Here is a 179,826-nt window from a genome sequence, read left to right on the forward strand (position 1 = left end):
GTGGTCTCCGCCGAGTGGGTGGAGATGATGCGAAGGCTCGTGCAGGCGGGCGTCATCTCCGGCTCCGCCGCCAGCGCGGCCGTCCTCATCCAGGGCGGACAGGTCATGATGGCCCAGGCGCATCAGGACCTCCCCAAGGGCGTGCGCGACGCGCTGGGGGACAGCCCGGAGGTGCGCGGCATGCGGGTGACGGGCAGAGCAGGAGCGGGCATGTCGGACGCCCCGAAGCACCATGTGCTGCCGCAAGAGCACCGCGAATGGTTCGAACAGCGCGGCTTCAAGGGCGACATGGACATCGACCAGTTCTGCGTCCGGTTGGAGCAGGCTCACCACGAGGCCATCCACGGAGGTGGCAACTGGCGCCTGGGCCGCACCTGGCCCGGTGAGTGGAGCCGGATGATCATGGATGCGCTGCTCAAGGCCGAGGCGAGGGCCGGGCGGATGTTGACGCGGAACATAATCCTGCGGATCGTCGCGAGGTATTTGAAGGAGTACGACATCCCGATGAACTTCATTCCAGGGAGAGGACGATGAGCAATGGACACTCCTGGAAGGGAAACTGGGAGGCCCGCATATACGAGCGTGTCCGTGAGCGCGGCTTCGCATCGCTGACCGCCTTTGCCGAGGCTCGGCCTACCGCATCGCTGGTGGCACTGGCCGAGGAGCTTGGACGGGACGACATCGCCGGGGTGCAGATATTCAGCGGGTTGGTGGCGGAGGCGGAGAGCAGCAAGCAGCTCACACGACTGGTGCGCGGACAGCTCGTGCGTGAGCTGTATGCGTGCTTCCCCAATGGCTGGCCATCCGTGTTGGATGATGACGCTCGGCTGGAGGTTGCCATCGCGCTCGGCCATTGGTTTTCCCACACCCCAGAAACCCACAAGGAGCGCGTGGACCGGGTCGGGGATGCGCTCCTCGCCCATCCGCCGCCGCCCGGCTGGAAGCCGCTCGGGCCCGACGACGAACTTCTCCGCACGCTCCTTCCCGACGAGGAAGCCTGACCCGCGACGTGACCTCGCGGGCCAGAGGCCCCCTGGAACTCAGCCCTGCTTCAACGCCGCGCCAATCGCGTTCCCGAACGGCGCCGTGGGCCGGCCGATGAGCCGGCTCAGCGTGCGGCTGGTGTCATTCAACTCCCCGCGTGACAGGCCCGCGTCCGCGTCCGCCAGCGTGTCCGCGAAGGGCTTGGGCACCCCCACCTGCTGGAGCGCCGCGGAGAACTCCGCCACCGGCAGGTCCACGTACTTCACCGGCTTGCCCGACTGACGCGACAGCTCCGCCACGTACTCCGGCAGGCTGAAGCTCGCGTCCCCCGCCAGCTCGTACACCTGGTTCTCGTGGCCCGTGCCCGTCAGCACCGCCACCGCCGCGTCCGCGTACTCCTGACGCGTCGCCGTCGCCACCCGGCCCTCCTTCGCGCTGCCCTGCACCACGCCGTACTGGAGCGCCGGCCCGATGTGCTCCGTGTAGTTCTCCACGTACCAGCCATTGCGCAGGAACACGTACGGGATGCCCGACGCCCGGATCGCCTCCTCCGTCGCCCGGTGCTCCCCCGCCAGCGACAGGCCGCTCGTGTCCGCGCGCAGGATGCTCGTGTAGGCCAGCAGCTTCACCCCCGCCTTCTTCGCCGCCTCAATCACCGCCGCGTGCTGCGGGAAGCGCTTCCCCACCTCGTTCGCGGAGATGAGCAGCACCGTGTCCCCCTTCCCGAACACCCCGTTCAGCGTCTCCGGGTGGTCGTAGTCCACCTTGCGCACCTGCACCCCGCGCGCGGCCCACTCCGCGGCCTTGTCCGGATTTCGCACCGCCACCGCCACCTGGCTCGCCGGCACCTTCTTCAGCAAACCCTCGACGACGAAGTGCCCCAGCTTCCCCGTGGCTCCCGTGACAACGAACATGGCTTCGCCCTTTCCTTCCCGCGCTCCAGGCGCGAAATCGAACTGGGGCTTACCGTAACGGTGGTACTCACTTTTCGTAAGTACGCACCTCGTGGTAAGTGTCCCGTCATGAAGGCAGGCAAGCGCAGTCCACTGCTGGAGAAGGTGAAGCAGCGCGGGGACCTGTACGCGGCGGCGTGTCCCTCGCGCGGGGTCCTGGAGCACGTCACCAGCCAGTGGGGCGTGCTGGTGCTCGTCGCGCTCAAGGAGGAGGGCACCCACCGCTTCAGCGAGCTGCGCCGCAAGGTCGGCGGGGTCAGCGAGAAGATGCTCGCCCAGACGCTCCAGGCCCTGGAGCAGGACGGCTTCGTGCACCGCGAGGCCCACCCCGTGATTCCCCCCCACGTGGACTACCGCCTCACGCCCCTGGGCGAGGAGGTCGCCGTCCACGTGGAGGCGCTGACCTCCTGGATTGAAGACAACCTCCCCCGGGTGATGTCCGCCCGCACCAAGGCGCCGCCCCGCAAGAAGGCCTCCTGAGAGGCCCCGGGCTCCCCTGGCCGGGTGCCCTCCAGCGGGACGAACGGGAGCGAAGGGGGCAGGCCCGCGTTAAGACTGCTCCCGTGCCCGCCGACACCCCGCTCCAGGTCCGCATTCTCGATGCCATCCGTGACGTCCCGGCCGCCCAGTGGGATGCCCTGGTCGCTGACGGCGCGCCCCCCTTCGTGCGCCACGCGTGGCTGTCCGCCATGGAGGAGAGCGGCAGCGCCACCGAGGACACCGGCTGGGCGCCGCACCACCTGACGCTGTGGCGCGGGAAGAAGCTGGTCGCCGCCGCGCCCGCCTACCTCAAGTTCCACAGCATGGGCGAGTACATCTACGACTTCGGCTGGGCCAACGCCGCCGCCCAACTGGGCGTGGAGTACTACCCGAAGCTGCTCGTGGGCGGCCCCCTGTCCCCCGCCACCGTGCCGCGCTTCCTCACCGCCCCCGGAGAAGACGCCGCCGCCCTGCGCCGCGCGCTCCTGGAGGCCGCTGTCCAGACGGCCCAGGCGCAGGACTGCTCCGGCGTGCACGTGCTCTACCCCACGGACGAAGAGGCGGACTTCCTGGAGGAGGCCGGGCTCGCGCGCCGGATGACCCTCCAGTTCCATTGGAAGAACCCGGGCTACCGGAGCTACGACGACTACCTGGCCCGCTTCGACTCCAAGCGCCGCAACCAGCTCAAGCGCGAGCGCGGCGCCGCGGCCACCCAGGGCATCCACCTGCGCACCGTGCGCGGGGCGGACCTGACGCCGGAGCACGCCCGGCGCGCGTACACCTTCTACACGTCCACCTGCGAGCGCCACGCCTGGGGCCAGGTGCAGCTCACCCCGGGCTTCTTCGAGCGCGTCTTCCGCGACCTGCCCGACACGGTGGAGATGGTGGAGGCGGTGAAGGACGGGAGGGTCATCGCCGGGGCCTTCAACCTGGCCACGCCCGAGCGGCTCTACGGCCGCTACTGGGGCTGCACGGAGGAGCACCCCTTCCTGCACTTCAACGTCTGCCTGTATCACTCCGTGGACGACTGCATCCGCGCGGGGCGCAAGGTCTTCGAGCCCGGCGCCGGCGGCGAGCACAAGGTGTCCCGGGGCTTCGAGCCCACCGCCGTGCACAGCGCCCACCTGATTTTCGACCAGCGCCTGGACAAGGCCGTGCGCAGCTTCCTGCGCATGGAGCACGCGCGGCTGGCGCCCGCCGTGGAGGAGGCGGAGCGCATCTGCGGCCTGAAACCGTGGGGGACCCCTGCCCCCGGGTCCACCGGCACCTGAAAAACCTGAACGTCTGTCCGCCAACCCACCGGTCAGTGGGCATCCGGGCTCGGTTCAAGTTGTGAAATCGGGGTGAACCTCTAGAGTCCGCCCCCATGAAAGTCCCGGAGACAGAGGAAGACTTCATCCAGTGGTACGAAGACTGCTGGGCGGACCGCGACGAGGTGGAGTACCCGAAGCTGTTTGGTGCCATCCGCGAGGAGGTGGACCTGCTGGAGGGCACGGGCGTGCTGGAGGGGTGGCTGGAGAGCGAGCTGGCCCAGGGCACGGAGATGGACCCCAACTGGCTGCCCATGGGCGTGCGCGTGGCGCCTCCCAGCCCGGAGCACCCGTACTGGACCTACGTAACGAGCGGCCTGTCCAACCCCTTCACGGTGGCCCCCGGCGAGGACCTGCCGGACGACGCCCGCAGCGGCCTGGGCTACGAGATGGTCATCCACACGCCCGAGGAGGAGCGCTGGCCCATCCTGCGCCTGCTGGACATGATGGCCTACAACCTCGTGTGCGCGCGGCTGTTCGCCATGGGGCACCGCTACCCGGTGGACGGCACGCTCACCGGCGGTGAGACGAAGCTCGCGGGCTTCGTGTTCGTGAAGGACGCCAACCGCCCCAGCCACTTCACCCTGCCCAGCGGCCAGGTGGAGCTGCTCACGCTGGTGGGCGTGACGAAGAACGAGATGGCCTTCGCGCGCTCCAACGGCATGGACAGCCTGATGAAGAAGCTGGCCGACCCCGCGAACCCCACCACCGCGTACATCACGCGCCCGGAGCGCGACGAGGTGAAGCTGTAGTCACACCGCCTGGCCGCCGCGCGCTCCGGTGCGCGGCGGCGAGGACTCCACCAGCGAGTGCAGGAGGCCCGGCTCGAAGGGCTTCTCGATGCGCGGCAGCGGCACGGCCTGCAGGAAGGCGCGGGCGCGCTCCGTGAAGCTGCCGCCCGTCATGAACACGAAGCGCGACAGGAGCTCCGGCCGGCGCCGCGACAGCTCCGCGTGCACGTCCATGCCGGTGAGGTCCGCCATCATCAGGTCACAGAAGACGCGGTCGAAGGCGTCGTCCTGCTCCAGCAGCGCCAGCGCCTCCCGGCCGCTGTGCGCCACCACCACGTCGTGCTGCCGGCCGAGGATGCGCCGGAGCACCGAGGTGAGCTGCGGCTCGTCGTCCACCACCAGCACGCGCTTGCGCGAGGGGCCCTCGTCCGCGCGCACCGCGGGGAGGCCCGGGTGGACGATGGGCTCCGAGACGGGCAGCCGCACCTGGAAGGTGCTGCCCAGGCCGGGGATGCTGGTCGCCGTCAGCTCTCCGTGCATGCTGCGCACGAGCCCCAGGCAGATGGACAGCCCCAGGCCGCTGCCCTCGCCCACGGGGCGCGTGGTGAAGAACGGCTCGAAGGCGCGCTGGAGCACCTCCGGCGTCATGCCCAGGCCGGTGTCGGACACCTCCGCCAGCACCCACGCGCCCTCGCGGCGGGTGGTGAGCGTCACGCGGTGCCGCTCGTAGGCGCCGGAGGGGATGGCGTTCGAGGCGTTGATGAGCAGGTGGAGGAACACCTGCCCCAGGCGCGCCTCGTGCGCCAGCGCGGGCGGCACCTGGCCGTAGTGGCGCTCCACCTGGGCGCGGCTGCGCAGGTGGGTCGTGGCCATGGAGACGCCGAACTCCAGCGCCGCGTGCACGTCCACGGGCCCCAGGCGCAGCTCGTCCGCGCGGGCGAAGGTCTGCAGGTCGCGCACGATGACGCGGATCCGCTCCGCGCCCTCCTTCGCCTCGCGCAGCGCCTCCAGCGCCTCGCCCACCGCGCCCTGGAGCCCCGGGCCGCGGACGAGCGGCGTGAGCTGCTCCACCGCGAACTGGAGGTTGCCGGTGACGTAGGACAGGGGGTTGTTGATTTCGTGGCCCACGCCCGCGGCGAGCTGGCCCGCCATGGCCAGCTTCTCCGACTGCACCAGCCGCTCGCGCGCGGCCATCAGCTCGTGCGTGCGGCGCTGGGCCAGGGCCTCCGCCTCCAGGCGGCCGGAGTGCTCGCGGGCGAGCAGCGCGTCGCGCTCCGCCTGCACGCGCTTCTTGTCGGTGATGTCGCGCGCGTAGGTGGAGATGTTGCGGCCGCTGGACCAGGCGTGCACCTCGTGCCAGCGGTCGCGCCCGGTGCGCAGCTCGAAGAGGCGGTAGCTCTCCTCGGCGGCCACCTCGCGCAGCGTGCGCTCGAACGGGGTGCCGCACAGCTCCGGGCACGCCTCCCACAGCACGCGGCGGAAGAGCGTCTCCTGCGAGCGGCCGGTGAGCGCGGCGGCGTTGCGGTTCACGTAGGTGAGGCGCCAGTCCGTGTCCACGGTGAAGAAGGCGTCCGGCATGCTCTCCAGCACGTCGCGCACCCAGTCCAGCGTCTCGCGCAGCCCCTCCTCCACCCGCTGGTCGCTGGTGATGTCACGCAGGCGCAACAGCACCCCGTCCCGCAGCGGCACCGCCGTGCCCTGCAGGAGCACCTCCCCCTCGCAGAAGTGGTCCGCGTGCGGCCGGCCGGACTCCACCACCTGGCGCAGGAGGTCCAGGCGGCCGGCGATGCCGTCCTTGGAGGACACCTCGCCCAGGCGCCGGCCGCGCAGGAACTCCGGGTCCCGGCCCAGCGCGCGCGACGCGGCGGGGTTCGCCCACAGCCACTCGAAGTCCAGGATGGCGCCGCCCGGCGAGCGCACGGCGCGCAGCACCATGCACGCCTCCGGGAGTTCGCGCTCGGCCTCCTCCAACGCGGCCAGGAGCGCATCCGGGAGCGGAAGGGCCACGGTCGTATCGGTCGCGGACATCCGGCTCCTCGCGGCCCAGGCACTGCCCAACCCCCGGGGAGCCCGCATGTCGCCACGAATCGCACGGCGGCTCAAGCCAGCCCCAGTCTTCGTATCTTTCTTAACCTTCTTGAATTACAGACGCTTGAGGGTGGAGAGCCGGAAGGAAGGGAAAGACTCCCCTCCGGACCGGAACGTCGGCCACACTGCCGCCTGCCCATGCGCCCTACCCTCATCACGCACGTCGCGTTCGAAGCGCTGCACCTGTCCCTGACGGAGCCGTTCGCCATCGCCACCGGCGCGCAGTTGGCGGCGGAGAACGTGCTCGTGCGCGTGACGCTCGCGGACGGCACGGTGGGGTTGGGCGAGGCGGCGCCCTTCACGGCGGTGAGTGGAGAGACGCAGGCCAGCACGCTCGCGTCGTTGGAGCCGGTGCGCGAGCTGCTCGTGGGCCGCGACGCCCAGGAGTGGCGGCCGGCGTCGGAGGCGCTGGGGGACGCGATGGCGCTGGCGCCGGCCGCGCGGTGTGGCGTGGAGATCGCGCTTTTGGACGCGCTCACGCGGCACCACCGCATCCCGATGTACGCCTTCTTCGGCGGGGCAGGGACGTCGCTGGACATCGACATGACGGTCACCGCCGGAGACCTGTCGCACGCGGTGGCGTCCACGCGGGCCATCCTGGGGCGGGGCATCGACACGTTGAAGGTGAAGGTCGGCGCGCTGGACCCGGACGCGGACGCGGCGCGGCTCGTGGCCATCCACCAGGAGGCCCCGAAGGCGCGGCTCATCGCGGACGCGAACGGGGGCTATGACGTGGCGGAGGCGCTGGCGTTCCTCAAGGAGCTGGAGCGCGCGGAGGTGCCGCTGTCGCTGTTCGAGCAGCCGGTGGCGGACGTCGCGGGGCTCGCGGAGGTGACGCGCCGCTCGCGGGTCGCGGTGTGCGCGGACGAGTCAGCGCGCTCGGTGAAGGACGTGCTGCGGCTCATCCGCGAGAACGCGTGCCACGGCATCAACATCAAGACGATGAAGTGCGGCATGGTGGACGCGGTGACCATGTGGAGCCTGGCCCGCGCGGCGGGGCTGGAGCTGATGGTGGGCGGCATGGTGGAGAGCGTGCTCGCGATGACCGCGTCCGCGCACCTGGCGGCGGGGCTGGGCGGCTTCACCTACGCGGACCTGGACACGCCGCTGTTCATCGCGAACCACCCGTTCCAGGGCGGCGGCCAGTACGCGGGCGGGCGCCTGACGTTGGACCCGGACGCGGTGGGGCACGGCGTCACGCTGCGCTGAGCTTCAGCCCTTCACCAGGGAGGCGGCCACGTCCAGCGCCTTCTCCCTCTGCGGGTCCGCGCCGGCCGCGTACGGCAGCGCGTCCGGGACCTCCACGTCCACCGGGACGCCCACGCCCTCCAGCCGCTCGCCGTCCACGGTCACGTCCATGACGGCGAGGTAGAGCAGGTCCCCATTGGACAGCTTCCGCGGCCCGCCGCCCAGCACGGCGCCCGCGGTGCGCTGGCCCACGAGCGTCGCCAGGCGGTGACGCTTCATCGTGAAGGCCACCAGCTCCTTGCCGCTGCGCGAGTTGCCGTTGACGAGCAGCACCACGGGCTTGCGCCAGGACGGCGCGAAGGGACGCGTCTTGCCATCGCGGCCGGTGCTGACGAGCCGGGGGACCTGGGGGTTGAAGAGGTTCACGAAGGCGGGATTGCAGCCGCCCCAGCCATCGCGGAAGTCGACGACGAGCGCGTCCGCGTCCGCGAAGGCATCCTGGAGCGACTCCTCCAGGGCCTGCTGGTACTCCTCGCCGGTGCACGCGTAGACGTGCTGGTAGGCGACGCGGCGGCCCTGGCGCTCCACGACCTGTCCGCTGGCCTTCTGGAACGCGAGCCACTCCTGGCGCGGATTCACCCGGTGCGGCGTGACGGTGAGCGACAGGGGCTCCGCGCCCTTCATGCGCTCCACGGTGAGGCGCGTGGCCCTGCCCGCGCGGTTCGTGAAGGCGTGCCATGGGTGGAACGGCTTGCCCTCCACGGTGACGAGCCGGTCTCCACGCAGCAGGCCCGCCTTCGCGCCAGGGCCGTCCGTGAAGACGTGACGGACGAAGAAGCCCTCCGGGGTCTCCACCACGTCCACGCCGATGCCGGTGGCCTCCACCTTCTTCAGTTCGAGGAAGGCCTGGAAGATGGCGGACACCTCCGCGTGGCCGGGGCTCTCCTTCGGGTAATAGGCCGTGTGCGAGGCCTTCAGCTCCGCGAGCGCCGCGTTCGTGCGCCGGGTGAAGTCCTCCGCGTCCTTCGCGCCGGCGGCGTAGCCCTGGTGCGCGTCCGCCCAGGCGGTGCCCTTCGCCGCGTCCAGGAAGCGGGTGCGCACGAGGGTGACGATCTCGTCCCCCCGCTTCTCGTAAGGGGCCGTCGCCGCCTGGACGCTGCCCGCGAGGAGCAGCAACGACACCCACCACCGCGTTGTCCGGAACGCCATGCGTGCCCCTCCCGGGAGGACTTCACGATTCTTCACAGGGGCGCGCCCCAGAGGGAAGCCAGGGCGTCCTGGCGCCTCGCGGGGTGGCGAACGCGGCGGGCGCGGTTAGGGATGAGGGGCCCATGTTGGATGCGCCTTCTTCATCGCCCAGGGTCGCGCTCGTGTCGGAGGACCCCCTGGCCCGGGGTGCGCTCGCACGGGCGCTGAGCGACCAGGCGGAGGCCTGGACGGTGGTGGCGGCGGGCACGCAGGAGGAGTTGGAGGCGGCGCGGGGTGAGCCGCCCGACGTGGTGCTCTGGGACACGGGCCTGCGGCTGGAGGAGGGCGCGGCGCCGGACCTGGGCGCGCCGGTGCTGGCGCTGGTGGCGGACGAGGCGGCGGGGGAGCTGGCGCTGGGCGCGGGCGCGAGGGGCCTGCTGTTCCGCGACGTGGCGCCGGGGATGCTGGGCGCCGCGCTGCACGCGGTCGCGCGAGGCCTCACGGTGTTCGAGCCGGGCCTGTCCCAGGTGCGCGCCGCGCCCAGGAGCACGGCGCCCACGGGAGCCCCGGGGCCGGACACGCTGACGCCGCGCGAGCGCGAGGTGCTGGGGCTGTTGGCGGAGGGCCTGTCGAACAAGGCCATCGCGGACCGGCTGGCCATCAGCGAGCACACGGCCAAGTTCCACGTGAACGCGGTGCTGGCCAAGCTGGGCGTGCAGCGCCGCACGGAGGCCGTGGTGAGGGCGGCGCGGATGGGGCTGGTGACGCTCTAACTCGACGCAGCGTCTCCGTCTCATCCAGGGAGCCTGCGCCTTCCGAGCACCGCGGCGACCCTCCGCGCTGCTACACTCCCCAGCCTCCATGGCCAACCAGGATTGGGTCTCGCGCCTGCTCACCGGGCGCGCGTCGGCGGACAAGGGCCTCAGCGTCCACCTCTCCGAGCGCGACGGCGGCAGCCTCCACGACAAGATGCGGCAGGCGTATTGGTGGATCACCAACAACGCCGTCATCTGCCCCTACTACGACATCGAGTTCGGCGGCACCGCCGCCCTCAAGAACACCGCCGGGGACGAGGTCCACCTCCCGGAGGACATGAGCTACAGCTCCTTCGTCCTCATCCCGCTGCTCACCCTCTTCACCTGCCGCCGCGCCCTGCTCGTGGGCGGCCCGGGCCGCGGAAAAACCACGTCCGCCATCCTCATGGCCCTGCTCTCCGGCATGGGCCGCGAGGACGTCCACCGGGGCATCCAGCGCGGCCACCCGCAGTTGTCCATCGCGGACCTGCTCGGCGCGCCCCTGCCCTCCGACATGCTCAAGGCGGAGGACCTGTCCGCCGTGAAGGTCAGTTGGCGCAAGTGGATTGGCCAGCGCGTGAAGATCATCGACGAGTACAACCGCATCCCCACCAAGACGCAGTCCGCCCTGCTGTCCCTGCTGGGCGAGGGCTACGCGGAGATGATGGACCAGTACGTCTACACCGGCCGCTCGTCCTGGTTCCTCACCGCCAACGACGACCAGGGCGGCGGCACGTTCCAGGTCATCGAAGCGCTCAAGGACCGCCTGGACGTCGTCGTGCGCGCCGTGCCCTTCAACTCCGGCTTCGTGGACACGCTGCTCCAGCGCATCGAGTCCGACAAGTCCCCGGAGGAGCTGCTCCCCAGGGACATCGTCTTCACCCCCGGCGAGCTGGAGAAGGCCTACACCTCCATCCTCGCCGTGGAGGTGCCCAGGGGCGTGCTGGAGCGCGTGGCCTTCTTCCTGGGCCAGCTCGACTTCTGCCGCATGGCGTCCCCGCGCTTCGAGTTCAAGCACAAGGACACGCTGAAGCTCGCCGGCCAGACCGTGTCCGCCGTGTGCAACGAGCAGTGCCCGCTGGACAAGAAGGTGCACCTCTGCACGCAGACGGAGAACGGCACCAGCGTGCGCGCGTACCAGACCATCCTCCACTTCGCGAAGGCGCTCGCGTTCTTCCGGGGCCACCGCGTGACGGAGCTGGAGGACTTCCGGCAGATCATCCCCTGGGTGCTGCACGAGAAGCTCACCCCCAACGCGCGCAGCCCCTTCTTCGAGGCGAAGGGCAACAGGCTGCTGCTCCAGGACCGCGTGGCGTGGATCCGCAACATGTTCGACATGGCCATGGCCCGCTACGGCACGCACGCGCCCGTGCGCCAGAAGGTCGCCGCCCTGCGCGCGGAGCTGGACCTGGGCCTGTCCGGCGTGGACCTGCGCACCACGGAGCGGCGCCTGTCCGCCGTCACCGCGCTGATGAACGACCTGATGACGCGCCAGGAGCTGTCCGGTCCGGTGTACGAGGACCTCATCCACTTGAAGTCCCTCTACAGCCGCTACCGCAACTACGCGACGTGGCTGAAGGAGAACCCGGGCGGTCAGGGGCAGCCATGAGCACGTTCGTCGAAGACCTGGAGAAGGAGGCCCGCGGCCGGTTCGTGCGCTGGGACCGCGCGCTGTGGAGCGCGTTCCTCGAGGGCCCGGTGGCCCGCATGGGCCGGGCGCTCGCGAGCGGTGACGCCGCGGCGGGAGAGGAGACCCTGCGCGCCTACCTGCGCCTGGGCGCCGAGGGCATCGGCCTGGGCTACCTGTACCCGACGTCCGCGGGCAGGGAGAACTTCTTCACGCTCGCGTGGACGGACCTGCTGCCGCGCCTGTTGCCGGACCTGCGTCAGGAGGAGCAGGCCCCGGCGCTCGCGCGCGTGTGGAACCTCAGCGAGAACCTGGAGTCCGCGCCGCCGTGGGTGCAGCGGCTGTTCTGCCGCCTGGGCGCGAACCTGTCCTCGCTGGCGGACCTGGAGGGCCACCTGCACACCATCGCCAACGAGGCCATGGAGCCGCCCTCCCAGCCCCTGGGCGACACGTCCACCGCGCAGTGGGTGGACCTGTCCCAGGAGGACGCACGCTTCATGCCCGGGGAGATGCACTTCCTGGCCCCCGCCGTCGTCTGCGTGCACGACCGGCACCGCGCCACCGCCGCGGGCGGACGCGACGCCGCCACACAGGGCGTGTGGCTGGTGAAGAAGCCCGTGCTGCTGGGGCCCATGGGCTGCAACGAGCGGCTGGAGCCCGCGACGGGCAAGCCCCCCAAGCCGCTCACCTCGCTGGCGCAGCGCGACCCTCGCGCGGGGGACTGGTACAGCACCCAGCACAACGAGTGGCGCGCGGTGGCCACGATGCACACGTCCCAGTGGCTGGCGGTCATCCTGCCGGCATGAGCGCGGGCGCGGCCTTCACCCCGGAGGAGGTGGAGCGGTGCTGGCGCGACGCGCTGGCGCTGTGGGACGTGCACGTGCAGTTGAGCCCGCCCGAACCGCACCAGCCCTTCCGGCCCGGCGAGGCCACGCCGGACGAACCGCTCGCGTACATCGACCTGGTGCGCCGGCAGGTGTTCGTCCACTTCGACCTGCTCGTCCGCATGGGCGCGCGTGACAGCCTCACCGCCGTGCTGGCCCATGAAATCGGCCACCACGTGCGCTTCCCGCACACGCTGGGGTGGGACGCGGAGCTGCGCGTGCTGGAGCAGCGCCTCATCCCGGGCCTGGGCCAGTCGCTCACCAACCTGTTCTTCGACCTCCAGGTGAACGAGTTCGTGGGGCGCACCCACGCGGACGCGCTGTGCCAGGTGTACCGGGGCTTCCTGCGCACGCCGGAGGGGCGCAAGAAGCAGAAGGACGGAGACACGGGCGGGCCGTCTCCGCTGTTCTGCTTCTACCTGGCCCTCTACGAAGAACTCTGGCGCCGCGAGCCCGGACACCTGGTGCCCGAGGCCCTGCTGCCGAAGCTGGAGGAGGCCTACCCGGGCTTCCGCGCCCAGGCGCGCATGTTCGTGCAGACGTTCTACGCGCTGCCCGACCCGCGCCTGCAGTTCCTCTACTTCTGCGCCGCGTTCATCCGCTTCATCGACCTGCCCTCGGACGTGGGCTTCCGCATCCCGCTGGCCGGAGACCTCGGCACGCCGGACGAGGGCGACCTGGACGCGGCGGTGCAGTCCGGCGGCCGGTGGGAGGACGCGCTGGACCAGGCCCGTGCGAACGGCTGGCTGGACGACTCGCACGACACGAAGGAGTCGGAGCCGCTGGACACCATCCGCCGCGTGACGGCGCACCTGCCCGGCAACGACGGCGGCAGGCTGCGGCGCGCGCTGGTGGCCCGGTACTACCGGCGGCTCGTGGACCGGTACATCCTCAAGCTGCCCGCCTCGCCCTCGAAGCCGGAGCCGTACCTGCGCACGATTCCGGAGGCGTGGGAGTACGGCGACGACCCGTCCACCATCGACTGGACGCTCACGGTGATCTCCCAGGGACACCTGGCGGCCGTGGCCCCGCTGCGCCGCGAGCTGGAGGCGGACCTGCCGCCCCCGTCCGACCTGGGCGTGCCCGCGCTGGAAATCTACCTGGACACCAGCGGCTCCATGCCCGACCCGCGGCAGGACCTCAACGCGATGACGCTGGCCGCGCAGGTGCTGTCCGCCTCCGCGCTGCGCAAGGGCGCCACGGTGCGCGGCATCGTCTACTCCGCGGACAACCCCGTCGTGTCCCCGTGGATGTACGACGAGGAGACGGCGCGCGACTTCTTCCTGCACTACATCGGCGGAGGGACGTGGTTCCCGGTGGAGGTGATGGAGCACCTGTCCCAGGAGCGGCCGGACGCGCTGCGCGTCGTCATCTCCGACAGCGACTTCCTCCACAACCTGCGGCAGGAGGGCGCCCTGCCCCGCTTCGCCCGCGCGATGGAGCGCTCGCGCCGCGTGGTGGCCTTCCTCGCGCTGCCGGACGACGCGCCCGCGCGGCCGGTGCTGGCGCCGCTGCTGGGCAGCCCGCGCTTCCGGCTGGCGACCGTGCAATGGATGTCTGACTTTGGCCGTGCCGCCGCGGCGCTGGCCGATGCCCTGTTGGAGAAATGATGGCGGTCTCGATTCCCCACCTCCGTGAGCAGTTGGCGGCCATGCCCCTCGTGTCGCCGTATCCGCACGACCTGGCGGTGGCCATCGTCTGCGACACCTTCCGGCTGGCCAGCCAGCGGCCCCCGTCCCAGGCCGAGTGGGCGAAGCTGGAGCAGCGCCTGAAGAACCCGCTGTTCCAGGAGCAGGTGGGCATGCTCGCGCACGCGCTGGTGGCGTCCGACCTGCGCAAGAAGACGGTGCTCTACCTCACCCCGGACCGCACGCCGCAGGCGCGGCTCCAGCAGTTCTTCGAGGAGGTGCACCCCCTCACCGCGGAGATGATCCGCTCCAACGCCTTCCGCCAGGAGGAGTTCCTGCGCAAGTGGCTGGCGGCGGTGGGCGCGGACGTCGAGGGCGAGACGGAGGCCGAGTCGAAGCGCCGCCTCAAGGACCTGGACTACCGGCAGGCGGTGACGGACCTGCGCAAGGTGGAGGAGGCGCGCAAGAAGGAGGCGGACCGGCGCCAGGAGATGCTCCAGGAGGCCCAGCGCAAGGAAGCCGAGGCCCGGGGCTGGCGCGAGTGACGCTCGGGGTCGCGCCCAGGGCCCGCATCCGCCGCGACAGCCACACGCAGCGCCCGCACCTGCCGTGGGCGCTGGGCGTGGCGGAGGGCCTGGCGCGCGGCGCGGCCACGGTGGACGAGGCCGCCGCCCGCGCGGAGCTGGAGGCGCGCCTGCCTGCCTTGCGTGACGCGCTCCTGGGCTCGCCCTACTACGTGCGCGTGCTGCGCGAGTCGGGCCTGCACCCGGGCGACCTGCGCCGCCTGGAGGACCTGCGGCACTTCCCCGCGCTGGACCGCGCCACGCTCGCGCGCCACTGGGAGGACGTGCCCACGCTGCCCGCCGCGTCCGACGAGTGCGTGGTGGTGAGGAGCTCCGGCACCACCGGCGACCCGGTGAACGTGCTGCGCGACCGGCGCGACTGCCTGCTCATGTGGGCCGTGCTGCGCTTCTTCACCGGGCGCGCCAACGCCGCGCCCCCGCCGCGTCCGCGCGTGGTGCTGCTGGACGCGCTGCCGGGCGGGCTGGAGTACTCGGTGCGCCTGCCGCTGTTCCACGACGGCGCCCTGCACCGCGTCTCCGTGCTGCGCGACGACGCGGTGGCGCGCCTGCGGCGGGTGAAGGCCTCCGTCGTCTTCTCCGACCCGGAGGGGCTGCGCTGGCTGCTGGCCCACCCGGAGGTGCCGTCCCCCCGGCTGGTGCTCACCTCCGCGCAGCACCTGCCGCACGCGCTGCGCGACGCGTGGAGGCAGGAGCGCGGCGCGCCGGTCCTCAACTACTACGCCGCCACGGAGACGGGGCCGCTCGCGTGGGAGTGCCTGGACGACGCGAACCGGGGCCGCTTCCACGTGCTCACGCCGGACGTCTGGCTGGAGCCGGACGGGGACGAGGTGGTGGTGACGCGGCTGCGCCCCAGCGTGCTGCCGCTGTTGCGCTACCGGCCCGGGGACACGGGCACCGTGCGGCGCGACGCCTGCGCCTGCGGCTTCCACGGCTGGACGCTGACGGGCTTCGGCGGACGCGGGGCCTGCGCGTTCCACACGCCCGGGGGCCGCGCGGTGGACGCGTGGTCGCTGGCGTGGGTGTTCAAGCACCACCCGCTGCGCGCGTTCCGGTTGACCCAGGTGGCGCTGGAGCGCTTCACGCTGGAGCTCTCCGGCGCGCCCGCGGACAGCGTGGCGGCGCTGTGCGAGCGGCTCACCGCGGCGCTGCGCAACCTGGGCTGGGCGGCGCCGAGGGTCGAGGCCGCCCTGGGTATGGAAGCGCGCGGGGCGCAAGGGCTGGCGGCGCCCGCCAAGCCGCTCCCCTTCCGTTGCGAGCTGCCGCTTCAGGGGTGAGCCGGGCCTTCGCCCGGTCGTTTGCCCTGGATTCCCGCGCCTCGGGTGAAGATTCTCACAGGGAGGGTGCACCCGCACGGAGGACACATGGAGACTCGGAAGCTGGGCAGGCAGGGCCTCACCGTTTCGGCGCTGGGCCTGGGCTGCATGGGCATGTCGGACTTCTACGCGGGCCGTGACGACGCGGAGTCGGAGGCCACGCTGCTCCACGCGCTGGAGCGGGGCATCACCTTCTTCGACACGGCGGACGCCTACGGGCCCGGCCGCAACGAGGAGCTGGTGGGCCGGGTGCTGGGGCCGCACCGCCAGCGCATCGTCCTGGCCACGAAGTTCGGCCTGGTGCGGGACCCGGCGAACCCCCAGTCGCGCGGCGTCAACGGCCGGCCGGACTACGTGAAACAGGCGTGCGACGCGAGCCTGAAGCGCCTGGGAATGGACGTCATCGACCTCTACTACCTGCACCGGGTGGATCCGAAGACGCCCATCGAGGACACCGTGGGCGCGATGGCGGAGCTGGTGAAGGCCGGCAAGGTGCGCTTCCTGGGGCTGTCGGAGGTGAACTCGGAGACGCTGCGCCGCGCGTGCGCCGTGCATCCCATCACCGCGCTCCAGTCGGAGTACTCGCTGTGGAGCCGGGACCCGGAGGACGGCGTCCTCCAGACGTGCCGTGAGCTGGGCGTGGGCTTCGTCCCCTACAGCCCGCTGGGCCGCGGCTTCCTCACCGGCCAGTTCAAGCGCTTCGAGGACCTGCCGGAGGACGACTACCGCCGCCACTCGCCCCGCTTCCAGGGGGAGAACTTCCAGCGCAACCTCAAGCTGGTGGAGCACCTGGACCGGCTCGCGAGCCAGAAGCAGTGCACGCCCGCGCAGCTCGCGCTCGCCTGGGTGCTGTCGCGCGGACAGGACGTGGTGCCCATCCCCGGCACCAAGCGCCGCAAGTACCTGGACGACAACCTGGGCGCCCTGGACGTGACGCTCACCCAGGAGGACCTGGCGGCCATCGAGTCCATCGCGCCGCCGGGTGTGGCCGCGGGCGAGCGCTACCCCACCACCATGCAGGGCTTCCTCCAGGCGGACACCCGGAAGGAGACACGCTGACGGCCGGCCCCAGGCCCGTCCGCCCCGCGCCTCCATGACCGCGCCCGCTCCGTCCTCCCCGCGGTATCCGCCGGTGCATCCCTCCTCCTCGCCTCCGCGCGCGCCCGGGCCGCTCCGCAAGGAGGGGGGCTCCGCGCTGTTGAACTACGGGCTGGCGCTGGCGGCCGTCCTGGTGGCGTTCTCCGCCCAGCGGCTGCTGTGGCCCTACATGTCCAGCGCCCCGTTCCTGGCCTTCTTCGCCGCCGTCGCGTTCGCGGGCTGGCGGGGAGGCTGGGGGCCGGGGCTGGTCGCGACGCTCGTCTCGCTGGTGACGGTGGACTACTTCTTCCTGTCCCCGCTGGGGAACTGGATGATCCACCCCGGCAACGTCATCGCGCTGGGGTTCTTCCTCGCGCTGTCCATGTTCGTGACGTTGCTCAACGTGCGCCTGCGCCGGGCCAACGCGGAGCGCGCGGACCTGCTGGAGCGCGAGCGCGCCTCCCGCGCCGCCGCCGAGTACGAACGCGCGCGCCTGCACGAGCTGTTCATGCACGCGCCCGCGCACCTGGTCATCTTCCGCGGGCCCCAGCACATCTTCGAGCTGTCCAACCCCCTCAACTCCGCGCTGCTGGGCAACCCGCCCAGGCTGCTGGGCCTGCCCGCGCGCGAGGTGGGCCCGAAGGAGGAGGCCGAGCGCGTGGGGCGGATGCTCGACCATGTCTACGCGACGGGCGAACCCTTCGTGGGCCGGGAGGTGTCCATCAAGCTGCCACAGTCGGATGGCACCCTGCGGGAGTACATCTTCGACGTCACGTACACGCCCACGCACGACACGCACGGGCAGGTGGACGGCATCGCGGGCTTCGGCTTCGACGTGACGGACCTGGTGCGCGCCCGCGCCCGGGCGGAGCGGCTGGCGCGCGAGCTGTCCCACAACGAGGAGCACCTGCGCCTGCTGGCGGGGGCCAGCTCCTTCCTGGCCACGTCGCTGGACGACAAGGCCACGCTGCGCAACGTGGTGCGCCTGGCGGTCCCCACGCTGGCGGACTGGTGCCTCATCGACGGCGCGCGGGAGGACGGCACCTTCCAGCGCATGGAGGTGGAGCACGCGACCACGGAGCCGGAGTCGCTCGCGGAGCCGCTGCGGTCCCGCACGACGTACGTGACGGGCCTCCCCAGGATGGCCGGCCCCGGGTCCATCCAGCACGGGCAGCCCTTCCTCGTCGAGGACTTCACCGACGACCTCCTCCCGGGGTTCACGGACGACCCCGAGCGCATCGCGCTGCTGAAGCAACTGCGCGTCCGCTCGCTGGTGGTGGTGCCGCTGGTGGCCGGGGAGCGCTCGCTGGGGCTGCTCAGCTTCGTCACCACGCACCGCTCCGGCCGGCGCTACACGGCCGCGGACCTGCCCTTCCTCCAGGAGCTGGCCAACCGCGCCGCGCTCTCCATGGAGAACGCCAGGCTGTACCGCGAGGCGCGCGAGGCGGTGCGCCTGCGCGACGAGTTCCTGTCCATCGCCAGCCATGAGTTGAAGACGCCGCTCACGCCGCTCAACCTCAAGCTCCAGGCGCTGCGGCGGGAGATGGAGCGCCACCCGGGCCCGGTGCCGCGCGAGCTGGTGGAGCGCTACCTGGACGTGGGCACGCGTCAGTTGAAGAAGCTGGCGGAGCTGGTGAACGACCTGCTGGACGTGTCGCGCATCGCGGCCGGGCGGCTGTCGCTGGAGTGCGTGCCCATGGACCTGGTGGAGCTGGTGCGCGACGTGGTGGCCGCCTACGAGGGCCCCGCCGCGCGCTCCGGCTCCGTGCTCCAGTTGGAGTGCGCGGACGCGGTGACGGTGGGCGTGTGGGACCGGCCGAGGCTGGAGCAGGTGGTGGTGAACCTGGTGGACAACGCCATCAAGTACGGCCAGGGGCGCCCCATCCACGTCCGGCTGGAGACGCGCGGCGGCAGGGCGGCGCTGACGGTGCGGGACCAGGGCATCGGCATCTCGGAGGAGTCCCTGCCGCGCCTCTTCGGCCGCTTCGAGCGCGCGGTGAGCGACCGGCACTACGGCGGCCTGGGCCTGGGCCTCTACATCACCCGCACGCTGGTGGAGGCCATGGGCGGCACGGTGCGCGTGGAGAGCCACCTGGGCCAGGGCTCCGTCTTCACGGTGGAGCTGCCGCTGCCCGCGCCGCCGGCGGAGGTGGAGGCCCCGGCGCCCTGATCAGGAAGCGGCGCGGGCCCGAGGCAACTGCGCGTGGGGTTCCCAGGGGCCGCTGGAGCCCAGGCAGTGGCGGCAGGTGGCGAGCGGCGTGTCCCGCTCCAGGTAGGCCAGAAGGCGCGTGAGCAGATCCGGGTCATCGAGCGGCACGCCGTCGTGTTCGACGAGCGCGGGCAGGTGCGGGTGCTCCGCGGCGAAGACGGTGGCGACGTGGGGGGGCCGGGTGCAGGTGTAGAAGCGGCCCTGGTGGACCAGGTGGCAGCGCTGCTTGAGCCAGCACCTGTCGAAGACGTCCTGGACCTCCGCGTCGGACGTGAGGGGCGCGTCCGGGGTGATGCGCTGGAAGCGGTCGATGGCCTTCACGGTGAGGTGGACGCCGTGCTGGTCGCATCTCTCGGTGATGCGGGCGATGGAGCGCTCGGGCAGGGGCGCGGACGTGTAGAACGACAGGGTCATCCGGTCGAGCCGTTCGTACACGGCGTCCGGAGCGCTCTGGGCGAGGAAGCCGTTGGTGGTGACGGACACCTGGTCGGTGAGCCCGGAGGCGCGCACCCCGTCCAGCACGGCGGGCAGGTCCGGGTGGAGGAAGGGCTCCCCGCCGGTGAGCTTGAAGACGTTGGGCTTGAGCACGCGCGAGAGCCGGCGCAGGTCCTCGGCCAGCGCATGGGGGGACACGGCCCACGCGGGCAGGTGCGGCGACAGCGGGCAGCACTGCGCGCAGCGCAGGTTGCAGTGCGTGGTGACGTGCGTCTCCAGGGACCAGGTGAGGACGCGGCGGTCGTGAAGCTCGTAGCGCACGGCGCGGGAGTCTAACCCGTGAATCAGGAAGAAGGGCTGATGCGGCTGGCCGTCAGCTCTCGGTCAGGACGAGCTGATCCATGGCACGGGTCATCGCCACATAGAGCAACCGGGCTTCCTCCCTGGCATCGGGCCGCTCGGGTGCCGGGCGCTTGAGGCGGGGAATGGCGACGACGGGGAACTCCAGTCCCTTGCTGGAGTGGAACGTCAGGACCTTCACGCTGGCCTCGGAAGACTTGAAGGCGGATTGGCCAGGACTCTTGCCTACCCACTGCAATGGAATGCCCATGTGGTTCAGATGCCGGACAGCACGCTGGCCGATATCCGAGCTGCGATAGAGCAGCGCCATCTCATTCCAGGCGTGGCCTTCCGCGTGGAGCTGTTGGAAGCGTCCTCCGATGTAGCTCAGCTCCTCATGCAGGTTGGGAAGTGTGACGACCTTCGGCGCAGGCCCACGGCGCCCCGCGGATTGGGGTTGGACGAGCGGAACGCCATCTTCGTCCGCGTCACTGGGTGTCAGCACCTCGCGCGCGAAGTCAGCGGCGAACTGGAGGATGTCCGCGGTGTTGCGGTAGTTCAGCCGCAGGATGGTGGTGCGGCCCTGGGCCTGGATGCCCACGCTCCGGAAGCTGAACCGTTTGTGCGGGTAGATGGACTGGGCGTCGTCATAGAGCAGCAGGAGCGAATTCGTCCCCGGGTCCACCATCTGAGAGATGAGCTTGAACCACTCCGGATGGAAGTCGTGCCCTTCGTCGATGAGCACCGCTCCATACTGCGCCCTGGGAATGAGTCCGCGGTCCACGGCTGCGATGACTCGCTGGACGAGTTGCTCGGAGAAGTCACCGGAAGACAGCCCCTGGGGAGGAAGACCCACGTGGAAGTGGCGAAGCTGGGTATGGCACCAGGCATGAAAGGTCTGGATGACCACCTGCGCAGAAAGCCCCTGGGCTCGCAGCATCTGTTCCAGCCAGCCATAGAGCGGCTTCCCGTAGCAGAGCACGAGGATGGGGCGATGGAGCGTCCGGGCCAGTTGCAGGCAGCGGTAGCCCAGGATCATCGTCTTGCCGGAGCCAGCGACCCCGTGGATGACGCGATGGCCTTCTCCCAGGCTGCGAGCCAGTTGCTCCTGCTGGAGGTCCATGATGCGGATGAGGTCTGGAACCGAAAGCTCCAGCTCCGCCTGGACCGGCGCGGAACGGGCGAGCGGGCCGCTGCCAATCCGCAGCTCGGGGAAGACGTGCCAGCGGATCCGGTCCAGTTGAGGCAGTGAGATGGGCTGCGAGGGCGACCACGGAAACATGTCCCAGAGCCGCTTCTGGAACCGCTCGGGGTCAACGTCTTCCCCCATTTCATCCCGGCAGATGACGCGTGAGGGAGGCAGCACCTTTCCCAGGTCGCCCTCGTCGAACTGCTTCCGGGTGATGTTCGAGAGCACGACGCCATGGCTCCAGGGCAGGACGAGCCGGCCCCGGTGCGGACCGTCAGGATTCACGAGCATGGGATCGCGCTGAAGCAGCGTCGCGATCTCCTGGGCGTAGACACGGGACTGCTCGAAGGGGTTGGCCACCTCCTTGAGGCCCGTCTGCGTCATCAGGACGGCGCGCGCCTTGTCGATGCTCCGGAGGGTGTCGCGCTTCCAGTCCTTCACCTCGAGGACCAGCAGGCCCCGGCGCGGATGCAGGATGATGAAGTCCGGGTGGTGACCTGTTCCCCCGATGGGGACGTCGTACCAGAGCAGGTAATCGTCCTCGAGCTTCTCCTCCAACCGGCGAGCAAACCGCTTCTCCCCGGCCTGCATCCGGCCAAGGCACTGGTTCAGGGAGGGAATCAGCGTCGCCATATTGCAAGCCTATCCTGGTGGGAGAGAGGCGGCATTGCCTCCCCCACTTCGGGTCAAGCGCTGTGCGGCCTGCCATGCCCCCTGCACATCGAGATGCCGTGAGGCGTAATCGCGCGCGAGCAGGGACTTCTCGACAAAGGCATCGTGCTTCTCGATGACCAGGTTCTCGACCTCCGCGGTGAGGGCTTCCGCCCTCGCGGGGCCGGCAGCAACGAAGCCTCGCAAGGCCGCCTCGACTTCCGCCTGGGTTCCCTGCACCTGAATCACCGGCCCTTGAACCTCGGCAGCCATGTCGAGCGCGTGGAATTGAAGCTCCAGCGTGTGGAGCACTGCATCTCCCATCCAGGGGAAGAGATACACGTGCATACCGGACGAGACTACGTTCCGCTCGGCGAGTCGCCACCGCACGAAGGTGTCCCGTCCCTCCTTCATCAAGTCCTGGGCACGTGCATCCAGGTATCGGGGAACCAGCTCCGAGGCATAAAGCAGGCGCATCCGTTCACGAACCTGGTCATGGACGCTTCCCACGGTTCCGGGCTCGAATTGCGGCACCCGCCCCATCGGAGCAGGCTCGAGTTCGACGACCTTCTCCTCGACATGGACCGAAAGCACCTTCCAGCGTCTTCCCCCGAAGATGAGGAACATGCCGGCAAAGAGAGGCTGGTCGATGGGCATGCTTCCCAGCGTTCGCCCCGCGGTCACGAGCCGAAACTCCTCGGGCGATGCGAAGGCCGCATAGAAGCTGTAGTGATTGACGATCCGCTCACCCACGCGCCCCAGCAACAAGGTCCCATCGTTGGATTGCTCCAACAGCCCCGCCCGTCCCAGCTCCCGCAGGAAGCGGACGAAGTCTTCCGGTGAGACCCGGGCAAATGGGCCTTGTTGGCAAAGCGCAGAGAAAACCTCGGCGGCCTTGACGCCTCCGTACTGGGCGATGAGGGACAGCACCTGCTGAACCAGCGTGGAGAAGTGGAAGGCCGTTGACGAGGGTGGCTCGCACCATCCCGCAAGCAGCAACTCCACCATGGCCACGGACTGAACCAGACGAACCCGCAGTTGATCCGGCAGCGGGCTGTTTTCGGTCAGTTCCGACTCTTGATGGTAGATGCGCAGCGTCGCGGGGCCGCCCTTGCGGCCACTGCGGCCCAATCGCTGGCGCAGGCTTGCCACGGAAGGGGCAACCCCAATCTGGGCAACACTCTGCACCGAGCCCACATCGATGCCCATCTCCAACGTCGTGGTGCACACCAGACTGACCGGACGCTGACGGGCCTTGAGAGCCGCCTCTGCCTCCTCACGAAGCTCCTTGGAAAGGTTTCCGTGGTGGGGGAAGAACTCATTGGGCAACTGAGACTGCTCGCACATCTGCCGCAGCAGATCCGCGAAGCCCTCGACATTCTTCCGGCTGTTGGCGAAGACGAGATTGTGCGTCCCCCGGAGCGCCTGGAAGAGATGCGCCCCGATGGCGTGGACATCCTCGGTCCACTCATCCTCCGCCTCCAGGGAGTCGCCCTCACTGGCTGCGGCGCTGAGGCGCTGGGCATCAGGCGCCCGTGTCCGGTATCCCCGCAGTTGTAGCCGCAGCTCACCTCCTCCAGAGGGGGATGCGAGCAGCAGCACGTCCCGTCCAGCACCCGGCCGAAGGAAGTCTGCGGCCAGGGACATGTCCCCCAGCGTGGCGCTGAGCCCTATGCGGGGCACCTTCCGGCGCAACAGCAGCTCCATGCGATGGAGCAGGGATTGGAGCTGACATCCCCGCTCGGTGCCGATGAAGGCATGGAGCTCATCAATGACGATGTGCTCCAACCCCGACAGCAGCCGTTTTAGCGCGGGCCCTTGTCGCACGAAGAGGGCTTCCAGGGACTCGGGGGTGATGAGGAGGATGCCCCCCGGCGACTTGAGCAGCCGGCCCTTGTGCCCCTGGGACACATCACCGTGCCAGCGGTGCACGGGAATCCCCAAGCCTTCGCAAAGACCTTCCAGGCGTTGGAACTGGTCGTTGATCAGCGCTTTGAGTGGCCCCACGTAGATGGCCCTCACGCTGCCTTCAGCACCATCCGCCAGCCTGCTGCAGATGGGCAGAAAGGCGGCTTCCGTTTTCCCGCTGGCCGTCGATGCCGAGAGGATGACATCAGATACCCCGGCCTGGACAGGCGAGATGGCGGCCTCCTGGATGTCTCGCAGCTCCTTCCAGCCTTGTGCCCAGATCCAGCGCTGCACCCGTGGATGCAGCAGGGAGAACGAGGACGATGCGCCCCCTCCGTCAGAGCTTGAAGGAGGCAAGCTCATCGTCCGCGGATTCCTTCTGGGGGCTGGAGGCCTTGACCGCGGCGACAGGCTGCGTCTCCGAATCGGTCTCGGTCAGCGGAGCAAGGTCGGGATTGGGTTCAGCGGCAAGCGAGATACCGCCCAACAGCTCCTTCCAGTCAGCGGTGGGATTCTGTTCGAGCACGGCCAACAGGTTGATGAAGGCCGTCACCGTGCTTCGCGGAGTACGGAAGTAGGCCTCCCCAATACGCTCCGAGCAATGGCTCATGAAGCCCTGAAGCCCCTCATCCGGCAGCAACCGGGCTCCCCCTTCGCCAGCGGAAAAGACATGCCTCAGCTTGGTAAGCAGGACGTAGAGGTCCTCTGGCGTCAGGTTCGCCAACCGGAGCACGGGCGATGAGTAGTCAACGAGCCCGCCCACCGCGAAGGCATTCTGCGCCAGGCGGGACTGCAGCGCCTCATAGCTGTAGAGCCCCTTGCGAGTGTCCGTGAGGAACTCCGGAGTGCCTCCCAGCAGGAATCCGAGTCCTTCCGCGGTCCCCTGCAAGCAATCATTGAGGATGCGAAGAATCTGCTCGTAGTTGGAGGCCCTGGCCTTCGTGTTCGCCAGCTTGTAGAGGTTGACGAGTTCGTCCAGGCAGACAAGCAGACCGTCGTAGCCCGCGAGGCGGACGAAGCGCCCCAGGAGCTTCATCTGGTCGTAGACGTCCGCGTCATCAATGATGGAACGGACCCCCAGTGCCCGCTTCGCATCCGTACGCGTGGAGAACTCGCCCCGAAGCCAACGAATCGCGTCGGCCTTGAGGGCTTCATTGCCCGTGTCGTGACCGCGCCAGTAGGCCGCGATGACCTCCGCGAAATCATATCCGCCCACGAGTTCTGACAGCGCCGCGAGCTTCTCGCGGATGACTGCCTCGGGCTGGATGCCACGGGTGCGGGCATCCGTGAGGGCGCTGGAAACGAAGCGCTCCACGACACTTGGGAGCGCGCCCCCCTCAGGCTTGGCCCGCGTCGCCAGGTTGCGCATGAGTTCGGCATACAGGTTGCGCGCCTTGCCATCCGTCGCATGAATCCTTCGATCCGGATTGAGGTCCGCGTGCACCGTGACCAATCGCTTCTCCAGGGCGATGGAGCGGATGAGATTGAGGAAGAAGGTCTTTCCTGAACCGTACTCCCCAATCACGAAACGGATGCCACTGCCCCCCTCCGCGATGCGAGCCACGTCGCGGACCAGCGCCTTCACCTCTTCAACCCGGCCGACCTGGATGTGTTGCTGGCCGACTCTCGGGACGACGCCCGCTCTCAATGACTGGATGATGGCATCCCGGTCTTTCGGCCTGATGCGTCCCTGCGTCACGTCCGTCATGCCACCATCTCCTGAGCTGCCTGTTCGTTGAGCTGAAGAACTTCGTCTCCTTCGAGGACGGGCTCGCCGCAAACCTCGAAGGCTGCGTCATTGATGACGTCCAGCGCCCCATCGGTGAGCAGCCCCAACCCACTTGCGAGCTGCTCGACTTCGGCACGGGGCCACTCGGCCTTGGCCACCAAGGCTCGGAGCAATGCGGAGTGGGCTGCGTCCAGTCCCGCGACGTGAGCTTCTCCCACGGCCGGAGCGGCAGGCGCCGGCGGTGCGGGCTCCTCCTCCGCGAAGATGCTGCCCAGCAGGCTGGAAACCGCCGCGGTTTCGACCAATTTCGCCTGCACGCTCCGCATATCGAGGGCAACACCGGCCTTCTTCTTCGCCTCGGGTTGTTGCGGCGGAGGCTCGGCAGGAGGGGCAGGCAGCGTGAACCCCTTCGCGGGAGCACCGGCGAGCTGCATGGCCACAGGTTCCACAGCAGGTGCGGCTCGTGCGGCAACCACCGTGTGGATGTCTGCGTGGACACGCGCCTCGTCGAGCCCCAATAGAGGATAGAGCTTGGACAGGGTCTTGAGTTCCTGAAGCGCCACGCTCCCGTCCGCCACGGCAACCTCCACAAGCAAACGGCCCAGCGCGGCACGTGCCGCCGGAGTCAGCGAGTCCACCCGCTTCTTGAGGCCCGCGGTGGAGGCGGGACGCTTGAGCAGCCAGTCCAGGTGCGCCTTGAGACGAACCTTTTCTGGCGGCGACAAGTCCTGTGAGTTTTCGAGCATGGATTCCAACCGCGCCTTTTCTTCGGGACTGACCGTGCCATCCGCGGTCGCAACGGCGGCGGCCAGATGCAAGGTTGCCAGTGCCGCGAGGTAGGTCGGAGCCGGAGCACTCGGAGACTCCGGCGGAAGGACAAAGACAACAGCGGCCTCGTCCGTGGCCAGCACAGGACCACTGAACCGGGGATCCGGCTCCATGCCGTAACCCAGTTTCTCCAATGTCTGAGCAAGTCCTACGGCCTCGGCCTTGGACATCTTGGCGGGGGCCGCAGTGGGCCAGTTCGTCATGAGCGTGCGAGCCTCAAGAGCGGCCACACCGCGTCCCGCGAGCGCGCCCTCAAGGATGGACCGAAGCGCCTGTACTTCTTTTCCGCCCTGCACCGCAGCCAGTTCCGGGGGGAGTAGCGCCAGCGCAGCCAGGCTTTCGCGCCCCTCCGGGTTCTTCCCAATCCAGCGGCTGAAGGGTTCAAGCTCGGCACAGCAGTCTTCGATGAGCGAGTGCAGAGGCTTGAGAGAGGACTCGGAAGCCTCGAAGACGGTCGCAGAGGCGAGCGGCACCATGCCCCCGAACGAGGCACTCGCAGGCTGGTACTGGGCCTTCACCTGCGTCCTCCGGGCACGGGGCACGAGCCCCTGACCATGGTCGCGAGCGTATCGCGCGCGAAACAGGGTCTTGAACTCTTCCGGGCAGCGGGTCGCGGGCGTACGAAGACGTGTGTCACTTGCTTCGATCGCCCATGCCAGGGCCCAGTCCGCAGGCAGCGGCAGTTGCCTGGACGCAGCGGTCCCCACCGCGACGCGCACATCGAACGACGCCTCGCCCTCACTCCGAAGCGCGAACTGAGGCAGTTCTCTCAACAGTCCCTCTTCCCCTACCCTCCGGACGCGAAGGACATCGAGCAACTGGGTTGCATACCGACGGAACGAGCCGTTGGCCCCATAGACACGCAACAGACCTTGAACCTCTTCCTCCATAGCGCGTACTTCCGCCGAGGCCACAGGACCCTTTGCCAGATCGATGAGGGTCCGCCGCTCCAAGCCATAGAAGAACAGGAAGACGTAACCGATATAGGCGTCAGGCCTGCGTCTCCCCTCCTCAAGCCACTCCAGGTAGCCAGCGCGACAAGCGGGAGAAATGGTTGAGTAGGAGGGCCAGTAGTTCATGCCCTCGCCGCTGCGGTCCGGCCTGGATGCAACCTGGAGGCGTGGATTGATGAGGGCGGGTTCAGGACTCGGGACGTTCACCGCCGCGAGCTTGTCTCCGACGTACACCATGCCCCCCGGAATCCTCCGACCCGCCACCTCGACCGATTGGCCGGGCGGAATCCAGGTCGTACCTCGGGTTTCCACGAGCTTGGGGGAAGGCTCGATTCGCTCTGGCGTGCGAGCGGGAGCAGCGGAGCGCGGCTCTGGCAGGACTGAATCTGGCCGAGATGGAACCTGCGAGATCCGCTGAGGAGGAACCTCTTCCTGTTTTGGAGCTGAGAGGCTCGGCGGAGAGCGTGGCGCGGAGGGGACAGCAAGGCCTGCCCGGCCATGTGCTTGCGCACTCTTTTCCTTGAGACCCGCCTTGTGTCGCTTGCGAGCAGACTCAAGTCCCCAAAAGGCGAGTCCCAGCATGACAAGTACACACAGGATGCTGCTCGCATCACCCGACTGGGAGGCAGCCATCACGATTGGCACCTCCCGCACCCACGCGGCCATGACCCTGTTTCCCCCGCCTGAAGTCGAAAGAACTCCAATCCTCGGAGGAGTCTATCATTCAAGTTGGAGTGGAAAAGTCAGCCTTCTGCCTCACGGAGTCACGTCTCCAATGGGTACACACTGACCTCTCCGTCAGAGGTATTCGCGCAAGAGGAACATAGCCACGTCGAGCTGTTCACGTAGCCACCGCCCTGGGGGCCTGTAGCCCTTCACGAAGTCCCAGGGGTACAGGTGCGCTCACCATGGCGCCGCCCGAGCAGTTCGAGTCCTCGAAGCTCCGCACCCTCGACGTCCTCCTGCGCGAGGGTTTCGACCGGGCCTCGCTGGAGAAGACCGTGGCCGCGCTCGTCGGGGCGGAGCCATGGATCATCCGCCCGGTGCCGTTCGATTCCACCGGCCGCTCGTTCGACCTCCTGCCGCCCGGCATCGTCAAGCCGGCGGAGGCGTGGGAGCTGGCGCGCCGCCTCCAGGCGGACCCGGGCGTGGAAGACGCGGATCCGGCCTTCGAGGCGGTCTACGCGGAGCCGGGCGCCGCCACGGACACGGCGCCCACGCGCCTCAAGGCGCGGCCGGCGGAGCCCGGGGCGTTCAACGAGGGTGATTGCGACTGGAGCCCGCGCTTCGTGAGGGCGGACGAGGCGTGGATGCTGCCCGGCGGCGCGAGCCAGGGCGAGGGCATCGTCATCGGCCATCCGGACAGCGGCTACCTGCCCCACCCCGAGCTGGGACAGAACTTCACGCCGAGGCTGGGCTGGGACTTCATCGACGATGACCCCACGACGGCGAACCCGGGCGGAGGCCACGGGCTGGGCACCGCGAGCGTCATGTCGAGCCCGTACAACAGCCCGGGCGCGGACGGACCGAAGCTGTTCGTGGATGGCATCGCGCCGAAGGCGGAGGTCATCCCGCTGCGCGTCGCGAAGCCCACGCTCTTCATCCCCGCGCCCGTGCTGTTCACCGTGGGCGCGGACCGGCTGCGAGACGCCATCGGGTTCGCCATCCAGCGGCGGGTCCATGTCATCAGCATCAGCCTGGGGTGGCTGCCCAACGCGGGGCTGCACCGGAGCATCCAGCAGGCGGTGAGTGAGAACATCATCGTCATCGCCGCCGCGGGCAACTACACGGGCCCCATCGTCGTCTGGCCGGGCGCGTACGACGAGGTCGTCGCGATGGCCGCGTGCAACGCGAGCGCGCAGCCCTGGGCCCACTCAGCCTGGGGCAAGGCGGTCGACGCCACCGGGCCGGGCGAGGACGTCTGGGTGGCGCAGCCCGCCGACAAGGTCGGGCAGAGCAGCGGCACGTCCTATGCGACCGCCACCGTCGCGGGCATCGCCGCGCTCTGGCTGGCGTACCATGGCCGGGACAACCTGCTCGCGCGGTACCAGGGTGGCCCCCCGCTCGCGCAGGTCTTCCGCCATGTGCTCCGCGCAAGCTGCGACAGTTGGCCCCAGAGCCAGCTCGCGTGGGGCGCCGGGCTCGTCAACGCGAAGGCGTGCCTCGAAGCCCCGCTCCCGGACGCGACGGAGCTGGAGTCGTTCACCGAGAGGGCGCTCCGCCAGGAGTCCTCGGAGACCGTGGCCTCCACCTTCAGCGGCCTCCCGGAAGCCGACGTCCTGAAGGGCCTCGCGACCACGCTCGGGGTCGACGAACAGAAGGCGGCGCGGCTCGACGCGGAGTACGGGCGCGAGCTGCGGTTCTGGGCGCTCACCGATGTCCCCTTCCGGCGCGCGCTCCAGGAGGGTGCGGGCAGGGACCGTCAGGCGCTCAAGGCCCGCGCCCTGGCTCCCCTCCCCCCGTTCTCCCCGAGCCTGAGGGCCGCGATTCGCTGAACGCGACAAAGCCAGGCTGGCGACCAAGCCGCTGCCTTCCAGTACCTGCCAGGATCGTTGGACATCCTCCCTCGGAGACCTTGACAAATAGTCATCTACCGGCTACCTATCGTCCTTAGGACGATAGGTAGCCGGTAGATTACGACTTGAAATGAAGAAAACGACGCTGGGCCGTGCACTGACGGAACAACTGGCCGCGGAACAGCGACACGTCGTCTCCGTCTGGCGTGCGCTCCTTCTTTTGCAACGCGCGACCCAGAAGATCCCCTCCGAAGAGCGTCGTTGGGAGCAGGCGCCGGCCAATCTCGAGGCCACACAGGCCCTCCTCTCCCGCCTGACCAGGATGGGCGAGTTTCGGCCGCTGAAGGATGCGCCCTACGTCTACGAGGCGCTCGCGCCGTACGCCCGGAAGGGGCTTGTCAGCGAAAACGAAGTCTTGATGGAGGCCCAGCCGTTCTCGGCACTCAGCCATGCGACCGCACTGGTCTTCCATGACCTCAGCGACGACTTCCCACAAGAGTTCCACCTCATCCTCCCCTCCAACGAGTCCACGCTTCTGCCTCCTGGAGTGAAGCCCATCGAATGGGATGAGCAGTTCACCTCCATAGGACATACCCCCAAGTCTTTATTTGGGAAGCCCATCCAGTGGCATCAACTCACCGCAGGCCCCGCAGAGATAGGAACTGCTGAGTATCGACCCAATGGGTACCCGGTACGGGTCACCACACCGGAGCGCACGTTGATTGACGCGATTCACCATCCAGAATGGTGTGGCGGATTCAGCAAAGCGCTCCAGGCCTGGATTGAGGCGCGAGACACCATCAACCTGGACACCCTGGTTGAAACAGTTGACGCCTTGGGTGTGAACATTCTCCGCCAGCGTGCTGGCTTCATCATGGATGAATTGGAGCTCCACCATCCCGCATTGATGGAGTGGTCCCGCTCCGCCAAGCGAGGTGGGTCGAGTCGCTTGGTTGGCAGCGAGCCATTTTCGAGCCAGTACAGCGAGAAGTGGAAGCTCTCCATCAACGCCCCTGTCGGGCTTCTGGCCGAGGCCCGAGCTTGAAAGCCAGCTATCCCGAATCATTTGACTCGATTGCGCTCTGGGCCAGAGCGAACAGCATCAAGCCCTCTGAAGCAAGAGTACGCTTTGCGCAAGGAGCCATCCTGAGCGCGATCGCCAACTCTCGCTCGCTCAAGTCAATCCTCGTCTTCAAGGGCGGAAACGCGCTCGACTTTGTCTGGCAGCCCAACCGCAGCACCGAGGACCTGGACTTCTCCTCTGAAGACTCCAGTATCGATGAAGCCCAGCTTGAGAAGAAGTTGACGGACACGCTCACCGCGACCGGGCGTAGGCTTGGGATTCTCTTCAGGGTCAACAGCATCAAGCGACAGCCGCCGGGGCCTGGAAAAACATACATCCTCTATGCCGTCCGGCTAGGGTATGCCCTTCCCGACGACCCCCAGAACCGCGACCGGATCGAGCGGCAGGAACCCTCGAAAGCCATTGTCCTTCTTGAAATCAGCCTCAATGAGTGCATCTGTGAGTCAACGCTTGTCGACTTCGGACCCGGCGCGTCCCTGAAGGTCTCTACCCGAGAGGACATCGTGGCGGAGAAGCTCCGGGCGTTGCTTCAGCAGGCATTGCGAAACCGGACAAGGCAGCAAGACCTGTTGGACATTGCCGTGCTCATCCGCTCCGGTACCGAACTCGACATCAAACGTATTTCTGAATATCTGCTCCTCAAAGCCGAAGCACGCAATGTGCCTGTATCCAAACAGGCATTCCAGAACCCTGAAGTCAGGGATAGGGCTCGCGCGGACTATGACGCGCTGGAGAGCAGCACGCGCCGACTCTTCATTCCTTTCAATGAGTCGTGGGAGCTGCTCACGGGCCTGGTAGCGCGACTCGAAATCCCAGCGCAACCGGCCATCAGCGTCTCTCTGTAAAGCAAAGCACGTCCTCGAACGGCCATTCGGTCAGGACGCCGAAGAGCTTGTGGCCGTTGAGCTTCGCCTTGGAGAGCGCGGGGCTGCTCAGGCCGCAGAGGAAGCGCGCCGCCTGCCTGGGATGGCCCAGCGCCTCCTTGTGCTTCGCGACGAGCGCCTGGAACACGGTCACGTCCAACTGCTCGTGCAGGTCCGGCCGTGGGTGCGGCGGCGGCAGCACTCGCGCCACGCCCGTCCGGCAGAAGGTGCAGTGGCCGCACGGGGCTTCACGCTGCTCACCGAAGTGGGCCACCAGCGCGTTGCTCTGGCAGCCGTCGTGCGTGACCAGCCGGAGCACGTCTCGCACCCGTGACACCTCCTGGACCTCTCGCTTCTGGAAGCGCTCCTGCAACAGGGCCACGAGCGCCTTCGCGTCCTCGCGCTCGCGCAGCCGCGTGTAGCGCTGGCGCGGCTCCGCCACCTGCACCTCCGCGTAGCCCTGCTCCTGGAAGTAGTCGAGCGCCTTCACCACCCGGTCTCGCGGCTGCCCCAGCGCCTTCGCGACTTCGGCGGGGTCGAACGTGTACCAGGTGCGCCCCTTCTTCGCGTGCGCGAACAGGTCCTTCACGAAGCGCGCGCGCTCCCCCTGGAACTTCCCGATGAGCGCCTCCACCGAGCCCGCCGGCTGCACCTTGTAGCCCGCGTAGAACGGCGTGCCCTGGCGCAGCACTCCCTCCAGCTCCAGGTACGTCAGCGCCGTGCGCAGCACCAGGGGCCGCAGGTCGTGGCGGTTGCCCAGCGCGTACAGGTCCAGGTGCAGCTCCGGCCCCGAGGACACCAGCTCCTCCACCAGCGCCGTCAGCGCCTCCGGCAGCGGCGTGTCCCCGAGCGCGAAGTTCTCCAGCGTGGGCACGTCGTCCGGGCACGCGAGCAGCTCCACGACGGACGGCCTGCCATCACGCCCCGCGCGACCGATCTCCTGGCTGTAGCTCTCCAGGCCCTTGGGCAGGTTGTAGTGATACACGGCGCGCACGTCCGCCTTGTCGATGCCCATCCCGAACGCGATGGTCGCCACGACGATGCCCTTCGCGGAGTGGGTCCACGCCTCCTGCACCCGCTCGCGCTCCTCGGCTTCCAGGCCCGCGTGGTAGGCGCTGGCGGGCAGGCCCTCCGCGCGCAAGAGCGCCGCCACGCGCTCCGCGGTCTTCTGCAGCGTGACGTAGACGATGGTGGAGCCAGGCGGGCGCGACCGGAGCCGCTCCACCAGCAGGGCATCGCGCGCCTCCGGCCCCGTGGGCGTGGTCTCCAGCGTGAGGTTGTTCCGGTAGAAGCCGGTGACGACCGCGTGCGACTCCGGGATGCCGAAGCCCTCGCAGATGTCGTGCACCACCTGCGGCGTGGCCGTGGCGGTGAGCGCCAGGATGCGCTCGGCCCGGAGCGTGCGCGCCGCCTGCGCGAGCTTGAGGTAGTCCGGCCGGAAGTTGTGGCCCCACTCGGAGACGCAGTGCGCTTCGTCCACCGCGAAGAGGGAGATGGGCAGCTCGCTCAAGAGCCCCATGAAGCGCTCGTTGTTGAAGCGCTCCGGGGCCACGTAGAGGAGCTTCAGCGTTCCGTCGCGCAGGGACTCCGTCACCTCGCGCGACTCCTCCAGCGACAGGGAGGAGTCCAGCCGCGCGGCGCGGATGCCCCGCCGCTCCAGCGCGTCGATCTGATCCTTCATCAACGCGATGAGCGGTGACACCACCACCGTGAGCCCTTCGAGGAGCAGCGCCGGGAGCTGGTAACACAGCGACTTGCCGCCGCCCGTGGGGAACACCGCGAGCGCGGAGCCGTGGGGCTCGAACAGCTTCGTGAGCACCTCGCGCTGTCCGGGCCGGAAGGACTCCAGCCCGAAGCGCTCCCGCAACACGACCTCCATCGCATCCGCCCGCATGTCCCGCCCTTCCGTGTTCACGCTGTCCTGGAGGGTTATCGCACCCTCCGAAAGGCCCGGGAGGGATGAATCAGGGCGACCGTCTGGCGGCGCTCGCCCTGGCGCCACCTCGGTCCGCTTCCTGAGCGGGCAGCCACGGGCGCTACGGCTGCGCGGAGACGAACCCTATGATGCGGACCGCATGCCGCCTCGCGCTCCCCCGGTGTCCCCCACAGGAAAGGCTCCCGCGCGCGGCCTGTCTCCTCGGGCGGTGAGCGACCTGCTGCTGCATGCCCGCGCCTCCAGCACGGACTTGCGGCCGGGGACAGCGCCCATCGGCGTGACGCTGCCCGGGGTCCTCCGCGAGGCCGGGGCGCGGGACGAAGAAGCACTCGCGGCGCGGCTGCTGTCCTCATGGTCCGACATCGTGCGGGCGCACGTGGACGCGGGCACCCACGAAGTGAGCCTGAGCGGCGGCGTGGACAGCGCGGCCCTGTGCGCGATGGCCGCGCGGCACGCACCGGGGAAGGTGCGCGCGTGGACCATGGACGTGCACTTCGCGGACGCGGTGGAGCGCAGCAACGCGCGGCGGATGGCGAAGATGACGGGCGCGGAGCTGGTGGACGTGCTCGTCCCGGACGCCGTGCTCCCGGACCTGTTCGAGCACGCGGTCCTCGCCAACCAGACGGTCATCCTCAACGCCCGCGCCGTGGCCAGCTACGTGTTCTATCGGGAGGCCCGGCGTCAGGGCGCGGGCCCCGTCCTCCTGAGCGGCGCGGGAGCGGATGAGGTGCTCCAGGGCACGCCGGGAGTGCTCGGCTCCGCGAAGGCCCGCGTGGACGAGGACCGGGCCCTGGCCGCGCGGGTCCTGGTGGCTGTGGACAACTCGTGGACGTCGCTCCGAGCCGGCTCGCGCGATCATGGGGCGGCACGGGGGGCTGTGGACAACTCGGGAAGGGCGCGGTCCGAAGCCCTGGAAGGCGATCAGGAATCAAAGCCATCCATCCCCTCTGGGAATCTCGGCTCCGATCAAGCCGTGGGCCCGCGTGAAGACCCCACACCTGTGGACAACTTGAGGACTGTTTCCGAGGGCGGAAGCGACGATCACGCCCCGCGCGCCCTCCCTGTGGACAACCTGGGGACCGGGCTCGCCGCGCCGTGGGAGCTGCCATCGGAAGACGCGCTCCCGTCCGAGGAGCTGCGGTACGCGAAGTGGGTGCTCTCCGAGCTCGTCCTCCCGCCCGAACTGCGGGGCGCCCGGGCCCACGGGCTCACGGTCCGCACGCCGTACCTGGATGAGGGCTTCGCGCGGGTGGCGCTGGCCCTGCCGGAGTCCGTGCTGCTGCGGGACGGGTTCGGCAAGTGGCTGTTCCGGCACGCGGTGCGGTCCCTGGTGCCGGAGGAGGTCCGCCTCGCGCGCAAGACACCCCGGTATGGGCACACCGCCCTCTCCAGCCCGGTGCGCTCACGCTGGCTGGAGCTGTATCGCGCCTGGCTGTCTCCGGCGCGGCTGGAGCCCCTCCAGGTCATCGACTCGCGAGCGGTTCTGGGATTGCTGGAGCGCTACATCCGCCTGTCGCCCGACGACCCGAGGGCCGGACCGATGGATCGGCTGTTGATGCGCCTCATGTCCCTGGCCATGCTCCAGGCCCCCACCGAGGCGCCTCCCTGAATGTCCCGAGTCCTCATCGCCACCTCTCCTGAGAAGGGCCACCTCAACCCGATGGTCGGCGTGGCCCAATGGCTGCGCCGCCTGGGACACACCGTCGGCTGGCTGTGCATCCCCGAACCCGCGCCGCAGCTCGAAGCCCTGGGCGTGGAGGTGCTGCGCCTGCCGCACGTCGAAGCCGCGCCGCCGGGCATCGAGACCGGAGGCGAAGCGCTGGCGAAGCTGGTGCTCGACGACGTGGCGCTGGGGAGGTGGATCCGGGGGCTGTTGCTGGACTCCGTCCCCGCGATGCTGGAGCCCGTGCGCGACGTGGTGCGCGCCTTCCGCCCCGACGTGATGGCGCTGGACGGAATGCAGTACGCGGCGGTGCTCGCGGCGCACACGGAGGGGATCCCGTGGGCGGGCGTGTCCTCCGCGCTCACGCTGCTGGAGCCGCGGCCGGAGATTCCCCTGCTGCGCAACGTGCGGGCGTTGAAGGACGACCGTCAGGCCCTGTTCCGCCGTCACGGCTTCGACGCGCGCTTCCGCACCTGCGAGTGCCTGTCGCCCCGGCTCAACGTCATCTTCGCCACCGAGGCCTTCCTGGGCCCGGACGCGGGAGTGCCCCCGGACACGCTGCTGGTGGGCCCCTCCATTCCGCCGGAAGCCCGGGGCGACGAGGTGCCCTTCCCCTGGGAGCGCCTGGGCGGCAAGCCGGTGCTGTACGTGTCCTTCGGCAGTCAGATTTCGTATCAGCCGGAGCTGTTCCGCCTCATCGCGGAGGCCGCGAAGCCGTTCGGTGTGACGCTGGTGTTGTGCGCGGGCGAGCTGGCGGACACGGACTTCCCGGGCACGCTGCCCGGTGACGTGGTGGCGGTGCGCTACACGCCGCAGCGGCAGGTGCTGGAGCGCGCGGCGGCGTTCATCTCGCACGGCGGCGCCAACTCCGTGATGGAGGCGATGACGGCGGGAGTGCCCATGCTGCTGCTCCCGGTGTGCAACGACCAGCCCGTGCAGGCGCACTTCCTGGAGAAGGCCGGAGCAGGGCTCGCCAGGGACCCGAGGACCCTCACGGTGGAGTCGTGCCGCGAGGCCATCGCGCGACTGCTGGCGCCGGAGTCACCGCTGCGCGAGCGCGTGGCGGAGATCTCCCGCTCCTACCGCGCGCACGATGGCGCGAGGACCGCCGCGGAACGCATCGCCGGGCTCGTGTCATGAGTCGCTCGAAGTGGAGCCCTCGCCGCCATCACCCCGAGGGGGTTTCACCGCTGGAGGTGTGGAACCTGCCCGTGTTCGGCCGCGAGCTGTGGGAGCTGCTGGGCTCTCCGTGGGTGGAGGACGACCGGCGCGCGGGAGTCCCTGGAGCCACGCTCGCGGCCCGCATGATGCTTCCGCTAGGGGAGGCGCTCGCGTTGCTGGTGAAGCAGCACGCGCCGGACGCGGCGTATCTGAGTGGAGGCCTGGCGGAGCTGGACGGCTTTCCCGCCGCGTTGAGGGACGCCACGGCGTCGCTGCGCCGTCCGGTGCACATCGCGCTGTCACCGCGCTTCGCCCCCGTGCGCGCGGGGCTGCGCATGCTGGAGGCCCAGGGTGCGCGAAGCCCGCTCTGCGTGGACGTGGGCCAGACGGGCATCAAGCTCGCGCGCGCTGGCGCCACGCGCGTCGTGGAGCGGAACCTCTCCACCCTGCCCCCGCTGTTCATCGGCCAGCCGCGTCCCGCGGACGGACATCACATCCGGGACACGGTGGCGTTCATCGCGGGAGCGCTGCGGACGTTCCTCGCGGAGGACAGCCGCGAGCCTCCGGACGCGCTGTGTCTGGCATTGCCGTGTCCGCTGGATGAGGCCCTGATGCCCGGGGGTTGCACCTACGGCTTCGAGGGCACGGCGTCCCTGGTCCCGGACATCCTCGCCCACGCGGGCCTGCCGGACACGGGGGGCCCGGTGCTGGTGCTCAACGACGCGGAGCTGGCGGCCGAGTCCGCGCGGCGAGCCCCCCAGGTGAAGGGGCGCCGCGTGCTGTGCCTGTCCCTGGGCTTCGGCCCGGGGGGTGCCCTGCTCGAACGCGGCTGAGCCTGGTAACCTGGTCGTGGACCGTGCCCACGCCCTCCGACAACGACCAGGCCATCCGGCTGGCGGCCTTCAAGGCCTTGCAGGCGTTGGTGGAACGTCACGGAGAGGTGCTGCCGTGGGAGGTCATCGCGGAGGGCTTCCAGCTCCACGGCGAGCAGCATCTGTTCGCCAACCGGACGCGCGGCATCTTCTGGCCCCGGCAGATGCAGGAGACCGCGCTGTCCATCAAGACCACCGTCCCGCGAGGCTCCCGCGTCGCCCGCTACGACGATGACAACATCGCCTCGGACGGAGCCTTCCTCTACAAGTTCCAGGGCACGGACGTGGAGGCGCGAGACAACCGCCGGCTCGTGCGCGCGCAGCAACTGGACGCGCCGCTCGTCTACTTCTACGGCATCGAGCCCGGCTTCTACCGGCCCCTGTGGCCCGTCTACATCTCGGACGTGGACCTCGCCTCGCACTCCTTCCACGTCATGGTGTCCGAGCCCGAGACGGCGAGGCAGCGCTTCGTGGCGGACGCGAAGCTGCTGTCGCTGGAGCGGCGATACACGACGGTGCAGGCCAAGAAGCGGCTGCATCAGGCGGCCTTCCGTCAGCACGTCCTGAACGCCTATGAACGCCGCTGCGCGGTCTGCGCGTTTCCTCGCACGGAGCTGTTGGACGGCGCCCACATCCTCCCGGACCGGGACGAACGTGGCCACGCGGAGGTCCCCAACGGACTGGCGCTCTGCCGGCTCCACCACGGCGCCTTCGACACGAACCTGATGGGCTTCCGTCCCGACGGCGTCATCGAGCTGGCGCCCAGCCTGCTCGCCACCCGGGACGGCCCCACGCTGGAGCACGCGCTGAAGGGCTTCGTGGGCAAGACGCTCCACCTGCCGCGCGCGAAGGAGCTGCGGCCCAGGACGCTCTACCTGGAAGAGCGCTACGAGCGCTTCCGCCAGGTGGGCTGAGACCTCCTGACCGGAAGGAGAGGTGTCCTGCCCGAACGGGTAGGTCGCCGTCCTGCCCGGTCCGCCGATGTGGCGCGATTTCGAGCCCTTTAGTTTCAGGCTCGAAAGGAACACGCCATGTCCACCGACACCCTCCAGTCCCTCTCGCAGTCCATCTCCACCGTCGTCGAGCGCATCGCTCCCTCCCTCGTCCGCGTCGAGGCCCGCCGTCGCCGGGGCGCCAGCGGCGTCGTCTGGGACGCCGACGGTCACATCCTCACCACCAGCCACGCCGTCGAACACGAGGGCTCCATCCAGGTGGGCCTCGCGGACGGCCGCTCGGTGTCCGCCGAGTTCGTCGGCCGCGACCCGAGCACCGACCTCGCGCTCCTCAAGGCCGACGCGAGTGGACTGACCGCGCTCGCGCCCGCGCCGCTCGACGACGTGAAGGTCGGCAACATCGTGCTGGCCATCGGCCGTCCCGGCCGCACCGCGCGGGCCACGCTGGGCATCGTCAGCGCGTTCGGGGGCGACTGGCGCACGCACGCGGGCGGCCAGGTGGACCGCTACCTGGAGACCGACGCGGACCTGCCTCCGGGCTTCTCCGGCGGCGCGCTCGTGGACGCGCAGGGCCGCTTCCTGGGCATCCCCACGGCGGCCTTCTCGCGCACCGCCGCGGTCGTGCTGCCCGGCGGCACGCTGACGCGCGTGGCGAACTCGCTGCGCGAGCACGGCGGCATCCGCCGCGGCTACCTGGGCGTGGGCGCCTACCCGGTGCGCCTGCCGCGTGAAATCGAAGGCACGAAGGCGGGGCTCATCCTGCTGTCCGTGGATCCGGAAGGGCCCGCGCAGAAGGCCGGGCTGCTGCTGGGCGACGTGCTGGTGAGCCTGGGCGGCCAGTCGCTGCACGGCGTGGAGGACCTGCTGGGCTACCTGGGCGACGAGAAGGTGGGCGCGTCCATCCAGGCGAAGGTGTTGCGCGCGGGCGAGCTGCGCGAGGTGCCCATCACCGTGGGCAAGCGTTCTTGAAAGGAGCCGGCGATGAAACTGTTGCAGCAACTCTCGGATGACCTGGAAGGGCTCGTGGCCGGCGCGGCTCCGGCGGTGGTGGGCGTGGAGCACGCGCGCGGCCACGGCACGGGCCTGTTCCTCACGCCGGATGGCTACGTGCTCACCAACCGGCACGTGGTGATGCGCACGCCCAAGCGCCTCACCGTGCAGCTCCACAACGGCGAGGAGCGCCGGGCCACGCTGGTGGGCGGCGATGCGCCCACGGACCTCGCGGTGGTGCGCGCGGAGGGCGAGGACTTCCCCACGCTGCCGCTCGCGGATCCGGAGACGGTGCGGGTGGGGCAGTTGGTGATGGCCATTGGCAATCCCTTCCGCCTGGAGCAGTCGGTGTCACTGGGCGTGGTGAGCGCCATCAACCGCTCCATCACGCTGCCGGACGGGGTCATCCTGGAGGGGATGCTCCAGACGGACGCGGCCATCAACCCGGGCAACTCCGGCGGGCCGCTGCTCGACACGCGAGGGCGCGTGGTGGGGCTCAACACGCTGGTGTTGCCGTTCGCGCAGGGGATTGGCTTCGCGGTGAGCGCCACCACGGCGGCCTGGGTCGCGAGCCTGCTCATCCAGCGCGGCCGGGTGGACCGGAAGTTCCTGGGCATCGCCGCCACGGCGGTGAACCTGGAGCCCGCGCTCGCGAAGGACACCGGCCAGCCGCGAGCGGTGCGCGTGTTGAAGGTGCAGGAGGGCACGCCCGCGGACGACGCGGGGCTCCAGCCGGACGACCTGCTGCTCGGCATCAACAGCCGGCCGGTCAACAGCGTGGACGACCTGCAGCGGCTGATGGCGCTCGCCACCGAGGAGGAGGTGCACCTGGACGTGCTGCGCAAGGGCCGCCGAAAGGGCGTCTCCGCCCGGGCCCGCCACCGCCGCGAGCCGGTGGCGGCCTGAGCTCAACGGGCAGGCTCACGGCCACGTCAGCATCAAGCCCACGCCGTCCGGCGCGGGCACCAGACGCGCCGTGAGCTGCCCGTTCAGCTTCGCGTTGAGGAACGTCAGCACGCCGTCGAACACGAGCAGGAACGCGCCCTGCATGAGCACGCTCTTGCCCCAGCCCCTCAAGCGCTCCGAGTCCTTGCGCAGCCCTCGCTCCCACAGGAGCCCGCCGAAGGCGATGTAGCCCACGTCCAGGCCCGCGTTGAAGAGCAGCAGCTTCTCCATCCGCTGTCCTTCGGACAGGCTGCGCGCCAGGTCCCATGAGGCCGGATCCGCCGTCGCCTGTCCGTGATAGCCGAGCCCCGCGATGACCAGGTTCACCACGTTCCAGGCCGCGTTCGCCTGGAAGAAGGCCCGCGTCTCGCCTTCGCTCGCGAAGTGTCCTGCGACGCCCGTGCCGATGTTCAGCACCGCCCAGCCGAACAGGATGCCCATCGCGGTCCGGTTCACGCGCACCGCCTCCGCGTTGTGCTCCGCGAGCCACGCCTTCGCGTCCGGGGCAGGCGTCTCCTGCGCCACCCCAGGCATCGCGAAGAACAACAGCACCAGGACACAGCAGGAACGCACGAGGCGGGCGGGAACCATGGCCGCACTCTAGGCCCCCGGCGGGCGCTACCGTTCGCCGTCGTCGCTGAGCGGCGGCGCTTCCCTCGCGGGCTCCGTGCCCTTCTGCGCGCCGTAGCCGCCAATGCCCTTCTGGAGGATGCGGTCCTCGCCCACGTCCTCGTCCGTCACGTCGCCCCTTTCGGTGCCCGCACGCTGGTGCCTGGCTTCACGCTCCAGCTCCTCCGCGCTGTGAGTGTCCGTGCGCTCGGGCCCCTTCACCGGCGGCCCTTTGTTGCTGGCCATGGTCGCGTCTCCTGTCTGGATGTCCTGCCCTCCAGGACAAGGTCCGGCGCGACTCCGCCTCCGACAAGGCCACTGGCGGGCTAGCATGGCCCGCTGCCTCGCATCCCGGAGCCGCCCCGCCATGCCCCACCCGGCCGACGCTGTCCCCTCCGGCTGTCCCTTCAGCGGCACGGGTCAGCCCTCCGCCGCTCGCGTACCCGGCCCCGTCTACCGGAAGCCCTTCTGGCGAGCGCGGCTGCCCGAGGTGAGCCGGGAGATCGCCTCCCTGGATGCACGGCGTGACTGCCAGCGCATCGTGCACCTGCTGACCAACTACGAGTTCCCCTTCGACATCGTGCGGTCCACGGAGATCGCCCTCTTCCACACCTACGGCAGCCGCTCCGTCTCACGCCTGTTGGACCGCACGGGCGAGTTCAACAAGCGGGGCCAGAAGCGCTACGACGACACGCGGCTGCTCATCGCGCGGTTCATGGAGTGCGGCTGGGAGGGAGAGGCGGGGCGCCGCTCGCTGGAGCAGATGAACCACATCCATTCCTTCTTCCGCATCCCGAACGAGGACTTCCTCTTCGTGCTGTGGACGTTCATCGACTTCCCCATCCAGTGGATGGCGAACTACGGCTGGCGTCCCTTCACCGCGCACGAGCAGGAAGCCTGGTTCCATTACTGGTGCGAAATCGGCCGCCGCATGGGCCTGAAGGACCTCCCCGAGGACAAGCCCGCCTACGACGCCTTCATCCGCGACTACGAGGCGCGCGAGTTCATCCCCAACGAGGCCAGCCACCGCGTGGCCCAATCCACCGTGGACATCCTCGCCGGCTGGGTCCCGCGCCCGCTGCGTCCGCTGGTGGCCCCCATCAGCCTCAGCCTGGTGCCGCCGCGCCTGCTCCCCGCCATCCAGTTCGAATCCCCACCCGCCTGGGTGGGAGGTCTGGTCCGAGGCGCCCTCAAGCTGCGCAAGCGAGTCAAACGCCACGTCTCCCTGGAGCGCTACCCGTCGACCCTGGAGACGACGCTCAACCGCACCTACCCCGGCAACGCCTACCGCATCGAAGGCCTGGGCCCGGACTACGCCCACCGCGACGCGGAATGAAACCGGGTGAGCCAGGCACAAAGGGCCGCCACGGACTCATCCAGCGTCTGACGTGGCCCCCAGAACATCGGGGCGATTGCCTCGAAGGCGGCCTGGATGGCCGCGGTGCCTTCACCACCTGGGAGAAAGTGCCGCACGTCTCCGACAGGAGGCGCCGCGATCTGCTTCTGCCGGATCATCTCCTCGGCCAGCGCACGGACGTCCGGGTAGTCAGCAAGAGGAGGTAGCTCCTCTTCCGCGGCGATGATGCGCGCCGCGTCCTCATAGTGACGTACGAAAGTAGCAGGCTCCAGCGGCTCCCTCTGGAGCCGGCGTTGGATGGCATCCACCTTCTCCAACAGCGTGACCATGGGATGGACGCACCGCACGGCCCTGGGGCGGTTGTCCTTGAAGTCCGTCAACTGCCGCTGGGCCTTGAGCTCTTCGTGGACGAATGACGCCATGTCACGCCGGACAAAAGGCGTCACCCGCGCATTGCCGACTTCCAGGAGGACAAAGGGACGCAGGATTCCCACCATGCTGCCCAGGTGCTGCGCCGGATACAGGATGCGCACACTGGCGGAGCGCCAGTGCCGATCCGCTCCATCGACATCCAGCTCCGTCCGCGCTCCTGGGACCTGGATGCGCTCGGCCAAGGCCTCGAAGTACGCCCGGCGGGCCTTCGTCGCGCCTGCTCCGGTGCGGCTCCAATCCGTCACCCGGGGAAGCTCGACCGACCCGGCCTCCAGCTTGAGGTCCAGGTCTTCCGAGAACCGCTGGATGAGGGAGAAGCCCTTCGAGAGTGACGTGCCACCCTTGAACCAGTCCTCGAAGCCCGTGTCGTGCAGGGCCCACAGCGTATGGGTGACCCAGTAGTCCTTCTCGGTAAGGCCCAGGGAGAGCCGCCGTTTGTCGGCGACGATTCGCAGCAGTTGATCGAATTCGGGGTCTTCGTGGATGAAGGTCATGCAGAGGCAGAGCGGATCGCTTCGTGGATCCACTCACGCGTGCTCTGCCTACCAAACCGGTCAGACATCTCTCCGAGCCGCCGGACATCGAACGCGCTTCGCTTCAGTGCTCGCGTCAATGCACGCGTCAACCCAGCGGGCGCGACGCCGGCACTCCCGGCGTTCTCGAAGAGATCCACCACGAACCACTCCGGCGTCGGGGGTTGGGGGAAGGCGACCCGCCGCAGCTCGAAGGTCCTTCCCCCCAACTCGAAGCGTCCCGAGCGCTTCGTGTTGTAGACGAGCGCCGAAGCGAAGACCGCCGTGGCCCCCAACCCGAGCGCGTTCCATCGCTCAGGCCCGGTGAAGACGAACGGGCTGCCCTCCAGGAACGCCTTCATGATGGCTTCATCGGACGGAGCCACCACGCCGAAGCGCCCCCGCCTGGGACAGGCATAGAGCCCATGCGCCAGGGGAATCAGCACGCCCTCGCCCACCAATCGCCGGGCCAGCCGAGGCGCATTCGCGCCCCACGTGGCCAGCTCCTTCGTCCGGTAGACGCGGCCCGGCTCCAGCACGGGATGGACGGCGGCGGGCATGGTGGTACGAAATTTCCCGAAGAAAAAAGATAACGTCAACTTCGAAAAAACCCGCGTCCCTTCGCAGGGACACGGGCCTTCAAGCCTCACGACGCGGACAGCGGCTCAGCTCTTGTACTTCACGGAGCAGCCGTACGGCTCGGAGCTCGGGGTCGCGACCTGCTTGCCGTTGAGGAGCGCGTCCACCGCCGTCTGCACGTAGTTCACCTTGGTGGTTTCCTTGCCGCGCGGGTCGTTGTCGATGGCGCCCGCGTAGCGGACCACGCCCTCACCGTCGATGACGTACATGTGCGGCGTCGTCTTCGCCGCGTAGCTCTTGCCCACCGCGCCGTCCGTGTCCAGCAACACCGGCTGGCTGAAGCCCTCCTTCTTCTTCCACTCCGCCGCGCTCTTCGCGTTGTGCGTGGAGGACGAGTCCACCGTCAGCCACACCACCTTCTTCGCGTCGAAGCCCTTCTGCGTGTTCTGCATCGTCTTGGCCTCGTAGTGCCGCTTCACGAACGGGCACTCCGGGTTCGTCCACTCGAGCACCACCACCTTGCCCTTGTACTCGGACAGCGAGTGGGCCTTGCCCGCCTCGTCCTTCAGCGTGAACGCCGGAGCGGGCTTGCCCACCTCCGCGGTGTCAGCGGCGAAGACGGGTGCGGACACGAAAGCCGCGGTGAGAGCGAGAGCCTTGAAGACCTGCTTCATGACGGAACCTCCAATGAGTTGAACGCCGCGCAACGAACAGCCCTACCGCCACTTCACTCCCAGCTCAAGGCCGGGCACACACCACCGAGCCACCCTTCAACGGAGACCCGCACTCCGCCGCGCGCTGTACCGCCTGGATGACGCTGTCCGCGGTGAGCAGCTCGTTGAGCACCTCCGGCTTGTCCGGCGCGCCCGGGCTCAACACCAGGTACATGGGCACGCCCGCGCGGCCATGCTCCGCCAGCTTCGTGGTGATGCGCGCGTCCCGCCGCGTCCAGTCCGCCACGAAGAACGCCACGTTGTGCTTCAGGAACGCCTGCCGCACGTCGTCGCGCGACAGCACGGTGCGCTCGTTGAACTTGCACGTGAGGCACCAGTCCGCCGTGAAGTCCACGAACACCGGCTGTCCCGCCGCCAGCGCCGCCGTCACCGCCGCCTCGTCCCACGCCTGCGCCCCGCCGTGCGACGCCACCGCCGCGCCGCGCGTCTCCACGGACGCCTGCGCCTCCTCGAAGCGCAGCGCCACCGCGCCCGCGCCCACCAGCACCAGCGCCGCCAGCGCCACCGTCACGCCCCGGCGCCCGCCCTCCAGGCCCTGCGACTGGCCGTACAGCCACGTGACCAGGCCCACCGCGATGAGGAACGCGAGCAGCCGCGCCATGCCGTCCACGCCGGCCAGCCCGCCCATCACCCACACCAGCCACACCGTCGTGCCCAGGAGCGCGAAGCCCAGGAACTGCTTGCCGCGCTCCATCCACATGCCCGGCTTGGGCAGCCGCTTCGCCAGCCCCGGCACCAGCACCAGCAGGCAGAAGGGCAGCGCCAGGCCCAACCCCAGCGCCACGAACACCGCCACCACCGTGGCCGGACCCGCCGCGAACGCGAAGCCCACCGCCGTGCCCAACAGCGGCGCCGAGCACGGCGTCGCCAGCACCACCGCGAGCACGCCCTCGCCCGCGCTGCGCATCAGGCCGTGGCTCTGGTCCACCTTGCCCGCCAGCGCCGTGCCGTCCGCGCCCAGCGTGTAGACGCCGAAGAGGTTGAGCGCGAACGCCACCAGCACCGCGCTCACGCCCGCGACGAACAGCGGCTCCTGGAACTGGAAGCCCCAGCCCACGCTGGCCCCGCCCGCGCGCACCGCCAGCACCGCGCCCGCGAGCAGCAGCATCGTCGCCAGGATGCCGCCCGCGTACGCCGCCGCGTGCGGCGCCACCTTGCCCTTCTCCTCCTGCACCATCCGCGTGAAGCCGTACGCCTTGAGCGCCAGCACCGGGAACACGCACGGCATCAGGTTGAGCAGCGCGCCGCCCAGGAACGCGAACAGCAGCGCGACGCCCAGCCCCAGCGACGACTCGGCCGCGACGGGAGCCGCCGCCACCACGGGCTGAACCTTGCCCACCGCGTCCTTCACCGACGGGACCTTCAGGGGCGCGGGGCCCGCTGGCGCGCCGGCCGCCGCCACCACCGGCGCGAGCGCCGTGTCCACGTCCACCGCCGTGAAGCCCGTGGCCTTCGTGCCCAGGCGCAGCGCGCCCGTGAGCCGGGGCTCGCCCTTGGGCACCACCGACGACGCCTGACCCTTCAGCGCGAACGTGCCCGGCGCCGTGCGCGTCAGCGCCACGCTGTCCACGCCCAGGATGCGGCCGGGCACGAAGAAGTCACCCTCCACGTCGCCCGCGAACGGCTTGCCGTCCGCCCCTGTCACCGTGAGCGTGCCGGTGAACGGCTGGCCCGCGGTCAGCGTCGCGCCGTCCAGCGCCAGGGCCACGCGCGGCGCGCCCTCCGCCCCCACCGGCGCCGGCACCTGGGCCTGCGCGGCGTCGAAGCGCGGCGCGAACTCCGGGTCCAGCACCGTCTCCGGCCCCACCGGCACCGTGCGCGTCAGCACCAACTGCGCGGGGATGCAGTGCACCTTGCACGCGAGCGCGTCCACCGCCGCCGACACGTTCAGCGTGCCCGAGGCGTTCTCCGCCACGTGCGCGGGCGCGAACAGCAGCACCTCGTCGTGGTAGCCGTGCGTGGTGATGAAGCCGTCCGGCGTGCGGAACGTGCTGGGGAAGGGCCAGCGCAAATCGCCCACCGTCACGCCCGGCACATCCCACGACACGTCCGTGGCCAGGCCGGAGTCGCCCGGGTTCTTCCAGTAGACGTGCCACTCCGGGTCCAGCTTGAGGCGCACGCCCACGCGGAAGTCGCCGCCCGCCTTCACCTGCGTGGCATCCAGGAGCAGCGCGCCCTCCAGGCGCGGGTCGCCCTCGTCCGGCGCGGTGCTGCCCACGGCGGTGGGCGGCAGCGCGGCCTGGGCCCCCGCCGCCAACAGCAGCGCGCCCACCACGCCCAGCCCACCGAGCCGGCTTCCAGACCTCTTGCTCCACGGATGCGTCATGCGACTCCCGTTAATCCACCTGGAAACGCCGTGCTACCTGGGATGCGTCCCCACAGGGTGCACTCAACCTTCCGGGCAGCCGGGCATTCCGCATGCCCGCACGCCCGGCGCCAGGGGCCACCCCGGGCCGCCGCGCCATCCCCCATACGCTCAAGGACTCCGGGCGGTTACGACTCCGTGTTGCCCGTCTTCCAGGGCAGCAGCGCCGCGCCGTCCAGGGTCCCCGCCGGGGGGGAGCCCCCGTTCGCGGCGGCGGGCAGGGCCGCGCGGGCCGGGGGCGGCGCATGGGCCGGGGCCGGGAGCGCCGGCCCGATGCGGCTCATGGTGATGCGCGACACCTCCGACTGGGCCCGGCGGACGCCCAGGGCGGACGGCTGGGCCGCGCGGCGCTCCACCGCCCGGCGCAGGTCCGCCAGGCGGTCCACGTGCCGCTGCGCGGGGACCTCCGCGGAGCCCAGGCGGGCCAGCTTGTAGAGCCCCTTGTCCGCGCCCTCGAGCGCCCGCTCGGCCGCGTCCTGCTGACGGCGGGAGAGCGCCTTCCAGGCGGCGGCCTCGTGGGACACGAGCTCCAGCTCCGCGGACACCGCGCGCACGAAGCGGCCCTCGTCGCTGTCCGGCAGCAGGCGCGTCACCGGCACGGACAGCCGCCGGGTGTCGCCGTGCTCCGTGTATGAAGCGGTGACGGTGAGGTTCCAGTCGCCCTTCTCCAACACGCCCGCGAAGAGGACGCGGCGCGGGAACGCGTGCGACACCGCCCCCAGCGCGGCGCTCATCGCGTCTCCCTCCACGCGCGACGGGTAGCGGTGCCGGCAGCGCAGGTCCGCGAAGCCCGTGGGCAGCACGTACACGCGCGCGTCCGCCACCACCTCGCCGAACAGCTCCGCGCCCAGCGCGCCCACCGCCAGCGGCAGGCCCTCCGCGTCGTCCACGTGCGTGAAGCCCGTGCCGGACGGGCCGGTGAGGGCCTCCAGGATTTCCGGCAGGTAGTGCTTGCCCAGCCCCAGCGCGTGCAGCGCCACGCCGGAGTCGTGCACCCGCTGGCCCAGGACCTTGAACTCGCCCAGCGCGGTGGGCCCCACGGAGGGCTCGCCGTCCGTGAGCATCAGCAACTGCGGCCGGGCGCCCGGCACCAGCACGCGCCGCACGGCCTCCGCGCCGTTCTCCACGGCCTCGTGCAGCGAGGTGCCCTCCCCGGAGTCCAGGCGGGAGAGCGCCTTGAGGAACGCCGCCTTCGCGCCCGGCTCCATCGCGCGCACGGGCAGCACCTGCTCCGCGTCCGCGTCGAAGGTGAGCAGGCCCACGTAGTCCCGGGGCCCCGCCCGCTCCACCAGCGCGCGGGCCGCCTCCACCGCCGCCGCCAGCGGCGCGCCCCGCATGGACGCGCTGCGGTCGATGACCAGGTTCACCGCCACCGGGGCCCGAGGCGTCTCCGCTTCGGCCTCCAGGGTCACCAGCAGCAGCACTTCACGGCCGCCCTCCGCGTCGCGCTCCACTGCCCAGGCCGTCTGCTTCATCCGCACTCCCGCATGGTGGGTGGCCCCATCCCGCTCTTCGACGCGATTGCCGTCGCGACGACCTCCTGGCCCCGGACGCCCCTGCGCGGGCCCGCGTCCGCCCGGAAGTCCTGTCGCTGTTCCGGGAGGATGTCGGGTTTCCGGTCGCGAAAGCAACGTGTCCGGCCTGACCAGCCCCCGGGCTCCCAGGCCCCGCCCGGCACCGGCGATCACCCACTCCGGCGGATTCGTTCAACGCTTTACGGATTTACATCTTGAGGGTCCGCCACCGGTCATTCCCGGGGACCGCTCCGAGGGGCTCGACCCGACCTTGGGCGGGGAGCGTCACGGCGTCCAGCGCACTGCATCAGCGTCCGGGAGTGCAAGCTCCCAAACCTGTCCGACAGTCCGACAGGTTCTTCGACCTCTTCAACGGAGGCCCCCGCGCAATCCACCGGCCGCGGGGGCAGGGCGTCACTCCGCCACGTGCCAGCCGCCCCAGGCCTCTTCGTCCAGGTGGCCCCAGCGCCGCTCGTCCGTGGGGTCCAGCGGAACCGAACGGCCGTTTTCACCCGTCGCGGACAGCTCCAGGTCGTCCAACCCCTCGTCCAGGTACGTGCTCTCGTCGTGGCTCATGTCCGGCTCCTCGGCGCTCCATTCACGGGGTGTACGGCCCTTGACGGCTCGCGTCCCCTTGGACGCCCTGCGTCGGTCACCGGGCCCGCCCCATGCGGGTCCCTTTACAAGCGCTTCTTGACCGATTTACGAACATGTTGGGAGTACTCCCCGGTTTTGTAAAGCCCTGGGGCCAGCAAAGTTCATGGAGCGTCCGTCACACCCCGCCCGGCCGGCTGCCTTCCGGCACGCCAGGCGCGGGGGTTTCGCGCACGCCACGTCCCAGGCGGACGGTGGGTGGGGACCGCCCTGGAGGGTGGCCTGGAAGCGGTGGAGGGAACGCTGCGGAACATGGCCCCCGCACGGTGCTTGATTCGCGAATCACCCCTGCTAGGGTTGACAACCACTCCAGAATTGCCGCGTCGCAGCAACCGGCGTTGCGTCGTGCGGCCCCAGAGGGTCCCGAGGTTCCATGAACCCCATCATCACCGGCCTGCTGCTGGCAGGCGCAGTCTCACTCTTCGTCATCACGATGTCCGGCCGCGTGGGCGTGCTGCTCGCGATGAAGAAGGAGAACCGGCTGGACCACATCCCCTACCGCGTGGCGCAGTTGGTGCGCTTCGGGTTGGGCCAGAAGCGCATGGTGGACCCGGAGGAGTTCACGCCGGGCCTGTTCCACATCTTCATCTACGCGGCGTTCATGGTGCTGGCGGTGCGCACCATCATGCTGTTCGTGATGGGCTTCTCGTCCACCGCGCTGGACGTGCTCACCGACCTGTCCCACCCGGCGTGGGACGCGGCGCCGCCGCTGCTGGGCCTCTACAAGGTCTACCTGCTGGTGAAGGACATCGTCGCGGCGCTGGCGCTCGCGGGCGTGGCCTACTTCGTGTGGACGCGCTGGAAGGTGAAGCCGGACCGCATGTCCCAGTCCTGGGAGGCCTACCTCATCCTGGGCTTCATCGCGGGCCTGATGATCACCGAGTTCATGTTCGGCGGCAGCCACATGGTGGCCGCGCACGCCGCCGCGCAGCAGGTGCCCATGGGGGCCACGCAGGTGCCGGCGGCGCCGTCCGCGATGGTCTGGTGGGAGCCCGTCACCAGCCTGACGGGCCTGGCGATGATGCCCCTGGGCGCCACGGCGGCGCACGCCCTGGGCGTGGGCGGCTTCTTCATCCACCTGACCATCATCCTGGCGTTCCTGAACTTCCTGCCGCTGGGCAAGCACTTCCACATCATCACGGGCCTGCCCAACGTCTTCTTCCAGCGCACGCACTCCACCGGCAAGCTGCCCACGCCCAACCTGGAGAAGGAGGAGTTCGGCGCCGCCACGGTGAAGGACCTCACCTGGAAGAACGGCATGGACCTGTACTCCTGTACGGAGTGCGGCCGGTGCCAGACGCACTGTCCCACTTACATCACGGGCAAGCCGCTCACGCACAAGGCCGTGAACCAGGACCTGAAGCACTGGATCTGGGAGAACGAGCGCTGGGTGGAGGAGGGCTACGGCCCCCACGGCGTGAAGGAGCCCCTGCCGGAGATCGTCGGCAGCGCGCTGAAGGCGGAGACGGTGTGGGCGTGCACGAGCTGCGGCTGGTGCGAGCAGGCCTGCCCGGTGTTCATCGAGAACGTCCCGCGCCTCATCGACATGCGCCGCTACCAGGTGCAGGTGAAGGCGGAGTTCCCGCCGGAAATCCAGCGCGTGTTCGAGGGCATGGAGCGCCAGGGCAACCCCTGGGGCATCGGCCAGGACCGGCGCGACGAGTGGGCGGAGGACCTGGCGCTGCCCACCTGGGGTGACGGCGGCGAGTACGAGTACCTGTTCTTCGTGGGCTGCGCGGGCAGCTACGACGACAAGCAGAAGAAGGTGAGCCGCGCGCTGGTGAAGATCATGCGCGAGGCGGGCGTGTCCTTCGCGACGCTGTCCAAGCAGGAGATGTGCAACGGCGACTCCGCGCGCCGCATGGGCAACGAGTACCTGTACCAGACGCTGGCCAAGACGAACGTCGAGTCCTGGAACGCGATGGGCGTGAAGGCGGTCATCACGCAGTGCCCGCACTGCTTCAACACCATCAAGAACGAGTACCCGGAGTTCGGCGGCGAGTACCGCGTCATCAACCACACGCAGCTCATCAACGAGCTGCTCAAGGACAAGCGCATCAAGCTGTCCTCGGTGATGAACGCCGGGACGAAGCTGACCTACCACGACCCCTGCTACCTGGGCCGGCACAACGGCGTGTACGACGCGCCCCGTGAGGTGCTCAACGCCATCCCGGGCCTGGAGGTGGTGGAGATGCAGCGCAGCAAGCGCGAGGGCTTCTGCTGCGGCGCCGGTGGTGGCCGGATGTGGATGGAGGAGCACATCGGCACGCGCATCAACCACAACCGCATCAACGAGGTGGCCCTCACGCTCAAGCACGCGGAGGACCCGAACACGCCCTACCCCGACGCCGCGGACAAGAAGAAGCCGGGCATGGTGGGCGACTACAAGGAGCCGGGCGGCAAGGGCATCGTCGCGGTGGCCTGCCCGTTCTGCTCCACGATGCTCAACGACGCGAAGAACGACACCGGCCGCGAGCAGATCCAGGTCAAGGACATCACCGAGCTGGTCGCCGACGCCCTGGAGACGAGCAACAAGGGCGGCACGGTGGCGCCGAGCCCCGTGGTGAGCGCCAAGCCGGAGTAGCGCTCCGTCCGGCGCGGATGTGACGAGGGCCCGGTGGCTCCCCAAAGTGGGAGCGGCCGGGCCCTTCGCCTTTCCGGGCCCTGGAGACTACTTGCGGCCCTTGGGGGCGTTGCCCTCCGAGCGCAGCACGCGCTCCAGGCGCTTCGTGGCGCCGTCGTCCCCCAGCTTGCTGGTGACGTAGGCGCCCGCGGAGGCGAGCTTGCGGCGGAGGCCGCCGGGTGGGACCTCGGACGGGCGCGAGGGGCGGGAGGGAATCTCCTCGACGCCCTGGTTCTTGAGCAGCGTGCGCGCCATGTCCTTCTCGTCCGAGGTGGCGTGCGGGAACAGGAGCGCGCAGACCTGGAGGTGGCCGTAGGCGGCGGCGGCGACGAACGGCGTCTCGCCCACGGAGTCCGGCAGCGTGGGGTCCGCGCCGGCCTCCAGGAGCACGCGCACCAGGTCCTCCTGGCCCGAGCGCGCGGCCACCATCAGCGGCGTGCGGCCCTCGTCGTCGAAGGGGTTGGGGTCCGCGCCCGCGTCGAGCTGGGCGCTCAGGGCGGCGCGGTCACCCGCGGCGACGGCATCGAACAGGGACACGGTGCGTACCTCCGGCAGGACGCGCGGGAGCATGGCGGTTCGGCGGACGCGACGCCAGGGAGGGGCCCACGCGCTGGCTTTACGGCGGAGCGCGGAGGGCATTGCCGTTTCGCGCCGCCGGGTGCCCGCTTAAAGGGCGGGCAGGAGGCACGGCGTGGCTCTCTTCGCGGCGCGGGTCCTGGGTGCGACGTTCGTGGTGCTGGGCGCGTCCATGCTGGTGCTGACCTGGGGCTCGTACCGGCGGGACATGGGCATCCTGCGCGAGGGGCTGCACGCGCAGGGGACGGTGGTGAAGAAGGAGTTCCTCTCCGCGCCGGACGACAGTGACTACGTCCTCGTCTACGCCTTCACGCCGGAGGGCGGCACGCGACAGGAGCACCGGCGCCACATCTCCTCGGAGCTGTGGAAGCGGCTGCGCCCCGGGGACCGCGTCCAGGTGCGGTATGGCCTGAGCGATCCGCGCCGCAGCTTCCCGGAGGGCCAGGGGGTGACGTCGCTGGGGCTCGCCCTCTTCTTCAGCGTCATCCTGGGGTTGCTCACCCTCCTGGGGCTGGTGGCGCTGTTGGGGAAGGTGGTGCCGGAGTCCCCCCAGGTTGCCCCCGGGTCACCCCACCCGTCATCCTGAGACGGCCATGCCCATGAACGCGGTCCTGCTCGGGGTGCTCCTCATCGGGGCGCCCCTGGTGATGATGGTGCGGCTGCTGCTCCAGGATCAGCTCACCCTGGAGCTGCGGGAGCGGGGAGAGCACGCCCGGGGCGAGGCGGTCCGCGTCCGCACGAGCTGGATGAACAGGAAGTACCGCGTCGTGGAGTCTGCCGGACGGCTCGGAGGTCCGCGGCAAGTACAAGGAGCACCGGCGCGGGTTCGCGGCCTCGGGCAGGCTGCGGACCTACGACGTCCGCTGAACCGGACGGACGCATACTGACCGGGCCATTGCCCGTCACCTCGAGGCCACCATGAACCCAACGGAAGTGGTCGTGATGGTGGTGATCGTCGTACCGGCCCTCTTCGGGGTGCTGGTGTGGCTGCTGCTCCAGCGCGACCTCACCCTGAAGCTCCAGGAGGAGGGGCTGCACGCCCATGGCGAGGTGGTCCACGTGGGCTGGGATTCCGACCACGAGTACATCATCGTGAAGTACGTCCTCCACCTGCGGGACGGCACGGACCTCCACGACCAGTACACCGTGCAGAACCCGAGGCAGAAGGTCCTCCCTGCCGTGGGAGACACGGTGGAGGCCCTCTACCTGCCGCACAAGCCCCGCCGCCACCAGCGCGTGGGCACGGAGATTGGAACAGGCAGGCTGCTGTTCAGGATGGGGGCCCTGGTGCTGCTGATGGTCGTCCTGGTGGCCGTGGCGCTGCTCGTCGCCAGGCCGAAGGGCTCCACGCCCCCACCCGGGCTCCGGAGCTACGAAGCGCCGCTTCCCGCCGGGGAGAAGCGGCGGCAGGGCGAGGACTAGTTGGGCCCGTAGAAGGGCTCGTTCGCGGCGGGCACCGCGAGCGTCACGGAGCTGGCCGTGGAGGACACCGGGGCGCGGTAGATGCTCGGGTCACCGCCGGAGTCGTTGAAGAGGAAGCCCAGCTCCGTGCTGCTCGTCCAACTGGGGAAGCTCTCCTGCACGGTGCTCGCGGTGTAGTCCGTCAGCCGCCGCAGGGCGCCGCCGAGGCCCGAGGCCGTCACGTTGCCCACGAAGATGCGCGTGCTGCCGGAGGACAACCGCCCGTCCAGGGCAATCTGCCGCCCGTCCGGCGAAATCACCGCGCGGTTCGCGATTGCCAGCACCTCGTTGCCCAGCCGCACGTAGCTGGGGCTGCCGCCGCCCACCGGCACGAACGCGAGCTGGTCGAACTGGAAGGAGTTGGTGCCCGCGGGCGCCACCACCGTGTTCCCGCTGGGGAAGAAGGACGGCGCGCCGTAGGCGATGGTGGTGCCGGGCGTCAGCTCCACGAAGCCGCTGCCATCCGCCGCGATGCGGCCCAGCGAGCTCTGCGACCCCGAGCCCCGGTCGAACGCGAACACGATGGTGCGCCCATCCGGGCTGAAGGTGGGGCCGCGGAAGTTGGTGCAACCGCCGCACGCCGCGTCGTTGCTGCTCAGCAGCGTGGCCACCGGCCCGCCCGTGGTGGGCACCGTCTGGAGGGACGACGTGCTGCCCGAGCGCTGCACGAACACGATGCTGTTGCCGTTCCTGGAGATGGAGGGCGTGAACGCGCCGCCCGCCGTCGTCAGCCGCTGCGGGCTGTTGGGGTCGCCGTCGTCGTCCACCACGTAGACGTTCCGGTCGCCGCGCACGAAGGCGAAGCCCCGGTCGAAGAGGACGTCACCGGCGGTGCCGCCACCTCCAAAGTCCGAGGGCTCGCACGCCCCCAACATCCCCACCGCCACCACACCGCCGAGCCATCGCCGCATGCCCATCATCGCTGTCTCTCCCGCTGTGCCGGCCCTGTCACACGCGCTTCGCGCCCGAACACTACAGGGCGCGCCGGACTGGACGTCAACGCACGCGGAGGCATTCACGCGCGCCCGTGTCGGGGAGCGCGCACGCGCGTTCAGCGGTTGAGGCGGTTCAGTTCGTTGCGGCAGACGTTGCAGGGGCCCAGCGACTTGCGGTCGATGTCCTGCGGGGACTGCGGGAAGAACATCACGCAGCGCGAGTCCTCGCAGTACGACAGGCCGATGAGGTGCCCGGCCTGGTGCACCGCCTCCACCTGCACGCGGCGGCGCAGCGCTTCGCCCTCCGCGCCCTGGCGCAGCCGGAACAGGCTCATCACCGCGACCTGGGACTCCCGGTCCGCCTGCCCGAAGACGAAGGGCGAGTCCGGCTCGAAGAGGTCCGCGTCCGTCACGCCCATCACCAGGTCCTGCGGCGACTCATCCAGCACCGTGCCCAGCCGGCGCATGATGGCGTTGCAGTGGTACTGGCTGCGGTCCTTGTTGAAGGCGTAGGCCGGGGACGACAGCGCCATCCGGCTCACAACCGTGCTGACGCCCAGGTGGGTCGCCAGCGGTTCCTGCAAGGCATTCACGAGCGCGGACGGTGGACTGCCCACGGTGACCAGCAGGAGCGTCTTCTGCGGCATCAGCCCACCGCCTTGTACCTCCGGACGGACATAGACCGCGTCCCCCCGGAGCGGAGTGGCTGGGGCGCAAGGATTCGAACCTTGATAATCAGAGTCAAAGTCTGACGTCCTGCCATTAGACGACGCCCCAGCAGGTTCGCACGCGTACTCGTGGGCCGATACTACGGCACTTTGACGGGCGCGGGAACCCACTCTGACGCTGTCCCCCTCCATCTCCGGCGTCCGGGGGGTGGATCACTCCCCCCGGATGTCGCCTGGGCGGCCTCCGGGGGGGCGGGCTGTCATCCAGCCGACAGGTGGCCCCCCCCTTCAGCCCTTCAGCACGGCCAGGGGCGTGAGCCGCACGCGGGGTGTCACGAGGTCCTCCTCGTCCTCCAGCACCTCGGTGAGGTCCCGGTAGGCGGCGGGGGCCTCCTCCACCAGGGCGTGCGCCCGGCCCGGGTCGAAGACCACGCGGCGCAGGGCGTGGGCCAGGGCGTCCGGGCGGATGCGGGCGCGGGCCTCCGTGCGGGTGAGCACGCGGCCCGCCCCGTGTGAGCAGGAGCGGAAGGCGCGGGGCTCCCCCCGTCCCTCGACGACGTAGGAGGCGGTGCCCATGGAGCCCGGGATGAGCCCCCGGGCCCCCGCGTCCAGCCCCACCGCGCCCTTGCGATGGACCCAGAGCGCGCGGCCGAAGTGCCTTTCGGAGGCGACGTGGTTGTGGTGCACGTCCACGGTGCTCCCCGGGTCCGGGGCCAGGCCCAGCAGGTCCGCCAGCACCGCCAGCGCCCGGACCGCGAGCTGGTCTCGGTTCGCGCGGGCGAAGCGGCACGCCAGGTCCAGGTCATTCACGCACGCCTGGCCCGCTTCGGTGCCGGTGTCGAGCGCGGGCGGCGTGCCCTGTCCGAGCGCCTGGGCCACGCGCTGGTGGTGTTCCCCCACGGCGCCCCCCACGCCCCGCGAGCCGGAGTGGATGAGCAGCCAGAGGTCCCCTGCCCCGTCGCGGTCCAGCTCCAGGAAGTGGTTGCCCCCGCCGAGCGTGCCCAGGTGGCGCGGCGCCAGCCGCTCCCAGGCATGCGCGAGCTTCTGGGTGGACAGCGGAGGAGCTTCGAGCCCGGGCGGCAGGGGCAGGCCCCGTCCCCGGTGCACCGCGTCTCCCACCGGGATGACCCGGGCGAGCTGGGACAGCACCCGCTCCAGGTCCGCGCGCGAGAGCGAGGCGGCGGGGAAGGCGAAGCGGTGCGCGCTCACGCCGCAGCCCAGGTCGTTGCCCAGCGCGCCGGGCACGACGTGGGCTTCCGTCGCGAAGACGGTGCCCACCGCCACGCCCGACGCGAGGTGCACGTCCGGCATCACCGCCACGTGCTCCGTGACGTAGGGCTGCGCGGAGAGGCGCTGGAGCTGCTTCAGGGCCGCCGGGGGCACCGTGCGCGCCCAGGCGAGGAGGGGCACCGCGCCCGGTGGAACTCCGAGGACACGGGGCATCATGCGTCACCCCCTTCGCCGGCTTCAGGCTCCGTGCGTGGGGCGGTGCCCACGAGCACGAAGCGCAGGTGCGGGGTGCGCTTGAGGTTCAGGTGCTGCGCGAGCCGCGAGCGCAGGAAGCCCTCCGCCCGGGCGAGGGCCTCCTTCACGGCGGCGGGGTCCGCGTCGTGCGGCAGCGAGTAGCCGACGCGCACGGTGCGGCCTTCGGGGGACAGCTCGCACGACGTCAGCGTGACGCCTTCGAGCCTGGGGTCGGACAGCTCGCCGCGGAAGAGCAGCGAGACGTCCTCGGAGAGGGTGGACTGGACGCGCAGGTGACGCGCGGACGGAGCTTCGGCATGGAACAGCGAGGAGCCCGAGCGCCGGAGGGACGCGCGGGGACGGCGATGCTTGGAAGAGGACATGAATGAAGACGGATTCCTGCTGGCCGTGCCGGAGCACGGCCGGGTGTGCACGCGAACGACACCGCGCGGACACGCCGTCTGGACCTCACGTCGAAGGCGTCCTCCACGGCCGCGACAGCGCTCGGACGGGCGCTGCCTCCGGACGGGAACTGGACGCCGCCGGTGACGCTAGAAGCGCGACCCCGCGGAGCGGACCGAGACCCCCTTGGCGACACGTCCCATGGCACACCTCCCACCGCGCGAATCACCGCGCGGACCGTCCCCCGACGTGGGGGCCTTCCGGGTCCTGACACGGGCGGTGCTGTCCTCTGGTGACCAGCCGCTCCATCCACCAGCCGACGCGCGGCGCCAGTCGGATTGGCGGGAGGGCCGTCCCGGGGCAAGCAGGGGGGAGGAGGCGTCATGGCCGAGACTTTCGACGTGGTGGTGATTGGGGCGGGTCCCGCGGGAGAGAACGCGGGCGCGCGCGCGGCGGCGGGGGGTTTGAAGGTCGCGCTGGTGGAGCACGAGCTGCTGGGCGGCGAGTGCTCCTACTGGGCCTGCATGCCCAGCAAGGCGCTGCTGCACCCCGGCGAGGCGCTGTGGCTCGCGAAGCACACGCCCGGCGTGCGCGAGCTCATCCAGGGCCCGCTCAAGGCGGACGCCGTGCTCAAGCACCGCGACCAGATGGTGTCCGGCTACGACGACAGGTCCCAGGTGAAGTGGGCGGAGGGCGCGAAGCTCACCGTGATGCGCGGCCACGGCCGGCTCACCGGTCCGCGCAAGGTGGCCGTCACCGGCAAGGACGGCAAGGTGCGCGAGCTGGACGTGAAGCAGGCCGTCGTCATCGCCACCGGCAGCAAGCCGCGCCTGCCGGACATCCCGGGCCTCAAGGACTCCAAGCCGTGGGACAACCGCGAGGGCACCGGCGCCAAGGCCGTGCCGGGCCGGCTGGTGGTGCTGGGCGGCGGCGTGGAGGCGGTGGAGCTGGCGCAGGCGTGGCGCGAGCTGGGCTCGGAGGTGACGCTGGTGCAGCGCGGGCCGCGCGTGCTCAAGCGCTTCGAACCCTTCGCGGGCGAGCAGGTGGCCGAGGCGCTGCGCGACTCCGGCGTGCGCGTGTTGCTGGAGACGCAGGCCACCAAGGTGCAGCGCTCCGGCACCCAGGGCGAGTACACCATCACGCTGACCGGCGGGGACACGCTGCGCGCGGACGCGCTGCTCGTCGCCATGGGCCGCACCGCGCGCACGGACGACCTGGGGCTGGACACGGTGGGGCTCAAGCCCGGAGCGTCCATCGAGGTGGATGATCAGCTCCGCGCCACGGGCGTGGACGGCGGCTGGCTGTACGCGTGCGGCGACGCGAACGGCCGCAACCTGCTCACGCACATGGGCAAGTACCAGGCGCGGCTGCTGGGCGACGTCCTGCTGGGCAAGCCCGCGAAGGCGTGGGCGGACGCGAAGGCCACGCCGCAGGTCATCTTCACGCACCCGCAGGTGGGCAGCGTGGGCCTCACCGAGGAGCGGGCGCGCAAGGCGGGCGTGCCGGTGAAGACCGTGCAGTACGCGCTGGGCGACGTGGCCGGCGCGTCCGTCATGGGCAAGGACCTCAAGGGCACCGCCAAGCTGGTGGTGGACGAGCAGCGCCGGGTCATCGTGGGCGCCACGTTCACCGGGCCGGGCGTGGGCGAGATGATCCACGCGGCCACCATCGCCGTCGCGGGCGAGGTGACGCTGGACACGCTCTGGCACGCGGTGCCGTCGTACCCCACCGTGAGCGAGGTGTGGCTGCGGCTGCTGGAAGCCTACGGCCTGTGATTGCGGCGGGGCGCCCCCGCGTGGAATGGTGCGCGCCCCTCCGTGTCCCGGTCCGTGAATGAGCACCGCTGAGCCCGCCCGTCACCGCGCATCCCTGAAGGTGGAGTGGGCGCTGTTGGGGGTGCTCGCCGTGGCGGCCGTGGCGGTGGGGCAACACCCCCGGCGCGGCGCGGACTTCCGCGTCTACCTCACCGCCGCCGAGCGCTTCCGCGAAGGCACGGACCTCTACCGCGCCGAGGACGGCACCATGCCGTTCAAGTACGCGCCGGTCACCGCGCCCCTGTTCCTCCCCTTCACCGCCGTGCCGCCGCGCGCCGCCGTGGCGCTCTGGAACCTGGGCTCCGTGCTCGCGCTCGGCGCCGTGTCCGTGCTCACGCGCCGCGCGGTTCCCAAGACTGGAGAGGCGACGCCGTGGCCGTGGGCTCCGGTGCTCGCCACCGCCGCGCTGCTGCCCGCGTTCTCCTTCGAGTTCTTCTACGGCCAGGTGGACGTCGTGCTGCTGTGGCTGGCGGTGCTCGCGGCCGTGGGCGCCGAGCGGGGCCGGACGTGGGGCCCTGGCGCGGCCTTCGCCGTGGCGTGTCTGCTCAAGCCTCCGGCCGCGCTCCTGGGGTTGTTCTTCCTGGCGCGCCGGCACTGGCGCGTGGTGGGGACCACCGCCCTCTTCGGCGTCCTGCTGGTGCTGCCCACGCTGGGCCGCTACGGGTGGGCGGGCACGCTGTCACAGATGCGTGACTGGACGGAGACCCTGGCGCGCACCACGCCGCCCTGGGCGCTGGGCCACAACCCGCAGGGCCTGCCCACGCTGCTGCTGTCGCTGGTGCTGCCTCCGGAGTCCATCCCTCCCGCGGGCGCGATGACCGCGGCGCAGGTCGTGGCGCTGGGGCTGTTCATCGGTGCGCTCGTGTGGGCGCGGCCCGGTCCGGTGGAGCTGCTCGCGTTCTGCTGCCTGGGCGTCACGCTCTTGTCACCGTTGGCGTGGCGCGCGAACTACCTGCTCGCCTGGCCGGTGATCCGCGCGGCGCTGGAGGGGCGCTCGCGGCTGGGACAGGCGTGCGTGGCCTTCGTGGCCCTCATCGGCATGGTCGTGTCCGACGCGGTGTTGGGAGCGGACCCGGCCCGGCGCGTGCTGCTCCTCCGGCCGTTCGCGGTGGCGTACGCCGCGCTGCTGATCGCGCTGTTGTGGCAGACGCGGCGCCACGGGACGCCCACGGCGGTGCTTTCCGACAAGACCGTGACCCACCTGCCGCGCGGATTTTTGAACGCTCGCGGTTCGTGACCCAATCGAGACATCGCCGGGGGCAAAGTGTCACGGAGCCTGAACCTTCGTGACACACGGTGTCGCTATATGCGTCCCCGTCATGTTCGAAACGTTCGACAGCGCCTCCAGCGCCCCCGCCGCCCGGCGGTTCGCGCTCTCCACCACCGCGTCGGTCGCCGTCTTCGGACTCATCGCCGTGGCGGCGATGACCGCGGCCAACACGGTGAAGGAAGTCATCCAGGAGAAGAAGGTGGACGTCGTCTTCCGTCCCCCTCCCCCTCCGCCGCCTCCCGTCGTGGAGGCGAAGCCGCCGCCCCCGCCGCCGCCTCCCGTCGCGAAGCCGCCGCCCCGCGCCGCGCCGCCTGTCGCGAAGGCCGCGCCTCCGCCCGCGGCGGTGCCCACCGTCGCGCCCGCGCCGCTGAAGGCCCCGGACGCGGTGCCGCTCGACAAGCCGCCCGAGGCTGAGAAGGAGATCGTCGCCGCGGCGCCCATGGCCGTGGGTGGCACGGGCACGCTCGTCCCTGGCGGTGTGGTGGGTGGCACCGGCAGCGGCGAGGGCATGGCCATTGGCGGTGGCCGCGCGCAGCCCATCAACCTCCCGGAGACGGGGACGCCGCCGGAGCCGCTGGCCGCGAACCTCATCCCCGAGTACCCCGCCGACGCCCGCTCCAAGGGGCTGGAGGGGCTGGTCATCCTCAAGGGCGTCGTCGAGGTCGACGGCCGCGTCACCGGCCTCAAGGTGATGCGCGGCGATGAGCCCTTCGCCAGCGCCGCGCTGGCCGCCGTGCGCACGTGGCGCTTCAAGCCCGCCGTCGTGTCGGGTCAGCCCACCGCCGTCTTCCGCATCTTCAAGGTCCCGTTCCGCCTCAAGTCCTGACGCCTTCCTCCCCCTTCGGAGAGCCATCGCCATGAACTTCAATCTCAAGGAAATCTACGCGCACATGGGCGTCTTCGCCCTGGGCATCGCCTGGACGCTGATCGCCTTCGCGGTCGCGTCGCTGGCGGTGTTCTTCGAGCGCCTCTTCGTCTTCTTCCGCTCGCGCGCCGCGTCCCGCCAGTTCGCGGGCCGCGCCGGTCCGCTGCTCGCGCAGCAGCAGCACGACGCGCTGGTGAAGGAGGCGGACGGCAACAAGAGCAGCCACCTGGCGATGATGCTCGGCGGCGGCATGAAGACGTTCCTCGCGAAGTCGCGGGCTCCGGCCGGGAAGCTGGGCGCGGTGGAGCTCACGCGGCGCGACCTGGTGCGCATCAACGAGCGCATCACCGCGGACGTGCGCCGGGGCATGTCCGTGCTGGCCACGGTGGGCTCGGTGGCGCCGTTCGTCGGGCTGCTCGGCACGGTGGTGGGCATCATCGAGGCCTTCGCCGGCATCGCGAAGGAGGGCTCCGGCGGCCTGGGCGCGGTGTCCGCCGGTATCGCGGAGGCGCTCGTCGTCACGGCGCTGGGCCTGCTGGTCGCCATCCCCGCGGTGCTGATGTTCAACTTCCTGTCCACCCGCGCGGACGCGCTGCTCTTGTCCCTGGAGCAGGCCCGCAGCGAGTTCATGGACCACCTGGAGGACATGGCCGGCGACAAGCGCGCGGTGGCGGCCCACGGCGGCTCGCACGGCGCCACGGACGTCGTCTCCACGCGGACCGAGGCGGGCGATGTCGGCCACGCGTAGGAGCCTCACGCCGGAGATGAACGTGACGCCGCTGGTGGACGTGGTGCTCGTCCTCCTGATCATCTTCATGGTCGTCACGCCGCAACTGGAGGCCGGCGCCGCGGTGGACCTGCCCGCGGCGATGAACCCGGACGCGGAGAACAAGAACCTGGAGCCCACCACGGTGAGCCTGGCGGCCAACGGGGCGTTCTACCTGGACCGCCAGCAGCTCAACCGGGACGCGCTGGTGGTGGAGTTGAAGGCGCTGCACCAGGCGAAGCCGGACGCGCCCGTGGTGCTCAAGGCGGACAAGGGCGTGGCGTACGCGCAGGTGCGCGGCGTGTTCAAGGCGATGCAGGACATCGGGTTCCCGGGCATCAGTCTCCAGGTCATCGACCGGAAGAAGCACTGAAGGGGAGGCACGCGCCATGGCTTTCGACGTCGGTGGCAACAAGGGCGGCGGCGTCCGCCCCACGATGAACGTGACGCCGCTGGTGGACGTGGTGCTCGTCCTCCTCATCATCTTCATGGTCGTCACGCCGCTGATGACCAAGAACCTGTGGATGAACGTGCCCGCGAAGCCGGACAAGAAGGAGGAGGCCACGCCTCCGCCTCCGGACGCGAAGCCACCGGTGGTGCTCACGGTGGACAAGGCCGGCACGCTGCGCATCAACCGCGAGGAGGTTCCTCGCGACCAGGTGGTGGCGCGGCTGCAACGGATGCTCAACGCGCGCGCGGACAAGATCGTCTTCTTCGACGCGGGCGACGCGGTGCCGTACGGAAGTGCCATGGAAGTGCTGGACCTGGCGCGGGGCGGGAACATCACCGTCGCCGTGCTGCCGGAACGACTGGCGGACTGACTCCAGGCGCCCCGCGCGCGGCTCCGTGAAGCCGCGCGCGGTTCGTGACGCCGAGTTTTCCCGCCGCCGCCACAGACGTCACAAACCCTTCATCCCAATGCCACGGGCGTCGCGTTGAGTGCGCGTCGCTGTCGGCAAGGAGAGCCGTGTTGTCTTCCTCAAGCTTCGTGCGCGCCTTCGTCGCGTCACTCGTGCTCATCACCCTGCCTGCCTTCGCGCAGGCGCCCGGCGCGGACTCCCCCGCGCCCGCCGCGCCTTCGCCCTCCGCCACCCCGGGCCAGCAGCCGGCCGGGGAGCTTCCGCCCCCGCCGGGCAGCGCGCCCGCGGATCCGTCGCAGGCCGCGCAGCCGGCTCCGGCCGACGGTGCCACTCCCTCCGAGGCCACGGCCTCCGATGAAGCGGCCATGGACGCTGAGGCCCTCACGGAGTCCGCCGCGCCGCCCCCGGGCTTCACCGGCATCTACGGCCGGCTGACGGACGAGGCCAACGGTGAAGGCCTCATCGAGGCCACCGTGAAGGTCGTGACGGGCGCCGGCAAGCAGGCCCTCACCGACCTGGACGGCAACTACCGGCTGGCGCTGCCGCCGGGCAAGTACGACCTGCGCGCCTTCTACGACGTGTACCAGGGCCGCCGCATCACGGGCGTCGTCGTCACCCAGGGCAAGGCCACGAAGCTGGACGTCGCGCTCAGCGCGGACGTGGGCGCGGTGCAGGAGGTCGTCGTCGAGGCCCGCTCCGACCGCCGCGCGGAGGGCGCCCTGCTCCAGGACCGCAAGAAGGCCGCCGCCGTCTCCGACGCCATCAGCGCGCAGGAGATCGCCCGCACGCCGGACTCCAGCGCCGGTGACGCCGTGAAGCGCGTGGTCAGCGCCACCGTGGTGGACGGCCGCTACGTGCTCCTGCGCGGCCTGGGTGGCCGCTACGCCACCACGCTCCTCAACGGCGCGCTCCTGCCCAGCCCGGAGCCGGACGAGCCCAGCGTGCCGCTGGACCTGTTCCCCACCAGCCTGCTCGCCAACCTCAACGTCGTGAAGAGCTACACGCCGGACCTGCCGGGCACCTTCGGCGGCGGCACGCTGCTCATCGAGACCAACACCTACCCCTCCCAGTTCGAGTTCAAGCCGCGCCTCACCCTGGGCGGCGACACCGTCACCACCTTCCGCGAGCGCAACGCGCAGGCGCAGGGCGGCTTCGGTGAGACGCTGGGCTTCGCCTCCTCCGACCGCTCCCTGCCCTCCGCGCTCCCCCGCGACCACCGCCTGGGCGCGGGCGGCGAGTCCGCGCAGCAGTTGGAGAGCCAGTGGGAGAGCTTCTCCAACATCTGGGAGAGGCGCACCACGCGCGCCGCCCCCAACCTGGGCCTGGGCGCGTCCCTGGGTGACACGCTGCGCTTCGGCAACCAGCGCCTGGGCTACCTGGCCACCGTCAACTACGGCCACCGCGACGGCGTGCAGACGGGGGACTTCGCCCGCGCCGCCCGCGACGAGTCCGGCAGCCTCATCTCCCAGGACGTCGCGCGCACCACGCAGGGCTTCTCCACCGCGAACCTCAGCGGCCTGGCCAGCGTGGGCTACCAGTTCGACCGCGACAACGAGCTGACCCTCTTCAGCCTCTACACGCGCGGCACCGACACGCGCACGTACACCGCCAACGGCAACAACAACGTGCGCGGTGACACCTACGCCAGCACCCGCCTCCAGTTCATCACCCGCGCGCTGTCCTTCACGCAGCTTCGCGGCTTCCACCGCCTGGGCCTCCTGGGCGACTCGGAGGTGGACTGGCAGGCCAACGTCTCCCGCGTGGACCGCGACGAGCCCGACACGCGCGACACGCTCTACAGCGCCGCCCTCAGCACCCCGGACGCGCAGCTCTCCTTCCCCAACCAGCCCAACAGCGGCGAGCGCTTCTTCGCGGAGCTGGGCGAGACGTCCACCGGCGGCAGCCTCAACCTCACCCTGCCCTTCACCTCCGATTTGCGCGTGAAGGTGGGCGGCCTCACCCAGGTGTCCTTCCGGGACTTCAACGCGCGCCGCTTCCGCTACCTGCTCACCGACGAGCCGGTGGACCGCACCCAGTCCCCCGAGCAGCTCTTCTCGCCGGACAACGTGGGCACCTCCATCACCGTGCGCGAGACGACGCGCGCGGATGACGCCTACAACGCCTTCCTGGGCATCTACGCCGGCTACGTGTCCGCGGACTACAAGCCCGTGGAGCCGCTGCGCCTGGTGGGCGGCGTGCGCCTGGAGGCGTCCAACCAGCAACTGACGCTCAAGGACCCGTTCACCGGCGTGGAGAGCGACAACGGCGGCGCGGACCAGCGCTACCTGGACGTGCTCCCGTCGCTCAACGCGACCTACGCGCTGGCTCCGGAGGTGAACCTGCGCGCGGGCTACAGCTACACGCTGGCGCGGCCCACCTTCCGCGAGCTGGCGCCGTTCATCTTCTTCGACTTCGTGCGCCGCCGGAACGTGTCCGGCAACCCCGACCTGCTGGAGACGCGCATCCACAACGTGGACGTGCGCGCCGAGTGGTTCGTCGGTGAGAACGACGTGCTGGCCGCGAGCGCCTTCTACAAGCGCTTCCAGAACCCCATCGAGCGCGTCATCCGCAACCCGGACTCGGGCGACCTGGGCTTCGAGAACGCCGCGGGCGCGGACAGCTACGGCGTGGAGCTGGAGGCGCGCACGTCGCTGGCGCGCTTCAGCCCCGCGCTGCGCCCGGTGCGCGTGGGCGCGAACCTGACGCTCATCCAGTCACGGGTGGACCTGGGTGACGCCGCGCTGGGCGCGCAGACGAACAAGGACCGCCCGCTCCAGGGCCAGTCCCCCTACGTGGTCAACGTGAACGTGGGCTACGAGCGGCCGGAGAGCGGCACGGAGGTGGCCGTGCTCTACAACGTGTACGGCCAGCGCATCAGCGAGGTCGGCGTGCAGGGCCTGCCGGACGTGTACGAGCGGCCCTTCCACCGCGTGGACCTCAGCCTCACGCAGAAGCTCGGCGCGACGCAGTTGAAGCTGACCGCCGCGAACCTCCTCAACGCGTCCGTCACCCTCCGCCAGGGGGACGTGACGGTGCAGACGTACAAGCCCGGCGTGGCGTTCACCGCGTCGCTCGGCTGGGCCCTGTAGCTCCTCCCATTTCCCCTGAAAGGACGCACCGACATGAAGAGCCTCTTTGCCTCCGTCCTCACGCTGTCCGGCCTCGCGCTGCTCTCCGGCTGCGGCGACGATGAGCCCAACAACACCCCGGACGGCGGCGGGGATCCGCAGGCCACCGCGCAGGACGTGTCCGGCAGCATCCAGGGCGACACGACGTGGAAGGCCGGCACGACGTACACCCTGAAGGACTACGTGTTCGTGGAGAGCGGCACGCTCACCATCGAGCCGGGCGTCACCATCCTGGGCGAGCAGGGCAGCGCGCTGGTCATCACGCGCGAGGCGAAGCTGAACGCGGTGGGCACGGCGGAGAAGCCCATCGTCTTCACCAGCGCGCAGCCCGCGGGCACGCGCGCGGCCGGTGACTGGGGCGGCGTGGTGCTGCTGGGCAAGGCGCGCATCAACGTGGCCGGCGGCGAGAACACCATCGAGGGCTTCTTCGCCACCAGCGGCGACACGCGCACGAAGTACGGCGGCCAGGACGACGCGCACGACTGCGGCAAGCTGAAGTACGCGCGCATCGAGTTCGCGGGCTACGAGCTGGCCGAGGACAACGAGCTCAACGGCCTGACGACGGGCGCGTGCGGCAGCGCGACGGACATCGACTACGTGCAGGTGCACAAGGGCGCCGACGACGGCGTGGAGATGTTCGGCGGCACGGCGGGCCTGAAGCACATCGTCATCAGCCAGCCGGACGACGACGGCCTGGACTACGACCTGGGCTGGCGCGGCAAGGTGCAGTTCCTGGTGGTGCAGCAGAACGCCGTCGTGGGCAACCGCGGCATCGAGGCGTCCGGCAACAAGAACGACAACGCCGCGCAGCCGCACACGGTGCCGGAGATCTGGAACGCGACGTTCATCGGCTCCGGCCGCGCGGCGGGCACGACGCCGGCGCAGGAGGGCCTGGTGTTCAACACGGGCGCGGGCGGCCTGCTGCGCAACGTCATCGTGGCGAACTTCGCGGACAAGGCGGTCGACGTGGACGGCACGGCGTCCGCGGCGCTGTGGAACGCGGCCACCCCGGAGCTCTCCCTCCAGAACACGTTCTTCTGGAACAACAAGGGCGACACGGTCTCCATCCCGAACGCGCCGAACCCGAAGAAGGACGCGTCGGGCGCGGTGACGGATCCGGACGTGAGCAAGTTCGCGGAGGCGGAGAAGGTGCTGGCCACGGGCCTGAACAACAAGGTCGTGGACGCGCAGTTGACGGCGGCGACGAACCTGGAGGCCCCGGACTTCGCCCCGGCGGCGGGCTCCCCGGCGCTGAACCCGGACAACGCGGCCACCCCGGGCGCGGGCTTCGACACCAGCGCGCGCTTCGTCGGCGCGGTGGGCACCAGCAACTGGCTGGCCGGCTGGACTGCGTTCCCGAAGAACTAGCCCTTCGGTGAACACAGGACCGCGTGCTCCCGGCAACGCCGTCCGGGGGCACGCGGTCTTCTTCTTCGCGGGCTACGACTGGAGGCTCGCCGGCGCCTCGTCCTGCGCGGAGTCCGGGCCGCTGCCGTCCGTGAAGAGGTTGGCCACCGGGCGCAGCTTGGGGGGACGGCCGCGGCGGCGCGGGGCGTTGTCGTCGTTGCCCGGCGCGGCTCCCACCGGCTCCACCTGCGCCTGGCCGCCCTTGCGCACCGGACGCGGCAGGTGGATGGCCTCCAGCTTCGCGCCCAGCTCCCCGTCGTCCTCCGCGAACACCTTCGCGTACGCCAGCGCGCGCTGGCCCTTCTGGAGCAGCGACTCCTGGCTCTCGTTCAGCGCCTGCCTCGCCGCGTCCAGCGCCGCCTGCGCCCGGGCCACCGCCTCCGCCTTCTCTCGCACGTGCGCCGCGGACTCGCCCAGCACCGCCGTGTCCACGTCCGGGAACTTCACGTCCGCCAGGTCCGTGGCGAACAGCTCGAGCAGCGCGCGCAGCGCGGGGGAGATGGAATCGTTCTCGGGGGTTTCGAACATGGACAGGCCTCCTCACAAGGCGTCGTTGGATGGCGCCTATCTGCCCAGATGTTCAGTGTCCTTTCAAGGGGGTCTGCTAAACGGCCGGAAAGTCGGCGCTGATCAATCCACCCGCACCAGTCCCACCCCTCGCACCCCCGCCGACGGATCCACGTCCACCGCCAGGAAGTGCCGGCCCACCCCGTCGAAGCGCTCCGGGATGGCCCCGCCGCCTCCGGAGATGAACGCCGGGATGCCCGCGTTGGAGAACGAGTAGTAGCTGTGGATGTGGCCGTAGAGCGTCAGGTCCACCCCCGCCCGCGCCATCTTCCCCACCAGCCCCGCCGCCTCGTTGCGCACCGCGAAGCCTCCGCCCCGGACGCCAATCGGATCCAACGGCGGGATGTGCATCGCCACCACGTGCACCGCGTCGCGCGCCTCCTCCAGCCAGCCGTCCAGCGCCTCCTCCACCAGCGGATCCACCGTGCTGCTGCCGGAGTCCACCAGGCTGAAGTGCACGCCGTGGAAGGTGAAGTGCTGGCTGCCCCGGCCCACCAGCCGCTGGTACTCGCGCGCGTCGTCCGTGAAGGTCTCGTGGTTGCCCAGCGTCGCGTACAGCGGAATCCGCGAGTCCGCCTCCAGCCGCTGCTGGAACTCCTCCAGTTGCTCGCGCGTCCCGAACTCCGTCAGGTCCCCCGCGAAGAAGATGAAGCGCAACGAGGGGTCCTCGTTCAGCTTCGCGTAGATGTCCCCCACCTTCGACAGCGCCTCCTGCACGTCCGCCAGCGCCGCGAACCGGAACGGCTGCCGCGCGTCCCAGTCCGGCGGCGCCACCGTCAGCCGCATCTCCGTCCCGGGCCGCAGGGCCACGCGCCACGCCTTCACCGTCGGGTGCGCGTCCGGCATCGCCACCACGTCCAGCGGAGAGCCCGCTGCGTCCACGGCGTCCAGCACCGCGTCCGGCATCGCGTTGTGCACCATCAACAGCCAGTCCGTCCGCGCCTCCGCGCCCGCGGTGACGCGCGTGGTGAACACCGGCGCCTGCCCCCACAGCTCCAGCGTCCCCGACGCCAGCGTCCGCACCGACGCGAGCCCGCCCTCCACCTCCACCTTCAGCGCGTCCGCCTCCGCCTGCCCCACGCGCGTGTCCCGCACCGCGCGGTCCTCGCCGGGGCGCGTGCAGCCCGTGGACAGCAGCGCCGCCGTCAGCCCCATCACTCCCAGGGCGCGCCGGGACCGCGTGGATCCGCGCCCCGCGCCTCCGAGCGTCCGCCCCGCCTCACGCGCGCCCACCGCGCCCTCACGCGTCCCGCTCACGTGTCACCTCCCACCGCGTACACCAGCGACAGCCGCCCCATCAGCGCGCCCCCCGCCTGCGCCTCCGCCGCCACGCCCCAGCGCTCCGTCAGCAGCACGCGCCCCTTCAGACCGAACGACCCCACCATGCCACCGCCCCGGCCCCGCAGCCCTCCCACCAGCCCGTCCTTGCGGTGGTCGTAGAAGAGCACTGCCTCGCCCCTCAGCGGCCCGCCCCGCCCCAGCCACACGCCGTAACCGAACGTGTAGAGCAACTGGCCATACAGGTTGTCGTCCTCCACGCGCCCCGGGTAGCTGTAGGCCTGCGCGGACAGCCCCACGCCGCCCTCCACGAACGCGCCCGCGAAGCGCGGCCCGAAGCGCTCCATCGCGTAGCGGCCCTTGAGAGACACCTCGCCGCCTCCCAGCGTGAAGCCCTCCGTCGGGTAGCGGTGGTAGGTCGCGACGCCCTCCACGTCCAACGCCGTCCCGTCCCCCAGCCCCAGCGTCCGCTCCGGCGCGCCCCACAGCCGGTACGCCACGCCCGCGCGGATCAACGCGTTGCCTTCCTCCGGCGCCAGCCGCGCGGAGGCCTGGAGCCGCACCTTCGACAGGCGCGCCACCGCGTCCAGCGCGAAGAAGTTCCGGTAGTCCGCCGAGGCGTCGTGCACGTACTGGTAGCCCAGGTCCAGCTCCAGCGGCGGCAGCGTGTCCGGCACCCGCCCCGGGTCGAACGCCGGCGACGTCACCGCGTACAGGTTCGCCAGCATCGACAGCGAGAACACCCCCGCCCCCGTCAGCGTCACCGCGTACAGCGGCCCGATGGTCTTCCGCGACGCGCCCGTCAACGCGATGGGCACCAGCCCCGCGGCGATGAGCCCCAGCCCCGTCGCCTCCGCCGCGAACAGCCCCCGCGCCGTCACGGGGTCCCCCGCCGCCCACGCCCCCAGCCCGTGCAGCAGCAACCCCGGCACCACCGCGACCGCCACCGGCAGCGGCTTGAACGGCGGCCTCGGCGCGTCCTCCGTCAGGCGCACGCGCGGCTCCGACACCCGGCCGCCCTCCGGGGCCTCCGGCGCCACCACCGGACCGGACTCCGCCGCGGACGCCGTGGGCACCGGCCGGGGCCCCTCCTCCGTCAGCACCCGGGCCATCACCTCCGGCGGCACCACCGACGCGTCCGAACCCCGGCGCTTCGGCACGTCCCGGGGGATGTCGCTTCCGCCCAGCTCGGGGCCGCTCGCCAGCAGCTCGAAGGCGGACCGCCAGCCGCCGCCGTCCTGCGCCCGCGCGGCCCCCGAGGCCAGCCAGAGCCCCAGCACCACCGCGAAGGTGGCTCGCGCACTCCACACCGGGCGCCCATACCCCATGGCCGTCGTCTCGCTTCCCTGGGAGCGGCCTTCCACCCCTCCCACCCGGCCCGAGGCCCGGAATGGCGCAGGAGATAACCCCGCCCCCGGAATGCGCTGAACGAAGCAGCGTGAAGAAGTGTGAACCGGCGCAACAGTCCGCCTCACGCCCCCCGCACTCCCCACCTGGGACATCGCGTCACTTCCGAGGGCCTTTCCGACCCACCAGGACGCCCACGCCGGCCCGGGCAGCACCCGGAGCGAAATCTTCGCATGCCATGCGAGCGCGCCCGGGACTTTCAATGGAAGACGAGTATGCTGGGCCTTCCCCAATCCCGGCCCCGCCTCCCGCCCGTGGCAGAACCCAGTCCCCAGCAATTCGGCAAGTACGTCCTGGTCTCCAAGCTTGCCGCGGGGGGCATGGCGGTCACCTACCGCGCGCGCATGACGGGCGCGATGGGCGTCACCAAGCCCTGCGTCATCAAGCAGATCCTCCCGCACTTCGTGGACGACCACGACTTCGTGGAGATGTTCATCAGCGAGGCGCGCCTGGTGGCGGGCCTGACGCACGGGAACATCGCGCAGATCTTCGACTTCGGTGAGGTGGACGGGCAGTACTTCATCGCCATGGAGCTGGTGCACGGCCAGCCCCTGTCGAAGGTGCTGCGGCGCGCGGCGCGCGCGGGCGTCGGGTACTTCCCGCAGCCGCTGGCGCTGCACATCGCCAGCAAGCTGTGCGAGGGCCTGGACTACGCGCACCGCCACGTGGGCGAGGACGGCCAGCCGCTGGGCCTGGTCCACCGCGACGTGTCCCCGGACAACGTCCTCATCTCCTACGAGGGCGAGGTCAAGGTCATCGACTTCGGCATCGCCAAGGCCACGAGCGCCGTGGAGGCCCGGACGTCTCCGGGCACGCTCAAGGGCAAGTACCCGTACTTCTCCCCGGAGCAGGCGCAGGGCCGGCAGGACCTGGACGCGCGCACGGACGTGTACGCGGCGGGCGTGGTCCTCTACGAGATGCTCTGCGGCCGGCGCCCCTTCGAGGGCGAGTTCGTCACCGTGCTGCCCCGCATCATCACCGGCGACTGCCTGCCCCCGTCCGCCATCAACCCGGCCATCGGCGAGGACCTGGAGAGCATCGTCGCGCACGCCATGGCGGTGGACCGCGAGGCGCGCTACCAGACGGCGAAGGACCTGAGCGAGTCCGCGGTGGAGCTGCTCTACCGGGACACGCCGCGCTTCACGCCCACGATGCTGAGCCAGCTCATGACGTACCTCTTCGCGGAGGAGCTGGCCGCCGAGGGACGCAAGGTGGAGCTGCCGCCCGGCTTCAAGGAGCAACTGGCCGCGTGGCAGTCGCCGTCGTCGGAGCCTTCGCAGGGCCGCGCGCGGATGCCGTCCAGCAACGGCCGGTCATCCAGCCCCGGCAGCCCCGGCGTGGCCCGCGCGTCCAGCCCGGGCGTGGCGCGGCCCTCCAGCCCCGGCGTGCGCGCCTCCGGCAGCGCGCCCGGCCTGCGCCCCTCGACGGATGGCGCCCCGCGCCGCTCGGCCACCCAGGCCACCGCCGTGCGCAAGAGCACCACGGGCGCGCGCCGCGTGACGCCGGGGGGCACCCGCGAGAACACCGGCACCGGCCGCCGCCCCCTGCCGCCCGAGCTCGCCGCCGAGCCGGACACCGACGGGGGCACGGAGCCCACGGCGATGCCCCGGCTGCCCACGCTGGCCGCGCCGCACGACACGCCGGTGGAGACGGCCATCGCGCCCGAGCCCCGGGAGGCGCCCGAGGCGCCCGAGCCGGAGGAGAAGCCGGCCCCGCGCGCCCGCACCACCGCGGACGACGCGCGCGAGAAGCTGGCCGCCGAGGCCGCCGAGCGCGAGCAGAAGCGCACGAAGCAGGTGCGCCAGTTGAGCATGGTGGTGTTCGGCCTCACCGGCGTGCTGCTCGTCATCGGCCTGCTGTTCCACTTCCTGTCCCCGGCCGAGGAGGGCGAGGTCTCCAACGAGCCCGTCGTCCTGTGGATCACCTCCAAGCCGGAGGGGGCCGCCGTCGTCGTCAACGGCCGGCCGGTGGGGACCACGCCCAACCGCATCATCGGCGCGGATCAACGGACGTCCCACACCATCGTCGTCACCAAGCCGGGCTACCGCGCCTGGACGCGGCGCTTCACGCCCAACCAGTCGGAGTTCCACCTCAAGGCGGAGCTGGAGGTGGCGCCCGGCACCACGCAGATGGCGTCGGAGATCCCCACCTCCACCGCGCTCGACGCGGGCGCCCCGGACGCGGGCACGGGCGCCATCGCCGCCGCCGCCGTGGACCCTGGCGCGGACGCGGGCAGCGCCCTGGATGTGGACGGAGGCCTGGCCTCCGCGGACGCGGGCACGGGGGCCGCCGTGGCCACCGGGTCCGACGCGGATCCGCTGGCGAACGACAAGGACCGCGAGATGCGGCGCATGGACTACCCCACGCGCCTGCTGGTGCTGCGGCCCATGTACAACGCGCTGCCGCTGCCCGAGTACCCCACGGCCACCATCGACGTGTCGCCCGGCGCCGCCTACTCCGTGTGGACCGAGGGCAGCGCGGCGTTCGCGGAGGGCGACGGCACCGCGTCCGGCACGCTCGTCTACTACGCGGAGGGCGACCTGCCGGCGGACAACGCCGTGGGCTTCGTCAGCAGCGCGCCGCGCACCATCAAGGGCGCGAAGAAGCTCCACTTCTTCGCCCTGGACGACACCGGCCCCGAGGACAACCGGGGCTCCATCCGCGTGCACCTGCGGCAGTCCGCGTACATCCCGCCCCGCTCCGTGATGTTCGAGCCGGAGAAGAACGCGCTGAACGTGAAGCCCCAGCACCAGATGCTGCTGCGCGGCCTCAACCCCCGCTCCACCTACGCCTTCACCGTGCGCGACGACTTCGCGGAGGTGCGCTCCGGCGCCCTGGGCCGCGTGCACACGGTGCTGTGCGTGGAGAAGGGTCCCCAGGCCGGGTCCGTGCGCGGCACGCACCGCCTCTTCGAGACGGGCAAGCGCTACCAGGTGTCCGGCGTGCAGGACCTCCGCTGCCTCTTCCCGGACCTGCAGTTGGGGGACAACCAGGGCGCGCTCGACTTCGACATCGTCGACGTGACGAACATGTCCCGCAAGGAGCGCGCGGAGGCGCTGCGCGGCGCCAAGCGCTCCGAGCGGTAGCGGACGGGCACGCGGGCCCACGCCCGGGAGCACGTCCAGCAGGCGGGCGTCTGATCCACTCCCCGTGCCGCCCTGACGCGCTGCTCCCGCGCGAGGGGGCAGTGCCTACCCTCACGGACATCCACTTCTTCTCTTCTGGAGTCCGTCCATGATGCCCGTCCTGTCCTCCACCGGCCTGGTGCTGCACAACCTGGGGCTCGCCGCCGGGTTCGGCGGTTCGCTCTTCGGCAAGGTGGCCCTCAACCCCGCGGTGAAGGTGATTGGCTCCCACGCGGAGCGAGGTCAGGTGGTGAACGCCGCGTGGAACGGCTTCAACATCGTCAACGCCGCGTCCGTGGGGCTGGCGGCCATCACCTGGCTGGTGGGCCGCTCGCGGCTGACGGGCCGGGAGATTGACCGCACCACGCGCGGGCTCGTCATCGCGAAGGACGTGCTGCTGGGCGCCACCGTGGCGCTGGGCGCGGCCAACATCTTCGGCGGGGCCTACCTGGCGAAGCAGGCGCCGGAGGGCGCCGTCCCGGTGGAGACGGGCCTGACGCCCACCGTGGGCACGCCGGAGAAGGCCGCGAAGACGATGCGGGCGCTGGACGCGGGCGGCATCGCGAACCTCGCCGCCATGGCGGGCGTCATCGGCATCACGGCCATCCTCAACATGCGCGCGGGGGCGTCCTCGCGCTGGTCACTGGTCGCCAGGTTCCTTCCGTAAGGGCTCACGGGGGCCGCCACGCTTCACCCGCGGCCCGGCTCGATGAGGATGGGAAGGGCACGTGGGCGCGGAGCCGGAAAAACGGCACCGGGCCCACGGGTCTTTCTGCCGCTCAGATGTCCAGGTTCTGCACGTCCAGCGCGTTGCGCTCGATGAACTCGCGGCGCGGCTCCACCGCCTCGCCCATGAGCAGCGAGAAGATGTCGTCGCTCTCCACCGCGTCCTCCACCCGCACCTGGAGCAGCGTGCGCGTGTTGGGGTTCATGGTGGTCTCCCAGAGCTGCTCCGGGTTCATCTCACCCAGACCCTTGTAGCGCTGCAGGCCCAGGCCCTTCTGCGCGTCCTTGCGGACCGCGGCCAGCACCTCCTGCACGGAGAACGCGGAGACCTCGCCCGCGTCCACCTGGACCAGGTAGGGCGCCTTGCCCAGCGAGTGGAACACCTCGCGCAGGGCGACGAGCTCCAGGTACTCCGGCGAGGACAGGTACGCGTGGTCGAACACGGACTCGCGCATGGAGCCGTTCACGTCCGTCACCACCACCAGCCGCTTGGACGCGTGCTCCGAGTCCTGCTCCAGCCGCGTGGACAGCCGGCCCACCACCTCCGGCATGCGCCGCAGGCAGTACTCGCGCATGGCGCCCAGCTCCGCCTCCACCGCGGCCTCGTCCGTGAGCAGGTCCGCGCGCAGGTTGGTGGCCTGCACCAGCGCGTCCACGATGCGCGCGTCGCGGCGCTTGGCCTGCTTCTCCAGCCGCTCCTCGTAGGTGATGACCTTCTCCAGGAGCGCCTTGAAGTCGCTGCCGCCCAGCTCCCCCGCGGGCGTCTTCACCCGGCAGTGCTCCGCGGCGATGCGCAGCAGGTACTCGTTGAGGGCGCGCTCGTCCTTGACGTAGCTGTCCTTCTTGTTGCGCGTGACTTTGTAGAGCGGCGGCTGCGCGATGTAGACGTAGCCCCGGTCGATGAGCTCGCGCATCTGCCGGTAGAAGAACGTGAGCAGCAGCGTGCGGATGTGGCTGCCGTCCACGTCCGCGTCCGTCATCAGGATGATGCGGTGGTAGCGCGCCTTCTCCGGGTCGTAGTCCTCCGCCCCGATGCCCGTGCCCAGCGCGGTGATGAGCGTGACGATCTCCGCGCTGGTGAGCATCTTCTCGAAGCGCGCCTTCTCCACGTTCAGGATCTTTCCGCGCAGCGGGAGGATGGCCTGGTTGCGCCGGTCCCGGCCCTGCTTCGCGGAGCCACCTGCGGAGTCGCCCTCCACGATGTACAGCTCGCTCTCGTGCGGGTCGCGGCTCTGGCAGTCCGCGAGCTTGCCGGGCAGGCCGCCGCCGTCCAGCACGCCCTTGCGGCGCACCGTCTCACGCGCCTTGCGCGCGGCGATGCGGGCGCGGCACGCGTCGCCAATCTTCACCACGACCTTCTTGGCGAGCGGCGGGTTCTCCTCCAGGAAGGTGGCGAGCTGGTCGTTCACCATCTGCTCGACCAGGCCCTTCACCTCGCTGTTGCCCAGCTTCGTCTTCGTCTGGCCCTCGAACTGGGGGTTGGAGAGCTTCACGGAGATGACCGCGGACAGGCCCTCACGCGCGTCCTCGCCGGTGGGCGTCTCCTTCAGGTCCTTCCACAGGCCGCCCTTCTCCGCGTAGCTGTTGAGCGTGCGCGTGAGCGCGGCCTTGAAGCCGGACAGGTGGCTGCCGCCCTCGTGGGTGTTGATGTTGTTGGCGAAGGTGAAGATGCGCTCGTCGTAGCCATCGTTCCACTGCATGGCGATTTCGAGCGACACGCCCTCGCGCTCCGACTTGATGTAGACGGGCTTGTCGTGCAGCGCCTCCTTCGCCTTGTTGAGGTACTCCACGAAGGAGGAGATGCCGCCGTCGAACTTGAAGTCGTGCTCCTTCTGGGTGCGCTCGTCGCGGATGGTGATGTGCAGGCCCGCGTTGAGGAACGCGAGCTCGCGCAGGCGCTGGCTGAGCGTCTCGAAGTTGAAGTCCACCGTCTCCATCACCGTGGAGTCCGGCTTGAAGTGGATGGTCGTGCCGCGCTTGTCCGTGGTGCCCACCTCCTGGGGCGAACCGTTGGACACGCCGCGCGCGTACGACTGCTCGTAGACCTTGCCGGCGCGCTGGACGCGGACCTTGAACCACTCCGACAGGAAGTTCACGCAGGTGACGCCCACGCCGTGCAGGCCGCCGGAGACCTTGTACGCGCCGTTGCCGAACTTGCTGCCGGCGTGCAGCTCCGTGAGCACGACCTCCAGCGTGTCCTTGCCCTTGAACTTGGGGTCCGGGTGCGGGCCCACGGGGATGCCGCGGCCGTTGTCCTGGACGCTGAGCGAGCCGTCGACGTGGATGATCACGTCGATGTCCGTGCAGTGGCCGGCCAGGGCCTCGTCCACGGAGTTGTCGACGACCTCGTACACGAGCTTGTGGAGCCCGTAGGTCATCGTGTCGCCAATGTACATGCCGGGGCGCTTGCGGACGGCCTCCAGCCCTTCGAGCTTGGTGATGGCGTCCGTCCCATACTCGGCGGGCGGCGCGGCCGGCGCGACACCGGTAGCGGGGGTCTTTTCCATGTGAAGCGTGTCCTTGGGAAAGGCTGCCGTTGCGACAGGGCTCAAGCCCGTTGTGCCTACCACCACCGGGCATCCCGGACAAGCTCCGGGAGCCCACGCAAGGCTGCGGAAAGATTCATGAATCAGGCGTCGAAACGCGAGGGCGGGAGGCGGTCCTCCAGCGCCGCGATCAACTCTTCATAAACAGCCTTGCGGGCGAAAAGATGTCGCGTGACGAGCACCCTTCCCTCTTCCTTCAGGAAGAGCCCGAGCACGCTCCCCTTGCGGCCGACCCGGCGCACGGAATCAATCTGGCCCCAGTGCAATTCCAGCGGCTGGCCGCTGAAGGGCCGGGCCACCCGCACGCCGGCGGCGTCCAGGGTGATGCCCCACTCCGCGCGGGGACGCAGGCGGTGGACGGAGACGAGGAAGGTCAGCAGCAGGCCCGCGCTGAGGCCGGCCCGCGCCATGGCGACCAGCCCCCCGCCGCCCCGGTAGTCCGCCAGGGCCCAGGCGGTGAGGACCGCCAGGAGGCACGCGCCCAGGATGAGGGCGATTCGGGTGGGACGCGGATCGAACGAGAAGAAGCGCGGGGTCATGTTGGCGGGCGGGCCCAGAAGGGGTGGAAACCTAACCTCCTGGCGCACGGTGCGCGCGCCCTTTCCTCCAGGGCTGTTCTTTGGCCGTCGTCCCCGTGCCTAGGCTGCCGGCCCGCATGACGGATGCCGAACTCACCTCTCGACTTCACACCAACCTCATCGCCTTCAAGCGCCTGCAAGCCGAGCGCGGCCCGCTGCGCCACCTGCACCTGCCCGGGGTGGACGCGTTCGCGCTCCCCCGCTACCAGGACGCGCACTTCCAGCAGGTCCTCTTCACGGACGCGGACGCGCTGGCGGCGGCGCTGCCGGCCGTCGCGGACTTCTACCGGGGACAGGGGCTCACGCGCTGGCGGGTGACACTGACGCCGGGGCAGCGGGACGCGGCGCGGGTGCTGGGCGCCGCAGGCTACCGGCCGGACTTCACCGTGGTGGCCATGGGGGCGTGGATGCACGAGCTGCCGGACGCGGCGCCCGGGGTGCCGGTGGAGACCGTGGAGGACATGACCGAGCTGGTGGACATCAACGTCCACACCTACGGCCCGAAGTGGCGGGACATCCTCTCCGTGTGGCAGCGGCCGCCCCGCCTGCCGGTGCACACCGTGGTGGCGCGCGAGCATGGCCGGGCGCTGTCCTGCGGGCTGGCGGTGGACGTGGCGGACACGGCGGGCGTGTACCTGGTGGCCACCCACCCGGAGGCCCGGGGGCTGGGGCTCGCGTCGGCGGTGATGCGCGGAATCATCGCCCATGCGCGCCAGCGCGGGTGCACCGCGACGGTGCTCCAGTCCACCCCGGCGGGCCTGCGCGTGTACCGCCACCTGGGCTACCGCGACCTGGGCCCCTGGGAGCACTGGGTGCCCCCAAGGAGGTCCTGACGGGGCGCTGAAGGCGCGCGGACCTCAGCGCAGCGCCTCCAGCTCCTCCAGCGTCTCCAGCACCCGCTGGGGCTCCTCCAGGCCGTGGAGCCGGTCCGCCAGCCCGCGCCCGGCGAGCCGGGCCACGTGCGCCAGCCGCATCAGCCGCGCGCGGCCCACGTGGCCGTCCACCAGCGCCACCACCAGCCGCAGGGGCTGGCCGTCCGGCGCGTCCGTCTTGAGGGGCCGGGCCAGCGTCACCAGCGCCGCCACCGGGGCCGCGCCGGCCACGAACGCGTGCGGCACCGCCACGCCGTTGCCCACCTGGGACGGGGTCTCGACCTCGCGCCGGCGCAGCCCCTCCGCGAGCGCCGCCGCGTCCACGCCGGGCAGGGCCGCCGCCAGCCGCCCGGCCGCCACGTCCAGCGCGTCCTCGTAGTCCCCGCAGGAGAGCTGCACCACCACCCGCTCCGCGCTCAGGAGCGGCGCCAGCGGGGGCACGGGCTCGTCGCCGCGCACCTCGCGCAGGGGGAACTCCGCGTCCAGGAAGGCCCGCACGCGCGCCAACTGGGCGCCGGTGAGCTTCCTGCGCGCGATGTCCAGCAGCAGCGTCCCCGCCGCGGGCACGTCCTCCAGGTAGCCCGCCACGTACGGGCTCACCCGGTTGGCCACGTCCATGAGCAGCCCCGGGGGCACGTCCAGCTCCCGGGCGATGGCCGTCAGCCGCTCCTGCGTGGGCGGCGCGTCCACGCCGTTCTCCACGCGGCTCAGGTACGCGCTGGACACGCCGATGCGCCGGGCCAGGTCGCGCAGGGACAGGCCCGCGTCCACGCGCAACAAACGCAGTGTGGCTCCCAGGTGCATGGCGCTCAGCTCCGCGCGCCGAGCGGCCGCGCCGTCCGCGTCGCGTCCGTCGCCGGGTCCTGCCGCGTCCGGGCCTGCTCCTCCGGGGTCCGGGCCAGCACCGTCGCCGCCTCCGGGTGGCGCACGAGCAGCAGCGAGGCGGGCGCGTCGCGGACGATGCGCTCGCGCTGCACGCCGAACCACCGGTCTTCCAGGCCCCATTCGGTCCCCAGGCCCACCACCACGAGGTCGTAACCCGCCTTCGCCTCCTCCAGCGCCGCCTCCTCCGGAGACGCGTGGCGCACCACCTTGAGCTTCACGGAGGCGCCCTCGTCCGAGGGGAACAGCTCCTCCACCTGCGCGCGGCCCGCGCCCGCGCCCGGGTCCGAGCCCCTGGGAGACGTCACGTGCAGCACCGTCACCTCCGCGCCGGCCTGCTTCACCAGCCGCCGCGCCAGCCCCAGCGCCGCCCGGTCATGCGGGCTGCCCACGAAGGGCACCAGCACCCGGCGCACCTGCGACAGGCCCCGGTCCACCAGCACCGCCACCGTGCCGCCCGCCTCCTGCATCACCTCATGCACCGTGCCGCCCAGCACCGTCTGGCTGAACAGCGGCTTGTGCCAGCCCAGCAGCACCAGGTCCGCGCGCTTCGCCTGCGCCGTGCGGCAGATGTCCCGCGCGGGCTCCGACGACACGAACGACAGCGTGCGCACGGACAGCCCCAGCTTCTCCGCGCGGCCCACCAGGGGCGCCAGCGCGCCGCCGGACGCGGCGGACGGGTCCAGCGCCTCGTCCGCGCGGGCCTTGAGCGCGCGGTCCGGGGACAGGAGGTGCAGCGCGTAGAGGTTCGCCTCGTTGCGCTCGCCCGACAGCGCGCGCGACAGCACCGCCATGCCCGGGCCGGCCTGCCCGTGCGACACGCACAGCAGCACCGTGTACGCGGAGGCCGGCAGCGGCGGCTCCGACACCTGCATCAGCTTTTCGCGCGCCTGCTCCTCCGGCGAATACAGCAGGCGCAGGAACGGCGTGGTCATGAAGGTCGTGACCAGCGCCATGATGACCATCATCGTGAAGAGCGTGGGCGAGATGACGCCCAGGTCCAGGCCCAGGTTGAGCACGATGAGCTCCATCAGGCCGCGCGTGTTCATCAGGATGCCGATGGCGCCCGCCTCCCGCCACCGCAGGCCGGTGAGGCGCGCGGCCACCGCGCTGCCGCCGAACTTGCCCAGGCACGCCAGGACGATGATGGCGCCGCACGTGAGCCACGCCTCCGGCGTGTCCAGGAGCCCCACCTGCGTGCGCAGGCCGCTGAAGGCGAAGAACACGGGCAACAGCAGCACCACGGCCACGTCCTCCAGCTTCTCCGCCAGCGCCGCCGCCAGCCCGCCCTCCTTGGGAATCACCGCGCCGAACATGAAGGCGCCGAAGAGCGAGTGGATGCCGATGTATTCCGTGGTCCACGCGGAGCCGAGCAGCAGCACCAGCGTGATGGCCACCACGTTCTGGGTGAGCCCCTCGCGGTTGGCCACGCGCGCGCCCAGCCGGGCGAGGAACGGCTTCACCAGCAGCAGCATGAAGGCGATGTAGAGCAGCGCGAACACCGTGGTGAGCCCCGCCTGCGCCAGGTCCGACGCGCGCACCAGCGACACCACGAACGCCAGGATGCACCACGCCGTCACGTCATCCACCGCCGCGCACGCGATGGCGATGGCGCCCAGCTTCGACTGCATCAGCCCGCGCTCCGTGAGGATGCGCGCCAGCACCGGGAAGGCCGTGATGCTCATGGACACGCCCATGAACAGCACGAACGAGGAGAACGGCACGTCCGGGCTGGACAGCGACTTGTAGAGCCACAGCGCGCCCGCCACCGCGCCCAGGGCGAACGGGACGACGATGCTGGAGTGGCTGATGGCCACCGACGCGTGACCCCGCCCCTTCAGCAGCTTGGGGTCCAGCTCCAGGCCAATGAGGAACATGAAGAGCACCAGGCCGACCTCGGCCAGCATCTTCAGGAACGGCATGGACTCCGGCGGGAACAGCCAGCGCATCGCGTCCGGCGCCAGCCAGCCCAGCAGCGACGGGCCCAACGCGATGCCCGCCACCACCTCCGCGATGACCAGGGGCTGCCCCAGCCAGCGCGCGCCCCGGCCAATCAGCCGGGACACCGAGATGATGACGATGAGTTGGACCAGGAGCTGGGCGAGCATGTGGGGATTCATCGGACAGGCCTCGCTGGAGAAGTGTTAAGGATGCACTTACCAAGGCATCTCGCGCAGCGTCAACCCGGCCGGGGACGGCCGCCCGCGTGGGCGACACAACGCGTCAGGGCGCTTCGGGGGCCTTGTTGGCCGCCACGGACCTGAGGAGCGTCTCCACGTCCACCGGCTTGCGCAGGTAGCCGCAGGCGCCCATCTCCTCGGCGACCTGGCGCGCGTTGGCGGAGGCGGAGAAGACGAGCACGGGGATGTCCCGCCACGCCTCCACCTGGCGCATCTGCCGGCCGAAGGTGGCGCCGTCCATCACCGGCATCATCATGTCCAGCAGGACCAGGGACGGCAGCACCGGCTCCCGGCGGAGGACCTCCAGCGCCTGCAGGCCGTTGCCCGCGCCGAACACGATGTAGCCCGCGTCGCGCAGCACCTCCTCCAGCGCCTCCCGCAGGTCCGTGTCGTCATCCACCACCAACACCGGGCGACTCACTCGCGAGACTCCTTCTCCAACGGCAGCTCCAGCGTGAAGCGCGCGCCCTCTCCCGTGGCGGGCTCCGCCCAGGCCCGGCCGCCGTGCGCCTCCGCGGCGCGGCGGGCCAGGTAGAGCCCCAGGCCCAGGCCCCCGTACGAATGCGAGCTGACCGCGCGGCCGAAGCGCTCGAAGATGCGCTCCACCTGGTCCACGGGCACGCCGATGCCCCGGTCGCGCACCTGGATGCGCGCGAAGCCGCCTTCCCGCCCCACGTCCACCTCCACCGGCCGCCCCGGACCGAACTTGAGCGCGTTGGATATCAACGCCGCCACCGCCTGGTCCACCCGGAGCCGGTCCCACGTCCCCCAGAGCCCGCGCCGGGGGGACTGGCGCAGCTCGCACCCGGCCGCGCGGGCCTCCGCCTGGTAGCGCTCCAGCACCTCCGCGACCAGCTCCTCCAGGTCGAAGCGCTCGGGCATGAGGGACAGCTCGCCGCTGGACAACTGCGACACGTCCAGCAGCCCCTCCACCAGCGTGCCCAGCCGGCGCACCTGGCGCACGCTGCGCTCCAGGCGCGTCACCACCTCCGGCTCCAGCTTGTGCGCCTCCGAGCGCTGCAACAGCGTGCCCAGTTGCAGCCGCAGCGTGGTGAGCGGCGTGCGCAGCTCGTGCGCGGCCACGGTGAGGAACTCGTCGCGCAGGCGCACCGCCTCGCGCGCCTCCTGGAAGAGCCGCGCGTTCTCCAGCACCAGCCCCGTCCTGCGCGCCAGCTCCTGCGCCAGCGCCAGGTCCACCGGCGCCAGCGTGCGCTCGCCCAGCGTGCCCATGGACAGCACCCCCAGCCGGCCCTCGTTGCCGGGCAGGGGCACGTTCACCACCGAGCGCAGCCCCAGCCCCTCGATGGCGCGCTGGTGCGCCGCGTCCTTCGTGATGGGCACCGGGCGCTGGCGCACGTCCGGCATGAACTCCGGCTGGCCGGTGCGCAGCACGTGCGAGGGCCCCGCGGCGGCCATTGGGTCCAGCGGGAAGCGCTGGTCCAGCTTCCAGGCGTGGGCGCGCCGCTCCGCGTCCGGGTGCGCCAGCGCCACCAGCCGCAGGCCGCCCTGGTCCGGGTCCTGGAGGAAGAAGGCGCACCAGTCCGCCACCCGGGGCACCATCAGTTGCACCAGTTGGTCCAGCCGCGCCGCCTGCTCCAGGGACGCGGTGAGCAGCTCGCTGGCCCGGGCCAGGATGTCCCGGTCCACCTCCGCCCGCGCGCGCTCGCGCCGCACGCGCGTCTCCTCCAGCTCGCGCGCCACCGCCGGCCCCAGCCGGGCCAGCCGGTCCTTGGAGAAGCAGTCGCGCGCGCCCGCCTTCATGAGCGTGACGGCCTGGTCCTCGCTCAACTGGCTGGACAGCACGATGAGGGGCACGTCCCGCCCCTGCGCGTGCAGCAGCGCCAGCACGTCCAGCGCGTTGAAGCGCGGCAGCCGGTAGTCACACAGCACCAGGTCCCACGGACCGCCGGTGGCCAGCGCGTCCCGCAGCGCCTCCAGCGTCTCCACGCGCCGGGCCGTGGGCTGGTAGCCCGCCTGCACCAGCTCCGCCGTCACCAGCGCCGCGTCGTTGACGCTGTCCTCCACCAGCAACAGCCGGAAGGGCGTCATGCCCGGGCCCCGCCCGTCAGCCCCGGGGCCGGACAACGCCCCTGCGGCCGGGAGCCTCGTGCTGCATCCATTCGCGTTGCTCCTCCCGTCGGGTGTGGGCCTCGTTCAGCACATGCTAGTGGCCCTCCCTGTCACGCCAGCGGGAGAAATGGCGGACGTTCAGCACCGAGCGCTGGCTGGTGAACGTCCCGCGCCAGCGCCCGGTGCTCCCGGGCGCGGCAACCCTGGATTACCAGGAAACGTCGTACTCGGTATCCAGCAGGGACACCTGGCGCCCGTGCACCTGGACGTCCTGGGCGCCCACGGCCTCCAGGGCGGCCTGGAGCACGCCCTCGTGGTACGGCGCGGGCATGAAGTCCCGGCGCATCACGAAGCGGGCGCTGTGGTCGCCCGTCCAGAGGACGCTGCGCTCGCCGTAGCTCACCGCGACGCGGTAGTTCTCGATCATGTGGTGAAGCATCTTCCGGGGGTTGCGCCCGGCCGCCTGCATCAGGTCCCGGCCGAACATGGAGGCCAGGAAGTCCACCGTGGCCTGCGTCCCGATGTACCGCAGCGCCTGCTCCCAGTCGCCCAACTGCGGGCGCAAGAGCCGCGTCGCCTCCGCGGACATCTCCAGGAAGCGCGTCACCGGGTACAGCTCCGCGGTGTTCAGCTCCTTCAGCCCGGACGCCGCCAGGCACTTCGCCCCGGCCTCTTCCCCCTGGAGGAACTTCACCACCCCCACCACGCCCTGGAAGAACATCCCGCGCGCCCCGTCCTCCGGGGTCGCGGCCAAGCACCGCTCCGTCAGGTGCCACGCCGCGTACTGCTCCGCCCAGCCCGCCGCCCTCGTCGAACCTTCCACCGGTCCGCGATCCATACCGACCTCCACTTCCACCTCAGGCGCTGGAATCGGCCCCCCCGTTTCGTGGGTCCATCCGCCAGCGCAGCCCTTCCCCCTCACAGGTGCCGGGGCCCACGCCCCGCTCACACCGTGCAGCCAATTCACACAATTTCACCAGAACAGCAAGAAATCCCAGTAAGCCCGGAAGTACCTGCCATTATCTGGCAGCTTACACAAACCTAATGGGGGCGCGGTCGGAGTTTCTTGTCCTCTGAGAAAAGAGTGAGGGGCGGGCTCCACACTCCGGGTCCTACCCGGAGAGGGCTGCCTGTGCGGCCGCGACGGCGTTCCCGGCGGCGGCGGCGCGGTGGCCGGCGGCGTGGAGGGCGCGCTCGATGGCGCCCACGGTGACGAGCACGTCCCCGGGGCTGACGCGGTTCATGTGGCCCACGCGGAAGTAGCGCGTCTTGATTTCAGGGTGGAGGCCGCCGGCGATGGCCACCCCCTGCGCCTTCACGCGGCCCACGAGCGAGGCGTCCACGCCGTCCGGGTAGTACACGGCGCTCAGCGTGTTGGCGGCCACGGCTTCGGAGGTGGGGACGGGCCGCAGGCCCAGCGCGCTCCAGGCGGCGCGGAAGGCGCGGGCCATGCGGCGGTGGCGCTCGAAGCGGGCCTCCATGCCCTCGGCCAGAATCTGTCCCAGGCTGACGTCCAGCGCGCGCACCAGGGACGTGGGCGGGGTGGCGAAGTAGGCGGGCTTGCCGGCTTCGTAGGCCTCCATCACCGGGAGCCACTCGGCCCAGTCCGCGTACACGCTGGCGACGGGCGCCTTGCGCGCCTTCCACGCGGCGATGGCGCGGGGGCTCACCGTGAGGAGCGCCAGCCCCGGCGGCACGCCCACCGCCTTCTGGCTGGCGGTGAGGTACACGTCCGCGCCCCACGCGTCCTGGTGGAAGGCCTCGCCGGCGGTGGCGCACACGCCATCCACCACGGCCAGGACGCCGGCCTGGCGCGCGGCCTTCACCAGCGGCTCCACGGGCGCGAGCACCGCGGTGGAGGTGTCCACGTGGGTGACGGTCATCAGCTTGAAGCCGCCGCCGCGCAGCTCCGCCTCCACCTGGGCCACGTCCGGGGCGCCGCCCACGCTGGCCGCGCGCACGTGCGTCACCTTCGCGCCGTGGCGCTCCAGGATGTGGGCCATGCGGTCGCTGAAGTAGCCGGTGTTCACCACCAGCGCGCGGTCGCCGGGCTCGATGAGGTTGGCCACGGCGAGCTCCATGGCCAGGGTGCCGCTGCCGGAGACGACGAAGGGCTGGGCGCCCGGCGCGAGCGACACCTCGCGCAGGCGCTGGAGGGCCCGGCCGAAGGTGGCGATGAAGCCCGCGTCCAGGTGCCCGGGCACCGGCCCGGACAGGGCCTGCAACACGTCCGCGTCCACGTCCACCGGCCCGGGAATCATCAACAGGTCTCTCACGGCGCCACTCCTCCTGAAGGCCCCCTCCGGACAGACGGAGGGCGGTCCCCCACTGTGGCCAGCGCGGGCCCGGCTTGTCCACGCTGGAAAAGGAAGACGCCGGAGCCCCCTGCGGCGGGGACTCCGGCGTCTGGAACGTCAGGAAGCGAAGCCGGGGACTAGCGGTACGTCGCGGTCACGCTGTCCGCGCGGGCCACCTGGCCGGCGGTGAACGTGTTCATGCAGTTGTCGTCGGTGTAGTCCATGAAGTTGTAGATGGGGTCCGCGCCGCCACCGGAGCAGGTGTCGCGGCCGGCGGGGCAGCCGTACGCGGGCGAGGCCTCCGGCGGCGTGTCGCTGACGGAGTCGCCCGGGTTGTTACAACCGCCCTGGAACGTGTGGTACAGGCCCAGCCAGTGGCCGACCTCGTGCGTGCCCGTGTCACCCTCGTTGTAGGGGGACGCCGTGCCGCCGGGGACGCTGCTGTAGAGGATGACCACGCCGTCCATCTTCGGCTGGCTGGTGTAGCTGGAGGGGAAGGTCGCCCAGCCCAGCAGGCCGCCGGACAGGTTCGCCGAGTAGATGTTCAGCGTCTCCGGGCCGCCCTTGCGCAGCGCGGACTTCATCTTCTTCTCCGCCGCCGAGCCGCTGCGCAGGTTGTACCAGGTGCTGTTCGTGGTGCGGTCCGTGCCGGCCAGCGTGAACTTGAACGGCGTGCCCGCGTACGCCGCGTTCAGCACGTTCATCTGCGCGGTGATCTGCGAGTCCGGGATGTCGCCGTTGGCGATGCCCGTGCCCTGGCGGATGACGTGGAAGTACACGGGAACGTCGACCGAGCCCACCGCGCGCTTGGCGCTGACGCCGCGGGCCGCGATCGCCGCGTCGACCTCGAGCTTCTCATCGGCGGTCAGCTCGACCGTCGCGCAGCCACGGTGAGGGACGGCCTGCGTGGTGGTCTCCTCCGTGGGAGCGGGGGTCTGCTCCTCGGGGGCCGGGGCGTTGCTGCTGCAGCCCGCCAGGGACATCAGGGTGCCAACGACCACCGCGATACGACCGCTGCGCTGCGCGACGTGACGAAGCATGTGTCTCCCAACTCCTCAAATAAGGGGTGAAACATTGATACGCGGTCGAAGTAGCCAAAGTCAAATGACGCGCGAAAATTGAACTCCTGGTAAAAACCATGAGACAGACCAAGCGTCACAGGGCCGGGAGACGGCCTGTCCGTGAATGCGCCTGGAAATGGAAAATGCCGGAGCCCCCTGGACGGGGACCCCGGCATCCGGACATCGGCCACGGGCCTGCGTGATTTTTTCTAGCGGTACGTGGCGGTGAGGCTGTCCGCGCGGGCGCTCTGGCCCGCGGTGAACTGGTTCATGCAGCTATCGTCGGTGTAGTCCATGAAGTTGTAGATGGGGTCCGCGCCGCCACCGGAGCAGGTGTCACGGCCGGCGGGGCAGCCGTACGCGGGCGAGGCCTCCGGCGGCGTGTCGCTGACGGAGTCACCCGGGCTGGCGCAGCCGCCCTGGAACGTGTGGTACAGGCCCACCCAGTGACCCACCTCGTGCGTGCCCGTGTCGCCCAGGTTGTAGGGGGACGCGGTGCCGCCGGGGACGCTGCTGTAGAGCATGACCACGCCGTCCATCTTCGGCTGGCTGGTGTAGCTGGAGGGGAAGGTCGCCCAGCCCAGCAGGCCACCGCTGAGGTTCGCGGTGTAGATGTTCAGCGACTCCTTGCCGCCCTTGCGCAGGGCGTTCTTCATGTTCTTCTCGTTGGTGCTGCCCTGCGACAGGGCGAACCAGGACGAGTTGGTCGTGCGGTCCGTGCCGGCCAGCGTGAACTTGAACGGCGTGTTCGCGTACGCCGCGTTCAGCACGTTCATCTGCGCGGTGATCTGCGAGTCCGGGATGTCGCCGTTGGCGATGCCCGTGCCCTTGTTGATGACGTGGAAGTACACGGGCACGTTCACGGAGCCCACGGCGCGCTTGGCCTGCACGCGGCCCGCGATCGCCGCTTCGATCTCCAGCTTCTCATCGGCGGACGGCTCGATGGTCGCGCAGCCGCGGTGCGGGATGGCCTGCGTGGTGGTCTCCTCCGTGGGAGCGGGGGTCTGCTCCTCGGGGGCCGGGGCGTTGCTGCTACAGCCCGCCAGGGACATCAGGGTGCCAAGGACCACCGCGACACGGCCACTGCGCTGCGCGACGTGACGAAGCATTGTTCCCAACTCCTAGAAAAGTAGGGGGGAACGGGAATACGCCTTTATCGACTTGAGAGTCAATACACGGACAGCCTTGGAAACAAAGCAAAACCTTACGAACTCGTACGATGTCTCACCGCGTGAAGCCTCCGGGTGTCATCTTCACCCGGAAGGCGTTTCGCACCCCGCCAATCCCTGACGCGGCCGGCTGGCTCAGGGCGTCGAGGCGGGGGCCGGGGCGGCGCTGCCCGCGTCCGGGGCGGGCGTGAGCGGGGTGGGCGCCGTCTGCGGGGCGCCCACCTGCTCCAGGGACTCGCGGTTGCTGACGGAGAAGCGCACCAGGGCGCGCAGGATGCGGTTGCGCTTCACGTTGCCCAGCACCTCGCGCAGGTCGTCGTAGACGGTGGGGTCGTTGACGAGCGCGCCCAGGGTGCCGTCGCCCCTGGCCACGGTGGCGGTGATGGTCTTGATGTCCGCGGCGGCGCTGCCCAGGTCCGCGAACATGCCCTTGGCGTCGCCGTAGACGAGCTGGTGCACGGCGCCGTTGGGGCTCTTCTTCGCGTCCTCCAGCAGGCCCGCGAGCTGGCCGGCGGCCTCGCCCAATTCCCGCAGGGCCACCGCGCCGTCCTGGCCGTAGATGAGCGCGTGCGCGGTGCCGTCGCCGCGGCGCACCTCGCCCAGGATGGCCTCCACGTGGCCCAGGGCCCCGTCCATGCGCTTCGCGGCGCCGGACGCGTTGGTGAGCAGCGTGCTCACCTCCCGGCCCATGCGCGGGTCGTAGATGAGCGCGTGCAGGGTGCCGTTGCCCTTCTCCACCTCCTCCATGATGGCGCGCAGCGACGCGACGCTCTTGGCCAGGTCCCGCGTCAGGTCCGGGTTCGCGTAGGCCTTCACGGCGTCCTTGAGGGACTCGCTGATTTCAACGGAGTTATCCATGACGCGGCTGGCGCTGCTCATCAGCTTGGACAGGTCCCCGCCGCTGCTGGACTGGATGACGCCGCCGGGCTCCACGGCGGGCTGGTCCGCGCTGCCCAGGGAGATGTCCACCGCCTTGTCGCCCAGCACGCCCATGCTGGTGAGCTTGGCCACGGAGTCCTTGCGGACGCGGTTGGCGTAGGTGCTGGCCACCTGGAGCTCCACCTGCAGGCGGCTGTCCCTCAGGTCCTGGGAGAAGGCCACGCTGTTCACGCGGCCCACCTTCAGGCCGCCAATCCACACGGGGGACTGGTCGCTCAGGCCGTCCACGCTGTTGAAGTAGGCGTGGAAGACGACCTGGCGTTGGAAGAGGTTGGACTCGCGGCCGATGAAGAAGACGACGACGCCGGCCACGGCGAGGCCAACGGCGACGAAGAGGCCGGCCCTCACGGCCAGGCGCTTCTCCTTCGAGGTCGACGTGAAGAGACTCATGGTGTTCCCCGGGGGTTCAGCTCCAGGCGGCGCGCGTCGATGAAGGCGCGCACCTCCGGCACCTGGGAGCGGCGCATCTCCTCCGGGGTGCCCACCTGGACGATCTTCCGGTTGGCCAGCATGGCCATCCGGTCCGCCAGCACGAAGGCGCTCACCATGTCGTGCGTGACGACAATGGACGTGGCGCCCAGGCGCTGCTTCATCGAATCAATCAGCTCGTTGATGGTCTGCGTGGTGACGGGGTCCAGGCCCGTCGTGGGCTCGTCCCAGAGGATGACCTCCGGCTCCGTGGCGATGGCGCGCGCCAGGCCCACGCGCTTGCGCATGCCGCCGGACAGGTCCGACGGCATCAGCTTCTCCGTGTTCGGCAGGTCCACCAGCTCCAGCTTCTCCGCCACGCGCTTTTGAATCTCCGCGCGGGACATGGTGGGGAAGTGTTCGCGCAACGGGTACGCCACGTTGTCCGCCACGCTGAGCGAGTCGAACAGCGCCGCGCCCTGGAACACCATGGCCACGTGCTTGCGGACCTCCAGGAACTGCTCCTCGGAGAACTTCGCCAGGTCGTAGCCCTCGAAGAGGATGCTGCCGCCGTCCGGGTGCAGGAGGCCGATGAGGCACTTGAGCAGCACGCTCTTGCCCACGCCGGAGCCGCCCAGCACCACCAGCGTCTCCCCGGCGCGCACGTCCAGGTCCACGCCGTCGTAGATGCGCTTGGGGCCGAACTGCTTCATGAGCCCGTCGAAGCGGATGAGCTCCTCGCCCGGCGTGGGCTTGCGGAAGCGGAACGGGACGGCGGGGTCGCGGTGGTGGTGGTGGCGGGCCTTGCGCATGGTGCGGGAGGCTTCAGAAGTAGAGCGTGATTTTCGTGATGAAGAAGTCCGCCAGGCACACGGTGACGGAGGTGATGGCCACCGTCTGCGTGGTGGCGCGGCCCACGCCCTCCGTGCCGCCCTCCACCGCCAGCCCCTTGAAGCAGCCCACCAGGCCGATGATGAGCCCGAACACGGCGCCCTTGATGACGCCGGAGACGAAGTCGCCCATCAGCACGGCGTCCAGCGCGCCCTGGAAGAACTGGTCCAGGGAGATGCCGTACTGGGACTTCACCACCAGCGCGCCGCCCACCAGGCCCACCACGTCCGAGAACACGGTGAGCACCGGCAGCACGAGGAGGCACGCGAACACGCGCGGCACCACCAGCTTGCGCAAGGGGTCCGCGCCCAGCGCGCGGATGGCGTCCACCTGCTCCGTCACGGTCATGGAGCCCAGCTCCGCGGCGATGCCGGACCCGATGCGCGCGCCCACGGTGAGGGCGGTGAGCACGGGGGCCAGCTCCCGGAACAGCGTGAGGATGACCACGCGGCCCACGGTGTACTGCACGCCGAAGCGGGCGAGGAAGTAGCCGAACTGCAGGGAGATGACGAGCCCCGCGAACGTCGCGGTGAGCAGCGCGATGGGCAGCGAGCGCACGCCCAGCGACTCCGTGTGGAAGATGAGCCCGGCCAGGTCGTAGGGAGGGCGCACGGCGCGGCTGAACACCTGGCCCGTCATGACGGACAGCGCGCCCAGGGACTCCATGCGCTCGCGCAGGCGCTCCTTGAGCTTGGGGCCGCCGGCGAAGAGCTTCGCCTCGGGCATCATCGCTGGCGCTCCGCGTGGAAGCCCTGGAAGAGGCTCTCGAAGTCCGCCATGCGCGCGTCGGCGGCGCCCACGGGGGCGACGTAGCTGAAGTCGAAGACGCAGTTGTCCTTCTTCACCACCACGAGCTCCAGGGAGACGGGCACGCCGTCGAGCTTCGCGACGTAGCGGCTCCGGAGCGCCTCGCGGCCGTCCAGGGTGAAGGAGCGCTGGCCCAGGTCCTGGCGCTCGGTGAAGCCCATGAGCAGGTGCTTCGTGAGGACCTGGAGGGACGGGTCGTCATGGTCCCGGCAGGTGGCGTTGGTGGCGATGACGCGGCCGGTGTCGCCGCGCTCCACGAAGGCGAGGTCGTTGTCGGCGAAGCCGCGGCGCTCCCAGACGTCGTTGGACAGCGGGCCGACGCGGTACTTCACGTCGGACTTCTGGAGCACCGAGTCCTCGAACGTCGCGCGGTGGCACCCCGCGAGGAGGGCGGACAGCACGAGCGTCAGCAGCAAGCGCGACATGGCACCATTTCGTTCGTCCCGGGTCCGCCCGGTAGGACGGCGGGCATGGTCATGGTGCACGCCCGCCGGGTCCGCAAGCACTTCGTCGGAGCGAACGTCGACTCACGGACGCGCGCCCGCCGAGGGCCCGCCGCCCTGAACGGGCTCCGGACGGAAGGCAGAGGCGGGGTGCCCCCGGCCTTGCGGAGGGCGCATGTTCAGCCGGGGGCCGGGGGATTCTCACGAGGAGGATTCGATGGACGGCGGACTGGCGATATTCGGATTCGGGTTGTTCCTGCTGTCGATTGCCAATTTGTACGCACGCACGTCGTACTGGCTGGCGTGGCCGCTGCTGGCGCTCTCCATGCTGGCCATGGGGATGGCGTTCAGCGAGTCGAAGCGCCTGCGGGACGTGTCGCTGGGGATCGCCGCGGCGCTGGGGGTGTTGTTCATCGCCGCGCTGGCCGTGGGCACCGTGTGGTGGCTGACGTTGGCGGTGTTCCTGTTCGCGGTGGCGTTCGGGCTGCTCTGGGCGGAGTTCCGCTTCGAGTACTTCGGGCACGTGACGCGGCAGGAGCTGCCACAGCACACGCATCGGCGGTCGGTGCACTGGCCCTGGCACCGGCGGCGGGTGCACTAGGGTTGTGACGGGGACTCGGTGGCCACCTGTCCCGCGTGGACGGTGAGCCAGAGGGTGTCACTGGCGGCGGCGGCCCGGACGAGCCCCGCGTCGGTGGTGGTGAGGAAGACCTGCGCGCCGCTCCGGGCCAGGTAGCCCATGAGATAGGCATTGCGCTCGGGGTCCAGCTCGCTGGAGACGTCATCCAGGAGCAGCAGGGGGAGGAAGCCCATGGCCGCCTCCAGGTTTTCAATCTCCGCGATCTTCCACCCCAGCACCAGGGCGCGCTGCTGGCCCTGGCTCGCGTAGGCGCGCGCGCTGCGTCCGCCGAGCGTCACGGACACGTCGTCCACGTGCGGGCCCACGGAGGTGAAGCCGCGGTCCAGGTCGCGGCGCAGGCGCGCGGAGAGGGCCTCGCGCAGGGCGGTGGCGAGGGCGGCCTCGTCGGCGTGGGCGAAGTCGGCGCCGAGGTGCGCGGGGTGGTAGCCGTAGACGGCGGGGTCGGCGGTGCGGCCGATGGACGCGAAGGTGGCCTGGGCGCGGGGCGCGAGCTCGGCCATCAGGGCGCGGCGGCGGGCGTAGAGGCGTGCGCCCGCGCGGGCGAGGGTCTCGTCGTAGGCGTCCAGGTACGCGGCGTCGACGGTGGCGCCCTCACGCAGCAGGCGGTTGCGGTTCTTGAGGGCGCGGGCGTACTCGCGGCTCTCCTTGAGGAAGGCGGGGAAGCGGTTGAAGACGGCGCGGTCGAGGAAGGCGCGGCGCGCGTCGGGGCCGCCCTTGATGACCTCCAGGTCATCCGGGGTGAAGGCGACGACGGAGACGCCGCCGAAGTAGTCCTCGAGGCTGGCGGCCTTCTTGCCGTCCACGAGGGCCTGGCGGGTGCCGCCGCCGACCTCGACGGAGATTTCACGCTCGGCGCCCTTGAGGAGGAAGCGGCCGGTGACGCGAGCGGCCTGGGAGCCCCAGCGGACGAGCTCGGAGAGGCGGCCGGCGCGCAGGGGCTTGAGGGTGGCGAGGAAGTAGAGCGCCTCCAGGAGGTTGGTCTTCCCCTGCCCGTTCTGGCCCACGGCGATGGTCGAGTGGGGGCTGGGCGCGAGCTGCACCGCCGGGAGGTTGCGGAAGTCCTGGACCTGGAGCGAGAGGAGGCGCACAGCGTCACCGTGAAGGGGCCGACCTTCGTACTACAGATGCGGCGGCCGGCGGGGCGCGGGATTCGGCGGGTGACGCTCGGTTGGTGGGCGCGGGGGCGTCACGGACAGAGCCGTCGCCGCCAGCGGTCCAGGTAGTTCTCGATGCCGGCGTCCTCTCCTGACGTGTACATGAAGGGTTTCAGGAAGCAGGCCAGGGCGCGGTACTGGGGCGGAACGGGTTCCTGCTCGATGTCGATGGCCTGGGGCCATTCGCTCAGGGTGACCAGCAGGCGCTCCTGTTCCATGGGGAGGAGGGAGACCTCCGGGAACGGCAGTGCCTGCCGCAGCGCTTCGGTGCCTCCCATCCGCTCCAGCAGCGGCGGGCCCAGGAAGGTGAGCCAGTGCGCGCCCAGGGCGTGGAGCCCGATGACGTCACCCATGTCGGCGGTCGTGGACAGGTCCACACCCAGATAGCGCGCAGAGTATTCATCCAGGAGCTGCCACTTTCCAGCGGACCAGGAGCCATCCTGCGGGACAAGGGCGAAGCTCGCGTAGCCGAAATGGAAGGGCAGCTCCCGGGCCAGCTCCAACACCAGGGCCCGCATCCGCTGGGGTCCCTGTTCCAGGAGGAATTCGGTCGGGAACGAGAAAGACATCGCGGTGGAGGACCCAACGCAGAGCGGAAGTTGGACCCGATTGCTGTGGTACTCGAACTGATACCCTCCGGTTCCTCCGGGCAGGTCGAACAAGCTGACGTGCCAGGCTAGGCGCGAGGGCCGATCCACCATCTTCTTGCGAATGACCTCCCATCCGTCCTCATCCAGTTCAAGGACGTCCCCATCTTCCGCGCCGTACCAGTTCAGCGACTGGGACGGGACAGCGCGGAGATAGGTTTCCAAGGCCCGCCAACACACCTGAGCCACGAGCTTGTGGTCATGAGGCATGAAGAACGAGACCACGACACCGTCGCGGGCCACGACCGTGCCACCCCTGGAATGAAGACGAAGGGAGGGGAAGGTCTCGCTCATGGCCGGTTCACCACTCCATCGCGAGGAGAAACGAGCAGGGCTCTCCCACCCAGCGCCCCCTCGTATACCTTTTTCTGCGTCTTTCCAGCGTAGGGACTGCTCGTTCCATACTCGGTCCACCGAGGTTCGTTGCTCTCAGGGCAGGGGAATTTGAAGTCCAGGGTGAGCGCGGACTCGAGCAGATTGCGGTCCGCATGAAGGACGAGATCCGGCTTGATCGTTCCCCGGAGTTCATCGGTGCAGCCCTCGGCGAGCATCCGCGCTTCCTTCTCCCGGCTGATCGTCTCCACGAATCGGGCATTGGGATAGTAGCGATAGCGCTGCTCGATGCTGTACGGCGCGGCCCATAGCTCCTTGAGCACCTCCTCCGCGCACTGGAGGACCAGGACGTGCTTCTGCTTTCCGAGCTGCATGGCCCGCGTGATGGGGTTGCCGCAGCGGTCGCGCCCCACCACCTCGCTGCACTCCTGCCGTGTCGGAGGACGGTTCTGGAAGAAACGCGCGTTGCCCAGACGCTCGGCCTGGACGGCGCATTCCACGAGCCGCTCCTCCAACTCATCCGCGCCGTGGTCCTGTTGCATCAGGCCGAGGATGACCGGGGCGGCCTGGACCAGGACGGAGGCCGTGGTGGAAGGGGCGCCCTGCTCCGCCACCACGGCCGCATGGCGCAGCCTCGCGGCGGTCTCCGTGTCCACGAAGCGCAGGTCCCCGTGCGCGGAGCGCCGTGCACTTCCGCCAGCGCAGCCGGTGAGCAACACCACGGCCGCACACAGCTTCACCGTCGCGTTCACAGCGCCGCCGCCCCCGTCCAGTGCTGCGCGGCCCAGCCCAGCGCGCCCAGGCCCACCACCAGCGCGCAGAACTCCACCAGCGTGCGGCGGTCGCCCTTCTCCGACGCGGGCGTGAGCAGGGCCCGGTACGCCGCCACACCCGCGATGAGCAGGAGCAGGCTCTCTCCGGTGGCGAACCACGTCGCGCCCACCACGGCCACCACCAGCCATCGCTGCTGGCGCGCCAGGGCCCGGAACCCGCGCGAGCCGTCCAGTTGCCACACCGGCACCAGGTTGAACAGGTTCATCCATGCCGCGAAGTGCGCGATGGCGCCCAGCGCCTTCCACCCCGTCAGCACCGCCGCCACCAGCGTCACCACCACCGCCGCGCTGCCCCAGATGGGCCCCGCGAGCCCCACTCGCGCGTCCTCGCGCTCATCCACCGGCACCTGCTTCAGACGCACGAACGCGCCCAGGCCCGGGATGAACATGGGCGCGTCCGCCCTCATGCCCAGCCGGCGCAGCGACGCCACGTGCCCCATCTCGTGCACGTAGATGCAGGCCACCAGCCCCAGCGCGAAGCTCCAGCCCCACATCGTCCAGTACACGCTCGCCGCGAACAGCATGGAGAACAGCGTGCTCGCCTTCGTGAGCCCGAGCAGCAGCAGCTTCCCCTTGCCCAGCAGCAGCGCCAGCACGAACTTGAACTTCCACAGCATCAGGCCCACCGCGCCCATGCTGGCCAACACCTTCGGCATCCCCGAACGCTTGCGCTCCGCCTCCGCCAGCGGCGCCGCCAACCCCTGCGCATCCGCCTGCTGGCTCAGCGCCGTCACCCGCGCCGTCACCCGCGCGTGCTGCGCCGTGTCCGGCGGCAACAACTCCAATGCCTCACGCCACAGCGCCAGCGCCTCCAGCGGCGCGCCCCGCGCTGACGCAGCCTGCGCATCCGTCGCCAGTTGCGTCAGCCGCTTCCCGTGCACCAGCTTCCGGCACGACGGACACGTGAGCAGCCGGGGCGCCAGCTCCGAACCACACCCCTCACACCGCTGCGTGGGGAGCGATACCGCGAGCGCCTCAGCCAACGGACCGCTCCTGCTCCGCGGGCGCGGCTTCGCCCTCGGCCGGCGCCTCCGCCAGCTTGAACGGCCCCGCGATGCTCAGCTCCGTCCGCTTCGTGCGGCGCCACGCCTCGAACAGCGCGAAGCCGTAGATGAGCCCGGAGATGGGGCTGTTGATTCCCACCAGCACCGGCGCCGCCACGGAAATCACTCCCGCGAGGACCACGTTGGCCGCGGGAGAGGACTCCGCTTCCCCGGCAGGCGCGTCCGCCGCCACCTCGGCCGGAGGCTGTGTCGTGAGCTCCTTGTAGACATCCGGCGCGAGCGAGGCCGCCACGGCGAAGTACGTCAGCCCCACCGCGAGCGCCTGGTAGAACCAGCCGCCGCGCGACTCCGAGCCCTTGAACACCGCCGTCCCCACCATCCACCCCACCAGGATGGCGATGAGGCCGATGTTGTAGCCCGTCAGGCCCACCACCCAGTAGACGAGCGCCCCCGCGATGGCCGCGCCAAAGCCAAACACCGCCGCCTTCAGGGCGCGCTTTGACTTCGAGCCGCCCGTCAGCTCGGCCTCCACCTGCTCGCGGCACTCGGGACACAGCAGGCGCGTGTTCAAGTCGTAATACACGCTCTTGATGGCGCGCTGGCAGAAGGAGCACTTCGGCGCCGCGGGCGCTTCGGCGAATTCGGCGCGGTCGAACTGCAGCGATGCCTCGTCGGAGGCCGGCGGAGGAACTGGCTGGGTCATGGGCGGGGTGACGACAGGAAAAGGAAGCAGCCCTGACAACCTAACAGAAGCCTCGCACCGTCCCCAAACCGGTGTCTGTCTTCAGCCGCCCTGCTTCAGCGCCGCGTGCCGCGCCGCCTGGACCAGCGCCACCAGGTCCCCGTTGCGCGCCACGTCTCCCCCGGCGGGCTTCGCGTGCTCCGGTGAGAACAGCCGCGCGGGCGTGCGCGCCTGGCCTCGCAGCATCACGAAGAGGCGCAGGGCGTCCCGCAGGGCCTCCGCCTCCGGCCCGTCCTCCGCGCGCGCCCTCAGCGCGGCCTGCTCCAGCCGCGACCACGCCACCTCTTCGCTCCACGCGCCCCGGGGCCGCTCGCGAGACAGGGCCGCCAGCGCCGCCGCCGTCTCCACCAGGCCCGCGCGCCCCTCCGTGAAGACGCTCCTCGCGGACAGCCGCAGCGCCGGGTCCTCCGACAGCGCGGCCCTCCAGGACAGCAGCGCGGGCAGCTCCGCCTCGCGCGGCACCACCGGCGCCAGCTCCGCCTCCAGCACCGCGCGCACCCGCACCCGCGCCACGTCGTGCCAGAAGGCCGCGTGCAACAGCAGCTCCGGCCCGCTGCGCGCCACCCGCGTCGGCGCCCGGCGCATGCGCCGCTGGAGGAAGTCCTTCACCCGCCCCCGGCTGTCATACCGCTCCAGCCGCTCCCACAGCGCCACCAGCGCGGCGGCGCCCAGGGGCAGCGCCCGGGCCAGCTCCCGCGCCTCGTCGTCGGAGAAGGCCGGCGCCCCTTCCGTCACCGGGCGCTTGAACACCCGCTCGAACACCTCGCCCGCGGCGCACGCGGCGCGCAGCTCCGGCAGGTTGCGCGGCAACAGCTCCACCGCCTGGGCCCACACCCGGCCGCCCAGGAAGGGCGCCGCGTCCAGCACCTCCGCCTCCAGGCGCAGCAGCCGCGCTCCCAACGTCGCGGGCCCTGCGTCCTCCGCGTCGGGAGCCGGGGGGGCGCTGGCGGACAGCCGCCGCTCCGCCGCGCGCTCCACCGCCTCGCGCAGGCGCTCCACCTCGTGCATCAACCGGACGGGGGCGGCGTCTCGCGGCCAGCCCTCCGCCTCCACGCGGCGGCGCATCGCGGCCAGCGTCGCGTCCACCTCCGGCTGGTCGGCGGCCACCTCGCGCAAGAGCTCGAAGTGGTTGCGGATCCGGTCCTTCCAGAAGAAGGACTCCAGCACCCCCTTGAGCGCGCGGTAGCGCAGGCGCGTGGCCTCCAGGAGGTCCGCCCGGTCCTCCAGCCGCGCTCTCAGGTCGTCTGGACGGGTGGCCACGCCCTCATCATAAGGGCCCCCCGCGCGGGGCGCAGGCCTCCCCACGGCGCGGAGCGTCGGGCTTGGAACGGTGGCGTCCCGCCGACGTGGGAAGTTGGACGACCGCGTCGGCTCAGACGCGCATGGGCATGACCACGGCCGTGAAGCTGCGGTCGCCGGGGCCGTGCAGCACGCCCGGGCTGTGCTCGTCACCCAGCTCGAAGCTGACCTCATCCGTCTCCGTCACGCCCAGGACGTCCATGAGGTAACGGGCGTTGAAGCCGATGGTGATGTCGTTGCCCTTGTAGTCCACGTCCAGCGCGTCGCGCGCCTCACCCAGGTCCGGGTTGCTGGCGGTGATGAGCAGCTTGCCCTTCTCCAGGCCGATGCGGATGGCGTTGCTCTTGTCCGCGGACAGCAGCGCGATGCGCTTGAGGCCCTCCAGCAGGCGCACCTTCGGCACGAGGACGACCTTCTCGCCCTCCTTGGGGATGACGCGCTGGTACTCGGGGAACTGCCCGTCGATGAGGCGCATCACCATGGTGAGGCCCGGCTTCTTGAACAGCGCCGAGTTCTCCGCGAACCCCAGGTGGCACTCCGCGTCCGGGGCCTCGTCCAGCAGGCGCTTGAGCTCCATCAGGCCCTTGCGCGGGATGATGACGCCGCTCTTGAGCTTGAAGTCGCCGGACATCTCGCGCTCGATGAGCGACAGCCGGTGGCCGTCCGTCGCCACCATGCGGACCTTGCCGCTCTGCTGCGGCTCGAAGAAGACGCCGTTGAGGATGTAGCGCGTCTCGTCGCTGGAGATGGCGAACTGGGTCTTCTTGATCATCTCCAGCAGCACGTTGCCGGAGATCTGCACCAGGGGAGCGTTCTCCTCCTTGGGCAGCTTCGGGTACTCCTCGGCGGCCATGCCGACGATCTTGAAGTGCGCGGAGCCGGAGGAGATGTCGACGTAGTTGTTCGCCAGCTTCTTGAGCGTGACCTCCGCGTCCGGGAGGTTCTGGACGATGTCGAAGACGTACTTCGCGCTCAGCGTGACGGCGCCCGGCTTGGACACGTCCGCCGCGTGCTCGGACACGATGCCGATGTCCAGGTCGAAGGCCGTGACCGTGATGCTGCCCTTGTTCGCCGTGAGCAGCACGTTGGCGAGGATGGGCATCGTCGTCTTGCGCTCCACGATGCCCTGGGCGCGGTAGAGGGCCTTCTTCAGCTCGTCGGCGGCGATGCGGAATTCCATCGTGGGCGTCCTTACAGGTCACGGCCCCGGAGGCCGATCTCTTGGGGCGCGGGTGTACAACGAACGGGGGGGCCCTTCCACCGTCTTGCTTGCCCTTTCGCGGCCGGCTTCGCCCTCTTCCGGACTCTCCGGGGGGCCATGTAGGACATGGAGGAAAATCGCCCCTGTCGCCCTGGCAGGCGGGCGCGCGGCCGGGCAGAGTGGACCCGGCCGTGCACCTCCCGCGTTGAAGGAGGGCACCCCGTCCTCCTTCTGGAGTCGCCATGAACGCCCGCTCCCTGATCCTGTCCGCCGTGCTCGTGCTCGGCCCGGTGGCGTGCAGCACGCCGTCCTCCCCCACCGCGCAGCCGTCCGGCGACGTGTCCGGCGCGGAGGCCCCCACCGAGCTGAAGCGGACCGGGGCGGACGCACCCTCGGGCGCCGCCAACGAGCCCGGCACGGCCGCCCCCTCCCCCTCACCCGGAGACGCCACCATGAGCCCCAGCACCGTCTACATCATCAAGGACAACGGGAAGCGCTGCTTCGCGCCGCCCTGCGACCACTACGACCTGTTCAGCGCGGACGCGCCGGACAAGAAGCTCCAGTCCATCCATGAAATCGACCTGACGGCCATCACCGGCGGGGACGACGCGAAGCTGGGGGAGCTCATGCAGCGCGCCTCCAAGGGCGGCCCCGGCCTCAAGGTGGAGGGCTCGCTGGACAAGCGGCTCAAGGCCGGCCCCGCGGGCGACGCCATCGTCCTGCGCGCCACCCGCATCGTCGGCTGAGGCGCCTCCCCGGGACCGCGTCCCACGCGGTCCCGCGCGAAGCTCAGAGCCGCACGCCCACCTGGAAGCCGGGCCAGCGCTGCATGCGCGTGTCCGTGCCCAGGGTGTGCGAGCGCACCGGCAGCGTGGTCAGCTTCGCGAACTCCGGCGTGCCCCAGGCGAAGGCCACGTTGTAGGTGGGGCCGGCGAACACGGCCAGCCGGGGCATCACCTGGAAGCCCAGCATGGCGCGCGCCTGGGACAGCAGGGTGTTGGACGCGCTGGAGAACGGATCCCGCGTGGACAGCACCTGGCTGGCCGCGACGTCCACGTCCACCCAGAAGCGCGAGCCCAGCGGGATGTGCCCGCCCAGGCCCAGCCCCAGGCTGAAGCGCTGGAAGCGGTCGTCCGGGCCGATGCCCGCGAGCAGCGTCGTGTAGAAGTGCCTGCCGCCGAACTTCAGCGCCAGATTGGTGAGCTGCACGTCGCTGCCGAACAGCTCCAGGTGCAGTTGGCCCTTCTTCTCGTAGGAGACCAGGCCCACCGGCACGCCGCTCACCTCGTCGGAGACGTTGACCAGCCCCAACTGCATTCCGTGCACCGTGTCCGCGACGTTGATCAACCCCAACTGCATGCCGGACACGTCGCCGCCCACGTTGATCAACCCCAACTGCATGCCGGTGAGGGACGGCGCGCGGTTGAGCAGCACCGCCCCCTGGAGGCCCCGCGCGGCCGTCGCCACGGAGTTGGCGCCCAGCGTGAACTGCACGCCCCTCAGGGTGCCGTTGGCGTGATTGACACCCAGTGACAACTGCACCCCGGTGGCGTCCGCCGTGGTGACGTTGGCGCCCAGCGCCGCCTGAACGCCGCCCAGCGCGCCGCGCGCCACGTTGGCGCCCAGGGCCCACTGCCCGATACCGTCCACGTCCCCGTTGGCCACGTTGAGCCCCAGCGACGCCTGGGCACCGCGCACCGCGCCGCCCGCCACGTTGGTGACCAGCGACAACTGCCCGCCATCCACGTCGCCGCCGGACGTGTTGAAGCCCAGCGCCAGCGCCAGGCCGGCCACCTCCGCGTCGTACACGTTGCCCGCCAGGCCCAGCGCCAGGCCGCCGCCCAGCGCCGCGCCGCCGTTGACGATGCCCAGCGCGAAGCGGTTCTCCACCGGCGCGCGGCCCGCCCGCAGCGTGTTGGTGCTCATCGACGGCACCAGGCTCAGGTTCACCGGCAGTTGGACGCGCCCCTGAGGAGACAAGGACATGCCGCCGCCACCGCCGCGCATCACGGTGGCCTCGTGGCCCACGCCCAGGAAGTCGCCGGGGGCGAGCGGCGTGCGCATGCCCTCCTTCAGCGTGAAGGCCGCCTCGGACACGCCGCCGTCCCACTCGCGCCGGGCGCGGTAGGCGCCGGGGGCCAGGCCCAGCTCGGTGGCGCGGCCGGACTGCTTCTGCACCTCCACCACCAGCGTGCCCACCGCGTCGCGCACGTACAGGCGGCCCTCCAGCGGCTCGGTGAGGACCAGGCCCGCGGTGGTGGCGCGCAGGTCGGTCATCACCAGGTCGCCGGTGCCGGCGAGCTCGATGTCGTAGTTGGGGTGCTGCGCGCCGCCCTGCGTGCGCTCGGTGCGCGAGAGCGTCTCGTGGAAGGCGAACTGGTAGGCCTCCGTGAGGGTGACGCGGCCGTCGTGGGTGACGTCCGCGGCGCCTCGCAGGCCGGACAGCAGGTGGTGCGTGAAGAACGAGCCGCCCAGCCGGTCCGACTCCTGCGACGCCTCGTCCGCGCTGGACGAGGTGAGGATGGCGTGGCCCTTCACCTGGATGGCGGAGTCCACCAGGAACGCGGGCCGCGAGACGCCGCCCTTCTTGCGCGCGAACGCGCCGGACGCGCACGAGTCCAGCACCGCGATGCGCACGTCCGCGGGCAGCCCCTCCAGCGAGCGGCGCAGCTCGCCGTAGTCCAGGCGCTGGCCCTTGAGCAGCAGCCCCTCGTCGTCCGAGTGGCCGGAGTAGTACAGCAGCACCTCCACGCGGCGGGCCCCCGCGGTGCGGACGCCCTCCGCCAGGCGGCGCACGCGGTCGAAGCCGGCGAGCACGCCCGCGCGGTCCACGTCCGTGAGGAGCACGCGGTCCTGGGGCAGCACGCCGCCCAGCTCCGACAGCACCGTGGAGAAGGCCTTCGCGTCCGTCTCCGCGTAGCGCAGCCGCACGCGCTCCGGGCCGCCGTCGTTGACGCCCACGAGCAGGGCCAGCCGGCGCACGGGCGCGGCCTCGGCGGCGCGCGCGGGGGGGGCCGCGCCCAGCGTGAACAGGAGGATGACGAGCGCTCTCATGGGGAGGGCTTCTCCAGCAGGAAGGAGGTCTGGCCCAGGCCCGCGGGCAGGGTCAGCGGCGCGGTGCGCGCCTCGGGGGACGCGGCGAGCACGCGCGCGGCGGCCATCACGCCCTCCAGGTCGAAGGCGGCGTCCGAGGTGACGAGGAAGAAGCGCTCGAAGCCGGGGGCGTCGTCCAGCTCGTAGGCGCGGGGCAGGAGGTGCGAGCCGCCGCGCTCCAGGGGCGCGGACGTGTCCCCCAGCGCGGGCAGGTGCGGGGTGACGGTGCCCCGGCCATCCACGGAGAGGATGACGCCGTGGGCGTGGCCGGCGGCGGTGTACGACAACTGCACCACGTCACCGGCCTGGGCGGGGGCGCCGTCGGTGAGGTGCTCGGTGCGGGTGCCGGCCTGGCGGTGCACGTCGAGCCGGGGCTGGAGCCCCTTGCTGCGCGTGGGCTCCAGGACGCCGGGGGTGCCCGTCGCCGCCCAGGGGTCGCGCGCCTCCTGCTGCTGGGACGACGCCCCCGGCCTCACGAGGACGACGAGGGTCGCGGCGGCGAGCACCGGCACCAGGGCGGGCAGGAAGCGCCAGGAAGGGCGCGACGGAGGGGCCTCGGCGCGGGGCGTGGCGGCGGGCGAGCCGGCGCGGGCGAAGCGGGCCTGCACCTCGCGGGCGACGCGGTCAGGGGGCAGGGCCTCCAGGGTGGCGCGCGAGTCGGCCTCCAGGGCGGCGAGGCGGGCGGGGCCGTCCGGTTCGCGGGACAGGCGGTCGCGGGCGGCGGCGAGCTCGTCCGGGGGCAGCTCCCCCAGGGCGATTCGCTCCAGCAGCCAGTCCGGGGTGCGGTGGGGGGACGTCATGCGGCCTCCAGCTCCTGCAGGACAGCGGACAGGGCCCGGAGGCGCTTGCGCACTCCGGACACGGACAGGCCCACCTCGCGGGCGGTCTCCTCCAGCGTCATGCCGTCCACCAGGTGGAGCACGGCGATGTCGCGGCTGGACGCGGGGACGCGGCCGAAGAGGCGGTCCAGGAGGCCCCGGGCGGCGGTGCGCGCCTCGGTGTCGCCGGACGCGGCGATGCGGAGCACCAGCTCATCGTCGCGGTCCTCGGGGCGCCGCTTCGCGCCGCGGAGGCGGTTGAGGCACACGCGGGTGGCGATCTGATGCAGCAGGCTGGAGGGCCCGGCGTCCTTCAGCGCGGCCTGGTAGCGCAGCAGTTGAACGAACACGTCATGCATGGCGTCCACGGCCTGTTCCTCGTCGCGCAGCAGGAAGCGGCAGCGCCGGAGCACCTGGGGCCCATAGCGTCGGTAATAGGCCTCCACATCGACGGACACCGCGCACGCCTCCCGGTTGGCCAGGGGAACACCGGTGCCCCCGAAATCTGTCACCGGCCCTGTGACGAAAGCGGCGTCCCTACCCCGTTTCCACCCACCCCGGCCACCCCGGGCCGGGAATTCCCGGCTTCCTTGCGCCCCACCCGGGAGTTCGCTTGACCTGCAAGCGGAAAAGCAACCGTTCGCTCCTCGGGACTGGGGACTGTTCGATTCCGGATGCGGGGGAGCGCTCCGGGGTTTAACGGAAGCTGGAACGTCTCTACCCTGCCCCTTCCGCTACCGGCTCACGTGATCCAAACGACCCCTGCCATCGACTCGCTGCGGGCGCGGTACCTGGCCGCGCAGCTCTCCGGCAACCGCCAGGAAGCGCTGCGCCTGCTCGTGGACGAGGGCCTGCTGTGCGGCGTCCCCCTCCAGGAGCTCCACCTGGACGTCATCCAGGGGGCCCAGTACGAAATCGGCCGGCTCTGGCAGGAGAACGTCATCTCCGTGGCCCAGGAGCACCTGGCCACCGCCATCTCCCAGTACGTCCTGGCCCACCTGTACCGCCACCTTCCCCGCGACCCGTCCAACGGCAAGGTCGTGATGATGGCGTGCGTGGAGCGCGAACTTCACGAAGTGGGCGCGCGCATGGCCAGCGACTTCCTGGAGATGGCCGGCTTCGACGTGCGCTTCCTCGGCGCCAACGTGCCCGCGGACCACCTGGCCCGCATGGTGCGCGAGTCCCCGCCCGACCTGCTGGCCCTCTCCGTCACCATGCCCTTCCACATGCCCCAGGTCCGCGAGGCCGTGCGCAAGGTGCGCGAGGTGTCTCCGGCCCTGCCCATCGCCGTGGGCGGACTCGCCTTCGACTGGGGCCCCGTGCTCGAAGAGGAACTGGCCGTGTCCTTCTTCGGCAAGAGCGTCCGCGAGCTGGTCGCCTCCACCTGCCGCATCCTGGGAGTCTGACGCCATGTCGCACGTGAGCCTCCAGGTGGAAGCGCGGACCACGCCGCTCGCTTCCGCTTCCGTTCAAGCTTTGTACGAGGATCCGTTCTGGGCCGCGCGCTACGGACTCCCGCGCGCCCGCCGCTTCGGGGACGAGGACGCCGTCTTCCACGTGCGCTACCTCGTCCAGGCCCTGGACGCGGAGCGCCCCGCCATCCTGGAGGACTACGCGCGCTGGCTGCGCACCCTGCTCGTCACGCGAGGCATGTGCTCGCTGCACCTGGACCAACACTTCGAGGGGCTCGACCGCGCGCTCCAGGCGGAGGGCTTCGGCCCGGGCTCGCTGCCCCACGCGTACGTCCAGTCCGCCCGCCAGGCGCTTCGCTACAAGGACGGCCCCGCACACGCCGTGGAGGCGGACGCCGCCGCCATCATCAGCGCGGTCGTGCGGCGGACGGAGGGTCCGCTGCCCCCCGGAAGCCGCCCCCGCCTGGAACAAGAGGTGCGCCTCCAGTTGTCCTACCTCGCGGATGCGCTCGCCCTGGGCCGTGACGACCTGTGGCATGCGCATCTGCGTTGGTACGAGGGCTTCTGGCCCCAGCGGGGTTTGTCTCCCCTGAACCTTGCACACCTCCTGGACGCCCTGAGGGCAGCCCTGCGGGACGGCCCCCCCGAAGCGCGGACGCTGCTCGCGCGGATGCCCGATTCGTGGGAGGAGACGCACTCATGATGAAGGAAGATGACCGCGCCTCCGGGATTTTCGAATCCCTCAGCCGCGAGCTGGCGTTGGCCTGCGATGCGCAAGGGACGGTCGTCTGGCGCGATGAGCGCGCCGCGCGCATCCTGGGCGTCAAGCCCGGACAGGCGCTGAAGGACCTGGCGAGCCCCGGCAGCGAGAGCAAGGTGGAGAAGCTGCTCGTGCAGGCGCGCGACGAGGCCGTGGACGGCTGGGAGCTCATCCTCCAGAGCCAGCACCAGCCCACCGCGTTCGCCTTCCGCGCCCGGCCGCACGAGGGCGGCATCGCGCTGGTGGGCAGCCTGGTGCCGGAGGACTACGGCGCCGCGCTCACCCAGGTGAGCACCACGCTGGGAGAGCTGTCCGCGCTCCACCGCGAGACGGAGCGCCAGCAGCACGAGCTCAAGCGCCGCGCGGAGGAGCTGGCCCGCCTCAACCGCGAGCTGGAGGAGTCCAACAAGGGCGTACGCAGCCTGCACGCCGCCCTGGACGAGAAGGCGGAGAGCCTCCTGCGCGCGTCCGAAATCAAGAGCCGCGTGGTGGCCAACGTGAGCCACGAGTTCCGCACGCCGCTGCACTCCATCCTCGGCCTGTCCAAGGTGCTGCTCAACCCGCTCAACGGCAGCCTCGCGCCGGAGCAGGAGAAGCAGGTCCAGTTCATCCGCGGCTCCGCGGAGGCCCTCTTCGAGCTGGTCAACGACCTCCTGGACCTGTCCAAGGTGGAGTCCGGCAAGACGACGCTGCGCCACAGCCGCTTCGTCGCGTCCGACCTCATCAGCGCGCTGCGCGGCATGACGCGGCCCCTGCTGCCGCCGGACTCGACGGTGGCGCTCGACTTCGTGGAGCCGGAGGAGCCCCTGGAGCTGGAGACGGACGAGGCCAAGCTCAGCCAGGTGATGCGCAACCTCATCTCCAACGCGCTCAAGTTCACCGAGTCCGGCGCCGTCACGGTGTCCGCGGCCCCGGGCCCGCGCGACACGGTGGTGTTCACCGTGAAGGACACGGGCATCGGCATCGCGCCGGAGAACCACGACCGCGTCTTCGAGGAGTTCATCCAGGTGGACAGCCCCCTGCAGCGGCGCGTGAAGGGCACCGGCCTGGGCCTGCCCCTGGCGCGCAAGCTGACGGAGCTTTTGGGCGGCACGCTCACCGTGCAGAGCCGGCTGGGGGAGGGCTCCACCTTCGTCATCACCCTGCCGCGCGTCCACCCGGAGGTCTCGGAGATGACGGGGCTCACCCAGCGCAGCGAGAAGCTGGACCCCTCGCGCGCCCCGGTGCTGGTGCTGGAGGACGACCGCCAGACGCTCTTCCTCTACGAGAAGTACCTGGCGCGCTCCGGCTTCCAGGTGCTGCCCGTGCGCAGCGTGGAGGACGCGCGCAAGGTGATGCAGCGCGTGCGCCCCGCGGCCATGGTGCTGGACGTGATGCTGGAGGGCGAGACGAGCTGGAGCTTCCTCGCGGAGATGAAGAACGGGGAGCAGACGCGCGACATCCCCATCCTCGTCGTCACCGTGACGGACCGCGAGCAGAAGGCGCGCGCCCTGGGCGCGGACGAGTTCTGGCTCAAGCCCGTGGACGAGGTCCGCCTGCAGAAGAAGCTGGCCGCCATGGCGCGCACCGGGCCGGTGGAGCGGCTGCTCATCATCGACGACGACGACGTGCACCGCTACCTGCTCAAGCAACTGCTCAAGGACACGCCCTTCCACCTGCTGGAGGCGTCCAACGGCCGCGAGGGCGTCCGCATCGCCCGTGAGAACGCCCCGCACCTCATCCTCCTGGACTTCGTGCTGCCGGACATCACCGCCTTCGACGTGCTGGACGAGCTGAAGGCGGACCCGCGCACGCGCGACATCCCCATCATCCTGCACACCTCCCACCAGTTGCAGGAGGCGGAGCGCCAGCGGCTGGCGCGTGAGACCTCCGCCATCCTGGCCAAGCACACGCTCAGCCGGGAGGTGGCCATCACCCGCATCCGCGACGCCCTGTCCAAGGCGGGGCTGGGGAACCGGGACGTGCGCGAGGTGAACCCCCGTGGCTGAGGAGGCGCGTCTGGCGACGGTCCTCAACGTCAACGACGACGAGGCCAACCGCTACCTGGTCAACCGCATCCTGGAGATGTCCGGCTACCACGTGCTGGAGGCGGCCACCGGCATGGCGGCGCTCCTCATCGCCGAGGAGCACCGCCCGGACGTCATCGTCCTGGACGTGAAGCTGCCGGACATCAGCGGCTATGAGGTCTGCGCGCGGCTGCGGGCCAACTCGGCCACGGCCTCCATCGCGGTGATGCACACGTCCGCGACGTTCGTCACGCCGGACAAGAAGGTGCAGGGCCTGGAGGGCGGCGCGGACGCGTACCTCACCCAGCCCTACGAGCCGTCGGAGCTCATCGCCACGGTGCGCTCGCTGTTGCGCCTGCGCCACGCGGAGCAGCAGGCCCGGCTGCGCACGGATCAGCTCATCGAGATGGACCGGCGCAAGGACGAGTTCCTGGCCATGCTGGCCCACGAGCTGCGCAACCCGCTGGCCGCCATCATGACGGCCATTGGCATCCTGGAGCGCAAGGCGCCCTCGGACACCAAGGAGGCGCGGATGCACGGCATCATCCAGCGCCAGACGCACCACCTGGCGCGGCTGGTGGATGACCTGCTGGACGTCAGCCGCATCACCCGGGGCAAGGTGGAGCTGCGCAAGGAGCCGGTGAGCCTGACGGCCACCTTCCAGCAGCTCCTCGCCATCCTGCGCCCCCGCGTGGAGTCGCGCGGCCTGAAGCTGGAGGTCCACCTGCCCCGCGCGCCGCTGTGGCTGGAGGGCGACGCCACGCGCCTGGAGCAGGTCTTCACCAACCTGGTGGACAACGCGGCCAAGTACACGGACGAGGGCAGCGTCACCATCGACCTGTTCCAGGAGGGCGTGGACGGCAACGCGCAGGCGGTGCTGCGGGTGAAGGACACCGGCATCGGCATCTCGCCGGAGAAGCTGCCCGCCATGTTCGAGCTGTTCGCCCAGGCGGACACCTCGCTGGAGCGCTCGCGCGGGGGGCTGGGCATTGGCCTCACGCTGGTGCGCACGCTGGTGCGGATGCACGGCGGCAGCGTGGAGGCGGCCAGCGGCGGCCCGGGCCAGGGCAGCGAGTTCGTCGTGCGGCTGCCCCTGCTCCCCGCGGACCGGGTCCCCCAGGTGACGGGGACGAACCTGCTGGACGCGCGGCGCGCGCGGCGCATCCTCCTGGTGGAGGACAACTCGGACGCGCGCCAGTCCATGCGCGACCTGCTGGAGCTGTGGGGTCACCAGGTGGCGGTGGCCCAGGACGGCGTGCGGGGCGTGGAGCTGGCCATGGAGCACGCGCCGGACCTGGCGCTGGTGGACATTGGCCTGCCGGGGCTGGACGGCTTCCAGGTGGCGCGGACGCTGCGCGCGCGCGTGGGGCAGAACCTGCGGCTGGTGGCGCTCAGCGGCTACGGCGACGCGGACACCTACCAGCAGGCCCTGAAGGCCGGGTTCGACGTGCACCTCACCAAGCCGGTGCGGCCCGCGGACCTGGACCGCGTCCTGTCGAACCTCTGAAAGCGGGAGGAGAGGTGGCTACCGCCGCGTCAGCGCGTTGGCCACCAGGCCCAGCAGCTTCACCTGGGCGGGGTCCAGTTGACGCACGCTGCGCAACAGCCGGCGCACCTCCGGACGCTCCGGCGTGGGCGGCGGGGCCTCGCTGGTGCGCGACGGCGGAGCGCCCTGCGCCGCGAGTCCCAGCAGCTCGTCCGCGGAGACGTGCAGCTCGTGGCACAGCTTCAGCAGGGTCTGGACGCTGGGGAGCATGCCGCCGCGTTCCAAGCGGCCGTACACTTCCGTGGCCACGTCGATCCGCTCGGCCACGTCGGCCTGCGTAAGCTCCATGCGGCCCCGGGCGACCCGTGCGGATGCGCCGATGGTGGTTGCGAGTTTCTTGTCCATGCCTTTGCTTGCCGACCCGAAACGTTTGGCCGACGGCATAGGACGTATAGAGGCAGACAGACAGAACTTGCCGGGTCAGCCTCCCATTGTTCACCCATAGGGTCGCTGCGCGGGAGGTGGACTTTCGGAGTCCGGGCAACCCCGACACCCATGGCTCTTTTGAGACGGAGCGCCCTCTGGAAACGGCCTCCGGCGGGTGCATCCCCGCGCGTTTCCGGGCTTGTCCGGAGGTGACCCAGGACGTTGGAGCCGCCGTTTCCTACGGTGTTCGAGCGTCCTGCCGCCACTGCCACCCTTCAGGGTTGGCTCGTGTTTTCAGTGTCGCCTGATACACCCGCGCCGCGGGGCGCCTACCGCGAGGCCAGGGTGGTCAACTCCACCGTGCCCAGGGCGCGCGCCAGCTCCGCGCGGGAGGTGGCCAGCTCGTACGTCGCCTGCACCTGCTGCGCGGCGGCGTTGGTGAAGGCCACCTGCGCGTCGCTCACCTCGATGATGTTGCCCACGCCCGCGCGGTAGCGCCCCTCGGCCAGCCGCAGCCGCTCGCGCGCGTTCACCCGCGCCTCCTCCGCGGCGGTGAGCGCCTCTCGCGTGGCCACCACGTTGAGCCGGGCCTGCTCCACCTGCAGCCGCACCTGCTGCCGGAGCGCGTCCTTCTGCGCCTGGAGGTCGCGCAGGTTGGCCTGGGCCTCGCGCGTCTGCGCGTTGACGAGCCCGCCCTGGAACAGCGCCCAGCTCAACTGGACGCCGCCCTGCGCGCTCAGCGTGGCGCCGTTGAACGGGTTCTCCCCCACGTCGGACAGGTTGCCCGTGGCGCTCAAGGCGGGCAGGTGGCCGGCCTTCGTCACCTTCACCTGGGACTCCTGCGCGGAGATCTGCCGCTCGCGCGCGGCGACGTCCGGGCGGGCCTCCAGCGCGCGCTTCACCAGCGCGTCCAGCACCTCGTCCTCGCCCGCCACGGCCGCCACCGTCACGTCCTGCACGGTGTAGTCGGTGGCCGTCTCCACGCCCATGGTCTGGTTGAGCTGCGCCTTCGCGGTGGCGTACGCGTTCTGCGCGCGGATGAGCGCCACCTGCGCGTTGGCCTTCGCGGTGCGCTGCTGGAGCAGGTCGATCTCCGGCCGCGAGCCCACCTGCACGGACGCGTTCACCTGGTTGAGCCGCGCCTCCTCGCTCTGGAGCGTCTCGCGCGCCACGCCCAGCAGGGCCTTCTGCGTGAGGACGTTGAAGTACGCGGCGCGCACGTCGCGCAGCGCGTCCTGGAGCACCTGCTGCTGCGAGTCCTCCTGCGCGCCCGCGGACTCCCTGGACGCGGTGTAGCGGCCCTTCGTCCTGCCGAAGTCGTAGATGAGCTGGCTGGCGGCGATGCTGCCGCTGAAGCGCCGCGTGGAGTTGGACACCACGCCGGTGTCGCTGCCCGGCACGTTCTGGATGACCGCCCGGTTGCTGGTGCCCAGCGTGTAGCCGGCGTTGGCGCTCACCTGCGGCAGGAAGCTGGAGAAGGACTGGTCCACCCGGGCGTACGCCGCGTCGGTGCTCGCCTGCGCCGAGCGCAGCGACGGCTGGTGCTGGCGCGCCGCGGCCTCCGCGTCCGCCAGGGTGATGACGCGCCCCTCGGCCGCGTCCTGGAGCGGGGCGGCCGGGGCCGTCTGGGCCCCAACGGCCAGGGGCAGGACCCACAACGACAGCGTCAACGGAAGCGACCGCATCACTCGTACCTCAGGGCATCGATGGGATCCAACAGGCTCGCCTTGCGCGCCGGGTACAGCCCGAAGACGACCCCGACCAGGCCGCTGAACCCGATGGCCAGCAGCGCGACGTCGGGACGGACCAGCATGGGCCAGCCGAACTGCGCGGCGAGCAGCTTCGCCACGCCCAGGCCCACAGCCGCGCCGATGATGCCGCCCAGCACCGCCAGCGTCAGCGCCTCGATGAGGAACTGCGCCAGGATGTCCCGTGGCCGGGCGCCCACCGCCACGCGCACGCCAATCTCGCGCGTCCGCTCGGTGACGCTCACCAGCATGATGTTCATGATGCCGATACCGCCCACCACCAGCGACACCGCCGCGATGGCCGCGAGCAGCAGGCTCAGCGTCTCCGTGCTCTGCTGCTGACCGCTGGCCACCTCCGCCAGGTTGCGCACGTCGAAGTCGTTGGCGTCGTCCTCGCCCAGCCGGTGCCGCTCGCGCAGCAGGTTCGTCACGTCCGCCTGGGCCTTGGCGGTGAGGTCCGCGCTCACCGCCTGCACGAACACCGCGCCGGTGATGTACGCGCCCAGGCTCTGCGCCTGCACCTGCCGCTTGAACGTGGTGGCCGGCACGAACACCGTGTTGTCGAAGTCCTGGCCCACGGGCGACTGGCCCTTGGGCGCCGTCACCCCCATCACGGTGAAGGGCGTCTTGTTGATGCGGATGACCTGCCCCACGGGGTTGAAGCCCTTGCCGTAGAGGTTGTCCACCACCGTCTGGCCCAGCACCGCCACCTTCGCGCCCGCCTCGTTGTCCGCGTCCGTGAAGTGCGCGCCGTGGGCCATGGTCCAACTGCGCACGGTGAAGTAGTCCGTCGTGGTGCCGATGATGCTGGTGTTCCAGTTCTGGTCCTCGCTGAACACCTGCGCGTTGGAGCGCATCTCCGGCGCCGCGCCGCGCACGCTGGACACCTGCGTGCGCACGGCCTCCAGGTCGTCCCAGGTGATGGTGGGCTGGCTGCCGAAGCCGCCGCGCGCGCCGCCGGACCGGGACGAGCCCGGCAGGATGATGAGCAGGTTGGTGCCCATGGAGTCGAAGACCTTCTGCACGCTGGCCTTCGCCCCGTCGCCAATGGCCACCATGGCGATGACCGCGCCCACGCCGATGATGATGCCCAGCGCGGTGAGCACCGAGCGCGTCTTGCTGCGCAACAGCGCGCGCAGCGCCAGGACGAGCGTCTCCAGGATGTTCATGTCCCCACCTCCTCGGCGGGCACCACCGCCGGGTTCGGCGTCTGGCGTCTGTCATTCACGATGCGCCCGTCCTTCACCACCACGATGCGCTGGGTGTACTCGGCCACGTCCGGCTCGTGCGTCACCAGCACCAGTGTCATGCCCTCCTTCTGCAACTGCTGGAACAGCGCCATCACCTCCACCGTGGTGCGCGAGTCCAGGTTGCCCGTGGGCTCGTCCGCGAGGATGACCCGGGGCCGCCCCACCAGCGCCCGCGCGATGGCCACGCGCTGCTGCTGACCGCCGGAGAGCTGCTTCGGGTGGTGATCCAACCGGGCCCCCAGCCCCACGCGCTCCAGCGCCTCCTTCGCGCGCGCGCGGCGCTCCTTGGAGGGCACGCCCGCGTACAGCATGGGCAGCTCCACGTTCTCCAGCGCGGTGGTGCGCGCCAGCAGGTTGAAGCTCTGGAAGACGAAGCCCAGGGTGCGGTTGCGCACGCGCGCCAGGCCGTCGCGGTCCAGGCGGGCCACCTCGCGGCCGTTGAGCAGGTACTCCCCGGAGGTGGGCCGGTCCAGGCAGCCCAGGATGTTCATCAGCGTGGACTTGCCCGAACCGGAGGAGCCCATGATGGAGACGAACTCCCCCGGCTCCACCGTGAAGTCCACGCCGCGCAGGGCCCGCACCTCCACGTCGCCGGACTTGTACACCTTCGCCACGTTCTTGAGCTGGATGACGGGGGGTGCCCGCTTCGTGTCCGCGTCCATCGGTCTGCCTTCCGTCCCTTCCCCTGCCCTCGGTGCCTGTGTGACGAACGTGATGGGAGCGCGCCCGGGCCTAGAACGGGCCCCGGCGCATGCCGCCGCCCATGCCCCGGCCGCCGCCCGGCCCGCCCACGGGGCTGCCGCCCGAGGCCCCCGGTGACGTCGAGCCCGCGGGCGCGTTCGCCGCGGTGATGACGCGGTCGCCGGCCTTCAATCCACCCTCCACCACCTCCGTGAACGTGCCGTCCGTCATGCCGGTGCGCACGTTCACGGCGACGGGCCGCGGCTTCTGCTCCGGCTGGCGGCGCAGCACGTAGACGGTGCGCATGCCGGCCGGGACCGGGGCCTGCGCGGGCGCGTCCGGAGACGGCGCGGGGCGGTAGCGCAAGGCCGTGTTGGGCACGGACAGGGCCTGGTCCTTCTGCTGCGTGACGATGGTCACGTTGGCCGTCATGCCCGGCTTGAGCTTCAGGTCCGGGTTCGGCACGTCGATGACGGCCAGGTAGGTCACCACGTTCTGCACGGTGATGGCCTCGTTGCGGATCTGCCGGATGGTGCCCTCGAAGGTCTCCCCCGGGAAGGCGTCCACGGTGAAGGTGGCCTTCTGGCCGGGCCGCAGCTTGCCCACGTCCGCTTCCGCGATGCTGGTGTTGACCTGCATCTTGCGCAGGTCCTCCGCGATGGTGAAGAGCACGGGCGCCTGGAGGGACGCGGCCACCGTCTGGCCCACGTCCACGCTGCGCGAGATGACGATGCCGTCCGTGGGCGACACGATGGTCGTGTACTTGAGGTTCACCTGCGCCTCGTTGAGCGCGGCCTGCGCCTGGGCCACCGCGCCCTCCGCGGCCGTGACCTCGGCCTGCCCGCTGGCGGCGGCGGACTCCGCCGTCTCCAGCTCGGACTGGGAGATGAACTGCTGGGCGCGCAGCTCGCGCGAGCGCTCCGCCTGCTTCTTCGCCACGTCCGCGTTGACGCGCGCCTTCTGGAGGTTCGCGCGCGAGGCCGTCATGTTCGCCTTCGCCCGGTCCAGCGCGGCCTGCACCAACTGCGGGTCGATGCGGGCGATGACCTGCCCCTTCTTCACCTGCGAGTTGTAGTCGACCATCAGCTCCTGGATGCGCCCGGAGACCTGGCTGCCGACCTGCACCGTCACCAGCGCCGCCACGGTGCCGGTGGCCGTCACCTTGGCCGTGAGCTTCCGGGCCTCGGCGGGGGTCGTCTCGTAGGTGATGGCGTCCGCCGGGTTCCCGGCGCGCATGCGCCAGAACACCCCCGCGCCCACCACCACCAGGATGGCCAGGACCCAGGCCCAGCGCGGAACGCCGCGCTTGCGCCCCGCGTCCTCATCCAGCTCCACCGGCGCCAGGGCCGGCGCTTCTCGCGGCATCTCGCTCAAGGCCTTCATGCCCCTTCTCTACGTTTTGAAATGTTTCGGCGAATCTCGTCTCTATTACGAAAGATGACCCGCGGCGAGGCGGCCCTCCGCCGAGTCCGCCGCCCCCGCTCCGGGGAGCACGACGCGCGCGGTGGTGCCCTGCCCCGGCTGGCTCTCCAGCGTGAGGCGGCCGTGGTGGGCCTCCAGGATGCGGCGCACCAGCGCCAGCCCCAGGCCCACGCCGCCGGTGGTGCGGGCGCGGCTGCGGTCGGTGCGGAAGAAGGGCGTGCCCACGCGCGACAGGTCCTGCGCCTCGATGCCGATGCCCTGGTCCTGGATGTCCACCTGGAGGCTGTCCCCCACCGCCCGGGCGTGCAGCGTCACGGTGGTGCCGGGCTCCGAGTACTTCCCCGCGTTGTCGAGCAGGTTGTCCAACACGCGCCGCAGCAGCACCGGGTCCGCCTCCAGCGCGGGCAGCGTGCCGTCCACCTGGACCTCCAGCCGGTGCTTCGGCCGGGCGGTGTGGAAGCGGGCGGCGGCCTTGTCCAGCAGCGCGTTCGCGTCCACGCGCTCCAGGCGCAGGGGGGGCACGCCGCTCGCGCCGTCCGTCACCAGCTCCAGGCGGGACGTGGTGAGCACGTCGGACACCAGGCGCTCCAGCTCCGACAGGTCCTCGGTGATGTCGGGCAGCAGCTCGCGCGCGGTCTGCGCGTCGCCCTCCGCGGCCAGGTCCAGCGCCACGCGGATGCGGGACAGGGGCGTGCGCAGCTCATGGGACACGTTGGCGAGCAGCTCCTTCTGCGAGCGCAGGAGCTGGGTGATGCGGCCGGCCATCTCGTCGAAGGCCTCGGACACCAGGCCCAGCTCGTCCTTGCGGCGCAGGCCCGCGCGAACATCCAACCGCCCGGCGCCGAACGCGCGCGCCGCGCTGGCCAGCTTCTCCAGCGGGCCCGCGAGCGTGCGCGCGAAGGCGACGGAGGTGATGGCGGTGCACGCCAGCACGAGCCCCACGATGATGGCCGTCTGCCGGTCGCCGTCCGGCGGGGGCGGCGGAGGCGGCAGGGACACGGCGGCATAGACCTGGATGGGGCCGGGGAAGGGGCTCACCACCAGCATGCGGCCAGGGCCACCGGGGCCGGGGAAGGGGCCGCGCGGGCCGCTGCGGGTGACGCGCGAGGTGATGGCGGCGAGCTCCTCGGGGCCCACCGGGGGCGCGGGGTCCGGCCGCGTGTTGCCGAGCAGCGTGCCGTCCGCGGCGCGCAGGGTGACGCGCATGCCCATGCGCTGCTGTGCGCGGTCGAGCGACGCCTGGAGCGCGGCGGGGTGGTCGCGCAGGGTGGACCACTCGTCGACGAAGTAGGACAGCTCGTCGTCGAAGCGGTTGCGCCAGGACTCGTTGCGCAAGAGGTCGCGCGCGAGCATGAGCGACACGCCCACGAGGACGATCTGGATGACCCCCACCAGGTAGATGCGGGGGAGCAGGCCCATGGGGAGGCGGAAGAACCTCACGGCTCCGCCTCGGTCCCGGTGGCCAGCATGTAACCGGCGCCGCGGACCGTCTTGAGCAGACGCGGGTTGCGGGGGTCCACCTCCAGCTTCTGGCGCAGGCGGAAGATGTGCACGTCCACGGAGCGGTCGAACACCTCGTCCGCGCTGCCCTTCACCAGGTCGAGCAGTTGCTCCCGGCTGAGGACGCGGCCGGCGCGCTCGGCCAGCACGCGCAGCAGGCTGAACTCGTAGGTGGTGAGCGACAGCGGCTTGCCGTCCAGGGACGCGCTCAGGCTGCGCGGGTCCAGCACCAGGCGGCCCGCGTGCACGGGGTGGCTGGTGGGGCCCACCTTGCCGCGAGCGCGGCGCACCTGCGCGCGGATGCGGGCGAGCAGCTCGCGCGACGAGTAGGGCTTGGGCAGGTAGTCGTCCGCGCCGGACTCCAGACCCAGGACGCGGTCCGCCTCCTCGCCGCGCGCGGTGAGCATGATGATGGGGACGTCCGTGCGGGTGCGCAGCTCGCGGCAGACCTCCAGGCCGTCGCGGCCGGGGAGCATGAGGTCCAGGAGGATGACGTCGAAGGTGTGGCGGGCCGTCTGGAGGAGCGCGTCGGTGCCGGAGGCGGAGACGGTGACGATGATGCCGTGCTCCTGGAGGTAGCGGGCGGTGAGCCGCGCCAGGCGCTCATCGTCCTCGACGAGGAGCACCTGGATGGTGGCTTCCTCGGAACTCGTGGGGCGTGGGGTCGTCTCCATGGGTCGGGTCTCCGCGAGGGATGCGGTCCGCGTCCGGGCCGCGACCTGCAACGTCCCACCCCTACATTTCCAGGGGGCTACGGGCCCATGACGAAATATTACGAACGGAGGTCCGGCGGGACATCCCGGGGGCTGTCCGGGGGGACGGCCGCAACAGACGGAAATTCAGGGCTCGCCGTGCAGCCGGGTGAGCGCCCGCCGGTCCACCTTGCCCGCCGGGGTGCGAGGCAGGGCCTCCAGCAGCCGCAGCGTCCGGGGCAGCTTGTAGCGGGCAAGCCGGCCCGCGCAGAAGGCCGTCAGGGCCTCCAGGGTGGGCATGGCGCCGGGCCGGGGGACGACGAGGGCGCGGGGGACCTCGCCCCACTTCGGGTCGGGGACGGCGATGACGACGACCTCGGCGACGTCGGGGTGGCCGGCGAGGACGCTCTCGACCTCGGAGGGGTGGATGTTCTCGCCGCCGGAGATGATGAGGTCCTTGGCGCGGCCCTCGATGCGGAAGAAGCCCCGGGCGTCGCGGGAGGCCAGGTCGCCGGTGTGGAGCCAGCCGTCCACGAAGGCGCGAGCGGTCTCCTCCGGGCGGCGCCAGTAGCCGGCGCACAGGTGGGGGCCGCGAAGGAGCAGCTCGCCCACGTCGCCGGGGCGCTGTTCGCCGTCGATGCGCGCCTCGACGTGGAAGAGGGGCACGCCGACGAAGCCGGCGTGGGAGCGCATGACGGTGTCGGGGAGGAAGAAGTTGTTGGGGCCGCCCTCGGTGAGGCCGTAGCCGGTGCGGAAGGCGATGCCGCGGGCGAAGAAGCGCTCGAAGACGGGGGCGGGACAGGGGGCGCCGCCGCTGATGAGCAGCTTGAGGCGGGAGAAGTCCACGGCCTCGAAGCGGGGGTGCCGCTGCATCTCGATGAACATGGTGGGCACGCCGAACACGAGGTTCACGTCGCCCGAGTCGATGAGGTCCAGGGTCTGCGCCACGTCGAAGGCGCGGCACACGACGGAGGCGCCGCCCACGTACACCAGGGGCAGCGTGAAGACGTTGAGGCCGCCGGTGTGGAACAGGGGCGCGTTGAGCAGCGCCACGTCGTCCTGGGTGAGGCCCCAACTGACGACGGTGTTCACGGCATTGGCGGTGAGCGAGCCATGCGTGAGCACGGCGGACTTCGGAAGGCCGGTGCTCCCGCCGGTGGAGCACAGCACCCAGGGCGCATCCGCCTCCAGTTCGATGGAGGGCAGCGCTCCGGACAAGGCCTCGCGGGAGCAGAAGAGCGGATCCGCCAGGCAGACCCAGTGGGCCGGGAGCCGGGGGCGCAGGGCGTCGGCCTGGGCGCGGAACTCCGGCCCGAAGCAGACGACGGAGGGGGCGGCGTCGGAGAGCAGGCCGTGGAGTTCCTCCACGCCCAGGCGCCAGTTGAGCGGCTGGAGCACGGCGCCCAGCCTGGCGCACGCGAACACGAGGTCCAGCGTCTCCACGCCGTTGTAGGCCAGGACGGAGACGCGGTCGCCCACCCCCACGCCCAGCCCGCGGAGCAGCAGCGCGGTCCGGTGGACGGAGTCATGCCACTCCGCCCACGAGATGCGCCGCCCACCCCGGAGCGAATCAACGAGCGCCGTGCGCTCCGGGGCGAGCGAAGCCCGCCGGGCCAGCCAGTCGTGGACGATGGGCATAGGACGAACGACCGGCTCGAAAACCGACGACCACGTCTCGGCGCGAGGCTACTGTGGAGAGACGCGCCTCGCACAATTCTATCGCTCCTCCAGGGCTGCTGGCACGATGTGGGTGTAGGAGCAGTTCAGCGCCCCCTTGGAGAAACCTCGATGCCTCCCGCCGAGAGCCCCTGGCAGTCCTCCTTCAGCCTGCCTGGGAGCCGGGTACCGTTCTTGTCCCGGGTCGTACTGCGTAATTTCCGCAGCATCCAGGCATGTGACGTCAGACTAGGACCGTTGACATTTCTCGTGGGCCCGAATGGCTCGGGAAAGAGCAACTTCCTGGACGCATTGAGGCTCATCACTGACGCGTTAAGAACCTCCCTGGACCATGCGCTTAGGGACCGAGGCGGAGTCAACGAGGTGCGGCGCCGATCCAGCGGTCACCCTACACACTTCGGAATTCGCATTGAGTTCCAGCTTCCTAATGGGGCTAGCGGTCATTTCTCATTCAGCGTTGGAGCCCGCTCTCATGGCGACTATGTCGTGCAGGAAGAAGAGTGCGCGGTCGGCAACGCGAAATATCGAGTTCGCGAAGGAGCCCTGCTCCTAAAGCCGTCTTCGGTCGCACCACCTGCGTCGGAAGATAGGCTCTATTTGGTTAATGCCGCAGGACTGCCTGAGTTCCGGCCACTTTTCGATGCCCTCTCGAACATGGGCTTCTACAACCTCAACCCGGATCAACTCAGGGCGCTTCAATCTCCAGATAAGGGAGAACTCCTTGCTCGCGACGGCTTCAACCTTCCGAGCGTGCTGGAACGCTTGGAGAAATTGGATGGCGACACAACAAAGCAGCGCATTGAAGAGTACCTCAGCGCAATCGTACCAGGCGTTGAGGGTGTAGATGCCAAGCGCGTTGGCCACATGGAAACGCTGGAGTTTCGTCAACACGTTGAAGGCGCGAAGGACCCATGGCGCTTCCCAGCTATCAACATGTCCGATGGGACGCTACGTGCTCTAGGCATCTTAGTCGCACTACTCCAAGCCCGAGTCGAGCGTCGGATCCAGGTGGTGGGCATCGAAGAACCAGAGGTCGCCCTCCATCCGGCTGCAGCCGGCATTCTTCGTGACGCACTTCGGGATGCGTCGCAGTACGCCCAGGTTATCGTTACAAGTCACAGTCCTGAACTACTCGATGACTCCAACATCCATGGTGAAGAGATCATCTCGGTGGTTGCAGAACAGGGTAAGAGCCTTATCGCCAGGGTAGATGAAGTCACCCGTGCTGCCTTACGTGACCATCTCTACACGGCCGGAGAACTCCTAAAAGCCAACCAATTGGCACCTGACATCCAGGCCGTTCCCGCGCTGGAACAACTTAAACTTTGGGGGAATGATCCCTGATGAAGCTAGGGCTCATCGTTGAGGGATATGGAGAGGTTGCTGCAGCCCCTATTCTCGTGAGGCGGCTGACTCAGTTCTTGTCACCGACCATCCATCCGGAAGTCCTGTTTCCCCACCGCATTCCAAGAGGGCAGCTCGTCAAAGATGAAGATTTAGGTCGCGCGATCAAGCTAACGGCCCAAAAGGTAGGTGGCGAGGGCCGCATCCTTGTTCTGCTGGATGCGGACAAGGATCTGCCCTGCGTGTTGGGCCCCAGGCTTCTCGACTGGGCAAGAAAGCACCGACCCGACCGGCTTATTTCTGTAGTTGTTGCGCAGTGTGAGTATGAGGCGTGGTTCATAGCGGCAGCTGAATCCCTGCGAGGCCAGCGCGGGTTGCCGACCAACCTTGAGCCCCCATCCCATCCAGAAGCAATTCGCGATGCAAAGGGATGGTTGAGCCAGAGAATGCCCGGCGGCTATCGGGAAACCATCGACCAGCCCGCCCTGACCAGCGTCTTCGACCTCGAAGCTGCCCGCCGCGCGGACTCCTTCGACAAGCTCGTCCGGGACATGGGCACGCTGCTGAACGTTCCCGTCCCACCGCGCCCCTGACCCGCGAAGCACGGGCGTCACACAGACGCCCGTGCCTCACATCACGTCATCAATCCCGCGAAACGAAGTGCGCGGAGATCTTGTTCCACACCGCCGGGGTGATGCCCATGCTCAGGTGGTCATAGGCCATGCCCTCCTGCTTCGCGTCGGCGGTCTTCTTCGTGGACGTCCAGCCCTGGGTGAGCTGCGTCACCGCCGCGATGCTCGCCTCGAAGAGCACGCCGTCGCTGCGCAGCGTGGACGTGGTGGACGTCATGCCGTCCGTCTCGAAGGGCTGAGAGCCGCCCGTCGTGCCGTACAGCACGTAGAGCGACGGCAGGCGCGAATCCAGGCCGTGCTCCGCCAAGCGCGTGATGAACTTGCCGCCCATCTCCATGGCCGCGTTGATGCCCAGGCCGTCCATGATGCGGTACTTGCCGTACATCAGCGAGTCGTACCCCTCACGGTTCTGGTTCGTGTTGTACGCGTGGTACGCGAAGCACGGCGAGCCCGCCGGGTCGAACGCCGTCGTGCGGCACACGCGGTGGTCGCTGGACGCCATGTAGCCCGCGGCGACCCAGGGGTTGTACGGGTTGTAGATGAGCTTCGTGTCCAGCCAGGGGAAGTAGCGGTTCTCGTCCGGATCGATGTTGTCCCACGCGGACGCGCTGCGGTCCGGGATGGGGTACGTGCCGCGCAGGTCATACGCCGCCTGCAACTGGCCCGGGTACGCCGTCACGTACTTGCCGCTGGTGTCCACCGCGCCGAAGAGGCTCATGTTGTAGTCGTCGAACTTGAACGACGACGAAGACAGGCCCTGGTTCGTGTTCAGCGTCTGCAGCGAGCTCGAGTACACCGGCGTGCCCGTGCTGGACAGGCCCGTGATGTTCGACAGGTAGATGCGGCGGAAGTAGTCCGTCCACACGCCGCCGGAACCCGCGCACACGCTCTCCGCGTAGGGGTTCTTGAACCAGGGCACGTCATAGCCGAACGTCACGCACTGCATCGCGGAGAAGTACGTCCACGGCATCGGGCCACGGCCCACCGGCGCGTTGGAGGCCGTGCTCGCGATGGTCAGCGTGTGGATGGGGTGGCGGAAGTTCAGGTCGATGCCCTTGTGCGGCCCGGACAGCGGCACGTACACGCGCACCGAGTCGTCATACGCCGGCACCTGCGACGCCTGCTCCTTCGCCAGCCGCTCGAAGAAGCGCGTCGTGCTGAAGCCGCCCCACGTGGCCGCGTTCGCCAGCCAGGGGTCCACCGCCAGCACGCCCTTGCTCCACGCCACCACGTCCACCCGCGCCACGCCCGGGTGCAGCGCCTTCACGCGCTGCACGGCGTTGGCCACGTGGATGGCGTGGTTGAAGTTGTCGCCGTGGAACGAGCCGAACGTCACCGCGTACACGCAGCGGCCCTTCGACTCCAGGTCCTGCACCATGCCCGTCAACTGCGCCGCGCCGCCGTAGGTGCCGCCCGAGCCGTTGTTGCCGTTGGGGAACAGCCAGACGTTCGCGTCCTGGATGGCGCCGTGCACCAGCAGCGTCGGCGTCAGGTTGACGTTGCAGGTGCGCGCCGCGGTGGCCCGCCCCTTGTGCAGCAGGACGAAGCGCGCCTCCGGCTTGGTGGGGCCGGGCGCGGGACAGGTGGCCCCGGCCGTCGTGGCGCAACTGTTCCCGTAGTAGAGGTTGAACGCGTTCACCAACTGCTGGTTCAGCGAACCGAAGTACGTCTTCAGCGGGTAGTCGCTGGACTGGTACGTGTCCTGGTCCCGCAGCTTCAGCGTGCGCGGGTTGTAGTACTCCGTGCGGAAGCGCTGCCGGCCCTCCAGCAGCTCAATCTGGCCCCAGGACCACGAGGGCGGCGTGTACGTGCCCACCACGCGGTAGGGCGTGGTGAAGTTCGTGGGGATGGCGTCGAAGTACGGGGCCAGGTCCGCGTCCAGCGGGGCCTCGGCCGTACCGACGGCCTCTTCCATCGGGGGCGCTTCCGCGGGCGGTTCAGCCCCGCAACCTGCCATCAGCAATGCGGCCGTGAGCGACAAACTCCAGGTGCTTCGCATGCGGACCTCCGGTTCGGTGAAGGGTGCGGCGACAGCGGACTGCGACTGAGAGTGGACACACGGGACGCACGAAGGGCCCCAGGGGCTCCCCGGAAGGCCCTCGCGTGCCTCACCGCGCGTCAGGAACGCCTAGCGGGCGTGCTCCTGGAGGAACGGGACGAGCAGGTCGTGGAACTCCTTCGTCTTCTCCAGGTGCGGGCTGTGGCCCGTGTCCTGGAGGACGACCTCGCGGTAGCGGCCGCCGTTGGCCGCGTAGCGCTCCATCACCTTGCGCATCTGCGACACCATGGGCTGCGGCGGGTACTGCTCCTCGCCGGGCCAGCCGGGCACCGCGCCCAGCTTGCCCAGGAAGCCGAAGTCGAACAGGGACGTGTCGGAGACGATGGCGTCGTCCGCACCGCGGATCCACAGCACGTCCGGCCCGTTCGTCAGCGTCGCGAAGGAGGAGGTGTTGTAGTAGGCGGGCGCCATGGCGTTGTTCATGCCCGTGGTGCCCGGCGCCACGCCCGGCCAGTTCGGCGACTTGGCGAAGTTGCCCGGGTACAGCTCGTCCGACACGTGCGTGTCCAGCACGGAGTCCAGGAGCATCTCCTCGTCCGGGTGGCGGAACGGCGGCTTCACGTAGCAGCCGTTCATCACGTTGCGCGGCGACGTCTGCGACTCCGTGGAGCGGTCCTTCGTCTTCAGCCGATGCACGAAGTCCGGGTTGGCCGTGCCGCCGCCGGAGCCCGCGAAGTCCGCCCAGCACGGCGTGCCGTCCGCGTCCTTCGTGCCGCCGAAGCCGTAGGGGGACAGCGGCGCCTCCACCACCAGGCCGGCCACGCGCTCCGGATGGTCGATGGACAACTGCATCACCATGCCCGCGCCCGCCGAGTGCGCCACGAACACCGCGCGCTTCAACGACAGCGTGTCCATCAGCGCCAGCAGGTCGTCCGCGAAGTCGCGCATGCCGCGCGTCGCGTCGATGGTCTTCTCCTCCGTGTGCCCGTAGCCGCGCATGTCCGGCGCGATGCCCCGGAAGCCCTGGGGCAGCGTCTTCATCAGCGACTCGAAGAACGCGGACGAGGAACAGTTGCCGTGCACGAAGATGACGGGAAAGCCCTCCTCGCCCACGAGCCGCGCGCGCACCCGGAGCCGCTGCGTGGGGATGTCCCGGATCTCGACCTTCCTGGATGAATCAGCCATGTGCGCGCTCCTGGTTGTGTTGCTTGAACTGGAAAGAGGAAAACCCGTGCGTCACGACGCGGCCCGCGCGTCAGCGGCGATGGCCGCCTCGCGCAGCTCGCGCTTGAGAATCTTCCCGGCCGCGGACACCGGCAGGGACTTCACCAGCTCCACCCGCTTGGGGACCTTGAAGCGTGCCACCCGGCCCTTGAGGTGCTCGAGCAGCGCCTCCGCCGAGGCCTCGGCCCCGGGCTTGAGCACCACGTAGGCCCGGCCGCACTCGCCCCACTTCGCGTCCGGCACGCCCACCACCGCGCACTGCTGCACGGCGGGGTGCTCGTAGAGGACGGTCTCCAGCTCCAGCGGGTACACGTTCTCTCCGCCGGAGATGAACATGTCCTTCTTGCGGCCCGCGATGGTGAAGAAGCCGTCCGCGTCCACGCGCGCCAGGTCCCCGGTGTGGAACCAGCCGTCCGCGCTGATGGCCTCCTTCGTGGCGGCGTCGTCCTCGAAGTAGCCGGAGCACATGGAGGGCCCCTTCAGCACCAGCTCCCCCACCCCGCCCACGGGCACCGCGTGGCCGGCGTCGTCCACCAGCTTCGCGTCGATGAAGTAGTTGGGCCGGCCGATGGAGCCCGCCTTGGACACCGCGAACTCCGGCCCCATGCTGAAGATGCCCGGGCCGAACTCCGTCATGCCGAAGCCCTGCTTGAAGGGCACCGGGTGCACCGCCTGCCACGCCTGGAGCAGCGGCACCGGCAGCGGCGCCCCGCCACTGGTGACGAAGCGCACGGAGGAGAAGTCCGTCCCCCTCCAGCGCGGCGAGTCCATCAACTGCTGGTACTGCGTGGGCACCGCGAAGAAGAGCGTCACCTTCTCCTTCGCCACCAGCCCCAGCATCTCGTCCGGGTCCCACCGGCGCATCAGCACCACGGTGCCGCCCACGGTGAGCAGGGGCAGCGTGTAGACGAGCAGCCCGCCCGTGTGGAACAGCGGCGTGTGCGTCACCGTCACGTCGCCCTGACGGATTTCATGCACCAGCGTGTTGAGCGTGTTCCACGCCACCATGCGGTAGGACACCTTCGCGCCCTTGGACCGGCCGGTGGTGCCGCCGGTGAAGAGCAGGCAGAGGATGTCCTCCTCGCTCACCGCGTCGTTCGTCACCGGAGCGGCGGGCGCGTACGCCATGGCCTGCGCGTACGGGTCGGCACCCGGCAGCCCCTGCGCCTCCAGCGACACCAGGCGCAGGCCGTCCCCCACGCGCTCGCGCACCTGGGCCACCGCGTCCTTGAAGTCGTCCCCGAACAGGAGCACGCGCGGACGGATGGCGCGCACGCCGTCCGCCAGCTCCGCCGCGTGCAGCCGCCAGTTGTACGGCACGAAGATGGCGCCCAGCTTCGCGCACGCGAACAGCGTGTCCAGGTACTCCACGCCGTTGTGCGCGACGATGGCCACGCGGTCGCCGCGCTGTACGCCCGCCACGTCCCGCAGCCAGCCCGCGAGCGCGTTGGCGCGCGCGTTCATCTGCTTGTAGGTGAAGCGGCCCGCGTCCTTGCGGGCCACGTCCACCACGGCCACCGCGTCCGGCCAGTAGAGGGCACCCCGCCCCATCCAGTCCCCGATGAACATGCGAAGAACTCCTGTCTGAATGAGGCGGGGTGTGGGGGGACTAGGCCGTCCAGCGGTAGAGGGCGGACGCCATGGCGAGGCCACCGCCGCTGGCGCAGAAGGCGACCAGGTCGCCCTTCTTCACCTTGCCCTGCACCACCGCGTCGTCCAGCGTCATGGGGATGCAGGCGGAGCCCGTGTAGCCCCACTTGTCCATGGTGTAGTGCGCCTTCTCCATGGGCTGGTTGAGCGCCTTCATGGTGGCCTCAATCGTGCGCAGGTTGAGCTGCGTGAAGACGAACAGCTTCACGTCGTCCAGCGTCTGGTCCGCGCGCTTGAGCAGCGTGTCCAGCAGCATGGGCCAGCGCTCGGTGTTGAACGTGGAGGGGAACTTGCGCACGAACTGCACCGCGGGCTTGCCGTCCGTGAGCGCCAGCGTCTCCACCGTGGCGGGCCGGTTCGTGCCGCCCGTGTAGATGCCCAGCGCGTCGTGGTACTCGCCGTTGGCGAGCAGCTTCGCGCCCAGGAAGCCCGGCTTGTCGGACGCGCCCAGCACCACCGCGCCCGCGCCGTCCGCGAACAGCGTGCAGGTCTTCTTGTCCTTCCAGTTCACGTACCGGGTCATCCCGTAGGCGCCCACCACCAGGATGCGCTGGTAGCTGTCGTCCGAGGAGATCGTCTTCGACGCCACGTCCAGCGCCGTCACCCAGCCCGCGCACGCGGCGTTGATGTCGTACGTGCCCGCGTTCACCGCGCCCAGCTTGGCCTGCACCACGGACGACGTGCCGGGGGACAGGTAGTCCGGCGTGTCACTGGCCACGAGCACCAGGTCCAGCTCCTTGGGGTCCACCTTCGCGCGGGCGAGCGCCTCCTTCGCGGCGGCCACGGCCAGGTCGCTGGTGGCCTGGTGGTCCGCCATCACGTGGCGCTGCTTGATGCCCACGTTCTGCTGGAGCCACTCGTCCACCTTCTCGCCGAGGATCTTCTCCACGTCGGCGTTGGTGAGGAGCTTCTCGGGGACGTAGCGGCCGGTGGACAGGATGTTCGCGTAACGCATGACGGTGTTTCAGCTCCGGGGACCGCGTGACGGACGACGGGGGGAGGACTTCGACTTCGGGGGGGTGGGCTTCGGCGGCTTCGCCGCGGCCTTCGGGGGAGGCGGCACGGACTGGAGGTGGGGAGGCAGGCCGTGGGACAGCAGCGTCATCGCCGTGTCGAGCACGCGCTCCAGGCCCATGTCCTCCTCCCAGAGCACCCAGCGCATGCCCAGGAAGTCGCCAATGCCCATCAGGCAGTAGGCGAGCGCCTCCGGGTCCATGCGGCGCACCTCGCCCGCGTCCATGGCCTGCTGGAGGCCGCGCACGTAGCCCTTGGCGAAGCGGTCGTAGTAGCGGCGGTAGCAGTCCGCGTCCACGAACTCCGCCTGCCGCACCACGCGGTAGAGGTTGGGGTGCTGGCGCACGAACTGGAAGAAGGCGCGCAGGCCCTCGCGCTCCACCTCCAGGCGCGTGGTGCACGCCGCCGTGGACTCCGCGATGAGGCGGCGCAGGCGCGCGCCCAGCTCGTCCACCACCTCCACGAAGATGGACTGCTTGTCCGGGAAGTACACGTAGAAGGTGCCCAGCGCGACGCTGGCCTTGCGCGTGAGGTCCGCGATGGACGCGCGCTCGTAGCCCTTGTCACCGAACACCGCCTCCGCGGCCTTCAACAACTTCTGCCGCGTCCGCTGGCCGCGCGGCGTGACAGGGACGCGTTCTGAAGTTGAAGGGCGATTCATCTTTCAGGACGGGTAGCACCCGGCCGACCGCCCTGTCAAAAGCGGATGGATGGCTCCTTGCGTCAAAGACAGACATGGACGCGCGGCGTCAAACACCTCGCGCGCCTGGCTGCCTGGAGCCCCGGGAGGTCGGGTGGAGGACGCTCCGCCACCCCCAACCATTTTGCGTGCAAACGGACTTGCACTTCCGGACAAGTGCATATAACTTCACCGTCCACTGCCAAGACCGCTTATAAAAATAAGGTCTAAAGCCCCATGGACGCCCTGGATTATCGCATCGTGGACATGCTTCAGCGCGATGGCCGGGCCACGCAGTTGGAGCTGTCACGCGGGGTGAAGCTGTCCCAGCCGGCGGTGGCGGAGCGCATCCGCAAGCTGGAGGAGAAGGGCGTCATCACCGGCTACACGGCGCGCGTGGACGCGACGCAGTTGGGCAAGGACATCACCGCCTTCATCGGGGTGAGCATCGAGCACCCCAAGCACTTCGAGGGCTTCGCGCGCAAGGTGGCGGAGCTGCCGGACGTGCTGGAGGCCCACCGGGTCGCGGGGCAGGACTCGTACGTCTTGAAGGTGAAGACCGCGAACACGCGGACGCTGGACTCGCTGCTGGTGGAGACGCTGCGCACCATCCCGGGCGTCACCCGCACGAGCACCACCATCGTCCTGTCGACCTTGAAGGAAGACACGCACGTGCGTGTCCCCGATGAGCTGTTGAACGGAGAATGAACATGAGCGCGGACGCTATGAGTGCACCCCTGCCCCCTCCTCCGGCCTACCGGCTGTCCCAGCGCATGTCCCGGATGAAGACGTCCGCGGTGCGCGAAATCCTCAAGATCGCCGAGCGCCCCGACATCCTCTCCTTCGCCGGCGGCCTGCCCGCCCCGGAGCTCTTCCCGAAGGAGGCCATCGCCAGGGCGTTCGCGGAGACCTTCGCCAGCGACGCGGACGGGCGCTCCGCGCTCCAGTACAGCACCACGGAGGGCTTCGCCCCCTTGCGCGAGTGGATCGCCGGGCACCTGGCCCGCAAGGGCCAGAACGTCCACGCGGACCAGGTGCTCATCACCAGCGGCTCGCAGCAGGGCCTGGACCTGGCGGGGAAGATCCTGCTCGACCCGGGTGACCTGGTGGTGGTGGAGGACCCCAGCTACCTGGCGGCGCTCCAGACCTTCGGCGGCTACGAGGTGGAGTTCGCCACCGTGCGCAGCGACGACGCGGGCATGGACATGGATGACCTGGCGGCCCTGCTGAAGAAGCGGCAGCCGAAGCTGCTCTACGTCATCCCCAACTTCCAGAACCCCAAGGGCACCACCCTGTCGCTGGAGCGCCGCAAGGCCCTGGTGCGGCTGGCCCAGGAGCACCGCTTCATCATCCTGGAGGACGACCCGTACGGCGAGCTGCGCTTCAAGGGCGTGCACCTGCCGTCGCTGGCGTCGCTGGACGACCAGGGCGTGGTGCTGTCCCTGTCCACCTTCTCCAAGACGCTGGCCCCGGGCCTGCGCCTGGGCTGGGTGACGGGCCCGAAGGCGCTGCTCAAGCCGATGACCATCGCGAAGCAGGCCACGGACCTGCACACCGCCACGCTCGCCCAGCGCGCCACGGCGCGGCTGCTGGAGACGTTCGACTACGCGGGCCACATCCAGGCGCTGATGCCCATCTACGCCCAGCGCGCCAACGCGATGCTGGACGCGCTCAAGGCCCACATGCCCCAGGGCACCCAGTGGACCCGGCCGGACGGCGGCATGTTCCTCTGGGTGGAGCTGCCCGGCGGTCTGGACGCGGCGAAGCTCCTGCCCCGCGCCGTGGAGCAGAAGGTCGCCTTCGTCCCCGGCGCGCCCTTCTTCGCCAACGACCAGAAGCCCCAGTTCATGCGGCTGAACTACTCCAACCGCCCGCCCGAGCTCATCCACGAGGGCATGAAGCGGCTGGGCTCCGTCATCTCGGACGCCCTCTAGTTCCAGCACCCCGGCCCCCAACGCACCGCGTCGGGGGCCTGGGGCTCATGAGAAGTTGAAGCTTGATTCAGGTTTCAGCCTCCGCGGCGCTGGCCAGCGCCCGCGCGGTGTGCGTACCCTTGCGCGCGTTTTTTCTTTGGACGCCCAGGAGAGGCACATGCATCTGAAGGACCTGAAGATCATCGTCACCGGTGGCGCGCAGGGCATGGGCGCGCACTTCGCGCAGCGCATCCACGAGGCGGGCGGCCAGGTGGCCGTTGGCGACGTGAACGAGGAGAAGCTCGCGGCGCTGCCGGCGGGCATCCACCGCCGCAAGCTGGACGTGTCCAGCGAGCAGGACGTCACGGACTTCGTGCAGTGGGCGCACGGCGCCATGGGCGGCCTCAACGGCCTCATCAACAACGCGGGCATCCTGCGCGACGCGCTGCTCGTGAAGAAGGACCGCACCACCGGGCAGATCAAGAAGCTGTCCACGGCGGACTGGAACGCGGTCATCGGCGTGAACCTCACCGGCGCCACGCTGATGGTGCGCGAGGTCGTCTCCAAGATGGTGGAGACGGACCAGCGCCCCGGCGTCATCGTGAACATGTCGTCCATCGCGCGGCACGGCAACCGCGGCCAGTCCAACTACGTGTCCGCCAAGGCCGCGCTCGCCGCCAACACCGTCACCTGGTCGCGCGAGTTCGCGCCGTTCGGCATCCGCGTGGGCGCCATCGCCCCGGGCATGATTGAGACGCCCATGACGCAGGGCATGAACCAGAAGGCCCGCGACGCGCTGGTGGCCGCCATCCCGGTGGGCCGCATCGGCGAGCCGGAGGACATCTGGCAGGCCGTGAAGTTCATCGTGGAGTGCGACTACTTCAACGGCCGCACCATCGACGTGGACGGCGGCCACAACTTCTAGGCCGTCCGCTGCAACCGCGCCCCGGACCTCAGGCGCTCTTGCGCTTCCGGGGCGCGGGCTTCACGTCCACCCAGCGCTCCGCCCACTTGCCCAATTCGTCGATGACCTTCCAGAACGCCTGACCCTTCTGCGTCAGGCGGTACTCGGAGCGGATGGGCGGGCCCGGGTCCACGTGGCGCTCCACGATGCCCTCCGCCTCCAGGTCCTTGAGCCGCTCCGACAGGACGCGCTCGCTGATGGTGCCGATGCGCTCCGTCAGCTCCCCGAAGCGGCACGGCCCGTCCATCAGGATGCGCAGGATGACGCCCGTCCAGCGCCGGCCCAGCAGGTCCGCCGCCGCCAGGAACCGCGTGCACAGCGGGCTTGAGTCGTCATGCATCGTGTCCGCCTCCCCCCGGAAGTATAGCGCCCGCCCCCTCCTCGCGGCACACACTTACTTTTTGGAAGTTACTTGCAAATTAAAAGTGACGCGGGTAGCCATGGGGGGTTCGCAACGGAGGACGACACGCATGGCGACGCCGAACACGGCCCTGGACACGGACGCGCTGGAGCTGCTCTTCACGGAGGCCCGCACGCACTCGGGCTGGCAGGACCGGCCGGTGACGGACGAGACGCTGCGCCGCATCTACGAGCTGGCGCGCATGGCGCCCACCGCGGTCAACAGCCAGCCGGTGCGCCTGGTGTTCGTGCGAAGCCACGAGGCCAAGCAGAAGCTCAAGCCCTCGCTGTCCCCGGGCAACGTGGACAAGACGATGCAGGCGCCGGTGACGGTCATCGTGGCGTACGACACCGCGTTCCACGAGCAGATGCCCCGGCTGTTCCCCTCGCGCGACATGAAGAGCGTCTTCGCCGCGCAGACGCCGGAGGCGCGCGAGCAGGCGGCCTTCCTGAACGGCACCCTGCAGGGCGCCTACGTCATCCTCGCGGCGCGCGCGCTGGGGCTCGACTGCGGCCCCATGGGCGGCTTCGACAAGGCGAAGGTGGACGAGGCCTTCCTCCAGGGCACCGGCTGGAAGTCGAACTTCCTCCTCAACCTGGGCTACGGCGACCCGGCGAAGCTCTTCCCGCGCAACCCGCGCCTGTCTTTCGAGGACGCCTGCCGGCTGGTCTGACGCCGTCCAATCCCAGACAGCGCACTCGGCCCCCCGTTCAATGGCATCAGGCGGCTACAATCCTGAGTTTCTAGGTTAATCAGGAAGAAGCTGCCCCGGCGTCGGTTCCACGGGGCGCGGGGCCGGTGACGGGAGGCAAGCGCGGTGGGGCGGGCCTAGTACAACTGCTCGAGCGGCATCATCGTGCCCGCCTCGAACTCGGGCGCGCGGCGAAGCTGGTCCAGCACGCGCGGGGCGCACCTCAGGTGCAGCATGGGCAGGGAACCGCCCGGCTCGCTCATGGCGCGCACGGCGCCCACCAACTGGTGTGCCTCCAGCCAGCGCATGAAGCTCTCGCGGAAGCGGGCGTTCTCCGCCTGGCCTTCCTTGTAGATGTCCGCGCGCGAACGCATGGGTGCCCGTGAGGCCGCGGCGGGACGCTTCGGCGCGGCCGACTCCCGGGGCATCACCGTGACGTCGATGTCGCCGCCCGGCTGGGCGTCACGCTCCACGCCGCCGGAGCCCGGCAACGCGCGCACCGTGCCTCCGCTGCCCGGCAGCGGACGCACGGCGGCGACGGAGGACATCCGGGCCGAAATGTCTTGGGGTTCGCCCGGCACGCCATTCTTCCTGCGCATGGCCACATCCTCCCCAGGTCCGGTGCTCACGTGGCACCGGCCCCGGCAACTACCGCGTCACCTGAAAACAGCCAGGCCCTTCCCCGTCCGGTGGTTCGCCGAGCGAGGAAGCTTGATGGCATTGGCCAGAATCAAATCTCTCACTTCCAACGCCGTCAAGTCAGGGGCACGGCAACGATACAGCGCGGCGATTCCCGCGACATATGGCGCCGCCATGCTTGTGCCGCTCATTCGTTCATAGAACGCCTGATTGTTGCAGCGGCGTTCAGTAGACGAATACACATTCACCCCGTAGCCCATGACGTCAGGCACGACGCGACGCCCCACGGCGCCGCTGGCGGAGAAGGTGGCCACGTTGCGCTCGAAGTCGACTGCCCCCACCGCCAGCGCCTCGGGAAAGGCCGCTGGGTAACCAACCGTGTCGGGTCCACTGTTACCCGCCGCGACAATGGGCAGGATGTTGCTGTCCAGAAGCCGACGCAGCATGGCCTGCAGCGCGCGCTGGTTGAGCAGGTAGTCCGCTTCGGAGATGCCCGGGGGCGGCTGCAGCGGGAAGCCCAGCGACAGGTTGACGACGGCGGGACGCGACGCGTTCTCCGGACGGCTGAACTGGTGCAGCAGCCACTCCATGCCGGCGGCCACGCGGCCCAGGCTGGTGCGGATGGTCTCCGACTCGATGACGGACGCGGCGTACAGGTCCACCTCCGGCGCGACGCCGTGGTGCACGCCCGCGGCGATGCCGCACACGTGCGTGCCGTGGCCGTCCGGGTCGAAGCCGCGCACGTCGCGCGCGGGGTTGTGCGGCGAGTTGGGGAAGAGCGAGACGTAGCGGAACTGGATGGTCTTGCTCGCGTGCTCCGGGTGGTCCGCGTCCACGCCGGTGTCCAGGATGCCCAGCATCACGCCGGCGCCCCGGATGCCCTGGGCGTGCGCCAGGGGGACACCGGACTCGTCAGGCCACTCGCGCTGCGCGAGCGAGCTCATGCCGCGGTTGCGCGGCCCCGTCTGTCCGGCGGACACCGGACCGGGGAAGGACAGGGGCACCACGTCCGGGATGAACTCGAACTCCCGCGCCAGCTCGCCCCGGGCCGCCTTCTCCGCGTCCGGGGAGTAGAAGTGCGCCATGGTGGCGCCGATGAGCGGCATGAAGCGGTAGCTGCCGGCCTCCGCGCCGATGGGCTCCGACACGGGCGCGCCCGGCAGGGGCGTGGCATCCGCGGACTTCGCGCCCTTCTTGCCGCGGCCGCCCTTGCGTCCGCGCCGCGCCTGGTCGCTGACCTCCGGCTTCATCCCAGGCAGCGTGGCCGACCGCAGGCCCAGGGCCGTGAGGGCATCCGGTGCCTTCTGGGCCGCGCTGAAGCGCAGCGCGGTGCTGCGGCTGAGGACGCGCTCGCCCTGCGCCGTGCCACGCACTCCGGGCCGGGCCTGCGTCTCGATGGACTCCTTGGGTACCAACAGGAAAGACTTCATGGGTGTGCTCCTTGGACCGCTCAATCCGCGCAGGGCCTCGAAGGCAGAGCACCCGCGCTACGACCGCGCCCACCTGGGGACCCTGACAAGCCCCTTCGGATCCGGTGGGTCGGGCTCGCGGGCGCGCGCCCGGAGCCGTTGCATCACCTGCCCTCCCCTCTCCCCATGCGCTGGGGGCCGACCGGGGGATTTGACCGCGACCCCCTGACAAAAAATCACGGGATTCCCGTAATAGACACCTCTTGTCTGGGGTCTCGGTCCTCGCTCGGCTTCCCCGAACCTCCGGAAAGACAACGGATTCCCTCCGTGGGACGAGGGCAGTGGCGGGGGGCGCACACGGGTTCTGTCCACCAGCGGATGTGGGGAAGGGGCAGGCAGGAGGGGCGGGGGCCCAAGAGGGCGTCCGGGCGGGGCTTGCGAGCCCGGCGGGCGCGGGGGTGAAAAAGAGGTGGAGGGAAGCCCGGGATGCGCCGATTGTTCGGCTTCCATCCGCCCGGAGTACATCCGCGCGGAGCCCTGGCCTTTCTGGAGCCCCCTTGATTCCCTATTGGCACGCCCCCTCGTTCAAGCTGGGGCCCCTGGAGCTGAACCCCTTCAACGTCTTCGTGGCGGCGGGCATCCTGCTGGCCGCCCGGCTGCTGACGAAGCAGGCGGAGCGCGAGGGGCTGGACCCGAACCCGCTGGCGGACTTCGCGATGTGGGGGGTGGCGGCCGGCATGCTCTTCGGCCACTGGGTGCACCTGTTCTTCTACCACCCGGAGGAGCTGTCCAAGAGCCCGTTCCAGATCCTCCGGTTCTGGGATGGCCTGTCCTCCTTCGGAGGCCTGCTGGGCGGCATCCTGGCGGCGGTGGTGTTCTTCCGGGTGAAGAAGCTGCGCTTCAACGACTACGCGGACAGCTTCGCGCTGGGCGTGGCGCCGGGCTGGGCGGTGGCGCGGCTGGGGTGCTTCGCGGTGCACGACCACCCGGGGAAGCTGACGGACTTCTTCCTGGCGGTGCAGTTCCCCAATGGCAACCGGCACGACCTGGGCTTCTACGACGCGGTGGTGCTCTTCGCGCTCACCGGCCTGCTGTACGCGGTGCGGGACCTGCCGAAGATGAAGGGCCGGCTGTTGCCGCTGCTGGCGCTGCTGTACGCGGCGTGCCGCTTCGGCCTGGACTTCCTGCGGGCCACGGACCTGTCGTACGTGGACGCGCGCTACTTCGGCCTGACGCCCGCGCAGTACGGCAGCCTGCTCCTGGTGGCGTACGGCCTGTGGGGCCTGTTGCGCAAGCAGGCGCCGAGCGCGTCCTCGCACAAGCCGCCCGCGCCGCAGGGCCGGGTGGAGACGGCGCGGTAGCAGCGCCCACGTTTCGCATCGCTTCGTCTCGCTTCGTGGGGGGTACCGCGTGAAGGCACTGGCGTACGACGCGTTGATGGCGCCGCTGGGCTGGGTGGGGTTGAACGCCGCCCGGCGGCACCTGGTGGAGGGGCTGTCCGGCAAGGTGCTGGAGGTGGGCGTGGGCACGGGCATGGCGCTGCCGGGCTACCCGGCCACGGTGACGTCGGTGACCGCGGTGGACGTGGACCTGGGAGCGCTGGCGCGGGCTCGGATGCGCCGGAGCGGCGTGGCGCTGCTCCAGGCGGACGCGCAGGCGCTGCCGTTCACGGACGGCTCGTTCGACGCGGTGGTGTCCAGCCTGGTGTTCTGCTGCGTGGACGCACCGGCGACGGCGCTCTCGGAGGTGATGCGGGTGCTCAAGCCGGGCGGCGAGCTGCGCCTGATGGAGCACGTGCGGGCCCCCCACCCGGCCGTGGCCACCGCGCAGGACCTGCTGACGCCCGCGTGGCGCAAGCTGACCGGCGGCTGCCGCCTCAACCGGGACACCTTCCGGCTGGTGGAGGCCACGGGCTTCCACATCCTCAAGCGCGAGCAGCACCTGGGCGGCGTGGGCGAGCTCATCTTCGCGCGGAAGCCCTGAGCAGGGTTTGACGGGGCTGGAGCCGCCATACCAGACTTCCATGGAAACCCTTTCTCAGCGCCCAGAGGGCGAGGAGTGTGTCCATGAAGTGGATGGCATTGGTGTCGTGCGTGGCCGTGGCGCTGGGCGTGCTGGTTCCCGCAGTGGCCTGGGCCACCGGTTGGGAGCAGGGGCCCTGCGATGTGGAGGTCGTCTGCGGTGACGGCAGCACGCTCGCCTGTCACGGCGAGATTGAGTGCATCTACCGCGGTGGAGCCTCTGGCTTCGTGGAATGCGACGGCTTCCGGGGAGACTGTCCGTAACCCGGAATGGGGGCTCGTACGACCCGCCCCGGCAGGTCACTTCCGACCTGCCAGGATGGATTCACCGACGGGATGTCAGAGGTCTCCCTAGGATGGCGTGAGTGCTCGCGGCGGACCTCCCCGCCGCGTCCCATCCCGTGAGGCCCTGACGCATGTTGCGCGCCCTTCGCCCCCTCTTCGCAGTGCTCGTGTTCGCCGGCTGTGGACCCGACGTCGCTTCGGAGTCCACGCCCGACCTCGTGAGTGCTCCGGCCGCCCTGGCGGACTCCGACCGTCACGGTGGAGCCAGTCCCCGTGAGGGCTCCGTGCGGCTGTCCACCGGGGTCACGCTCCGCTACGTCGAGCAGGGCCGCCAGGACGGGCCCGTCGTCGTCTTCCTGCACGGCTATACGGACTCGCACCACACCTGGGACCTGGACCTGCCGCGCTTCCCGCGCGACTTCCACCTCTACGCGCTGGACCAGCGCGGCCATGGGGACTCGTCCCGCCCGGCGTGCTGCTACACGCAGCAGGCTTTCGCGAAGGACGTGGTGGCGTTCCTCGACGCGAAGCACGTGTCGCGCGCCGTGCTCGTGGGCCACTCCATGGGCAGCTTCATCGCGCAGCAGGTGGCGCTGGACTTCCCCCACCGCGTGAAGGGGCTGGTGCTCGTAGGCTCCGCGCCCACCGTGGCGGGCAATGAAGTGGCCCTGGGCCTCAAGGAGATCGTGGACACGCTGACCGACCCCGTGGACCCCGCCTTCATCCACGAGTTCCAGGCCAGCACCTTCTACGCGCCCATCCCCGCGTCGTACCTGGACACGCTCGTCTCGGAGAGCGCCAAGCTGCCCGCGCGCGTGTGGCAGGACGCGCTGGACGGGCTCATCGCGGAGGACCACTCCGCGCGCCTGGGCCGCATCCGCGTGCCCACGCTGATCATCGGCGGGGACCACGACGGCTTCTTCTCCGTGGAGGAGCAGCGCGCCCTGGCCCGCGCCATCCCCGGCTCCAGGTACCTGCTCTACCCGGAGACCGGCCACGCGCCGCACGCCGAGCGCCCGCAGCGCTTCGTGAACGACGTGCACCACTTCCTCCAGCGCCTGTAGCCCTCCGGGCTCAGGCTCCGGCCGCCCCGGGTTCCGCCGGGCGGCCGGAGTCGCCCCGGGCCAGCACCACCACCGCCACCAGGATGAGCAGGCCGCCCAGGCCCTGCCGCAAGGACAGCCGCTCGCCCAGGAAGATGGCGCCCAGCACCACCGCCATCACCGGCTCCAACGTGGACAGCAGCGACGTGTTCACCGGGCCAATGCGCTTGAGGCCCGCGAAGAACGTCAGCATGGCCACCACCGTGGACAGCAGCGCCAGCCCCGCCACCGCGCCCCAGCCCCCCGGCGTCTGCGGAAAGGACGGGCCCTTCACCAGCATCAGCGCCCCGAAGGCGACCCCCGCGGACAGCGGGACGACGGTGCTCGCCGCGAGCGGCCCCGCCGGCCCCGCCACCCGCGCGCTGGACAGGACGTAGAGCGCGTAGATGACCGCCGACAGCACGCCCAGGCCAATGCCCAGCGGCTTCGCGTCCGGGCCGGGGTCCACCGTGAGCGCCGTGCCACACAGGGCCAGCGCCACCGCCAGCCAGCGGCGGCGGCTCAGGTGCTCGCGTCCCAGGGCCACCTGGATGAGGGCCACCAGCGCGGGGAAGAGGTAGAGCAGGAGCGCCACCAGCCCGGCGGACGCGTGCTGGAGCGCGATGAAGTAGACGCTGCCCTCCGTGAAGTAGCCCACCGCGCCCAGCGCCACCAGGCCCCACAGGAGGCGGCCCCGGGGCCACCTTCCGCCCTTCGCGACCATCACGCCCGCGAGCACCAGGCCCGCCAGCGTGAAGCGCAGGAAGAGCAGCGTGGGCATGTCCGTGCCCGCCGCGTAGGCGAGGCGCGCGAACAGGCCCAGCGCGCCGAAGGAGGCGCCGGACAGGGCGACGAGGAGGAAGCCGGCGGTGCGGGTCTGCATGGCGCTTTTCAGCGCGCCTACCAGTTCTTCACGGACCCCAGGTCGAACACGTCCGGGAAGCCGCCCTTGCGCAGCAGCTCCGCGGCCACCGCGCTGCGGCCCCCCGCCGCGCAGTACACCACCACGGGCGTGCCCACCGGGCCGACCTCGGAGAGGCGATGGGCCAGCACCTGCACGGGGATGTTGCGGGCGGCCTCCGGGTGTCCCTGCTGGAACTCCTCCGGGGTGCGCACATCCAGCAGCACCGCGCCCTGGGCGACGAGTTCGTGGGCCTTCTGCGAGCGTTCCTGAGGCGTCATGCGCCCATTCAATCAAGCCCGGGGCCCCGCCGGGCTGAAAACTGGAGGCCGCCGCACCGGGCGCTACAGTCCTGTAACGATACCCATGCGACTCGACAAGCTCACCCTGCTCCACCAACTGTCCGAGCGGCTCCAGCAGAGCGACCGGCTGGCCCACCGCGCGGAGGCCGATGCCCGCGAGGCCGCCCGCAGCCTCGCCACGGAGTCCGAGAAGAAGGAGGACGGCCGCGCCGCCATCGAGTACGGCAGCCTCGCCACCGGTCAGGCCCAGCGCGCCCGCCGCCTCCAGGAAGAACTCCAGGCCCTCACCGCCTTCAGCCAGAAGGAGCTGCCCCGCTTCCCCCGCCAGGGCCCCGTGGGCCTGGGCGCCCTGGTGGACTGCAGCACCGAGGACGAGGACGGCTTCGCCGAGCGCACCTTCTTCGTGCTCCCCGCGGGCGCGGGCACCGAGCTCACCGGCCCCGGCGGCGACGGCTTCCTGTCCGTCATCACGCCCAGTTCCCCCGTGGGCCGCGCGCTCCTGGGCAAGAAGGCCGGCGACACCGTGGAGGTGACGCTCGCGGGCGAAGTGCGCGAGTGGACGGTGTTGGGGGTCGCCTAAGCTGAGCCCCCGGCGCGGGCCTACCCGCCTCCGGTGGGCCCCGGCGCCGCGTGCGCGACGAGCCACTCCTCCGGGATGTCGCCCCGGGGCAGCTCCAGGAGGAACGTGGCGCCCTGCCCCGGCGTGCTCACGGCGTTCACCGTGCCGCCGAACGCCTCGACAATCTGGCGCGTGATGTAGAGCCCCAGGCCCAGCCCGCCGTAGTGCCGGTCGCTCACCGCGCGCTCGAAGCGCTCGAAGATGCGCGACAGGTCGTCCGGCGCGATGCCGATGCCGTGGTCCTTCACGGTGAGCCGCGCCAGCGGGCCGCGCGCCTCCACGCTCACGACGACGGGCTGGCCCGCGCCGTACTTGAGCGCGTTGGACACCAGGTTCGTCACCACCTGCTCCAGCCGCAGCCGGTCCCACCGGCCCACCACCGGCACCGGCGCCTCCAGGCCCAGCTCCGTGCCGGCCTGCGCCGCCGCGGCGGAGAAGCGGTAGAGGATTTCGGCGGCCACGCTCGCCAGGTCCATCTCCTCCAGCTCCAGCCGCAGCCGGCCCGCGGTGATGCGCGACACGTCCAGCAGGTTGTCCACCAGGCCCGACAGGCGGCGCACCTGGCGCTGCACCACGTCCAGCGCGTCCGCGACGCGGTCGGTGGGCACGTCCTTGCCCTCGCGCGCCAGCACCACCACCTGCTTCTGCAGCAACTGCACCTTGAGGCTCAGCGGCGTGAGCGGCGTCTTCAGCTCGTGGCTGGCGATGCCCAGGAACTCGTCGCGCTGGCGCACCGCTTCGCGCGCCTCGCGGTACAGCCGCGCGTTCTCCAGGTAGAGCGCGGTGCGGTGGGCCAGCTCCGTGAGGAAGCGCTCCTCCTCCGCGCCAAAGGCCCGCAGCACGTTGGAGCGCAGCACCAGCAGCGCCCCCAGCACGCCGCCGCGCGCGCCCAGCGGCACGCTCAGGCAGCCGTGCGGCCCCAGCTCGCGCAACAGCCGCGCGTGCTCCGCGTCCCGCGCGATGGCCCCCACGTGCGCCTCGGACAGGATGGGCAGGCGCCCCACCGCCCCGGTGGTGAACACCTGGGGCAGCCCCTCCGGCGCGGAGGGGTCCGGCGGATAGCGCGTGAGCAGGTCGCGCAGGAGCGCGTGCCGCCCCGCGTCCGCATGCAGGGACGCCGCCACGCGCAGGGCGCTATCGCCCGGCGTCCGGAGGATGAGCAGGGCCCCCTCCCCCAGCGCGGGCACCAGCAGCTTGAGCAGCGGCTCCAGCCGCGCCTCCGCGTCCACCGACATGCCCAGCAGCGCTCCCGCCTCCGCCAGCAGGCGCGTGGCGTCCAGCACGGACGCGGGCACCCCCTCCGCGGCCTGCGTGCGCAGCAGCGCCGCGGCGACCTGCCCGTCCCCGGCCCGCACCGGCACCGCGCTGCACCGCAGCGCGGCGCGCGTCCCATCCGGACGGAGCACGTGCCACGAGGACGCGTCCACCGGCTCACCCGCCAGCGCTCGCGCCAGCGGTGAGTCCCCTGGCGGCAGCGGTGTGCCGTCCTCCCGCACCCATTCACACCCGGGCAGGCGGGCGTGCTCGATGTGGAGCGGCACCGGGATGCCGAAGTGCGCCGCGGCTTGTGAGTTGAAAACAGTCACACGGCCCGTGCATTCAACGAGCACAACGCCTTCCGCGTCCATGACGCGCGTCGACGGGGACGGGCCCTCCCCGTCCGTCACGCGGGCCTCCGAGGCTGGAGAGGTGATGCCGGACATGCCAAGGCTTTCCGCACGCATCATGGTGTCATCTCCGCCTCCCGGGAAGAAAGGAAGACAGGACCTGAAGCCCACTCCATCCTCAAGAACAGGGAATGCTTCCCATCCCCGCGCTCTTCCCGCGGGCCCCCTTGCCTGCATGACGGCGATCCTCAATCGTTCGACAATCCACGTCCGCGCCGCGGACGTTCCGCCCGCACGGCCAAGTTCTTCCACCGCGAGTCCCCTGCATGCAGATGCCGTTTCCCCGGCCTGACGGCACCACCCCCACCGAGCGCCGCTTCCGTCAGGTCATCGACACGCTCCAGGAGGTCGTGTTCCAGACGGACACGGAGCGCACGTGGGTCTTCCTCAATCCCGCGTGGACCGAGGTGACGGGCTTCCCCGTGGAGGAGTGCCTGGGCCGGGTGGCGCTGGATTTCGTGCACCCGGACGACCGGGCGCGCGTGCTGGACGTGTGCCATTCGCTGCTCACGCGCGAGCGCGACTACGTGCAGCACGAGGTGCGCTACCTCACGCGCGACGGCGGCTTCCGGTGGGTGGACGTCTTCGCGCGGGTGACGCTCGACGAAGAGGGCACGCTGGTGGGCATGGCCGGCACGCTCAACGACATCACCGAGCGCAAGCGCACAAGCGACGCGCTGGCCCGGCGCGAGCGCTACCTCACCGCGCTGGTGGACATGCAGCAGCGGCTGCTGTCGGTGCCGGAAGGAGGCGACCTGTACAGCCCCGCGCTCGCGCCGCTGGGGCAGGCCTCCGGCGCCAGCCGCGTCTACGTCTTCGAGACCTTCACCGACGCGAAGGGGGCGCTGCTGTGCAGCCAGCGCGCCGAGTGGTGCGCGCCCGGGGTGACGCCGGAAATAGACAACCCGATGCTGCAGGACCTCCCGGTGCTGCCCATCCTGGGGCGCTGGGCGAACCTGCTGGGGCGCGGCGAGGTCGTCACCGGGCGCGTGGCCACCTTCCCCCCCATCGAGCGGGAGCTGCTGGAGCCGCAGGGCATCCTCACGCTGCTGGTGCTGCCCTTGCGCGTGCAGGGGCGGCTGGTGGGGTTCGTGGGCTTCGACAACTGCTTCGAGGCGCGGGAGTGGGACCGGCTGGAGGTGGACCTGCTGTCCGCGGCCAGCGGCGCCATCTCCGTGGCGCTGGAGCGCCGCGCGTCCGAACGGGCGCTGCGCGAGCACGAGCACCGCTTCCGCCAGCTCGCGGAGAACGCGTCGGACGTGCTGTACCTCTACCGGCGGGAGGCGCCGCGCGGCTTCGCGTACGTCAGCCGCGTGGCGCACGCGAAGCTGGGCCTGGGGCCGGAGGCGCACTACTCGGATCCGGAGCTGTGGTACCGGCAGGTGCACCCGGATGACCGGGCCGCGCTGGAGCGGCTGCTGGAGTCGCCCCAGTCCGTGGACGGCGCCACGGTGGAGCTGCGCTTCCTGCGCCCGGACGGCAGCCTGCTGTGGCTGGAGCACGTGGTGGCGCCGGTGACGGACGCCGCGGGCCGCGTGGTGGCGGTGGAGGGCCTGGCGCGCGACATCACGGAGCGGCGGCAGGTGGAGGAGGCGCTGAAGCGCTCCGAGGCCAGCCTGCGCGCACTGCTGGAGGGCTTCCCCGACCCGGCGGCCATCGAGCGCGACGGCCACATCGTCTACGCCAACGCGGTGCTCGTCACCACGCTGGGCTTCGAGCGCGCGGAGGAGCTGGTGGGCCGCCGCCTGTCGGAGTTCCTGGCGGACGTGCCGGGCACGGACGTGGCGTCCGGGGACAGCACGCCGCTCACCAGCGAGCGGCGCCTGGTGCTGCGCGACGGGCGCACGCGCGTGGTGGAGCTGGCGAGCCTGCCCCTGCGCTTCGACGGCCAGCCCGCGGTGGTGTCCATCGCGCGCGACGTGACGGAGCAGCGCCAGTTGAAGGCGCGGCTGACGCTGGCGGACCGGCTGGCGTCGGTGGGGACGCTCGCGGCGGGCATCGCGCACGAAATCAACAACCCGCTGGCCTTCGTGGTCTCCAACCTGGGCTTCCTGTCGGACGAGTTCCGCCACCACCTGTCCCCCGCCCCCGGCGCGCGCGGCGTGCGGCCGCCGGACGTGGCGGAGTGGCAGGAGGTGCTGAGCGAGGCGTGCGAGGGCGCCGAGCGCGTGCGGCAAATCGTCCGCCAGTTGAAGACGTTCTCGCGGCCGGACGAAGAGCGCATGACGCCAGTGGACGTGCACGCGGTGCTGGACTCGGTGGTGATGATGGCCGCCAATGAAATCCGGCACCGCGCGCGGCTGCGCCGGGACTACGGCACCGTGCCGCAGGTGATGGCCAACGAGGGCCGCCTCTGCCAGGTGTTCCTCAACCTGGTGGTGAACGCGGCGCAGGCGATTCCCGAGGGCTCCGCGCACGACCACGAGGTGGTGCTCGTCACGCGCGCGTCCGGCGGGCAGGTGGTGGTGGAGGTGCGCGACACGGGCAGCGGCATCGCGCCGGAGGTGTTGGGGCGCATCTTCGACCCGTTCTTCACCACCAAGCCCGTGGGCGTGGGCACCGGCCTGGGGCTGTCCATCTGCCACGGCATCATCACGGGGCTGGGCGGTGACATCCAGGTGGACAGCACCCCGGGCCGGGGCAGCACGTTCCGCGTGGTGCTGCCCGCGCCCCAGCCCGAGCCCATTGTCCGCGCGCCGGAGGTCCCGCTGCCCGCCGCGCCCGTGGTGCCCCGGGGCCGCGTGCTGGTGGTGGACGACGAGCCCGCGGTGGGCCGCGTGCTGCAGCGGCTCCTGCGCGGCCACGACGTGGAGGTGGCCACGAGCGGCCGTCAGGCGCTGGAGCGCATGTCGCGGGCGCCGGGCTTCGACGCGGTGCTGTGCGACGTGATGATGCCGGACCTGGCCGGCCGCGACGTGTACGAGGCCGTGCGGCGCGACCACCCGGGCCTGGAGCGCCGCTTCGTCTTCGTGTCCGGCGGCGCCTTCACCGCGGGGGCGCGCGAGTTCCTGGAGCACGTCCCCAACCCGCTCCTGGAGAAGCCCTTCGACGAGGCGCGCGTGCGCGGCGCCGTGGAGGAGCTGGTGCGGCACGGCCCGCCGGACGCGGCCTGACCCATCGGTCATCGGGAGGAGGGTCCTCCCGCTGACCGATGCGCCCCCGTGACGGGTCTGCGAGCGTGTGCTCGTCCGCTCGCACCCCTTGGGGGAAGGTCCGTCGCGCATGAACCGCACCAAACTGTTGCTGACCCTGGCTGGCCTGCTGTTCGTGGGCGCGCTCGCGCTGGACGCGCGCTCGTTCTTCGCGAAGGGCACGTCGCACCCGCCCATGACCGGGCCCGTCTCCGACCGGCTCCCCAACGGGCACACGCGCCGCACGCCGCCCGTGGCCACCTCCTCCGTGGACCAGACCCACACCGTGGTGCAGCCGGGGGAGGCGCCCATCCAGGGCGTGCTGCCCGTCATCCTGGGGCAGCCCGCGTCCGGCACGGCGGGGCGGGTGGAGCTCACGGGCAAGCTGTCCGGCGCGTACGTGAAGGCGGGCCCGGGTGAGGCCTTCGCCGTGTTCGAGCTGAAGGCGCGCGCGCCGGAGAAGCAGCAGCGCGTGCCGGTGAACCTGGCGCTGGTGGTGGACCGCTCCGGCTCCATGGATGGCTCCAAGCTGGTGGACGCGAAGCGCGCCGCCCAGGAGCTGGTGCGGCAGTTGCGCGACGGGGACCGCCTGGCGCTGGTGCACTACGGCTCCGACGTGAAGGTGGTGCCCAGCGTGGAGATCAACGACGCCACGCGCCGCGAGCTCCTGAGCACCATCGACGCCATCCAGGTGAACGGCGGCACGCACATGAGCGGCGGGCTGGCGGCGGGCGCGGACGCGGTGCGCACGTACGCGAAGCAGTACCGGGTGACGCGCGCCATCCTGCTGAGCGACGGCGAGCCCACCGAGGGCGTGACGACCAACGACGGCCTCTTCTCCGCGGTGGGCCGGATGCGCGAGGCGGGCATCACCGTGAGCGCGCTGGGCGTGGGCAGCGGCTTCAACGACACGCTGATGCGCGGCATGGCCGAGCGCGGCGGCGGCTTCTCCGGCTTCGTCAGCGACTCCTCGGAGCTGGCCGCCATCTTCACCCGCGAGCTGGAGCAGGCCGCCAGCACCGTCGCCCGCGACGTGAGCCTGACGCTGACCCTGCCGCCCGGCGTGAGCGGCGTGGAGGTGATGGGCCTGCCGTCCACCCGCGACGGCAACGCCGTGCGCATCCCCCTCTACGACTTGACGGGCGGCCAGTCCGCGCGCGTGGTGGCGAAGCTGACGCTGGACGCGCCGGCGAACGCGGCGGACATGAACGTGCTGGACGCCTCGGCGTCGTACGTGGACGTGGTGGCGGACCTGCCGTCGCGGGTGACGCTGGCGCTGGGCGCGAAGGTGACGAACGACGTGCAGGTGGTGCACGCGAACCTGGACCGCGACGTGCGCGTCCACGCCATCCGCGCGCTGGGCACCCAGCAGCTCCAGGCGGCCGCTGAACAGATGCAGAGCGGCAACCGCGAGAGCGCGCTCAACCTCCTGGGCAACGCGCGTAAACTGTTCGGCGCTTCGGCGTCCGCGCTCTCGGGGGAGCTTGCGGACCTGGACAGGACCCAGGCAGCCTATGGCAGTGCCCGCAGTGACTCCGAGGTCCGCCAGGAGGCCCTCAACCTCAAGAAGAAGTCGATGAAGAACTTCGGGCAGAACAACAGCTATTAGTCCCCCCGCGGTCCGGAAGCCGGTGCGCCATGTCGCTCTCCATCCAACTCATCCGGCGGGAGGACTTCGAGTCGCGCTGCCTGTACGCGCTCGTGGGCGCCGGGGCCATGGCGATGGTGGCCGGCGTGGCGCGGCAGGTGCTGCGCGTGCCGGTGGAGCCGGGCTACTTCGCGCTGATGGCGGCGGCCATCACCGCGGTGAAGCCGAAGGCGGCGGAGAACCTCCTGGTGCGCGCGGGGATGGTGCTGCTGCCCGCCCTGCCCTACGTGCTGGGGCTGGCGCCGGACTGGACCCACGCGGTGGCGGGCGCCATCGCCGCGGGGCTGCTGGCGTGGCGGGGCAACGGGCGCGACAGCGTGGGCACGCCGCTCCAGGTCGCGCTGTGCGCCGGGGCGGCGGGCGTCACCACCGCGCTGGGGCTGTACGTGCACCAGGTGCTCGACGCGCGCTTCCTCCCGGCGTGGGGCTACTTCCCGCTGATGGTGGACTACGCCGTGGTGGCGCTGTTCTGGAGCATCGGCACGCTGCCGGCGAACCTGGCCATGGACCTGGACGCGGTGGCCACCCGGGGCATGCGCCTGGAGGCCACGCTCTCCGGCGAGGTGCGCGGCCTGGTGGCCCGGGCGCTCACGCTCTACCGCCAGTGCCAGGATGAGGCGCGCAAGCTGGCCCGGGGCCCGGGGCTGGAGAAGCTCCAGGCCGTGCTCGGGAAGCTGGCCCGGGACGCCTTCACGCTGGCCGAGTCCCACACCGAGCTGGAGGCGCAACTGGCCTCCGCGTCCCAGGGGAGCGTGGACTCGCAGGTGCAGGAGTTGAAGAAGCGCGCCCAGGACGCGCAGGACGGCGTGGCCCGCCGCCAGTTGGAGCGCGCCGCCGCGTCGCTGGGTGAGGAGCTCAACCACCTGGACGCGCTGTCGCGCCGGCAGGAGCGCCTCTTCGCGCAGTTGCACGCACAGGTGGCCCTGCTGGAGCGGGCCCGCGTGTGCTTCATCGGCGCCCGGGCCGCGTCCCACCCGGGCGGCGGCGACCAGGTCCAGGCGCTGGCGGAGAAGCTCTCCGCCCTGGACCTGGAGTCCTCCGGCCCGGAGGGAGCGGCGCAGGCCGCGCGGGCGCCCGCGGTCCGCTCCTGAGCGCCGGGCCTCGGCCTACTTCGTCGACGCGCGCGAGGCAGCGCGGGTGCGCTTGCGCGCCGGAGCCGCGGCCTTCTTCGCGGTAACGCGGGGCGTGTGCAGCTCGCTGGCGATGCGCTGCTCGATTTCCTCGCGCGTGCGGCGGCTGACCTCCAGCGCGGCGTTGATGCGCTCGCGCACGATGTCGGCCTGGGCCTCCGCGGCGGCGCGGTACTCGGCGATGTCCCGGCGCAGCTCCAGGCGGCCCTCGCTGGGGGCGCTGGCCGTCTTCCGGGTGCTCGTCTTCCGCCGCGCGGGGCGTGCCCCCGCCTGGGTCCCGCTGTCCTGTTGTCCCTGTGCCTTGCGCGCCATCTGTCTGCCCCCTCGTGCGATCGCTCGCGTCCGTGGACGGAAAGGTGGGGTGTGGACTTCCCGCATGGAAGTCTGCCTTCGGGTCGGATGGGGGCCGGACAGCCAGACAATGTGCGGGCGCGGCAACAGTGGAGCTTCTCAACGCCTCCAGGAAGGCGCTAAGAGAGCCCCCACTGTTCCTGGGCCAAGGGGCCTCTTGACTGATAGCTCAGGGACTCCGCATCACCCCCAGGGCCGGGATGCGAGCAAGCCTTCGAGCCCCGCGCACCCCGGCAGCCCGGGCCACGCGCCGGAGCGGAGAGTGAGAAAATCCCCGTGGCGGTCTCTTTCCTGAACCGGAAGCACAACCTGGACCGGATGTCGCTGCGCGACCTGGTCTACTCGTTCTTCACCTACTACGCCGTCGTCGCCTACATCCTTATCGGCATCACCTGCATCGTGCTGTCCGTGAAGTGGTTCGAGGCGCCGGTGCGCATGGGCGCGGCGGTGCTGCTGGCCACGGTGGCGTACCCGTTCGGCTGGTACCTCATCCACCGGTACATCCTGCACGGCCGCTTCCTCTACAAGTCCGCGGCGACGGCGGTGACGTGGAAGCGCATCCACTTCGACCACCACCAGGACCCGCACGACCTGCGCGTGCTCTTCGGCGCGCTGCACACCACGCTGCCCACCATCGCGCTGGTGCTCACGCCCATCGGCTACCTCATCGGCGGCAAGGCCGGCGCGGCGGCGGCGCTGGGCTGGGGCATGGTGACCACGTGCTTCTACGAGTTCTGCCACTGCATCCAGCACCTCAACTACGCCCCGCAGCAGAAGTGGCTGAAGGACATCAAGCGGCTGCACATGTCCCACCACTTCCACAACGAGCAGGGCAACTACGGCATCACCAACTACTTCTGGGACCGCGTGTTCGGCACGCTGTACGAGAAGGCCTCCGACAAGCCCAAGAGCCCCACCGTCTTCAACCTGGGCTACACGGCCGAAGAGGCGCGGAAGTACCCCTGGGTGGACAAGCTCTCCGGCGGCACCCGCGGTGACGGCCACCCGCGCCGCTTCTGGGGCGCGGAGGGGCTGAGCGCGCCGGAGGCCTCCGGCGAACAGCAGTCCTGAGCCTCCGCTCCCGCTTCACCCCGGACCTCCCCGCGCGCTTCGTCGCCCGGGGAGGTCTTCGTTTGCGCGCACGTCACGCGGAGAGCGGCTGGGCCACGTCCCGCGCCTGCTCCTCGCGAAAGCGCCGGGCGGACAGGGGCGGCAGGGTGTGCACGCGCGCCACGAGGCACGCCGCGCTGCCGCCGGCCAGGTGGAATTGATCCAACCGCACGCTGACGGGCCGGCGCCCCAGGCCGCGCAGCACCGCCTCCACGCGGGGCACGCGCGCGCCGACGATGACGGTGTTGCCCACCTCCACCAGGTTGAGCCCGAACGCGAGCGCGTCCTCGCGCGCGATGGGGACCACCTGCTGGATGCCCTCGGTGCGCTCCAGCATGCGCAGCGACTCCGGCGTGAAGGCCTCCGGACACACCAGCGCGGTGCCGTCCGACAGGACGGTGAGCGCGGTGTCCAGGTGGTAGAGGTACGGGTCGCACAGCTCCAGCGGCGTGACGGGCGCGGAGAGGAACGCCTCCAGCACGCCCGCGGCGCGCTGCGTGGAGCGCATGCCCCAGCCCAGCAAGGCGCCCCGGCCCGAGGGCAGCATGGCCACGTCGCCGCCTTCGATGTGCACGCGCGGCGGCTCGATGACGTCGAAGCCGCGCGCGGACAGCCACCGGGCGCGCGCGAGCTGCTCACCGCGGCGCTGGCCGTGGCGCATGGTGGCGAGCAGGGCGCGCAGTTCGCCCTCCTGGGAGACGAGCACCGCGTTGTCCTTGGCGAACACGGAGTCGAACGCGCCGTGGACGAAGGGCAGCTCGAAGAAGCCCGCGCCGGCTTCACGCAGGGCGCGCAGCAGCTCGCGGTGCTGCGTGCACGCGCGCCGCCACGCGACGGCGCCGGGCTTCATATGCGGGTTGATGTTCCATGCGACCTGATACGCGCAGTCGCGAGAGCGGACGTGGTCCTTTTCGCAACGCACCTGACTGACGGCGAAGGTGGCGGGAGCGATGTGGCCGGTGTGCAAGGTCATCCCCATACATGTGACCGGAAGGCACTCCCGCCTTCCGGTATGTGAAGAGAGGGTGCGCACCATGAGCGGGCTTGGCGAGGTGGCTGGGGAAGCGGGGATGGAGGACGCACGCCTGTCCGAACGGCTTCACAGGACCCTCTTGCGTTTCAACCGCGCACGACTGGCGCCGGGCTTTCCCACCGAGGGCTGGCGAGCAGCCGTGCAGGAGGAGACGCAGTTGCGGTTGCTGGAGGGCGAATACGTGGAGGCGGAGCGACAGCGCGTGGCGGCATGGGCCGCCGAGGCGCCGGAGGACGCGGACGGGTTCATCGCGTGGTTCGAGGACCTGAAGGAGTCCGGTCCCGGACAGCATGATCCGCTGTTCCCGTGGCTCGCCACGCAGGCTACGCGTGAGCAGATGGACTGGTTCCTCACGCAGGAGGTCGCGGGCGAGGCCGGCTTCGATGACCTGGTGGCGCTGACGCAGTTGCAGTTGCCCACGCGGGCGAAGCTGGAGCTGGCGCGCAACTACTGGGACGAGATGGGCCGCGGGCGCGAGGACGCGATGCACGGGCCGATGCTCGCGGAGATGGCCCGGAAGCTGGGGCTGAAGCCCACGGACGAGGACACGGTGTGGGAAGCGCACGCGCTGGCGAACCTGCTCTGCGCGTTCGCGCTCAACCGCCGCTACACGTTCCACGCGGTGGGCGCGCTGGGCATCGTGGAGGAGACGGCGCCGGGCCGCACCGCGTGCGTCAACGAGGGCCTCAAGCGTCTGGGGTTCGACATGCGCGTGCGGCGCTATTACGCGCTGCACTCCACGCTGGACGTGAAGCACTCCGAGACCTGGAACAAGGAGGTCCTGCGTCCGCTGGTGGAGGCGAACCCCGCGTGCGCGCGGCCCCTGGCGGAAGGGGCGCTCCTGCGGCTGACGGCGGGCGCGCGGTGCTTCGAGCGCTACCGCCACGAGCTGGGGCTGGACCTGAAGTCGCTCAGTTGAGGCGGCGCAGCCTGGCCGTCCTTCCCCCCGGGACCTTGCGCGTGTGCGCCAGGCTCGGGGGTGCGTTTCCCGAAGGACGGTCCGCCCGGGGCCGGGGATGCGCCGGAGCCGGGGCGGGCGCCAGCTTGGGGCGTTTCCCAAGGCCGAGCTGGAGGTCCCGATGTCCCTGTTCCGAAGCATCCCCGCCGCCGCGCTGCTCCTCCTGACGGCGTGCGCCTCCCCGGGCACGTCCATGGAGGAGGTGATGCGCCACACCGCGCCCCTGATGCCGAAGCGGCCGGATCCGCTGACCTACGGCACCCGGCCGGAGAACCCGGTGCGGGTGGGCTGGGGCGACAAGGGCGTGATGGCGTACTTCAAGCTCTTGCGAGGCCCGCAGGGCCAGCCGGTGGCGTGGCGCCGCATGGGGGACTGCTGCGAGTTCACCGAGGTGGACGGCCAGGGCGAGGGAAAGGGCCGGCTGTCCATCTTCGAGGTGACCTACGACGGGCTGGACACGCCGGTGGTGCTCTACGTGGACGCCTTCACCGGCGGGAGCGTGTACGCGCCCTGGGGCTTCCTGCTGGAGGGCCAGGGCGACGCGCCGCCGCCGTCCGGGACGGAGCCGGACATCATCGACCTGTAGGGCGCCGCCGCCAAACTCCCTGAATCCGCGAAGTCGTGGGGACTCAAGCGACCCCCTTCCGAGCAGGGGCCGCCGTGCCTAGATGCAAGGGTCGACGGGAGTGTGACGTTCCCCCGGGTGTTCACCGTCACGCTTACAACCTCCCCTCTCGGATGGGAGGTGCGGCCCCCTTGGCGCTGCGCTAAGCGTTCGACCGCTCTCCCGACGGAGGAGGAACCGTGGCGGCTGTGAAGAAGAAGCGTTGGCCGTATGTGCTGGGAGGCATCCTCGTCCTCCTTATCGCCATCGTGGCGGTGGTGCTGTGGCGCCTGGACGCCATCCTGCTGAAGACGGCGCGGGACCAGGCCGCGACGTACTCGCAGAAGCTGGGGCGCCCCATCGAGATTGGCGACGTCTCCACGAAGCTCTTTCCCTACGTGGGCGCTCGCATCCAGAACGTCAGCGTGGGCGCCGCCGAGGGCGAGGACCTGCCGCTCGCGGAGGTGAAGGACGTGACGGTGAGCGTGGCGGCGATGCCGCTGCTCACCTCCAAGGGCAAGGACATCCGCGTGAAGGACGCGGAGGTGTCCGGGCTCACCGTGAACGTCCTCCGCCTGGCGGATGGCACCACCAACGTGCAGCGCCTCCAGGAGAAGCTGGCCGCGCAGCAGCCGAAGGAGCAGACGCCGGAGGAGGAGACGCAGCCCACGGACCTGTCGGGCGTGCACGTGGAGCGCGCGGCGCTCACCGACGGCGTCATCCGCTTCGTGGACCGCGCGGGCGGCGACAAGGCGCGCGAGCTGGCGGTGAAGGACCTGGACATCGAGGTGAAGGACCTGCGCGTGGGCCAGCCGCTGAAGGTGGACCTGGCGGCCGCGGTGCTGGCGGACAAGCAGAACCTGAAGATGACGCTCGCCGCGGCGCCGCTGCCGGCGACGCTCATCCCCACGCCGGAGCAGGTGACGCTGAAGGCGGAGCACATCGACCTGTCGCCGCTGGGGCCGTTCCTGCCCCCGGACGTGGGGCTGCAGGCGGGCACGCTGGACGCGGACTGGAAGGCGGACCTGGGCGGCGCGGTGCCCGGCGGCAAGGGCCCCACGAAGCTCGTGGGCGTCATCAAGGCGCTGGGGATGAAGTTCGCCGGCTCCGAGGGCGGCAAGGCGCTGGACGTGGTGCTCGACACGGACGTGACGGGCGACATGGCCACGGGTGACCTGGCGCTGGACAAGCTGAACTTGAACCTGGGCCCCGCGGCCATCACGGGCAAGGGCAAGGTGAAGGGGCTGCTCACGGACAAGCCCGCGGTGGAGGGGCTCGAGCTGGTGGGCCGCAACCTGGACCCGGCCGTGCTCGCCGAGTACTACCCGCCGCTGCGCAAGCAGCTCAACGGGATGGTGGCCGGCCCCATCGGCCTGGACGTGCGCGGCAGCGGCACGCAGGAGGCGCAGGCCATCAACATCGCGGTGGACCTGACGCCGGTGCGGCTGCGGGTGCCGGATCAACTGTCGAAGGAAGCCGGCGGCGCGATGAAGCTGAACGCGAAGGTGACGGGCGCGGCGGCGAGCGGCGGCGCGCTGCGCTTCGACGCGAAGGCGGACCTGAACGGCGTGGACCTGCGGCCGGGCCTGCTGGTGAACAAGGCGCCGGGGCAGCGGCTGGAGATGACGGCGGCGGGCACGTACGCGCCGGCGAAGACGGGCAGCGGGATGACGGTGAACGTCTCCAGCATGAGCCTGGGCGCGCTGGAGGACACGGTGACGGGCAACGCCACGGTGACGCTCGCGGGCACGGGCAAGAAGGCGACGACGACGTTCAAGGCGGACGTGAAGGCCGCGAAGCTGGATGCGGAGAAGTTGTTGATGAGCGAGGAGGAGGTGCTGGCGCGCAACGGCGGCAAGCCGCCGCCGGAGCCGCCGGTGGACGCCAACCGCTTCAACGGCTACCGGGGTGACATCCAGTTCGCCATCGGGTCGCTGCGCTACACGGCGATGGACCTCACCAACGTGACGGGCGTGGTGAAGATGGTGGACGACCTCATCACGGTGGAGAAGTTCTCGACGGGCCTCTACGGCGGCAAGGTGGTGGCGGACGGGACGACCATCCGCCTGGGGCCCGCGCCGGAGGCCCGGCCCTTCACCGCGAAGGTGCAGGTGCAGGGCCTGGAGATGGCGCAGGCGCTGGCGGCGCGCACGCCGAAGCAGGTGCTGACGGGCAAGTTCAACGGCAACGTGGACGTGCAGGGCGTGGGCTACACGCCGGACAGGCTGAAGCAGACGCTGCTGGGCGGCATCAACGGCAACCTGCTGGAGGGCACGTTCCTGGGCAAGGACCTGGTGTCCTCCGTCACGGGGCCGCTGGCCAAGGCGCTGCCCTTCGCGAAGGCGCTCAAGAGCGGCGAGGTGACGTCGCTGGGCGCGGACCTGCCCTTCAGCGTGACCATCAAGAACGGCGTGGCGCAGTTGAGCAAGCCCATCACCTGGACGCGGCCGGAGGCGGCGATGAGCTTCGACGGCGGCATCGGGCTGGACGGCACGCTGGATTTGACGGGCGGCGTGTCGCTGACGCCCGCGACCATCAAGACGCTGACGGTGGGCAAGGTGACGCCGACGGAGTCCATCCCGGTGGGGCTGAAGATTTCGGGCAAGGCGTGGAGCCCGGAGGTGACGGGCGTGGACGTGAAGCCGGCGGCGGCGACCATCCTGAAGCTGGCCGGGGCGTCCGTGGCGGGCAGCCTGCTGGGTGAGAAGGGCAAGGCCGTGGAGGACCTCCTCACGGGCGGCCAGGACAAGGCGAAGGCCGAAGCGGAGGCGAAGCGCCAGGAGATGGAGGCGCGCGCCAACGAGGAGAAGAAGAAGCTGGAGGACCAGGCCCGCCTCGAGCAGGAGAAGGCCAAGCAGCGCGCCGAGGAAGAAGCGAAGAAGCGCCTCAAGGGCATCTTCGGCGGCAAGTAGGCGCCGGCAGAGGCTGTGTCTTGCGCACGCCGCGGAGCTCTCAAGGGAGCTTCGCGGCGTTCGTGTCTCCGGGGTCTGGCGTAGGCTTGCTGGCGGAAGGTGCAGGGAAAGCATGACTCACCACAGCTACGTCGAATATCGAGAGCGGATCGCATGGATTCGCGATGGGGCGCTGGCCGTCCTCGTGGAGGCGCTGCGCCAGTGGGGAAAGACCTGTCAGGACCAGACCTGCGGTGAGTGGATCGTCCCGTGGTGTGAGCAGTTGCTTGTCGACTTCGACAACATGCCGCCTGGACTGAAGGCCGTGGAATTCAATGACATTGTTCGGACGGAAGTTCAGCGGGACTGCTTGAAGACGGCACTGCGGGACATCCAGGCACGGGCAATCTCCCAGGGGCCGGACTTCTTGCCGTCAACATGCGAGCAGTGGCTGACGGTTCTTGGATAGGCGTTGCTTCATGCAGGCTTTGCCACCCATGTCCAACCGGATCGCGCGCATCCAGACAGAGGGCCTGCGATCGCTGCGCGACTTCGTGCCGAGGGCCCGGCTGACGGTCCTCGTAGATCCGGAGGGCTCCGCCACGCGTGACCTGGTGGTCTTCTTCACGTTGCTGCGCGAACTGGCCCATGGCCGGCTTCAACAGACGCAGGTGTTGGACGCGGTGGACGGCCCCGTGACGCTGGTGCTGGGTGTGAATGGCGACGACTACAGCGTGACGTTACGGCGCTTCCCGGATGGCCGGTGGCGCGTCGTCCAGGAAGAACTGTCCCTGCGCGCGGGGCTATCAATCCCTTTCGTGGAGCCCGACGCGCCTCGCGACGAGGCCTTTCTCTCCACCTTCCCTCCCGGCCCCACGGTCTCCTTGGGCGACGGAGAAGCCGCGTGGCTGGGGGAGATCGCCGACAGTGCCTCGCGGGCGATGAACGGCTTCCTGCGGGGCTTCCGTGTCCAGCCCGCGGAGTCCTTCGACGCGAACGTCCCGTTCCTCTTCCTGGAGGAACGGGACGTGGACCTGCCCGCGAATGCTGTCTGGGACCGGGTCCAATCCGCTCGCGCGGCGTCCTCACGAATCCCTGTGCTGCTATGCACCCCGTCGTTGGCCTTGGCCGACGCCTTCGACCTGGAAGACGTCCTGCGGGCCTGAGCGGCTACTGCCCGCCAGCGGCGCGCGTGTCCCAGCCACCGCCAATCGGGCCGCCCCGGGGGCCGCCCGCGCCGCGCGGGTTCATGTCGTCGCGGCGCATCTGCTGGTACTGCGTCATCTGCTCCGCGCTGAGGACCTTCTGCATCTCCGCGTCGGTCTGCGTGCGCAGGTCGCGCATCTGCTGGCGCATGTCACGCCCCGGCCGGCCTCCCGTCATCGCCGCCGCCAACTCCTGGCGCTTCGCGTCCTCGGCCTGCATCGCCTTCGTCAGCGTCTGCTCCTGGCTGTAGTTGAGCCCCGCGTTGCGGATGAAGTCCTTCATGCGCTGGGAGCGCTCGGTCTCCGCCTGCGCGCGCATCTGGTCCACCTGCTGCTGCCACTGCTGGCGCTGCTCGGTGCGCTGCTCGTCCTGTACCGTGCGCATCAGCTCCTTCAGCGACTGCTTCGCGCTGTCGTTGCTCAGCGCCTCGCCCACCATCACGCCGCGCAGCTCCTCGCGCAGCTTCGCGACCTCCGCCTCCAGCCCCGCGGGCGGAGGACCGCCCGTGCCGGCCGGGGCCGTGCCGCCGCCCTGCTCGAAGGCCATCATCCGCCGGGACAGGAGCTGCACCGTCTCCTCCAGCGCCTTCACCCGGTCCTGGAGCGCCCGGACGTCCGCCGTCGAGTCCTGCACGCGGGGCGCCTCCTGGACGGCAGGGGTCTCCGACCTGCCAGGCCCCCACAGGGCCACCCCGAGCGCCAGCGAAGCCATCCCCACCGATGCGATGCCGAGAATGCGGTTCATGATGCTCTCCCTGACGGAGCTCCCGGCCGCGTATTCCATCGCGCCCCCAAAGCTCCGCCCTGCGCCTGCATCTTCCCACCCAGCCCGCCTCCCGAGGAACCGGCCTGCGACGCGCGCCTGCCTGCCCCCCATGTCGCGAGCGTTGACCTCCTCCTGCGGGCCACGGAGAGTCCCCGGCCATGACGCTCCGTCCCATCACTGAAGTCGGCGCCGAGCTGGGTCTCGCGCCGGAAGACGTCCTCCCCTGGGGCCGCGACCGCGCGAAGGTGTCGCTGGACGCCCTGGGCCGCGGCTCGCGCCAGGGCCGCATGGTGCTGGTCTCGGCCATCAACCCCACGCCCCCGGGCGAGGGCAAGACGACCATGTCCGTGGCGCTGGCCATGGGCCTGCGAAAGCGGGGCCGCCGGGCGGTGGCGGCGCTGCGCGAGCCGTCGCTGGGGCCCGTCTTCGGCGTGAAGGGCGGCGGCACCGGCGGCGGGCAGGCGAGCCTGGAGCCGGCGGCGGACATCAACCTGCACTTCACCGGCGACCTGCACGCCATCACCAGCGCGCACAACCTGCTGTCCGCGCTGGTTGACAACGCCGTGTACTACGGCCACCCGGTGGCGCTGGAGGGCACGCGGGTGCGCTGGCGCCGCGCCATGGACATGAACGACCGGTTCCTGCGCAACGTCATCGTGGGGCTGGGCGGCAAGGCGCACGGCGTGCCGCGCGAGACGTCCTTCGACATCACGGCCGCCAGCGAGGTGATGGCCATCCTGGCGCTATCAGAGAACCTGAAGGACCTGGAGGCGCGGCTGGGGCGCATCGTGGTGGGGCAGGCGCCGGACGGCTCGCCGGTGCGCGCGAACGACGTGAACGCGGCCGCGTCCATGGTGGCGCTGCTCAAGGACGCGCTGATGCCGAACCTGGCCCAGACGCGCGAGGGCGGGCCGGCCATCGTCCACGCGGGGCCGTTCGGCAATATCGCGCACGGGTGCTCGTCCGTGGTGGGCACGCGGCTGGCGCTCGCGTACGCGGACGAGGTGGTGACGGAGGCGGGCTTCGGCTTCGACCTGGGCGCGGAGAAGTTCCTGGACATCAAGTGCCGGAGCGCGGGCGTGTGGCCCCGGGGCGTGATGCTGGTGGTGACGCTGCGGGCGCTGAAGCACCACGGCGGAGCGGCGGCGGCGAAGGTCGCGGATCCGGACCGCGAGGCGCTCCTGAAGGGCTTCAACCACCTGGAGAAGCACCTGGAGTCGGTGGCGGCGTTCGGCCTGCCGGCGGTGCTGTGCGTGAACCGGTTCCCGCAGGACACGGAGGGCGAGCTGGACGAACTGCGCGCGTTCGCGAAGGCGCGGGGCGTGGGCATCGCCGTCTGCGACGGGTTCGGCAAGGGCGGCGAGGGTTCGCTGGAGCTGGCGGACACGGTGCTCGCGATGCTGGACGCGACGGACGCGGCGCCGCCGAAGCCGCGCTTCCTCTACGAGCTGGAGCAGACGCCGGAGGAGAAGATCCGCGCCATCGCGCGCACGGTGTACGGCGCGGACGACGTGGCCTTCACGGCGGGGGCGCGCAAGGACCTGGAGACGGCAAGGGCGCTGGGAGGCGCGGGGCTGCCGGTCTGCATGGCGAAGACGCACCTGTCCCTGTCGGACGACCCGGCGAAGACGGGCCGGCCCCGGGGCTTCACGTTGACGGTGCGAGAGGTGCGCCTGTCCGCGGGAGCGGGCTTCCTGGTGGCGCTGACGGGAGAGCTGCTCACCATGCCGGGCCTGCCAAGAGAGCCCGCCGCCCGCCGCGTCACGGTCCACCCGGACGGCAGCATCACGGGCCTGATGCAGGGCGAGTGACGTCAGGGGTAGGGCGTAGCGTCTCCCGTCTTCTCTCGACGGGAGCGCTCGCCCCTGCCCCACCCGAAGCACGCTCAGCCCTGGCGCATCCACTTCTTCCAGCGCCATCCGGAGGAGGATCCGGCGCGCACCGTGCCTGCCCGCGACTTCCTCGACGTGTGTCCGGACACCGTCAGCGCGAAGCTGCTCGCTGTCGTGAAGGCCGTGGCGGACGCACCACCGCCCGCCTTCAGCGGCGGCGGCAAATGGGAGGCCATGCACGGCGCCATGGCGGGGCTCCATGAGGTCCGGGCGGATGGCAGGGGCCGGCGTCACTACCGGCTCTTCTGCCTCCTGGAGCGGGACGGGGCAGCGCTGGGCCTGGGCGGCCCGAGCCTCGTCCTCCTGACCGGGAAGACGAAGGCGTTCCGCACCGTGCTCTCCGAGCATGACTACGCGAGGGTCCGGGCGCTCCGGGACGAGTACCAGCGCCGCCGCCCCCGGAGCGTGTGGGCTGGCTGAGGGCTGCCCTACTTGCGGCGGACGCGGGGGGCGGGAGCCCGTGGCCGCACGGCCTTGCGGCGGACGGGGGCCGGGACCAGTTGCAGGCGGCAGCCCAGCGCGGCGGCCAGCTTCGTGACCGTGGCCAGCGTGGGGTTCGCGGAAGGGGCCGTGAACAGACGGCGCACGACCTCCGGCGGGGTCTCCGCCTTCCGGGCCAGGTCCGCCTTGCTCAGGCCCGCTTCCTCACGCCGCGCATCCAGGGCGCGGATGAGCCGGTCCGCCGCATCCACCTCGGCGCGCGCCTTCGCGTACGCCTCCGCGAAGGCCGGACGCTTGAGCTTCTTCTCGAAGTAACGGTCGAATCCCGTGGGGGTCATCGCAGGGCTCCAGGCTCACATCCAGGGCGTAGCATGCAAGTTACGCCTGACGCGGCCTCCTGACAGCCCCCCTTCCACAATGCACGACGGGCCGCCCCGGTGTTCCGGAGCGGCCCGTGGGCCCTGCTGGACGCTGGCTTGGACGGCTAGACGCGGAAGGTGGTGGACAGCTCCTGGAGCTTGCCCAGGGAGGTGTTGATCTGCCCCACCGCCTGCTCGGCGTTGCTCGTGGCCATCACCACGTCGCTCATCATCTCCGACAACTGCGTCACCACTTCCGTCATCTGCGTGATGCCCGCGTTCTGCTGCGTCACCGAGGCGACGATCTGCCGCGCCGCCTGGCTGCTCTCCTGCACCACCTGCGTGATGTCCTTCAGCGTCGTCGCGGACGAGAGCACCTGCTCGATGCCCTCCTCCATCTTCTGGCTGTCCTCCTCCGCGATGCCCACCGTCTCCCGGATGGCCTGGTTGATCTCCAGGAGGATCTTCCCGATGCGCTGCGTGCTCTGCAGCGACTGGCTGCTCAGCGCCCGCATCTCCTTCGCCACCACCGCGAAGCCCCGGCCCTCCTCGCCCGCCCGCGCCGCCTCGATGGCCGCGTTCAACGCGAGCACGTTCGACTGGTCCGCCAGGTCCTTCACGCTGCCGATGATCTCACCCGCGTGCACCGCCTGCTCGGACAGCACGCCGATGCTCCCCACCAGCGCGCCCACCCGCGCGCGGATCTGCTGCAACCCCTCCGCGCTGCGCTCGATGGAGACCTGCCCGGAGGCGCTGTACGCGTCCGCCTGCGCCGCCACCTTCAACACCATCTCCGCGCGGCTGGCCGCCATGCCGGACGTCTGGGCGATCTCCGCGATGGTGGAGCTGGCCTCCGTCAGGCTGCGTGACTGGCTGGTCAGGAAGTTGAGCTGCTCGTGGCTCGCCGCGTTCAGCCGCGCCGCCGCCGCCGTCAGCTCCGTCACCACCGAGTGCAGCGTGTTGGGCACCGAGCCCAGCCGCGTCATCAGCGACTGGATGCTCCGCGCCAGCTCGCCCACCTCGTCCTGCGCGCTCGTGTCGATGGCCAGCGACAGGTCGCCCTCCCGCACGATGCGCGTGGCCGTCGCCGTCAGGCGCGCCAGGGGCGTCGTCACCTCGCGCAAGAGCCACACCGTGGCCACCGCGAGCGCCAGGATGCACGCCACCGACAGCACCAGCACCCACGTCAACGTCAGGCCGTGCAGCGACGACACCTCCACGAAGGTCTCGCGCTGCGACGCCTCCTGCTGCGCCGTCACGGACTCCAGGCCGGCGTGCACCGTCCGGTACGCGGGCTCCAGCTTCGTGAGCGCGGCCTCCGCGGCCGCGTCATTGCGCGCCGCCAGCGCCACCACCTGCGACGCCTCCTTCCAGTAGCGCGTGAAGGCCTGCTGCAGCGCCTCCACCTTGGGGCCATCCACGTCCGGAAACGCCCGCAGCGCCGTGAGCCCCTTCTGGAGCTCCGCCACCTGCGCGTCCAGCGTCTCCTGCTTCACCGCGTGAAGCGCCACCGCGTCGCCCACGTCCTGGTGCAGCGCCGCGAACCCCGCACGGGCCGTCTGCGCCTGGCTCACCGACGGCGCCAGGCTGGACCCGATGCGCTCCGAGGCGTTCCGCGTGCGCGCCCCCAGCACCACCGTCACCGCCACGATGGCCACCAGGAACGCCGCCGCCACCGTCGGCAGCACCATCATCTTCTGCTTGAGCCGCATCGCCATCACGCACCCCCTCGCGCGCCCATGTCACCCATCCCGATGAAGCGCGGTCGTGCTCCCGCGCCGGGCCTGCTGCGCCAGCTCATTGTCGCTCATCCTTCCGCGGCCCCCACGGGCTCTCCCGGGGGCCGGGGCTCCGTCAGGACTCGTAGGATAGACAACACCTCTCCCCCCGACTCAAGCCCGCGTCCCTTGAAATGTCTCCGAAACGGGTCGGCATTACCCCGCAGGGTCATGCGCGACACTTCGCCCTGTCAGGTGGGACTCGTGGCGGAGGACGCCGCACGTCAGCCGGAATGGCCCCTCGGGCCACCCTGGCGCGATCATTCCAGCCCCCCGGCATGGCTTCACCGGCGGTGACGGAGGTGGGGGGGGCGTCCAGGCGGCCCCCCGGGCCGGCCGCCCGGTGGCCCTCAGCGCGAGGGCTGGGGGAGGAAGGGCTCCACCTCGCGGTGGCAGGCGTCGTCGCACTCGGAGAAGCGGACGAGGAACTCCGCGTGCTTCGCGCACTTCTTGGGCCAGCGCGAGGCGCCGCCATCCGCCAGACACAGCAGGCGGAACTCGTCGCGGGTGTCCGAGAAGAGGGCCTCGCGCTGCGAGGGGGACATGGCGTCCAGCGCGCGGTTCTCCCCGCCCTGGAGCCAGATGAAGACGCCCACCATCGCCACGAAGACGAGGCCCAGCCAGGTGCCCTTGCGCAGCCAGATGCTGGGCGGCGGGGCCAGCTCCTTCGCGAAGATGTTCTTGTCTTCGCCCCCCGCGTCCGGAGGCGTCCCTTCGTTGCCCATGGGCTCCCTTCCATCCATGGCGCGTGCCAGCCGCACGGCCCGGGCCGCAGCAGACACCAGCCCGTCCCACGTTGCACCTTGCAACCGCCATCCGGGGCACATCGTGCGGGACGCGATGCGCCCGCCGGCCCTTGCGCCGCCCGGCATCCGACAGACGGGCCCGGCACACGGCGTGCTCTTAGACTGAGGCCATGGAAGTGCGTGCCAGTGCCGAGGCGACCGAGCGCCCCATGCGGGTGCTCGTGGTGGACGACGAGCGAAACATCCGCCACACCCTGCGCGTGTGCCTGGAGGGCCTGGGCTGCGAGGTGCGCGAGGCCGCCACGCCGGAGGCCGCGCTCGCGGCGCTCGCCCAGGGCCCGGCGGACCTGGCGTTCGTGGACCTGCGCCTGGGCAACGCGTCCGGACTGGAGCTGCTGCCCCGCCTGCTCGCCGAGTCCCCCGCGCTGGACGTCATCCTCATCACCGCCTACGCGACGTTCGACACGGCCGTGGAGGCGGTGAAGCGCGGCGCGCGCGACTACCTGCCCAAGCCGTTCACCCCCGCGCAGATCCGCCACGTCCTGGAGCGCGCGAAGGCGCAGCGCGAGCTGACGTCACACCTGGGGGACCTGGAGGGCCAGCTCGCGCAGGCGGTGCCGGAGGCCACGCTGGAGACGGCGTCGCCGGCCATGCACGCGGCCATCGGCTTCATCCAGCGGGCGGCCACGTCCGACGCCTCCGTGCTGCTGCGCGGGGAGAGCGGCACGGGCAAGGGGGTGCTCGCGCGGGCGCTGCATTCGATGAGCGCGCGGCGCAAGCGGCCCTTCGTCACCATCAACTGCCCCACCCTGTCCGAACAACTGCTGGCGAGCGAGCTGTTCGGCCACGCGCGCGGCGCCTTCACGGGCGCGGTGAAGGACCAGCCGGGGCGCGTGGAGCAGGCGGAAGGGGGCACGCTCTTCCTGGATGAGGTGGCGGAGATGAGCCCCGCGCTCCAGGCGCAACTGTTGCGCTTCCTGCAGGAGAAGCAGTTCGAGCGGCTGGGCGAGGCGCGCACGCGCAAGGCGGACGTGCGCGTGGTGGCGGCCACGCACCGCGACCTGGAGAAGGACGTGGCGGAGGGGCGCTTCCGCGAGGACCTGATGTACCGGTTGAACGTCCTGGAGGTGAAGCTCCCCGCCCTGCGCGAGCGGCCGGAGGACCTGCTCCCGCTGGCCCGCCGCTTCGTCGCCTTCTTCGCGAAGGCCGCGCGACGTCCAGCCCCGGAGCTGTCGCCCGCCACGGAGGCGATGCTGCGGGCCTACCCCTGGCCGGGCAACGTGCGCGAGCTGCGCAACGCGCTGGAGCGGGCGCTCATCGTGGGCGCGTCGGGCGTGGTGGAGCCGCAGGCGTTCCCGGAGCGCATCGCGTCCGCGGTGGGGCCGGGGGTGACGCTGGGCGGGCCGCACACGCTGGAAGCGGTGGAGCGCGAACACATCCTGCGGGTGATGGCCTCCGTGCCCACGCTGGAGGAGGCGGCCCGGCTGCTCGGCATCGACGCGTCCACGCTGTGGCGCAAGCGCAAGAAGTACGAAGCGGAGCCGTGACGTGCGCCAGTGCATGCAGGCCGGCACTGGCGGCCGGGGCGTGCAGGGGCGCTCGTCCTGGAGAGTGGATTGCGCCCTTGCGCGCGCGTGCGAACCCTGGCCCGTCATGAACCTCATCGACGTGGTCATCCAGCAGCACCGCGACGCCGAGGCCCTCTTCGAGGCCTGGCACCACGCGCCGGACGAAGAGAAGCCCGCGCTGTGCCTGCGGCTGGCGGAAACCCTCACACTGCACAGCACCGTCGAGGAGCGCTGGGTGTACCCCGTCGCGCGGAGCGTCGTCGAAGGGCCGCGCATCGACTTCGCGGTGGAGGAGCACGGGGAGATGACCCAGCTCCTCTCCGAACTGTTGCGCGTCCGCCACGACCCGCGCCGCCGCGAGGCCACGGTGCGCCAGTTGGAGGCGGTGGTGGCCCAGCACATGGCGGAGGAGGAGCGCGAGGTGCTTCCCCCCCTGCGCAAGGTGGACGCGGGCGCGTTCGGCCTGTCCAGCGCTGAAATCGTCCGCTCCGCGTCCGACGCGCGCAACGAAGCGATGCGCCAACTGGAGACGTCCGCGCCGATGTGACCGCGGGCCTCAGCCCTGCTCGGGCTGAGGCAGCGTGAACCAGAAGGTGCTGCCCTGCCCCGGGGTGCTCACCACGCCCAGCTCGCCGCCGTGGGCCTGGACGATGTCGCGCGCGATGGACAGCCCCAGCCCCGCGCCTCCCGCCGGTGCGCCCGGGGCCCGGTAGAACCTCTCGAAGATGCGCGCCTGCTCCTGGGCGGGGATGCCCTCGCCGGTGTCCCGCACCTCGAAGCGCACGTGGGCGCCTTCGCGCGACACGTGCACGGACACCTCGCCGCCGTGCGGCGTGTGCTTCACGCCGTTGCCCACCAGGTTTCCCAGCACCAACTGCAGCCGGTCCGGATCCACGCGCACCGTCTCCACGTCCGGTGACAGGGATTGCGACAGGCGCACGCCCCGGTCCTCCGCCAGCGTGCGCTGCGCGGCCAGCGCCTGCTCCACCAGCTCCTCCGTGCCCACTTCCCGCACGTCCAACTGGAGCTGCCCGGACTGGATGCGCGACAGGTCCAGCAGGTCGTCCACGATGCCCTGCAACCGCTCGCAGTCCTCGCGCGCCGCGAAGAGCAGGTCCGCCTGCTTCTCCGTCACCGGCCCCACGACGCCCTCCGTCACCAGGTGGATGGCCATGCGCAGCGACGTCAGCGGCGTGCGGACCTCGTGCGCCACCGTGGCCACCAGGTCGTTCTTCAGCTCGTCGAAGCGCCGCAGCCGCGTCACGTCCTGGAGGATGAGCGTGGCGCCCACCACGTCCCCCGTCTCTCCGTGGACCGGGCTGCCTCGCGGCAGGAGCCACCGGACGCCCTCTGGAGACGACTCGACGCGCACCGCCTCCTCGTAGCCCCGGGGCTGGTACGCGCCCCTGCCTCCCACGACGTGCGCTCTCACCCGCTCCAGCACGGCGCGCACCTCCGGCTCCACGCGGCCCAGCGCGTCTCCGCCCTCGTCCAGCCGCAGGCGCAGCACGGCCTCCGCCGCGGCGTTCACGTTGAGCAGCCCGCCCTCCGCGCCCAGCACCAGCACGGGGTCGGGCAGACTGTCGATGGCCGCCTGGGACACCGCCTGCGCCTGGAGCAGCTCGCCCAGGCTGCTCTTGCGGTACTGCGCCAGCCGCTCCGCCATGGTGTTGAAGTCCCGCGCGAGCCCGGCGATTTCGTCCTGCCCCTCCACCACCGCTCGCGCCTCCACGTCGCCCTGCCCCAGGCGGCGCACCGCCTGCGACAGCACGGACACCGGCCGGAGCGCGCGCTGCACCAGCGACGTGGTGAAGAGCAGACCGAAGGCCAGCGCCACCACCACGGCCAGCATCATCAGCGTGTTCACCTGCTCGCTCTGCTGGTGCAGCCGGTCGTTCTTGCGCACCATCGCGTCCTGGTTCAGCGCGAGCACGGACGCCGCCGCGGCCTTCGCCTCCTGGAAGGCGGGAGCGAGTGACTCGAAGTAGCGCGTGCGCGCGGCGTCCGGGTCACGGGCCTGGAGGAAGACGTCGAACGCCTCGCGGTACCGCGTCCACGCGGTGCGCAGCCGCTGGGTGGCCTCCGCCTCGCCGGGCTCGGTGATGTTGCCCTGCTGGACGCCCAGCTCCGTCTCCAGCGGCGGGCGCTGCGCGGCCTGCTGGGTGAGGCCCCGCTCGCGTTCGCCCGCGATGATGAACAGCGCCGCGCTGTCCATGCGCTCCAGTTGCTCCGTGATGCGCTGGGTGGCGAGCACGCTGCGGTAGTTGTCCGCCAGCACCTGCTGGCCGGCGCGGCCCACGCGCTCCAGGGTGATGACGGCCGTGGCCCCCAGGAAGAGCAGCGCCATCACCAGCGGCGCCTGGGCCAGCAGCAGACGCGAGCGCAGCGTCATGGGCGCTTCTCCTCGTGGGACTCGAAGGACACGACGTGGATGTCGAAGCCCTCCCCTTCCCGCAGGAGGCGCGCGTCCGCGGTCATGCCCAGCCGCTGACGCCACTTCGCCTGGTGGGAGCGGCCGATGATGATGTGCCCCACGCCGTGCGAGCGGGCGAAGTCCAGCAGCGCCGCCACGGGGTCGCTGGAGCGCAGGCGCACCACCTCCGCGCCCAGCTCCTTCGCCTTCTCGATGTTCGTCAGCAGGTGCCGCTGCGCCTCCGCGTCGATGAGGTTCGGCGCCTCGCGCGGCGTCTCCACGTACACCACGAACCAGTCCGTGTTGAGCCGGCCCGCCATGCGCGAGCCCCGGCGCAGCAGGGTCGCCGCGCGCGGCGGGTGGCTGGAGAGCGCCACCAGCACCCGGCCCCACGCGCCGCCCTTCTGGGAGGCGTCCTCGCCGGCCCGGGCCTGCCGGCCGGCGGTGGCGCGGTCCAGGCTCTCCGCCACCTCGCGCAGGGCCAGTTCGCGCAGCGTGGAGAGGTTGTCTCCGGTGAAGAAGCGCTCCAGCGCGTGCGGCACCTTGTCCGGCGCGTAGATCTTCCCCGCCCGGAGCCGCTCGTGCAGGTCCTCCACCGCGAGGTCCAGGTTCACCACCTGGTCGGCCGTCTTGAGGAAGCTGTCCGGCAGCGTCTCGCGCACGGTGACGCCGGTGTTGCGCTCCACCAGGTCGTTGAGGCTCTCCAGGTGCTGCACGTTGAAGGCGCCAATGACGTTGATGCCCGCGGCCAGCAGCTCCTGCACGTCCTGGTAGCGCTTGCGGTGGCGGCACACGGGCGCGTTGGTGTGGGCCAGCTCGTCCACGATGGCCACCTGCGGCTTGCGCGCGAGGATGGCATCGAGGTCCATTTCCTCCACGGTGACGTCCCGGTAGGTGATGCGCTGGCGGGGCACGGCCTCCAGGCCCTCGACCAGGGCCTCCGTCTCCGGACGGCCGTGGGTCTCCACGAAGCCCAGCACCACGTCCACGCCGCGCGCCTTGAGCGCGTGCGCCTCCTCCAGCATGCGGAACGTCTTGCCCACGCCCGCCGCGAAGCCGATGTAGAGCTTCAGCCGGCCGCGCCGGCCGCGCTCCACCAGCTCCAGGAAGTCCTCCGCGCGAGGGCGCCGCGTCGTCATGCCTGCCTTCTCCTCACCGGGAGGCCGTGGGCGCGGGTCCGCCGAACTGACGGTCCATCGCGAGGTTCAACGTGAGCACGTTCACCCGGGGCTCTCCCAGCACGCCGAACGTCCGTCCCTCCACCCGTGACAGCACCAGCGCCCGCACGCGCGCCGGGTCCACGCCGCGCGCCCGCGCCACGCGGGGAACCTGCCACAGCGCCGCCTCCGGCGACACCTGCGGATCCAACCCGGACGCGGAGGCGGTCACCAATTCAGCGGGAACGGGGCCCTCGGCCTCGGGGTTCTCGCGGCGCAGCCGGTCCGCCTCCGCCACCGCGCGGTCCTGGAGCTTCCGGGACGTGGGCCCCAGGTTGCTGCCGCCGGAGGCCGTCGCGTCCCAGCCCGCGCCGGCGGCGGAGGGGCGCGGTTGGAAGTAGCCGGCTTGCGTGAAGCCCTGGGCGATGAGCTCGCTGCCCACCACCCGGCCCTGGTCGTCCTTCACGAGCGAGCCGTTGGCTTCATGCGGGAACAGCACCTGCGCCACGCCGGTGACGGTCAGGGGGTACAGCACGCCCGTGAGGGCCAGCGTGACGGCGCTGACGCGCAGGGCGGTGAGGAGCGTGGAGACCATGAGGGTGTTCCTTTCTTGTGTGCTCAGGCCAGGCCCACGGTGGTGAGCAGCACGTCGATGACCTTGATGCCCACGAACGGGACGATGACGCCGCCCGCGCCGTAGAGCAGCAGGCTGCGGCGCAGCAGGGCCGCCGCGCCCAGCGGGCGGTAGCGCACGCCCTTCAGCGCCAGCGGGATGAGCGCCACGATGATGAGCGCGTTGAAGATGACGGCGGACAGGATGGCGCTGAACGGGGACGTCAGGCCCATCACGTTGAGCGGGGCAATCTGCGGGAAGACGCCCATGAAGAGGGCCGGGAGGATGGCGAAGTACTTCGCGACGTCGTTGGCGATGGAGAACGTCGTCAGCGTGCCTCGCGTCATCAGCAACTGCTTGCCCACCTCCACCACCTCCAGGAGCTTGGTGGGGTTGGAGTCCAGGTCCACCATGTTGCCGGCCTCCTTGGCGGCCTGGGTGCCGGTGTTCATCGCCACGCCCACGTCCGCCTGGGCCAGCGCGGGCGCGTCGTTGGTGCCGTCGCCCGTCATGGCCACGAGCTTGCCCTTGCCCTGCTCCGCGCGGATGAGCGCGAGCTTCGCCTCCGGGGTCGCCTCCGCCAGGAAGTCGTCCACGCCGGCCTCCTTCGCGATGGCCGCCGCGGTGCGCGGGTTGTCGCCGGTGATCATCACCGTGCGGATGCCCATGGCGCGGAAGCGGTCGAAGCGCTCCTTGATGCCGCCCTTCACCACGTCCTTGAGGTGGATGATGCCCAGCACCCGCCCGCCGTCCGCCACGGCGAGCGGCGTGCCCCCCGCGTCACCGATGCGGCCCGCCGCCTGGGTCAGCGCCTCCGGCACGGTGCCGCCCTGCGCCTGCACGTGGCGCACCATGGCGTCCACCGCGCCCTTGCGGATGCTCCGGGGATGCGGATCCACCAGGTCACAGCCGCTCATGCGCGTCTGCGCGGTGAAGGGGACGAAGGTGGCCTGGTGCGCTCGCAGCTCGCGCGGGCGCATCTTGTACGTGTCCTTGACCAGCGTGACGACGGAGCGCCCCTCCGGCGTCTCGTCCGCGAGGCTCGCGAGCTGCGCGGCCTCCGCCAGCTCCTCCACGCGCACGCCCGGCATGGGCAGCAGCTCCGAGGCCATGCGGTTGCCCAGGGTGATGGTGCCCGTCTTGTCGAGCAGCAGCGTGTCCACGTCCCCCGCCGCCTCCACCGCGCGCCCGCTGAGCGCGAGCACGTTCTTGCGCAGCAGCCGGTCCATGCCCGCGATGCCGATGGCGCTCAGCAGGCCGCCGATGGTCGTGGGGATGAGGCACACCAGCAGCGCCACCACCGCCGTGCCGGACAGCGGCACGCCCGAGTAGAGCGCCAGCGGCACCAGCGTCACGCACGCCAGCAGGAACACCAGCGTGAGGCCCACCAGCAGGATGTGCAGCGCGATTTCGTTGGGCGTCTTCTTGCGGGCCGCGCCCTCCACCAGGCCGATCATCCGGTCGAGGAACGACTCGCCCGGGTCCACGCTGATGCGGATGACGATGCGGTCGGACAGCACCTTCGTGCCGCCGGTGACGGCGGAGCGGTCGCCGCCGGACTCGCGGATGACGGGGGCGGACTCGCCGGTGACGGCGGACTCGTCCACGCTGGCGATGCCCTCCACCACCTCGCCGTCGCCGGGGATGAGGTCTCCGGCCTCGCACACCACGCGGTCTCCCTTGCGCAGGGCGGGGGCGCCCACGCGCTCCTCCCGGCCGTCCTGGGTGAGGCGGCGGGCCTGGGTGTCCTGGCGCATGCGGCGCAGGGCGCTCGCCTGGGCCTTGCCGCGGCCCTCCGCCACGGCCTCCGCGAAGTTGGCGAAGAGGACGGTGAACCACAGCCACAGCATCACCATCACGGTGAACCACACGGGCGCGCTGTCCGGCTGGCGGGCCACCAGGTCCTTGATGACGAACACCGTGGTGAGGAGGCTGCCGGCCCACACCACGAACATCACGGGGTTGCGGGCCACGTCGCGGGGGTGGAGCTTCTTGAGGCTCTCCCAGACGGCGGGCTTGAGCAGCGCCGGATCCAGCAGGGAGGCCGGCTTGTTGGCGGGAGCCATGGTCAGTACACCTTTCCGGCCGCGCCGAGGAAGTGCTCGACGATGGGGCCCAGGGACAGGACGGGGAAGAACGTCAGCGCGCCCACGATGACGACGACGCTCACGAGCAGGCCGGTGAAGAGGGCGCCCTCGGTGGGGAAGGTGCCCGGGCCGGGGGCCACGGCCTTCTTGCCCACCAGCGAGCCGGCCAGCGCCAGCACCGGCACCATCATCAGGAAGCGTCCGGCGAGCATGGCCAGGCCCAGGCCGATGTTCCAGAATGGGGTGTTGGCGTTGAGGCCCGCGAAGGCGCTGCCGTTGTTGGCCACGCCGCTGGTGAACGCGTAGAGGATCTCCGACAGGCCGTGGGGGCCCGCGTTGTTGAGGGACGACGTGCCCTGCGGAGTCACGGCGCCCACCGCGGACAGCCCCAGGATGACCAGCGGGAAGATGAGCACGTACAGCATGGCGAGCTTCATCTCGCGCGCTTCGATCTTCTTGCCGAGGAACTCCGGGGTGCGGCCCACCATCAGGCCCGCGATGAACACCGCGAGCACCGCCATCACGAGGATGCCGTAGAGGCCCGCGCCGACGCCGCCGAAGATGACCTCGCCCAGTTGCATGTTGACCAGGGGCACCAGCCCGCCCAGCGCGGTGAAGCTGTCGTGCATGGAGTTGACCGCGCCACACGACGCGTCGGTGGTGACGGTGGCGAACAGCGTGGAGGCCGCGACGCCGAAGCGCGTCTCCTTGCCCTCCAGGTTCCCGGCCTGGGCGACGCTCGCGGAGGCGAGCGCGGGGTTGGGCTGGGCCTCCGCGGCGTAGCTTGCCGCCGCGCCCACGAGGAAGAGGATGGCCATGGCCGCGAAGAGGGCCCAGCCCTGCTTCGTGTCGCCGGTCATCTTGCCGTAGGTGTACGTGAGGCCCGCGGGCAGCACGAAGATGAGCAGCAGTTGGACCAGGTTGGTGAGCGGGGTGGGGTTTTCGAAGGGGTGGGCGCTGTTGGCGTTGAAGAAGCCGCCGCCGTTGGTGCCCAGCATCTTGATGGCCTCCTGCGAGGCCACGGGGCCGAAGGCGAGCGTCTGCTTCGCCCCCTCCAGGGTGGAGACGCCGTGGTAGGGGGCCAGGTTCTGGAGCACGCCCTGGGACACGAAGAACAGGGCCACGACGAAGCTGAGGGGCAGGAACACGTAGAGGGTGCCGCGCACCAGGTCCACCCAGAAGCTGCCCAGCGTCTCGCGGCCCTCCGGACCGGCGCGGCGGGTGAGGCCGCGCGCGAGGGCGAGCGCGACGCCCAGGCCGGCGGCGGCGGACGCGAAGTTCTGCCACGTCAGGCCCCACATCTGGGTGGCGTAGCTCATCGTGGATTCTCCGCCGTATGACTGCCAGTTGGTGTTGGAGGTGAAGCTGGCGGCGGTGTTGAAGGCGAGCTCCGGGCCCACCGCGGGCAGCCCCTGGGGGTTGAAGGGGAGCACGTGCTGGAGGCGCTGGAGCGCGTAGACGCCCAGCACGCTGAACAGGCTGAAGGCGAGCAGGGAGGCGGTGTACTGGCCCCAGGTCTGCTCCTGTTCACGGTTCACGCCACACAGGCGCAGGAGGACCCGCTCCACGGGGCCGAGCACGCGCGGCAGGGGCGGCGTCCCGGATTCGAAGACGCGGAAGAGGTAGGTGCCCACGGGCTTCGTCAACGCGAGCACCAGGGCGAAGAACAGCAGGAGCTGCGACCAGCCGACGAGGGTCATGGCGGAGTCCTAGAAGCGCTCCGGCTGGAGCAGGGCGTAGACGAGGTAGAGGGACAGCAGCACCGCGAGCGCGATGCCAGCGACGTATTCGAAGGTCATGGCAGGGGACTCCTCACAAGCGCTCGCAGCCGTGGGTGTAGGCCGCGCAGAGCGCGAAGAAACCGATGGTCACCAGGATGAGGACGAGGTCCATGGGTGAAAGCTCCACTTCGGGGTTCAGAAGGTGGCGGCCGCGCCCACCACGAACAACGTCTGGTGCTGGCGCGGCAGGGGCGGCTGCGTCCCGCGCGCCGGACCGTCGAAGACGTTCTGGGTCGAGTGGTCGTGGCGGGCCTCGGCCTTGAGGACGAGGTGTTCAGCGGGCTTCACTTCCAGGGTGAGGGTGCCCTCAGCCAGGGTCTGCGCGGTGCCGCTGAGCAGGCCGTCCCGGTCGCGGTACACCTCCGCGCGCGCGGTCATGGCCACGGGCCCCGCGACCTGCACGCGCACGTTCGCGCCCGCCGCGTACCAGAGGGCGGCGGAGGCCCCGGGGCGGGCCTGCCGGCCGAGGTCCGCGCTGCCGGCGATGCTCACCGCGTCGGTGACCTTCAGGGTGACGACCGTGTCCGCGAACAGACGCAGGCCTTCGTCGCCGTCAGCGCCCTCGTCGCCCACGAAGGTGTTGAAGGCCGCGCTCAGCCGGTCGCCCGCGTAGGCGACCTGCGTGCCCAGGGCCTTGCCGTCGTTGTTGTCCCCGATGGTCTGCCAGCCATTGAGCAGATGCAGTTGCGCGCTCCAGCGCTCATCGAAGCGCCAGGTCCCCTTGAGGCCTGTCTGGTAATAGGGCGAGAACTCGCCCATCCACGAGCGGGTGTAGGTCCAGTTGAGCTGGGACTGGAAGGACTCGAAGCCGATGTGGCTGGGGTAGATACCCGCCTCCAGGGTGAGCGGGCCCTGCGCGAAGGACAGCGAGGCCTGCTGCACGTAACGCCAGACGTCCGGGCCGGTGGCGTCCTCCTCGGGCTCCGCGCGGTGCAGCACGTCGATGCCGGTGCCGAAGCCGAGCAGGACGCGGAAGCCCACCGGCTCCGGCGCCAGGCTCACTCCCAGCGACGCCAGGTTGACGGTGATTTCATCGTGTCGCCGGGCGGTGGTGCCCGTGCCCGGCAGGAAGTTCACGTCGCTGCCGGGGCGGTTGAGGTTGTAGCCGTAGTAGGCGTCCACCCCGCCCTCGACCTGGAGCCGGGAGAGCGCGGAGGGCGCTTCGGGGGAGGCCTGGGACAGGAGCAGGGGAAGCAGCCGGGAGGCGAGTTCGGGAGCACACATACCGGGCTCCCCCATGAGCATCCGCCGTACCGGAGCGGGCCCCGGTCAGGCCCAACCATTCCGAGAGGTTGCGGGGGCACGGTTCATGCCCGGGTTGCAATGTGCACGAACTGGCCCCGTGCGCCCCTGCGAGGTGAAAGGGGGCGGCGGCGGACGGACAAGCACCGGGAAGCGGTTACAGTGGAAAGCGGAGGTGGTTGGCGTGCATCCGTACCGGTGGAGCGAAAGCATCGAACCCAGACTTCAGCAGGCGACCGAGCGGATGCGTCGGCTGCGTGCTACTCGGATGCCACCGGCCGCAGTGGAGAACCTGAGACACTGGTTCCGGATCCACCACACGTACAATTCAAACGCGATCGAAGGGAACCGTCTGACCCTGCCAGAGACGCGCGCAGTGGTGGAGGACGGCATCACCATCGCGGGCAAGTCACTGAAGGACCACTTCGAGGCGGTGAACCTCGCGCACGCGCTCGACTTCGTTGAAGCGCTGGCCAGCAAGGAGACCGTGTTGGGTGAGCGGGACGTGCGCGAGATACACGGCGTCGTCCTGCGCGTCATTGATCCTGAGAACGCCGGTGTCTATCGGCGCATCAACGTCCGGATCGGCGGAACGAAGCACGTGCCTCCGCAAGCGGTCCAGGTACCTGAGGAGATGCAGACGTTCGGCGAATGGTTGGCTGGAGCCAAGACCGAGCATGCGGTGGTCGTCTGCGCCATCGCGCATGCGTGGTTCGAGACGATTCATCCCTTCGTGGATGGAAACGGACGAACAGGGAGGTTGCTCGCCAACCTGTTGCTGATGCGGGAGCACTACCCCGCCATCGTCCTGCTCGTCGAGGACCGGGCCCGGTATTACCTGGCGCTCGATGCATCCCATTCGGGAGACATCACCGCGATGGTAGAGTTGACGCTCGACCGTCTGGACCAAAGCTTCGAAGAATACGAGCGCGCGTCCCGTGAGATCACCGAGGTCCGTGAGCCCGCGATTGATTACCTGGCGGAGCAGTTGGGCAAGACGCGAGCCGCGACGTCATCCCAGTTCGGCCGTTGGTACGAGGCCGTCCGTGTGCTTCATGGCTCACTCGTGGACTTCGCGGGGCAGTTGATGGCGAAGTTCCCGGAGGGCAATCGACCGCGCCTGCAGGTGTCTGACCTTCCTGCACTGACTGAGCGTGAGTGGGCCTCTATCCAGAAAGCTCCCTATTGGCTCTTCGGTCTGGTGGGTGACAGCCACGGCGCCCACATGGATCTCTCCTTCAGCGCGATCCCTCCGGGAGGAGGGATTGGCGGATGGAACAAGGAGGGCACTGGCGTTCGACTGACCCTTCCCGGCACGGAAGCCGCGCCCCGGGACCACCGCATCGAGGCGGTTCCCACAGGGCACACCTTTCGCGTCGTGAGCGACGGGAACGACAGTCAGGCCGAGTCCGATGTCTCCGTGATCAAGCTTGCCACGGAGTTCTGGACCGCCGCCATACAGCACCTGCTTCAGCTCCGCTGACCTCACGGACTGCTGGACACGGACGAGTCGCAGTCCGAGGTGCACTTGCCCGAGCAGGCGACCTGTCCGGGGTACGAGTCCAGGATGGCGCACGTGGTGCCGCCCGTGCAGGACACGAGCTCGGTGCAGACCTTGGAATCGTCCACACAGCGTGCCTTGGACACGCCGTCCAGCTTGAGCACGAGGCAGGACAGGCCTTGCGGACACTGGGGCAGGTCCACGCCGCACTCCTGCGCCAGGTCCAGCGACTGCCCCTCCCTCAGCTTCAGCCTCCCCTGCCCGCCTTCGTCACCCGACCCACAGGCCGCCAGGGTCATCACCGCCAAACAACCGCCCAGCATCCGCATCCAGAGCATCGTGGCTCCTTGGAATCGTGAAGCCTCATGCCGGGAGCAAGCTGTGGACCAGAAGGGTGGCTCAGCGATTCCGCGCGCTTGGCGGCAGGTGGCGGCCTCGGAATTCTGATGCCGCCTCGAATCCCTGGCGGCTCAGGGGTCAGCGGAACTCATCCACGATGTACACACCCGCACGCGAGGAGTTGAGGATCGCTGTCCCCGGCTTGGACTCAGGTCGCTTGCGCAGTTGCCCGAAGCCGAGCCTCGCCACCGCGCAGATGGGCACGCGGTCCTTTCCCTTCAGGAACTGCGCTTCGTAGTACCGGATGACCGGCTGCTCTCCCCCCGTCCAGACGCGACCGTAGAGGCGCATGGGCGCCTCCAACGTCCCGATGTCTTCATCCAGCACACTCTCGATGGGCCCGTCGTGAAGCGTGATGTGCTCCGCCCGGCTCTGGTTCGCATCCAGTTGGACCCACGCGGCTTCGCCCACGTAGAGCTGCAGGTACCGCATCACTTCCAGCGACTTCTCCGGGCACTTCTCCGACATGGGCGTCCCATCCGCATGCAGGCGGACGTCGCCCAGGGTCGTCGCACAACCCGGATGAAGGACCAGCAGGCCCATCCAGGCCACGAGCACGTATCGACGCGAGGTCATGCGGCTGTTCCTACTTCCCGAGCAAGCTCGGGCTCAACTCAACAACCGCCTGCCGCAGTCCATCGTGCCGGTACAGCTCCAGGAACAGGGAGGTCAGAGTCCCGCCGTCCACGAACGCGCTCCCGTCCACGACAAGCCCGATGACGCCCGAGGTCCCAGGTGCAATCACCGCGGAGGATGACCGGACCGCCAACGGCCGCTCACGCGTGTCCGACCTGCCCACGAGCCGCACGGAGCTCATGCTCCACGGGCGCCGAGCGGTCAGGTTCTTCACCTTGAACACGACCGCGGCCTTGCCCGTGCCCCGGTAGACGGTGCCATCCATTGCCGTGTCGCCATCCGTGCCGGAGAAATGATCCGCGACACCGAATGGCGTCTGCGCCACCGCGCCCGTGGTCAGCAGGGCCGCCAGCGCATGGTCCTCGGAGACCTCCTCCTTGTGGAGCCGCTCGTTCTCCTCGCGGAGGGTCTTGTTCTCCTTCTCCGAATCCAACAGCGCCGAAGCCATGGCCTCGTAACTGTCCCGGTCCTTGTAGACGTTGAGCTGCTGGTCCGCGCTCCCATGTTCGCGCCGTCCCGGCGGCCGGAGGAGAAAGGGGACCTCCCGCGCATCCGACAACGTGACGAGCAGGGAGAAGCCCTCCTCCGGTGCCAGGTCGCGCCGGGGCTCCAGCACCACCTTCCGGCCCACGACGCCCACCGGCTCGAACCGCCCCTCTCCGCCCACCAGCCGTGCCCGGAGCGGCGCGAGGTCCTGCTCGAAGCGGAGGACCGTCACGACCTGTCCCTTCACGTAGATGCGCTGGGGCGCGGCTTCGGGCTCTTCGGGAAGGAAGAGCGTCCGGATGACGGCGTGCTCGTGCTCCTCCGCCACGGCGGCCCCGGCGAGCAGCGTCCCGAGCAGCGCCCACCTCCCAGGTAGAGTGATTCGCATACAACCCGGGACATAGCATCCACGTCCTGGCGGACCAAGCCGCGCTCAGGGCGCGCGGTGCGCGAGGAAGACCTTGTACTGGAGCGACACGAAGAGCGTCTTCGGCGCCACGAAGCCGGTCCGCTCGAACATCGCGAACAGGGCGGCGTCGGACGCGATGGGCTGCATCTTCGCCATGGCCTGACTCCGGGCCTCCAGCTTCTCCGTCGCCACGCCGTACGCCCGCAGCCGCCGGAACTCGAGCTTCGTCAGCTCGGGGTCCTGGCCGATGCGGCAGCCCAGCACCAGCGGCGCTCCCGGCTTGAGCCTCCGCGCGACCTCTCGCAGCAATTCGAGGCGAGCCTCCTCGCCCTCCACGTGGTGCAGCACACCCATCAACTGCGCGCCGTCGAAGCGTTCGCCCTGCGGCAACGTCCGCAGCTCACCTTCGTGCAACTGCGTGCGCGAGAGCAGCCCCTCCTCCTCCAGGCGCTTGCGTGCGACGGCGAGCATCGGCGCGGAGGGCTCCACGCCCGTGAAGCGCCAGCCCGGCACGCTGAAGCGGTGGTAGGGCAGCAGCTCCGCGCCCGTACCCAGGCCCACGTGGAGCAGTGACGCCGTCTCCTGTCCGTCCAGGTGCGCGGCCAGGGCGCTGACGCCCAGCTCGTAGGCCGCCTGATAGCCGGCGAGACTCACCGCTGCCTGTGCGTCGTAATGGGGCGCGCGGTCGGCGCCAAAGCCATGCACCGGCGCATGTGCGGAATGTTCGTGGGTCATGACCGGAAGATGCGTCGCCCCCCGCGCGGAATGGCAGAGCGGGGATTCAGACGGAATCAGCGGATCTTTCGATGGCGTCCTCCTCACGACCGGCCCAGCGACGAGCGCAGCGGGCCGATGACCACGTTGTCGCTGCCCTCCTCCGCCAACGCCCTCCGAACTCCCCGGCGGCATGGGCCCGCGCGACGCGCCCCAGGACGACCCGCCGGACAGGCCTCCGCCGGGGCTGGCAGTCTTCGAACGCTGACGCCTCGAGGCATGGCGCGGGCCTATGCTTCCGCGCCATGACGTCGCATCCGTATGTCGTGAGGGCCGTGCAGTCCCGTGACGAGCTGGAGCAGGTGCTGGCCCTTCAGCGCCGCAACCTGCCTCCCTCGCTGTCACCCGAGGAGCAGCACGCCCAGGGCTTCGTCACCGTCCAGCATGACCTGGCCACGCTGGAGCACATGCACGCGCTCGAGCCCAGCGTCATCGCCGTGCAGGGCTCCGACGTCGTGGCGTACGCGCTGGTGATGCCCCGCGAGTGCCGCGCGTGGGTTCCGGTCCTGGACCCGATGTTCGCGCTCCTCGAAGGGCTCGAACACCGGGGCCGGCCGCTGCGGGACCAGCGCTTCTACGTGATGGGGCAGGTGTGCGTCGACAAGGCCCACCGGGGGAAGGGCCTCTTCGACGCGCTCTACCACCAGCACCGCGAGCAGCTTCGCTCGCGCTTCGACTGCGTCGTGACCGAGGTCTCCGTTCGCAACCCCCGCTCCCTGCGCGCGCACGCGCGGGTCGGGTTCGAGACCGTCCACACCTACCGCGACGCCAGCGACACCTGGGCCGTGGTGCTCTGGGACTGGGGCGCGGGCACGTCGCGCTGAAGCAGGGCGTCCGCGCGCACCGGCGTGGGGCGGTTCGCCATCCGCTTGTGGTGCAGGCCGGACAGCTTCAGCGCCAGCTCCGGACCGGTGACACCCTTGGGGATGTAGCCGTCCGCGCCGGACGCGCGCACCAGCTCGCGCAGCCGCGACTCGTCCATGGACGAGTACAGGATGAAGAGCGTGTCCGGTCCCGCGAACTGGCGCACCACGCCCAGGATGCGGTCGCCGCTCAGCGCCGGGATGTTCACGTCCAGGAGCACGATGTCCGGCTGCTCGGTCCGCAGCAGGTTGGCCACGCCCAGCGCCGCGCGCGTGGTGACGACCTCGAAGCCGTAGCGGCTGATGGAGCGCTCCACCAGCTCCAGCACCAGTGGGTCATCATCCACCACAAGCGCCTTCAACTTGCCTTCCGCCATCGCGTCTCCGCCTTTCAAGACCTCGGGGGAAAGGTCTGAAGTGCATTACGTCCAGGTATGCTGTGCAATATACGTCATAACTGTATTCGCGCACAATGCCCCCAAGCCTGAAGACCCGGGAGACCTGTACTTTGAGTACGGATTCCAGGGCTCGATGTCGCGCGGAGGTGGGGAAAAAGGGCCCTACGCCGCAGGGGCGACGGCGACCCCAGACTGATACTCCCGGTGAAGAAGGGCCGGCCTCGCGCGGGCGGGAGGACGGGCTTCGAAGCGGCCTTCGGCGCGGGCGCGGCAGTTGTCGCAGCGGGCGCAGTCGTCCTCCAGCGGCTCGTCGAACCAGGTGCCCAGCACCTTCCAGCGGCACGCGGTGGTGCTCCCGTAGCGCATCATCGCGTCCAGGCGCTCGCGGTCTCCCTGGTGGCGGTCCTCGTAGGCGCGCAGGTACGCGTCCAGCTCCTCGGGGGTCTCGAACGCGCGCAGTTGCTTGAGGCCTCGCGCGCCCTTCTCCAGCACGCCCGCGGCCACGAGCTGCGCCACCAGCACGCGGGTGCGCTTGTCGCCCAGGCCGCTCGCCTCGGCCAGCCGCTTGAGGGCCACGGCCCTGCCTTGCGCGCACAGCGTGTTCGCGGCCTGGTAGAGGCGCTGGCTCTCGTCGCGGCGCGGGTACTTGCCTCCCAGGAAGAAGCCCTGGATGCGCCGGTCCTCCAGCCGGTACAGCAGCGCCGCCTTCGCGGGCAGCCCGTCGCGGCCCGCCCGGCCCGCCTCCTGGTAGTAGCTCTCCAGCGAGTCGGGGAAGTGGTAGTGCACCACGAGCCGCAGGTCCGGCTTGTCGATGCCCAGCCCGAAGGCCTTCGTCGCCACCACCACCGGCGTGGTGCCGTCCATGAAGCAGCGCTGGTTCTCCTCGCGCTCGGAGGCCTTGAGCTTGCCGTGGTAGCGGCCCGCCTCCAGCCCTTCCGCGCGCAGCCAGCGCCACAGCTCGTCCGCCTTGCGCACGGTGGCCGTGTAGACGATGGCGCTGCCGTCGTTGGCGCGCAGCAGCTCCAGCAGCTTCTGGCGCTTGAGCTCCGGGTTCACCGTGCGGTGGACCTCCAGCGTGAGGTTGTCGCGCTGGATGCCGGTGCGCACCACCACCGGGTCCTCCAGTCCCAACTGCGCGCGGATGTCCTCGCGCACGCGGGGCGTGGCGGTCGCCGTGAGCGCGAGCACCCGGGGCCTGCCCAGCGCGCGGATGGCGTCCCCCAGCGCGAGGTACGCGGGCCGGAAGTCGTGGCCCCACTGCGAGACGCAGTGCGCTTCGTCCACCACGAAGAGGCTGACGTTCGCGCGCTGGAGCAGCGCCAGCCGCTCCGGGTTCTCCAACTGCTCGGGGGTGACGTAGATGAACTCGTGCTCGCCCCGGCGGATCTCCTTCTGGAGCGCCCGCAACTCGCCGGCCTTCAGCGTGGAGTCCAGCTTCGCCGCGTCCAGGTCGTAGCGCTCCGTGAGGTGTTCGCGCTGGTCGTGCATCAGCGCGAGCAGCGGGCTCACCACCAGCGTGGCGCCGGGCACGAAGAGGGCGGGCAGTTGGAAGGTGAGGCTCTTGCCCGCGCCCGTGGGCAGCACGCCCAGCACGTCGCGCCCCGCGAGCACCGCGTCGATGATGTCCCGCTGGCCGGGCCGGAAGTCCTCCACGCCGAAGCGCTCGCGCGCCTCCTGCTCGAGCTGGGGCCAGAGGGGGGAGCGGTCCTGCGTCGCGGTGGGCATGGCCTGAAGGTAGGGATGGCCCCCGCCCGGCTCCTCCCTGTCACGCGCGGTGCGCCTGGCCGCCTGCCGGGCTGGGAGGGAGTGTACTCCCAGAGGTTCGGTTCGAGGACTCGCGCAGGAAAGCCGTGCGCGGCCTGGCGGGGCGAGGCAGCTTTGGGGGATGGATGACTTTGCCCTGCTGGTGGCGGTGCTGCCGCCGTCGCTCCAGGAGGCGGTGCGGCGGCTGCCTGAAGCGGAGTTGCTGGAAGTGGTGATGGACCTGGGGCGGCCGCCGGAGGCGCGGCTGGTGCACGGCGTGGCGCGGCTGTCGGAGGCGCCCGTGGAGCAGGAGGCGCTCCAGGCGGTGCTCGCCCGCGTGGGCGAGGTGGGCGGCGACAACCGCGCGGGCATCGAGCGCACGCTCCACCGCGTGTCCGCCATCCGCAACCGCCAGGGCCGCGTGGTGGGGCTCACGCTGCGCGTGGGGCGCGCCATCCAGGGCACCATCGACATGCTGCGCGACCTGGTGGAGTCCGGGCGCAACCTGCTGCTGCTCGGGCGGCCGGGCGTGGGCAAGACGACGAAGCTGCGCGAGGTGGCGCGCGTGCTCGCGGACACGCTGGGCAAGCGCGTGATGGTGGTGGACACGTCCAACGAGATTGGCGGCGACGGGGACATCCCGCACCCCGGCATCGGCGGCGCTCGGCGGATGCAGGTGAGCCGGCCGGACCGTCAGCACGACGTGATGATCGAGGCGGTGGAGAACCACATGCCCGAGGCCATCGTGGTGGATGAGATTGGCACCGCCGCGGAGGCCGCCGCCGCGCGCACCATCGCGGAGCGCGGCGTGCAGTTGGTGGCGACGGCGCACGGCAACACGCTGGAGAACCTGGTGCTGAACCCCACGCTGTCCGACCTGGTGGGCGGCGTGCAGACCGTCACGCTGAGCGACGACGAGGCCCGGCGCCGGGGCACGCAGAAGACCGTCACGGAGCGCAAGGGCACGCCCACGTTCGACATCGTGGTGGAGATGGTGAGCCGCGACGAGGTGCGCGTGCACCGCGACACGGCCGGCGCGGTGGACCGGCTGCTCACGGGCGCGGAGGTGGGCGGAGAGAAGCGGCGGCAACAGGACGGCGCCGTGCACGTGGAGGCCGCGCCGGAGGTGGTGGAGGCCACGCCACCGGGAGGCCGCGTGCCGAAGGGGACGCCCGCGCTGGGAGCGCCCCGGCCCGGGCCCACGCGCATCGCCGCGCACGCGGTGAGCCGCGAGCTGCTGGAGCGCGTGCTGCGCGACCTGCCGGTGGAGGCCGTGGTGGTGGGCCGTCCGGAGAACGCGGAGGTGGTGCTCACGCTGCGAAGCCGCGCGAACTCGCCCAGGCTGCGCCGCGCGGCGGAACGCGTGGGCGCGCGGGTGCTGGCCATCAAGCGCAACAGCGCCACGGAGATCCGCCGTGCGCTGCGCACGGAGTTCCACCTGTTGGAAGGCGTGGACCCCGCGGACGTGCACGCCGCGGTCGCGGACGCGGAGGAGGCCATCCAGCGCGTGCTCGCGGAGGGAATCAGCCTGCCGCTCGCGCCGCGCCCGTCGCGCCTGCGGAAGGTGCAGCACACCCTGGTGGTGAAGAACCACCTGGAGGCCGTGAGCGTGGGCAGCGAGCCCCAGCGCCACCTGGTCATCTACCCGTTGGGCACCGTCCTCACGGAGGCGTCCGACAGCGCGCCGGAGTACTTGGACGCGCCGGAACCGGACGATGAGTTGGAGGACGACGACACGTCGGCCGTGGGCGAGGAGACAGACGAAGACGAGGGCGAAGGCCTGGAAGCTTCGTCCCCGGACGAAGGCGCCTCGTAGGCCATCGGGCCCGGGGGGGCTCCCCGCTGGCGGCGACCTGGAGAAACCTGTCCGACTGTCGGACAGGTTTTGGACCACGGCCTACGGCGGGAGGGGCACCGCGCGAACCTATCGGACAGGTTTGGGCCGGGCCGGCGGTGGCGCACCCGAACCGGTCCTACTGTCGGACAGGTTTGGCACGGGCCGGGCCCAAGGCGGCTCACCCGAACCGGTCCTACTGTCGGACGGGTTTGGCACGGGCCGGGCCGGCGGCGGATCCCGCGAACTTGTCCGACTGGAGGTCTGCGCGGAATAGCGAGGCCAGTTGGCCGGCTGCCAAGCGACAAGGGGGACAGGAGCTTCGA

Annotated in this window: 159 protein-coding genes and 1 tRNA gene; 72 read left to right on the top strand and 88 right to left on the bottom strand. The window is 70.6% G+C overall.

Annotated elements, in window-relative coordinates; genetic code table 11:
- Both K8556_RS24180 and K8556_RS24185 read left to right on the top strand, forming a co-directional pair.
- Positions 1-534 (top strand): DUF2380 domain-containing protein (locus tag K8556_RS24180; RefSeq protein ID WP_223742445.1); only part of this gene is annotated, 534 nt, incomplete at its 5' end.
- Positions 531-1,001, top strand: a complete 471-nt coding sequence (locus K8556_RS24185) for an NUDIX hydrolase (protein ID WP_223742446.1) — start codon at positions 531-533, stop codon at positions 999-1,001. The genes K8556_RS24180 and K8556_RS24185, both read left to right, overlap by 4 nt.
- Positions 1,002-1,040: 39 nt before the next feature.
- Here K8556_RS24185 and K8556_RS24190 read toward each other — a convergent pair whose 3' ends face one another.
- Complete coding sequence (locus K8556_RS24190; protein ID WP_223742447.1) at positions 1,041-1,898, bottom strand: SDR family oxidoreductase; 858 nt, start codon at positions 1,896-1,898, stop codon at positions 1,041-1,043.
- A gap of 108 nt (positions 1,899-2,006) precedes the next feature.
- On the opposite strand from K8556_RS24190, the gene K8556_RS24195 reads away from it, so the two are divergent.
- The 3 genes from K8556_RS24195 to K8556_RS24205 all read left to right on the top strand — a co-directional run bounded on the left by K8556_RS24195 (position 2,007) and on the right by K8556_RS24205 (position 4,479).
- Complete coding sequence (locus K8556_RS24195) at positions 2,007-2,417, top strand: helix-turn-helix domain-containing protein (protein ID WP_223742448.1); 411 nt, start codon at positions 2,007-2,009, stop codon at positions 2,415-2,417.
- 83 nt (positions 2,418-2,500) lie between these two features.
- Complete coding sequence (locus tag K8556_RS24200) at positions 2,501-3,688, top strand: GNAT family N-acetyltransferase (protein WP_223742449.1); 1,188 nt, start codon at positions 2,501-2,503, stop codon at positions 3,686-3,688.
- Between the two features lie 95 nt (positions 3,689-3,783).
- Positions 3,784-4,479: a suppressor of fused domain protein gene (locus tag K8556_RS24205; protein ID WP_223742450.1), complete on the top strand. Its 696-nt coding sequence runs from the start codon at positions 3,784-3,786 to the stop codon at positions 4,477-4,479.
- Here K8556_RS24205 and K8556_RS24210 read toward each other — a convergent pair whose 3' ends face one another.
- Positions 4,480-6,486, bottom strand: coding sequence for an ATP-binding protein (locus tag K8556_RS24210; protein ID WP_223742451.1), 2,007 nt, complete (start codon positions 6,484-6,486; stop codon positions 4,480-4,482).
- A gap of 198 nt (positions 6,487-6,684) precedes the next feature.
- Between K8556_RS24210 and K8556_RS24215 the strand changes: the two genes are divergently transcribed.
- On the top strand, positions 6,685-7,755 hold the full coding sequence (locus tag K8556_RS24215; protein WP_223742452.1) for a dipeptide epimerase: 1,071 nt from the start codon (positions 6,685-6,687) through the stop codon (positions 7,753-7,755).
- Between the two features lie 3 nt (positions 7,756-7,758).
- Here K8556_RS24215 and K8556_RS24220 read toward each other — a convergent pair whose 3' ends face one another.
- Positions 7,759-8,943: a S41 family peptidase gene (locus K8556_RS24220; RefSeq protein WP_223742453.1), complete on the bottom strand. Its 1,185-nt coding sequence runs from the start codon at positions 8,941-8,943 to the stop codon at positions 7,759-7,761.
- Between the two features lie 122 nt (positions 8,944-9,065).
- Here K8556_RS24220 and K8556_RS24225 point away from each other — a divergent pair, with 122 nt between their 5' ends.
- The 8 genes from K8556_RS24225 to K8556_RS24260 all read left to right on the top strand — a co-directional run bounded on the left by K8556_RS24225 (position 9,066) and on the right by K8556_RS24260 (position 18,999).
- Positions 9,066-9,695 (top strand): response regulator transcription factor, encoded by a 630-nt coding sequence (locus tag K8556_RS24225; protein ID WP_223742454.1) that lies wholly within the window; start codon positions 9,066-9,068, stop codon positions 9,693-9,695.
- Positions 9,696-9,783: 88 nt separating this feature from the next.
- Complete coding sequence (locus tag K8556_RS24230; RefSeq protein WP_223742455.1) at positions 9,784-11,325, top strand: MoxR family ATPase; 1,542 nt, start codon at positions 9,784-9,786, stop codon at positions 11,323-11,325.
- Positions 11,322-12,149: a hypothetical protein gene (locus K8556_RS24235; RefSeq protein WP_223742456.1), complete on the top strand. Its 828-nt coding sequence runs from the start codon at positions 11,322-11,324 to the stop codon at positions 12,147-12,149. The genes K8556_RS24230 and K8556_RS24235 overlap by 4 nt, the downstream gene beginning before the upstream one ends.
- The gene (locus K8556_RS24240; protein ID WP_223742457.1) at positions 12,146-13,837 is read left to right on the top strand and encodes a M48 family metalloprotease; all 1,692 of its coding nucleotides are present in this window, start codon (positions 12,146-12,148) and stop codon (positions 13,835-13,837) included. Before K8556_RS24235 ends, K8556_RS24240 begins: the two co-directional genes overlap by 4 nt.
- Complete coding sequence (locus tag K8556_RS24245; RefSeq protein ID WP_223742458.1) at positions 13,834-14,400, top strand: hypothetical protein; 567 nt, start codon at positions 13,834-13,836, stop codon at positions 14,398-14,400. Before K8556_RS24240 ends, K8556_RS24245 begins: the two co-directional genes overlap by 4 nt.
- The gene (locus K8556_RS24250) at positions 14,397-15,713 is read left to right on the top strand and encodes an AMP-binding protein (RefSeq protein ID WP_223742459.1); all 1,317 of its coding nucleotides are present in this window, start codon (positions 14,397-14,399) and stop codon (positions 15,711-15,713) included. The genes K8556_RS24245 and K8556_RS24250 overlap by 4 nt, the downstream gene beginning before the upstream one ends.
- 87 nt (positions 15,714-15,800) lie before the next feature.
- Complete coding sequence (locus K8556_RS24255) at positions 15,801-16,811, top strand: aldo/keto reductase (protein WP_223742460.1); 1,011 nt, start codon at positions 15,801-15,803, stop codon at positions 16,809-16,811.
- 139 nt (positions 16,812-16,950) lie between these two features.
- Complete coding sequence (locus K8556_RS24260; RefSeq protein ID WP_223742461.1) at positions 16,951-18,999, top strand: ATP-binding protein; 2,049 nt, start codon at positions 16,951-16,953, stop codon at positions 18,997-18,999.
- Here K8556_RS24260 and K8556_RS24265 read toward each other — a convergent pair whose 3' ends face one another.
- From K8556_RS24265 to K8556_RS24285, 5 genes are read right to left on the bottom strand one after another with little or no spacing between them, the layout of a single operon-like run.
- The gene (locus K8556_RS24265) at positions 19,000-19,794 is read right to left on the bottom strand and encodes a radical SAM protein (protein WP_223742462.1); all 795 of its coding nucleotides are present in this window, start codon (positions 19,792-19,794) and stop codon (positions 19,000-19,002) included.
- Between the two features lie 52 nt (positions 19,795-19,846).
- Positions 19,847-21,634, bottom strand: coding sequence for a DEAD/DEAH box helicase (locus tag K8556_RS24270; protein ID WP_223742463.1), 1,788 nt, complete (start codon positions 21,632-21,634; stop codon positions 19,847-19,849).
- Between the two features lie 9 nt (positions 21,635-21,643).
- Positions 21,644-23,923: a DEAD/DEAH box helicase gene (locus tag K8556_RS24275; RefSeq protein WP_223742464.1), complete on the bottom strand. Its 2,280-nt coding sequence runs from the start codon at positions 23,921-23,923 to the stop codon at positions 21,644-21,646.
- Positions 23,898-25,268: an ATP-binding protein gene (locus K8556_RS24280; RefSeq protein WP_223742465.1), complete on the bottom strand. Its 1,371-nt coding sequence runs from the start codon at positions 25,266-25,268 to the stop codon at positions 23,898-23,900. Before K8556_RS24280 ends, K8556_RS24275 begins: the two co-directional genes overlap by 26 nt.
- Positions 25,265-27,736: a TerB N-terminal domain-containing protein gene (locus K8556_RS24285; protein WP_370639962.1), complete on the bottom strand. Its 2,472-nt coding sequence runs from the start codon at positions 27,734-27,736 to the stop codon at positions 25,265-25,267. Before K8556_RS24285 ends, K8556_RS24280 begins: the two co-directional genes overlap by 4 nt.
- Positions 27,737-27,978: 242 nt before the next feature.
- On the opposite strand from K8556_RS24285, the gene K8556_RS24290 reads away from it, so the two are divergent.
- From K8556_RS24290 to K8556_RS24300, 3 genes are all read left to right on the top strand, one after another.
- A complete protein-coding gene (locus tag K8556_RS24290; RefSeq protein WP_223742466.1) occupies positions 27,979-29,565 on the top strand; it encodes a S8 family serine peptidase in 1,587 nt (528 codons plus the stop codon).
- Between the two features lie 151 nt (positions 29,566-29,716).
- Complete coding sequence (locus K8556_RS24295) at positions 29,717-30,631, top strand: type IV toxin-antitoxin system AbiEi family antitoxin (RefSeq protein ID WP_223742467.1); 915 nt, start codon at positions 29,717-29,719, stop codon at positions 30,629-30,631.
- Complete coding sequence (locus tag K8556_RS24300) at positions 30,628-31,515, top strand: nucleotidyl transferase AbiEii/AbiGii toxin family protein (protein ID WP_223742468.1); 888 nt, start codon at positions 30,628-30,630, stop codon at positions 31,513-31,515. Before K8556_RS24295 ends, K8556_RS24300 begins: the two co-directional genes overlap by 4 nt.
- Here the strand turns inward: K8556_RS24300 and K8556_RS24305 are convergent.
- Positions 31,499-33,448, bottom strand: a complete 1,950-nt coding sequence (locus K8556_RS24305; RefSeq protein WP_370639963.1) for an ATP-dependent DNA helicase RecQ — start codon at positions 33,446-33,448, stop codon at positions 31,499-31,501. The two genes, K8556_RS24300 and K8556_RS24305, sit on opposite strands and share 17 nt — an antisense overlap.
- Before the next feature lie 160 nt (positions 33,449-33,608).
- Here K8556_RS24305 and K8556_RS24310 point away from each other — a divergent pair, with 160 nt between their 5' ends.
- The 6 genes from K8556_RS24310 to K8556_RS24335 all read left to right on the top strand — a co-directional run bounded on the left by K8556_RS24310 (position 33,609) and on the right by K8556_RS24335 (position 40,014).
- Positions 33,609-35,078 carry an asparagine synthase C-terminal domain-containing protein gene (locus K8556_RS24310; protein WP_223742469.1) on the top strand — a complete coding sequence of 490 codons (1,470 nt, stop codon included), beginning with the start codon at positions 33,609-33,611 and terminating at the stop codon, positions 35,076-35,078.
- Positions 35,079-36,272, top strand: a complete 1,194-nt coding sequence (locus K8556_RS24315) for a glycosyltransferase (protein ID WP_223742470.1) — start codon at positions 35,079-35,081, stop codon at positions 36,270-36,272. It abuts the gene before it with no gap.
- A complete protein-coding gene (locus K8556_RS24320) occupies positions 36,269-37,126 on the top strand; it encodes an ROK family protein (RefSeq protein WP_223742471.1) in 858 nt (285 codons plus the stop codon). Before K8556_RS24315 ends, K8556_RS24320 begins: the two co-directional genes overlap by 4 nt.
- A 23-nt stretch (positions 37,127-37,149) precedes the next feature.
- Positions 37,150-38,079 (top strand): HNH endonuclease, encoded by a 930-nt coding sequence (locus K8556_RS24325; RefSeq protein WP_223742472.1) that lies wholly within the window; start codon positions 37,150-37,152, stop codon positions 38,077-38,079.
- A gap of 117 nt (positions 38,080-38,196) precedes the next feature.
- Positions 38,197-39,087 (top strand): S1C family serine protease, encoded by an 891-nt coding sequence (locus tag K8556_RS24330; RefSeq protein WP_223742473.1) that lies wholly within the window; start codon positions 38,197-38,199, stop codon positions 39,085-39,087.
- A gap of 12 nt (positions 39,088-39,099) precedes the next feature.
- Positions 39,100-40,014: a S1C family serine protease gene (locus K8556_RS24335; protein WP_223742474.1), complete on the top strand. Its 915-nt coding sequence runs from the start codon at positions 39,100-39,102 to the stop codon at positions 40,012-40,014.
- Between the two features lie 15 nt (positions 40,015-40,029).
- Here the strand turns inward: K8556_RS24335 and K8556_RS24340 are convergent, their stop codons facing one another.
- Both K8556_RS24340 and K8556_RS24345 read right to left on the bottom strand, forming a co-directional pair.
- Entirely contained in the window at positions 40,030-40,644 is a 615-nt protein-coding gene (locus K8556_RS24340; protein WP_223742475.1) for a hypothetical protein, read from the bottom strand.
- A gap of 27 nt (positions 40,645-40,671) precedes the next feature.
- A complete protein-coding gene (locus K8556_RS24345; RefSeq protein WP_223742476.1) occupies positions 40,672-40,908 on the bottom strand; it encodes a hypothetical protein in 237 nt (78 codons plus the stop codon).
- 121 nt (positions 40,909-41,029) lie between these two features.
- Between K8556_RS24345 and K8556_RS24350 the strand changes: the two genes are divergently transcribed.
- Positions 41,030-41,998 carry an oxygenase MpaB family protein gene (locus tag K8556_RS24350; protein ID WP_223742477.1) on the top strand — a complete coding sequence of 323 codons (969 nt, stop codon included), beginning with the start codon at positions 41,030-41,032 and terminating at the stop codon, positions 41,996-41,998.
- Here the strand turns inward: K8556_RS24350 and K8556_RS24355 are convergent.
- From K8556_RS24355 to K8556_RS24380, 6 genes are all read right to left on the bottom strand, one after another.
- Positions 41,974-42,978: a nucleotidyl transferase AbiEii/AbiGii toxin family protein gene (locus K8556_RS24355; protein ID WP_223742478.1), complete on the bottom strand. Its 1,005-nt coding sequence runs from the start codon at positions 42,976-42,978 to the stop codon at positions 41,974-41,976. The two genes, K8556_RS24350 and K8556_RS24355, sit on opposite strands and share 25 nt — an antisense overlap.
- Complete coding sequence (locus K8556_RS24360) at positions 42,942-43,523, bottom strand: hypothetical protein (RefSeq protein ID WP_223742479.1); 582 nt, start codon at positions 43,521-43,523, stop codon at positions 42,942-42,944. The genes K8556_RS24355 and K8556_RS24360 overlap by 37 nt, the downstream gene beginning before the upstream one ends.
- A 105-nt stretch (positions 43,524-43,628) precedes the next feature.
- Positions 43,629-44,216, bottom strand: a complete 588-nt coding sequence (locus tag K8556_RS24365) for a redoxin domain-containing protein (protein WP_223742480.1) — start codon at positions 44,214-44,216, stop codon at positions 43,629-43,631.
- A gap of 64 nt (positions 44,217-44,280) precedes the next feature.
- The gene (locus K8556_RS24370) at positions 44,281-46,602 is read right to left on the bottom strand and encodes a protein-disulfide reductase DsbD (RefSeq protein ID WP_223742481.1); all 2,322 of its coding nucleotides are present in this window, start codon (positions 46,600-46,602) and stop codon (positions 44,281-44,283) included.
- Positions 46,603-46,769: 167 nt separating this feature from the next.
- On the bottom strand, positions 46,770-48,116 hold the full coding sequence (locus K8556_RS24375; protein ID WP_223742482.1) for a VWA domain-containing protein: 1,347 nt from the start codon (positions 48,114-48,116) through the stop codon (positions 46,770-46,772).
- A 453-nt stretch (positions 48,117-48,569) separates the two neighbouring features.
- On the bottom strand, positions 48,570-48,731 hold the full coding sequence (locus K8556_RS24380; RefSeq protein WP_223742483.1) for a hypothetical protein: 162 nt from the start codon (positions 48,729-48,731) through the stop codon (positions 48,570-48,572).
- A 451-nt stretch (positions 48,732-49,182) separates the two neighbouring features.
- Between K8556_RS24380 and K8556_RS24385 the strand changes: the two genes are divergently transcribed.
- Positions 49,183-51,393, top strand: coding sequence for a (Fe-S)-binding protein (locus K8556_RS24385; protein WP_223742484.1), 2,211 nt, complete (start codon positions 49,183-49,185; stop codon positions 51,391-51,393).
- Positions 51,394-51,480: 87 nt separating this feature from the next.
- On the opposite strand, the gene K8556_RS24390 is transcribed toward K8556_RS24385, so the two are convergent.
- A complete protein-coding gene (locus K8556_RS24390; protein ID WP_223742485.1) occupies positions 51,481-51,969 on the bottom strand; it encodes an ankyrin repeat domain-containing protein in 489 nt (162 codons plus the stop codon).
- A gap of 154 nt (positions 51,970-52,123) precedes the next feature.
- Between K8556_RS24390 and K8556_RS24395 the strand changes: the two genes are divergently transcribed.
- The 3 genes from K8556_RS24395 to K8556_RS24405 are packed head-to-tail and all read left to right on the top strand — an operon-like array spanning position 52,124 to position 53,430.
- Complete coding sequence (locus K8556_RS24395; RefSeq protein WP_223742486.1) at positions 52,124-52,594, top strand: DUF3592 domain-containing protein; 471 nt, start codon at positions 52,124-52,126, stop codon at positions 52,592-52,594.
- 7 nt (positions 52,595-52,601) lie between these two features.
- On the top strand, positions 52,602-52,895 hold the full coding sequence (locus K8556_RS24400) for a hypothetical protein (RefSeq protein ID WP_223742487.1): 294 nt from the start codon (positions 52,602-52,604) through the stop codon (positions 52,893-52,895).
- Between the two features lie 31 nt (positions 52,896-52,926).
- Positions 52,927-53,430, top strand: coding sequence for a DUF3592 domain-containing protein (locus tag K8556_RS24405; protein ID WP_223742488.1), 504 nt, complete (start codon positions 52,927-52,929; stop codon positions 53,428-53,430).
- On the opposite strand, the gene K8556_RS24410 is transcribed toward K8556_RS24405, so the two are convergent.
- The 5 genes from K8556_RS24410 to K8556_RS24430 form a co-directional block, all read right to left on the bottom strand.
- Positions 53,427-54,380, bottom strand: a complete 954-nt coding sequence (locus tag K8556_RS24410) for a hypothetical protein (protein WP_306799757.1) — start codon at positions 54,378-54,380, stop codon at positions 53,427-53,429. The genes K8556_RS24405 and K8556_RS24410 overlap by 4 nt on opposite strands.
- Before the next feature lie 140 nt (positions 54,381-54,520).
- Positions 54,521-55,051, bottom strand: coding sequence for a non-proteolytic archaemetzincin-like protein (locus tag K8556_RS24415; protein WP_223742490.1), 531 nt, complete (start codon positions 55,049-55,051; stop codon positions 54,521-54,523).
- Positions 55,052-55,107: 56 nt separating this feature from the next.
- Positions 55,108-55,181: transfer RNA gene (locus K8556_RS24420), tRNA-Gln, on the bottom strand.
- Between the two features lie 179 nt (positions 55,182-55,360).
- Complete coding sequence (locus K8556_RS24425; protein WP_223742491.1) at positions 55,361-56,518, bottom strand: RtcB family protein; 1,158 nt, start codon at positions 56,516-56,518, stop codon at positions 55,361-55,363.
- Positions 56,515-56,919 carry a ribosome-binding factor A gene (locus K8556_RS24430; RefSeq protein WP_223742492.1) on the bottom strand — a complete coding sequence of 135 codons (405 nt, stop codon included), beginning with the start codon at positions 56,917-56,919 and terminating at the stop codon, positions 56,515-56,517. Before K8556_RS24430 ends, K8556_RS24425 begins: the two co-directional genes overlap by 4 nt.
- Positions 56,920-57,321: 402 nt before the next feature.
- Here K8556_RS24430 and K8556_RS24435 point away from each other — a divergent pair, with 402 nt between their 5' ends.
- The 8 genes from K8556_RS24435 to K8556_RS24470 all read left to right on the top strand — a co-directional run bounded on the left by K8556_RS24435 (position 57,322) and on the right by K8556_RS24470 (position 67,009).
- Positions 57,322-58,713: an NAD(P)/FAD-dependent oxidoreductase gene (locus K8556_RS24435; RefSeq protein ID WP_223742493.1), complete on the top strand. Its 1,392-nt coding sequence runs from the start codon at positions 57,322-57,324 to the stop codon at positions 58,711-58,713.
- 58 nt (positions 58,714-58,771) lie between these two features.
- On the top strand, positions 58,772-59,989 hold the full coding sequence (locus tag K8556_RS24440) for a glycosyltransferase family 87 protein (RefSeq protein ID WP_223742494.1): 1,218 nt from the start codon (positions 58,772-58,774) through the stop codon (positions 59,987-59,989).
- Positions 59,990-60,071: 82 nt separating this feature from the next.
- A complete protein-coding gene (locus K8556_RS24445; protein ID WP_223742495.1) occupies positions 60,072-60,848 on the top strand; it encodes an energy transducer TonB in 777 nt (258 codons plus the stop codon).
- Between the two features lie 31 nt (positions 60,849-60,879).
- Positions 60,880-61,635: a MotA/TolQ/ExbB proton channel family protein gene (locus tag K8556_RS24450; RefSeq protein WP_223742496.1), complete on the top strand. Its 756-nt coding sequence runs from the start codon at positions 60,880-60,882 to the stop codon at positions 61,633-61,635.
- Entirely contained in the window at positions 61,619-62,026 is a 408-nt protein-coding gene (locus K8556_RS24455) for a biopolymer transporter ExbD (RefSeq protein WP_223742497.1), read from the top strand. The genes K8556_RS24450 and K8556_RS24455 overlap by 17 nt, the downstream gene beginning before the upstream one ends.
- A 16-nt stretch (positions 62,027-62,042) precedes the next feature.
- Complete coding sequence (locus K8556_RS24460) at positions 62,043-62,474, top strand: biopolymer transporter ExbD (RefSeq protein WP_206786908.1); 432 nt, start codon at positions 62,043-62,045, stop codon at positions 62,472-62,474.
- Positions 62,475-62,620: 146 nt separating this feature from the next.
- On the top strand, positions 62,621-65,602 hold the full coding sequence (locus tag K8556_RS24465; RefSeq protein ID WP_223742498.1) for a TonB-dependent receptor domain-containing protein: 2,982 nt from the start codon (positions 62,621-62,623) through the stop codon (positions 65,600-65,602).
- Between the two features lie 33 nt (positions 65,603-65,635).
- On the top strand, positions 65,636-67,009 hold the full coding sequence (locus K8556_RS24470; protein ID WP_223742499.1) for a hypothetical protein: 1,374 nt from the start codon (positions 65,636-65,638) through the stop codon (positions 67,007-67,009).
- A gap of 72 nt (positions 67,010-67,081) precedes the next feature.
- On the opposite strand, the gene K8556_RS24475 is transcribed toward K8556_RS24470, so the two are convergent.
- From K8556_RS24475 to K8556_RS24485, 3 genes are all read right to left on the bottom strand, one after another.
- On the bottom strand, positions 67,082-67,576 hold the full coding sequence (locus K8556_RS24475) for a hypothetical protein (RefSeq protein ID WP_223742500.1): 495 nt from the start codon (positions 67,574-67,576) through the stop codon (positions 67,082-67,084).
- Between the two features lie 102 nt (positions 67,577-67,678).
- Entirely contained in the window at positions 67,679-68,770 is a 1,092-nt protein-coding gene (locus K8556_RS24480; protein ID WP_223742591.1) for a metallophosphoesterase, read from the bottom strand.
- 98 nt (positions 68,771-68,868) lie between these two features.
- Complete coding sequence (locus K8556_RS24485; RefSeq protein ID WP_223742501.1) at positions 68,869-70,221, bottom strand: hypothetical protein; 1,353 nt, start codon at positions 70,219-70,221, stop codon at positions 68,869-68,871.
- Between the two features lie 399 nt (positions 70,222-70,620).
- Here K8556_RS24485 and K8556_RS24490 point away from each other — a divergent pair, with 399 nt between their 5' ends.
- Both K8556_RS24490 and K8556_RS24495 read left to right on the top strand, forming a co-directional pair.
- A complete protein-coding gene (locus K8556_RS24490) occupies positions 70,621-73,386 on the top strand; it encodes a protein kinase (RefSeq protein WP_370639964.1) in 2,766 nt (921 codons plus the stop codon).
- 148 nt (positions 73,387-73,534) lie between these two features.
- On the top strand, positions 73,535-74,092 hold the full coding sequence (locus K8556_RS24495; RefSeq protein WP_223742502.1) for a hypothetical protein: 558 nt from the start codon (positions 73,535-73,537) through the stop codon (positions 74,090-74,092).
- A gap of 112 nt (positions 74,093-74,204) precedes the next feature.
- Here the strand turns inward: K8556_RS24495 and gyrB are convergent, their stop codons facing one another.
- Complete coding sequence (gene gyrB, locus K8556_RS24500; RefSeq protein WP_223742503.1) at positions 74,205-76,658, bottom strand: DNA topoisomerase (ATP-hydrolyzing) subunit B; 2,454 nt, start codon at positions 76,656-76,658, stop codon at positions 74,205-74,207.
- A 122-nt stretch (positions 76,659-76,780) separates the two neighbouring features.
- On the bottom strand, positions 76,781-77,236 hold the full coding sequence (locus K8556_RS24505) for a hypothetical protein (RefSeq protein WP_223742504.1): 456 nt from the start codon (positions 77,234-77,236) through the stop codon (positions 76,781-76,783).
- 116 nt (positions 77,237-77,352) lie between these two features.
- On the opposite strand from K8556_RS24505, the gene K8556_RS24510 reads away from it, so the two are divergent.
- Complete coding sequence (locus K8556_RS24510) at positions 77,353-78,108, top strand: GNAT family N-acetyltransferase (RefSeq protein WP_223742505.1); 756 nt, start codon at positions 77,353-77,355, stop codon at positions 78,106-78,108.
- A 24-nt stretch (positions 78,109-78,132) separates the two neighbouring features.
- On the opposite strand, the gene K8556_RS24515 is transcribed toward K8556_RS24510, so the two are convergent.
- The 12 genes from K8556_RS24515 to K8556_RS24575 form a co-directional block, all read right to left on the bottom strand.
- Positions 78,133-78,951, bottom strand: coding sequence for a helix-turn-helix domain-containing protein (locus K8556_RS24515; protein ID WP_223742506.1), 819 nt, complete (start codon positions 78,949-78,951; stop codon positions 78,133-78,135).
- A gap of 5 nt (positions 78,952-78,956) precedes the next feature.
- A complete protein-coding gene (locus tag K8556_RS24520; protein WP_223742507.1) occupies positions 78,957-81,149 on the bottom strand; it encodes a cation:proton antiporter in 2,193 nt (730 codons plus the stop codon).
- Between the two features lie 103 nt (positions 81,150-81,252).
- Complete coding sequence (locus tag K8556_RS24525; RefSeq protein ID WP_223742593.1) at positions 81,253-81,630, bottom strand: response regulator; 378 nt, start codon at positions 81,628-81,630, stop codon at positions 81,253-81,255.
- The gene (locus K8556_RS24535; protein ID WP_304503994.1) at positions 81,627-83,258 is read right to left on the bottom strand and encodes an ATP-binding protein; all 1,632 of its coding nucleotides are present in this window, start codon (positions 83,256-83,258) and stop codon (positions 81,627-81,629) included. Before K8556_RS24535 ends, K8556_RS24525 begins: the two co-directional genes overlap by 4 nt.
- A 229-nt stretch (positions 83,259-83,487) precedes the next feature.
- On the bottom strand, positions 83,488-84,117 hold the full coding sequence (locus tag K8556_RS24540; protein WP_223742508.1) for a DUF2378 family protein: 630 nt from the start codon (positions 84,115-84,117) through the stop codon (positions 83,488-83,490).
- Positions 84,118-84,391: 274 nt separating this feature from the next.
- Entirely contained in the window at positions 84,392-85,555 is a 1,164-nt protein-coding gene (locus tag K8556_RS24545; protein ID WP_223742509.1) for an alanine--glyoxylate aminotransferase family protein, read from the bottom strand.
- Between the two features lie 158 nt (positions 85,556-85,713).
- Positions 85,714-86,616 (bottom strand): zinc metalloprotease, encoded by a 903-nt coding sequence (locus tag K8556_RS24550; protein WP_223742510.1) that lies wholly within the window; start codon positions 86,614-86,616, stop codon positions 85,714-85,716.
- Positions 86,617-86,846: 230 nt separating this feature from the next.
- Positions 86,847-87,746 (bottom strand): zinc metalloprotease, encoded by a 900-nt coding sequence (locus K8556_RS24555; protein ID WP_223742511.1) that lies wholly within the window; start codon positions 87,744-87,746, stop codon positions 86,847-86,849.
- 195 nt (positions 87,747-87,941) lie between these two features.
- A complete protein-coding gene (locus tag K8556_RS24560) occupies positions 87,942-89,135 on the bottom strand; it encodes an MlaD family protein (RefSeq protein ID WP_223742512.1) in 1,194 nt (397 codons plus the stop codon).
- Complete coding sequence (locus K8556_RS24565) at positions 89,132-89,965, bottom strand: ABC transporter ATP-binding protein (RefSeq protein WP_223742513.1); 834 nt, start codon at positions 89,963-89,965, stop codon at positions 89,132-89,134. The genes K8556_RS24560 and K8556_RS24565 overlap by 4 nt, the downstream gene beginning before the upstream one ends.
- Before the next feature lie 13 nt (positions 89,966-89,978).
- Positions 89,979-90,773: an ABC transporter permease gene (locus K8556_RS24570; RefSeq protein WP_223742514.1), complete on the bottom strand. Its 795-nt coding sequence runs from the start codon at positions 90,771-90,773 to the stop codon at positions 89,979-89,981.
- The gene (locus K8556_RS24575; RefSeq protein WP_223742515.1) at positions 90,770-91,276 is read right to left on the bottom strand and encodes a hypothetical protein; all 507 of its coding nucleotides are present in this window, start codon (positions 91,274-91,276) and stop codon (positions 90,770-90,772) included. Before K8556_RS24575 ends, K8556_RS24570 begins: the two co-directional genes overlap by 4 nt.
- Positions 91,277-91,511: 235 nt before the next feature.
- Here K8556_RS24575 and K8556_RS24580 point away from each other — a divergent pair, with 235 nt between their 5' ends.
- Positions 91,512-91,895 (top strand): hypothetical protein, encoded by a 384-nt coding sequence (locus K8556_RS24580; protein ID WP_223742516.1) that lies wholly within the window; start codon positions 91,512-91,514, stop codon positions 91,893-91,895.
- Here K8556_RS24580 and K8556_RS24585 read toward each other — a convergent pair.
- The 7 genes from K8556_RS24585 to dnaN form a co-directional block, all read right to left on the bottom strand.
- On the bottom strand, positions 91,892-93,022 hold the full coding sequence (locus K8556_RS24585) for a DNA replication/repair protein RecF (RefSeq protein WP_223742517.1): 1,131 nt from the start codon (positions 93,020-93,022) through the stop codon (positions 91,892-91,894). The genes K8556_RS24580 and K8556_RS24585 overlap by 4 nt on opposite strands.
- Before the next feature lie 98 nt (positions 93,023-93,120).
- A complete protein-coding gene (locus K8556_RS24590; protein ID WP_223742518.1) occupies positions 93,121-94,029 on the bottom strand; it encodes a type VI immunity family protein in 909 nt (302 codons plus the stop codon).
- Entirely contained in the window at positions 94,026-94,724 is a 699-nt protein-coding gene (locus K8556_RS24595) for a hypothetical protein (RefSeq protein WP_223742519.1), read from the bottom strand. Before K8556_RS24595 ends, K8556_RS24590 begins: the two co-directional genes overlap by 4 nt.
- A 92-nt stretch (positions 94,725-94,816) precedes the next feature.
- Entirely contained in the window at positions 94,817-95,884 is a 1,068-nt protein-coding gene (locus tag K8556_RS24600; protein WP_223742520.1) for a site-2 protease family protein, read from the bottom strand.
- The gene (locus tag K8556_RS24605; RefSeq protein ID WP_223742521.1) at positions 95,877-96,608 is read right to left on the bottom strand and encodes a hypothetical protein; all 732 of its coding nucleotides are present in this window, start codon (positions 96,606-96,608) and stop codon (positions 95,877-95,879) included. Before K8556_RS24605 ends, K8556_RS24600 begins: the two co-directional genes overlap by 8 nt.
- Before the next feature lie 81 nt (positions 96,609-96,689).
- Positions 96,690-97,907, bottom strand: a complete 1,218-nt coding sequence (locus K8556_RS24610; protein WP_223742522.1) for a hypothetical protein — start codon at positions 97,905-97,907, stop codon at positions 96,690-96,692.
- A gap of 112 nt (positions 97,908-98,019) precedes the next feature.
- The gene (dnaN, locus tag K8556_RS24615) at positions 98,020-99,126 is read right to left on the bottom strand and encodes a DNA polymerase III subunit beta (RefSeq protein WP_207054127.1); all 1,107 of its coding nucleotides are present in this window, start codon (positions 99,124-99,126) and stop codon (positions 98,020-98,022) included.
- 263 nt (positions 99,127-99,389) lie between these two features.
- Between dnaN and K8556_RS24620 the strand changes: the two genes are divergently transcribed.
- Positions 99,390-99,893, top strand: a complete 504-nt coding sequence (locus tag K8556_RS24620; RefSeq protein WP_223742523.1) for a hypothetical protein — start codon at positions 99,390-99,392, stop codon at positions 99,891-99,893.
- A 43-nt stretch (positions 99,894-99,936) separates the two neighbouring features.
- Here K8556_RS24620 and K8556_RS24625 read toward each other — a convergent pair whose 3' ends face one another.
- Genes K8556_RS24625 through K8556_RS24635 form a run of 3 tightly spaced genes read right to left on the bottom strand, consistent with a single transcriptional unit; the run spans position 99,937 to position 103,516 of the window.
- On the bottom strand, positions 99,937-102,201 hold the full coding sequence (locus K8556_RS24625; protein ID WP_223742524.1) for a caspase family protein: 2,265 nt from the start codon (positions 102,199-102,201) through the stop codon (positions 99,937-99,939).
- Complete coding sequence (locus K8556_RS24630) at positions 102,198-103,040, bottom strand: ActD-like protein (protein WP_223742525.1); 843 nt, start codon at positions 103,038-103,040, stop codon at positions 102,198-102,200. The genes K8556_RS24625 and K8556_RS24630 overlap by 4 nt, the downstream gene beginning before the upstream one ends.
- Positions 103,037-103,516 carry an RNA polymerase sigma factor gene (locus K8556_RS24635; protein ID WP_120565395.1) on the bottom strand — a complete coding sequence of 160 codons (480 nt, stop codon included), beginning with the start codon at positions 103,514-103,516 and terminating at the stop codon, positions 103,037-103,039. The genes K8556_RS24630 and K8556_RS24635 overlap by 4 nt, the downstream gene beginning before the upstream one ends.
- A 216-nt stretch (positions 103,517-103,732) precedes the next feature.
- Between K8556_RS24635 and K8556_RS24640 the strand changes: the two genes are divergently transcribed.
- Genes K8556_RS24640 through K8556_RS24655 form a run of 4 tightly spaced genes read left to right on the top strand, consistent with a single transcriptional unit; the run spans position 103,733 to position 108,743 of the window.
- Positions 103,733-104,464, top strand: coding sequence for a B12-binding domain-containing protein (locus tag K8556_RS24640; protein ID WP_223742526.1), 732 nt, complete (start codon positions 103,733-103,735; stop codon positions 104,462-104,464).
- 4 nt (positions 104,465-104,468) lie between these two features.
- Positions 104,469-105,173 carry a hypothetical protein gene (locus tag K8556_RS24645; RefSeq protein WP_223742527.1) on the top strand — a complete coding sequence of 235 codons (705 nt, stop codon included), beginning with the start codon at positions 104,469-104,471 and terminating at the stop codon, positions 105,171-105,173.
- Positions 105,170-107,218: a hybrid sensor histidine kinase/response regulator gene (locus K8556_RS24650; RefSeq protein WP_223742528.1), complete on the top strand. Its 2,049-nt coding sequence runs from the start codon at positions 105,170-105,172 to the stop codon at positions 107,216-107,218. Before K8556_RS24645 ends, K8556_RS24650 begins: the two co-directional genes overlap by 4 nt.
- Entirely contained in the window at positions 107,211-108,743 is a 1,533-nt protein-coding gene (locus tag K8556_RS24655) for a response regulator (RefSeq protein ID WP_223742529.1), read from the top strand. The genes K8556_RS24650 and K8556_RS24655 overlap by 8 nt, the downstream gene beginning before the upstream one ends.
- An 18-nt stretch (positions 108,744-108,761) precedes the next feature.
- On the opposite strand, the gene K8556_RS24660 is transcribed toward K8556_RS24655, so the two are convergent.
- The 8 genes from K8556_RS24660 to K8556_RS24695 form a co-directional block, all read right to left on the bottom strand.
- A complete protein-coding gene (locus K8556_RS24660) occupies positions 108,762-109,127 on the bottom strand; it encodes a helix-turn-helix transcriptional regulator (protein ID WP_014400592.1) in 366 nt (121 codons plus the stop codon).
- A 350-nt stretch (positions 109,128-109,477) separates the two neighbouring features.
- Positions 109,478-110,833, bottom strand: a complete 1,356-nt coding sequence (locus K8556_RS24665) for a TolC family protein (protein ID WP_223742530.1) — start codon at positions 110,831-110,833, stop codon at positions 109,478-109,480.
- On the bottom strand, positions 110,833-112,065 hold the full coding sequence (locus K8556_RS24670; protein ID WP_223742531.1) for an ABC transporter permease: 1,233 nt from the start codon (positions 112,063-112,065) through the stop codon (positions 110,833-110,835). The genes K8556_RS24665 and K8556_RS24670 overlap by 1 nt, the downstream gene beginning before the upstream one ends.
- A complete protein-coding gene (locus K8556_RS24675) occupies positions 112,062-112,808 on the bottom strand; it encodes an ABC transporter ATP-binding protein (protein WP_223742532.1) in 747 nt (248 codons plus the stop codon). The genes K8556_RS24670 and K8556_RS24675 overlap by 4 nt, the downstream gene beginning before the upstream one ends.
- Before the next feature lie 70 nt (positions 112,809-112,878).
- Positions 112,879-114,210, bottom strand: coding sequence for an efflux RND transporter periplasmic adaptor subunit (locus tag K8556_RS24680; protein ID WP_223742533.1), 1,332 nt, complete (start codon positions 114,208-114,210; stop codon positions 112,879-112,881).
- Between the two features lie 45 nt (positions 114,211-114,255).
- Positions 114,256-115,689 carry a HAMP domain-containing sensor histidine kinase gene (locus tag K8556_RS24685; protein ID WP_223742534.1) on the bottom strand — a complete coding sequence of 478 codons (1,434 nt, stop codon included), beginning with the start codon at positions 115,687-115,689 and terminating at the stop codon, positions 114,256-114,258.
- Positions 115,686-116,423: a response regulator transcription factor gene (locus K8556_RS24690; protein WP_223742535.1), complete on the bottom strand. Its 738-nt coding sequence runs from the start codon at positions 116,421-116,423 to the stop codon at positions 115,686-115,688. The genes K8556_RS24685 and K8556_RS24690 overlap by 4 nt, the downstream gene beginning before the upstream one ends.
- Before the next feature lie 165 nt (positions 116,424-116,588).
- Positions 116,589-118,079, bottom strand: a complete 1,491-nt coding sequence (locus K8556_RS24695; protein ID WP_223742536.1) for a long-chain fatty acid--CoA ligase — start codon at positions 118,077-118,079, stop codon at positions 116,589-116,591.
- Between the two features lie 150 nt (positions 118,080-118,229).
- Here K8556_RS24695 and K8556_RS24700 point away from each other — a divergent pair, with 150 nt between their 5' ends.
- Together K8556_RS24700 and K8556_RS24705 are read left to right on the top strand one after the other, a co-directional pair.
- Positions 118,230-119,462: an AAA family ATPase gene (locus K8556_RS24700; protein ID WP_223742537.1), complete on the top strand. Its 1,233-nt coding sequence runs from the start codon at positions 118,230-118,232 to the stop codon at positions 119,460-119,462.
- Positions 119,462-120,055 (top strand): DUF4276 family protein, encoded by a 594-nt coding sequence (locus tag K8556_RS24705; RefSeq protein ID WP_223742538.1) that lies wholly within the window; start codon positions 119,462-119,464, stop codon positions 120,053-120,055. The genes K8556_RS24700 and K8556_RS24705 overlap by 1 nt, the downstream gene beginning before the upstream one ends.
- A 49-nt stretch (positions 120,056-120,104) precedes the next feature.
- Here the strand turns inward: K8556_RS24705 and K8556_RS24710 are convergent, their stop codons facing one another.
- From K8556_RS24710 to K8556_RS24730, 5 genes are all read right to left on the bottom strand, one after another.
- Positions 120,105-122,009, bottom strand: a complete 1,905-nt coding sequence (locus tag K8556_RS24710) for a triacylglycerol lipase (RefSeq protein WP_223742539.1) — start codon at positions 122,007-122,009, stop codon at positions 120,105-120,107.
- A 213-nt stretch (positions 122,010-122,222) separates the two neighbouring features.
- Positions 122,223-123,278, bottom strand: a complete 1,056-nt coding sequence (locus K8556_RS24715; protein WP_223742540.1) for an alpha/beta hydrolase — start codon at positions 123,276-123,278, stop codon at positions 122,223-122,225.
- 51 nt (positions 123,279-123,329) lie between these two features.
- Entirely contained in the window at positions 123,330-124,886 is a 1,557-nt protein-coding gene (locus K8556_RS24720; protein WP_223742541.1) for a long-chain fatty acid--CoA ligase, read from the bottom strand.
- Positions 124,887-124,926: 40 nt separating this feature from the next.
- Entirely contained in the window at positions 124,927-125,922 is a 996-nt protein-coding gene (locus K8556_RS24725; RefSeq protein ID WP_223742542.1) for a 3-oxoacyl-ACP synthase III family protein, read from the bottom strand.
- A 9-nt stretch (positions 125,923-125,931) separates the two neighbouring features.
- Positions 125,932-126,642, bottom strand: a complete 711-nt coding sequence (locus K8556_RS24730; protein ID WP_223742543.1) for a TetR/AcrR family transcriptional regulator — start codon at positions 126,640-126,642, stop codon at positions 125,932-125,934.
- 255 nt (positions 126,643-126,897) lie between these two features.
- Here K8556_RS24730 and K8556_RS24735 point away from each other — a divergent pair, with 255 nt between their 5' ends.
- From K8556_RS24735 to K8556_RS24745, 3 genes are all read left to right on the top strand, one after another.
- The gene (locus K8556_RS24735; RefSeq protein WP_120620617.1) at positions 126,898-127,368 is read left to right on the top strand and encodes an Lrp/AsnC family transcriptional regulator; all 471 of its coding nucleotides are present in this window, start codon (positions 126,898-126,900) and stop codon (positions 127,366-127,368) included.
- Between the two features lie 2 nt (positions 127,369-127,370).
- Entirely contained in the window at positions 127,371-128,594 is a 1,224-nt protein-coding gene (locus K8556_RS24740) for a PLP-dependent aminotransferase family protein (protein WP_223742544.1), read from the top strand.
- A 157-nt stretch (positions 128,595-128,751) separates the two neighbouring features.
- Entirely contained in the window at positions 128,752-129,498 is a 747-nt protein-coding gene (locus K8556_RS24745) for an SDR family oxidoreductase (RefSeq protein ID WP_223742545.1), read from the top strand.
- 28 nt (positions 129,499-129,526) lie between these two features.
- Here K8556_RS24745 and K8556_RS24750 read toward each other — a convergent pair whose 3' ends face one another.
- Positions 129,527-129,877 carry a helix-turn-helix domain-containing protein gene (locus K8556_RS24750; protein ID WP_223742546.1) on the bottom strand — a complete coding sequence of 117 codons (351 nt, stop codon included), beginning with the start codon at positions 129,875-129,877 and terminating at the stop codon, positions 129,527-129,529.
- 130 nt (positions 129,878-130,007) lie between these two features.
- Between K8556_RS24750 and K8556_RS24755 the strand changes: the two genes are divergently transcribed.
- Positions 130,008-130,610 carry a malonic semialdehyde reductase gene (locus K8556_RS24755; RefSeq protein ID WP_223742547.1) on the top strand — a complete coding sequence of 201 codons (603 nt, stop codon included), beginning with the start codon at positions 130,008-130,010 and terminating at the stop codon, positions 130,608-130,610.
- A gap of 155 nt (positions 130,611-130,765) precedes the next feature.
- Here the strand turns inward: K8556_RS24755 and K8556_RS24760 are convergent, their stop codons facing one another.
- Positions 130,766-131,227: a hypothetical protein gene (locus K8556_RS24760; protein ID WP_223742548.1), complete on the bottom strand. Its 462-nt coding sequence runs from the start codon at positions 131,225-131,227 to the stop codon at positions 130,766-130,768.
- A gap of 57 nt (positions 131,228-131,284) precedes the next feature.
- Positions 131,285-132,697 (bottom strand): S8 family serine peptidase, encoded by a 1,413-nt coding sequence (locus K8556_RS24765; protein WP_223742549.1) that lies wholly within the window; start codon positions 132,695-132,697, stop codon positions 131,285-131,287.
- Between the two features lie 536 nt (positions 132,698-133,233).
- Between K8556_RS24765 and K8556_RS24770 the strand changes: the two genes are divergently transcribed.
- From K8556_RS24770 to K8556_RS24785, 4 genes are all read left to right on the top strand, one after another.
- Positions 133,234-134,037 (top strand): prolipoprotein diacylglyceryl transferase, encoded by an 804-nt coding sequence (locus tag K8556_RS24770; protein ID WP_223742550.1) that lies wholly within the window; start codon positions 133,234-133,236, stop codon positions 134,035-134,037.
- A 49-nt stretch (positions 134,038-134,086) separates the two neighbouring features.
- Positions 134,087-134,659, top strand: coding sequence for a class I SAM-dependent methyltransferase (locus K8556_RS24775; protein ID WP_223742551.1), 573 nt, complete (start codon positions 134,087-134,089; stop codon positions 134,657-134,659).
- 83 nt (positions 134,660-134,742) lie between these two features.
- Positions 134,743-134,961 carry a hypothetical protein gene (locus tag K8556_RS24780; protein WP_223742552.1) on the top strand — a complete coding sequence of 73 codons (219 nt, stop codon included), beginning with the start codon at positions 134,743-134,745 and terminating at the stop codon, positions 134,959-134,961.
- 152 nt (positions 134,962-135,113) lie between these two features.
- Positions 135,114-136,046 (top strand): alpha/beta fold hydrolase, encoded by a 933-nt coding sequence (locus K8556_RS24785; protein ID WP_223742553.1) that lies wholly within the window; start codon positions 135,114-135,116, stop codon positions 136,044-136,046.
- 10 nt (positions 136,047-136,056) lie between these two features.
- Here K8556_RS24785 and K8556_RS24790 read toward each other — a convergent pair whose 3' ends face one another.
- On the bottom strand, positions 136,057-136,947 hold the full coding sequence (locus K8556_RS24790) for a DMT family transporter (RefSeq protein WP_223742554.1): 891 nt from the start codon (positions 136,945-136,947) through the stop codon (positions 136,057-136,059).
- A 17-nt stretch (positions 136,948-136,964) separates the two neighbouring features.
- Positions 136,965-137,246, bottom strand: coding sequence for a rhodanese-like domain-containing protein (locus K8556_RS24795; protein WP_223742555.1), 282 nt, complete (start codon positions 137,244-137,246; stop codon positions 136,965-136,967).
- A gap of 85 nt (positions 137,247-137,331) precedes the next feature.
- Between K8556_RS24795 and K8556_RS24800 the strand changes: the two genes are divergently transcribed.
- On the top strand, positions 137,332-137,847 hold the full coding sequence (locus K8556_RS24800) for a GreA/GreB family elongation factor (RefSeq protein WP_223742556.1): 516 nt from the start codon (positions 137,332-137,334) through the stop codon (positions 137,845-137,847).
- 20 nt (positions 137,848-137,867) lie between these two features.
- Here the strand turns inward: K8556_RS24800 and K8556_RS24805 are convergent, their stop codons facing one another.
- A complete protein-coding gene (locus K8556_RS24805) occupies positions 137,868-139,589 on the bottom strand; it encodes a HAMP domain-containing sensor histidine kinase (RefSeq protein WP_223742557.1) in 1,722 nt (573 codons plus the stop codon).
- 230 nt (positions 139,590-139,819) lie between these two features.
- Here K8556_RS24805 and K8556_RS24810 point away from each other — a divergent pair, with 230 nt between their 5' ends.
- The 3 genes from K8556_RS24810 (at position 139,820) to K8556_RS24820 (ending at position 145,423) form a co-directional block, all read left to right on the top strand.
- Positions 139,820-142,666: a PAS domain S-box protein gene (locus tag K8556_RS24810; RefSeq protein ID WP_223742558.1), complete on the top strand. Its 2,847-nt coding sequence runs from the start codon at positions 139,820-139,822 to the stop codon at positions 142,664-142,666.
- 109 nt (positions 142,667-142,775) lie between these two features.
- Positions 142,776-144,293: a VWA domain-containing protein gene (locus K8556_RS24815; RefSeq protein ID WP_223742559.1), complete on the top strand. Its 1,518-nt coding sequence runs from the start codon at positions 142,776-142,778 to the stop codon at positions 144,291-144,293.
- Between the two features lie 29 nt (positions 144,294-144,322).
- On the top strand, positions 144,323-145,423 hold the full coding sequence (locus tag K8556_RS24820) for a hypothetical protein (protein ID WP_223742560.1): 1,101 nt from the start codon (positions 144,323-144,325) through the stop codon (positions 145,421-145,423).
- A 15-nt stretch (positions 145,424-145,438) separates the two neighbouring features.
- Here the strand turns inward: K8556_RS24820 and K8556_RS24825 are convergent, their stop codons facing one another.
- The gene (locus K8556_RS24825; protein WP_223742561.1) at positions 145,439-145,774 is read right to left on the bottom strand and encodes a hypothetical protein; all 336 of its coding nucleotides are present in this window, start codon (positions 145,772-145,774) and stop codon (positions 145,439-145,441) included.
- Between the two features lie 357 nt (positions 145,775-146,131).
- Between K8556_RS24825 and K8556_RS24830 the strand changes: the two genes are divergently transcribed.
- Positions 146,132-146,884, top strand: coding sequence for a sterol desaturase family protein (locus tag K8556_RS24830; RefSeq protein ID WP_223742595.1), 753 nt, complete (start codon positions 146,132-146,134; stop codon positions 146,882-146,884).
- Positions 146,885-146,957: 73 nt separating this feature from the next.
- Here the strand turns inward: K8556_RS24830 and K8556_RS24835 are convergent, their stop codons facing one another.
- The gene (locus K8556_RS24835; protein ID WP_223742562.1) at positions 146,958-147,896 is read right to left on the bottom strand and encodes a dimethylarginine dimethylaminohydrolase family protein; all 939 of its coding nucleotides are present in this window, start codon (positions 147,894-147,896) and stop codon (positions 146,958-146,960) included.
- 97 nt (positions 147,897-147,993) lie between these two features.
- Between K8556_RS24835 and K8556_RS24840 the strand changes: the two genes are divergently transcribed.
- From K8556_RS24840 to K8556_RS24860, 5 genes are all read left to right on the top strand, one after another.
- Complete coding sequence (locus K8556_RS24840) at positions 147,994-148,875, top strand: iron-containing redox enzyme family protein (RefSeq protein ID WP_223742563.1); 882 nt, start codon at positions 147,994-147,996, stop codon at positions 148,873-148,875.
- Between the two features lie 160 nt (positions 148,876-149,035).
- Positions 149,036-149,500: a fibril protein gene (locus tag K8556_RS24845; protein WP_223742564.1), complete on the top strand. Its 465-nt coding sequence runs from the start codon at positions 149,036-149,038 to the stop codon at positions 149,498-149,500.
- Between the two features lie 218 nt (positions 149,501-149,718).
- The gene (locus K8556_RS24850) at positions 149,719-152,430 is read left to right on the top strand and encodes an AsmA family protein (RefSeq protein ID WP_223742565.1); all 2,712 of its coding nucleotides are present in this window, start codon (positions 149,719-149,721) and stop codon (positions 152,428-152,430) included.
- Positions 152,431-152,542: 112 nt separating this feature from the next.
- The gene (locus K8556_RS24855) at positions 152,543-152,878 is read left to right on the top strand and encodes a hypothetical protein (RefSeq protein WP_223742566.1); all 336 of its coding nucleotides are present in this window, start codon (positions 152,543-152,545) and stop codon (positions 152,876-152,878) included.
- A 28-nt stretch (positions 152,879-152,906) separates the two neighbouring features.
- A complete protein-coding gene (locus tag K8556_RS24860; RefSeq protein ID WP_223742567.1) occupies positions 152,907-153,575 on the top strand; it encodes a hypothetical protein in 669 nt (222 codons plus the stop codon).
- A 4-nt stretch (positions 153,576-153,579) separates the two neighbouring features.
- Here the strand turns inward: K8556_RS24860 and K8556_RS24865 are convergent, their stop codons facing one another.
- A complete protein-coding gene (locus tag K8556_RS24865; RefSeq protein ID WP_223742568.1) occupies positions 153,580-154,359 on the bottom strand; it encodes a hypothetical protein in 780 nt (259 codons plus the stop codon).
- A gap of 179 nt (positions 154,360-154,538) precedes the next feature.
- Here K8556_RS24865 and K8556_RS24870 point away from each other — a divergent pair, with 179 nt between their 5' ends.
- Both K8556_RS24870 and K8556_RS24875 read left to right on the top strand, forming a co-directional pair.
- Positions 154,539-156,191, top strand: coding sequence for a formate--tetrahydrofolate ligase (locus K8556_RS24870; RefSeq protein ID WP_223742569.1), 1,653 nt, complete (start codon positions 154,539-154,541; stop codon positions 156,189-156,191).
- A gap of 132 nt (positions 156,192-156,323) precedes the next feature.
- A complete protein-coding gene (locus K8556_RS24875; RefSeq protein WP_223742570.1) occupies positions 156,324-156,692 on the top strand; it encodes a hypothetical protein in 369 nt (122 codons plus the stop codon).
- 8 nt (positions 156,693-156,700) lie between these two features.
- On the opposite strand, the gene K8556_RS24880 is transcribed toward K8556_RS24875, so the two are convergent.
- From K8556_RS24880 to K8556_RS24890, 3 genes are all read right to left on the bottom strand, one after another.
- Entirely contained in the window at positions 156,701-157,051 is a 351-nt protein-coding gene (locus tag K8556_RS24880; RefSeq protein ID WP_223742571.1) for a DNA-binding protein, read from the bottom strand.
- Between the two features lie 146 nt (positions 157,052-157,197).
- On the bottom strand, positions 157,198-158,790 hold the full coding sequence (locus K8556_RS24885) for a methyl-accepting chemotaxis protein (RefSeq protein WP_304503995.1): 1,593 nt from the start codon (positions 158,788-158,790) through the stop codon (positions 157,198-157,200).
- A 410-nt stretch (positions 158,791-159,200) separates the two neighbouring features.
- The gene (locus K8556_RS24890) at positions 159,201-159,575 is read right to left on the bottom strand and encodes a hypothetical protein (protein WP_223742572.1); all 375 of its coding nucleotides are present in this window, start codon (positions 159,573-159,575) and stop codon (positions 159,201-159,203) included.
- Positions 159,576-159,805: 230 nt separating this feature from the next.
- Between K8556_RS24890 and K8556_RS24895 the strand changes: the two genes are divergently transcribed.
- Positions 159,806-161,143, top strand: coding sequence for a sigma-54 dependent transcriptional regulator (locus K8556_RS24895; protein ID WP_223742597.1), 1,338 nt, complete (start codon positions 159,806-159,808; stop codon positions 161,141-161,143).
- A 106-nt stretch (positions 161,144-161,249) separates the two neighbouring features.
- On the top strand, positions 161,250-161,711 hold the full coding sequence (locus tag K8556_RS24900; RefSeq protein WP_223742573.1) for a hemerythrin domain-containing protein: 462 nt from the start codon (positions 161,250-161,252) through the stop codon (positions 161,709-161,711).
- Positions 161,712-161,720: 9 nt separating this feature from the next.
- Here the strand turns inward: K8556_RS24900 and K8556_RS24905 are convergent, their stop codons facing one another.
- From K8556_RS24905 to K8556_RS24935, 7 genes are all read right to left on the bottom strand, one after another.
- Positions 161,721-163,556, bottom strand: coding sequence for an ATP-binding protein (locus K8556_RS24905; protein WP_223742574.1), 1,836 nt, complete (start codon positions 163,554-163,556; stop codon positions 161,721-161,723).
- Complete coding sequence (locus K8556_RS24910; protein WP_223742575.1) at positions 163,553-164,716, bottom strand: sensor protein KdpD; 1,164 nt, start codon at positions 164,714-164,716, stop codon at positions 163,553-163,555. Before K8556_RS24910 ends, K8556_RS24905 begins: the two co-directional genes overlap by 4 nt.
- A gap of 13 nt (positions 164,717-164,729) precedes the next feature.
- On the bottom strand, positions 164,730-165,329 hold the full coding sequence (gene kdpC / locus K8556_RS24915; protein ID WP_223742576.1) for a potassium-transporting ATPase subunit KdpC: 600 nt from the start codon (positions 165,327-165,329) through the stop codon (positions 164,730-164,732).
- 23 nt (positions 165,330-165,352) lie between these two features.
- Positions 165,353-167,413, bottom strand: a complete 2,061-nt coding sequence (gene kdpB, locus K8556_RS24920) for a potassium-transporting ATPase subunit KdpB (RefSeq protein ID WP_223742577.1) — start codon at positions 167,411-167,413, stop codon at positions 165,353-165,355.
- A gap of 2 nt (positions 167,414-167,415) precedes the next feature.
- Positions 167,416-169,134 carry a potassium-transporting ATPase subunit KdpA gene (gene kdpA, locus K8556_RS24925; RefSeq protein WP_223742578.1) on the bottom strand — a complete coding sequence of 573 codons (1,719 nt, stop codon included), beginning with the start codon at positions 169,132-169,134 and terminating at the stop codon, positions 167,416-167,418.
- 9 nt (positions 169,135-169,143) lie between these two features.
- Entirely contained in the window at positions 169,144-169,233 is a 90-nt protein-coding gene (gene kdpF / locus K8556_RS24930) for a K(+)-transporting ATPase subunit F (RefSeq protein WP_223742579.1), read from the bottom strand.
- A gap of 117 nt (positions 169,234-169,350) precedes the next feature.
- Positions 169,351-170,439 (bottom strand): outer membrane beta-barrel protein, encoded by a 1,089-nt coding sequence (locus K8556_RS24935; RefSeq protein ID WP_223742580.1) that lies wholly within the window; start codon positions 170,437-170,439, stop codon positions 169,351-169,353.
- Between the two features lie 193 nt (positions 170,440-170,632).
- Here K8556_RS24935 and K8556_RS24940 point away from each other — a divergent pair, with 193 nt between their 5' ends.
- The gene (locus K8556_RS24940) at positions 170,633-171,940 is read left to right on the top strand and encodes a Fic family protein (RefSeq protein WP_223742581.1); all 1,308 of its coding nucleotides are present in this window, start codon (positions 170,633-170,635) and stop codon (positions 171,938-171,940) included.
- A gap of 2 nt (positions 171,941-171,942) precedes the next feature.
- Here K8556_RS24940 and K8556_RS24945 read toward each other — a convergent pair whose 3' ends face one another.
- The 4 genes from K8556_RS24945 to K8556_RS24960 all read right to left on the bottom strand — a co-directional run bounded on the left by K8556_RS24945 (position 171,943) and on the right by K8556_RS24960 (position 174,542).
- Entirely contained in the window at positions 171,943-172,296 is a 354-nt protein-coding gene (locus K8556_RS24945; protein ID WP_223742582.1) for a hypothetical protein, read from the bottom strand.
- A gap of 139 nt (positions 172,297-172,435) precedes the next feature.
- Positions 172,436-172,933 carry a hypothetical protein gene (locus K8556_RS24950; protein WP_223742583.1) on the bottom strand — a complete coding sequence of 166 codons (498 nt, stop codon included), beginning with the start codon at positions 172,931-172,933 and terminating at the stop codon, positions 172,436-172,438.
- 10 nt (positions 172,934-172,943) lie between these two features.
- A complete protein-coding gene (locus K8556_RS24955; protein ID WP_223742584.1) occupies positions 172,944-173,867 on the bottom strand; it encodes a DUF2381 family protein in 924 nt (307 codons plus the stop codon).
- 45 nt (positions 173,868-173,912) lie between these two features.
- Complete coding sequence (locus K8556_RS24960; protein WP_223742585.1) at positions 173,913-174,542, bottom strand: class I SAM-dependent methyltransferase; 630 nt, start codon at positions 174,540-174,542, stop codon at positions 173,913-173,915.
- Between the two features lie 365 nt (positions 174,543-174,907).
- Between K8556_RS24960 and K8556_RS24965 the strand changes: the two genes are divergently transcribed.
- Entirely contained in the window at positions 174,908-175,486 is a 579-nt protein-coding gene (locus tag K8556_RS24965; protein ID WP_223742586.1) for a GNAT family N-acetyltransferase, read from the top strand.
- On the opposite strand, the gene K8556_RS24970 is transcribed toward K8556_RS24965, so the two are convergent.
- Positions 175,420-175,872, bottom strand: coding sequence for a response regulator (locus tag K8556_RS24970; RefSeq protein WP_370639965.1), 453 nt, complete (start codon positions 175,870-175,872; stop codon positions 175,420-175,422). The two genes, K8556_RS24965 and K8556_RS24970, sit on opposite strands and share 67 nt — an antisense overlap.
- A 213-nt stretch (positions 175,873-176,085) precedes the next feature.
- Positions 176,086-177,648, bottom strand: coding sequence for an ATP-dependent DNA helicase RecQ (locus K8556_RS24975; protein WP_223742587.1), 1,563 nt, complete (start codon positions 177,646-177,648; stop codon positions 176,086-176,088).
- Between the two features lie 160 nt (positions 177,649-177,808).
- Between K8556_RS24975 and K8556_RS24980 the strand changes: the two genes are divergently transcribed.
- The gene (locus K8556_RS24980) at positions 177,809-179,482 is read left to right on the top strand and encodes a R3H domain-containing nucleic acid-binding protein (RefSeq protein ID WP_223742588.1); all 1,674 of its coding nucleotides are present in this window, start codon (positions 177,809-177,811) and stop codon (positions 179,480-179,482) included.
- Positions 179,483-179,826 lie beyond the last annotated feature (344 nt).

This window comes from Corallococcus sp. AS-1-12 (assembly GCF_020036995.1).
In the GTDB taxonomy this organism is placed as follows: domain Bacteria; phylum Myxococcota; class Myxococcia; order Myxococcales; family Myxococcaceae; genus Corallococcus.

Coding starts and splice junctions, on each gene's coding strand:
- K8556_RS24185 (WP_223742446.1), top strand. CDS start 531: ATGAGCAATGGACACTCCTGGAAGGGAAACTGGGAGGCCCGCATATAC.
- K8556_RS24190 (WP_223742447.1), bottom strand. CDS start 1,898: ATGTTCGTTGTCACGGGAGCCACGGGGAAGCTGGGGCACTTCGTCGTC.
- K8556_RS24195 (WP_223742448.1), top strand. CDS start 2,007: ATGAAGGCAGGCAAGCGCAGTCCACTGCTGGAGAAGGTGAAGCAGCGC.
- K8556_RS24205 (WP_223742450.1), top strand. CDS start 3,784: ATGAAAGTCCCGGAGACAGAGGAAGACTTCATCCAGTGGTACGAAGAC.
- K8556_RS24210 (WP_223742451.1), bottom strand. CDS start 6,486: ATGTCCGCGACCGATACGACCGTGGCCCTTCCGCTCCCGGATGCGCTC.
- K8556_RS24215 (WP_223742452.1), top strand. CDS start 6,685: ATGCGCCCTACCCTCATCACGCACGTCGCGTTCGAAGCGCTGCACCTG.
- K8556_RS24220 (WP_223742453.1), bottom strand. CDS start 8,943: ATGGCGTTCCGGACAACGCGGTGGTGGGTGTCGTTGCTGCTCCTCGCG.
- K8556_RS24225 (WP_223742454.1), top strand. CDS start 9,066: ATGTTGGATGCGCCTTCTTCATCGCCCAGGGTCGCGCTCGTGTCGGAG.
- K8556_RS24230 (WP_223742455.1), top strand. CDS start 9,784: ATGGCCAACCAGGATTGGGTCTCGCGCCTGCTCACCGGGCGCGCGTCG.
- K8556_RS24235 (WP_223742456.1), top strand. CDS start 11,322: ATGAGCACGTTCGTCGAAGACCTGGAGAAGGAGGCCCGCGGCCGGTTC.
- K8556_RS24240 (WP_223742457.1), top strand. CDS start 12,146: ATGAGCGCGGGCGCGGCCTTCACCCCGGAGGAGGTGGAGCGGTGCTGG.
- K8556_RS24245 (WP_223742458.1), top strand. CDS start 13,834: ATGATGGCGGTCTCGATTCCCCACCTCCGTGAGCAGTTGGCGGCCATG.
- K8556_RS24255 (WP_223742460.1), top strand. CDS start 15,801: ATGGAGACTCGGAAGCTGGGCAGGCAGGGCCTCACCGTTTCGGCGCTG.
- K8556_RS24270 (WP_223742463.1), bottom strand. CDS start 21,634: ATGGCGACGCTGATTCCCTCCCTGAACCAGTGCCTTGGCCGGATGCAG.
- K8556_RS24275 (WP_223742464.1), bottom strand. CDS start 23,923: ATGAGCTTGCCTCCTTCAAGCTCTGACGGAGGGGGCGCATCGTCCTCG.
- K8556_RS24280 (WP_223742465.1), bottom strand. CDS start 25,268: ATGACGGACGTGACGCAGGGACGCATCAGGCCGAAAGACCGGGATGCC.
- K8556_RS24285 (WP_370639962.1), bottom strand. CDS start 27,736: ATGGCCGCGTGGGTGCGGGAGGTGCCAATCGTGATGGCTGCCTCCCAG.
- K8556_RS24290 (WP_223742466.1), top strand. CDS start 27,979: ATGGCGCCGCCCGAGCAGTTCGAGTCCTCGAAGCTCCGCACCCTCGAC.
- K8556_RS24295 (WP_223742467.1), top strand. CDS start 29,717: ATGAAGAAAACGACGCTGGGCCGTGCACTGACGGAACAACTGGCCGCG.
- K8556_RS24310 (WP_223742469.1), top strand. CDS start 33,609: ATGCCGCCTCGCGCTCCCCCGGTGTCCCCCACAGGAAAGGCTCCCGCG.
- K8556_RS24315 (WP_223742470.1), top strand. CDS start 35,079: ATGTCCCGAGTCCTCATCGCCACCTCTCCTGAGAAGGGCCACCTCAAC.
- K8556_RS24320 (WP_223742471.1), top strand. CDS start 36,269: ATGAGTCGCTCGAAGTGGAGCCCTCGCCGCCATCACCCCGAGGGGGTT.
- K8556_RS24330 (WP_223742473.1), top strand. CDS start 38,197: ATGTCCACCGACACCCTCCAGTCCCTCTCGCAGTCCATCTCCACCGTC.
- K8556_RS24335 (WP_223742474.1), top strand. CDS start 39,100: ATGAAACTGTTGCAGCAACTCTCGGATGACCTGGAAGGGCTCGTGGCC.
- K8556_RS24340 (WP_223742475.1), bottom strand. CDS start 40,644: ATGGTTCCCGCCCGCCTCGTGCGTTCCTGCTGTGTCCTGGTGCTGTTG.
- K8556_RS24345 (WP_223742476.1), bottom strand. CDS start 40,908: ATGGCCAGCAACAAAGGGCCGCCGGTGAAGGGGCCCGAGCGCACGGAC.
- K8556_RS24350 (WP_223742477.1), top strand. CDS start 41,030: ATGCCCCACCCGGCCGACGCTGTCCCCTCCGGCTGTCCCTTCAGCGGC.
- K8556_RS24360 (WP_223742479.1), bottom strand. CDS start 43,523: ATGCCCGCCGCCGTCCATCCCGTGCTGGAGCCGGGCCGCGTCTACCGG.
- K8556_RS24365 (WP_223742480.1), bottom strand. CDS start 44,216: ATGAAGCAGGTCTTCAAGGCTCTCGCTCTCACCGCGGCTTTCGTGTCC.
- K8556_RS24370 (WP_223742481.1), bottom strand. CDS start 46,602: ATGACGCATCCGTGGAGCAAGAGGTCTGGAAGCCGGCTCGGTGGGCTG.
- K8556_RS24375 (WP_223742482.1), bottom strand. CDS start 48,116: ATGAAGCAGACGGCCTGGGCAGTGGAGCGCGACGCGGAGGGCGGCCGT.
- K8556_RS24380 (WP_223742483.1), bottom strand. CDS start 48,731: ATGAGCCACGACGAGAGCACGTACCTGGACGAGGGGTTGGACGACCTG.
- K8556_RS24385 (WP_223742484.1), top strand. CDS start 49,183: ATGAACCCCATCATCACCGGCCTGCTGCTGGCAGGCGCAGTCTCACTC.
- K8556_RS24400 (WP_223742487.1), top strand. CDS start 52,602: ATGCCCATGAACGCGGTCCTGCTCGGGGTGCTCCTCATCGGGGCGCCC.
- K8556_RS24405 (WP_223742488.1), top strand. CDS start 52,927: ATGAACCCAACGGAAGTGGTCGTGATGGTGGTGATCGTCGTACCGGCC.
- K8556_RS24410 (WP_306799757.1), bottom strand. CDS start 54,380: ATGCGGCGATGGCTCGGCGGTGTGGTGGCGGTGGGGATGTTGGGGGCG.
- K8556_RS24415 (WP_223742490.1), bottom strand. CDS start 55,051: ATGCCGCAGAAGACGCTCCTGCTGGTCACCGTGGGCAGTCCACCGTCC.
- K8556_RS24425 (WP_223742491.1), bottom strand. CDS start 56,518: ATGATGCCCCGTGTCCTCGGAGTTCCACCGGGCGCGGTGCCCCTCCTC.
- K8556_RS24430 (WP_223742492.1), bottom strand. CDS start 56,919: ATGTCCTCTTCCAAGCATCGCCGTCCCCGCGCGTCCCTCCGGCGCTCG.
- K8556_RS24435 (WP_223742493.1), top strand. CDS start 57,322: ATGGCCGAGACTTTCGACGTGGTGGTGATTGGGGCGGGTCCCGCGGGA.
- K8556_RS24440 (WP_223742494.1), top strand. CDS start 58,772: ATGAGCACCGCTGAGCCCGCCCGTCACCGCGCATCCCTGAAGGTGGAG.
- K8556_RS24445 (WP_223742495.1), top strand. CDS start 60,072: ATGTTCGAAACGTTCGACAGCGCCTCCAGCGCCCCCGCCGCCCGGCGG.
- K8556_RS24450 (WP_223742496.1), top strand. CDS start 60,880: ATGAACTTCAATCTCAAGGAAATCTACGCGCACATGGGCGTCTTCGCC.
- K8556_RS24455 (WP_223742497.1), top strand. CDS start 61,619: ATGTCGGCCACGCGTAGGAGCCTCACGCCGGAGATGAACGTGACGCCG.
- K8556_RS24460 (WP_206786908.1), top strand. CDS start 62,043: ATGGCTTTCGACGTCGGTGGCAACAAGGGCGGCGGCGTCCGCCCCACG.
- K8556_RS24470 (WP_223742499.1), top strand. CDS start 65,636: ATGAAGAGCCTCTTTGCCTCCGTCCTCACGCTGTCCGGCCTCGCGCTG.
- K8556_RS24475 (WP_223742500.1), bottom strand. CDS start 67,576: ATGTTCGAAACCCCCGAGAACGATTCCATCTCCCCCGCGCTGCGCGCG.
- K8556_RS24480 (WP_223742591.1), bottom strand. CDS start 68,770: ATGGGGCTGACGGCGGCGCTGCTGTCCACGGGCTGCACGCGCCCCGGC.
- K8556_RS24485 (WP_223742501.1), bottom strand. CDS start 70,221: ATGGGGTATGGGCGCCCGGTGTGGAGTGCGCGAGCCACCTTCGCGGTG.
- K8556_RS24490 (WP_370639964.1), top strand. CDS start 70,621: ATGGCGGTCACCTACCGCGCGCGCATGACGGGCGCGATGGGCGTCACC.
- K8556_RS24495 (WP_223742502.1), top strand. CDS start 73,535: ATGATGCCCGTCCTGTCCTCCACCGGCCTGGTGCTGCACAACCTGGGG.
- gyrB (WP_223742503.1), bottom strand. CDS start 76,658: ATGGAAAAGACCCCCGCTACCGGTGTCGCGCCGGCCGCGCCGCCCGCC.
- K8556_RS24505 (WP_223742504.1), bottom strand. CDS start 77,236: ATGACCCCGCGCTTCTTCTCGTTCGATCCGCGTCCCACCCGAATCGCC.
- K8556_RS24510 (WP_223742505.1), top strand. CDS start 77,353: ATGACGGATGCCGAACTCACCTCTCGACTTCACACCAACCTCATCGCC.
- K8556_RS24515 (WP_223742506.1), bottom strand. CDS start 78,951: ATGCACCTGGGAGCCACACTGCGTTTGTTGCGCGTGGACGCGGGCCTG.
- K8556_RS24520 (WP_223742507.1), bottom strand. CDS start 81,149: ATGAATCCCCACATGCTCGCCCAGCTCCTGGTCCAACTCATCGTCATC.
- K8556_RS24535 (WP_304503994.1), bottom strand. CDS start 83,258: ATGACGCCCTTCCGGCTGTTGCTGGTGGAGGACAGCGTCAACGACGCG.
- K8556_RS24540 (WP_223742508.1), bottom strand. CDS start 84,117: ATGGATCGCGGACCGGTGGAAGGTTCGACGAGGGCGGCGGGCTGGGCG.
- K8556_RS24550 (WP_223742510.1), bottom strand. CDS start 86,616: ATGCTTCGTCACGTCGCGCAGCGCAGCGGTCGTATCGCGGTGGTCGTT.
- K8556_RS24555 (WP_223742511.1), bottom strand. CDS start 87,746: ATGCTTCGTCACGTCGCGCAGCGCAGTGGCCGTGTCGCGGTGGTCCTT.
- K8556_RS24560 (WP_223742512.1), bottom strand. CDS start 89,135: ATGAGTCTCTTCACGTCGACCTCGAAGGAGAAGCGCCTGGCCGTGAGG.
- K8556_RS24565 (WP_223742513.1), bottom strand. CDS start 89,965: ATGCGCAAGGCCCGCCACCACCACCACCGCGACCCCGCCGTCCCGTTC.
- K8556_RS24570 (WP_223742514.1), bottom strand. CDS start 90,773: ATGATGCCCGAGGCGAAGCTCTTCGCCGGCGGCCCCAAGCTCAAGGAG.
- K8556_RS24575 (WP_223742515.1), bottom strand. CDS start 91,276: ATGTCGCGCTTGCTGCTGACGCTCGTGCTGTCCGCCCTCCTCGCGGGG.
- K8556_RS24580 (WP_223742516.1), top strand. CDS start 91,512: ATGGACGGCGGACTGGCGATATTCGGATTCGGGTTGTTCCTGCTGTCG.
- K8556_RS24590 (WP_223742518.1), bottom strand. CDS start 94,029: ATGAGCGAGACCTTCCCCTCCCTTCGTCTTCATTCCAGGGGTGGCACG.
- K8556_RS24605 (WP_223742521.1), bottom strand. CDS start 96,608: ATGACCCAGCCAGTTCCTCCGCCGGCCTCCGACGAGGCATCGCTGCAG.
- dnaN (WP_207054127.1), bottom strand. CDS start 99,126: ATGGAATTCCGCATCGCCGCCGACGAGCTGAAGAAGGCCCTCTACCGC.
- K8556_RS24620 (WP_223742523.1), top strand. CDS start 99,390: ATGAACGCCCGCTCCCTGATCCTGTCCGCCGTGCTCGTGCTCGGCCCG.
- K8556_RS24625 (WP_223742524.1), bottom strand. CDS start 102,201: ATGAGAGCGCTCGTCATCCTCCTGTTCACGCTGGGCGCGGCCCCCCCC.
- K8556_RS24630 (WP_223742525.1), bottom strand. CDS start 103,040: ATGACGTCCCCCCACCGCACCCCGGACTGGCTGCTGGAGCGAATCGCC.
- K8556_RS24640 (WP_223742526.1), top strand. CDS start 103,733: ATGCGGGGGAGCGCTCCGGGGTTTAACGGAAGCTGGAACGTCTCTACC.
- K8556_RS24645 (WP_223742527.1), top strand. CDS start 104,469: ATGTCGCACGTGAGCCTCCAGGTGGAAGCGCGGACCACGCCGCTCGCT.
- K8556_RS24650 (WP_223742528.1), top strand. CDS start 105,170: ATGATGAAGGAAGATGACCGCGCCTCCGGGATTTTCGAATCCCTCAGC.
- K8556_RS24660 (WP_014400592.1), bottom strand. CDS start 109,127: ATGGACAAGAAACTCGCAACCACCATCGGCGCATCCGCACGGGTCGCC.
- K8556_RS24665 (WP_223742530.1), bottom strand. CDS start 110,833: ATGCGGTCGCTTCCGTTGACGCTGTCGTTGTGGGTCCTGCCCCTGGCC.
- K8556_RS24670 (WP_223742531.1), bottom strand. CDS start 112,065: ATGAACATCCTGGAGACGCTCGTCCTGGCGCTGCGCGCGCTGTTGCGC.
- K8556_RS24675 (WP_223742532.1), bottom strand. CDS start 112,808: ATGGACGCGGACACGAAGCGGGCACCCCCCGTCATCCAGCTCAAGAAC.
- K8556_RS24680 (WP_223742533.1), bottom strand. CDS start 114,210: ATGAAGGCCTTGAGCGAGATGCCGCGAGAAGCGCCGGCCCTGGCGCCG.
- K8556_RS24690 (WP_223742535.1), bottom strand. CDS start 116,423: ATGGAGACGACCCCACGCCCCACGAGTTCCGAGGAAGCCACCATCCAG.
- K8556_RS24695 (WP_223742536.1), bottom strand. CDS start 118,079: ATGCCCATCGTCCACGACTGGCTGGCCCGGCGGGCTTCGCTCGCCCCG.
- K8556_RS24700 (WP_223742537.1), top strand. CDS start 118,230: ATGCCTCCCGCCGAGAGCCCCTGGCAGTCCTCCTTCAGCCTGCCTGGG.
- K8556_RS24705 (WP_223742538.1), top strand. CDS start 119,462: ATGAAGCTAGGGCTCATCGTTGAGGGATATGGAGAGGTTGCTGCAGCC.
- K8556_RS24710 (WP_223742539.1), bottom strand. CDS start 122,009: ATGGAAGAGGCCGTCGGTACGGCCGAGGCCCCGCTGGACGCGGACCTG.
- K8556_RS24715 (WP_223742540.1), bottom strand. CDS start 123,278: ATGGCTGATTCATCCAGGAAGGTCGAGATCCGGGACATCCCCACGCAG.
- K8556_RS24720 (WP_223742541.1), bottom strand. CDS start 124,886: ATGTTCATCGGGGACTGGATGGGGCGGGGTGCCCTCTACTGGCCGGAC.
- K8556_RS24725 (WP_223742542.1), bottom strand. CDS start 125,922: ATGCGTTACGCGAACATCCTGTCCACCGGCCGCTACGTCCCCGAGAAG.
- K8556_RS24730 (WP_223742543.1), bottom strand. CDS start 126,642: ATGAATCGCCCTTCAACTTCAGAACGCGTCCCTGTCACGCCGCGCGGC.
- K8556_RS24735 (WP_120620617.1), top strand. CDS start 126,898: ATGGACGCCCTGGATTATCGCATCGTGGACATGCTTCAGCGCGATGGC.
- K8556_RS24740 (WP_223742544.1), top strand. CDS start 127,371: ATGAGCGCGGACGCTATGAGTGCACCCCTGCCCCCTCCTCCGGCCTAC.
- K8556_RS24745 (WP_223742545.1), top strand. CDS start 128,752: ATGCATCTGAAGGACCTGAAGATCATCGTCACCGGTGGCGCGCAGGGC.
- K8556_RS24750 (WP_223742546.1), bottom strand. CDS start 129,877: ATGCATGACGACTCAAGCCCGCTGTGCACGCGGTTCCTGGCGGCGGCG.
- K8556_RS24755 (WP_223742547.1), top strand. CDS start 130,008: ATGGCGACGCCGAACACGGCCCTGGACACGGACGCGCTGGAGCTGCTC.
- K8556_RS24760 (WP_223742548.1), bottom strand. CDS start 131,227: ATGCGCAGGAAGAATGGCGTGCCGGGCGAACCCCAAGACATTTCGGCC.
- K8556_RS24765 (WP_223742549.1), bottom strand. CDS start 132,697: ATGAAGTCTTTCCTGTTGGTACCCAAGGAGTCCATCGAGACGCAGGCC.
- K8556_RS24780 (WP_223742552.1), top strand. CDS start 134,743: ATGAAGTGGATGGCATTGGTGTCGTGCGTGGCCGTGGCGCTGGGCGTG.
- K8556_RS24785 (WP_223742553.1), top strand. CDS start 135,114: ATGTTGCGCGCCCTTCGCCCCCTCTTCGCAGTGCTCGTGTTCGCCGGC.
- K8556_RS24790 (WP_223742554.1), bottom strand. CDS start 136,947: ATGCAGACCCGCACCGCCGGCTTCCTCCTCGTCGCCCTGTCCGGCGCC.
- K8556_RS24795 (WP_223742555.1), bottom strand. CDS start 137,246: ATGACGCCTCAGGAACGCTCGCAGAAGGCCCACGAACTCGTCGCCCAG.
- K8556_RS24800 (WP_223742556.1), top strand. CDS start 137,332: ATGCGACTCGACAAGCTCACCCTGCTCCACCAACTGTCCGAGCGGCTC.
- K8556_RS24805 (WP_223742557.1), bottom strand. CDS start 139,589: ATGTCCGGCATCACCTCTCCAGCCTCGGAGGCCCGCGTGACGGACGGG.
- K8556_RS24810 (WP_223742558.1), top strand. CDS start 139,820: ATGCAGATGCCGTTTCCCCGGCCTGACGGCACCACCCCCACCGAGCGC.
- K8556_RS24815 (WP_223742559.1), top strand. CDS start 142,776: ATGAACCGCACCAAACTGTTGCTGACCCTGGCTGGCCTGCTGTTCGTG.
- K8556_RS24820 (WP_223742560.1), top strand. CDS start 144,323: ATGTCGCTCTCCATCCAACTCATCCGGCGGGAGGACTTCGAGTCGCGC.
- K8556_RS24825 (WP_223742561.1), bottom strand. CDS start 145,774: ATGGCGCGCAAGGCACAGGGACAACAGGACAGCGGGACCCAGGCGGGG.
- K8556_RS24830 (WP_223742595.1), top strand. CDS start 146,132: ATGTCGCTGCGCGACCTGGTCTACTCGTTCTTCACCTACTACGCCGTC.
- K8556_RS24835 (WP_223742562.1), bottom strand. CDS start 147,896: ATGACCTTGCACACCGGCCACATCGCTCCCGCCACCTTCGCCGTCAGT.
- K8556_RS24840 (WP_223742563.1), top strand. CDS start 147,994: ATGGAGGACGCACGCCTGTCCGAACGGCTTCACAGGACCCTCTTGCGT.
- K8556_RS24845 (WP_223742564.1), top strand. CDS start 149,036: ATGTCCCTGTTCCGAAGCATCCCCGCCGCCGCGCTGCTCCTCCTGACG.
- K8556_RS24855 (WP_223742566.1), top strand. CDS start 152,543: ATGACTCACCACAGCTACGTCGAATATCGAGAGCGGATCGCATGGATT.
- K8556_RS24860 (WP_223742567.1), top strand. CDS start 152,907: ATGTCCAACCGGATCGCGCGCATCCAGACAGAGGGCCTGCGATCGCTG.
- K8556_RS24865 (WP_223742568.1), bottom strand. CDS start 154,359: ATGAACCGCATTCTCGGCATCGCATCGGTGGGGATGGCTTCGCTGGCG.
- K8556_RS24870 (WP_223742569.1), top strand. CDS start 154,539: ATGACGCTCCGTCCCATCACTGAAGTCGGCGCCGAGCTGGGTCTCGCG.
- K8556_RS24880 (WP_223742571.1), bottom strand. CDS start 157,051: ATGACCCCCACGGGATTCGACCGTTACTTCGAGAAGAAGCTCAAGCGT.
- K8556_RS24885 (WP_304503995.1), bottom strand. CDS start 158,790: ATGGCGATGCGGCTCAAGCAGAAGATGATGGTGCTGCCGACGGTGGCG.
- K8556_RS24890 (WP_223742572.1), bottom strand. CDS start 159,575: ATGGGCAACGAAGGGACGCCTCCGGACGCGGGGGGCGAAGACAAGAAC.
- K8556_RS24895 (WP_223742597.1), top strand. CDS start 159,806: ATGCGGGTGCTCGTGGTGGACGACGAGCGAAACATCCGCCACACCCTG.
- K8556_RS24900 (WP_223742573.1), top strand. CDS start 161,250: ATGAACCTCATCGACGTGGTCATCCAGCAGCACCGCGACGCCGAGGCC.
- K8556_RS24905 (WP_223742574.1), bottom strand. CDS start 163,556: ATGACGCTGCGCTCGCGTCTGCTGCTGGCCCAGGCGCCGCTGGTGATG.
- K8556_RS24910 (WP_223742575.1), bottom strand. CDS start 164,716: ATGACGACGCGGCGCCCTCGCGCGGAGGACTTCCTGGAGCTGGTGGAG.
- kdpC (WP_223742576.1), bottom strand. CDS start 165,329: ATGGTCTCCACGCTCCTCACCGCCCTGCGCGTCAGCGCCGTCACGCTG.
- kdpB (WP_223742577.1), bottom strand. CDS start 167,413: ATGGCTCCCGCCAACAAGCCGGCCTCCCTGCTGGATCCGGCGCTGCTC.
- kdpA (WP_223742578.1), bottom strand. CDS start 169,134: ATGACCCTCGTCGGCTGGTCGCAGCTCCTGCTGTTCTTCGCCCTGGTG.
- kdpF (WP_223742579.1), bottom strand. CDS start 169,233: ATGACCTTCGAATACGTCGCTGGCATCGCGCTCGCGGTGCTGCTGTCC.
- K8556_RS24935 (WP_223742580.1), bottom strand. CDS start 170,439: ATGTGTGCTCCCGAACTCGCCTCCCGGCTGCTTCCCCTGCTCCTGTCC.
- K8556_RS24945 (WP_223742582.1), bottom strand. CDS start 172,296: ATGCTCTGGATGCGGATGCTGGGCGGTTGTTTGGCGGTGATGACCCTG.
- K8556_RS24950 (WP_223742583.1), bottom strand. CDS start 172,933: ATGACCTCGCGTCGATACGTGCTCGTGGCCTGGATGGGCCTGCTGGTC.
- K8556_RS24955 (WP_223742584.1), bottom strand. CDS start 173,867: ATGCGAATCACTCTACCTGGGAGGTGGGCGCTGCTCGGGACGCTGCTC.
- K8556_RS24965 (WP_223742586.1), top strand. CDS start 174,908: ATGACGTCGCATCCGTATGTCGTGAGGGCCGTGCAGTCCCGTGACGAG.
- K8556_RS24975 (WP_223742587.1), bottom strand. CDS start 177,648: ATGCCCACCGCGACGCAGGACCGCTCCCCCCTCTGGCCCCAGCTCGAG.
- K8556_RS24980 (WP_223742588.1), top strand. CDS start 177,809: ATGGATGACTTTGCCCTGCTGGTGGCGGTGCTGCCGCCGTCGCTCCAG.